Below are 230,686 nucleotides of genomic sequence, written 5' to 3'. Positions count from 1 at the left end.
TCTCGGCGATGTCGAGCAGGAAGCCGAGCTCGACGGCCTCGAGCAGGTCGGTGTTGAACGTGCGGCTCTTGTCCTGGACGCTCACCGACTGGAACCGCTTGCGGAGCGCCTTGAGGTCGGAGAGCGCCTGCTCGAGCGACTCCTCGGTGCGGAACACCTGCGCGTTGGCGTCCATCGTCTCCTGCAGCGCACGACGGATGTCCGCGACGCGCTCGCCGTCGGGCCGGGTGCGGATCTCCTCGAGCCCGGCGACGACGGTCGCGGCGGGGTCCTCGGGCAGCTCGACCCACGCGGCGGTGGCGGCGTAGGCGGCGGCGGAGATGCCGGCGCGCTTGCCGAACACGTTGATGTCGAGGAGCGAGTTGGTGCCGAGCCGGTTGGAGCCGTGCACCGACACGCACGCGACCTCGCCTGCGGCGTACAGGCCGCGGATGACGTCGGTCGCGTTGCGCAGGACCTCGCCCTCGATGTTCGTCGGCACGCCGCCCATCGCGTAGTGCGCCGTCGGGTAGACGGGGACCGGCTCGGTGTACGGCTCGACGCCGAGGTAGGTGCGCGCGAACTCCGTGATGTCGGGCAGCTTGGCGTCGATGTGCGCGGGCTCGAGGTGCGTGAGGTCGAGCAGCACGTAGTCCTTGTTCGGACCGGCGCCGCGGCCCTCCCGGACCTCGTTCGCCATGGACCGGGCGACGATGTCGCGCGGTGCCAGGTCCTTGATGGTGGGCGCGTAGCGCTCCATGAACCGCTCGCCCTGCGCGTTGCGCAGGATGCCGCCCTCGCCGCGCGCGGCCTCCGACAGCAGGATGCCCAGGCCCGCCAGGCCCGTCGGGTGGAACTGGAAGAACTCCATGTCCTCGAGCGGGATGCCGCGCCGGTACGCGAGCGCCATGCCGTCACCGGTGAGCGTGTGCGCGTTGGACGTCGTCTTGAAGATCTTGCCCGCACCGCCGGTCGCGAGGACCACGGACTTGGCCTGGAACACGTGGATCTCGCCGGTCGCGAGCTCGTAGGCCACGACGCCCGACACGTTGACCTGCTCGCCGTCCGGCACGTGGCCCGCGGCGAGGTCGTGGTCGACCAGCAGGTCGAGCACGTAGAACTCGTTGAAGAACTCGACGTCGTTCTTCACGCACTGCTGGTAGAGCGTCTGCAGGATCATGTGGCCCGTGCGGTCCGCGGCGTAGCAGGACCGGCGCACGGCCGCCTCGCCGTGGTTGCGGGTGTGCCCGCCGAACCGGCGCTGGTCGATGCGACCCTCGGGCGTCCGGTTGAACGGCAGGCCCATCTTCTCCAGGTCGAGCACCGCGTCGATGGCCTCCTTGGCCATGACCTCGGCGGCGTCCTGGTCGACGAGGTAGTCGCCGCCCTTGACGGTGTCGAACGTGTGCCACTCCCAGTTGTCCTCCTCGACGTTCGCGAGCGCGGCGCACATGCCGCCCTGCGCGGCGCCCGTGTGGGAGCGCGTCGGGTAGAGCTTGGAGATGACGGCGGTGCGGACGCGCGTCGAGGACTCGAGGGCGGCGCGCATGCCGGCGCCGCCGGCGCCGACGATGACGACGTCGTACTGGTGGGTCTGCATCGGGTCCGATGCCTTCCTGCTGGGCCTGCGGGCGAGTGGGGGCCGACGCCGGGCGTCAGGCCGTGCAGAACGAGGGGAGGAGGTCGGCCGGGCTGCCCGTGGGGCAGGGGTCGAACGTGAAGATCACGAGCGTGCCGAGCACGACCACCAGGACGAACGCGAGGTAGAGCAGGCCCTTGAGGACCAGCCGCGTGGTGTCCTTCTCGGCGTAGTCGTTGACGATCGTGCGCATGCCGTTGGTGCCGTGGATCATCGCGAGCCAGAGCATGAGCAGGTCCCAGACCTGCCAGAACGGCGACGCCCACTTGCCGGCGACGAACCCGAAGTCGATCGCCGTGACGCCCTCGCCGGCGACCAGGTTGACGAACAGGTGCCCGAAGATCAGCACGACGAGCAGGACGCCCGACGCGCGCATGAAGACCCAGCCGTAGAGCTCGGTGTTGCCGCGCGTCGTGCGGCGGCCCGGGCCCGCCTTGGGGGGACGCGGTGCCTTGGGGTCGGCGACCAGGGACATCACTCACCACCTCCGAACACGTGCATGAGGTGGCGGGGCAGGAACCCGGCCATGGTCACGACGAACAGGCCGAGGACGACCCACAGCATCACGCGCTGGTACTTCGTGCCCTTGGACCAGAAGTCGACGAGCACGATCCGGATGCCGTTGAACGCGTGGAACACGATCGCGGCCACCAGGCCGGCCTCGCCCAGACCCATGACCGGGTTCTTGTAGGTGGCGATGACCTCGTTGTAGGCCTCGGGGGAGACCCGCACGAGCGAGGTGTCGAGGACGTGCACGAGCAGGAAGAAGAAGATCGCGACACCGGTCACGCGGTGCGCGACCCACGACCACATGCCTTCGCGCCCTCGGTAGAGCGTTCCAGCCGGCGCTTTGGCAGGCGCTGCGGGCACTGGGGGGCCTCCTGGCGAGTCAGGGGTAGAGCCACGGCAGGGACGTCGGCGACTCTGCACGTGTCTGTCGGACTCACTGTATAGACCCCGTCCGCGCCGCTCGGGTCGGGCTGGGCCCTTGGTCCCGCCCGGGGCCGTGATTGTGAGCAACTCCACACCGCGGGACGACGAGTGGGGCCGCACCCGCCGGCGACCGGCCCGCCGCTACCCTCGGGCGCATGTCGAGCGACCCGTCGTCCAGCGCCGCGCCCGCCTCCCCGCAGACCCCGGCCGGACCCGTCCCCGGCTTCCACGCCGTCGTCCCCGCCGGCGGCGCCGGGACCCGGCTGTGGCCGCTGTCGCGCGCGGGCCACCCCAAGTTCCTGCACGACCTGACCGGCTCCGGGCGGACGCTGCTGCAGGCGACGGTCGACCGGCTCGTCCCGCTGGCCGGTCCGCACGGCGTCCTGGTCGTCACCGGCCACCGGCACGCGGACGCCGTCGCCGCGCAGGTGCCCGCGCTCGTCGACGGCCCTGCGGGAGGCCCCGCGCGGCTGCTCGCCGAGCCGTCGCCGCGCGACTCGATGGCCGCCATCGGGCTCGCGGCGGCGGTGCTGCTGGAGCGGCACGGCGAGGACGTCGTGCTCGGCTCGTTCGCCGCCGACCAGGTGATCGTCGGGACCGAGGCGTTCGAGCGGGCGGTCCGTGAGGGCGTCGTCGCGGCGCGCGCGGGGTACGTGGTGACGGTCGGGATCCGGGCGACGGGCCCGTCGACGGCGTTCGGCTACGTCCGCTCCGGCGCGCCGCTCGGGCTGGACGGTGCGCCGTCGGTGCTGCACGCGCAGGGGTTCACGGAGAAGCCCGACGAGGAGACGGCCGCGGCCTACCTGGCGACGGGGGAGTACCGGTGGAACGCGGGCATGTTCCTCGTGCGCGCCCGCGTGCTGCTCGACCACCTCGCGACGCAGCTCCCCGCGCTCGCCGAGGGACTGCGCACGATCGCGGCGGCGTGGGACGGGCCGGACCGCGACGCGGTGCTCGAGACGACGTGGCCGACGCTCACGAAGATCGCCATCGACCACGCGATCGCGGAGCCCGTGGCGGCGGCGGGCGGGGTCGCGGTCGTCCCGGGAGACTTCACGTGGGACGACGTGGGCGACTTCGCGTCGCTCGGCGGACTGCTCGGCAGCCCGACGCTCGGCGACGACGCCCTGGTGCTCCGGGTGGACGCACCCGACGCGCTCGTCGTGCCCGGCGCGGGGCGCACGGTGTCGGTCGTCGGGGTGCCGGACGCCGTGGTCGTCGACACGCCCGACGCGCTGCTGGTGACGACGCGCGCACACGCGCAGCAGGTCAAGGCGGCGGTCGACGGCTGGCGCGGTCGTGGGCGCGACGACCTGCTCTGACGCGGCGGGCTAAGGTCGAGGACGTGCCCGACGCGTCCACCTCCGCCCCCTCGCTCGTGCCCGCCCTCGACGTGCCGCGGCGCTCCACGGACGCCGACGTGGCGCACCTGGTGGCGCTCCTGGCGTCGATGCGCGACGAGCTCGTCGCGATCCGCCGCGACCTGCACGCCCACCCCGAGCTGGGCCGCACCGAGGAGCGCACGACGCGCGTCGTCGCCGAGCGCCTGCGCCTCGCCGGGCTGTCCCCCCGCCTGCTGCCGGGGTCCGGGCTGGTGTGCGACATCGGCCCGTCGCCCGCACAGTCGGGCCGCCGGCGCATCGCGCTGCGCGCCGACCTCGACGGGCTTCCCGTGGCCGACACGTGCGGCCTGCCGTGGGCGTCGACGCACCGCGGGGTCGCGCACGCGTGCGGGCACGACGTGCACACGACGGCGGTGCTGGGCGCGGGTCTCGCGCTCGCGGACGTCGCGGCCTCGGGCGGGCTCGGGACGGGCGTGCGGCTCGTGTTCCAGCCGGCCGAGGAGGTGCAGCCCGGTGGCGCGCTCGACGTCGTCAACGCGGGCGGGCTCGACGGGGTCGCGCAGATCTTCGCGATCCACTGCGACCCGAAGGTCGACGTCGGGCACGTCGGGACGCGCATCGGGCCGATCACGTCGGCGAGCGACGAGGTGCAGGTGGTGCTGACGGGGCCGGGCGGCCACACGTCGCGGCCGCACCTCACGGGCGACCTGGTGTTCGCCCTCGGGCAGGTCATCACGCAGGTGCCCGCGATCCTGGGACGTCGGCTCGACCCGCGCTCGGGGGTCAACCTCACCTGGGGCGCGGTGCAGGCCGGCTCGGCGCACAACGCGATCCCGTCGTCGGGGTCGGTGCGCGGGACGCTGCGCTGCCTCGACGTGCGGGCGTGGGAGAAGGCGTCGGACGTGTTCCACTCCGCGGTGGAGCAGGTCGTCGCGCCGCTCGGGCTGGAGGCGGAGGTCCGCCACCACCGCGGGGTGCCGCCGGTCGAGAACGAGGAGCGCTCGACGGGCGTCCTGGAGGCGGCCGCGCGCGACGTGCTCGGCCCCGACGCGGTGCTGCTCACGGAGCAGTCGCTCGGCGGCGAGGACTTCGCCTGGTACCTGACGAAGGTGCCCGGGGCGATGGCGCGGCTCGGCACGCGGACGCCGGGCGGCCGCACCTACGACATCCACCAGGGTGACCTGCGGGTGGACGAGCGCGCGGTCGAGGCCGGTGCGCTGCTGCTCGCGCGGGCGGCGGTGCTCGCCGGGCGCGCCTGACCGCGCTGACCGGGCACGACGCCGGACCCGTCCCGCTGTCCGACTCGTCCGTCTCGCATGACGGTACGGCCCGTCCGTCACCTGGGCGGACATTCCAACTAGGTAACGGATCCTCGGCGTATACCGCCTGGTAACAAGCGCGTCACCTGCGGCTCACTACTGTCCAGAGCATCGACGCCGGGCAGGAGACCGCCCGGCGGCGGCCCCTGCCGTCCCGGCGGTCGGCTGACGAGATCAGGAGAGACGCGTGAAGAAGATCATCCGTGTGGCCGCACTCGGTGGGGCGGTCGCCCTCACCCTCGCGGCATGTGGCAGCGCCCCCGAGGAGACCGAGGAGACGGCCGGCACCGGCGACGCCGCGGCCTCCGACTTCAAGGCCTGCATCGTCTCGGACGCCGGTGGCTTCGACGACAAGAGCTTCAACCAGCTCAGCTACGAGGGCACCAAGAAGGCTGCCGACGAGCTCGGCGCGGAGTTCGCCGAGGTCCAGTCCGACTCGTCGGCCGACTTCCCCGGCAACCTGCAGAGCCTCGTCTCCGAGAGCTGCAACACCATCGTCTCCGTCGGCTTCGCGCTCTCGGCCGACACGGTCGAGTCGGCCACGTCGAACCCCGACATCAGCTACGTCCTCGTCGACGACGCCGCGGACAACGACTTCGACGGCACCAAGGACGCGGAGAACATCAAGCCGCTCCTGTACGACACGGCGCAGGCCGCGTTCCTCGCGGGCTACCTCGCCGCGGGCTACTCCGAGGCCGGCAAGGTCGGCACCTTCGGCGGCCAGCCCTACCCGACCGTCACGATCTTCATGGACGGCTTCAAGCAGGGCGTCGAGCACTACAACGCCGAGAAGGGCACCAACGTCCAGGTCGTCGGCTACCAGGGTGGCGACCAGGGCTCCTTCACGGGCGGCTTCGAGGCCAACGACTCCGCCAAGGAGGTCGCGGCCGGCATCATCGACCAGGGCGTCGACGTCCTGCTGCCCGTCGGTGGCCCGATCTACCAGTCCGCGATGGACGCCATCGCCGACTCCGGCCGTGAGATCGCGCTGATCGGCGTGGACGCCGACTTCTTCGAGACGGACCCGTCGACGCAGGACCTCGTCCTGACCTCGATCCTCAAGAAGATGGACGTCTCCACGTACGAGGCCGTGCTCGCCTCCGCCGAGGAGGGCTTCGACTACGAGGCCTACGTCGGCACGCTCGAGAACGAGGGCGTGGGCCTGGCCCCGCTGCACAACTTCGAGGACAAGGTCGACCCGGCCCTCATGGAGGAGGTCGACGCGCTGCGTCAGGCGATCATCGACGGCGAGGTCACCGTCACCTCGTACCTGTCGGAGTGACGACGTCGCTGCGGGGAGGTCGGACCGGCCTCCCCGCAGCGTGTCGCCGTGCCGAGACCGACCGTCGCGCGAGGATCACGACATGAAGCTGGAGCTGCGTGGCATCACCAAGCGCTTCGGGGCGCTGGTGGCCAACGACCACATCGACCTCACGGTCGAGCCCGGGGAGATCCACTGCCTCCTCGGGGAGAACGGGGCTGGCAAGTCCACCCTGATGAACGTCCTGTACGGCCTGTACCAGGCCGACGAGGGCGAGATCCTGCTCGACGACGTCCCGCAGGCCTTCGCGGGCCCCGGCGACGCGATGGCCGCCGGCATCGGCATGGTGCACCAGCACTTCATGCTCATCCCGGTGTTCACGGTCGCCGAGAACGTCATGCTCGGGCACGAGCAGACCTCCTCCGGGGGAAGGCTGGACCTCGAGGCGGGCCGCGCGAAGGTGCGCGAGATCGCCGCCCGGTTCGGCTTCCACGTCGACCCCGACGCCCTCGTCGAGGACCTGCCCGTCGGCGTGCAGCAGCGCGTCGAGATCATCAAGGCGCTCTCCCGGGACGCCCGCGTGCTCGTCTTCGACGAGCCCACCGCGGTGCTCACGCCGCAGGAGACCGACGAGCTCATGACGATCATGCGCCAGCTCAAGGAGTCGGGCGCCGCGATCGTCTTCATCACCCACAAGCTCCGTGAGGTCCGCGAGGTGGCGGACCGCATCACGGTCGTGCGCCGCGGTGCCGTCGTGGGCGAGGCGAGCCCCACCGCGAGCGACGCCGAGCTCGCGTCGCTCATGGTCGGCCGCGCGGTCGAGCTGACGGTGCACAAGGACGCGCCGAAGCACAGCGAGTCGCTGCTCGAGGTCACGGACCTGCAGGTCACCGACAGCCGCGGCGCCGTGCTGGTCGACGACGTGAGCTTCCAGGTCCGTGGCGGCGAGGTGCTCGTCGTCGCGGGTGTGCAGGGCAACGGCCAGACCGAGCTCGCCGAGGCGCTCGGTGGCCTCCAGCCCAACGTGACGGGCTCGATCCGTCTCGACGGCGCCGAGCTCGTCGGCCGCTCGGTGCGGCAGGTGCTCGACGCGGGCCTCGGGTTCGTCCCCGAGGACCGCAACGAGGACGGCCTCGTCGGCTCGTTCTCCGTCGCCGAGAACCTCGTGCTCGACCGGACCGACGGCCCGCCGTTCGTCCGCCGCGGCGCGCTGCAGCTGCGCGCGCGCGACACGTTCGCGCGCGAGAAGGTCGACGAGTTCGACATCCGCACGCAGGGCATCGACACGCCCGTCGGGCGGCTCTCGGGCGGCAACCAGCAGAAGGTCGTGCTCGCGCGGGAGCTGTCGCGCGACCTGCGGCTCCTCGTCGCGGCGCAGCCCACGCGCGGCGTCGACGTGGGGTCCATCGAGTTCATCCACAAGCGGATCGTCGAGACGCGTGACGCGGGGATCCCCGTGATCGTCGTGTCCACCGAGCTCGACGAGGCCGTGGCGCTCGGAGATCGGATCATGGTCATGTACCGAGGACGCGTCGTGGGGATCGTCCCCGCGACCACCCCCCGGGACGTGCTCGGCCTCATGATGGCCGGCATCGCCCCGCAGGACGCGGCGGACGTCGCATGAGCGGCTCGACGCAGCCCACGACCCCGGTCGTGACCGACGCAGGCGGCGACGACGCCGCCAAGGTCCCGGACACGCGCGACAGCCGCTGGGGGGACGCGTTCCAGCGCGTCGTCTCGGGCGGCTGGGCGGTGTCGCTCGGCGCGGTCGTGCTGGCCGTGCTCGCGGGCTCGATCATGATCGCGTTCACCGACGAGGGCGTGCAGGAGGCCTCGCAGTACTTCTTCGCGCGGCCCGGCGACACCCTCGCGGCGATCGGCCAGGCGGTCGGCGGCGCGTACGCGGCGCTGTTCCGCGGCGCGGTGTACGACTTCCGCGCGGACGACTTCGCGACCGGCATCCGCCCGCTCACGCAGTCCCTGACGTACGCGACCCCGCTCATCGCGGCGGGTCTCGGCGTCGCGCTCGCGTTCCGCGCCGGCATGTTCAACATCGGCGGCCTCGGGCAGATGCTCGCGGCGGCGGCCGGTGCCGGCTGGGTCGGCTTCGCGTTCGACCTGCCCGCGGGCGTGCACCTCGTCGTGGCGCTCGTCGTCGGCATCCTCGCCGGTGCGCTCTGGGCAGGCATCGCGGGCGTGCTCAAGGCGACCACGGGCGCGCACGAGGTGATCGTCACGATCATGCTCAACTACGTCGCGTTCTACCTGCTGTCCTACCTGCTCGCGACGCCCGGCCTGCTGCAGGCGCCCGGCTCCGCGAACCCCAAGTCGCCGCCCATGAAGGACACCGCGGTCCTGCCCGACCTCCTCGGGGCGCGCTACGCGCTGCACCTCGGGTTCCTGCTCGCGCTCGTCGCGGTCGTCGTCGTGTGGTGGCTGCTCAACCGGTCGAGCGCCGGGTTCGCGTTCCGCGCGATCGGTGAGAACCCGCACGCGGCGCGCGTCGCGGGCATCCACGTCCCGCGCACGACCGTCCTCGCGATGGTCACGTCCGGCGCGCTCATCGGCCTCGCCGGAGCGACGCAGGTGCTCGGGCTCATCACCACCGGCTTCGGGTCGGACATCGACGCCGGGATCGGGTTCGACGCGATCACCGTCGCGCTGCTCGGCGGGTCCAACCCCGTCGGCGTGCTGTTCGCGAGCCTCCTGTTCGGCGCCTTCAAGGCCGGCGGCTCGGCGATGCAGGCCTCGCAGCGCATCCCGATCGAGATCGTGCTCGTCGTCCAGTCGCTCATCGTGCTGTTCATCGCCGCGCCCCCGCTGGTGCGCGCGGTGTTCCGGCTCCCGCAGCCGGACCGCAAGCGACCGGCCCCGCGACGCACCTCGAAGAAGACGCAGGACACGACGACGGCGGTGGAGCGATGACGACCCTGGCCCCGGTCCCCGACCAGGCGGTGGTCGAGCACCGCCGCGTCACCGTCGTGAGCTGGAAGGCGACGATCGGCTTCGGCGTCGTCACCGCGCTGTTCGCGCTCCTGCTCGTCCTCGCGCCCCGCACGGGCAACGCGGCGTTCCGCCTCGCGACCGACGGCGACCTGTTCACGCTGCCGAACCTGTCCGTGCCGGGCATGGCGACGGCCTGGATCTGCGTCGTCGTCATGGCCCTGCTCGTGCTGCTCGTCGGCCTGCTGTCCGCCCGCGGCCGCCGCGTGCCGCTGTGGGTGCCCGTGCTGTTCGCGGTCGTCTTCCTGTTCGGGTTCCTCGCCTGGGCGGCCGCGGGCAGCGACCGCGACATCCCGTTCGTGCGGCTCATCGGCGGCTCCGTGCTGCTGGCCGTGCCGATCGTGTTCGGTGCGCTGGGCGGCGTCATCGGCGAGCGCGCCGGTGTCGTCAACATCGCGATCGAGGGCCAGCTCCTCGCGGGCGCGTTCACGGCCGCGGTCGTGGGCTCGGTGACCGACTCGCCGTGGCTCGGCCTGCTCGCCGCGATCGTCTCGGGTGTGCTCGTCGCCGCGGTGCTCGCGGTGTTCGCGATCACGTACCGCGTCAACCAGGTCATCGTCGGCGTCGTGCTCAACGTGCTCGTGATCGGCCTGACGAGCTTCTTCTACTCGCAGGTCCTCGTGCCGAGCGCCGAGCAGCTCAACGACACGACGCGCTTCGAGCGCATCGCGATCCCGCTGCTGTCGAAGATCCCGATCATCGGACCGGCGCTGTTCAACCAGACCGTCGTCGTCTACCTCATGTACCTCGCGGTCCCGGCCGTGTGGTTCGCGCTGAGCCGGACCCGCTGGGGCCTGCGCGTGCGGGCCGTCGGCGAGCACCCCAAGGCGGCCGACACCGTCGGCATCAAGGTCGAGCGCACGCGCTGGCGCGCCGTCCTCATCGCCGGTGGCATCGCGGGCGTCGGCGGCGCGTTCTACACCGTGGTCTCGGTGTCGAGCTTCGGCAAGGAGATGACCGCGGGCGCCGGCTTCATCGCGCTGGCCGCCGTCATCTTCGGCAACTGGGACCCGATCCGGGCCGCGCTGGCCGCCCTGCTGTTCGGCTTCGCGTCGAACCTCGAGGGTGCGCTCAGCATCGTCGGCGCCCCCGTGCCCAGCCAGTTCATGCTCATGCTGCCGTACGTCGTGACGATCCTGGCCGTCGCCGGGCTCGTCGGCCGCTCGCGCGCGCCCGCGGCCTCCGGCGAGCCGTACGTCAAGGAGTGAGCGCCGTGGAGATCGACTGGGACGCGCTGCGCGCGGCGGCCACCGAGGCCATGCACCGTGCGTACGTGCCGTACTCGAAGTTCCCCGTCGGGGTGGCCGCGCTCGTCGACGACGGTCGTGTCGTCGTCGGGTGCAACGTCGAGAACGCGTCGTACGGCCTGACCCTGTGCGCCGAGTGCGCGCTCGTGTCCGGCCTGCACGTGTCCGGCGGCGGGCGGCTGGTGGCGTTCACCTGCGTGGACGGGCACGGCAACGTGCTCATGCCGTGCGGGCGGTGCCGCCAGCTGCTGTGGGAGCACGGCGGTCCGCGCCTGCTCGTGGAGACGGTCTCGGGGATCAAGCCGATGACCGAGGTGCTGCCGGACGCGTTCGGTCCGCAGGACCTGGAGGACCGTGCGTGAGCGCGCCGAAGCCGAGGAAGGCCGACCGATGAGCACCACCGAGCCGTTCGACGCCGTCGACGTCATCGTCGCCAAGCGCGACGGGCACCGCCTGACCGACGCGCAGATCGACTGGGTCGTCGACGCGTACACGCGCGGCGTCGTCGCGGACGAGCAGATGTCGTCGCTCGCGATGGCGATCCTGCTCAACGGCATGGACCGGGCCGAGATCGCGCGGTGGACCGCCGCGATGATCGCGAGCGGCGAGCGGCTGGACTTCTCGTCGCTGTCGCGGCCGACCTCCGACAAGCACTCGACCGGCGGCGTGGGGGACAAGATCACGCTGCCGCTCGCACCGCTCGTCGCGGTCTTCGACGTCGCGGTGCCGCAGCTCTCGGGCCGCGGCCTGGGCCACACGGGCGGCACGCTCGACAAGCTCGAGTCGATCCCCGGCTGGCGCGCGGCGCTGTCGAACGACGAGACGATGCGCCAGCTCGAGGAGGTCGGCGCGGTCATCTGCCAGGCCGGCTCGGGCCTCGCGCCCGCGGACCGCAAGCTGTACGCGCTGCGCGACGTCACGGGCACGGTCGAGGCCATCCCGCTCATCGCCAGCTCGATCATGAGCAAGAAGATCGCGGAGGGCACGGGCTCGCTCGTGCTCGACGTCAAGGTCGGCTCCGGTGCGTTCATGAAGGACGAGGCCCGGGCGCGCGAGCTCGCGCAGACGATGGTCGAGCTCGGCACCGACGCGGGCGTCACGACGGTCGCGCTGCTCACCGACATGTCGACGCCGCTGGGCCTGACCGCGGGCAACGCGCTCGAGGTCCGCGAGTCGGTCGAGGTGCTCGCCGGCGGCGGCCCTGCCGACGTCGTCGAGCTCACGGTCGCGCTCGCGCGCGAGATGCTCGTCGCGGCCGGACGCCCCGACGCGGACCCCGCGGCGGCGCTCGCCGACGGGCGGGCGATGGACGTCTGGAAGCGCATGATCGCGGCGCAGGGCGGCGACCCGGACGCGACCCTGCCGGTCGCGCGCGAGACCGAGCAGGTCGTCGCCGAGACCGACGGCGTGGTCGCGTCGGTCGACGCGTACGCGGTCGGCATCGCCGCCTGGCGGCTCGGCGCGGGACGCGCGCGCAAGGAGGACCCGGTGCAGGCCGGTGCGGGCGTCGAGCTGCACGTGCGGCCCGGCGACACCGTGCGCGCCGGGCAGCCGCTGCTCACGCTGCACACGGACACCCCCGAGCGGTTCGGGCGCGCGCGCGAGGCGCTCGACGGCGGCCTCGTCGTCGCGCCCGCGGGGACGGTCGTCCCGGAGCGTCGGCTGGTCCTGGACCGCGTCGAGGCCTGACGAACCGTGGCGGGAGCACCGCCCGCGGAGCACGATGGGCAGTGCAGGACGGGCGCGCCGCCGCTGCGGTGCGACCCACCCGGACGGCGAGGAGGAGACCCATGAGCACCGTCCCCGGTGACGACGCGTGGCGGGACGCGGGCCTGGCACCCGTGGCAGCGGAGACGCCGCTGCGCCTGACCGACGACCCCGTCGACGACACGGACGACCCCGAGGAGTACCGGCCGGGCTTCGCGCGAGCGGACCGTGAGGGCTCCGCGGACGAGGCCGACGTCGTCGAGCAGGACACCGAGGTGCCGGCCGAGGACGAGCCGGACGGCCTCGCGTGACGCGCACCACGGACGGCCGCCCGACCCGTGGGGCGGCCGGCCCGGCCGGGGCTCGCACGCCCGCGCCGACCTGCGAGGACACCGGTACGGTGACGCCATGACGACCCCCGCCGCGCCCGCGGCCGACGACTCCGCGGCGCAGCTCGTCGCCCTCGTCCCGGGCCTGCCGAAGATCCTGCTGCACGACCACCTGGACGGCGGGCTGCGGCCCGCGACGATCGTCGAGCTCGCGGCCGAGATCGGGCACGAGCTGCCCACGACGGACCCGGAGGCGCTCGGCCGCTGGTTCGTCGAGTCCGCCGACTCGGGAAGCCTCGAGCGCTACCTGGAGACGTTCGAGCACACCGTCGCGGTCATGCAGACGGCGGACGCGCTGCGCCGCGTTGCGCGCGAGGCCGTGCTGGACCTCGCGGCGGACGGCGTCGTGTACGTCGAGTCGCGGTACGCGCCCGAGCAGCACCTGCGCGCCGGGCTCACGCTCGACGAGGTCGTCGACGCCGTGCAGGCGGGCTTCGCCGAGGGGGTCGCCGAGGTCGCGGCGCAGGGCCGCACGATCCGCGTCGGCACCCTGCTGTCCGCGATGCGCCAGGCCGACCGTGCGCAGGAGGTCGCCGCCGTCGCGCTCGCGCACCGCGACGACGGCGTGGTCGGGTTCGACATCGCCGGGCCCGAGGAGGGCTTCCCGCCGTCGCGGCACGCCGCCGCGTTCCAGGCGCTCGCCGACGCGCACCTCCCGACGACCGTGCACGCGGGCGAGGGGTCCGGGCTGGCGTCGATCGGCGAGGCGCTGCACGTCGCGCAGGCCTGCCGCATCGGGCACGGGGCGCGCCTCGTCGACGACGTCACGACCGACGACCTCGGCGACCGCCTCGGGCCGCTCGCGCACTGGGTCCGCGACCGTCGCGTCCCGCTCGAGCTGTGCCCGTCGTCGAACCTGCAGACCGGGGCCGCCGCGTCGATCGCGGAGCACCCCGTCACGCGGCTCAAGCGGCTCGGCTTCAAGGTCACCGTCAACACCGACAACCGGCTGCAGTCGGGCACCACGCTGAGCCGTGAGCTCACGCTGCTCGTGCAGGAGGCCGGCTGGACGCTCGACGACCTCCAGGACGTGGCCGTGACCGCGGCCGCCTACGCGTTCGTCCACCACGACGACCGCGACCATCTCATCGACACCGTGATCCGGCCGGCCTACGCGGCTGCCCGGGGAGGAAGGCACCGCGCATGACCGCGACCCACGACGCCCCCCACGACGCCGCCGGCCTGGCCCGGCTCGTCGACCACACGCTCCTGAAGCCGGAGGCGACCGTCGCCGACGTGCAGGCGCTCGTCGAGGAGGCCGCCCGCCTGGGCGTGTACTCGGTGTGCGTGTCGCCGTCGTTCCTGCCGCTCGACACCTCGGCGGCGCCCGGGCTGCACGTCGCGACGGTGTGCGGGTTCCCGTCGGGCAAGCACCACAGCGACGTCAAGGCGGCCGAGGCCGCGCGGTCCGTGCGGGACGGCGCGGACGAGGTCGACATGGTCATCGACGTGGGCGCGGCCATCGAGGGCCGGTTCGACGCCGTCGAGGCGGACATCGCCGCGGTGCGCGCCGCGACGCCTGGCGACGTCGTGCTCAAGGTCATCATCGAGTCCGCCGCGCTGACGGACGAGCAGGTCGTCGCGGTGTGCGAGGCCGCGGAGCGCGCGGGCGCGGACTTCGTGAAGACGTCGACGGGCTTCCACCCCGCCGGGGGTGCCACCGTGCACGCGGTCGAGCTCATGGCCCGCACGGTCGGCGGGCGCCTGGGCGTGAAGGCGTCGGGCGGCATCCGCACGTCTGCCGACGCGGTCGCGATGGTCCAGGCGGGCGCGACGCGGCTCGGCCTGTCCGGCACCGCTGCCGTGCTCGCGGGCCTGGAGGCGGACGCGGGCTACTGAGCCGGCCGCGCCCGTACCCGTCGATCGCCGCACGCCGTCCGTCCGGGGGGCGTGCGGCGATCCGTGCTCTGGCACACCCTTGTCGGACGAGTGTCCGGATTCACCCGATTGCGGCGCCTGGTCGCATTGACGTGGAGTGTCCGACCGGACGACAGTGGGGCAGCCGCCCGCCCGGTGCGGTGACGTCCCGCTGCCCCGGCGCGACGGCCCGACGGACGGAGGGGACCGCGCGCGCATGGCCCGGATCGGACGGCTCGCGCTCGTGGCTGCCCTCGTGGTCCCCGTCGTCGCCGGCGGTGCCGTGGCCGTCGCGATCGCCGGGACCGGCGACGGCAAGCCGGTCGTGGTCCCGCCCGCCTGGGAGCAGGCGTGGCAGGACGCGCACGTCCGCGAGGGCGAGGACGTCGTGCTCGCGTGGGGCGAGCTGCCCGGCGCCGACCCGACGCGGGCGACGCTGGACCTGCGGTTCGACCCCGACCGGACGGTCGCCGCGCTCGACGCCCTGTACGACACGCACGTGCGCGACCTGGCGGTCGCCCCGCAGGACGGCGCGGTCGACGACGCGAAGCTCGTCGTCGTGGTGCAGGGCACCTGGTCGCAGGGCCCCGGCTCGCACCGGGAGACGGTCCTGACGCCGCGCCCCGGCGCGCTCGCGTCGGGCGACCTGCTCGTGACCGGCGGCGTCGACGACGGCGTGGGCGTCGTGCAGGCGGCGGTGTCCGCCCTCGCCGGCGGCGGCGGCAGCGACGCGCCCGCACCGTCGTGGGACCTCGCACGCGGGGTCGCGCAGGCCGTCCAGGAGTTCGCCCGGATCGACGCCCCCCACGGCGCGCTGGCCGCGGACTCGGCCGGTGCGTTCGCCGCGGCGAGCGCCGCGTACCTCGCGACGGCCGGCGCCGCCGACGGCGTCGGGGACGTGTCCGACGTGGTCCGGAGCCCGTCGGTGCCGTGGTCGAGCGCGCGGCTCGGAGACGGCGGCTGGCTGCTGCTGCAGTACCTCGCGGAACGCGACGACGACCGGACCGTGAGCCGGATCTGGCGGGGCGGCGACGGCACGCAGACGGCCCTCGAGGCGTACCGCCGCGGCGCAGGGCTGAGCCAGGTCGCGCTGAACCGGCGCGTCGCCGAGTACGCGATGCGGACCGTCACGTGGGACTTCGGCGGCACGCGCGAGGTCGCCGACGCGGTCGCGACGCTCGACCCCGTCCTGCTCGCGGGCCGCAGCACGCCCGTGGAGGCCGTCCCCGACGACCCCGGGCGCTATCGCGTGGCCGGGGCGTTCGCGCCGTCGGACTACGGCTACAACCTCGTCCACCTGCGGCCCGACCAGCCCGGCGGGACCGTGCACGTGCGGCTGCGCGGCACGGGGACGGCGCCCGACGCGGGGTGGTCCGTGGGCTTCGTCGCCGTCGCGGGCGGTGCCGCGCGGTACAGCCCCGTCACCGAGGGCACCGACGAGGAGCTGCAGTTCTCGCTGCGCGAGGGGGAGACGGACGTCTACCTGGTCGTCGTCGGCACCCCCGCGGCGGCGCACGCGGTGGACTCGGCGGACGGCTTCGGCGCGGTGCCGCGCTACCCCTACGAGTTCCGGGTCGCGGGCGCGGCGGTGGTCGACGAGACCGCGCTCGAGCCCGTCCCGGGCGGGCACCGGCACGCCAACGGCGGGGGCTGGGTCGACGACGACGCCTGGGTCGACCCGACCGCGTACGTCGGGCCGCACGCCGTCGTGCACGGGGACGCGCGCGTCGGCGGGAACGCCCGCGTGGACGGCCGTGCGTGGGTCGAGGGCGGTGCGGTCGTCGAGGGCTCGGCGGTCGTCACCGACATGGCCGTCGTCAGGAGCGGGGCCCGGCTCGGCGGCGACGTCGTGGTGGGCGGGGACGCGGTCGTCGACTTCGACTGCGCGGCGGGGGAGTACCGCGCGTTCGGCCCCGAGCGGGAGTGCGACGGCCGGCCCGCTCCGGCCGACGTCAACGCCGCCCCGGAGCCCCTGCCGGCGGATGCCCTCGCGTTCACCGACCCGGCGCTCGCCGACCCCGTCCCGCCCGTCACCGTGGAACCGACCCCGACGGCGACACCCGGTGCGGGGCAGCCCGGGTCGACGCCGACGCCCCGCACGCCGTCGGCAGGCGCCACGGCCCCGGCCGCGGGCGCGAGCAGCCCGCCCGTGACCGACGGCGGGGTGGCGCCGCCCGAGCCCGTCACGGCCGGCGGGTGCACGGCGACGTACCGCGTGACGACCTCCTGGGAGCACGACGGCCGGGCGTGGTACCAGGCCGAGGTCGTCGTCACGGCGGGCAGCGCGGGCGTCGGCGGCTGGGCCACGTCGTGGGCGCTGCCGGCGGGCAAGGACGTCACCGCGGTGTGGAACGCCCAGCTCGGCACGAGCGGCGCGAGCGTCACGGCCGAGAACATGTCCTACAACGGCGCGCTCAAGGCCGGGCAGACGACGACGTTCGGCGTGCAGGGCTCAGCGGCGACGCTCGACGTGGCCCGCGCGGTGCACGACCTGCGCTGCGCCCAGACGCGCTGACCCGAGCACGCGCCCACGTGGCCCGAGGCGGCGCGTGCTCGGCTCGGAGAACGACGGGCAGCAGCGAACGACCGCACCGTCGACTCCCCGCCGAGCGGGGCTCGTGCCGGTCACCTCGGGGTCCTTGTCCGGACGCGCGCGACACGCTACAGCTGGACGAGGAGGTCTCCTGTGAGCGACGAGCTGCACCCTACGACACGTGACGAGGCGTCGCGGCCCGCGGCGCCGACCGGCGACAGTCGGCACGGCCAGTGGTCCGAGTGGTCGCGGACGCTGAGTGTCGCGGTGCTCACCGCGGTCGTGACGCTGACGTCGTCGTGGCTCGCGAGCGAGAACGCGCTGCGTCAGGTGGAGCTCCAGACGCGCACCGAACGGGAGGCAGCGATCCGCGCTGAGCGCCGTGACGCGTACTCACGGCTCCTCGCCGACCTGAACGCCTTCCGTCCGACGGTCGAGGGCTGTTGGGACCTGCAGTTCCCGCCAACCGACTGGGACCCGGCGAACGACGCCTACCCGACTCTCCAGACGGCGTTCCAGGATCTCGGTGCGGTGCAGCTGATCGGGACGCCCCACGCGACCTCGGTCGCGACGGAGGCGTACTACGACGCGGAGTTCCTCGCCGACGAGTGTGATCGTGTCCGGCTCTCGGTCGCCGAGGACCCCACGCTCGGCGGCGTCGACGGACCGCTGGCGGAGAACTGGGACGCGATCATGATCGCGTTCGAGCTGCAGGCGACGTCTGCGGCCCTCACGTTGGAGACCTTCAGAGCGGACCTGCTCGGGACGAGCGACGACAGGACGGTCGCGCAGCTGACGGCCGACGTCGACGAGATGCGTGCCCAGCTCGACGACATCTACCCCGGCGGCGAGATCCCCGGCGACTGATCGACGTCGCGCGGCGCCTAGAGCCCGAGGACCGTGCGGACGTCGGCGGCGAGCGCGTCGAGCCGTGCGCGGGCCGAGCGGCGGGCGTGCGTGACCGCGTCGTCGTCGGCGTCGGCCGCGACGGGCTCGACGACCTCGAGGTAGCACTTCACCTTCGGCTCGGTGCCGCTGGGCCGGACGATGACGCGCGTGCCGTCGGACGTGAACATCCGCAGGCCGTCGGTGGGCGGCAGGCCGTCACGGTCGTCCTCCGTCCCGGCGGCGAGGTCGACGACCGACGTCACGGGGACGCCGGCGAGCGTGCGCGGCGGGGTCGCGCGCAGGCGCTGGACGGTCGCGCCGATGTCCGCGAGGTCGGCGAACCGCGCCGACACCTGACCGGTGAGGTGCAGGCCGTGCGCGCGCGCGAGGTCGTCGAGCGCGTCCACGGGCGAGCGCCCCTGGGCCTTGAGGGTCGCGGCGAGCCCGGCGACCGTGAGGGCCGCGGAGATGCCGTCCTTGTCGCGGACGTGGGCCGGGTCGACGCAGTAGCCGAGGGCCTCCTCGTAGCCGAACACGAGCCCGTCGACGCGGGAGATCCACTTGAACCCGGTGAGCGTCTGCCGGTGCTGCAGGCCTGCGTGCCGCGCGATCTCGGCGAGCAGTCGCGAGGAGACGATCGAGCTCGCGAGCACCGCGTGGTCGCGCGACGCGGCGGCGGCCCGGCGCGCAGCCAGGTCGCCGAGCAGCGCGCCGGTCTCGTCGCCGTGCAGCATGCGCCAGCCCTCGGCGGCGGCGGTGTCGGGGCCGCGGTACGAGCGCGAGCGCAGGTCCTGCACGGCGACCGCGCAGCGGTCCGCGTCCGGGTCGAGGGCGAGCACCAGGTCGGCGCGCTCGTCCCCGGCCAGGCCGATCGCGAGGTCGATCGCGCCGGGCTCCTCGGGGTTGGGGAAGGCGACCGACGGGAAGTCCGGGTCGGGGAACTCCTGCTCGGGCACGAGGAGGACGTCGGTGAACCCTGCCTCGGCGAGCACGCGCTGGGCGACGCGACCGCCGACGCCGTGCAGCGGCGTCAGCACGATCCGCAGGTCGCCCGCGGCGGCGCGGGCCTCGGGCGAGAGGTCGGCGAGGCCGACGACCGTGCGCACGTAGGCGTCGACGACGTCCTGGCCCAGCACGGTCCAGCCGTGGTCGGCGCGCGGGACGGACGCGACCGACGGCACGCGCGCGATCTCGGCGGCGATCGCCGTGTCGGTGGGAGGCACGATCTGTGCGCCCTGACCGGCGTCGGTGACGACCCGGCCGCCCAGGTAGACCTTGTAGCCGTTGTCCTGCGGCGGGTTGTGCGACGCCGTCACCATGATCCCGGCGTCGGCGTCGAGGTGGCGGACGCAGAACGCGAGCACGGGGGTCGGCAGCGGCTCGGGCAGCAGGAGCACCTCGATGCCGACGGCCGTGAGCACGCCCGCGGTGTCGAGCGCGAACTGCGCCGAGTTGTGCCGGGCGTCGTACCCGACGACGACGCGCGGCGGCGGGGTGACGCCGTCGAGCTCGCCGAGCAGGAAGTCCGCGATGCCCGCGGCGGCGCGGACCACGACCGCACGGTTCATGCGGTGCGGTCCGCCCGCGAGGCGCCCGCGCAGACCGGCGGTGCCGAACTGCAGGAGGCCCTGGAAGCGGTCGGCGAGCTCCGCGCGGGCGGCCGCCCGCGCGTCGATGGCCTGTCGCTGCGTCGGGTCCGGGTCGTGGCCGGGCAGCAGGCCCTCGGGGCCGGTCCGGGCCGTCGTCAGCAGGCCGCGCAGCTCGTCCGCCGTCTGCGGGTCAGGGTCGTCGTCGATCCAGGCCTGCACCCGTGCCTCGAGCGCGGCCCACCCCTCGTCGGTCATGGGGCCAACGTACTGGCCTGCGGCGGAGACCGCGTCGTCGAAGGTCCCGGCGCGGCGGCGGCCCGTGCCCGCGCGCGAGCGACGCGCCGGGACACGGGCCGTGGGGCCTGCGGGGGACCGCTCAGACGCGCCGGACGACCTCCGCGAGGAGGGCGCTGATGCGCGGGCCGGCCGCCGCACCCGCCTCGAGCACCTCGGTGTGGGACAGCGGCTGGTCGCTGATCCCAGCGCCGAAGTTGGTCACCAGGGAGACGCCGAGCACCTCGAGCCCGGCGTGCCGGGCGGCGATCGCCTCGAGCGTCGTCGACATGCCGACGAGGTCCCCGCCGAGCCGGCCCGCCATCGCGACCTCCGCCGGCGTCTCGTAGTGCGGGCCGCGGAACTGCACGTACACGCCCTCGTCGAGCGAGGGGTCGACCGACCGCGCGACCTCCCGCAGCCGCGCCGAGTACAGGTCCGTGAGGTCGACGAACGTCGCACCCTCGAGCGGCGAGGTGGCCGTGAGGTTGATGTGGTCCGAGATCAGGACGGGCGTGCCCGGGCCCCACGCGGGGTTGAGACCGCCGCACCCGTTGGTCAGCACGAGCGTCGACGCGCCCGTCGCCGCGGCCGTGCGCACCCCGTGCACGACGCGCCGCACCCCCCGGCCCTCGTACAGGTGCGTGCGCGAGCCGAGCACGAGCGCGTGCTTCGGGGCGGCCCCGTCGCCGCCGGCGATGCGGATCGAGCGGATCGTGCCGACGTGCCCCACCACGGCCGCCGCGCTGAACCCGGGCACCTCGGTGCTGGGCAGCTCGGCGACGGTCTCCCCGAGCAGGTCGGCCGCGCCTCCCCAGCCGGAGCCGAGCACGAGGGCCACGTCGTGCCGGGCAACGCCGGTGGCCTGCGCGATGTGCTCCGCGGCGGCGCGTGCGACGTCGAACGGGTCGGTCGCGGGGTCGTCGAGGTCCGGGACGGCGGTGAGGTCGCTCATGCCCGAAGGCTAACGCCGCCGGTCGACCGGCCCGTGCAGGGCGCGGCAGGCAGAATGGGCCCCCGTGAGCACCGCACCGCTGGCATCCGACCGTCCCGCCTCGCCCCGTGTCGTCGTCGTGGGCGGTGGCCCCGGCGGGTACGAGGCGGCTCTCGTCGCCCGGCGCCTGGGCGCCGACGTCACCGTCGTCGAGCGCGCGGGGCTCGGCGGTGCCGCCGTGCTCACCGACGTCGTGCCGTCCAAGACGCTCATCGCGACCGCCGAGTGGATGACGATCGCCGACCGTGCGCCCGAGCTGGGCATCCGGCTCGACGGCGTCGCCCCTCCCGGGGCCGTCGCGCCCGGGGGTGTCGGTTCGCTCGCGCGGCACAGCATCGACCTGGCCGCCGTGAACGCGCGCGTCAAGGCGCTCGCCGCCGCGCAGTCCGCCGACATCCGTGGCCGGCTGGACCGCGAGGGCGTGCGCACCGTGCTCGGCCACGCGCGGCTCGACGGTCCCTCGCGCGTCGAGGTCACGACCGCCGACGGCGGGCAGGAGACGCTCGACGCCGACGTCGTGCTCGTCGCGACGGGCGCGACCCCGCGCGTGCTGCCCGAGGCCGTTCCCGACGGCGAGCGGATCCTGACCTGGACCCAGCTCTACGACCTGCAGGAGCTCCCGGAGAAGCTCGTCGTCGTCGGGTCCGGCGTCACGGGCGCGGAGTTCGCGGGCGCGTACACGTCGCTGGGGGCCGACGTCACGCTCGTGTCGTCGCGCGAGCGCGTGCTGCCCGGCGAGGACGCCGACGCGGCGCAGCTCCTCGAGGACGTGTTCAAGGCGCGCGGCATGACCGTCCTGTCGCGCTCGCGGGCCGCGGGCGCGCGGCGCGTGGGCGACCGCGTCGAGGTCACGCTCGCCGACGGGCGCGTGCTCGACGCGTCGCACGTGCTGTTCGCGGTCGGGTCCGTGCCGACGACGGCAGGGCTCGGGCTCGAGGAGGCCGGCGTGCGGCTTACGGCCAGCGGGCACGTCGAGGTCGACAAGGTGTCGCGCACGAGCGTGCGCGGCGTCTACGCGGCGGGCGACGTGACGGGGGTGCTCCCGCTCGCGTCGGTCGCGGCGACGCAGGGGCGCATCGCGATGTCCCACGCGCTCGGCGACGCCGTGAAGCCGCTGTCGCTGCGCGGGGTGTCCGCCAACATCTTCACGGCGCCCGAGATCGCGACCGTCGGCGCCTCCGAGGCGCTCCTGCGGTCCGAGGGCGTCGACTACTCCGTCAGCACGCTGCCGCTCGCGCGCAACCCGCGCGCCAAGATGCTGGGCGTCCACGACGGGTTCGTGAAGGTGTTCGCGGGCGTCGGCACGGGCACCGTCCTCGGCGCCGTCGTGGTGGGCCCGCGGGCGAGCGAGTCGATCTTCCCGCTGACGCTCGCCGTGACGCACCGGCTCACGGTCGACCAGGTCGCCGACGCCTCGACGGTCTACCCGTCGATGTCCGGCACGATCGCCGAGGTCGCCCGGATGCTGCACCGCGCGGTCGACTGACGCGGGCGCCCGTCCGCGGACGTCGTGGGGGCCGGTGCGTGCACGGCCGGCCGACGCGCTCGCGTCAGCCGGCGTCCGGGCGCCAGCGTGCGGTCACCGGCAGGTGGTCGGACAGCGTCGACGTGCCGACCGTCGCCTCGGTGAACGTCCCGCGCTGCCCGAGGACCCAGTCGATGCGCTGCTCGGGGTCCGTGCTCGGGTGGGTCGTGGCGTCCGCGTCGCCGGCGGCGTCGACCGCGCTCACCCAGCCCGCGCCCGTCAGGAGGTCCAGCTCGGGGGAGCCCGGCGTCGCGTTGAGGTCGCCCGCGAGCAGCGCGGGGCCGTCGACGCGCTCGGCCGCGAGCAGCGCGTCCAGCTGCGCCAGGCGCGTCGGGGTCGCGGACTCGCGGTGCTGCAGGTGCACGGACGTGACACGGACGGTGCCGCCGTCGGCCGTCGTGAGGGTCGCGGACAGCGCGGACCGCTCCTGCGGACCCTGCCCGTAGGGCAGCGGGTGCACGGCCACGTCGGTCAGCCCCGAGCGGGCGAGGACCGCGTTGCCGAACTGCCGGTCGGCCGCCGGCGCGAAGCGCACCGTCATGCCGAGCCGGTGCGCGAGCCACGTCGCCATGTCGCTGCCACCGCCGAAGACCCAGCCGCGCTGCACCTCCTGCAGCGTCACGACGTCGGGGTCCTGCTCCTCGATGGTGCGGGCGACGGCCTCGAGGTCGACCGCCGTCAGCGGGCTCACGCCGTAGTGCAGGTTCCAGTCGACGACCGTGAGCGTGCCGTCGTCGGCCGCCGCCGCGGGAACCTGGGGGCCCGTGGTGCTCCAGCCGCGCCCGCCGACGAGCACGCCCACGACGGCCACGACGACCGCGGGCACGAGCAGCCACCGGACGGGGTTGACGCGCGCCGGGACGGGCTCGCGGTCGACCGGCGGCGCCTCGACGACCGCGGCGGCCGGCACGGGCGGGGTCCGGCGGCGCAGCCCCGCGAGCGCGAGCACCACCGCCGCGGCGACGACGACCCACGCGTTGTCCACCGGCAGCGGCACGTCGTAGTCGAGCATGTAGAGCAGCAGCGTCAGGACGAGCCCGAGCCCGGCGCCCGCCGTCGACAGGGCGGTGCGGGGGATCCCGGGCGGCGCGGGGCGGCGGGTGCTGAGGACGGTCGCGAGGACCACCCCGGCGCAGACCTGCGCGACGGCGAGCGCCGCGAGCGCGACCGGGCCCGTCGCGAGCAGCGCCGTCGCGACGCCGAGCACGAGCACCACCGCGGCGGCGACCCGCACGGCCGCGGGCCACACGTCGGGGCGCAGGAGCGGCCACGCGCCCAGCACCGCCGACCCCACGAGCACGAGCCCAGCGGCGTCGAGCGGCACGTCGGCCTGGCTCGCGGCGAACGCCGGGTTCGCGAGCAGCATCGCCGCGACGGCGAGGTACGGGCCGAGGGCCCACAGCCGACGCGGCCGCCCGGCCGGCTCGGGGGACGCGTGCACGTCGAGGAGCCCGCGCCGCGCGGCGAACGGAGCGGCGGCCACCACGAGAGCCACGACCCACCCGGCGGCCGACGACCGCCACACGGCGTCCCACGTGCCGAGCAGGAGCTGCAGGGCGACGGACAGCGCGCCGCCCACGACCAGACCGGTCGCGGCCTGCCGCGGACCGCCCGGGCGACCCGCGACGTGCCCCACGGCGAGCGTCAGCAGCGCGACCGCGACCGCGACCGTGACCAGGCCGACGACGTCGAGCGCGAGCCCGTCGAGCGCCTGCAGGGCCACGCGGAGCGCGGCGAGCACGCCCGCGCCGACGAGCAGCGTGCGGCCGTCCGGGAGCCCCGCGCGCCGTCGCAGGACGGTCAGCAGGCCCGCCGTGACAAGGCCCGCGCCCGCGTACGTCACGACGGCCGCCCCGCCCGCCGCGACGGTGCCGACCGCGAACCAGCGGTCGAGGAACGGTCCGCTCGCCCGGACCGCCTCGAGCCCGGCGAGCGTCAGCGCGGCCACGAGCCACACGCGCGTCGCGGTCCCGGCGTCCGGCGGGGTGGTGGGCGGGGGGCCGGGACGGGCGGTGGTGCTCACGCGCGGCACGCTACCGCGCCCGCAGCGGTGCCGGGCGCCGACCGTGCGAGCCGTCAGGCGAACAGGTCCTGGCCGACGAACGGGCTGTCGTCCGTGGTCGCCGGGGTGCCGTCGGCACCGAGCACGAGCGCGCCGTCCGGAACACCCCGCGGCACGGCGAACAGCCCCGAGCCGGTGTGCTCGAGGTACTCCATCAGCCCGTCCTGCGCGGACAGCCTCGACTGCATCGGGATGAAGTGCGTGCGCGGGTCCCGCACGAACGCGAGGAAGAACAGCCCCGCGTCGAGGCGGCCGAGCGCGTCGTTGCCGTCCGTGAAGTTGTAGCCACGCCGCAGCATCCGCACGCCGTCGTTCTGGTCGGGGTGCGCGAGCCGCACGTGGCTGTTCGCCGCGATGAGCGGTGCTCCGCCGCGTCCCGTCGCCGTGAAGTCCGGCTCGGAGTGCTCGGTGCCGCCCGACAGCGGGGCGCCCTCGCCCTTGGTCCGGCCGACGAGGGTCTCCTGCTCGCGCAGCGACGTGCGGTCCCACGTCTCGATGGTCATGCGGATGCGCCGCGCGACGAGGTACGTGCCGCCCGTGAGCCACGCGGAGTCGACCCCGTCGGCGGCGTCGGCGTCGGCCGCGTCGGCGGGGACCCACACGTGCGCCGCGAGCGCGTCCTCCTCCTCGGCCTTGACGTTCGCGGTCCCGTCCTTGAAGCCGAACAGGTTGCGCGGCGTGCGCTGCGCCGTCGTCGTGGACGACGTCCGGCCGTACCCGAGCTGCGTCCAGCGGATCGTCGCCGCGCCGAACGCCGCCCGGGACAGGTTCCGGATCGCGTGCACCGCCACCTGCGGGTCGTCCGCGCACGCCTGCACCACGAGGTCGCCGTCGCTGCGGGCGGGGTCGAGGTCGTCGGCCGAGAAGTGCGGCAGGACGACGAGGCCGCCGGGCAGGCGGTCCGCGAGACCGAACCGGTCCGTGCCGGGCGTGCCGTCCGGTCCGGGGGTGCCGACGAACAGCGAGCGGCCGAACCCGAAGGTCAGCGTGAGCCCGGCGGGCGGCAGGTCGGCCGCCTCGCCGGTGTCGTCGGGCGGCGCGTCGTACGGCCCGGACGCGGGGCCCAGCGGGCCGGCGGGCAGGCCCTGCGTGAGCCGGGCCGCGATCGTCGTCCAGCGGCGCAGCAGCGCGACGAGCTCCTCGCGGGAGTCCGTCGTGACGTCGAACGCCGCGAGGTAGAGGCGGTCCTGCGCGGGTGTGACGACGCCGGCCTGGTGCGCACCCGTGAACGCGAACGTGCCGGGCTGCGGTGCGGCCGACGGGGCCGCCGCGGCCGCGGTCCCGCGCGCGGCGCCGAAGCCCGCGGCGGCGGCGACCGCCGCGATCCCGCCGCCGAGGCCCAGCAGCGCGCGGCGCGACAGACCCGTCTCGGGGGCCTGGTGCGTCGCGTCGTCCGGCGTCGTCATCGCGGCCTCAGGCGCCCGTGACCGTGCTGGTCAGGCGCGACAGCGGCTCGGAGAGCGCGTCGACCGCGCCGGCGAGCTCGCGCACCTGCTCGTCGGTCAGGGTGTCGTACGACGGGAAGCCTGCCTCGACCGACCCCTGCGCGGAGAGCAGGTCCTGCAGCTCCTCGAACCGCTCGTCGAGGAGGTCGGCGAGCTCCGGGTCGCGGTCCTGCACGACGTCCGCGAGCACCTCGTAGGCCACGCGCGCGCCGTCGACGTTCGCCTGGAAGTCCCACAGGTCCGTGTGCGACCAGATCTCCTCCTCGCCCGTGACCTTGCCCGTCGCGACCTCGTCGAGCAGCTCCTTCGCGCCGTTGGCGATCTGGAACGCCTCGAACGTGAACGCCGGGTCGGTGACCTGCTCCTGCAGGCGGGCGGTGTTCGCGACGATGTCGTCGGCGGCCGCGCGGCGCTGCTCGGGCGTCAGCGGCGTGTAGACGACGCCGCCGTTCGCCTCGGGCGCGGGCTGCCACAGGTCCTTCTCGACGAGGTGCCAGCCGGTCCAGGTGGCCCCCTCCTCGACGTCGGCCTCGCGCAGGTCGAGCAGCGGGTCCAGGTCGCCGAAGGACTCCGCGACGGGCTCCACACGCTCCCAGTGCACGCGCGTCGCGGCGTACAGGTCACGCGCGGTCGCGTCGTCGCCCGCGGCGTAGGCGTCGGCGAACTGCTGCGTGCCGGCGACGAGCGCGCCGACCTGGTCCTTGACGTACGCGACGTACGACGCCTCGCCCTGTGCGAGCAGCTCGGCGTCGTCGCCCGTCGGGCCGACGTCGGTGCCGGAGTCCGTGACGACGAACTCGGCGCGGATGCCGTCGCCGACCATCCCCGGCTTGCACGCGGTCCAGTAGGTGCCGGGCCGCGCCTGCACGACGAGGTCGCGGCTCAGGCCCGGGCCGATGTTCTCCACCTCGGACACGACGCGCAGGCCGTCCTCGCCGAGCAGGTAGAACTCGGTGACGTCGTCGCCGCCGTTGGTCACGGTGAACGTGAGCGTGCCCGACGGTGCCTGCGCGGCGGAGACGTCGCACGCGTCGGCGGTCGAGGTGACCGTGATCGCGCCCGCGCCGGTGGTGGCGTCGTCGGCCGGCGGGTCGTTCGGGACGCACGCGGCGGCGAGGGGCAGGACGAGGGCGGCGGCGGCGGCGAGCGCGGCGGTCGGCCGGTGGGACATGGGTCTCCTCGTGGGGGCTCGCCGCGCGGTGCGGCGGTGGGTGCGGGGGCCGCGGCTGGGCAGCGGCGTGGTGGCGGGTGGGTCAGCCGGCCGCGGGGGCGGGCGCCGCGGCCGGTGCGGGTGCCGCGGCGGGCGGGGCGGGCGGGCGGGCGGGGCCGCCCCACGTCGTCCGCACGAACAGCACGAGCGTGGGCACGGCGAACGCGAGCCACGCCGCCGCCTCGAGCCAGGTGGTCGCGGGGGAGAAGTTGAGGACGCCCTTGAGCAGGGTCCCGTACCAGCTGCTCGGCGGGACGGCGGCGGAGACGTCGAACGCGAGGTCGTGCAGGCCGGGCAGGATGCGGGCCTCCTGCAGGTCGTGCACGCCGTACGACAGGACGCCCGCGGCGACGAGCACGAGGAACAGGCCGGTCCAGGCGAAGAACCGGCGCAGGTCGACGTGGACGGCGCCCCGGTAGAGGGCCCAGCCGAGCAGCACGGCGGTGAGCAGGCCGAGCACGGCGCCGAGCAGCGGGGTCGCGTCGCCCGCGCCGCCGCGCGTGGCCTGCGCACCGGCCCACAGGAACAGCGCGGTCTCGAGCCCCTCGCGCCCGACGGCGAGCAGCGCCATCACGACGACGGCCCGGCGGCCCGCGGCGACGGCGTCGTCGAGGCGGTGCTGCAGGTCGGACTTGAGGTGGCGCGCGGTGCGGGCCATCCAGAAGATCATCCAGGTGATGAGGCCGACGGCGACGATCGACAGCGTGCCTCCGATCGCCTCCTGCGCCTCGAACGACAGCCCCTGCGGGCCGAACGTCAGCAGCGCGCCGAACGCGAGCGACGCGGCGACCGCGGCGCCGACCCCGGCCCAGAGCGCGGGCAGCAGGTGGCGGCGCTCGGTGCGCACGAGGTAGGCGACGAGGATGCTCACGACGAGCGCGGCCTCGAGGCCCTCGCGCAGGCCGATGAGGTAGTTGGCGACCATGGGCTCTTCCGTCGGGATCGAGAAGGTGAGCCTTACCTCACCGGGGCGCGACGATACTCCCGCCCACGGTTCCCGCGCGACGGTGTCCCACCGCCCCGGGCTGTGAGCCCGCTCACCCGACGCTCACCCCCGGGGCGCAGCCCTGGGGGGAGTCGGCTCAGCGGCCGGACCGGCGCAGGCGGTCCAGCAGGTCCGGCCACGCGTCGGCGAACGCGGGCAGCAGGGGCAGAGCCACGACGTCCCCGACGGGCACCCAGCGTACCTCGACGCTCTCGGCGTCCGTCGCCGACGGCGTCACGGGCTCGTGCTCGTCGGCGAGCACCGTGGTGTACGACCAGTCGGGGTGGACCAGCTCGACGGTGCCGAGCACGCGCACGTGCCCGGGGTCGATCCCCGCCTCCTCGGCGGCCTCCCGGAGCGCGCCGTCCTCGGGCGCCTCCTCCGGGGCGAGCGCGCCGCCCGGGACCCCCCAGGTGCCGCCCTGGTCGCTCCACGGCGCGCGGTGCTGCAGCACGACGGCCACGGGCTCGCCCGCGGCGTCCCGGCGGGCCAGCAGCAGCCCGGCCGCGCCGAGGCGTCCCCAGTGCCGGCGGCCGCACGCGCACTGCACCCAGCCGTCGCCCGCGGTCCGGTGGTGCGCCGCGCCGGGCGGGATCCCGGCCGGACCGGACGCGGGCAGGACCGTGCCCGCGTCCTCGGCGGGCACGGCGTCCTGCACGGGCCGTCAGCCGACGATCTCGCAGATGGCCGTGCCCGCGCTCACGCTCGACCCGACGCCCGCCGCGAGGCCTGTGACGGTGCCGGCGCGGTGCGCGACGAGCGGCTGCTCCATCTTCATCGCCTCGAGCACGACGACGAGGTCGCCCTCGGCGACCTGGGCGCCCTCGGCGACCGCGACCTTGACGATCGTGCCCTGCATGGGCGACGCGAGCGTCGTGCCGTTGCTGCCGCCGCCCGCCTTCGCGGCGGAGCGCCGCACGGGGCGGCGCGGCCCGGCCGGTCCGGACGCGCCCGCGCGGCCCGTCGGGCGTCCGCCCCCGCCGGGTCCGCGGCCCAGCGCGAGCGCCGCGGGCAGCACGACCTCGAGCCGCTTGCCGCCGACCTCGACGACCACGCGCTCGAGCGCCGGCGCGTCCTCGTCCTCGTCGGCAGGTGCGGCGGGCGTCGCGCCGAGCGCGCCGAGCCGGTCCGCGAACTCGGTCTCGATCCAGCGGGTGTGCACCGAGAACGGCTGGGCCGGGTCCGCGGGCGCGAACTCCGGGGCGTCGAGCACCGCACGGTGGAACGGCACGACGGTCGGGATGCCGACGACCTCGATCTCGGCGAGCGCGCGCCGCGCCCGCTCGACGGCCTGCGTGCGGGTCGCGCCGGTGACGACGAGCTTGGCGATCATCGAGTCGTAGAGGCCGGAGACGCTGTCGCCCTCGACCACGCCCGAGTCGACCCGCACGCCCGGCCCCGACGGGAAGCGCAGCGTCGTGATCCGGCCCGGGGCGGGCAGGAAGCCGCGGGCCGGGTCCTCGCCGTTGATCCGGAACTCGAGCGAGTGGCCGCGTGTCTCGACGTGGTCGTACCCGAGCGGCTCGCCCGCCGCGACGCGCAGCTGCTCGCGCACCAGGTCGATGCCGCTGATCTCCTCCGTGACGGGGTGCTCGACCTGCAGACGCGTGTTGACCTCGAGGAACGACACCGTGCCGTCGGCGCCGACGAGGAACTCGCACGTCCCCGCGCCGACGTAGCCCGCCTCGCGCAGGATCGCGACGCTCGACTCCACGAGCTGCGTGCGCTGCGCGTCGGTGAGGAACGGCGCGGGCGCCTCCTCGACGAGCTTCTGGTGCCGGCGCTGCAGGGAGCAGTCGCGCGTCGACACGACGACGACCGTGCCGTGCTGGTCGGCCAGGCACTGCGTCTCGACGTGCCGCGGCTTGTCCAGGTACCGCTCGACGAAGCACTCGCCGCGGCCGAAGGCGGCCACGGCCTCGCGCACCGCCGACTCGTAGGCCTCGTCGATCTCGTCGGCGGACCGCACGACCTTCAGGCCGCGGCCGCCACCGCCGAAGGCCGCCTTGATCGCGACGGGCAGGCCGTGCTCGGCGACGAACGCGTGGATCTCGTCGACGCCCGCGACCGGGTCGGCCGTGCCGGGCACGAGGGGGGCGCCGGCGCGCTGCGCGATGTGCCGGGCGCTGACCTTGTCTCCGAGCGACTCGATCGCCGACGGCGGCGGTCCGATCCACACGAGGCCCGCCTCGATGACGGCGCGCGCGAAGTCGGCGTTCTCGGCGAGGAACCCGTACCCGGGGTGCACGGCGTCGGCGCCCGAGCGGCGGGCCACGTCGAGCAGCTTGTCGACCACGAGGTACGTCTCGGCCGCGCGGGCGCCGCCGAGCGCGAACGCCTCGTCGGCGACGCGCACGTGCAGGGCCTCGCGGTCGGGGTCGGAGTAGACGGCCACGGACCCGATCCGGGCGTCTCGGCAGGCGCGGGCGATGCGGACGGCGATCTCACCGCGGTTCGCGATGAGGACCTTGGAGATCACGGGCACGGTCCACCGTAACGTGCGGCACCCGGCCGCTCGGGGTCCGTCCGCGGCGCCCGCGCAAGATTGGGGAACCGCCCAACGGCCGCGCCCGGGTTCTTGTAGGGATCCGACGACGCGGGTCGCGTCAGGGGGGTCGTGCGCGCCGCCGGTTGTCCGGTCGGCACAACCGCGGGTGCCGTCAGGCGGTGCGCCACAGGCTCGGGATGCTCACGCCGATCTCGCCGAGAAGCTCGCGCAGCAGGGGCAGCGACACCCCCACGACGCCGTGGTGGTCGCCCTCGATGCGCTCGACGAAGGGTCCGCCGAGCCCGTCGACCGTGAACGAGCCCGCCACCGCGAGCGGCTCGCCGGTCGCCACGTACGCCGCGACCTCCTCGTCGGAGAGGTCCGCGAAGTGCACGACCGTCGAGGACGTGGCGCCCAGGGTCCCGCGGGTGCCCACGCCGCCCTCGTCGGGCGTCGCGCGCTCGTCGACGACCCAGTGCCCCGTGTGCAGCACGCCCGTACGGCCCCGCATCGCGTGCCAGCGCCGCACCGCGTCCCCGGCGTCGGCCGGGCGGCCCAGCACCTCGCCGTCGAGCTCCAGCATCGAGTCGCACCCCAGCAGCACCAGGTCGTCCGCGTCGGCGAGCTCCTCGGGCGTGCCGGCCGCGATCGCGCGCGCGACGTCCTCGACCTTGGCCTGCGCGAGCACGAGGACCGCGTCGGCGGGCTCGAGGGTGCCGAAGCGCTCGGCTGCGGCCGCGAGGACGGCCGGCTCGTCGACGGACGACACGACGACGAGCGGGTCGATGCCGGCGGACGCGAGGGTCGCGCGGCGGGCGGGGGACGCGGAGGCGAGGAGCAGGCGGGTCACGACGCGCGAGCCTAGCCGCGGCGGTCCGCGCGGGCCCGACCGGGACCGAGGTCGGGTCCGGACGTACAGCACGGCGGGGCACAATGGCAGGCACCTGTGGCACGAGCGGCGACGCGGCGGTCTCGTGCCGACACCCGAGGAGGCCCAGTGAACGAGGCGACCAGCCCCACGGCGCGCGGCGGGGACGGACCGCGCGACGCCGTCGGGACCGTCGACGGCGCGGCGCACGACGAGCTCGAGGGCGACGGCTGGGAGGACGACCTCCTGGACGACGCCGTCGACGAGGACCCCGACCTGCTGCGCCCCGCCCCCGCGGCGTGGCGGCGGCGCACCGCGATCGAGATGGCCGTCTCGGGCGCGATCGGGCTCTACACGTCGTTCGTCCTGTCGATCGAGGCGGTCATCCTGGCGGGCGACGCGGACGCGAAGCTTGGCTGCAGCCTCAACGCGGTGATCAACTGCGCGACCGTGGCGAAGACGTGGCAGGCGTCGCTGTTCGGCTTCCCCAACGCCTTCCTCGGCATCGCCGCGGAGGCCGTCGTCCTGACGATGGCGGTCGCGCTCATCGGCGGCGTGGTGTTCCCGCGCTGGTACATGCGCGCGGCGGAGGTCGTCTACACCGCGGGCCTGCTGTTCGCGTGGTGGCTGTTCTACGAGGCGTACACCGACATCAAGGCGCTGTGCCCGTGGTGCCTGCTCATCACCGTGACGACGACGTTGGTGTGGGCCGGCCTGACGCGCATCAACGTGCGCGACGGGCACCTCACGCTGCCCGGCAGGTGGGGGCCTGCGGCCCGCAGGTTCGTCGCGGCGGGCAACGACTGGTTCGTGACGGTCGCGGTGCTGGTCGCGCTCGCCGCCGTCGTGTTCTTCGGCTACGGCTGGTCGCTGCTCTGACGCCGAACGGACGGCGACGACGCGAGGGGCGGGCACCGACCGGGTGCCCGCCCCTCGCGCGTCACGGCGTCACGCCGTCGCGAACACCTGCTTGAGGACGTCGAGCGGCAGCGCACCCAGGTCGAGCGCGGACGCGTGGAACGCGCGCAGGTCGAAGCCCTCGCCGCGCGTGCGGGCGGTGCCCGCCGCCTCGTCGCGCGTCTGCTCCCACAGCCGCTGGCCGACCTTGTACGAGGGCGCCTGGCCCGGCCAGCCCAGGTAGCGCATCCACTCGAAGCGGACCGACGACTCGGGCATGTTGACGTTCGCGCGCAGGAGCTCCCAGCCCTTGTCGGCGTCCCACGTGCCGCCGCCCCACTCGGCGGGCGCGGGCAGCCCCAGGTGCACCCCGATGTCGAAGACGACGCGTGCAGCGCGCAGGCGCTGGCTGTCGAGCATCCCGAACCGGTCGCCCGGGTCGTCGAGGAAGCCCAGGTCGGCCATGAGCCGCTCGGCGTACAGCGCCCAGCCCTCGCCGAACCCGGAGGTCCAGCACGCGAGGCGGCGCCAGCGGTTGAGGGTGTCGCGCGCGGCGACGGCCTGGCCGATCTGCAGGTGGTGGCCCGGGACGCCCTCGTGGTAGACGGTCGTCTTCTCGCGCCACGTCCCGAACGTCGTCACGTCCGCGGGCACCGACCACCACATGCGGCCGGGGCGGGAGAAGTCGTCGCTCGGGCCGGTGTAGTAGATGCCGCCCGTCTGCGTGGGCGCGATGCGGCACTCCAGGGTGCGCAGCGCCTCGGGGATCGTGAAGTGGACCCCGTCGAGCGCGTCGATCGCGGCGTCCGACGTCTCCTGCATCCACGCGCGCAGCGCCTCGGTGCCGTGCAGCTGGCGCGCCGGGTCCGCGTCGAGGGCGGCGACCGCCTGCTCGACGCTCGCGCCCGGCCCGGCGATCTGCTCGGCGACGGCCTGCTGCTCGGCGACGACGCGGGCGAGCTCCTCGACGCCCCAGCGGTACGTCTCCTCGAGGTCGACGGCAGCACCGAGGAACGCGCGCGAGAACAGCGCGTACCGGTCGCGCCCGACCGCGTCCTCCTGGGGCGCGCGCGGGGCGAGCTCGTCGCGCAGGAACGTCGCGAGCGTCCCGTACGCCTCGCGGGCGGCGACCGCGCCGCGCTCCAGCTCGGCACGCACGAGCGCGCACGCGGACGACTCGTCGAGCGCGGCGTCCACGTCCGCACCCGCGACGAACGACGTGAAGAACGACGTCTGCGGGTCGGCGAGCTCGAGCGCCTGGCGCACGGCCTCCTCGACCTGCCGGACCGCCGCGACGTCGCCGCGGGACGCCGCGAGCCGCAGCGACTCGACGTACCCGTCGACCGCGCCCGGCAGGGCGTTGAGGCGCGCGGCGACGTTCTCCCAGTCCTCGACCGAGGACGTCGCCATGATGTCGAACACGTCGCGCAGGCCCTGCACGGGCGAGGCGATGTTGTTGAGGTCGCGCAGGTGCTCCCCGGCGTCGTGCAGCTCGAGCTCGAGGCCGAGACGCTCGCGCATCGCGGCCAGCGTCACCTCGTCGACCGCGTCGACCGGCGCGAGGCCGTCGAGCGCGACGAGCGTCGAACGCGCGAGGTCCGCGCGCGCGTCGTGGCCCGCGGGGGACAGGTCGGTCATCTCGTGCTCGTGGCCGGGCAGGCCCATGGCCGTCGCGTCGAGCGGGTTCAGCGTCGCGGCGGCGTCGACGTGGGCCTCCGCGACCGCGTCGATGGGGGTGGGCTGGCGGGGACCGCTGGGGTGGGGCGTCGTCGTCACCCGGACGACCCTACTCGCGGGTACGTCGGGTTCCGGCGGTTCGGGCGGCCGGTCGGGCGACGTCAGCCCCGCAGGCTCCAGCGCCACGCGTCCGGCCCCGGGTGCAGGCCGACGGGGCCGCGCACCGTGCGACGGCGGTCCGACCATGCGGACGCCGGGGCGGTGTGCTCGTCGACGCCGTGGGCGTCCTGCGACGCGGCGACGAGCCCGGCGACCAGCGCCGCGAGCTCGACCTCGTCCGGCGCGCCCCGGACGACGTGCACGTGGGCGCCGTCGGTGCTCACCCGTCCTCCTCGGTGTCGTCCTCCTCGAACAGCACCGGGGCGCCGCGCGACACGCCCCACTCGCTCACCTCGAAGCCCGCGTCGACGAGCCGCTGCGCGATGTCCGCACCGCCCGCGTCGACGAGGTCGAGGACCGACTCCAGCGACAGGTCCGACGGTCCGGTCGGCGGGCCGACGACGAACCCCATGTGGAACGTGTCGACGTCCGCGGGTGCCGGCGGCGCGTCGGCGTCCTGCTCCTCCTCGTCGCCCCACGACATGCCCGTGAGGTCCGCGTGCAGGCCGAGCCGCGTGTGCAGCAGGTCGTACAGCTGCGCGTTCAGGCCGCCGATCTCGGACTCCAGCGACAGCACCCGCGGGTCCTCGTCGGCCTCGTGCGCACCGAACTCCGCCCGCACGCCCACCGCCGTCTCGACGTAGGAGTGCAGCGCCGTCGTCAGCCGGTCGACGGCCGCGTGCAGGTCGGCCGCGTCGACCCCCTGCAGGGGCTCGCCGCCGTGGGTGTGCTCGTCGTGGTCGTGCTCGCTCACGCGTCCTCCGGGGTCACAGCGGGATGTTGCCGTGCTTCTTGGGCGGCAGGCTCGCGCGCTTGGTGCGCAGCAGTCGCAGCGCGCGCGTGATCTCCGACCGGGTCTGCGAGGGGGCGATGACGGCGTCCACGTAGCCGCGGTCCGCCGCGTCCCACGGGTTGACGATCGCCTCCTCGTACTCCGCCGTGAGGCGCCGCCGCTCGGCCTCGACGTCCCCGCCCGCGTCCGCGACCGTCTTGAGCGCCCCGCGCTGCAGGATGTTCACGGCACCGCCGGCGCCCATCACGGCGATCTGCGCCGTCGGCCAGGCGAGGTTGACGTCGGCGCCCAGCTGCTTGGACCCCATGACGATGTACGCGCCACCGTACGCCTTGCGCGTGATCACCGTGACCAGCGGGACCGTCGCCTCCGCGTACGCGTAGATGAGCTTCGCGCCGCGTCGGATGATGCCGTTCCACTCCTGGTCGGTGCCCGGCAGGAAGCCCGGCACGTCGACGAACGTCAGCACGGGGACGTTGAACGCGTCGCACGTCCGCACGAACCGGGCCGCCTTCTCCGCGGCGTTGATGTCGAGCGTGCCCGCCATCGCCATCGGCTGGTTCGCGACGACGCCGACGGGGTGCCCCTCGACGTGCCCGAACCCGATGAGCACGTTCTGCGCGTACAGCGGCTGGATCTCCAGCAGGACGCCGTCGTCGAGCACGTGCTCCACGACCGTCCGCATGTCGTACGGCTGGGTGTCGGAGTCGGGGACGATCGCGTCGAGCGCCTCGTCGTCCTCGGTGACCTCGAGCGGTGCCTCGTGCGGGAACGTCGGCGGGTCCGTGAGGTTGTTCTGCGGCAGGTACGACAGCAACGAGCGCACGTAGTCGATCGCGTCGTCCTCGTCGGACGCCATGTAGTGCGCGACGCCCGAGCGCGTGCTGTGCGTCGTCGCGCCGCCGAGCTCCTCGAAGCCGACGTCCTCGCCCGTGACCGCGCGGATGACGTCCGGGCCCGTGATGAACATGTTGGACGTGCCGTCCGCCATCACGATGAAGTCGGTGAGCGCGGGGGAGTACACCGCACCGCCCGCGGACGGGCCGAGGATGAGGCTGATCTGCGGGATCACGCCGGACGCGGCGACGTTGCGGCGGAAGATCTCCGCGAACTGCGTGAGGCCCGCGACGCCCTCCTGGATGCGCGCCCCGCCGCCGTCGCTGATGCCGACGAGCGGGACGCCCGTGCGCAGCGCGAGGTCCATGACCTTGGTGATCTTCTGGCCGTGCACCTCGCCGAGGCTGCCGCCGAAGACCGTGAAGTCCTGCGAGTACACGCACACCTGGCGGCCGTCGACGGTGCCGAACCCCGTGACGACGCCGTCGCCGGGGATCCGCTTCTTGTCCAGGCCGAAGTTCGTCGAGCGGTGCCGCACGAGCGCGTCGAGCTCGGTGAACGAGCCCGGGTCGAGCAGCGCCTCGATGCGCTCGCGGGCCGTCTTCTTGCCGCGGGCGTGCTGCTTGTCGGCCGCCGCCTGCTCGGCGGCCTCGGCGGCACGGGTGCGGTCCGCGAGGTCGGCGAGGCGGGCCGCGGTGCCGCGCGGGGCGGTGCCGGGCGGGGTGGCGCCTGTCTGGTCGGTCGTGGTCACCCGACGAGGCTAGTTGTGGAACCCCTCCAGGCACGTGCAGGTCGATGACCGTGTTCGGACCGTCGGGTCGTCGGGACCCCACAACGATCGGGCGGCCGCGTGGTGGGGGCGTCATCATGTCGGCATGACTCGCCCCGCCGTGCCGTCCCCTGCCACGCCGGCGGACGGCCCCGGCCGCACCGGCCCGGACGCGGGGGAGCGGCGGCCGCTCGACGCCGACGCGCTGCGCTCCCTGCTGCTGCTCCCGGCGGGTCCGCTCGCCCGCGTGGACGTCGTGGCCCGCACGGGCTCGACGAACGCGGACGCGGTCGCGGCCGTGCGGGCCGACCCCGACGCGTGGCCGCACGGCAGCGTGCTCGTCGCCGACCACCAGGACGCGGGCCGCGGCCGCGCGGGCCGGGGCTGGGAGACGCCTCCCCGGACGGCGCTGACCTGCAGCTTCGTCGCCCGGCCCCGGGTTCCGGCGCGCACGCTCGGCTGGCTGCCGCTGCTCGCGGGCCTCGGGGCGGTGACGGCCGTCCGCGCGACCGCCGGGGTCCCCGCGGTGCTCAAGTGGCCCAACGACGTGCTCGTCCCCGCCGACACCGAGGTGCCCGGCTGGGGGGCGGCGCGCAAGATCGGCGGGATCCTGACGGAGGTCGTCCCGACCCCGCCCGGCACGGACCCCGCGGTCGTCGTCGGGATCGGCCTCAACGTCGCGCAGACCGCCGACGAGCTCCCCGTGCCGCACGCGACGTCCCTCGCGCTCGCGGGCGCGCACCACGTCGCGCGCGAGACCTTGCTCGTCGCCCTCGTCACCGCCCTCGACGACGTCGCGGCCCGGTGGCGCGACGCGGACGGCGACGCGCACGCGTCCGGCCTCGCGGACGAGGTGGCCGCGGTGTGCGCGACGCTCGGGTCCGCGGTCCGGGTCGAGCTGCCCGGCGGCGAGGAGGTCGTCGGCGTCGCGGAAGGCCTCGACGCCGACGGCGGGCTTGTCGTCGCGACCGCCGACGGACGCCCGCACCACGTGCTGGCGGGTGACGTCCGTCACGTCCGCACCGGCCCGTGAACTACGCTCGTCGCGTGCCCGACGACGGACCCTCCCCGCAGCGCGGCGCCCCCGACGGCACCGGCGCCACCACCGTCGGCGACCCGGCGACCGAGTCCACCGTCGGCGAGCTCGAGGCCCAGCTCCTCGGCGGTCACCGCCGGTACAGCGCCCGCGACCTGGCCCGCCGCGCGCACATCGACGTCGACCTCGTGCGCGGCTTCTGGACGACCGTCGGCCTGCCGCACGCCGACCCGGACGACGCGGTCTACACCGAGCGCGACGCCGAGGCTGTCGACCGGGCCGTCGCGCTGGTCCGCGAGCACGGGCTCGACATCCGGACGGTCCTCACCGTGACGCGCGCGCTCGGGCACACGTCCGACCGCCTCGCGCTGTGGCAGGTCGAGGCGCTCGTCGAGGACATGGCGACGCGCTACGAGCTCGACGACACGACCGCCCGCCTGCTGACCCTCGACCGGCTCGCGGACCTCGCGCCCGTCCTCGAGGCGCAGCTCGTGCACTCCTACCGGCGCCAGCTCGCCGCGATCGCGGGCCGCTACGCCGCCGAGTTCGGCGCACTGCGCGGGCCCGACCCCGACCGGTCCGCCCTGCCCCTGGCCCGCGCGGTCGGCTTCGCCGACATGGTGTCGTTCACCCGCCGCACCGCCGGCCTCGGCTCGACCGACCTGTCGCAGTTCGTGCAGCGCTTCGAGGCCGCGGCCCGCGACGTCGTGACCGGCGCAGGCGGGCGCGTCGTCAAGACCATCGGCGACGCGGTCCTCTTCGTCGCCGACGACCCCGCGACCGGCGCCCGCGTGGCGCTCGGCCTCGCCGAGGCGCTGGGCGGCGCGCTCGACGTGGACCGCGCCCTGGAGGCGGGCGGGCTCGCCGAGGGTGCGCGCGGCGTCACCCCGGTGCGCGTCGGGTTCGTGTGGGGGCGCGTCCTGTCGCGGTTCGGCGACGTGTTCGGCCCGCACGTGAATCTCGCGGCCCGGCTCACCGACATCGCCGAGCCCAGCACGGTGTGGACCGACCCGGAGACGGCGGCGGTCCTCGGCGGCGACCCCCGCTTCGTGCTCACCCCGCAGGCCCCGCTCGACCTCCAGGGCATCGGCACGGTCACCCCGTACCGCCTGACCGCCGCCCTCGCCTGAGCGTCAGAGCAGGGTCTCCTCCTCCGGGTCGACCGGTTCGAGGAGCTGGGGGCCGTCGTTGCGGACCGAGCTGACCAGGGGTGAGACGGGCGTGGCGACGATCCGTGGGGCCGGGGCCTCGAGGAGGCGGCGGGCCTCGTCGGCGCCCGTCGACGGGTCGAGCCAGGCGTCCCACGCGTCGGGGCGCAGCATGAGCGGCTGGCGGTCGTGGATGTGCTCGAGCTCCTGCGACGCGGGGCGCGTGATGACGGTGACGGTCACGAGCCAGCGGTCCGGGTCGTCGTCGGCCTTCGTCGGGTCCTTCCAGAACTCGTAGAGGCCGCCGAGGGCGACGACGTCGTCGTCGGCGGGGTGCAGGTAGAACGGCTGCTTGCGGCGCGTGAGCGACCCCGGCTCGGGCTTCTTCCACTCGTAGTAGCCGTCGGCGGGCAGGAGCGCGCGGCGCGCGGCGAACGGGCGGGAGAACGCGGGCTTGTCGGCGACCGACTCCACGCGCGCGTTGATCATGCGGCTGCCGATCGACGGGTCCTTGGCCCAGGACGGGACGAGGCCCCAGCGCGCGAGCCGCAGCTGGCGGGTGACCTCGCCGGTCTCCTTGTCGGCACGCTCGACGACCATGCGGACGCCGTCGGTGGGGGCGACGTTCCACGACGGCGGGAGCAGCCGGACGTCGTCGGCGACGGTCGCGACGGCGAACTCGTCGGCCAGGGCCTGGTCCTCGCGGAAGGAGGCGTAGCGACCGCACATGCGCCCCAGCCTGCCAGCCGCCACCGACGCTCCGCGCGGCGGCGGGGTCGCGGTGCGGCGGAGGGCGTCGCCGCGTGGGAGGGCGCTCCGGTGTGATCTTGTCGAATCGATTCGCGCGGGTCGGGGGAGCGGTGCGACGATGGAGACGATGACCGCGCGCCCCGCCCCCGCACCCGACACCGCGGCGCTGCCCACCCCCCGCACCGCTGCCCCCGCCACCACTCCCACCGCCGCCCCGCCGGGCGGCGGCACCGCGTCGACCCCGCGCTCCGCCACCGCGAAGCCCGGCACGCCGACCGCACCCGCCGCACCGCCCGCCCCCGCGTTCCGGCCCGACTACCGGTACGTGCTCCTGCTCGGCATGATGTGCGCGCTGCCGGCGATCTCGACCGACATCTACCTGCCGTCGCTGCCCGACGTCGCCCGCGACCTGCAGACGTCAGCGACGGCCGCGCAGCTCACGATGACGGCGATGATGATCGGCGGCGCCGTCGGCCAGCTCGTCATCGGGCCGCTGTCCGACCGGTTCGGCCGCCGTCGGCCCGTGATGGTCGGCGTCGCGCTGCACGTCGTCACCTCGGTGCTGTGCGCCGTCGCCCCCGCGATCGTCCCCCTCATCGGGCTGCGCGCGATGCAGGGCTTCTTCAACGCGTCCGCCACGGTCGTCGCGATGGCCGTCATCCGGGACCGGTTCGTCGGCTCCGACGCGTCGCGGCTCATGTCGCGCCTCATGCTCGTCATCGGCGTCGCGCCGCTGTTCGCCCCGTCGATCGGCGGCGTCATCGCCGGCCAGGCGGGCTGGCGTGCGGTGTTCCTCGCGCTCGCGCTGTTCGGCGTCGTCCTGTGGGTCGTCGTCTGGCGGCGCCTGCCCGAGACGCTGCCGGCCGAGCGTCGCCGCACCGGCGGGCTGCGCACCGCGCTCGCGGGCTACCGCAGCCTGCTGCGGGACCGGCACTTCGTCGCGCTCGCGGTCATGCCGGGCCTCGGTGTCGCCGTGCTCATGAGCTACGTCGTCGCGTCGCCGTTCGTGCTGCGCGAGGGGTACGGCCTGTCCGAGCACGAGTTCTCGCTGCTCTTCGCGGTCAACGGCATCGGGCTCGTCGCGGGGGCGCAGGTCAACGCCGCGCTCGTGCGCCGCGTCGCGCCCATCCGGATCGTCCGCGTCGTGCTGCCCGTGTCGCTCGCGCTCACGGTCGTGCTGCTGGTCCTCGCGGTCACCGGCGCCGGTGGCCTGTGGGCGCTGCTCGTCGCGCAGTGGCTGATCCTCGCGCTCGTCAACTTCGTGCCGCCCAACGCCTCGGCGCTCGCGCTCAGCCGGCACGGCGAGATCGCGGGCACCGCCGCGGCGTTCATCGGTGCGTCGCAGGCCGGCGTCTCGGGGCTGGTCAGCCCGCTGTCCGGGCTGCTCGGCGGCGACGCGGTCGCGATGGCCGCCGTCATGGTCGGCTCGTCGCTGCTGGCCCTGCTGGTGCTGGCCCTCGCGACCCCCGCCTACCGTCGCGGCGGCGGCTGGACCGGCTGACGCGGCCCGGCGCGCGACCGTGCGTCAGGCGCGCAGCCGCGCGAGCCGACGGACCGCCTCGTCGAGCACCTCGTCGCGCTTGACGAAGGTGAAGCGCACCCACGACCGCAGCGCGCGGTCGGCCTCCGAGCCCGCGCGCGTGAACGCCGACACCGGCACACCCACGACGCCCGCGAGCGAGGGCAGCGCCCGGCACAGGGCAGCACCGTCGTCGAAGCCCAGGGAAGCGGCGTCGGCGAGCACGAAGTAGGTGCCCTGCGGCCGCACGACGTCGAACCCGGCGGCGGTCAGCCCGGCGCACAGCCGGTCGCGGCGGGTCGCGAGCGACGCCGCGAGGTCCTCGACCCACCGCGCCACGTCGGGGTCCCGCAGCGCGAACGCGACGGCCGGCTGGAACGGCGCTCCGGAGACGTAGGTGAGGAACTGCTTGACGGTCCGCACCGCCGTCACGAGGTGCTCGGGCCCCGTGACCCAGCCGATCTTCCAGCCCGTGAACGAGAACGTCTTGCCCGCCGACGAGATCGTCAGGGTGCGCCCGGCCATGCCGGGCAGCGTCGCGACGGGCACGTGCCGGACCCCCGCGTCGAGGACCAGGTGCTCGTACACCTCGTCCGTCACGACGAGCGCGTCGTGCGCGACGGCGAGCCGCGCGACCGCGGCCAGCTCGTCGGGCGTGAGCACCGTGCCCGTGGGGTTGTGCGGCGTGTTGAGCAGGACGATCCGCGTGCGGTCGGTGAACGCCGCCGAGAGCGCGTCGACGTCGAGCCGGAAGCCGTCGGGAGTCGCGCGCAGGGGAGCGGTCGTGTGGGTCGCGCCCGCGAGCGCGACGACCGCCGCGTACGCGTCGTAGAACGGCTCGAGCGTGAGGACCTCGTCGCCGGGGCCCGCGAGCGCGAGCACGGTCGCGGCGATCGCCTCCGTCGCGCCCGCGGTGACCAGCACCTCGCGATCGGGGTCCACGTCGAGGCCGTACCGGTCCCGCTGGTGCTCGGCGACGGCCGCGCGCAGCTCGGGGACACCCGGCCCGGGCGGGTACTGGTTGTGACCCGCGGCGATCGCGTCGGCGGCGGCCCGGGCGACGGACGCCGGCCCGTCGACGTCCGGGAACCCCTGCCCCAGGTTCACCGCACCCGTCGCGGTCGCGAGCGCGGACATCTCCGCGAAGATCGTGGGACGCGCGCGCCCGTCGTCGCCCAGCAGCCCCGACGCCCGCGCGACGTCGCGCCATCGACCGTGCCGCTGCTCTGCCCGGGGCTCGTCCACCCGGCGAGGATAGGGCGGCGGCGCGGGGGACGCCGCCCGCGGCACCCTGCCGGTCGTCACGCCGGGCCGGTCGTCACGCCGGGCCGGTCCTCCGACCGGTCAGATGCCGACCGCGCCGACCAGGCCGACGACGAGCAGGACCGCGAGCGACAGCCACGCGCTCACCACCCACCACTCCACGTGGTGGTGCTGGCGCCCCACTCGGGGCTGGCGGTCGCTCATACCTCCACCATCGGCAGGTGTGGCGCAGGTCTCAACCGGGCGCGCGGGCGAAGCCCGAAATCACCCGCACGGCCGTGCAGGGACGGCCGCCGACGGCACAGGCGGCGCCCGTCAGCTCCCGGTCGCGGCCCGGAGGTCGTCGCCGAGCGTGCCGAGCTCGGCGGCCAGGGAGTCGAGCGCGTCGGCGGCGTCGCCGCCCGCGGCGGCCTTGGCGGCGTCGAGCTGCGCGCGCGCGTCCGCGACCTGCTTCTCCGCGTCCGCGACCGCCTGCTGCGCCTCCGCGGACGCGTCCTGCTGCGCCGCGTCGAGCGCGGCCTGCGCCTCCTCGACGGCCGACTCGGCCTGGTCCACGGCCGACTGCGCCTGCGTGCGCGCCTCCGCGTCGAGGCCCTCGATCGCGGCGCGGGTCTCGTCGACCTGCGCCCGGGCCTCCTCGGCGTGCGCCCGGGCCTCGTCCACCGCGGCCCGCAGGTCGCCGACCGCGTCCTGCGCCGCGGTCGCGGCGTCCTTCGCCGACTGCGCGGCCTCGTCGATCTCGGCGTCCGTGCAGCCGGCGACGCCGAGCGCGAGCACCGCGGCGAGGGCCGGAGCGGCGGCACGGGCGAGCAGGCGGGGGGCGGGGTGGCGGGTCACGGTGGTCCTCCGGGGAGTCGGCGGCGGCCGGGGCGGGCCGGGACAGGGGCGGATGGGAGCCACAGTCTGCCCGCGCCGCCCGCACGCGGCACCCTGAGCCCGCGCGTCGCCCGCGCCACGCCGGGCGGGACCGGGCGAGCCTCCCGATCACGACGCGCGAGGGCGTGCCGGGACGCGACGACGCCCCGTCCCGGCTGGCGGAGCCGGGGACGGGGCGTCGGGGTCGAGCAGGGCGACGGGCCGCCCACCAGGGGAGGCAGGGGCGGCCCGTCGCGCCGGAGGTCAGCCCTCCTGCTGCTCGGTGCGGCGGGTACGGACGTCCTCCAGCGACGTGCCGTAGAAGGCCGCGGTCATGAGGTCCTTCATGTCGTCGATCATCGGCATCCGCGGGTTGGCGGGAGCGCACTGGTCCTCGTAGGCACCCATGGCGACCTCGTCGAGGCGACCCATGAAGTCCTGCTCGGACACGCCCTGCGCCTGGAACGACGCCGGGATCCCGACCTTGGCCCGCAGGGCCTCGACGGCCAGCGCGTAGGACTCGACGCCCTCGGCCGGGGTGGCGGCGGGCAGGCCGAGCATCTGCGCGATCTGCTGGAACCGCTCGGGGGCGACGTAGCTCTCGTACTTCGGCCAGCTCGTGAGCTTGGTCGGGACCGTGCCGTTGTAGCGGATCACGTGCGGCAGGAGCGTCGCGTTCGTCCGGCCGTGCACCAGGTGGTGCGTCGAGCCGATGACGTGCGCCATGGCGTGCACGATCCCGAGGAACGCGTTGCCGAAGCTCATGCCCGCGATCGTGCCGGCGTTGTGCATCTTCTCCCGCGCGTCCCGCGTGGCCGGGTCGGCCGGGTCGCCGTTCACCGACATCGCGAGGTTGTCGAAGATCAGGCGGATCGCCTGCAGCGCCATGCCGTCGGTGAAGTCGTTCGCGTAGACCGACACGAACGCCTCGGTGGCGTGCGTGAGGGCGTCGAAGCCCGAGTCCGCCGCGAGCGACGGGGGCATCTTCGCGGTGAGCACCGGGTCGATGATCGCGACCGTCGGGGTCAGCGCGTAGTCCGCCAGCGGGTACTTCTTGCCGGCGTCGGGGTCCGAGATGACCGCGAACGGCGTGACCTCGGCGCCCGTGCCCGACGTCGTCGGGATGCAGACGAGCTTCGCGAGCTCACCCAGCGTCGGGAACTTGAACGCACGCTTGCGGACGTCGAAGAACTTCTGCTTGAGGTCGGAGAAGACGATCTCCGGGTGCTCGTACAGCAGCCACATGACCTTCGCGGCGTCCATCGGCGAGCCACCGCCGAGGGCGATGATCGTGTCGGGACGGAAGTGACGCATCTGCGCCGCGCCGTTCTGCACGGTGCGGACGGACGGCTCCGGCTCGACCTGGTCGATGATCTGCAGCGCGACCTTGCCGGGGCGGCGGTTGAGGACGTCGATGATCTTGTCGACGAAGCCCAGGGTCGTCATCGTCGCGTCGGTGACGATCGTGACGCGCTCGACGTCGGCCATGTCCTGCAGGTAGCGGATCGCGTTCGGCTCGAAGTAGGTCTTCGCGGGGACCTTGAACCACTGCAGGTTGTTGTTGCGGCGGCCGACGCGCTTCACGTTGATGAGGTTCACCGCCGAGACGTTGTTGGAGACCGAGTTGCGGCCGTAGGAGCCGCAGCCCAGCGTGAGCGAGGGGATGAAGGAGTTGTAGATGTCGCCGATGCCGCCCAGCGAGGACGGGGCGTTGGCGATGACGCGGACGGCCTTGACCCGGCTGCCGAACTCCTCGGTGAGGGCGTCGTTGCGGGTGTGGATCGCGGCCGAGTGGCCCAGGCCGTCGAACTCCACCATCTGCTCGGCCAGGGAGATGCCCTGCTCCGTCGTCGTCGCGCGCAGCACCGCGAGGACCGGCGCGAGCTTCTCGCGGGTCAGCGGCTCGTGCGGGCCGACGCCGTCGACCTCGGCCAGGATGATCGAGGTGTCCGCGGGGACCGAGAAGCCGGACTGCTCGGCGATCCACTGCGGCGACTTGCCGACGACGGTCGGGTTGAGCTTCGCGTCGGCGCAGTTGGTGCCCTGCGCGTCGACACCGAAGATGAACTGCTCGAGCATCGCCTTCTCGGCCGGGCTCGCCAGGTAGGCGTGCAGGACCTTGAACTCCGCCATGGCGGCGTCGTAGATCTCGTCGTCGAGGATGACGGCCTGCTCCGAGGCGCAGATCATGCCGTTGTCGAACGCCTTCGAGAGCACCACGTCGTTCACGGCGCGCTTGAGCTTGGCGGTCTTCTCGATGTAGGCGGGGACGTTGCCCGCGCCGACGCCGAGGGCCGGCTTGCCGCACGAGTACGCGGCGCGGACCATCGCGTTGCCACCGGTCGCGAGGATGAGCGCGACGCCCGGGTGGTTCATCAGCATGTTCGTCGCCGCGATGGACGGCGTCTCGACCCACTGGATGCAGTGCTCCGGGGCACCGGCGGCGACGGCCGCGTCGCGGACGATCTTGGCCGCGGCGACCGAGGACGCCTGCGCGTTCGGGTGGAACGCGAAGATGATCGGGTTGCGGGTCTTCAGCGCGATGAGCGACTTGAAGATCGCCGTCGAGGTCGGGTTCGTCACCGGGGTGACGCCACAGATGACGCCGACGGGCTCGGCGATCTCCGTGATGCCGCGCAGGTCGTCGCGGGCGATCACGCCGACGGTCTTGAGGTCCGCCATCGAGTTCGTGACGTGCTCGCACGCGAAGATGTTCTTCACGGCCTTGTCCTCGAAGACGCCGCGGCCGGTCTCCTCGACGGCGAGCTTCGCGAGCTGGCCGTGCTGGTCGAGCGCCGCGACGGAGCCCTTCTTGACGAACCGGTCGACGTCCTCCTGGGTGAACCGCGCGTACTCGGCGAGCGCCTTGGTCGCGTTGGCGACGAGCGCGTCGATCGCGGTCGCGACCTGGTCCTCGGAGACGGGCGTGGCGGGGGCGGCCGGCGCCGTCGGCGCGGTCGCGACAGGCTTCTTGGCCTTGGTCGTGCGGGTCGTGCTGGACTCGGTGGCAGTCACCGTAGGGCTCCCCTGGTCAGTGCGCGGGAGCTGCCTCCCGGCGGTTGCTGGAGTCGTCGCCTTTGACGTTCACGACGCTATGGGGGGCAGTCGTCGGATGACTGAGCCGAAGGTCCTGACGGGTCTCGGGGCGGGGTGAGCAGGGCCCGCGGCGGGCGCCCGACCGGGACGAAAGGCCCCGGTCCGCGGCCCGACGCGGAACGTCCTCGCAGGTCAGCGGGGTTGTGCGTCGCGCGCGACGACGCCGGACGCCCGAGGGCGCGCTCGTGGCACGTCCCCGGGCGTCCGGCGGGCGGGCGGCGGTCAGCCGCGGGTGACGAGGTGCTGGGCGTACGCCGGCACCGTGAGGAAGGTGGGGAACTCGTCGCCGAGCGCGACCTCCGTGACGAGCGCCGCGGCGTCGTCGAACCGGTCCTGCGCCGACCGCGGCAGGTCGCCCAGGACGTCCGCGAGCACGGCCCTCACGTGGTCCGCGTCGACCGTCGCGCCCGAGTCCGTCGTGACGCCGTGGTGCACCCACTGCCACACCTGCGAGCGTGAGATCTCGGCCGTCGCGGCGTCCTCCATGAGCCCGTCGATCGCGACCGCTCCGGTCCCGCGCAGCCACGCCTCGAGGTAGCGGACGGCGACCGAGAGGTTGGTGCGCAGGCCCGCGTCCGTCACCGCGCCGGGCTCGGCGCCGCCCGCCGAGGCCACGTCGAGCAGGTCGGCCGCCGTGACGACGACGTCCTCGCGCAGCCGCTCGCGCTGGTCGACCCGGGTCCCGAGCGCCGCGTCGAAGACCTCCCGCGCGACGGGCACGAGGTCCGGGTGCGCGACCCACGTGCCGTCGAAGCCCTGCTCCGCCTCGCGCTGCTTGTCCGCCCGCACCTGGGCGAACGCGCGCTGGTTCGCCTCGGGATCGCGCCGGTTCGGCACGAACGCGCTCATGCCGCCGATCGCCTGCGCGCCGCGGCGGTGGCAGGTCGCGACGAGCAGGTCCGCGTAGGCCCGCATGAACGGGACGGTCATCGTCACGCGCGAGCGGTCCGGCAGCACCCAGCGGCGCCCGCGCGAGCGGAACGTCTTGATGACGCTGAAGATGTAGTCCCAGCGGCCCGCGTTGAGCCCTGCGCAGTGGTCGCGCAGCTCGTAGAGGATCTCCTCCATCTCGAACGCGGCCGTGATCGTCTCGATGAGGACCGTCGCGCGGATCGTGCCGTGCCGCAGGCCCAGGTACGCCTCGGTGAAGCGGAACACCTCGTCCCACAGCCGCGCCTCGAGGTGGCTCTCGATCTTCGGCAGGTACAGGTACGGGCCGCGGCCCGCGTCGACCAGCGCCTGGGCGTTGTGGAACAGGTAGAGGCCCGCGTCGACGAGGGACGCCGACGCGCCGCAGCGCTGGCCGCCCCGGTCGACGTACTCCAGGTGCTTCTCGGGCAGGTGCCAGCCGCGCGGGCGGAACACGATCGTCGGCGTCGTCGGGCCGACGCGGTACTCCTTGCCGTCCGCCGACGTGAAGTCCGCGCGGCCCCGGATCGCGTCGAGCAGGCTGTGATGCCCGCCGACGACGTTCGCCCAGGTCGGGCTCGTCGCGTCCTCCAGGTCCGCGAGCCACACGCGGGCACCCGAGTTGAGCGCGTTGACGGTCGTCTTGCGGTCGGTCGGGCCGGTGATCTCGACCCGACGGTCCTCCAGCCCGGGCCCCGGGCCGGCCACGCGCCAGGTCCGGTCGGCACGGATCCCGGCGGTCAGCGGCAGGAAGCCGGGGTCCGTGCCGTTCGCGATGCGGTCGCGGCGCAGCTGACGCTCGCGCAGCAGGGTCGTGCGGCGCGCGCCGAACAGCGTGTGCAGGTCGGTGACGAAGTCGAGCGCCTCGGGCGTGAGGACCTCGTCGGTGCCGGGGACCGCCGGTCCGACCATGTCGAGGAACGGCTGGGCGAACGGTCCGGTGCTGGGCGTGAGCCCGGGAGCGGGCGTCAGGACGGTCACGGTGCACCTCCGGGTGCGGGTCGCGGCGGGGCCGCGGGGTCGGTCGGGGTCAGTGGGTGAACTGGGCCGTCTCGGTGGAGCCGGCGAGCGCGAGGGTCGAGGCGTCGGGGGTGATCGCGGTGGCGACCCGGTCGAAGTACCCGGTCCCGACCTCGCGCTGGTGGCGGGTGGCGGTGTAGCCCGCGGCCTCGGCCGCGATCTCGGCCTGCTGGAGCTCGACGTACGCACTCATGCCGCGCTCGGCGTAGCCCCGGGCCAGGTCGAACATCGAGTGGTTGAGCGCGTGGAAGCCCGCGAGCGTGACGAACTGGAACGCGTACCCGTACCCGGCGAGCTCGCGCTGGAACCGCGCGATCTGCGTGTCGTCGAGGTGCTTGCGCCACAGGAACGACGGCGAGCAGTTGTACGCGAGCAGCTTGCCGGGGTGCTTGTCGTGGATCCGCTCCGCGAACTCGATCGCGAGCGCCAGGTCGGGCGTCGACGTCTCGACCCACAGCAGGTCCGCGAACGGCGCGTACGCGTCGGCGCGGGCGACCACCGCGTCGAGACCGGGCCGCACGCGGTGGTAGCCCTCGGGCGTGCGCTCGCCCGTGAGGAACGGGTGGTCGCGCTCGTCGGCGTCGCTCGTCAGGAGGTCCGCGCCCAGGGCGTCGGTGCGCGCGACGATCACCGTCGGGACGTCCGCCACGTCGGCCGCGAGCCGCGCCGCCGAGAGCGTGCGGACGTGCTGGCTGGTCGGGACGAGGACCTTGCCGCCCAGGTGGCCGCACTTCTTCTCCGCCGCGAGCTGGTCCTCCCAGTGCACGCCCGCGGCGCCGGCCGTGATCATCGCGAGCATGAGCTCGTAGGCGTTGAGCGGGCCGCCGAACCCGGCCTCCGCGTCCGCGACGACGGGGACCAGCCAGTCGCGCGACGCCGTGCCGTGCTCCGCGACCTCGACCTGGTCCGCGCGCAGCAGCGCGTTGTTGATGCGACGCACGACGGCCGGCACCGAGTTGACCGGGTACAGGCTCTGGTCCGGGTACGTCTGGCCGGACAGGTTCGCGTCGGCGGCCACCTGCCACCCGGACAGGTAGATCGCCTCCAGCCCCGCGCGGACCTGCTGCACGGCCTGGTTGCCCGTCAGCGCACCGAGCGCCGGCACGTGCGTGCGCTGGTGCAGCAGCTCCCACAGCCGCCGCGCTCCCCGCCGGGCGAGGGTGTGCTCCTCGCCGACCGAGCCCCGCAGCGCCACGACGTCCTGCGCGGTGTGGGTCCGGCGGAGGCCGGACCAGCGCGGGTCGGTCGCCCAGGCCGCCGCGAGGTCGGCCGCGCTCTGGGTGCGGTCGCCGGGCAGCGTCGGGGTCGTGCGGGTCGGGTCGGTGGCGGTGCTCATCGGATCCTCCTGGTCGACCGTGTGCGGTCGGTCGTGGTGCGGGCGGTGCCTGTGGTGCGGGCCGCCGACCGGTCCAGCCGACGACGGCCCCGCACCACCACCGTGGGCCCTGCGACAGCCGGCGCGCCGGTCGGACGCCTGTGAACTTCCGGACTTCTTCCGACGACCGGAAGCGGGGCCGTACCGGGCCGTCCCGTGCGGGCGGGGACGGTCGATGGGCGAAGAACCGAGGTAGAGCGGGACGCTCGCCCCGAGCGACCGATCGTGGGATCGCGCCCACAGCAGAAGGATCCGCTTCCTTCTCCTGGACGGAACGTCGCGCGGCTGGCACGGTGGGTGGTCATGACGACGACGTCGCCCCGTCCCGCCGCACCCGCGCCCAGCCCGGACACGCTGGTCCTCGGCCGGCGCATCCGGCACCTGCGCACCGGACGGGGCATGACCCTCGAGGACCTCGGCCGTGCGATCGGTCGCGCGCCCTCCCAGGTGTCCATGCTCGAGAACGGGCACCGCGAGCCGCGGGTCGGCGTGCTCGCCGCCGTCGCCGACGCCCTCGGGGTCCCGGTCGCGGAGCTGCTGCGCCCCGAGCCGCCGACGCGCCGGGCCGCCCTGGAGGTCGAGCTCGAGCGCGCGCAGCGCGGGCCGCTGTTCGCGTCGCTCCACATCCCCGAGGTCAAGGTCGGCCGCTCGCTGCCGACCGACGCGCTCGAGGCGCTCGTCCGGCTCCAGGCCGAGGTGCAGCGGCTGCTCACCGAGAACGCCGCGACCCCCGAGGAGGCACGCCGGGCCAACGCGGAGCTGCGCGCCCGGATGCGGGCGCAGGACAACTACTTCCCCGAGCTGGAGGAGCACGCCCGGACGCTGCTCGACGCGATCGGCCACGCCGGCGGGCCGCTGTCGCAGCGCGCGACGGCCGACATCGCCGCGCACCTCGGCTTCTCGCTGCACTACGTGCCCGACCTGCCGCACTCCACGCGCACGGTGACCGACCTCGCGCACGGCCGGATCTACCTGCCGCAGGGCAACGCCGGGGCGAGCGACGGCCGCTCCCCGCTGCTGCAGGCGCTCGCGAGCCACGTGCTCGGGCACGCCGAGCCGACGAGCTATGGCGACTTCCTGCGCCAGCGCGTCGAGGCGAACTACATGGCCGCGGCGCTCATGCTCCCCGAGGACGGGGCGGTCGCGTTCCTGCAGGCCGCGAAGGCCGAGCGGCGGCTGTCCGTCGAGGACCTGCGCGACGCGTTCGCCGTGCCCTACGAGACCGCCGCGCACCGCTTCACCAACCTCGCGACGCGGCACCTCGGCATCCCGGTGCACTTCATGAAGGTCCACGAGGGCGGCACGCTGCACAAGGCGTACGAGAACGACGGCGTCGTGTTCCCCTCCGACCCGCTGGGCGCGATCGAGGGGCAGCCGGTGTGCCGGCACTGGACGGCGCGCGTCGTGTTCACCCTCGCCGACCGGTTCACGCCGTACTACCAGTACACGGACACCTCGTCCGGCACGTACTGGTGCACCTCGCGCGTGCAGCCGTCGTCGCAGGGTGCGTTCTCCGTGAGCGTCGGCGTGCCGTTCGCGCACGTGCGCTGGTTCCGCGGCCGCGAGACGACCGAGCGCGCGCAGAGCCGCTGCCCCGACCCCGCGTGCTGCCGCCAGGCGCCCGGCGACCTCGCCGCGCGGTGGAGCGACCAGGCGCGGCCGTCGGCCCGGCCGCACGCGTCGCTCCTCGCGGCGCTGCCCGTGGGCGCCTACCCGGGCGTCGACACCACCGAGGTGTACCGGTTCCTCGACCGGCACGCGCCCGCCTGAGCCGCGGGCCACCGTCCGGGCACGGGGCGCCCTCAGTCGCGCACGCGCTCCAGCCACGACGCCGCGAGGCTCTCGTCCTCCAGGTCGAGCTCGCGCATCATCCGCCGCACGACCGCCTCGTCGAGCTCACCCGCGTCGCGCCGCTGCATGAGCACCTCCCGCTGCGCGGCGACGATGTCACGCCGGAACCGGGTGACGCCGGCATCAACAGCTCGATCGGTTCTCAGTGGAAGGACTGCGCGCGTGCGGTGCTCGGGCCAGAGATGGACGATGCTCCGGAGCTGGCGGGGATCGACCCCGAAGCACCTCGGCGACGTACGGATGAACGTCGTCCTGAACCTCGAGGACAAGGACGTGGCGACGACCCTGCCATGACCGGGACAGGGAGTTCATGTCCCACAAGTTCGGCCCGAACGGCGACCAGGTGGAGGCATTCCTCGACGAGGTCCGGACGCAGCCCGTCGACTGCGCGGGCGCACCTCGCCGACCAGCACCCCCTGCACGGACCGGACCAGGTCGCGGGCGGCAACCCGGCACAGTTCACCGGGACGGGGGCCGGCCGGTCAACAGCTCCATCGGCTCGCAGCGGGAGGATCGCGCGCCGATCCTCGGTGCGAGGATGAGGGCGGCGCTCCGCGCGGCGGGCATCGACACCGCGCACCTCGGCGACGTCAGGATGAACGTACGACTGACGCTGAACGACCAGGTGACGGGCGCCGCGGGAGCACCGCTGCGGCTCGGCCCGCCCCTCAGTGAGAGAAGGTCGAGGAAGGCATGGCCAGCAGGTTCGGTCCGAACGGCGACCGGGTGGAGGCGTGCCTGGACGACCTCCGGACGACGGGCGTCGACTGGCGCGAGTTCGTCGAGTCCACCGCGGACGACACCGTCGTGGACGCGGTGGAGGCCGTCGGCTACTCGAAGTGGCCGGTCGCGATCCAGAGCGCGACGTTCAAGGCCGCGACCGACGCCTTCGCGTCCCTCGGGCTGACGGCTGCCGACCTGCCGGGGCCGCTCGATCTCGCCGAGGTGCGCAACATGATCGTCACGGCGGCGAAGGTGCTCGCGCTCGGGGACGCGATCCCGGCCGACCACCGCACGGCGATCCTGCGCCCGTTCGCCGACGTGGGGCTCGACTCGGCGCGAGCGGCGATCGCCGACGCGTGAGCCGCGGTGCCTGCGCGAACTCCGTCGGGGCAGTGCCCGTCCGGCTCGACGGCCCTGCCCGACGTCGACGGTAGACGCGACGTGGCCCGTCGCAGTCCAGAGCGCGGTGTTCAAGGCGGCGACGGATGCCTTCGCGTCGCACGGGCGGGATCGTGCGGACGTCCCAGCTCCGCTCGGCCTGAGCCGCGTGCGCGACCTCGTCGCGGTAGCCGCCAAGGTGATCGCCGTCGGGGACAAGGTTCCCGCGCACGACGCGGCGACCATCCTTCGCCCCTTCGCCGAGGTCGGCATCAGCGCGGCGCGTGCGGTCATGGAGTCGCGAGCCCGACCCTCCGCCGACACGGTGCACTGAGGTCTGCGCGTCGTGCCGGGTGTGCGGGGCAAGGTCCCCGGACGTGTGCCCAGCCGGTAGGAGAGCGTGATGTTGCAGACGGACGTCATCGCGGCGGCGATGGTGATCGCTGCCGGCGAGTGAGTGCCGGACGACGTGCGGCGCGTCGTCCTCGGCCCGTTAGCGAACGCCGGCTTCGTCGCTCCGGCGCGGCCGCTCGCAAGGTGAACGACAACGCGTTCTCGACGTCATGCACGACCGCGGTCACCCGGCGCAATGCCGGTGGCGCGCTCGTCGGCTGGGGAGCAGTACGGCTGAACCGTCGGGAAAGCGTTCGCCCTGGTCACCGGCGCGGGACGATGCTGAGCCCATGACCGCCCTCAGGATCACGAGCATCGACGGCACCGCCCCGCACGGGCACGGCGTGGTCTGGATGAACGTCCCGTACGCCGAGGCGTCCGACCGCACGCTGCACGTGCAGGTCGTCTGGCCCCCGATCGCGGACTGGTCCAGCCCGCAGGTGTACCCGACGGTCGTGTTCGTGCAGGGCTCGGGCTGGGGTCGGCAGGAGCTGGGCCAGTGGCTGCTCCCGCTCGCGCAGCTCGCCCGGCGCGGGTATGTCGTGGCGGTCGTCGAGCACCGGCCGAGCGACGTCGCACCGTTCCCGGCACAGGTCGAGGACGTCCGGTCCGCGGTGCGGTTCCTGCGTGCCCACGCGGACCGGGTCCGCGTCGACCCGGGCCGCGTCGCGCTGTGGGGCGACTCCAGCGGCGGGCACCTGGTGCTGCTCACGGCGGTCACCGACGGCATGGCGGGGGCGCCCGGGGTCCACGACGACGAGCCGCTCGACGTCCGTGCGGTGGTCGACTTCTACGGCCCGAGCGACCTCGCGCGGATGCCCGAGGACCCGGCCTGCGTGCAGCTGCTCGGCGGCGTCGACCCGCGTCGGCACGCGGAGGCCGCGGCACCGGCCGCCGTCGCCACGCACGTCCGCCCCGTCGCCGAGCACCCGTTGCCGCCCATGCTCGTCGTGCACGGCAGCGACGACGAGGTCGTGCCCTTCGAGCAGAGCGTCCTGCTGGCCGAGTCGCTGCTCGCCGCGGGGCAGCCGGTCGAGCTCGTCCGCCTCGAGGGGGCGGGCCACGGCGCGGGTGCGTTCTTCGGGGACGCCGTGATGGACGTCGTCGACCGTTTCCTCCGTCGCCACCTCCTGGACCGCCGCGACCAACCATGACGTGCCGCTGAGGGGTAGCGGGACGTGGCGCGACGGCGAGTCCGTCGAGAAGCGCGGTGCCGGGCCCGCCCGCGAGGTGGGTCCTCGCGGACGGCCGTGTTCAGGCAGGCGTGGTCGAGTCGGCGAGCGGGTACCGACGACGCAGCAGCAGGCGCTGCGCGAACGTCCACCACACCGTGACGAGCAGGTACAGCCCGGCCGCCAGCGGGACGAAGCAGGCCACGACCGCGGACGCGAACTGCATCGCGCCGAGCACGCGCTGGACGCCCGCCCCCGCCAGCGGCGCCGCGCCACCCGGCCCCGCACCGGCACCGGCCGTGACGGGAGGCGCGGCGGGCGCGAGACGGCCGCCAGGAGCGACGGCTCGACGGGTGAGCTCCCCGACGACCGCGATCACGAGCACGACGAGCCCGAGCACGACGAGGACCGACGCCGAGGTGGTGCCGCCGGTGAGGGCCCCGGCGAGGGTCGAGCCGAGGGGCACGCCGGCCAGCGTCTGCCCGAGCAGCGCGTTGCCGTGGTCGGCGATCCGGGTGTGGACGAAGACGGCGTAGATCAGCCCGACGACCGGTGCCTGCGCGAGCATCGGCAGGCACCCGGCGAGCGGCGTCGTGCCCTCGTCGGCGTACAGCTGCATCGTCGCGCGCTGGAGCTCCTGCGGGTCGTGACGGTGCCGCCGCTGCAGCGCGGCGATCCGGGGTGCGAGGCGGGCCCGGGTGGCCTCGGCCTTCGCCTGCGACACCCCGACGGGGATCAGCGCGGCACGCACGAGGAGGGTCACGAGGACGACGGCGAGCGCGGCGGACGCCCCGCCGGCGAGCGGTTCGAGCAGGTCGGTCAGGCCCATGAGGGCGCGGTAGGCGGCGTCGAGCGCGGTGGCGACAAGGGGCAGGGCGAACAGGTCCATGGGTGGGTTCCTCGGTCGAACGGCAGGGGTACGCGTTCGCCGACCGACCCCGGGTACGCAGGGACGCCGAGAGCGTCGCGCGGTGGTGCGCGGTGCGTGCGGACTGCGGCGGGGTGGGTCAGCCGAGGAGGAGACCGGGTGCCCGAGGGCGGGGCCGACCCGGGGCGTCCGGGTCGCTCTGGGTGACGGGCGGGCGCACGGTGAGCGCGTGGCGCCGCCTGCCGGCCGGGGCGGAAGCCACGTCGACGACGACGGCCCGGGCGCTGCGCGCGACGAGGGCCAGGGCCACGGCGGCGAGCGTCGTGGCGCCCAGCAGCACGAGGGTCGTGGTGAACGTCTGCCCCGCGAGCATCAGCGCGAGGAACGTGGACGCGTCGCGCAGGGGCGCGAGCGTCAGCAGGACGTCACCCACGGCGCCCTCCCCTCGACGTCACCGACGTTCCGGGCACAGGCTACCCGCGCGGTCGCGGACGGCGCCTGACCGGCCTTCCGGGGGCGGCGACGCCCTTCTTCTAGACACGAACCCGCGGCACGCTTCGCCAGCTACGTCGACCGCGAGCTGGGACCACGGTTCAGACTGCCGGCTGGGGACGAGTGAGTGCCGTACGTCGAGCTGGAACCCGAGGAGGTCGGCGCCCTCGGTGCGTAGACCGGGATCGACCGGACGACGTGGCCTCACGACGAAGGCCGCGGTGCGGCTGTCAGCACCACGGCCCTGCGAGGTGCGCCCGATAGGATTCGAACCTACGACCTTCTGCTCCGGAGGCAGACGCTCTATCCACTGAGCTACGGGCGCATGACCGGCACGCGGGCGTGCCTGTCAGGAAGCGAGCGTCAGCGTATCAGCCGTCACGGCTCGCCCAGCAACGCGGACAGGTAGCCGGACGTCTCGGCGACGGCCCGCTGCTCGTCGCCCGCGACGATCGCGTCGACGAGGCCGTCGTGCGAGTCGTGGCCGTGCGCGTCGGTGACGAAGTTGAACCGGATGTTCTCGCCGATGGCGTCGATGAGGTTCTCGTACAGCGACGTGAGGACGGGGTTGGCGGCGGTGCGCACGATGACGCGGTGCAGCGCGAGGTCGGTCACCACCATGGCGTCGATGTCCCCGGCGCGGTAGGCGACGGCGCGCGCGTCGCGGGCGTCGAGCAGCGGGGCGACGTCGGTGGCGGTGCGGCGGCGGGCGGCCAGCCGGGCGGCCTCGACCTCGAGCGCACGGCGGACCTCGACGACGTCGCGCTGCCGGGCCTCGGCGATGTGCCGGCCCATGGTGACGGCCATCTCGGAGGACGACAGCACGTAGGTCCCGGAGCCCTGGCGTCTCTCCAGCAGCCCGGCGTGCACGAGGGACTGGACCGCTTCACGGACGGTGTTGCGGCCGACGCCGAGCAGGTCGACGAGCGCCGGCTCGGGTGGGATGCGGGAGCCGACGGGCCACTCGCCGGCGGTGATGCGGCTGCGGAGTGCCTCGACGGCGGTGTCGATGAGTCCGGGGCGTCGCGCCATCCCTCAGGTTCCCTGTCCAGGCATGCGCGCAGTCAACACCGCCCGGCGCGCCCCGCGCCACCGTCCGGCCTGGTCGGCGTGCCGCGTCGAGGCCGCGATCTGCCCGGGCGGCCGAGCCCGACGTCGCGTCGGCCCCCGACGGCCGTCCCCTACCCTGGACGCGTGACTCCTGCCCAGCTCTCCGAGGCCCTGCGGGCCGCTCTCGTGCACGCCGTCGACGACGGCACGTTCGCCCTCGACCCGGCCGCGATCCCGGCCACGGTGCACCTCGAGCGACCCCGGCAGCGCGAGCACGGCGACTGGGCGACGAACGTCGCGATGCAGCTCGCGAAGAAGGCGGGGACGAACCCGCGGGCGTTCGCGGAGGAGCTCGCGCGCCGCCTCAAGGAGACGTCGGGCGTCGCGTCGGTCGAGGTCGCCGGCCCGGGCTTCCTCAACATCCGGCTGGACGCGGCCGCGGCCGGCGAGCTCGCGCGCTCGATCGTCGAGCAGGGCGGCGAGTACGGCCGCAACGACACGCTCGCGGGCGTGCGGCTCAACCTCGAGTTCGTGTCGGCGAACCCGACCGGGCCGCTGCACATCGGTGGCGTGCGCTGGGCGGCCGTCGGGGACAGCCTCGCGCGCGTGCTGCAGGCGTCGGGCGCCGACGTCGCGCGCGAGTACTACTTCAACGACCACGGCGCTCAGATCGACCGGTTCGCGCGCTCGCTCGTCGCCCGCGCCCTCAGCGAGGACGCCCCCGAGGACGGGTACGGCGGCTCGTACATCACCGAGATCGCCGAGCAGGTCGTCGCCGACGCGCTCGCGGCGGGCGAGCCCGACCCGCGCACGCTGCCCCGTGACGAGGCGACCGAGGCGTTCCGCGCGCGCGGCGTCGAGCTGATGTTCGCCGAGATCAAGCAGTCGCTGCACGACTTCGGCGTCGACTTCGACGTGTACTTCCACGAGGACTCGCTGCACGAGTCGGGTGCCGTCGAGCACGCGGTCGAGCGGCTGCGCGCGGGCGGCCATGTCTTCGAGCAGGACGGCGCGGTGTGGCTGCGCACGACGGACTTCGGCGACGACAAGGACCGCGTCGTCATCAAGTCCGACGGCGAGGGCGCGTACATCTCGGGCGACATCGCGTACTACCTCGACAAGCGCGAGCGCGGGTTCGACCGCGTCATCCTCATGCTCGGGGCCGACCACCACGGGTACGTGGGCCGGATGATGGCGGTCTGCGCGGCGTTCGGGGACACCCCGCACGTCAACCTCGAGATCCTCATCGGGCAGATGGTCAACCTGGTGAAGGACGGCGAGCCGGTGCGCATGTCGAAGCGCGCGGGCACGGTCCTGACGATCGACGACCTGGTCGACGCGGTCGGCGTCGACGCGGCCCGCTACTCGCTCGCGCGCTCGTCGGCGGACTCGACGATCGACCTCGACCTCGACCTGCTCGCGTCCGCGAAGAACGAGAACCCCGTCTTCTACGTGCAGTACGCGCACGCCCGCACCGCGAGCATCGGCCGCAACGCCGTCGACGCCGGGGTCCGCAAGGAGGACGGCTTCGACGCGTCCCTGCTCGACCACGAGTCGGAGGCCGTGCTGCTCGGGCAGCTCGCGGAGTTCCCGCGGATCGTCGCGCAGGCGGCAGAGCTGCGGGAGCCGCACCGCGTCGCGCGGTACCTCGAGGACCTCGCCGGCACGTTCCACAAGTGGTACGACGCCAAGCGCCGGGTCGTGCCGTTCGGCGACGAGCCGGTCGACGACGGCCACCGCACGCGCCTGTGGCTCGTCGACGCGACGCGCCAGGTCCTCGCGAACGGCCTGGGCCTGCTCGGCGTGAGCGCGCCGGAGCGCATGTGACCACGGCACCCGGCTCGGCATCCGGCTCGGCGGTCGGCTCGGCGGTCGGCGTGACGACGATCCCCGGCGAGCCCTGGTCCACGGGCGTCGAGCGCGGGGCCGACGGCGCCGTACGCGTCGCGGGCGTCGACGTGCGCGCGCTCGCGGCCGAGCACGGCACCCCGGCGTACGTGCTCGACGAGCAGGACCTGCGGACCCGCGCGCGCACCTACCGGCGCGCGTTCACGGAGGCCTTCGCCGAGATCGGTGCGGGCGTCGACGTGTACTACGCGGGCAAGGCCTTCCTGTCGGTCGCGGTCGCCCGCTGGGTGCACGAGGAGGGCCTGCGCGTCGACACCGCGTCGGGCGGCGAGCTCGCGGTCGCGCTGCGCGCGGGCGTCCCGGGCGCGGAGATCGGCCTGCACGGGAACAACAAGTCGGACGGGGAGATCGCGGCGGCGCTCGACGCGGGCGTCGGGCGGATCATCGTCGACTCGCTCGTGGAGATCGAGCGCGTCGCCGACGCGGTCGCGGCACGCGGGGGAGCGCCCGCGCCCGTGATGGTGCGCGTGACGACGGGGGTGCACGCGGGCGGCCACGAGTACATCTCGACGGCCCACGAGGACCAGAAGTTCGGCCTCTCGCTGGCCCCGTCCCGCGGCACCGCGGACACCGTCGCGGCGGCCGACGACGACAGCCCGGCCATGACCGCGCTGCTCGCGGTGGTCGCGCGCCCGGAGCTGCGGCTGCTCGGCATCCACTCGCACATCGGCTCGCAGATCCTCGACCCGTCGGGCTTCGCGGTCGCGGCGCGCGCGGTGCTGGCGCTGCGGGCGCGGCTCGCGGCCCGCACGGGCGTCCTCGTCGAGGAGGTCGACCTCGGCGGCGGGTACGGCATCGCGTACCTGCCGGGTGAGGTCGCGCTCGACGCGGACCGCATCGCCAAGGAGGTCGCCGCGTCGGTCGAGCGCAGCGCGGCGGAGGTCGGCACGGACCTGCCGCGGTTCTCGATCGAGCCGGGCCGCGCGATCGTCGGGCCGGCGGGCCTGACGCTCTACTCGGTCGGCACCGTCAAGCCCGTGCGGCTCGACGAGGGGCGGACGCGTCTGTACGTGTCGGTCGACGGCGGCATGAGCGACAACATCCGTCCCGCGCTGTACGGCGCGCAGTACCACGCGGAGGTCGTCGGCCGGCTGTCGACGGCGGAGCCCGTGCTGGCGCGCGTCGTGGGCAAGCACTGCGAGAGCGGCGACATCGTCGTGCACGAGGTGCACCTGCCGGGCGACGTGCGTGCGGGTGACCTGCTCGCGGTCGCCGCGACGGGCGCGTACGGACGATCCATGGCGTCGAACTACAACCTGCTGACGCGTCCGCCGGTCGTGGCGGTCCGGGAGGGTGCGTCGCGCGTGCTCGTCCGCCGCGAGACGGTCGACGACCTGCTCGCGCTCGACACCGACGCCTGACCCGGCGCCTCGCGCCGGCCTCGGCGGGCTGCCCGCGCGTGGGGGCCGGGCTCGATGCGTCCGGGATGCCTCGGGTCAGCGCACGTGCACGGCGGCCAGGTCGGTGAACATCGCCTGGTTGAGCCGGAACGCGACGCGCGCCTCGTCGACGACCTCCGCCCGCTGCGCGGGGGACAGGTCGAGCGCGTCGAGCCGCTCGCGGTACACGTCCTTGAACGGCTTGAGCCGGTGGATCTGCGGGAAGTCGTAGAACGACAGCCCCGCCTGCAGCCCGTAGTGCCGCTGGATCATGCGCTGCAGCACCTGCCCGCCGGACAGGTCGCCGAGGTAGCGCGTGTAGGCGTGCGCGGCGTAGCCCGGCAGGTCGGCGGTGACCGTGCGCAGCCGCTCGACGTACGCGACCGTGGCGGGCAGCGTCCGGACCGCCTCGCGCCACGTGGGCCCGTAGAGGTGGGCGAGGTCGGCCTCGATCGCCGGGACGCGCCGCAGCTCGTCGAACACCAGCCCGTGGTCGTCCCCGGCGGCGCGCAGCGCGTGGCCCGCGGCCTCGAGCGCGGTGTAGACCGCGAGCTGCTGCGCGGCGAGGTCCGCGTAGGCGGCGACGTCGAGACGCCCGCCGACGAGGTGCTCGACGAAGGGCGAGCGCTCGGCGCTCTCGTGGGCCTCGCGCGTCCCGGCGCGCAGCGCTGCCGAGAGCGGGGCGAGCGCGTGCTCGTCGGTCGTCGTGCTCATGCGGGCTCCTCGCGAGGGTGCTGACGCGGTGTCAGCACCACGCACGGTACGGACGCTAACCCGGGTGAGGCACGCCTCACCAGACGCGCGTCCAGCACGTGGTCGGGCCGAGCCCTGGACGGGCTCCCCGCCGCGCCTGCGCCCCCCTCTATCCTGGGCCGCGTCACCGCCCTGCTGCCGGCCGCCGCCGTGCGCGGCAGGTGGCACCCGCCGAACCGGAAGGCCGTTCCCGTGGTCCTGTCGCCCGACCCCCGTCCGTCCCTGCGCGTCGCCGTCCTCGGCTGCGGCGTCGTCGGCACGGAGGTCGTGCGGCTCCTGACGACGCAGGCCGACGACCTGGCGGCCCGGGTGGGGGCCCGCCTCGAGCTCGTCGGCGTGGCCGTGCGCGACGTCGACGTCGAGCGCGACCCGGTCGTCGACCGCGCGCTGCTCACGGCCGACGGCACGACCCTCGTCGAGAAGGCGGACGTCGTCGTCGAGGTCATGGGCGGCATCGAGCCCGCCCGGTCGCTGCTGCTGCACGCGATCGAGCACGGCGCGTCCGTCGTCACCGCGAACAAGGCGCTGCTCGCGCAGGACGGCCCCACGCTCTACGCCGCGGCCGACGCCGCCGGCACCGACCTCTACTTCGAGGCGGCCGTCGCGGGCGCGATCCCGATCGTCCGTCCCGTGCGCGAGTCGCTCGCGGGCGACCACGTCCGGCGCGTGCTCGGCATCGTCAACGGGACCACGAACTACGTGCTCGACCGCATGACGACCGAGGGCCTCGACCTCGACCAGGCGGTCAAGGAGGCGCAGGCGCTCGGCTACGCGGAGGCCGACCCGACCGCCGACGTCGAGGGCTACGACGCCGCCGCGAAGGCCGCGATCCTCGCCTCCCTCGCCTTCCACACCCGGGTCGGGCTCGACGACGTGCACCGCGAGGGGATCACCGCGGTCACGGCGGACGACGTCGCGTGGGCGCAGCGCACCGGCCACGTCATCAAGCTGCTCGCGATCGCCGAGCGCGGCGAGGACGCCGACGGCACGTCCGGCGTGCAGGTCCGGGTGCACCCGGCGCTCATCCGAGCGGACCACCCGCTCGCGGGCGTGCGCGGCGCGTTCAACGCGGTGTTCGTCGAGGCGGAGGCCGCGGGCGAGCTCATGTTCTACGGCCGCGGCGCGGGCGGCGTGCCCACGGCGTCGGCGGTCCTCGGCGACGTCGTGTCGGTCGCCCGGCACCGGGTGCTCGGCGGCAGGGGACCGGTCGAGTCGTCCTACGCGGCGCTGCCGGTGCTGCCCGCGGCCGCCGCGCGCACGCGCTACCAGGTGCGGCTCGAGGTCGCGGACCGCCCCGGCGTGCTCGCGCAGGTCGCGTCCGCGCTCGCCGAGCACGACGTCTCGATCGAGGCCGTCCGGCAGAGCCCCGACGGCGACGCGACCGCGGACCCGGCCGTCGCGCACCTTGTCATCACCACGCACACCGCCCCCGACGCCTCCCTGCGCGCCACCGTCGAGGCCGTCGCCGGCCTCGACGTGGTCCGCAGCATCGTGTCCGTCCTGCGAGTCGAAGGAGCCTGATGGCCCACCAGTGGCGCGGCGTCATCGCCGAGTACGCCGACCGACTGCCCGCCCACGTCCAGGAGACGGTCGTCACGCTGGGGGAGGGCGGCACGCCCCTGATCCCGGCCCCGGCGCTGTCCGAGCGCTCGGGCGCGGACGTGTACGTGAAGTTCGAGGGCATGAACCCCACGGGCTCCTTCAAGGACCGCGGCATGACGACCGCGATCTCCGCGTCGGCCGCGCGCGGCGCGAAGGCGGTCGTGTGCGCGTCGACGGGCAACACGTCCGCGTCCGCCGCCGCGTACGCCACGCGCGCCGGCATGGTGTGCGCGGTGCTCGTGCCCGACGGCAAGATCGCCATGGGCAAGCTCTCCCAGGCGATCGCGCACGGGGCCAGGCTCCTGCAGGTGGACGGCAACTTCGACGACTGCCTCGTCGCCGCACGCAAGCTGGCCGAGGCCTACCCCGTGGACCTCGTGAACTCCGTCAACCCCGACCGGATCGAGGGCCAGAAGACGGGTGCGTTCGAGATCGTCGACGCGCTCGGCGACGCCCCCGACATCCACGTGCTGCCCGTCGGGAACGCCGGCAACATCACCGCGTACTGGAAGGGCTACCGCGAGTACGCGGGCCTCGACGCGGGCGAGGCGCACGGTGCCGTCGCGACCCGGACGCCGGTCATGTGGGGCTTCCAGGCGGCGGGTGCCGCGCCGATCGTCCGGGGCTTCCCGATCGACCAGCCGGAGACGATCGCGACCGCGATCCGGATCGGCAACCCCGCGTCGTGGCAGCAGGCCGAGGACGCGCGCGACGTGTCGGGCGGCCTGATCGAGGCCGTCACCGACGAGCAGATCCTCGCCGCGCACCGCGTGCTGTCCGCGGAGGTCGGCGTCTTCGTCGAGCCGGCGTCGGCCGCCGGTGTCGCGGGCCTGCTCATGCTCGCCGAGCAGGGCCGGGTGCCCGCGGGCGCCCGGATCGCGATCACGGTGACAGGGCACGGCCTCAAGGACCCGCAGTGGGCGCTCAGGACGCCCGAGGGCCACGACGTCGAGCCCGTACGGGTGTCCGCGGACGTCGTGTCCATCGCGTCCGCGCTCGGCCTGGACTGAGGCCGCGATGCGGCTGGGGGCGGACCACGTCCGCGTCCGCGTCCCCGCGACGAGCGCGAACCTCGGCCCGGGGTTCGACGCGCTGGGCGTCGCGCTGACGCTGCACGACGAGGTCGAGGTGCGGGCGCTCGGGACGTCGGGCGTGACCGTCGAGGTCACGGGCGAGGGCGCCGGCGAGGTGCCGGACGACGAGAGCCACCTGGTCGTGCAGGCGCTGCGCACCGCGCTCGACCACGTCGGCGCGCCGCAGACGGGCCTGCACCTGACGTGCCGCAACGCGATCCCGCACGGCCGTGGCCTCGGCTCGTCGGCCGCTGCGGTCGTCGCCGGGATCGTCGCGGCCCGCGCGCTCGTCGCGGACCCCGCGGCGCTCGACGACGCCACGGCCCTGGCGCTCGCGACCGCGATGGAAGGGCACCCGGACAACGCGGCGCCCGCGCTGCTGGGCGGCGCGACCGTCGCGTGGACCGACGCCCGCACAGGGGCGGTCGACGCCGTGCGCGTCGCGGTGCACGACGACGTCGTGCCCGTGGCGGTCGTCCCTGCGACGCACCTGTCGACGAAGGCCGCGCGCGGCGTCCTGCCCGCGACCGTCCCGCACGGTGACGCCGCGTTCCAGGCCGGTCGCGCCGCGCTGCTCGTCGAGGCCCTGGGGCGCCGCCCCGACCTGCTGCTCGCGGCGACGGAGGACCGGCTGCACCAGGAGTACCGCCGCTCCGTCATGCGCGACTCGCTCGCCCTCGTGGACGTCCTGCGCGCGGCCGGCGTCGCGGCGGTGGTGTCCGGCGCCGGCCCGACGGTCCTCGCCCTCGCCCGGCGGGTGCACGACGGCCACGGTGCGGGGGGCGCCACGGGCACCGGCGCGCCGGCCACGGACGCGGACGAGGTGCTGCGCGCCGCGTTCGGCGGGGTGATGGGCGGCTGGCGCGTCGTGCGCCTGGCGGTGGACCTCGACGGAGCCCGCAGCGAGCGGCTCCCGGCGACGGCGGCCCGCTCGATCGGGTGAACGCGCGCGCGTGCCTCGAGGCGGGCCTGTGCCCGGACCGTCGGTGGTAGCATCGACGTGTTCCCCGGACCTCGTCCTCCGGCTCGGCCGTGCCGTTCTGCGCCGGGTACCTCCCCGCGAGTCGACACCCGGGAACGTTCCAGCCCACGCGCGCAGACGTCGCAGACGTCGTCGTACGCGCCGTGCCGCTCCACCGCACGTCCCGGTCGTCGGACCGGGACCCGGCCGCAGCCCCTCCCCGTGGGGCCGGCCACCGACGAGGGGGAAGGGTCCTTCGTGACAGACACCATCGATCCCGCCGTGACGACGACCGGCGGGTCCGCCCGCGGCGGCTCGATCACCGCGCTGCGCCTGCCCGAGCTGCAGGCGCTTGCCTCCGAGCTGGGGGTCAAGGGCACCTCGAAGATGCGCAAGGGCGACCTGGTCGAGGCCATCACGGCCGCCCGGGGCGCCGCCCGCACGCGTGCGCTCGACGAGCCGCGCCGCGCCGAGGCCGTCGCCGTCGCGGACGCGGCGCCCGTGCGCGAGCGCCGCCGCCGTGCGCCGCAGCCCGCGCAGGAGGGCGCCGCGCCGGCCGCGGCCGAGCCTTCGCCGGCCCAGCCGCGCGTCGAGGCCGAGCCCCGTGCCGAGCGGGCGGCGCGCACCGACCGTGAGCCGCGCGCCGACCGTGAGCCGCGCGCCGAGCGTGAGCCGCGCGCCGACAGTGAGCCGCGCACCGACAGCGAGCCGCGCGCCGGGCGTGAGTCCCGCACCGACCGTGAGCCCCGCACGGAGCGTGAGCCGCGCGCCGAACGTGAGCCGCGTGCCGACCGTGAGCCGCGTGCCGACCGTGAGCCGCGCCGCGACGAGGAGCAGCGTCCCCGCCAGGACGCGCTCGCCGGCCTGGAGGCCGCTCTCGACGCGCGCCTCGCACCCGCCGAGGCGCGCGACGACCGCGCGGCTCGCGGCGACGCGCAGGCCGAACGGCGCTCGCGCCGCGCCGGCCGCGGGCAGGGCGCTCCCGAGGAGCCCCGTCGCGGCGACGAGCCCGTGCAGCGTCCGCAGCCCGAGCAGGCGGGCCGAGGCCAGGGCGCACCGGCGCCGCAGGCCGAGGGCGTCCTCGACGACGACGAGCGCGGCGGCCGCCGCCGTCGCTCCCGCGACCGTTACCGCGACCGGGACCGCAAGCGCGGCCGCGGTCGCAGCGGTCAGCCCGAGGTCGCGGGCCTCGACGAGATCGAGGTCACCGAGGACGACGTCCTGCTGCCCGTCGCGGGCATCCTCGACGTGCTCGACTCCTACGCGTTCGTCCGCACGTCGGGCTACCTGCCGGGTGCGAACGACGTGTACGTCTCGCTCAGCCAGGTGAAGAAGGCCGGGCTGCGCCGCGGCGACGCGATCACGGGCGCGGTCCGCCAGCCCCGTGAGGGCGAGCAGGCGCCGCAGCAGGGCAACCGGCCGAGCAAGTTCAACGCGCTCGTGCGGCTCGACACGGTCAACGGCCTGTCGCCCGAGGAGGCGCGGCAGCGTCCCGAGTTCACCAAGCTCACGCCCCTGTACCCGCAGGAGCGGCTGCGCCTGGAGACCGAGCCGACGCGCCTGACGCCGCGCGTCATCGACATCGTCGCGCCCATCGGCAAGGGTCAGCGCGGCCTCATCGTCGCGCCGCCCAAGGCGGGCAAGACGATCATCATGCAGCAGATCGCGAACGCGATCTCCGCGAACAACCCCGAGGTCCACCTCATGGTCGTGCTCGTCGACGAGCGCCCCGAGGAGGTCACGGACATGGAGCGGACGGTCCGCGGCGAGGTCATCGCCTCGACGTTCGACCGTCCCGCCTCGGACCACACGATCGTCGCGGAGCTCGCGATCGAGCGGGCCAAGCGCCTGGTCGAGCTGGGCCAGGACGTCGTCGTGCTGCTGGACTCGCTGACCCGCCTGTCGCGCGCCTACAACCTGGCCGCGCCCGCGTCGGGCCGCATCCTGTCCGGCGGTGTCGACGCCTCGGCGCTGTACCCGCCGAAGAAGTTCTTCGGTGCGGCCCGCAACATCGAGAACGGCGGGTCGCTCACCATCCTGGCGTCGGCGCTCGTCGAGACCGGCTCCAAGATGGACGAGGTCATCTTCGAGGAGTTCAAGGGCACCGGGAACATGGAGCTGCGGCTCTCGCGGTCCCTGGCGGACAAGCGCATCTTCCCGGCGGTCGACGTCAACGCGTCGGGCACGCGCCGCGAGGAGATCCTCATGGCGCAGGACGAGCTCAAGATCGTCTACAAGCTGCGCCGGGTCATGGGTGCGCTCGACCAGCAGCAGGCGATCGAGCTGCTCGTCGGCAAGCTCCGCGAGACGAAGTCCAACGTCGAGTTCCTGCTCCAGGTGCAGAAGACGACCCCGGGCGGCACGCTCGGCGACGCCGAGGTCGGCCGCACGGTCTGACACCGCACGCCCCGACGGCCCCGCGCTCCCTCCGAGGGAGGCGGGGCCGTCGCGCGCGCGGGCCCGGCGGACCGTCGACGCGGACGGCCGCCTCTGCCACGCTGGTCGCGGGCCGGTGACGCCGCCGGCAGGCCGACGGGAGGGGCGACGGTGGTCGACGAGGTGCTGGTCGGGCGCGTGCGGGAGCTCGTGGGGGCGCGGGTCCCCGTCGAGGAGCGCCGGATGTTCGGCGGGGTGGCGTTCCTCGTCGGCGGTCACATGGCCGTCGGCGTGAGCGGCAAGCAGGGCGGGCTCATGGTCCGGGTGCCGCCGGAGGAGACGCCGTCGCTGCTCGCGGAGCCGGGCACCCGGCCGTTCGAGATGCGCGGGCGCGGCCTGGCGGGCTGGCTGCTCGTCGAGCCGGGCGCGGTCGCGGACGACGACGAGCTGGACCGGTGGGTCGACGCGGGAGTCGCGCACGCGCGCTCGCTGCCGCCCAAGGAGTAGCTACGTCGCCGGACCGGTCCTGCGCAGGGCCGCCGGACGGGCGCGTCACCCGGGCGACGCCGGGCGGGCCGCCCTCAGGTCCGCGGCGTGAACGCGTCGGGCGCGGCGGACGGGGTCCGGTCGCGGCCGGGCCAGCGCTGCAGGTAGGTGCGTCGGCGTCCGCAGCGGACGCAGGTCGCCGTGCGCAGGGTGGAGGTACCGGGGTCGGGGGTCTTGCCGTCGGGGTCGCCGCGGAAGACGTGCAGGCACACCGTCATTGGTGCTCAGCTCCTCGTGAGAGTGCTCGTGAGGTGATCGTCCTCCCGGCGTCGTCGGTCCGCGTGGGACCTACGGCAGCCGACCCGTGCCGTTCCAGCATGTGAGATTCAGCGGCAATCACGGCGCTGACCTGGTCCGACACGCTTCGGGCAAAGCGGTCGGCGCGCGCTCCGCCTCGCCGGGCGGGGGGTGCGCGGCGCTGCTACGGTGCCCGGTATGAGGCGGTTCGTCGCGTGCGGCCCTGTCCTGGTTCTCGTCGCCGGCCTGCTCGGCGCGTGCGGGGACCCGGACCCCGGCGCGGTCGGCACCTGGGGCGAGCAGGGCGAGGGCGAGCCGCAGCTCGTGATCGCCGACGACGGCACCGTCTCCGGGACGGACGGGTGCAACCAGCTCAACGGCGAGTGGTCGCAGGACGACGAGGGCACGGTCCGCTTCGAGCCCTTCGCCTCGACGCAGATGGCCTGCGAGGGCGTCGACACGTGGCTGACCGACGCGGCGTGGGCCGAGGTCGACGGCGACGAGCTCGTGCTGCACGACACCGACGACGAGCAGATCGGCTCGCTCGCGCGCGCCTCCTGACGCCCCCGGCGGCCGCGGGAAGATTTCGGGGGCCGCCGTCGTTCTGGCACAATCGACTGTTGGTCTGCGGTTCACCCGTGCGCGCAGCGCGCCGGGACCCGGGGACACCCCAACAAGGAGAAGCCCTGTGAAGTCTGACATCCACCCGCAGTACGTGGTCACCGAGGTCACGTGCACGTGCGGCAACACCTTCGTCACGCGCTCGACGGTGACGAGCGGCAAGATCCACGCCGACGTGTGCAGCGCCTGCCACCCGTTCTACACGGGCAAGCAGAAGATCCTCGACACCGGTGGCCGCGTGGCCCGGTTCGAGGCGCGCTACGGCAAGAAGTCGGCCAACTAGCACCTCCGCAGCGCCGGTGCCCGGCGCGGACGACTGCCCTCCATGGCAGTGTCCGCGCGGGCACCGGCGCTGCTGCTTTGTGCACCCGACGTGCACCCCGGCCGCGCACCGCCGTCGGGCGTGCGCGCGCCGACGTCCCCCAGGAGGACCCGGATGAGCGAGGCCTACGCCGCGGCGCAGCCGCTGCTCGACGAGCACGCCGAGATCGAGGCGCGCCTCGCCGACCCCGCCGTGCACGCCGACGCCGCCCTCGCCCGGCGGCTCGGCCGGCGGTACGCCGAGCTCGGGCGCGTCGCGCAGGCCTACCGGGCGTGGCGCGCGGCGAGCGACGACGCCGAGGCGGCCGCGGAGCTCGCGGAGGTCGACGAGGCGTTCGCGGCGGAGCTGCCCGCGCTGCAGGACGTCGCGCGCACGGCGGAGGCGCGGCTGCGCGACGTGCTCGTGCCGCGCGACCCGGACGACGCGCGCGACGTCATCCTCGAGATCAAGGCAGGGGAGGGCGGCGAGGAGTCGGCGCTGTTCGCGGGCGACCTGCTGCGCATGTACACGCGGTACGCCGAGCGCATGGGCTGGCAGACGCAGGTGCTCGAGTCCACCGAGTCCGACCTCGGCGGGTTCAAGGACGTGCACCTGTCCGTCAAGGCGCGCGGCGCCGTCGCGCCCGAGGACGGGGTCTGGGCGCACCTGAAGTACGAGGGCGGGGTGCACCGCGTCCAGCGCGTGCCGGTCACCGAGTCGCAGGGCCGGATCCACACGTCGGCCGCGGGCGTGCTCGTGCTCCCGGAGGCGGAGGACGAGGGCGAGGTCGACATCGACCCCAACGACCTGCGCATCGACGTGTACCGCTCGTCGGGGCCTGGCGGCCAGTCCGTCAACACGACCGACTCGGCCGTCCGCATCACGCACCTGCCGACGGGCATCGTCGTCTCGATGCAGAACGAGAAGTCGCAGCTGCAGAACCGCGAGCAGGCCATGCGCGTCCTGCGTGCCCGGCTCCTCGCCGCGCGCCAGGAGGAGGCCGCGGCCGCCGCGTCGCAGGCCCGCCGCTCGCAGGTGCGCACCGTGGACCGCTCGGAGCGGATCCGCACGTACAACTTCCCGGAGAACCGGATCGCCGACCACCGGACCGGCTACAAGGCGTACAACCTCGACGCCGTGCTCGGCGGCGACCTCGGCCCGGTCGTGCAGTCCGCGATCGACGCCGACGAGGCGGCCCGGCTCGCGTCCGCGGGGGAGCGGTGAGCGCGCCGACGCTGCGTGCGCTCGTCGAGGGCGCGACGCGCGTGCTCGACGAGGCCGGGGTCGCGTCGCCACGGGTCGACGCGACGGCCCTCGCGGCGCACGCGCTCGGGCTCGACCGGCTGGACCTCGTCCTCGCGCCGCCCGTGCCGGAGGGCTTCGCCGCGACCTACGCCGACCTCGTGGACCGCCGACGTCGGCGCGAGCCGCTCCAGCACATCGTCGGACGCACGACGTTCCGCTGGCTGACGCTGCACGTCGAGCCCGGCGTGTTCGTGCCGCGCCCCGAGACGGAGGTCGTCGCGCAGGTCGCGGTCGACGAGGCGGCCCGGCTCGTCGCAGCCGGGACGTCGCCGGTCGTGGTCGACCTGTGCTGCGGGGCAGGCGGGCTCGGGCTCGCGGTCGCCACGGAGGTGCCCGGGTCCCGCGTCGCCGCGGTGGACGCGTCGCCCGCGGCGGTCGCGCTCACCCGCCGCAACGCGGCCGACGCCGGTGCGGACGTGCGCGTCCTGCCCGGCGACGTGCGCGACACGGGCCTGCTCGCGGACCTGGCGGGGCGCGTCGACGTCGTCGTCTCCAACCCGCCGTACATCCCGCCGGACGCCGAGCCGGTGGACCCCGAGGTGCGCGACCACGACCCGGACCTGGCCCTGTACGGAGGCGGTGCCGACGGGCTCGACGTGCCGCGTGCCGTGCTGGCCGCCGCGGTGCGGCTGCTGCGGCCGGGCGGGCTGCTCGTCATGGAGCACGCCGAGGTGCAGGACGGTGCCGCGCGCGACGCCGCCCACGCCACCGGGGGGCTCGTCGACGTCGAGACCCGGCCCGACCTGACCGGCCGGCCGCGGATGCTCGTGGCGCGCAGGAGCGTGCCCGAACTCGTCCGGTCCACCCGCCCGGACGTGGGAGACTCCACCCCGTGAGCGAGCGCATCCGGTCCGCGTCCGATCCGAGCACCTGGGGTCCCGCGATCGACGAGGCGGTCGCCGCGGTCTCACGCGGCGCACTCGTCGTCCTGCCGACGGACACCGTCTACGGGATCGGGGCCGACGCGTTCACGCCCCCGGCGGTGCAGGCCCTGCTCGACGCGAAGGGTCGCGGCCGCCAGATGCCGCCGCCCGTGCTCATCCCCGACGTGCGCACCCTCGACGGGCTCGCGACCGACGTGCCCGACGCCGCGCGCGCCCTCGCCGAGGCGTTCTGGCCCGGCGGGCTGACGCTGATCGTGCACGCGCAGCCCTCGCTCGCGTGGGACCTGGGGGAGACGAACGGCACGGTCGCGCTGCGCGTCCCCGACCACCCGACGGCTCTCGCGCTGCTGCGCCGGACGGGTCCGATGGCGGTGTCGAGCGCGAACCGGACGGGGTCGCCCGCCGCGGTCACCGCGCAGGACGCGCACGCGCAGCTCGGCGACTCCGTCGCCGTCTACCTCGACGCGGGCGACGCGCCGGGCCAGGTGGCGTCCACGATCGTCGACGCCACCGGGGACGTCCTGCGCCTCGTGCGCGCGGGCGCCCTGACGCTCGAGCAGCTCGCCGAGGTCGCACCCGTCGAGGCGCCCGAGGAGCCGCCGGAGCCCGGCCCGTGAGGGTCTACCTGCTCGTCCTGCTCGTCGCCGCCGCGGTCACCTACCTCATGACGCCGCTCGCCCGCTGGTGCGCGCTGCGCTGGGGGGCGATCACGGCGGTGCGCGACCGTGACGTGCACGCGATCCCGACGCCGCGGCTCGGCGGCCTCGCGATGTACCTGGGCATCCTCGTCGCGCTGCTCCTGGCGGGCACCGCGCCGTTCCTCGACCGCGTGTACGCCAACCCGCGCCCGATCATCGGCATCCTCGGCGGCGCCGCGCTCGTGTGCGCCCTGGGCGTCGCCGACGACATCTGGGACCTCGACTGGCTCACGAAGCTGCTCGGCCAGGTGCTCGCGGCCGGGTTCCTCGCGTGGCAGGGCGTGCAGCTCTACCAGCTCCCCGTCAGCGGCGTCGTGCTCGGCTCCACCCGGATGTGGATGTTCCTCACGATCCTCACCGTCGTCGTCGCGATGAACGCGGTGAACTTCGTCGACGGCCTGGACGGGCTCGCCGCCGGCGTGCTCGCGATCGGCGGCGCCGCCTTCTTCTTCTACTCCTACCGGCTCGTGGTGGCCTCGAGCAGCGACGACTACGCGAGCCTGGCGACCCTCGTGCTCGCCGCCCTGGTCGGCGCGTGCCTCGGGTTCCTGCCGCACAACGTCTACCCCGCGCGCATCTTCATGGGGGACTCCGGCTCGATGGTGCTCGGGTTCGTCATGTCCGCCGCGGCCGTGGTGGTCACCGGCCAGATCGACCCCGAGGCGCTGCCGCGCCAGCAGTTCCCGGCGTTCCTGCCGATGCTGCTGCCGTTCGCGGTCATGCTCGTGCCGCTGCTCGACATGGCGCTCGCCGTGGTCCGCCGTGTCGGGGCGGGCAAGTCGCCCTTCCACCCGGACCGGATGCACCTGCACCACCGGATGCTCGCGCTCGGGCACTCGCACCGCCGCTCGGTGGGGATCATGTACATCTGGACGGCGGTGTTCGCGTTCGGTGTCGCCTCGCTGGTGATCTGGTCGACGACCGCCGTCCTCGTCACGGTCGGCGTCGGCGTCCTCGTCGCGACCGTCCTGACCCTCGGCCCGCTGCGCGGGCGCGCCACCACCCCGCCCCTGGAGGCCCCGTGACCGACCCGACGCCCGCCCCCGACGCCGGCACGCCGCAGCCCTCGACGCCGAAGCCGGGCACGTCGACCGCCGCCGAGGCCGTGTTCCGGTCCGCGCTGCGCGACACGCTCCTGCTCCTCGGGGCGCTGACGGTGCTCGGGGTCGGCATCGGCGCCCTCGTCGCCGGCATGCCGGGCGTGTGGGGCGCGCTCATCGGCGTCGGCCTCGCGCTCGTCTTCTCGGGCACGACCGTCGTGACGATGCTGCTGACGGTGCACTCCTCGCCGCAGAAGATGGCGGCCGTCGTCATGGGCGCGTGGCTCGGCAAGGTGGTCGTCGTCATCGTCGTGCTCGCGCTGCTGCGCGACCTGACGTTCTACTCCAAGGGCGTGCTCGCGGCGGTGCTCGCGGTCGGCGTCCTCGGCTCGGCCTACCTGGACTACCGGGCCGTCTCGCGCGGGCGCGTGCCCTACGTCGAGCCGTCGTCCTGACCTGCCCGGGGCCGCCCGTGCGGCCCGTCCCGGAACCCGTCGGCAGGCCCTCCGACGGGTAGGTCCTAGGTCCCGTCCGGGACCGCGGACGGGCGTGCAGGGCGGGCGGATTCATAGGTTAGGCTTCCAGCCATCCATGACGGCCAGGTGCCGCCGCATGCCCACGACGCCGAGGGTGCGCCGCATCACGACCACCAGGAGCTCGCTCTGTCCAGCCTTGCGATGATCGCGCCGTTCGCCACGCACGAGGGCGAGAGCGGTGGATTCCATGCGCCGTCGATCACCGACTTCTTCCCGCCGCCGATCCTGTTCGAAGGCACGATCTTCGAGTTCAACCGGATCCAGATGGTCCGCGTCATCGCGGCCGTCGCGCTCGTGGTGATCATGGTCGTCGCGGCGCGCCGTGCCACGCTCGTCCCGGGCCGGTTCCAGAACGTCATCGAGATCCTGCTGGACTTCGTGCGGATCAACGTCGCCGAGGAGATCCTCGGCAAGGAGCGCGCCCACAAGTACGTGGCGCTGCTGACGACGATCTTCTTCGCGATCCTCGCGTTCAACATCACGGGCGTCATCCCGTTCCTCAACATCGCCGGCACGTCGCTCATCGGCCTGCCGGTCATGCTCGCGGCGTGGGTGTACGTCATGTACCTCGGCGCGGGCGTCAAGGCGCACGGGGTCGGCGGCTTCCTCAAGGCCAGCCTGTTCCCGCCGGGCGTGCCGTGGTTCATGTACGTGCTGCTGACGCCGATCGAGTTCCTCACGGTCTTCGTGATCCGGCCCGCCACGCTCGCGATCCGACTCATGGCCAACATGGTCGCCGGGCACCTCATGCTCGTCCTGTGCTTCTCGGCGACGCAGTACTTCATCTTCGAGGCCGTGCCCGCCATGAAGGCGTTCGGCGCGCTCACGTTCACCGCGGGCCTCGCGATGACGCTGTTCGAGATCTTCGTCGCCGCGCTGCAGGCCTACATCTTCGTGGTCCTCACGGCCGTCTACATCAGCCTGTCGGTCGAAGAGGAACACTGACCGTCGTCCCACCCCCGGAGGGCCCTCGCGGTCCTCACCCCACGATCGAGTAGCCGGCCGACCGGTCGGGTACCCAACGGAAGGAACGAGCAACCGTGGCTCTTGCGGACACCAGCACCATCCTCGCGGCGGCGGACGCCGTCTCGGGCAACATCGCGACCGTCGGCTACGGCCTCGCCGTCATCGGTCCCGGTATCGGCCTGGGCATCCTCATCGGCAAGACCATCGAGGGCATCGCACGCCAGCCCGAGGTGGCCGGCCAGCTGCGCACCACGATGTTCATCGGTATCGGCTTCGTCGAGGTCCTCGGCCTCCTCGGCCTCATCACGGGCTTCCTCTTCCCGTGATCCACGCCGCGAACCCCGCGGCCCTCGTGACGGCCGCGGAAGGCACCGAGGAGGTGCAGGGCATCGACCTGCTCATCCCCGCTGCGTACGACATCTTCTGGTCGTCGGTCGTCCTGCTGATCATCGCGATCGCGTTCTACAAGTACGCGCTCCCGAAGTTCCAGGCGATCCTCGACGAGCGCACGGCGAAGATCGAGGGCGGTCTGGCCAAGGCGGAGACGGCGCAGGCCGAGGCCGCCGCCGCGCTGGCGGAGTACCACCAGCAGCTCCAGGACGCCCGCACCGAGGCCGCCCGCATCCGCGAGGACGCGCGCGCCGAGGGCGGCCAGATCGTCGCCGACCTGCGTGCCAAGGCCTCCGAGGAGGCCGCGCGCATCACGGAGACGGCGCACCGCCAGATCGAGGCCGAGCGTCAGCAGGCCGCCGTCCAGCTCACGCAGGACGTCGGCACCCTGGCGACCGAGCTCGCGTCGAAGATCGTCGGCGAGGCCCTGGAGGACGAGGTGCGCCAGTCGCGCGTCGTCGACCGGTTCCTCGACGAGCTCGCGGCCAACACCGCCACCACGGCGGACGCAGGTAAGGGGAACTGATGCGCGGGACGAGTCGGGCGTCGCTGGCGGGCGCCGAGGAGCGGTGGGAGCCGGTCCTCGCTGCTGCCGGTGCGCAGTCGTCGGTGCTCGGCGAGCAGCTGTTCGCCCTGGTCGACGCGCTGGACTCCTCCGGCTCGCTGCGCCGGACGCTGGCGGACCCGTCGATCGACGGCGACGCGAAGGCCGGGCTCGTCGCGCGGCTCCTGCAGGCCGCCGACCCCCGGGTCGTCGAGGTCGCGCAGGGGCTCGTGCGCTCGCGCTGGTCGGCGGACGAGGACCTGACCGAGGCCACAGAGCACCTCGCGTTCCACGCGGTGCTCGCCACGGCCGAGGCGGACGACTCGCTCGCGCGCGTCGAGGAGGAGATCTTCCGCTTCTCCCGGGCGCTCACCGGCCAGCGTGAGGTGCGTCGGACGCTGTTCGACACCGCGGTCCCGCGGGAGGCCCGCGTGAAGCTCGTCGAGGACATCCTCGCCGGGCGGGCCACGCCCGTGACGACGGCGCTCGCCACGCGCCTCGCAGCCGCACCCCGCGGACGCCGGTACGTCCCGGCGCTCGGCCACCTGTCAGACCTCATCGCGGCCCGCCGGCAGCGGCAGGTCGCGACGGTGTCGACCGCGACGCCGCTCACCGACGCCCAGCGCGGCCGGCTGACCGAGATCCTCGAGCGTGCCTACGGCAGCGTCGTGCAGCTCAACGTGGTGCTCGACCCGCACGTGATCGGTGGCCTGCGCGTGCAGGTCGGCCCCCAGGTCGTGGACGCGACCGTGCTGGCGCGTCTCGCCGACGCCCGACGACGACTTGCCAGCTGACCGGTGCCCGCCCCCGCGAGTGCACCCATGACCTGTGAGACCGCACGCACCGCGTGCGTCCGATGAGGAGAAGGAACAATGGCTGAGCTGACGATCCGGCCGGAGGAGATCCGGGCCGCGCTGGACAGCTTCGTGAAGACCTACGAGCCGACCGGTGCGGTGTCCGAAGAGGTCGGCCGCGTCACGCTCGCCGGCGACGGCATCGCGCAGGTCGAGGGCCTGCCGGGCGCCATGGCGAACGAGTTGCTGCGCTTCGAGGACGGGACGCTCGGCCTCGCGCTGAACCTCGACGTCCGCGAGATCGGTGTCGTCGTCCTGGGCGAGTTCACCGGCATCGAGGAGGGCCAGGAGGTCCGCCGCACGGGCGAGGTGCTCTCCGTCCCGGTCGGTGACGGCTACCTCGGCCGCGTCGTCGACCCGCTGGGCCAGCCGATCGACGGCCTGGGCGAGATCGCGACCGAGGGGCGCCGCGCCCTGGAGCTGCAGGCCCCCGGCGTCATGGCCCGCAAGTCGGTCCACGAGCCGCTGCAGACCGGCATCAAGGCCATCGACTCGATGATCCCGATCGGCCGCGGGCAGCGTCAGCTCATCATCGGCGACCGCCAGACGGGCAAGACGGCGATCGCGATCGACACGATCATCAACCAGAAGGCGAACTGGGAGTCGGGCGACCCGACGAAGCAGGTCCGCTGCATCTACGTCGCCATCGGCCAGAAGGGTTCGACCATCGCCTCCGTGCGTGGCGCCCTCGAGGAGGCCGGCGCGCTCGAGTACACGACCATCGTCGCGGCCCCCGCGTCCGACCCGGCCGGCTTCAAGTACCTCGCCCCCTACACCGGCTCGGCCATCGGCCAGCACTGGATGTACGGCGGCAAGCACGTCCTCGTCGTGTTCGACGACCTGTCGAAGCAGGCCGAGGCCTACCGTGCCGTGTCGCTCCTCCTGCGCCGCCCGCCGGGCCGCGAGGCGTACCCCGGTGACGTCTTCTACCTGCACTCCCGGCTGCTGGAGCGTTGCGCGAAGCTCTCCGACGAGCTCGGCGCGGGCTCGATGACCGGCCTGCCGATCATCGAGACCAAGGCGAACGACGTCTCGGCGTACATCCCGACCAACGTCATCTCCATCACGGACGGCCAGATCTTCCTCCAGTCCGACCTGTTCAACGCCGACCAGCGTCCCGCGGTCGACGTCGGCATCTCGGTGTCCCGCGTCGGCGGTGCCGCGCAGGTCAAGGCCATGAAGTCGGTCTCCGGCACGCTCAAGCTGGACCTCGCGCAGTTCCGCTCGCTCGAGGCGTTCGCGATGTTCGCGTCCGACCTCGACGCGACGTCCCGCGCCCAGCTCGCGCGCGGCGCCCGCCTCACCGAGCTGCTCAAGCAGGGCCAGTACTCGCCGTTCGCGGTCGAGGACCAGGTCGCGTCCATCTGGGCCGGCACGAAGGGCAAGCTGGACGACGTCCCGGTCGAGGACGTGCGCCGCTTCGAGTCCGAGCTGCTCGACCACCTGCGCCGCAACACCGAGGTGCTCACCACGATCGCCGCGTCGGGCAAGCTCGACGACGCGACCGAGGAGGCCCTCGCGACGGCGGTCGACGAGTTCCGCACCGGCTTCCTCAAGGCCGACGGCACGCCGCTGGTCGGCGGCGACGACGCGGACGAGGGCGTCGAGGTCGAGCAGGAGCAGATCGTCCGGCAGAAGAAGGCCTGACATGGCCGGTTCGCAGCGCATCTACAAGCAGCGGATCAAGTCCACGCAGTCGCTCAAGAAGATGTTCCGGGCGCAGGAGCTGATCGCTGCGTCGCGGATCGGCAAGGCCCGTGACCGCGTGAGCATGGCGTCGCCGTACTCGCGCGCGATCACGCGTGCCGTGTCGGCCGTGGCGACGCACTCCAACGTGTCGCACCCGTTCCTCGTGGAGCGGTCGGACACGCGTCGCGTCGCGGTGCTGCTCGTGGCCTCGGACCGCGGCATGGCGGGCGCCTACTCGGCGAGCGTCATCCGGGAGACGGAGCGGCTCATCGGTCGTCTCGAGGCGGAGGGCAAGCAGGTCGCGCTCTACGTCTCGGGCCGCCGGGCGGTGACCTACTACACGTTCCGTGGGCGCGAGCTCGTGGGGCAGTGGGCCGGCCACTCGGACGCGCCGTCCCCGGAGGTCGCCGGCGAGATCGCGGACACGCTCCTCGACGCGTTCCGTGCTCCGGCGGACGCGGGCGGCATCGCCGAGGTGCACGTCGTCTACACGCAGTTCGTCAACATGGTCACGCAGCGGCCGCGCGTCGTGCGGATGCTCCCGCTCGAGGTCGTCGAGGGCGTCGCGCCCGCCGACGACAAGGGCGCGCTGCCGCTGTACGACTTCGAGCCGAGCCCCGAGGTCGTGCTCGACGCCCTGCTCCCGCGGTACGTGCGGTCGCGGATCTTCGCGAGCCTCCTGCAGGCCGCCGCGTCCGAGCTCGCCGCCCGCCAGCGCGCGATGCACACCGCGACGGACAACGCGGAGGACCTGATCCGCATGTACACCCGCCTGGCGAACCAGGCCCGCCAGGGCGAGATCACCCAGGAGATCAGCGAGATCGTGTCGGGTGCCGACGCGCTCGCGTCCGCCTCCTGACCCCGACCGCACGACCCCAGACCACGCCGGAGCGCCGCTCCGGACGAGCGAAGCGAGGCCAGACATGACCGCCACCACCGTCGACGAGACGGCCGCCACCGCCGGCACGCCCGGCGTGGGTCGGGTCGCCCGCGTCATCGGTCCGATCGTGGACATCGAGTTCCCCGCGGACCAGATCCCCGAGCTCTACAACGCGCTCCAGGTCGACATCGACCTGTCCGCCCAGGGCGAGGGCGAGGGCTCGTTCACGATGACGCTCGAGGTCGCGCAGCACCTCGGCGACTCGCTCGTGCGGGCCATCGCGCTCAAGCCGACCGACGGCCTCGTCCGCGGCGCGCAGGTGCGCGACACCGGCGCCCCGATCTCGGTGCCCGTCGGCGACGTGACCAAGGGCAAGGTCTTCAACGTCATCGGCGAGGTCCTCAACGCCGCGCCGGGCGAGAAGATCGAGATCACCGAGCGCTGGCCGATCCACCGCAAGGCGCCGGCGTTCGACCAGCTCGAGTCGAAGACGACGATGTTCGAGACCGGCATCAAGGTCATCGACCTGCTCACGCCGTACGTGCAGGGCGGCAAGATCGGCCTGTTCGGCGGTGCGGGCGTCGGCAAGACGGTCCTCATCCAGGAGATGATCCAGCGCGTCGCCCAGAACCACGGCGGTGTGTCGGTGTTCGCCGGCGTCGGCGAGCGCACGCGTGAGGGCAACGACCTCATCGTCGAGATGGAGGAGGCGGGCGTCTTCGACAAGACGGCCCTCGTCTTCGGCCAGATGGACGAGCCGCCGGGCACGCGTCTGCGCGTCGCCCTGTCCGCGCTGACGATGGCGGAGTACTTCCGCGACGTCGCCAAGCAGGACGTGCTGCTCTTCATCGACAACATCTTCCGGTTCACGCAGGCCGGGTCCGAGGTCTCGACGCTGCTCGGCCGCATGCCGTCCGCGGTGGGCTACCAGCCGAACCTCGCCGACGAGATGGGTCTGCTGCAGGAGCGCATCACCTCGACGCGTGGTCACTCGATCACGTCGCTCCAGGCGATCTACGTCCCCGCCGACGACTACACCGACCCGGCGCCGGCGACGACGTTCGCGCACCTCGACGCGACGACCGAGCTCTCGCGCGAGATCGCGTCGCGCGGTCTGTACCCGGCCGTGGACCCGCTCGCCTCGACGTCGCGCATCCTCGACCCGCGGTACGTGGGCCAGGAGCACTACGACGTCGCCACGCGCGTGAAGTCGATCCTCCAGCGCAACAAGGAGCTGCAGGACATCATCGCGATCCTCGGCGTCGACGAGCTGTCCGAGGAGGACAAGACCGTCGTCGCGCGGGCGCGCCGCATCCAGCAGTTCCTCTCGCAGAACACCTACATGGCCGAGAAGTTCACGAGCGTCCCGGGTTCGACGGTCGCCGTGAGCGAGACCGTCGAGGCGTTCAAGAAGATCGCGGACGGCGAGTTCGACCACATCGCCGAGCAGGCGTTCTTCAACATCGGCGGGCTCGAGGACCTCGAGCGCAACTGGGCCCGCATCCAGAAGGAGTACGGCGTCTGAGACCCCTGGGCCCGCGCGCCGGCCACGTGCCGGCGCGCGGGCCCGGGCGGTCCTCGCCGCGGACGCCGCAGGGCGGTCCGCACCCCCATCGAACGTGAAGGAGACGGTTCGTGGCTGACCTCGAGGTCGACCTCGTCGCCACCGACGGCAAGGTCTGGTCGGGCACCGCTCGGCAGGTGTCGGCGCCGGCCGCCGACGGGGAGATCGGCATCCTGGCCGGCCACACCCCGATCCTGTCCGTGCTGCGCGCCGGCGAGGTGCGCGTGCAGCCAGCGGGCGGCGGCGCGCCGCTGCGCTGGCACGTGGACGGCGGCTTCCTGTCCGTCGACTCCGACATGGTGACCGTCGTCGTCGACACGGTCGCGTCCGGCACGGGGCCGGCCTCCGCCGGCGACCGCCACTGAGGTCCCGACGACGGTGAGCCCTGTGGTCGTCGGCCTGCTGATCGGTGCTGCGGCACTGGTGCTGGCCGCCGTCCTGCTGTGGGTCTCCCGCGTGCACGCCCTCGAGCGGCGCGTCGGGTCCTTCCGCTGCGCCGTGGGCCGCTCGACCGAGGGCCCGTGGTCCCTGGGCGTCGCGCAGTACGGCTCGCAGCGGCTGTACTGGTGGCGGCGCTGGTCGCTGCGGCCCCGCCCGTCGGTCCGCTGGGACCGGGCGGGGCTGTCCGTCGTCGAGCGCACGCAGGGCACCCACCCGTCGGGTGCCGCGTTCGTCGTCGTGACCTGCCGCTGCGGCGGGGGCGACGAGGTGCACCTCATGATGGCGCCCGACGCGTACGCCGGGCTCACGTCCTGGATCGAGGCGACGCCGTCGCGCGTCGGTTCGGTCATCTGACGGCCTCGCGCCGTCTCCCGGTCCGGTCCTCGACCGGCCGCCGAGGTCGAAGGTTCTCCTGATGCGTCTCGTCGTCGCCTCCTGCGCCGCCCGGTACAGCGGCCGGCTCAACGCCCACCTGCCCCGCGCGACCCGTCTGGTGGTCGTCAAGGCCGACGGCAGCGTGCTGCTGCACTCCGACGGTGGCTCGTACAAGCCGCTGAACTGGATGAGCCCGCCGTGCTCGCTCGTGGTGGGCGAGCCGGACGACGAGTCGCGCGCGGCCGGGGTCACCCAGGTGTGGACCGTGCAGCACGCGAAGTCGGACGACCGGCTGGAGATCGAGCTGTTCGAGGTCCTGCACGACTCGGCGCACGACCTCGGCGTCGACCCGGGGCTCGTGAAGGACGGCGTCGAGGCGCACCTGCAGGAGCTGCTGGCCGCGCAGATCCTGCTGCTCGGCGACGGGCACACGCTCGTGCGCCGCGAGTTCCCGACGGCGATCGGGCCTGTCGACATCCTGGCGAAGGACCCGTCGGGCGGGACCGTCGCGGTCGAGATCAAGCGGCGGGGCGACATCGACGGCGTCGAGCAGCTGACCCGCTACCTCGAGCTGCTCAACCGCGACCCGCTGCTGGCGCCGGTCCGGGGCGTGTTCGCGGCGCAGGAGATCAAGCCGCAGGCGCGCGTGCTGGCGACGGACCGGGGCATCGCGTGCCTCGTGCTCGACTACGACGCGATGCGTGGGGTCGACGACGTGGACTCGCGCCTCTTCTGACGCCCGCCGCGCCCGGGCCGCTGCACGCCGCGCCTGGCCGCGCCCGTGTCACGCGCCTCGCCGCGCCCGCGTCACGCGCCTCGCGGCGCCCGCACCGCGCGCCCCGGCGTGCCCGTGTCTCGCGCCCGCCCCGCCCGCCCGCGCCGCGCGCCTCGCGACACCCGGCGGCTCGCGTCGCCCACGCGGGCGTAGCGACCTGTGGTGGCGTCGCGGCCCGCTGACGAGCTACGGTTGAACACGTTCAGTTGAACATGTTCAAGAGGAGCCGACATGGTCGACGTGCGCCGGGACGCCGAGCCCGACGGGCCGACGACGAGCGGGAGCGGCCAGGGCGCGACCGGTCCGGCCGACACGGGAGCCGTGCGGGACACCCGCGCGCACGTGCGGGCCACCGCGCTGCGGCTCTTCCGCGAGCGCGGCTACGCCGCCACGACCATGCGGCTCGTCGCCCAGGAGGCCGGCGTCGCGACGGGCAACGCGTACTACCACTTCGCCTCCAAGGACCACCTCGTCGAGGAGCTCTACCGCGACGTCAACGACGAGCACGCCCGGCGTGCGGCGGCGGTCCTCGCCGACGGCGGTGACCTGACGGCCCGGCTGCGGGGCGTGCTGCACGCCGGGCTCGACGCGTTCGCGCCGTACCACGCGTTCGGTGCCGAGTTCGTGACGGTCGCGATCCGCCCCGCGTCGGCAGCGAGCCCGTTCTCGCCCGCGTCACGCGCGGCCCGCGAGGTGAGCGAGCGGCTGTTCCGTGACGTCGTGGCCGGCGCGCGGCCCGCGGTCCCGGCCGGGCTCCGCGACGAGCTGCCCGAGCTGCTGTGGCTCGCGCAGCTCGGTCTCCTGCTCTTCTGGGTGCACGACGGATCGCCGGACCAGCGACGCACCCGCCGGCTCGTCGACGGTGCCGCGCCGCTCCTCGGGCGTCTGGTGCAGCTCGCTCGCCTCCCCGTCGCGCGCGGCGTGGTCGACGACCTGCTGAGGCTCGTGCGCGAGGCGCGCGCGTGAGCGCGGGTCTGGGGGACGGGGCCGCGGCGGTCGTGCACGTGGTCGTCGGGCTCGGCGCGGTCGTGGTGCTGCCGCTCGGGCTGCGGCTCGTCGGCGCGCGGGTCGTGCCGCGTCCGGGGTCCGGCCTGTGGCCGGCCGCCGGTGCCGGTGCGGCCGTCGCGGTGTGGCTCCCGGTCGGGCCCGTCGCCACGGTGCTGGCGGTGCCGTTCGCGGTGGCGACGCTCGTCCTGCTCGGTGCCGCGGCGCGGCTCCTCGTGCGCCCGCCGACGTCCCGCGCCGACGACGCGTGCCCGGGCCCCGCGGTCGGGTCGCTGCCGTCCGGCGTCCGCCGCCTGGCGCTCGCCGTCGCGCTCGGCACACCCGCCGTCGGCGCTGCGGCGCTCGTCGCGGAGCGCGCGGGCCGGGGCCTGCTCGGGTTCGACGGCGACTACCTGACGCTCACGGTGCCTCACATGCTGTTCGCGGGCTTCGGTGCGTGCCTCGTGGCCGCGCTCGTCGCCCCGCGGGCTGCGTCCGGCCCCGGCGGGGGAGCGGTCGGGCCGCAGCGCACGGCCGCCGTGCTCGGCGACGTCGCGGCCGTCGCGGTCCCCGTCGGCGTGCTGCTGGTCCTCGGCGGCTACTTCGTCTCGGACGCGGCCGAGCTGGTCGGGGCGGCCGCCCTGACCGCGGCGCTGTGGTGCGCGGCGGGTGCCGCGCTCGCGGACGCGGGGCACGTCGGCAGCCGGACGGCCCGGCTGCTCCTGCGGGTCGGTGCGGGGGTCGTGCTCGTCGCGATGGTGCCCGCGCTGTGGTGGGCCCTCGGCGAGGCGACCGGCGTGCCGCACCCCGGCCTGGACCTCATGGTGGTCACGCACGGCGTCGCGAACGCCGTCGGCTTCGTCGGCGCGACGCTCGTCGCCCTGTGGCGGGCGTCGCGGGACGCGGTCGAGCAGCGGCCGTCCACCCCGGCAGGCGACCCGACGTACGCCGAGGTGGGGGCGACCCTGCGCGGCGTCCACCCCGACGGCTACCGCCGCACGCACGTGCGCCGGCGCGTCGCGGACGCCGCGACGCCCGCGCGGCTGACCGCGCTGGGAGACGCGCTGCTCGGCTGGGGGGTGCACGCGGCGGCCGGCGTCCCCGTGGACGCGGACGGTCCGGCGGCGCCCGGCGTGCGGGCGACCAGCCGGCCGGGTGCGGGTCCGCTGCGGATCGTTGCGCCGTGCGTGGTCGTCGGCGTGGAGCGGACGGCCGACCGGCGCGGGTTCGCCTACGGGACGCTGCGCGGCCACCCGTTCCGCGGCGAGGAGCGGTTCGGGGTCGAGCGCGGCACCGACGGCGGGCTGTGGTTCACCGTCGACGCGTTCTCGGTGCCGGACCGTGCGTGGGTGCGTGCGGCGGGTCCGCTCGTCGGCGTGGGGCAGCGGCTGTACGCGGTGCGGCTGGCGGGTGCGGCGCGTCGGCTCGTGCGGGCCGCGGACGGGGCGGGCGAGGGAGCACGGTGAGCGGTGACGAGGAGCCGTGGGACGCCGGCGAGGTGCGCGGCGCCGGGGTGGTCGCGGCGCTGTGCGCGCGGTGCCTCGTGGTGCTGCTGGCGGTGAACGTGGTCCTCGCGCCGGCCGCGGTCGTCCTGCTCGGCGAGCCGGGGGAGGACGGCGTGCCGTTCGCCGTCCTGGTGGCGGCGCTCGCGGTGGCCGTCGCGGTGGTGCCCGTAGCGGTCGTCGGCTGGCCGGCGGGCCTGCTGCTGGCCCACCTGCTGCGCGGACGGAGCCGTGAGGGGGAGCACGTCGCGGCGTTCGCGCTGGTCGGCGCCGTGCTCGCACCCGCGGTGCTCGTGCTGGGGAGCTCGGTCCCGCCGGGGCCGTGGGGGACCGGCACGTGCGTGCTGGCGGCCGCCGAGGGTGCCGTCGGGGCCGGCGTCGCCCGGTGGTGGACCGGCCGCGCGCGACGACGGCGGTGGAACGCCGCGGCCCGCGCGGACGGCACGGTCGCCGCCCTGTCCGGCGCGACGCCCGTGCGGAGAACCGGCCCGGGGAACGCGCCGGTGGGGAAGGATGGGCGCCGTGACTGACGCGCTCCCCGTGCCCCAGGTCCTCCGCGGCCGGGTGGTGACCCCCACCCGGGTGCTCGACGACGGCGTGGTCGTCGTCGCCGGCGACCGTCTCGCGTGGGTCGGCCCCGCCGACCGCCTGCCGCAGCCGTGGGAGCTGCCCGCCGAGGCGGTCGGGACCGTGCTCCCGGGCCTGGTGGACGTGCACTGCCACGGCGGTGGCGGTGCGAGCTTCCCCGACGCGCCCGACACGGCGACGGCCCTGCGCGCGGCGCACGAGCACCTGCGGCACGGGACGACGAGCCTCGTCGCGTCGCTCGTCACCGCACCGCCCGACGTGCTGCTGGCCCGCACCGCCGTCCTGGCGGACCTCGCGGACGCCGGCGAGCTCGTCGGCATCCACCTCGAGGGCCCGTTCCTGTCGGCGGACCGGTGCGGCGCCCAGAACCCCGCCGACATGCGCGCGGGCGACGCGACGCTCGTGGCCGACGTCGCCGCCGCCGCGCGCGGGCACCTCGTGACCATGACCGTCGCGCCGGAGGTGCCGGGCGTCGCGGACGGGACGGGGACCGCGGATGCCCGTGAAGACGTGCTCGCCGCGCTCGTGGACGCGGGCGCGCTGCCGTCTGTCGGCCACACCGACGCATCGGCGGAGCAGGTCGACGACGCCGTCGACCGCGCGTTCGACCTGCTGGCCTCCGCCCCCGGCGCGCGGTCGGGCCGCCTCACCGCGACGCACCTGTTCAACGGCATGCGCCCGCTGCACCACCGCGACCCGGGCCCGGTGGCGGCGTGCCTCGCAGCCGCGGCCCGCGGCGAGCTGGTCGTCGAGCTCGTCGCGGACGGCACGCACCTCGCCGACGGGTCGGTGCGTGCGGTGCTGGACCTCGTCGGGCCGGGCTCCGTCGTCCTCGTCACCGACGCGATGGCGGCGGCGGGCATGCCGGACGGCGACTACCGGCTCGGCCCGATGTCGGTGCGCGTGGCCGACGGCGTCGCGCGGATCGTCGCCGAGGACGGCTCGACGCCCCCGGGCGGCGGCGCGATCGCCGGTGGCGTCGCGCACCTCCTCGACGTCGTGCGGCACGTCGTCGCGGCTGGCGTGCCGCTCGAGGACGCGGTGCTCGCGGCCGCGACGACACCGGCCGACGTGCTGGGCCGGCACGACATCGGCGCGCTCCTGCCGGGTCGCCGGGCGGACGTCGTCGTCACGGACGAGGCCCTGCAGCCGGTGCGCGTGATGCGCGCCGGTGCCTGGGTGGCCTGACCGCGCGGGCCGACCGGGGCGCCGCCCGGCTCAGCCGGCCCGCGTCCCGCGCACCTCGCCGACGCGCACCGGCCCCGCGAGGACGAGCCGCACGTCGGTCGCACCCCAGGTGGGCAGGGCCACGGCCGGTGCCACGGCGACGTCGTGCCACTCCCACCGGCCGCCGTCGGGCACGGCCGCCGTCGCGACGCGCTCCCACCGGCGGCCCTCGAGCACCTCGACGTGCACCGACGCGGGCCCGGGCTCGGTGCGCCCGACGGTCAGCTCGACCCCGTGCACCCCGTGCAGGTCCACGTCGCGCAGCAGCACCCAGCCGCTCCGGGCCCCGGGGGCGACGGCGACGGCGGTGCCGGCGTCGAGGTCCCGCGGGACGAGCCGCACGTCGTGCCGCTCGTCGTGGTCGACCGCGCGCACCCACCCGTCGAGCAGGGTGCGCGGCGGCACCGGGGCCCCGGCGACCTTGAGGTCCGCGACCAGCGGAAGGTCGCCCGACGACGACCCGGCGTGCAGCTCGTACCCGCCGGGCTCCACGACGAACGACGCGGACGTCACGTCCCACACCGCGAGGTCCTGCACGGCGACGTCGAGCGTGACCTCGGCGGTCTCGCCGGGCTCGAGCCGGACGCGCCGGTGCGCGACGAGCCGCCGGTGCGGCACGGGCAGGCGGTGTCCCGGCGCGGCGGCGTAGAGCTGGACGACCTCGTCGGCGGGGCGCGCGCCGGTGTTCTGCACGATGACGCGCGCGGTGACGGTCGAGCTGGCGACGGCGTCGCCGTCGGGTGCGTCGAGCGTGAGCCCGAGGTACTCGACGCTCGCGTAGGAGCGACCGTGCCCGAAGGGCCAGCGTGCCGCGTGCGGTGCGTACCAGTAGGTGAGTCCGCCCGAGACGACGTCGTAGCAGAGCAGGTCGCCGGCGTGGGACTCGTCCGCGGGCCACGACTGGGCCAGCCGCCCGGCCGGCTCGACGTCGCCCGACAGCACGTCGACGAGCCCGTGCCCGAGCTCCTGGCCGGCGTGCGCGGACCACACGACGGCCGCGGCGGCGTCGCCGAGGTCGCCGAGCACGTACGGGTAGGAGGAGACGACGGCGAGGACGGTCGGTGTGCCGGTGTCGAGGACGGTGCGGGTCAGCTCGGCCTGGGGGAGCGGCAGGGTCAGGCCGGGCCGGTCCTCCGTCTCGCGGCCGAGCAGGTGCGGGTCGTTGCCGACGGCGAGGACGACGACGTCGGCGTCGCGCGCGGCTGCGGCGGCTCGCTCGTGGCCCGCGTGCACGGTCCGCACCGTGAACCGCTCGGCCTGCTGCGGCGTGGGGGCGTCGGCGACGAGGACGCCGCCGTCGCGCTGCACGACGAGCCACCGCCCGGACCCGACGTGCTGCACGCTGACGGTGTCGTCGCCGTTGTCGTGCACCCGGAAGCTCTCCTGCACGACCCAGCCGCCGACGCGCGAGGCGTCGGCGTGCAGGATCCAGCGGCTGCCCGACCACAGCAGGCCGGTGCGGCACGCGCGCAGCGTCCGGATGCCCTCGCCCCACGACGTCAGGTCGACGTGGGTGTCCTCGGCGGCGGTCGTGGCGTCGGCGACGAGCACGCCGTCGTCGGCGGGGCGGACGTAGCGCCCGGTCGTGGTGGAGCGCAGCGCGACGCGGTCGGCACCGTCGACGACGGTCACGTGCCCGGCGCCGTACCGCTCGGCGAGCGCCTGCGCGATCGTCACGGTGTACGGCGGGGTGCCGGAGTACCAGTCGGTGCAGACCTGGTCGGCGTGCGGCCCGACGACGGCGACGCGGGTGCCCTCGCGCAGCGGCAGGACGCCGTCGTTCTCGAGGATGACGACGCCGGCGGCCGACGCGCGGCGGGCGAGCTCGCGGTGCCCGGGCGCGTCCAGGGCCTCGGCGCCGATGCCCGCCCAGGGGTCGAGGTCGGGGTCGAGCTCGCCCGTGGCGAGCCGCAGCTCGAGCTGCCGCAGGACGGCGCGGTCGACGTCGGCCTCGTCGAGCAGCCCGGCGTCGAGCGCGGCGGTGATCCGCGCGATGCTCACGGACGAGTCGGCGTCGTGGTCGGTGAACGAGTCGACGCCCGCGCGGATCGCCGCGGCGGCGGCCGTCGTGTGGTCGGCGTGGTAGCGCTCGGCCGTGACGAGGTTGGTGGGGGCGCCCGCGTCGGACACGAACAGCAGCGAGCCGGGTGCGGCGTCGCGCAGCGCGTCGATCAGCTCGCCGGAGACGTGCGTGGGGCGGCCGTTGACGAGGTTGTACGACGGCATGACGGCGCCGACGACGCCGGCGGCGACGGGTCCGAGGAACGCGGGCAGCTCGTACTCGTGCAGCGCGCGCGGGGGGAGCTGCGCGCTCGTGACGGCCCGGTCCGTCTCGTTGCCGTAGGCGAGCAGGTGCTTGAGCGTCGGAACGGTCCGCCAGTAGACGGGGTGGTCGCCGCGCAGCCCGCGCGCGTAGGCGGTCGCGAGCGTCGCGGTGAGGTGCGGATCCTCGGACCAGCCCTCCTCGTTGCGTCCCCACGCGGGGTGCCGGAGCGGGTTGACGACGGGCGCCCAGACGTTGAGCGACACGGTGGGGTCCTGCGCGTGCTTGGCGCGGACCTCGGTGCCGACGGCCTCGCCGACCTCTCGGACCAGCTCGGTGTCCCAGGTCGCGGCGAGTCCGACGGGCTGCGGGAACGTCGTCGCGGTGCCGAGCCAGGCGACGCCGTGCAGCGCCTCGGTGCCGGTGCGGAACTCGGCGAGGCCGAGCCGGGGCACGGCGGGCACGCGCTGGTGCAGGAACGCGACCTTCTCCGCGAGCTCGAGCCGGCCGAGCAGGTCGCGTGCGCGCTCGGCGAGGGGGAGGGCGGTGTCGCGGTACGGGGGGAGGGGCTGGACGTCGTCGGCCACGGGGTCCTCGTCGGCTTGGTGGGGCGGTCGCGCCGGGTGCGGTCGGCGGCTCGTCGAGGGGCGTGGGTCACACACCGGCGCCGCCCGGTTGATCGAACCGTTTCGACGATTCGAGCCCGCCGGACGGGGCCGTGCGCGACGTCGGCGCTGTCCGACTCGCGCCAGTCATGGTGGTCCACGGGGGCCTCCAAGGCAAGGCGCGAGGGTCGTGCGGTGTGTCTTGCCTCACGCTCGACGGGTGCCGTACAGTCGCGCGGTCGAACCGCTTCGATGCGCGACCACCCGTCTCACACGAGGAAGTGAAGGACGAAGATGACCCCTCCCCCGCAGCTCGGCCGTCTCGGAGACGTGGCCCTCGACCGGCGTTCCTTCCTGGGGATGCTCGCCGCCGGTGCCGCGGTCGTCGGCGTCCCGTCCCTGCTCAGCGCGTGCAGCCCGGGCACCCCCACCGCGACCGCCACGGGCGCGGCCGCGGCAGGCGACGTCATCCCGACGTACATCCCCGTGACCTACGCGGAGCCCGACTACCCGAGCGTCGACGGCTCCGTCCCGGGCTACGAGACGATCCCGGCGGAGCTCGTGCGGTCCGTGCAGACCGCGCCGGGCACCGGGCTCGTCTTCACCGCGATGACGCCGCTGTGGGGCACCATCCCGCCGACCAAGGGCAACAAGTACTACGAGGCGGTCAACGGCCTGCTCGGCTCGGACATCACCTTCCAGATCACTGACGGCAACGTCTACGGCGACAAGCTCGCGACCGTCCTCGCCTCGCCCAAGGACGTGCCGGACTGGGTGTGCGTCCCGACGTGGAACCTGCCGCCGCGGTTCGGTGCCGAGATCGTCGGCAACGTCTTCCAGGACCTCACGCCGTTCCTCGCGGGCGACCTCGTCGAGGACTACCCCAACCTTGCGAACATCCCGTCCGACGCGTGGAAGTTCTGCGTCTTCAACGGCAGGCTCTACGGGCTGCCGTTCCCCGGCGAGACGATCACCGACGCGATCTTCTACCGCAAGGACGTGCTCGACGGCCTCGGCATCACGCCCGACGTCAAGAACGCCCAGGACCTGCTCGACCTCGCCAAGGAGCTCACCGGCGGGAACGTCTGGGGCGCCGAGGACCTGTGGAACACCGCCGCGATCATCCACGGCGTCGTCCCCAAGTGGAAGCTCGAGGGCGACACGCTCGTCCACCGGGTCGAGACCGACGAGTACCGCGCCGCGCTCGAGTGGAACGCCGCACTGTTCGCGTCCGGCTCCGTGCACCCCGACGCCGTCGCCGGCCAGACGGGCGACGCCAAGATGCGCTTCCAGGGCGGCCAGTCGCTCATCGCCAACGACGGCGTCGGCGGCTGGCACGAGGCGATGCGCGACAACCTCGCGAGCAACCCGTCGTACTGGCAGCAGCCGTTCGACCCGTTCGCGGCCGACGGCGGCACCCCCGTGCTCTGGAAGGGCAACCCGGCGAACATCTTCTCGTTCCTCAAGAAGACGGACGACGAGGCCCGCATCAAGGAGCTGCTCGCGCTCGCCAACGTCCTCGCCGCGCCGTTCGGCACCGTCGAGTTCGACACCATCACCAACGGCGTCGAGGGCGTGCACTACACGCGGGGCGACGACGGCCTGCCGGTCCCCACGGACCTCGCCGCGACCGAGCTGCAGCCGACGTACATCTTCCTCGTCGACCCGCCGCTCGCGGAGTCGCACGTGCAGTACCCCGGCTACGTCAAGGCCGTCTCCGAGTGGAAGGCCAAGGCGTCGGGCTTCGCGCAGGACCCGCTGTTCTACGCGCAGCAGATCGTCGAGCCGGCGCAGTACGCGTCCATCGGCCAGCCGTTCGTCGACCTGGAGAAGGACATCTCGCGCGGCCGCAAGTCCATGAAGGACCTCGACGCGGCGATCGAGACCTGGCGCTCGTCGGGCGGCGAGGAGCTGCGGGCGTTCTACCAGGACATCCTGGACTCGCAGGCCTGATGGCTCTCGAGGCACTGACGCGTCGCCGCACCGGCGCGTCGACGCCGGACCCGGTGACCGGCGCGGAGAGCCCTTCCGCGCCGGCCCGGCCGCCGGTCCGCACGATCCCGCTGCGGACGCGCCTGCGGCGCGACCGGTCGCTGCTGCTCATGGTGCTGCCGGCCGTCACGCTGCTCGTGGTGTTCGCGTACGTCCCCATGCTGGGCAACGTCATCGCGTGGCAGCAGTACTCGCCGTACACCGGCTTCCTGCACTCCACGTACGTCGGCTGGGTCAACTTCGAGCGTGTCTTCACCAACCCGCTGTTCCTCAACGCGGTGGAGAACACGCTCGTCATCACGGCGTTCCAGCTCGTGTTCTTCTTCCCCGTGCCGATCGTGCTCGCGCTGCTGCTCAACAGCGTCCTGTCGCCGCGGGTCCGCACCACGATCCAGTCGATCGTCTACCTGCCGCACTTCTTCTCGTGGGTCCTGGTCGTGACGATCTTCCAGCAGATCTTCGGCGGCGCCGGCCTCGTCAACCAGACGCTGCGCGACCACGGGCTCGCGGGCTTCGACATGATGACGAACCCGGACACGTTCCTCGTGCTCCTCACGATGCAGTCGATCTGGAAGGACGCGGGCTGGGGGATCATCATCTTCCTCGCCGCCCTGTCGACGGTGTCGCCCGAGCACTACGAGGCCGCGGCCGTCGACGGTGCGAACCGCTGGCGACGCATGTGGCACGTGACGCTGCCCGCGATGCGGCCCGTCATCGTCCTGCTGCTCATCCTGCGCCTCGGTGACTCGCTCACCGTCGGCTTCGAGCAGCTCATCCTCCAGCGCGACGCCGTCGGCACGGGGGTCGCGGAGGTCATCGACACGTACGTCTACTACCAGGGCGTCGTCTACACCGACTGGAGCTTCGCGGCGGCCGCCGGCCTCGTGAAGGGCGTCGTCAGCCTGCTCCTGGTCCTGGGAGCCAACAAGCTCGCCCACGTGTTCGGCGAGGCGGGGGTGTACAAGCGCGCATGAGCGGAACCAGCCAGGAGATCACGGCGGAGGCGTCGTTCCTCCCCGCCGACGTCGCCCGCCACGAGACCGACGGCACCCGACCGGCGCCGCGACGGCGCCGGGGCTCGAAGCACCGCCCCGTGTGGGAGGAGCGGCCCACGCCGTTCGGCCTCGCCCTCAAGGGCCTCGTGCTCGCGGTCGTCGTCCTCGCGATCCTGTTCCCGCTGTGGACGGTCGTCCTCACCAGCTTCTCGACGCAGGCGGAGACGATCCGCGCGGGCGGGCTCGTCACCGTGCCGGGCGAGCTGACGATCAGCGCGTACACGCAGATCCTGTCGGGCGGTGTCGTCACGCGCGCCACGCTCGTCAGCATCGGCATCACCGCGGTCGGCACGGTCATCGCGACGACCGTGTCGGTGCTCGCGGCGTACGGCCTGTCGCGTCCGGGCTCCGTGCTGCACCGGCCGATCCTGTTCGTCTTCCTCATCACGATGTTCTTCGGCGCGGGCCTCATCCCCACGTACCTGCTGGTCAGCAGCCTGGGGCTCATCAACAGCTACTGGGCGCTGATCCTGCCGGGGGCGGTGTCCGCGTTCAACGTCCTGATCCTGCGCAGCTTCTTCATGGGCATCGACCAGTCGATCCTCGACGCCGCGCGGATCGACGGCGCGGGGGACTGGCGCATCCTGGGCCGGATCGTGCTGCCGATGTCGAAGGCCGCCGTCGCGGTCGTCGCGCTCTTCTACGGCGTCGGGTACTGGAACGCGTTCTTCAACGCGATCCTCTACATCAACGACAACGCGAAGTGGCCGCTGCAGCTGGTCCTGCGCTCGTACGTGCTCCAGGGCGTGAGCCTGCCGGGCAGCGGCACGGGCCAGGTCGACGTGGCGACGGGTGCGGTCACCGGTCTGCCGATCCAGATGGCGGTCATGGTGCTCGCGATCGTGCCGATCCTGCTCGTCTACCCGTTCGTGCAGCGCCACTTCACCAAGGGCGTGATCTTCGGCGCGATCAAGGGCTGACGCGTGGTCCCGCGCGGCGGTCCCGCCGCTCCCGGCTCGGGCCGGGCCGGTCCTGGCGCGGCCGCGTCCGGACCCGGCCGCCGCACGATCCTGTCCTTCGACGGGCCCGCGCGGCGCTGGGTCGAGGCGTTCCCCGTCGGCAACGGGCGGCTGGGCGCGATGCTGCACGGCGGCACCGAGCGCGCTCTGGTGCAGGTCAACGACGCGACGGCGTGGTCGGGCCGCGTCGACGGTCCCGCGCGTGCGCTCGCGGCCGTCCGCGCGGCCGGTGCGGGACCGGACCGGCTCGCCCGCGCGCGGGACGCGTTGGCGGCCGGCCGGCACGACGAGGCGGCGGACCTGCTCGCCGTGTTCCAGGGCCCGTGGACGCAGGCCTTCCAGCCGTTCGTCGACCTGCACGTCACGGTCGCGTCGGCCCCCCGTCCCGCGCAGGTCCGGCACCGCGACGACTCCCCGCGGACGCTGGACCTGCGCGACGGCGTCGTGCGCGAGCGGCTGCCCGCCGGCGTCGAGGTCGAGTGGTTCGCGAGCGCGGTCGACGGCGCCCTGCACGGCCGCTGGTCGGCGGCGGAGCCGTTCGACGTGCACGTCGAGCTCTCCACGCCGCACCACGTCCGCACGGACCACCACGCCCCCGGGGGCCGGGTGCTGGTGCTCGAGCTGCCGGACGACGTCGCGCCCGGCCACGAGCCGGACGCCCCCGCGGTCACCCGCACCGACGACGGCGCGTCGCTGACGGGAGTCGCGGTGCTGCTGGCCTGCGGCGACGGCGAGGTCGGCGGGACGCCGGGCGGTGCGCTGCGGGTCGAGCGGGCGACGTGGGTCGAGGTCGTCCTGGCGACGGGGACGACGTCGCCGTGGCCGCAGGACGGCCCGCTGCGCGACCGCGAGGAGGTGGTCGCGGACGTGCTCGCGTGCGCCCGCCGCGCGCTGCCGGGCGACCGCGGCACGGGGGACGCGACCCGTGCACGGCACGTCGCCGACCACCGCCGGATCGCGGACGCGACGGTCCTCGCGCTCGTCCCGCACGACCTCGACCTGCGTCTGCCGGACGCGATCGGAACGACGCCGCACGCCGCGCTGGCGCAGGCGGTGTTCGACCACGGCCGCTACCTGCTGATCGCGTCGTCGCGGCCGGGGTCGCCGCCCGCGAACCTGCAGGGCGTGTGGAACGCCGACCCGCGACCGCCGTGGTCGAGCAACTACACGCTCAACGTCAACCTCGAGATGGCGTACTGGGGCGCGGAGGCGGTCGGGCTGGGGGAGTGCCACGAGCCGCTGCTGGCGCACGTCGGGCTCCTCGCGCGGCACGGCGCGCACGTCGCGCGCGAGCTGTACGGCTGCCAGGGGTGGGTCGCGCACCACAACAGCGACGTGTGGGGCTGGGCGCTGCCGGTCGGCGCCGGTCACGGCGACCCGTCGTGGGCGCAGTGGTGGATGGGTGGCGTCTGGCTGTGCCGGCACCTGTGGGACCACGCGGACGTCGGCGGCGACGACGCGTTCCTGCGGGACGAGGCGTGGCCGCTGCTGCGTGGTGCCGCGCTGTTCTGCCTGGACTGGCTCGTCGAGGCGCCCGACGGGTCGCTCACGACGTCGCCGTCGACCTCGCCGGAGAACCAGTTCCGCCTGCCGTCGTCCGCCGACGGCACCGGGGGTGGGGTCGGCGCACTCGCGACCGGCTCCACGATGGACCTCGCCCTCGTGCGCGACCTGCTCGAACGCTGCCTCGACACGATCGACCGCCTCGACCTGGACGACCCCCTGGAGGGCCGGCTGCGCTCGGCGCTCGCGCGTCTCGCGCGTCCGGTCGTGGGGCCCGACGGGCTGCTGCGCGAGTGGGCGCACGACGCGCCGGCCGTCGACCCGCACCACCGCCACCTGTCGCACCTCGTCGGCCTGTACCCGCTGCACCAGGTGGATGTCGACGCGACGCCGGACCTCGCCGCCGCGGCGGCGCGCTCGCTCGACGCGCGCGGCCCGGGCTCGACGGGCTGGTCGCTGGCGTGGAAGACCGCGCTGCGTGCACGCCTGGGCGACGGGGTCGCGGTGGGCGACCTGCTCGCCGAGGCGATGCGTCCGGCGGACGCGTCGTCGACGGTCTCCTCGCCGTGGCAGGGCGGGCTGCTGCCGAACCTGTTCTCGACGCACCCGCCGTTCCAGGTGGACGGCAACCTGGGTGTCGTCGCGGCGGTCGCGGAGGCGCTCGTGCAGTCGGCACCGGGACGCCTGCGCGTGCTGCCGGCGCTGCCGCCGCAGTGGCCCGACGGCTCCGTCCGGGGAGTGCGGGCGCGCGGCGGGCTGCGTGTCGATGTGACGTGGTCGGGCGGGCGGCTCACGCAGGTGGTGCTGCACGCGGCGCGCGGGGGCACGCTGGAGGTGGTGCACGGGCCGTCGTCGCGGACGCTCGACCTGGAGGCGGGCGACGTGCGGCGGCTGGACGGGCACCTGACGGAGGTGCCCGCATGACGCGGCGGGGTGCAGGCGGGGGCTCAGGCGGGGCCGGCACAGCTCCCGCGCTCGATGAACCGCGGGGTGAGCAGGCGCGTCTCGGCGGCACGGGACTGGTCGAGGCGCTCGATCGCCATCTCGACGGCGGCGCGGCCGATCTCCTCGGCGGGGACGTCGATCGCCGAGAGCGGCACGACGAGGTGCTCGGCGAGGCTCGACGGCGCGACGGCGAGGACGGACACGTCCTGCGGCACGCGGCGGTCGGCGCGGGCGAGCGCGGCGAGCACGCCGGGCAGCGCCGCCTCGTTGTGCACGACGAGGGCGGTGAGGTCGTCGATCTCGGTGAATGCGCGCGTCACGGCGGCGTCGGCCCCGGGGTAGGTGGCCTCGGTGGGGACGACGGTGTGCCGGACGCCCGCCTGGCCGGCCTGCGACCGGAAGCCCTCGACGATCCGGACGGCGTAGTTGGCGCTGCGCGCGAGCGCGGCCGACGGGGCACCGAGCAGCGCGATGCTGCGGTGGCCGTGCTCGACGAGGTGCCGGACGGCGAGGCGCCCTGCGGCGGTGAAGTCGAGGTCGACGCACGACAGCCCGTGCGGGTCGCTGGGCACGCCGACGAGGATCGCGGGCTGGCGCAGGCCCGCGAGCACGGGGAGCCGCGGGTCCTGCGTCTCGATGTCCATGAGGATGAGCGCGTCGACCATGGAGCCGGCCGCGAGGCGCTGGACGCCGTTGACGTCGTCCTGCGTGAGCACCAGGACGTCGTGGTCGAAGTCGCGGGCACGCGTCAGGACGCCGGTGACGACCTCCATGACGATCGCGCTGTTCGCCTCGAGCGCGCGCAGCGGGACGACGAGCCCGAGCACGTTGGTGCGGCTGGAGGCGAGCGCACGGGCGCCCGCGTGCGGGCTGAAGCCGAGGTCCCGGATGGCCTTCTCCACGCGGTGCCGGGTGGCCTGCGAGATGGGGCGCTTGCCCGACAGGACGTAGCTGACGGTGGAGGAGGAGACGCCCGCCGCCTTCGCGACGTCGGCGATCGTGGCCATGCGGGGAGTGTACCGACGCGCCGGCGCGCGAACGGCCGTTCGACGGCCCGTCCTCGACTAATCGCTTCGACGGCCCCGCCGGGCGCGCGGCTGCGTCCCTCCTGGTCATCTGGCGGCCGTGGACAAGAGAGGTGCCAGGCGACTACTGTCCCCTGCGGCGCGACAGTTGAAGCGCTTCGACGAACGATCACCGGCACGCGGGGCGCGACGGGGCGGACCTGCACGAGGGAGCGGCGATGAGCGGGCTCGACACGCTGACCGCCCCGCGCGGCGTGCTCTACGGCGGCGACTGGAACCCCGAGCAGTGGACGCCCGACGTGTGGCGCGAGGACGTCGCGCTCATGCAGGCGGCGGGGGTCAACCTCGTCTCGGTCGGCATCTTCTCCTGGGCCACGCTCGAGCCCGAGCCCGGCCGGTTCGAGCTCGCGTGGCTCGACGAGGTGCTCGACCTCCTGCACGGCGCGGGCGTCGCCGTCGACCTCGCCACCCCGTGCGCGTCCCCGCCGCCGTGGCTCGCGCACCGCTTCCCCGAGACGTGCGCCGTCGACGCGCAGGGCGTCCGGATGTCCGTCGGCTCGCGCAACCACTTCTGCCCCGGGTCGCAGGTGTACCGCGACCACGTCGCGCGTGTCGTGCAGGTCCTGGTCGACCGCTACGCCGAGCACCCCGCGGTCGCGATGTGGCACGTCGGCAACGAGTTCGGCCAGACGTGCTGGTGCGACCTGTGCGCGCAGCGCCTGCGGACCTGGCTGCGCGACCGCTACGGCGACGTCGACGCGCTCAACGCCGCGTGGGCCACTGCGTTCTGGAGCCAGCGGTACTCGTCCTTCGACGAGGTCGTGCCGCCGCGGACCGCCCCGTACCTGCACAACCCCGCGGCGGAGCTCGACTTCCGCCGGTTCACCTCCGACCAGCTGCGCGAGGTGCACCGCGAGCAGGTCGCGATCATCCGGGAGCGCTCGGCGGCACCCGTCACGACGAACTTCATGAACTTCTTCCCGGGCGTCGACCAGCACGCGTGGGCCGACGACGTCGACGTCGTCGCCGACGACTGCTACACCGACCCCGCGGACCCCGCCTCGCCCGCACGCGCGGCCCTCGCGCACGACCTGGTGCGCGGCGTCCGGCGCGGCGAGCCGTGGCTGCTCATGGAGCAGGCCGCGGGCGCGGTCAACTGGCGCGCGCACAACGTCCCGAAGAGCACCCGCACCATGGTGCTCGACTCCCTGCGGGCGGTCGCGCACGGCGCCGACGGGGTCTGCTACTTCCAGTGGCGTGCGTCGACCGGGGGCGCCGAGCGCTTCCACTCGGCGATGGTCCCGCACGCCGGCCCGGACACCGACCTGCACCGTGCGGTCCGCGCGCAGGGCGCGCTGCTGCAGCGGCTGCGCCCGGTAGCCGGCACGCGCGTCGACGCGCGCGTCGCGCTCGTCTTCGACTGGCCCGCATGGTGGGCGGGCGAGCTGCTGCCGGCCCGGCCCAGCGCGCGGCTCGACGTCCTCGGGCAGCTCGCGGCGTACCACGAGCCGCTGTGGCGCGCCGGGGTCGCGACGGACGTCGTGCCGCCGTCGGCGGACCTGGACCGCTACGACGTCGTGGTCGTGCCGTCGCTGCACGCGGTCGACGACGCGTCCGCCGCGAACGTGGCGACCGTGCCCGCGCGCGGCGGTGTCCTGCTCGTCGGTCCGTTCAGCGGTGTCGCCGACGAGCACGCGCGCGTGCGGCGCGGCCGCTTCCCGGTGCCGTGGACCGGCGTGCTGGGGGCGTCCGGCGAGGACTGGCGCCCGCTCGACGACGCGGGCGTCACCGTCGCGTCCGACCGGTACGGGACCTTCACCGCGACGACGTGGTCGGAGCACGTCCGCACCGACGGCGCCGAGGTGCTCGCGACCTACGCGGACGGCGACCTCGCGGGCCACCCCGCCCTGCTGCGCCGCCGCGACCCCGGTGGCGGCGAGGCCTGGTACGTCACGACCGTCCCGCCGCGCGACGTGCTCGCCGCCGTGCTGGCCGACGCGCTCGCCGCCGCCGGCGTCGCGGCGCCGCTGGTCGACCTGCCCGAGGACGTCGAGGCCGCGCGCCGCGGCGACGTCCTCTTCCTGCTCAACCGCTCCCGCTCGCCCCGCGCCGTCCCGCTGCCCGCCTGGGCCGCGGGGTCGACCGACCTGCTCACGGGCGACGCGGTCGCCGACGAGCTGCACCTGCCCGCCGAGGGTGCCGCGGCCCTGCTGGCACCGACCGAGGAGACACCATGAAGTTCACCGACGGGTACTGGCTCCCGCAGCCCGGGACGACGATCCTGCGCCCGCGCGACGTGGCGGACGTCCACGTCGGCGACGACACCCTGACCGTGTGGTCCTCGACGGCACCGCTCACCTCGCGCGGCGACACGCTGAACCGCCCGCTCGTCACGGTGACGTTCAGCTCCCCGATGGACGACGTCGTCGGGGTGCGCATCGAGCACTTCCAGGGCGGCGTCGACCGCGGCCCGCACTTCGCGCTCGCGACCGCACCGGCCGGCGTCAAGGTCGCGCCCGGCGGTGAGGAGGGCGTCGCGACGTTCACCGCGGGCAGCCTGACGGCGAAGGTCCGCACGCAGGGGGAGTGGAACGTCGTCTTCGAGGGCGACGGGCGCCCCCTGACGGCGTCGACCCCGCGCAGCATCGGCGTCGTCACGGACGCGCGCGGCGACCGGTACGTGCACGAGCAGCTCACGCTCGGCGTCGGCGAGCACGTCTACGGCCTGGGGGAGCGGTTCGGCGCGTTCGTGAAGAACGGCCAGAGCGTCGACATCTGGAACGCCGACGGCGGCACCGCGTCGGAGCAGGCGTACAAGAACGTGCCGTTCTACGTCTCGGACGCGGGGTACGGCGTCTTCGTCGACCACCCGGGGCTCGTGTCGTACGAGATCGGCACCGAGGTCGTCTCGCGCTCGCAGTTCTCGGTCCAGGGCGAGTCGCTGCAGTACTACGTCATCTACGGCCCGACGCCCAAGGACGTGCTGCGCAAGTACACCGCGCTGACGGGCCGCCCCGCGCGCGTCCCCGACTGGTCGTACGGCCTGTGGCTGTCGACGTCGTTCACGACGAGCTACGACGAGGCGACCGTGACGAGCTTCGTCGACGGCATGGCCGAGCGCGGCATCCCGCTGTCGGTGTTCCACTTCGACTGCTTCTGGATGCGCGAGTTCCACTGGAGCGACTTCGTCTGGGACCCGGCGACGTTCCCGGACCCCGACGGCATGCTCGCCCGGCTCAAGGCCAAGGGCCTGCGCATCTGCGTGTGGATCAACCCGTACATCGCGCAGCGCTCGCGGCTGTTCGCGCAGGGCAAGGAGCGCGGCTACCTCGTCAGGCGGGCCGACGGCTCCGTCTGGCAGACGGACCTGTGGCAGGCGGGCATGGGCCTGGTGGACTTCACCAACCCGGACGCGGTGCGCTGGTACACCGACGAGCTGCGGGTGCTGCTGGGCCAGGGCGTCGACTGCTTCAAGACGGACTTCGGGGAGCGGATCCCGACGGACGTCGTCTGGCACGACGGCACCGACCCGGAGCGGATGCACAACTACTACACGTACCTCTACAACGAGGCGGTGTTCGACCTGCTGCGCGAGGAGCGCGGCGAGGGCGAGGCGGTGCTGTTCGCGCGGTCCGCGACCGTGGGCGGCCAGAAGTTCCCGGTGCACTGGGGCGGCGACTCGGAGTCGACGTTCGCGTCGATGGCGGAGTCGCTGCGCGGTGGCCTGTCGCTCGCGCTGTCGGGCTTCGGGTACTGGAGCCACGACATCGGCGGGTTCGAGGGAACGCCTGACCCGGCCGTGTTCAAGCGGTGGCTCGCGTTCGGGCTGCTCTCGTCGCACTCGCGCCTGCACGGCTCGTCGTCGTACCGCGTGCCGTGGGCGTTCGACGAGGAGGCCGTCGACGTCGCGCGCGCGTTCACCCGGCTCAAGCTGCGCCTGATGCCGTACCTGGCGGAGGCGGGGCTGCAGGCGCACGAGCAGGGCGTGCCCGTGATGCGGCCGATGGTGCTGCAGTTCCCCGACGACCGGGGCGCCCGGACGGTCGACACCCAGTACATGCTGGGCGACGACGTGCTGGTCGCGCCGGTGTTCTCGGCCGACGGCGAGGTCGACGTGTACGTGCCGGAGGGCACGTGGACGTCGCTGCTGACGGGCGAGCGGGTCACGGGCCCGCGGTGGGTGCGCGAGCGGCACGGCTTCGACTCGCTGCCGCTCTACGTGCGGCCCGGCGCGGTGCTGCCCGTCGCGGCGCGCGGCGAGCGGCCGGACGCGGACTGGCGCGACGGCCTGACGCTGCGCCTGTTCGACGTCGCCGACGGCCACCGGTCGGTCACGCGGGTCCCGGCGAGGGCCGGGACGGCGGAGTTCGAGGTCAGCCGGCAGGGCCGCACGGTGCGCGTGGTCGCACGCGGGACGTCCGCGCCCTGGTCGGTCGAGGTCGCGCCGTCGGACGACGGCCCGGGCGGCGAGGCGCACGCCGACGCCGGCCAGGAGGTCGTCGAGCTGGCGGTGTGAGGCGCGTGGGCGACCGGTTCCAGCAGGCCGGTCGCCCACGCCGCCGCGGCCCGGCGAGGGCCGCTACCGTACCGGTCAAGAAGACGCGTCGACGGGGTCGCGGGAGCGGTCCCACGCGTGTATCGTATCGTTTCGACACCGCCACCCGGCCACCGGGCACGCACCGGGGACGCAGCAGTCCCCGCCCCGGCCACCCCCTGTCACCGAAACCCGAAGGACCCTCATGACCACCACGCGCCCCTCGGGCCGCCAGTTCTCCGACGACTTCCTGTGGGGCTCGGCCACGGCCTCCTACCAGATCGAGGGCGCGCACGACGAGGGCGGTCGCGGCCCGTCGATCTGGGACACGTTCTCCCGCACCCCGGGCAAGGTCCTCAACGGCGACACCGGCGACGTCGCGGTCGACCACTACCACCGCGTCCCCGAGGACGTCGAGATCATGAAGAGCCTCGGCCTGCAGGCCTACCGGTTCTCGATCGCCTGGCCCCGCATCCAGCCGACCGGCTCGGGCGAGTTCAACCAGGCCGGGCTCGACTTCTACTCCGACCTCGTCGACCGGCTCATCGCCGCCGGCATCAAGCCCGTCGCGACGCTGTACCACTGGGACCTCCCGCAGCCCCTGGAGGACGAGGGCGGCTGGGCGAACCGCGCGACGGCGTACCGGTTCGCCGAGTACGCGCGCAAGCTCGCCGAGGTCCTCGGCAAGCGCGTCGACCTGTGGACCACGCTCAACGAGCCGTGGTGCTCCGCGTTCCTCGGCTACGCCTCAGGCGTGCACGCCCCCGGCGTCACCGACCCGGTCAAGGCCCTGCGCGCCGTCCACCACCTCAACCTCGCGCACGGCCTCGCGGGCCGCGCGATCCGCGAGGTCCTCGGCGAGAACGCGCCCGTCTCGATCACGCTCAACCTGCACGTGACGCGCGCCGCCGACGACTCCGCCGACTCCGTCGAGGCCAAGCGCCGCATCGACACCATCGCGAACGAGGTCTTCCTCGGCCCGCTGCTCGACGGCGAGTACCCCAAGGAGGTCTTCGCGGACACCGCGCACCTCACCGACTGGTCCTTCGTCGAGCCGGGCGACCTCGAGCTCATCCGCATCCCGCTCACCGTGCTCGGCGTCAACTACTACTCGACCGGCCGCGTGAAGAAGGGCAGCGCCGCGGGCGCCGACCCGGGCAAGCCGGGCCCCGACGGCCACCGCGCCTCCGAGCACTCCTCGTGGGTCGGCGCCGACGAGGTCGAGTGGCTCCCGCAGCCCGGCCCGCACACCGCGATGGGCTGGAACATCGAGCCCGACGGCCTCGTCGACCTGCTGCTCGAGCTGCGCGACCGTTACCCCAGCCAGCCCCTGGCGATCACGGAGAACGGTGCCGCGTTCTACGACACGGTCAGCGAGGACGGCCGCGTGCACGACCCCGAGCGCGTCGGCTACCTGCACGACCACGTCGACGCCGTCGGCGAGGCCATCGACAAGGGCGCCGACGTGCGCGCCTACTTCGTGTGGTCGCTGCTCGACAACTTCGAGTGGGCCTACGGCTACGACCGCCGGTTCGGCATCGTGCGCGTCGACTACGACACGCACGAGCGCATCGTGAAGGACTCGGGCCTCTGGTACCGCGAGCTCGTGCGCACCCGCACCATCGCTCCGGCCGAGGACGCCGCGACCTACCAGCCCTGACCCGCCCGGCACGACGGCCCGTCCCCGCACCGCGAGGGACGGGCCGTCCGTCGTCCCGCACCGACCCGGGGGAGGATGGTCCCGTGCCCCGCAGCCGACGCTCGACCAGGCGCCCCTACGGCGCCGAGCACGTCGAGCTCGACCTCGGACGCGCCACGGGCGGGCGTCGCTCCGAGAGCGCACCCGACGGCGAGTGGGTCGTGCAGCACGTCCGCGGCTCCGACCGCGAGTACCGCTGCCCCGGGTGCGACCAGCTCGTGGCACCGGGCACCGCCCACGTCGTCGCCTGGCGGTCCGACACGCTGCTCGGCGAGGCCGTCGAGGGGCGCCGCCACTGGCACGCCTCGTGCTGGCAGGCCCGGGCGCGACGCCGCCCGACGCGGCGCTAGGGTGCGCCACGTGACCAGACCCGCCGACGACGGTGCGCCGCAGGTCGCACCCACCGTCCCCCCGGGTGCCGGGCACGCGGACGACCTCCCGCGCACGCCGCCGCGCCTCGTCGCGACCGACCTCGACGGGACGCTCCTGCGCCCCGACGGCACCGTGTCGGCGCGCACCGCCGCAGCCCTCGCGGCGGCCGAGGACGCCGGGCTCGCCGTCGTGTTCGTCACCGCCCGCCCGCACCGGTGGCTCGCCGACCTGCAGCCGCACGTCGCCGGCCACGGCGTCGCGCTGTGCGCCAACGGGGCGTCGGTGGTCGACGTCGGCACGCTGCAGGTGCTCGAGCAGCACGGCATGCCCGCCGACGTCGTCGCCGACCTCGCGGCCCGCATCCGCGCGCGCTGGGGGGCCGACCACGTCCACCTCGCCGCCGAGGGTGCCGACGGCTTCGCTCACGAGCACCGGTTCCTCAGCGAGCACGCCGTCCCCGCAGGCTCCCGCGCGGCCGCCCGCATCGAGGACGTCCTGTCCGGTCCCACCCTCAAGCTGCTCGTGCGGACGAGCGGCGACCCGCGCGACGGCGCGGCCTTCGTCGACGCGCTCGTGGACGTCGTGGGCGACCTCGCCGTCGTCGCGGACTCGGGCGCGCACGGCCTCGGCGAGATCAGCGGGCCGGGCGTGACCAAGGCCGCCGGCCTCGCGCGGTGGGCGGCCACGCAGGGCGTCGACGCGGCCGACGTCTGGGCCGTCGGCGACGCCCCGAACGACCTGCCGATGCTCGCGTGGGCGGGCACCGCGTTCGCGGTCGCGAACGCGTACCCCGTGGTCCGCGACGCCGCCGACCACGTCCTGCCCGCCAACGCCGACGACGGCGTCGCCGTGCTGCTCGAGCACGCCGCGACGACGGTCCGCGCCTCGCGCGCCTGACCCGGACGGGAGTCCGTCGACCGGTGCCGGCCCCGGGCCGACCGCGCGCCGACCCCGCGCCGCAGGCCGCCGCCCACCGGCCTAGGCTCGACCTCGATGAGCACGCACACGCAGCCCGCGACCCCCATCCGCTCGCTCACCGTCCTGCCCGCCCACCGCGAGGACGTCGAGCTGCACACCGCCGACGGGCTCACCCTCGTCGGCGAGCTCGCCCGCCCGCTCGACCCCGACGGCGGCCCGGCCGTGCCCGCGGCCACGCTCGTCACGCTGCACCCGCTGCCGACCCACGGCGGCTACATGGACTCGCACGTCTACCGCAAGGCCGCGTGGCGGCTGCCCGCGCTCGCCGGCCTCGCCGTCCTGCGCTTCAACACGCGCGGCACGTCCAGCCCGCGCGGCACGAGCGAGGGCGCGTTCGACGGTGGCGTCGCCGAGCAGTTCGACGTGCACGCCGCGATCGAGTACGCCGAGTTCCACGACCTGCCGCGCCGCTGGCTCGTCGGCTGGTCCTTCGGCACCGAGCTCGCGCTCATGCACGGCCGGGACCCGTCGATCGAGGGCGCCGTCCTGCTGTCGCCGCCGCTGCACCGCGCGACCGACGCCGACCTCGACGCGTGGGCCGCGTTCGGCAAGCCGCTCGTGGTGCTCGTGCCGGAGCACGACGACTACCTGCGCCCCGACGAGGCCCGCCGGCGCTTCGCACGCGTCCCGCAGGCGGAGGTCATCGGTGTCGACGGTGCCAAGCACCTGTGGGTGGGGGAGTCCGCCGTCCGGCGCGTGCTCGACGAGGTCGTCGCGCACGTCCTTCCCGGGCACGACCCGCTGCCGACCACGTGGGACGGACCCAGCACCACCGCCGAGAGCCCGGCCGCGGCCGGCGAGGAGGACGCATGACGCTGCACACGTACCGCTCCGGCGACGACGGCCTGCCGCTCGTCCTGCTGCACGGCTTCCCGCTCGACCACCGCATGTGGGACGCGACCGCCGCCGCGGTCCCCGGGACGCGAGCGGTCCTCGCCGTCGACCTGCCCGGGACGCCGGGTGCTACCGACGCGCTCCCGGAGCCGTCCCTCGAGGCGTCCGCCGACCTCGTCGCCGCCGAGCTGCGCGCAGCCGGCGTCGAGCGCGCGGTCGTGGCGGGCCTGTCCATGGGCGGCTACGTCGCGCTCGCGCTCGCCGAGCGGCACCCGCACCTCGTCGCGGGCCTCGCTCTCGTCGACACGAAGTCGGCCGCGGACACCGACGAGGCGCGCGCGAACCGGCTGCGCATCGCCGACGCGGCGCAGGACGGCGCCACCGTCGAACCGGTGCGTCCCATGGCCTCGGCCGTCCTGGGGGAGACCACCCGCGCCGCCCGTCCCGAGCTCGTCGACGTCGTGTCCGGCTGGATCGACGACCAGCCCCCCGTCGGGGTCGCCTGGTCGCAGCGCGCGATGGCGGCGCGTCCGGACCGGACCGACGTGCTGCAGGCGTTCCCCGGCCCGGTGCAGGTTGTCGTCGGCGACGAGGACACGATCACCCCGGTGGAGGCCGCCGAGCACCTCGTCGAGACGGCACGTGACGCGCAGCTCGTCGTCGTCGCCCGCGCGGGCCACCTGTCGGCGCTGGAGGCCCCGGACGCCGTTGCGGCCGCCCTCGCCGACCTCGCGCAGCGCACCGACACCGCGGGCTGACCGGCTGCGCCGACGCCGCCCGCTGCCAGGCCGGGCCGGGACGTCCGCCTGCCCGCGTGCTCAGCCCTCGAGCACCCGAGCGAGGGCCTGGGTGAGGTCCAGCGACTCGCCGTCCTTGCCCCCGGCGCCCAGCACGAGCGGCGGGTCGCTGGGCGCCGGGGTGACTCCCCGCAGCCGGGCGCCCAGGCTGGACGGCGCGCTGAGCACGTAGAACTCGCCCGCGGTGTCGACCGCGACGGACTCGTCCCGCCGCAGGTACCAGCCGTGCAGCGGGGTCCGGTACCGCGCCCGCCCGTCGTAGCTGCGCGCGCGCAGCTCGACGGGTGCGGGCCCCGTGCGCAGCGCGCGCTCGACGAACTCGGCGATGAGCCGGCGCGCCTGCTGCGACTCCGCCTGCTGCTTGCGGGTGAGGGCGTCGGCGTGCGCGGCCGCGGCGGCGCGGCGCTCGTCCCGCCACCGCGCGGCGTCGTCGATCGTGCTCATCTCGTCCCTCACCTCGTGGGTGCGCGTCCTGGGGGCAGCGGTGCACGCACCGCCGCCCCCCGGAGCCGTCAGCGCGACGCCGCCCGCGCGTCCTCGTCGGAGTCGGAGCTGCGAGCGTCCTCACCGGAGCCCTCCGTCTCGTCGTCCGTCGCGGCGTCGGAGCCCTTCGACGCCCGGCCTCCCGCGTCGGTGGCCTGGTCCTCGGACGCCGTGACCGACCCGGTCTCGTCCGTGTCGCGGGCACCGGCGTCGCCGGCCTCCTGGGACGCCGTGGCCTGGCCGCCGGTCGTCGGCGTGTCGCCGCCGGCCGTCGCGTCACCGGCAGCGGTGACCTCGGCCGGCCCGGAGCCCTGCGCGGCGCTGACGTCGGGCGTCGACCGCTCGCCCCCGCCCGGTGCGTCGGTCCCGCCCGTGGGCTGCCGACCCGACGTCGGCTCCGTGGGCGCGTCCCCGCCGTCGTCGTGCGACGCGTCCTTCGTCACGACGGGGACAGCCGCCGACACGGGTGCGGGACGCGCCTTGGTGGGCCGCCCGGCCGGACGCGACGCCTTCGCGGGCCGCGCGGGCACGCTCGGCCGCTCGGCGGGACGCTCCGCACGCTCGGCGGGCCGCTCGGCGACGCGCTCGGCGGACCGCTCGGTCTGCTCCTCGGAGCGGGCACCGGCCGCCGGGCCGGCGGCGCGGGCAGGTGCGCTCGCGGTAGCCGTGCTGACGCCGTGCGCGCCCTGCTCCTTCTCGAACGCCGCCTCGGCCTTCGCCGCGCGGTCGAGCGCGGCCCGGTCGGGGTTGTGCCCGAGCAGGTTGCGCAGCTCGTCGAGGTAGGTCGTGATCGACTCCCGCTGGCGGTGGAGGTCCTCGACCTGGCGCAGCGCGGTCGTGCGCTCGCGCTCCGACTCCGTCATCGCGTCGGTGATCTGCTTCTCGGCGTGCTCGCGGGCCTCGGCGACCACCCGGTCGGCGTTGCGTCGCGCGTTGGCGACGAGCTCGCGGGCGTGGTTCTCGGCGTCGGTCCGGACGCGCTCGGCCTGGGCGAGCGCCTTCGCGACGCGCTCCTCGGCCTCGGCGGCGTGCGCCTCGGCGTCGGCGACGAGCCGCTCGGTCTCGACGCGCGCCTGGTCGTGCCGGGCGGCGTCCTCCCGCTCGCTGGCCTCGCGCTTGGACGCGATCTCCAGCTCGGCGTCGGCGAGGCGCTGCTCGGCCGAGCGGACCATCTCGTCCGCCTGCGTCCGCGCCGCGGTGACGATCTCGGTCGCGGTACGGCGCGCCTCGGTCAGCGCGCGGTCGACCTCGAGACGCGCCCGCTCGCGGAGCTCGGTCGTCTCCCGCTCGGCCGCGTTCCGCTGCTCGCTGGTCTCGCGGTCCGTCAGCTCCCGCAGCTCGTCCGTCTCGCGCTGCACCGTCAGCCGCAGGTGGGTGGCCTCGTGCTCGGTGCGCTCGCGCAGCTCGCTCGTCTCCCGCTCCGCCTGCGCCCGCGTCTCGGCCGCGTACTGCTCGGCGTCGGTGCGCAGGGCCGTGACGGCCTGCTCGGCGTCGGTGCGCGCCGCCGCGAGCTCGTCCGCGGTGGCGGCACGGAGCTCGCCGACCTCCCGGTCGGCGCTCGCCCGGACGAACGCGGCGTACTGCTCGGCCTCGGTGCGCAGCGCGGCGACCTCGCTGGCGACCCGCTGCTGCAGGGCCGTGGCCTCGCGCTCGGCGCTGGCGCGCACGCCGTCCGCGTACTCCTGGGTCTGCACCCGCAGCGACGTGACCTCGGCGGCCGCGGCCTGCCGTGCGGCACCGATCTCCTGCGACGCCTCGGACCGCAGCCGGGCGACGTACCGGTCGACCTCGGCGCGCGCCGCCGCGAGCTCGGCCTCGGTGCGCGAGCGCAGCTCGGAGGTGTCCGCGTCCGCGGCCTGCCGCAGGTCCTGCGCGTACCGCTCGGCGTCCTCGCGCTGGGCCGTGGTCTCGGCCTCGGTCGCGGCGCGCAGCTCGCTGGCCGTGCGCTCGGTCGCGACGCGCAGCTGCGTGGCCTCGTGCTCGACGGTCGCGCGCAGCGTGCCGAGCTCGCGCTCGAGCGACGTGCGGCGCTCGTTCTCCTCGGTCGTGATCGCGCTCTGGATCCGCGCGGCCTCGCGCTCCGCGGACCCGACGAGCTCCTCGGCGCGGCGCTGCGCCGCGAGCAGGGTGCTCTCCGCCTCCGACGACGCGGTCGTGCGGACCTCCTCGGCCTCGCGCCGCGCGGTCGCGAGCAGCTCGGCGACCTCGTTCTCGGCACGCGCACGCAGCTGTCCCGCGGCGAGCTTCGCGCGGGCGAGGGCGTCGGCCGCCTGCGCGTTCGCCTGCGTGACGACGTCGGACGACTGCTCCTCGGCGGAGCGCAGGAGCTGCTCGATGCGCGAGCCGAGGCCCGAGTACGTCGGGCGCTCGGCCTCGCGGAGCTGGCGGTGCGCCTCGGACAGCTCGCCCGCGGCCTGCATCGCCCGCGCGTCCGCGGCCTCCACCTGCGCCCGCGCGTCCGCGACGGCCTGCTCGAGCGCCGCGAGCCTCGCGTCGACGGCCTCTCGTTCGTAGCCACGGAAGTTCACGACGGGGAAGGGCGTGCGAGGGTCGGGCACGAGCGTTCCTCCTGGGCTCGCGGACACCGGCGCGGGCTCCTCGGACGAGGTGCTCGACGGCAGCCGGTGCCCCGCCCGCCAGGATACGCGCGTCACCCGACCGTGGGGTCGCGGACCGAGGTCCGGGCGACCGCGGCCCGCCGTGCGACGGTGCCGGTCAGGCCCGTTTCGTCCGGTGTCGTTCGGTCCTGCCGGGGGCCTCCGCCTATCCTGGACTCTCTCGTCCCGAGAGGATCCTGCGTGCTCAAGCGACTGATCATCGCCGTGCTCGGCGTCGTCGGACTCGTCGTCGTCGGTCTCGGCGTCGCGTCGGCGACGGTCTGGAGGGCCGACGACGTCCTCGTCGCCGAGGTCTCGTCCGACGCCCACGTGCTCGTCACGGACCCGGGCGTCCTCGAGCTCGGCGGCGACCCCGTCACCGTCACCGTGGAGGCCGCCGGCGGCGCCCCCGTGGTGCTGGCGATCGGTCGCGACACCGACGTGCAGGGCTGGGTCGGCGAGGACGCGCACGCGCGCGTCACGGGTCTGGACGGCTGGCACGAGCTCGCCGTCGAGGACGTCGCCGCTCCGGCCCCCACGGCGTCCGCCGCCCCCGACGCGGAGGCACCGGCGGATCCTGCTGCGACGCCCGCGGAGACGGCGCCGGCGCAGGAGGCGGCCCCGACCGTGGCCGACCCGACCGGCTCGGACCTGTGGGTCGTCGAGGCGACGGGGGAGGGGTCCGCGGAGCTGGTGTGGCCCGCGCAGCCCGGCCGCTGGAGCCTGCTGGCCGTGAGCACGGGCGAGGCCGCACCGACGCTGTCCCTGGCCTGGCCGCGCGTCGTGACGACGCCGTGGCTGTGGCCGTGCGTGGTGGTCGGCGGCCTCCTGGTGCTCGCGGCGCTCTTCCTCCTCGTGAACGACGTGCTCCGCCGCCGTCGCGGCGGCGACGAGCCGCACTGGAAGGACGTGCACACCGGTCCGGTCCCCGTCGCGGCCGACCAGGACGTGACCGCCACGGCGCTGACGCGTCGCCAGCTGCGCGAGGCCGCAGCCGCGCGTGCGGCGGGTGTCGGACGCGCCCCGGTGCCTGCCGGCTCGTCGACGGGCTCGCCCGCCTCGGAGCCCGCGGCCGGGTCGTCCTCGTCTCCCTTCGCCGCCGCCGCGGCTGCAGCCGCCGCCTCGTCGACCGAGGGCCGTCCCGCCTCCGCCGCTGCGACGGGCCCGTCCGCCGCACGGGATGCCGCGCCGCGTGCCCGGACCCGCCGCGCCCTGCGGACCGGGCAGGTCCCGGTCGTGGCCCCCGGGTCTTCGCCGTCGAGCGGCGACCGTCCCGCGGCCGACGACCGCGCGCCGGCTGCTGCGGTCGGCCCAGGCCCCGAAGCACCCTCGCCGTCTCGGCCCGGCGCGGGGTGGCTCACGGGCGGACCGTCGGCGCGGCTCGGGGACGCCCCCGGCCCCGCCGCGTCGCAGGCCACGCCGGACCGGGTCGGCGCCGGCGCCGCGGGCGCTCCTGGCCCGTACGGCGACGGGACCGGTGCGGCCACGGCTCGCCCGCCCCACGCCCACGTCGCTCCCCGCCCCGGCGGCCCCTCCGCTCCGGGCAGCCACGGCCCGACCGCGGTGCCGGGCACGGGTCCGGGCCGGTCGCCGTTCGGTTCCGGGCCCGACCGCCCCGGGCCCGTCCCCGCGCGTCCCGACGGTCCGACCCCGGCGCACCCCGGTGTGCCCGGACGCCCGGGCAACCCTGCGGTCGGCGGTCCGGACGGGCCGGCCGGCACGAGGTCCCCGCGCCCGTTCGACGGCCCGACGCCGGCACGCCCCGGCGCGACGACCGCGTCACCGGCGCCGACCGCGGCGCGTCCCGTCCCGTCCGACGGCCCCGCACCGGCCCGGCCGGGCACCGGCGGCCCGTCGCCCGTCCCGTCGGGACCGGCGACCCACGGCGCCGGACGTCCGTCGTGGGCGACCCCGGCCGGTGCGCCCCGCCCGGGCGGCTGGACGCCCGTCCCGCCGGCTCCGGGTCAGCCGTCCCGCGCGGGCTCTCCGTCGTCGCCGGACGCACCGTCGCACGTGCGCCCCGCCTGGCTGCCGCCGACCCCCGACCCGTCGGGCCCCGGCGGCCCGCGCCCGGACGACGCCGCGCCGAGCCCCGCGGGCTCGCGCGGCGACGCGTGGCGGCGGGCCTGGGGCCTGCCACCGATCGAGACCGAGGACACCCGCACCGAGGAGGACGGCCGATGACCGCGCGCCGCGTCCTGCCCGCCGCGCTCGGCCTGGCGCTCCTGGCCGGGTGCGCGACGCCGCTCCCGCAGCCCGCACCCGAGCCGGCGCCCGCCGTGGCGCCCGCCGTCACGACGGTCGACCAGTCGACGGACGTGCTGACGCAGCTGGGGGAGGTCCTGGCGCAGGCCGACGTGGCTCTCGACCCGGCGGCGCTCGCGCCGCGCGTCACGGGTCCCGCGCTCGCGACGAGGACCGCGGAGTACGTGCGCATGTCGGCGACGGCGGGTGCGAAGCCGCCCACGGTCCTGCCGACGGACGAGCAGGTCCTCATCGTCCCGCAGACGACGGCGTGGCCCCGCACGCAGCTCGTCGTGACCGAGCAGCCGGACGACCTGCAGGCGCCGCGGATCCTCGTGCTCCAGCAGGCGGCACCGCGCGAGCAGTACAAGCTCTGGGGCTGGGCCCGCATGGGCCAGGGCGTGCAGATGCCCGCCACCGCCGCCCCGGAGACGGGCAGCGCGGTCGTGGCGCCGGACGCGACCGGTCTGGTGACGACACCTACGGACGCCTTCGCCCGCTACGCCGACGTCCTGACGAACGGTGACGCGTCGCAGTTCGCGGCGGGCTTCGCCCCCGACGCCTTCCGGGCGGGCATCGAGGCGGCACGGGCGGCCACCGCCGCCGGTGTCCAGGCAGCGGGGACCGCGACGGAGACGTACACCGTCGACCCGGCGTCGGTCGTCGGTCTCGCGACCGTCGACGGCGGGGCGATCGTCGTCGGGCAGGTGACGACCGTGTCGACCGTGACGTTGACCGTGGCGGGCGGCACCATCCCGATCTCGGACCCGTTCTACGCTGCGCTGGCGGGCACGCAGAGCGCGGGTGGTTCGTTCACCCGGACGTTCACCGACGTGCTCGTGATGTACGTGCCGCCGGAGGGCAGCGGCGCGCCCGTGCAGGTGCTCGCGGCGGAGCACGCCGTGACCGCGGCGAGCGCCTCGTAGCAGCATCGCGGGCCGCCCGCGGCCCGACCGTCCCGTCCGACCCCTGACCGACCCCACTGCCCGCACCCCCTGCCGGGGCGGGCGACGAAGGATGATGACGCGCATGTCCCAGCCCACCGGGCCCCGTCCCCGCCTCGACGTCCGCGGTGCCGTCGACCTGTCCGGCCTGGCCCGGACGACGCCGCCCCCTGGTTCGCCGGGTGGGCTCGACAAGCCGTCGGCGTACGTGGTCGACGTCGACCAGGCGACGTTCGGCGACGTCGTCCAGGCCTCGACGCAGCACCCGGTCGTGGTGGTGCTGTGGGCGCCGTGGAGCGAGGTCAGCACGACGGTGGCCGCCGACCTCGCGGCGCTCGCGGACCAGGACGCGGGCCGCTGGCTGCTCGCACGCATCGACGCGGACGCCAACCCCCAGGTCGCGGCCGCGTTCCAGGCGCAGTCGGTGCCGACCGTCGTCGCGGTGCTCGCGGGTCAGCCACTGCCGCTGTTCCAGGGCGCGTACCCCCGCGACCAGGTCCGCGCGGTCCTCGACCAGGTGCTCGCGGCCGCCGAGGCCAACGGCATCACGGGCCGTGTCGCCCCGGTCGGTCCCGCCGACGAGCCCGAGCCCGAGCCGGAGCTGCCGCCCCTCCACCAGGCGGCGTACGACGCGATCGAGGCGGACGACCTTCCGGCGGCGCGTGCCGCGTACGAGCAGGCGCTGCGGGAGAACCCGCGTGACGCCCTGGCCCGTGCGGGCCTCGCGCAGGTCGGTCTGCTGGACCGGACCCGTGACCTCGACCTGCGCACCGCCCGCACCGCGGCCGCCGACCGGCCGGACGACGTGGACGCGCAGCTCGCCGTCGCCGACCTCGACGTCCTCGGCGGTCAGGTCGAGGACGCGTTCGGCCGGCTGGTCGACCTCCTGCGCCGCACCGCCGGTGACGACCGCGAGCGTGTCCGGCAGCGCCTGGTGGACCTGTTCGAGGTCGTCGGGGGAGAGGACCCCCGCGTGGTGGCGGCCCGCCGCGCCATGGCGAGCGCCCTGTACTGACCCCGTCGACGCAGCGACTGGCCGACCTCGAGCGGCACCTCCCACGAACGCCCCCGTTCTGGCTCATCCCGAGCCGGACCGGGGGCGTTCGTGCTGGTGGAGGCCGCTCGAGGACCGGTCGGACGTGCCTGCGGACGCCGAGTGACGGGGGTCACCGGGAGCGGATTTGCTCTTCGCTCCCGGCGCTGCGTAATGTTCTCGATGTCGCCCGGCAGGGAGGAACGGACACCGAGGATCAACCCGGTGGCTGGTCCCCCGGGAAGACACCCCCTGGAATCTCCGAGCCGGTGAGACTCTCACCGGTGACGACGAGTGTCCGGACCCGGAACCAGCTTCCACCCCCGCAGACCAGCCCGAGAGGGCAGGTTGACGAGGACGAGCCGGTCCGCTAAGTTAGAACGGTTGCCTCCGGGCGGGTCGAGAGACCACGAAGGATGCGCGTCTGTTCCTTGAGAACTCAACAGTGTGCCAAGTAGTCGATGCCAAGATGGTCTGCCGCGATGTTGTCGTGGTGGGTCTTGGTTGAGATCGAGGAGGCGTGGTCCACCCCCGTGGGCTGGGTCTTCTCTTGACAGCCGAATCTGATTGGCCCTTCGGGGCTGTTTCGTGTGTCGGTTGCTCATCTGCTTCGGTGGGTGGGTGCCATGTAGACATTTACGGAGAGTTTGATTCTGGCTCAGGACGAACGCTGGCGGCGTGCTTAACACATGCAAGTCGAACGGTGATGACAGGGCTTGCTCTGTCTGATCAGTGGCGAACGGGTGAGTAACACGTGAGCAACCTGCCCCTGACTCTGGGATAACGACCGGAAACGGTCGCTAATACCGGATATGAGACGTACAGGCATCTGTTGCGTCTGGAAAGTTTTTCGGTCAGGGATGGGCTCGCGGCCTATCAGCTTGTTGGTGGGGTAACGGCCTACCAAGGCGACGACGGGTAGCCGGCCTGAGAGGGCGACCGGCCACACTGGGACTGAGACACGGCCCAGACTCCTACGGGAGGCAGCAGTGGGGAATATTGCACAATGGGCGAAAGCCTGATGCAGCGACGCCGCGTGAGGGATGACGGCCTTCGGGTTGTAAACCTCTTTCAGCAGGGAAGAAGCGCAAGTGACGGTACCTGCAGAAGAAGCGCCGGCTAACTACGTGCCAGCAGCCGCGGTAATACGTAGGGCGCAAGCGTTGTCCGGAATTATTGGGCGTAAAGAGCTCGTAGGCGGTTTGTCGCGTCTGCTGTGAAAACCTCAGGCTCAACCTGGGGCTTGCAGTGGGTACGGGCAGACTAGAGTGCGGTAGGGGTGACTGGAATTCCTGGTGTAGCGGTGGAATGCGCAGATATCAGGAGGAACACCGATGGCGAAGGCAGGTCACTGGGCCGCAACTGACGCTGAGGAGCGAAAGCATGGGGAGCGAACAGGATTAGATACCCTGGTAGTCCATGCCGTAAACGTTGGGCACTAGGTGTGGGGCTCATTCCACGAGCTCTGTGCCGCAGCAAACGCATTAAGTGCCCCGCCTGGGGAGTACGGCCGCAAGGCTAAAACTCAAAGAAATTGACGGGGGCCCGCACAAGCGGCGGAGCATGCGGATTAATTCGATGCAACGCGAAGAACCTTACCAAGGCTTGACATACACCGGAAAAGTGCAGAGATGTGCTCCCCGTAAGGTCGGTGTACAGGTGGTGCATGGTTGTCGTCAGCTCGTGTCGTGAGATGTTGGGTTAAGTCCCGCAACGAGCGCAACCCTCGTCCCATGTTGCCAGCGGGTTATGCCGGGGACTCATGGGAGACTGCCGGGGTCAACTCGGAGGAAGGTGGGGATGACGTCAAATCATCATGCCCCTTATGTCTTGGGCTTCACGCATGCTACAATGGCCGGTACAAAGGGCTGCGATACCGCGAGGTGGAGCGAATCCCAAAAAGCCGGTCTCAGTTCGGATTGGGGTCTGCAACTCGACCCCATGAAGTCGGAGTCGCTAGTAATCGCAGATCAGCAACGCTGCGGTGAATACGTTCCCGGGCCTTGTACACACCGCCCGTCAAGTCACGAAAGTCGGTAACACCCGAAGCCGGTGGCCCAACCCTTGTGGGGGGAGCCGTCGAAGGTGGGACTGGCGATTGGGACTAAGTCGTAACAAGGTAGCCGTACCGGAAGGTGCGGCTGGATCACCTCCTTTCTAAGGAGCATCTGGCACCGGGTTCGCCTGTCATGGGTGGGCTTGTGGTGTCCAGGCCCACGCCCCGGCCGCATGAGCTGGGGGTGGTGCTCGAGGGTGGAACATCGACTACGGCCGGCCTGGTGCCGGTGCCTTCTAGTACGCCCGCTTCGGTGGGGAGGGAACGAAGATGCATCGGGGTCACGGGGTCGGCCTGGCACGCTGTTGGGTCCTGAGGGAACAGCCGGAAGGTTGTTGACCTCGGGGTCGAGTCGCGCACTTGCGTCGCCTGCGGGCGGTGGGGTGCGCGTCGGCCTGCGGGCCGCCTGGTCCGACGAACCGTCCACCTTGGGGTGGGTAGGCGTCCGGACGTGAACAGGTGAGTCACCCGGTCGTAGCTTGAGAACTGCACAGTGGACGCGAGCATCTTTGAATGATCTTTGTGGTCAAGTTTATAAGGGCACAGGGTGGATGCCTTGGCACTAGGAGCCGAAGAAGGACGTGGTAGCCTGCGATAAGCCTCGGGGAGTTGGCAAACGAACCGTGATCCGAGGATGTCCGAATGGGGAAACCCCGCACGAGTCATGTCGTGTGACCCGCACCTGAATATATAGGGTGTGTGGAGGGAACGCCGGGAAGTGAAACATCTCAGTACCGGCAGGAAGAGATATTCCGTGAGTAGTGGCGAGCGAAAGCGGATCAGGCCAAACCGTATGCGTGTTCAAGCCGGCAGGCGTTGCGCATGCGGGGTTGTGGGACCTTTCCGTTGGTTCTGCCGAACCAGCAGGGAGTCAGAAAGTCGCGTCATAGTCGAAGGGCATTGAAAGGCCCGGCACAGAGGGTGGTACCCCCGTAGACGAAATGGCGTGGCCTCCCGAGAGGGATCCCAAGTAGCTCCGGGCCCGAGAAACCTGGAGTGAATCTGCACAGACCACTGTGTAAGCCTAAATACTACCTAGTGACCGATAGCGGACAAGTACCGTGAGGGAAAGGTGAAAAGTACCCCGGGAGGGGAGTGAAATAGTACCTGAAACCGTGTGCCTACAAACCGTCGGAGCCTCCCTAGCAGGGGTGACGGCGTGCCTTTTGAAGAATGAGCCTGCGAGTTAGTGGTACGTGGCGAGGTTAACCCGTGTGGGGAAGCCGTAGCGAAAGCGAGTCCGAATAGGGCGACACAGTCGCGTGCTCTAGACCCGAAGCGGAGTGATCTAGCCATGGGCAGGGTGAAGCGCGGGTAAGACCGCGTGGAGGCCCGAACCCACCAGGGTTGAAAACCTGGGGGATGACCTGTGGTTAGGGGTGAAAGGCCAATCAAACTCCGTGATAGCTGGTTCTCCCCGAAATGCATTTAGGTGCAGCGTCACGCGTTTCTTGCCGGAGGTAGAGCTACTGGATAGCCGATGGGCCCCACCAGGTTACTGACGTTAGCCAAACTCCGAATGCCGGTAAGCCAGAGCGTGGCAGTGAGACTGCGGGGGATAAGCTCCGTAGTCGAGAGGGAAACAGCCCAGACCACCAGCTAAGGCCCCTAAGCGTATGCTAAGTGGGAAAGGATGTGGAGTTGCACAGACAACCAGGAGGTTGGCTTAGAAGCAGCCACCCTTGAAAGAGTGCGTAATAGCTCACTGGTCAAGTGATTCCGCGCCGACAATGTAGCGGGGCTCAAGCATACCGCCGAAGCTGTGGCATTCACACGTTCGACAAGCCTTCGTGGTTCAGTCGTGTGGATGGGTAGGGGAGCGTCGTGTGGCGGGCGAAGTCGCGGGGTAACCCAGCGGTGGACGCCACACGAGTGAGAATGCAGGCATGAGTAGCGAATGACGGGTGAGAAACCCGTCCGCCGAATGACCAAGGGTTCCAGGGCCAGGCTAATCCGCCCTGGGTAAGTCGGGACCTAAGGCGAGGCCGACAGGCGTAGTCGATGGACAACGGGTTGATATTCCCGTACCGGCGAAGAACCGCCCATACCGAGCCCGGTGATGCTAACCGTCCGAGCCGGCCCACCGCACCTTCGGGTGCACCGGGCCGGGGAGCACGGGACCCGAACCGGTAGTAGGTAAGCGTATTAACAGGGGTGACGCAGGAAGGTAGCCAAGCGTGGCGATGGTAGTCCACGTCCAAGGTCGTAGGGCGAGGTGTAGGCAAATCCGCACCTCACGAGCCTGAGAGCTGACGGTGACCGCGATAGCGGGAATCTGGTGATCCTATGCTGCCAAGAAAAGCCTCGACGCGAGGTTCTAGCCGCCCGTACCCCAAACCGACTCAGGTGGTCAGGTAGAGAATACCAAGGCGATCGAGCAAATCGTGGTTAAGGAACTCGGCAAAATGCCCCCGTAACTTCGGGAGAAGGGGGGCCTGACGTGTGAACCGGCACGCCCGGGGCAGCACGAAGGGCCGCAGAGACCAGGGAGAAGCGACTGTTTACTAAAAACACAGGTCCGTGCGAAGTCGCAAGACGATGTATACGGACTGACGCCTGCCCGGTGCTGGAAGGTTAAGAGGACGGGTCAGCCGCAAGGCGAAGCTCAGAATTTAAGCCCCAGTAAACGGCGGTGGTAACTATAACCATCCTAAGGTAGCGAAATTCCTTGTCGGGTAAGTTCCGACCTGCACGAATGGCGTAACGACTTCTCCGCTGTCTCAACCGCGAACTCGGCGAAATTGCACTACGAGTAAAGATGCTCGTTACGCGCAGCAGGACGGAAAGACCCCGGGACCTTTACTATAGCTTGGTATTGGTGTTCGGTGCGGCTTGTGTAGGATAGGTGGGAGACTGTGAAGCCGGCACGCCAGTGTCGGTGGAGTCAACGTTGAAATACCACTCTGGTCGCTCTGGATATCTAACCTCGGTCCGTGATCCGGACCAGGGACAGTGCCTGGTGGGTAGTTTAACTGGGGCGGTTGCCTCCTAAAATGTAACGGAGGCGCTCAAAGGTTCCCTCAGCCTGGTTGGCAATCAGGTGGCGAGTGCAAGTGCACAAGGGAGCTTGACTGTGAGACTGACAGGTCGAGCAGGGACGAAAGTCGGAACTAGTGATCCGGCGGTGGCTTGTGGAAGCGCCGTCGCTCAACGGATAAAAGGTACCCCGGGGATAACAGGCTGATCTTGCCCAAGAGTCCATATCGACGGCATGGTTTGGCACCTCGATGTCGGCTCGTCGCATCCTGGGGCTGGAGTAGGTCCCAAGGGTTGGGCTGTTCGCCCATTAAAGCGGTACGCGAGCTGGGTTTAGAACGTCGTGAGACAGTTCGGTCCCTATCCGCTGCGCGCGCAGGAAACTTGAGAAGGGCTGTCCCTAGTACGAGAGGACCGGGACGGACGAACCTCTGGTGTGCCAGTTGTTCCGCCAGGAGCACGGCTGGTTGGCTACGTTCGGAAGGGATAACCGCTGAAAGCATCTAAGCGGGAAGCCTGCTTCAAGATGAGGTTTCCACGGGACTCGTCCCGAGAGGCACCCCGCTAGACCACGGGGTTGATAGGCCGGATGTGGAAGGCAGGACCAAAGACTGCCGCAGCTGACCGGTACTAATAAGCCGACAACTTCACCACTCATTCATTGCTACGCGTCCACTGTGCGGTTCCCGAGAGACGAACGGGAACCCGTTTGACAACTCGACAACGTTACGGCGGTCATAGCGAAGGGGAAACGCCCGGTCCCATTCCGAACCCGGAAGCTAAGCCCTTCAGCGCCGATGGTACTGCACTCGCCAGGGTGTGGGAGAGTAGGACGCCGCCGGACACCATTCAGAAAGAGCCACCCCAGCAATGGGGTGGCTCTTTCTGTTTCTGGGGTGCGCGTCCTGCGGCTGTTTCTGGGGTGCGCCTCCTACGGCCGAACCGTGCGGTTCAGCGCCCTCGGTCGTGTGCGCGCCGTGCGCTGGTGTGGAGGGGCGGGCGTGCCTGAGCCCGGGATCAGCGGTGGTGGGCCGGAAGTGCTGCGCGGACGAGCGCGGCGGAGTCGTCGAGCTCGGCTCGGGGACGGACCCGCCAGTCAGCGTCGATGCGGAAGCCGTCACCCGGGGTGCGGGGGAAGACGTGCAGGTGGACGTGGAACACCTCCTGGAATGCTGCCTCACCGTCCGCGAGGAACATGTTCACGCCATCGCAGGGGAGGCCCGACGCGCGCAGGGCTGCCGCGAGTCGGTGGCCCGCCCGGAACATCGTCGCGCCCAGCTCCTCGTCGAGATCTTCCAGGGACGCAGCGTGGGCCTTGGGGATGACGAGCAGGTGGCCGTTCGTCACCGGCTGGATGTCCATGAAGGCGAGGACGGCGTCGTCCTCGTAGACACGGCTCGACTCGACCGTGCCGGCCACCACTCCGCAGAAGATGCAGTCGTCGCTCACCCGCTCAGCGTGGCGCACACGCGGCGCGCGGGCCAGGTGTTCTCCTCGGCGTGCCTCCTCGTGCCGCATGGGCGCGGGCGGCGTGGGGCCCGGTCGGGAAGACGGGTCACGGGATTGCGGTACCCCGCGCCGGCCGTCACGGGCGCCTGCCTGGTCGGCCTGCCTGGTCGGCCTGCCTGGTCACGGCGGGTGCCTGGTCACGGCGGGTGCCTGGTCACGGCGGGTGCCTGGTCACGGCGGGTGCCTGGTCACGGCGGGTGCCTGGTCACGGCGGCTGCCTGGTCAGAGCGCCCGCCTGGACACGGCGGCTGCGTGTGTTGACCCGCCAGTCTCCGCACGGCGGCTGGCGGGGCACAGCGGGTGGCGGGTCGCGGCCACCGACTGGGCGCAGCGGTTGGCTGCTCCGCGGCTGACGGGCTTTGACGGCTGACGGGTTGCTTGGGACGTCGGGTGCGCGTGAGGGGGGGGCGCCGCTGCGACGTCGGTGATGGCTGGTCGGGACCGGTCGGGGGCGTCGGTCGTCGTGGGAGACGGGTGCTCGTGTGCCTGTCAGGCGGGCGGGGGCGGGTCGGAGACGAAGACGACCGCGCCGAGCGGCGGGATGCGGACCGAGGCGGAGTACGGGCGGCTGTGGTGCGGGACCGGCTCGGCATCGACGGCGCCGAGGTTGCCGACACCGGAGCCGCCGTACGGCTCGGCGTCGGAGTTGTAGGCCTCCCGCCAGCGACCTCCGCGGGGGAGGGCCAGGCGGTAGCCCTCGTGCGGGACACCGGCGAAGTTGACCACGACCGCGGCGAGCTGGCCGTCCGAGGACTTGCGCAGGTAGGCGAGGGTGTTGCGGTCGGCGTCGTCGGAGTCGATCCACTCGAAGCCGTCGGGCGTGTGGTCGAGCTCCCAGAGAGCGGGAGTGTCGCGGTAGACGCGGTTGAGGTCGCGCAGGGCGGTGCTCACACCGGCGTGGCCCGGGTCGTCGAGCGCATGCCAGTCGAGGGAGCGCGACTCGGCCCACTCGGTCTGCTGCGCGTACTCGCCGCCCATGAACAGCAGCTGCTTACCGGGATGGGTCCACTGGTAGGCGAGGAGCAGGCGGACGCCGGCGAGCTTCTGCCAGTGGTCGCCGGGCATGCGGCCGTACAGCGAGCCCTTGCCGTGCACGACCTCGTCGTGGCTCAGCGGGAGCACGAACGCCTCGGAGTAGGCGTACACCATCGAGAACGTGACCTCGTGGTGGTGGTAGCGCTTGTGGATGGGCTCCTCCGCGACGTAGCGGAGGGTGTCGTTCATCCACCCCATGTTCCACTTCAGGCCGTAGCCGAGACCGTTGGCGTCCGTGGGTGCGGTGACGCCGGGCCAGGCGGTGGACTCCTCGGCGATCATGAGGATGCCCGGCGCGCGCTTGTAGGCGGTGGCGTTGGCCTCCTGCATGAACGAGATGGCGTCGAGGTTCTCGCGGCCGCCGTACTTGTTGGGGCGCCACTGACCGGGACGCCGGGAGTAGTCGAGGTAGAGCATCGAGGCGACGGCGTCGACCCGCAGGCCGTCCACGTGGAACTCCTCGAGCCAGTACACGGCGTTCGCGACGAGGAAGTTGCGGACCTCGGACCGGCCGAAGTTGAAGACGTACGTGCCCCAGTCGGGGTGCTCGCCGAGGAGCGGGTCCGGGTGCTCGTACAGCGCGGTGCCGTCGAACTGGGCGAGCGCCCACTCGTCCTTGGGGAAGTGCGCGGGCACCCAGTCGACGATGACGCCGATGCCCGCCCGGTGCAGGGCGTCGACGAGGTAGCGGAAGTCGTCGGGGTGGCCGAAGCGGGACGTGGGGGCGAAGTAGGAGGACACCTGGTAGCCCCAGGAGCCGCCGAAGGGGTGCTCCGCCACGGGCAGGAACTCGACGTGCGTGAAACCCAGCTCCAGGACGTACTCGGTGAGCTGGTGCGCGAGGTCACGGTAGGACAGGCCCTGCCGCCACGAGCCGAGGTGCACCTCGTAGACGCTCATGGGGCCGGTGTGCGGGTCGCGCTGCGCCCGCGCGGTCATCCACTCGTCGTCGGACCAGGTGTAGCGGGACTCCACGACGACGGACGCCGTCGCCGGCGGGACCTCGGTGCCGCGGGCCATGGGGTCGGCCTTCTGGCGCCACGAGCCGTCGCGGCCCAGGATCTCGAACTTGTAGCGGGCGCCCGCCGTGACGCCCGGGGCGAAGATCTCCCACACGCCGCTGTCGCCGAGCGAGCGCATCGCGTGCGTCGCGCCCTGCCAGTAGTTGAAGTCGCCGACGACGCGCACCGCCTGGGCGTTGGGTGCCCACACGGCGAACGACGTGCCCTCGACGTCGCCCAGCACGCCGGGGTACGTGCGGACGCGGGCACCGAGGACCGTCCACAGCTGCTCGTGGCGGCCCTCGCGGATGAGGTGCCGGTCGAGCTCCTGGACCGTCGGGAGGAAGCGGTACGGGTCGTCGGCGAGGCTCACGTCGTCGCCGTACGTGACCTCGATCCGGTAGTCCGGCACGTCGACGCCCGGGAGGACCGCGACCCAGATCCCGTCCTGCTCGTGCTGCGCGGGCACGCGGGTGTCGGCCGTGATGACGACGACCTTGTCGGCCAGCGGGCGCAGCGTGCGGATCGTGACGCCGCCGTCGCCCACGTGCGGACCGAGGACGCCGTGGGGGTCGTAGTGCGCGCCGTGGGCGACCGCACTCAGGGTGCCGGAGTCGGCAGGGACCGGGGCAGGGGCCGCACTCATGGTCCTACCCAACCACCCGGCGGGCGTCTGCGCAGGTGGACGGCCTGGCGACCTGTCGAGAGGGCCGGCGGGCCGTCGGGTGGCGCCCACGACGTCCCGCTGCTGGTCAGGCGGTGGCGCGGTCCGCGGGCGGGGCGGTGGTGCCGCGCGTGACGAGCCGGGGCTGCGGCGCGGTGTACGAGGTCACAGGGCCGTCGGCGAGCAGGTTGAGCACGCAGTCGGCGACCTGCACGCCCATCGCGTGCACGTCGAGGCTCATCGCGGACAGCGCGGGCGAGGCCAGGCGGCACAGGGCCGAGTCGTCCCAGGCCAGCAGCGACAGGCGCTCGGGAACGGGCACGCCCATCTCGGCGGCGACGCGCAGGCCGGCGATGGCCATGACGTCGTTGTCGTAGATGATCGCGGACGGCGGCGAGCCGCGGCCCAGGAGGGCCCGCGTCGCGCGCGTCGCGGACTCCTCGCCGTAGTCACCCTCCACGACGCTGCCCTGGGCCCCCAGGCGCGCGCACTCGGCGACGAACGCCTCGGTGCGGGCCTGCGTGTGCGCGAGCGTGCGCGGACCGGACACGCGGGCGAGCCGCAGGTGGCCCAGGCCGACCAGGTGCCCGACCGCGTCACGCATCGCCTGGCCGTTGTCGATCCACACGTTGGCGAACGGGAGGTCCGGGGTCGGACCACCGACGACGACCGTCGGGATCCCGAGCCGGCCGAGCACCTCGAGCCGGTTGTCCTCGAGCGCGACGTTGACCACCACGACGGCGTCGACGAGCCGGCCCTCGCCCCAGCGCTGGTAGGCCCGGATCTCCGCGTCGTGGTCGGGGACGACGTGCAGGAGCAGCGAGCGGCCCTCGACGGCGAGGGACTCCTCGATGCCGGCGATGAGCTCCATGAAGAAGGGCTCGAGGCCGAGCATCCGGGCCGGCCGGGCGAGGACCAGGCCGACGGCATCCATCCCGTGGGTCACGCCCGCCAGCGTAGTGGCGGGCGCGAACCGTTCAGCGGGACTGCTGGAGATCACGCTCGGCGCCCGCCGGTGCCGTCGCGCCGCGCGGCACGACCACGTCGTTCGCCGTGCGCAGCACGGGGCTGCGCGTGAGGGCGGCGGCGTCGAACCGTGCGGAGGTGCGGACGTGGAACGAGAACGTCTCGCCCGCCGGCACGTCGACGAGGGCGTCGTCGACCGTCGCGTCGGGGTCGAGGCGGTCCACGTGCAGCGTGACCGAGCGGGCGAACGTCCGGGCGGTCACGTCGACGCGGTAGCCGTCCTGCAGCGGCGACACGGTCGCGGACACCGGGTCGGGGTCGAGGCGCAGGTCGACGTCCTGCGCCCACGTGTGGACCGTGCGGACGTCCCCGAGGTCGACGACCAGGACCTCGCCGGCCGCGTCGTCGGGCGCGGCGACCTCGTCGGGCAGCGCGAACAGGCCGACCGACCACGCGCCGACGGCCAGCCCGAGCTCGACCTCGGCGAGCGTCGCACCGTCGAGCGTGCGCCGCGAGAGCCGGACCGTGCCCTGCCAGAGGCCACCCGTGTCGTTGACGACCGCGAGCTCGTCGCGGCCGTCGCGCGGCTGCACGGTGAGCAGGCGCGGGGCGTAGGCGCGGCGCAGGGCGTGCCACAGCGGCTTGACCCGCTCGTCGCCGTCGATCGCGGCCCACGACGTCACCGGCCAGCAGTCGTTGAGCTGCCACACGATCGCGCCCGCGGTCCGGGGCCACCACGACCGGTAGTGCTCGATCGCGAACGCGACGGCGCGGGCCTGGTTGAGCTGCGTCGCCCAGTGCCAGTCGACGAAGCCGGCGGGCACGCCCAGGTGCGGCGCGAGGCCGCGGTCGAGCTTGCCGTTGCCGTCCTCGGCCTTCTGGTGCAGCAGGAACGTCGGGTCGTCCTTGGTCAGCGGGCCGCCGTCGTCGGCGCGGACGGCACGCGTGAGGGTCGACCACGTCGGCGGGCCCTGGAAGCCGAACTCGGAGCAGAACCGCGGCACGTCGTCGCGGTACGCGGAGTAGTCGACGCGGTTCCAGACCTCCCACTCGTGGTGCGTGCCGTGGTCCGGGTCGTTCGGGTGGACGTCGTCGAGCGCGAAGCCGGGGGAGTACGGGCTGCCGTCGGCGTACGGGCGCGTCGGGTCGAGCTCCGCGACGACGCCCTTGAGCAGCTCGGTCGCCAGCCGGTAGCCCCACGTGCGGCCCTCGAGCTCCTGCGGCCAGCCCCAGTCCATGAAGCCCCAGAGGTTCTCGTTGCCGCCGTTCCACAGCACGAGCGAGGCGTGCGGCGTGAGCCGGGCGACGTTCTCGCGCGCCTCGGCCTCGAGCTCGTCCCAGATGGGCTGCTCCTCGGGGTAGGCCGCGCACGCGAGGAGGAAGTCCTGCCAGACGAGCAGGCCGCGCTCGTCGCACAGGTCGTAGAAGTCCTCGGACTCGTAGATGCCGCCGCCCCAGACGCGCAGCAGGTTGAGGTTCGCCTCGACGGCCTGGTCGAGCCGGTGCGCGAGGCGCTCGCGCGTGATGCGGGTGAGCAGGTGGTCGTCGGGGATCCAGTTGGCGCCCTTGACGAAGACCGGCCGCCCGTTGACGCGGAACGTGAACGGCGTCCCGTCCTCGTCGGGCGTCGTGTCGACCTCGACCGTGCGGAACCCGATGCGCCGGGACCAGGAGTCGAGCGGCTCGTCGTCGCGCGTCGCGAGCGTGACGGTGAGGTCGGACAGCGGCTGCGGGCCGTGGCCGACCGGCCACCACAGGGGTGCCCGGGGGACCTCGAGCTCGACGACGGCCGACGTGGCCGTGCCGGGCACGGTGACGGCGACGTCGGCCGACAGGACGCGGGCGCGCAGCGTGACGGGCGCGTCGCCACCGGGCAGGCCCGAGCGCTCGAGGTCCACGAGCACGCGCACCCGGCCGGTGCCGTCGGGGTCGACCGTGACGTGCGTGCGCACCGACGCGAGCCGCGCGGTGCGCCACCGCTCGACGCGGACCGGCTTCCACAGGCCCGCGGTCTGCAGGTCGGGGCCCCAGTCCCAGCCGAACGAGCACGCCATCTTGCGGACCATGTTGAACGGCTGCGGGTAGGCCAGCGGGCGGTGGCCGAGGCGCTCGCGCTCCGCCTCGGCGTGCACGATCGCGGCCCGCAGGTCCACGCGCAGGCGCTGGGTGTCGGGGCGCAGCAGGGCGCGCACGTCGAACCGGTAGGACCGGTGCTGGTTGGCGGTGCGGCCGAGCTCGTGGCCGTCGAACGTGACGGTCCCGACGGTGTCGATGCCGCCGAAGACGAGGTCGACGCGCTCGTCGGCGGCGGCCGGGTCGAGGACGAGCTCGCGCTCGTAGGCCCAGTCGGTGCGCCGCATCCACGCGAGGACGTCCTCGTTGCGGTCGAGGTACGGGTCGGGGATCAGGCCCTCGTCGAGCAGCGCGGTGTGGCTCGTCCCGGGGACGCGGGCCCGCACGCGCACGCCGGCCAGCTCGGCCGGGACGGGTCCGGAGACGGCCGTGAGGGTCCAGCCGTCGTAGAGGTCCTGGGTGATCATCGACGCGCGCTCCTGGGTCCGCGGGTCCGGCGCGTCCGTCCCGCGTCGTCGCGGGCGGCTCGGAGCCTCCGGGGAGGTGCCGAGTCGGCTGCCAGGTACCCGGGATCATTCTTAGACAACTGAATAAAGTAAGTCAATCGAGTGGCACACTGACCCGGTGAGCACCGAGACGCGGGACGACGTCGTCCCCACCACCCCCGCACCCGACCTGCTGCACCTGCGCGCCGACGGCGTGAGCCTCGTCGTCGACCTGGACGGCGGCACCCTGCCGCGCGTCCTGCACTGGGGAGCCGACCTGGGCGACGTCGACGAGGCCGTCCTGCGCGACCTGCGGCTCGCGTCCCGCCCGATGCCGATCGGCTTCCCCGTCGACGGGGAGGTGCCCGTCGCGGTCGTCCCCGAGCAGTCCGCCGGCTTCCTCGGCACGCCGGGCCTGACCGGGACGCGCGACGGGCGCGACTTCTCGACGGCCTTCGTCGTGCGCACGCACACCCTCGCGCGGCTCGACGACGGGACGCAGCGCCTCGACGTGCACGCCGACGACACCGCCGCCGGGCTCACGCTGGACCTGGTCCTCGAGCTCACCCCGCACGGGCTCGTGCGGCAGCGCGGCACCGTGACGAGCACCGCCGACGGCACGTACGCGCTCGACGGGCTGCTGCTCACGCTCCCCGTGCCGGCCGTCGCGACCGAGCTCCTCGACTTCTCCGGCCGCTGGGCACGCGAGCGCAGCCCGCAGCGGACCGCCTTCACCCACGGGACCCGGCTGCGGGAGAACCGCCGGGGCCGTACCGGCTACGACACCGCGTTCGTCCTCGTCGCCGGCACCGCCGGGTTCGGCCACCGCAGCGGGCGCGTCTGGGGCGTGCACACCGCCTGGTCGGGCAACCACCGCAACCTCGCGGAGCGCAGCCACTACCAGCCGGGGCTGCTCGGGGGCGGGGAGCTGCTCGCCGCGGGCGAGGTGCGGCTCGCCACGGGGGAGTCGTACACGAGCCCCTGGGTGTACGGGTCCACGGGCGAGGGCCTCGACGCGCTCGCGGGCCGGTTCCACCGCTGGATGCGGGCGCGGCCGCAGCACCCGCGCACGCCGCGGCCCGTCACGCTCAACACCTGGGAGGCCGTGTACTTCCAGCACGACCTCGGGCGGCTCACCGAGCTCGCCGACGCCGCGGCGGCGATCGGGGCCGAGCGGTTCGTGCTCGACGACGGCTGGTTCGGCTCCCGTCGCGACGACACGCGCGGGCTGGGGGACTGGTACGTCTCGGCCGACGTGTGGCCGCAGGGGCTGCACCCGCTCGTCGACCACGTCACCGGCCTCGGGCTGCAGTTCGGCCTGTGGGTCGAGCCGGAGATGGTCAACCCCGACTCCGACCTCGCGCGCGCGCACCCCGACTGGATGCTCCAGGTGCCGTCGCGGCTGCCGCGGCCGGCCCGGCACCAGCAGGTGCTCGACCTCGCGCAGCCGGGGGCGTACGCCTACATCCTCGACCGGCTCGACGCGCTGCTCACCGAGTACGCGATCGGGTACCTCAAGTGGGACCACAACCGCGACCTCGTCGACGCCGGGCACGGGCCCGCGGGCGTCGCGGGGGTGCACGGGCAGACGCTCGCCGTCTACCGCCTGCTCGACGAGCTCCGGTCGCGGCACCCCGGGGTCGAGATCGAGTCGTGCTCGTCGGGCGGCGGACGCGTCGACCTGGAGATCCTGCAGCGGACGGACCGGATCTGGGGGAGCGACTGCATCGACGCGCTCGAGCGGCAGCAGATCCAGCGGTGGACCAACCTGCTCGTGCCGCTGGAGATCGTCGGCTCGCACATCGGCTCGGGCACCGCGCACAGCACCGGGCGGCGGCACGCCCTGTCGTTCCGCGCGGGCACTGCGCTGTTCGGGCACCTCGGCATCGAGTGGGACCTGCGCGAGGCCGACCAGGACCAGCGTGCCGAGCTCGCGGCCTGGGTCGCCGCGTACAAGGACCTGCGCGGGCTGCTGCACACCGGCGCGACGGTGCACGCCGACGGGGTCGACCCGTCGCACCACGTGCACGGCGTCGTCGCGCAGGACGGGTCGGACGCACTGTTCGCGGTCGTCGCCACCGCCACGTCCGACGCCCTTCCGACGGGCCGGCTGACGTTCCCCGGGCTCGACCCCGACGCGACCTACCACGTGCGTCCCCAGCCGCCCGGCGACGTCGTCGACGGGCTCGGGAGCCACTGGCTGTCGTTGCCGTGGTGGACACCCGAGGGTGTGCGGCTCACCGGGCGGGTGCTCGCCGAGGTCGGTCTGCAGGTGCCCGTGCTCTTCCCCGAGCACCTCGTCCTGGTGCGCGCGACGCGCGTGTGAGGCCGACCGGGGCGCCCGCGCAGCAGGGGCGCCCGGTCGCCCCGGGCCGGGCGCGAGCGCTGCCGCGCGCGGTCAGACGATCCCGCCGCAGTCCTGGACGTAGCCCTCGCGCTGGTGGGGGTACACCTCCGTCCGGTAGCGGTCGGCCAGCGCGGCGGCCTGCGCGGGCGTCGCACCCATCGCCTCGGCCACCGCGGCGTCGTCCCGCAGCGCGCGGCACTCCGCGACGCCCTCGTCGCGCTCGCCGGCCACGTGCTGGGCCTCGTGGCTGACGACGTGCACCGCCACGACCTGGTCGAGCGACGGTGCGTGCTTGGCGCTCGCCAGCCACGCCGCGAGGTCGCGGCACGTCTGCGACCTCAGGTGGGACGTCGACGGGTCGTCGTACCGGACGAAGCCGAGGTACCCGGACAGGTCGAGCAGGTCGGCGGACGTGCGCAGGCACGCCACGCGCGCGTCGGGCACGCCGGAGGCCAGCCGGGTGGCCGTCGTCGCGACCGCCTGCGTCCGGTGGTGACGCAGCTCGTGGAACCCGGCGACCCCGGCGAGCGCGGTCCACCACACGAGCGCGACGACCCCCAGCGCCCGCCACCCGACGGTGCCGCGGACGAGCCGTACCGCCGCGCGCACCGCGAGGACGGCCGTCGCCACGGCCACGACCGACAGCACTCCGACGTCCACGGCACCTCCTCCCTCCCAGGAGTCGGCACCGCGTGGCCGCGGCTGGAGCCGCAGCGCGGGACGGGAGCACGCCCCGGACGAGAGGGCGGGGCCGGCGGGCACGTCGACGGGCCCGGCCGCACGTGGCGACCGGGCCCGTCGAGGCGGGTCCGCTACTTCGTCGCGCCCGCGGTGAAGCCGTTGTAGATGTACCGCTGCAGGAACAGGAACAGCACGAGGATCGGGATGATCGTGAGGATCACGCCTGCGGAGATGACCTCCCACTGCGAGCCGTACGGACCCTTGAACGCGAACAGCGCGGTCGAGATCGGCCTCGTCGACGGGTCGTTGAGGTAGAGGAACGGCAGGAAGAACTCGTTGTAGATGCCGATGCCCTTGATGATGACGACGGTCGCGATCGCGGGCTTGAGGTTGGGCAGGATGATCTGGAAGAAGATCCGCAGGTGGCCCGCGCCCTCGATCATCGCGGCCTCGTCCAGCGACCGCGGGATGCTGCGCATGAACTGCACGAAGATGTAGATGGACACGATGTCCGTGCCCATGAACAGCAGGATCAGCGCCCAGCGGGAGCCGTACAGGCCCAGGCCGTTGATGATCTGGAAGGTCGCGACCTGCGTCGTGACACCCGGGACGAGCGTCGCGAGCAGGAACAGCGCCAGGACGACGGAGCGGCCGCGGAACCGGAAGCGGTCCAGGGCGTACGCGGTGGCCGCGCCGATGAGGATGGTGCCCGCGATGGCGGCGACGAAGATCAGCACCGTGTTCGCGAACGCCAGTCCCATGCCGCCGCGCGTGAACGCCGTCGCGTAGTTCTCGAGGTTGAGCCAGTCCTGCGGGAGCGTGAACGGGCCGGTCGACAGGAACTCCTGGTTGGTCTTGAACGAGCCGAACAGGATGAGACCCAGCGGCAGGAGCGTGACGACCGCGGCGATCGTCAGCGACACGTACTTCGCGGTCGAGGTCACGAGCTTCACGTGAGGTCCACCTCCTCGTCGGGGACGATCCGGCGCTGCAGCCACGTCACGACCAGCACGAAGACGAGCAGGACGACGGCCATCGCCGACGCGAGCCCGACGGTGTTGCGCTGGAAGGCCATCCAGACCGTGCGGATGACGAACGTCTCGGTGCCGTTGGCGCCGCCCGTCATGACGTAGGGGATCTCGAAGACCGACAGCGACCCCGAGATGCCGAGGATGAACGCGAGCCCGACGATCGGGCGGATCGACGGCAGGATGATGTGCCAGAACTCGTGCCAGCGGTTCGCGCCGTCCAGCGACGCCGCCTCGTAGATGTCCGAGTTGATCGACTGGATCGCGCCCAGGAACATCACGAACGTCAGGCCCGTGTACCGCCAGACGGACACCGCGGCGAGCGCGTAGTTGGCGACCTCGGGGTCACCCGTCCACTGGTGGACGAGGCTCTCCAGCCCGGTGTTGAGCAGGACCGTGTCCAGGCCGCCGCCGGGCTTGAGGAAGTTGAGGAAGATCAGGCCGATCGCGACGCCGTTGATGAGGTACGGGAAGAACAGGATGCCCTTCCACATGTTCTTGAACCGCACCTTGAACGACAGGATCGTCGCGAAGTACAGCGCGAGCGCCATCTGCACGAACGATCCGACGACGTAGTAGAGCGACACCAGGAACACGCGCACGTTGTCCGGGTCGGTGAACACGTCGACGTAGTTCTCGAGGCCGACGAAGTTCTTCGTCTTGTCCAGCCCGTCCCAGTCCGTCACCGAGTACCAGAACATGTTGACGACGGGCGCGTACGTGAGGAGCAGCAGCAGCCCGACGGGGACGAGCAGGAACAGGTAGGGCGTGAGCCGGCGGTACCACGCCGAGCCACGGCCCACCCCTCCCGGGACCTTCCGGGAGGGGCGCGCCGCGTCTGGCTCGTGCGCGGCCGCGACGGCCGGGCCGGTCAGGCCCGAGGGTGCGGTCGTCATGTCAGGGAACCTCAGGCGCCGGCGTCGGCGCGCCCCTCGGCCCACCTGGAGTTCAGGTCGTCGAAGATCTGCTCCTTGGTGCGCGCGCCGGAGCGGGCGTCGTCGATGATCTGCTGGCGGTACTTCGGGTCGGTCGTGACGATGCCCGACGCGGTGTCGATGTCCGCGAACAGCGACTCCTTGCCCTCGGGGGCAGGGTTCATCGTGATGAGCTCGACCTCGGCCATGAAACCCTCGAGGGCGGCCGGGACGGGCCCGTCGATGAGCGGGGAGAGGCCGACCTGCGCCTCGGAGAAGCCGGACTCGTGGTTGAACCAGTCGATCCACGCGCGCGCGGTCGCCTTGTTCTTCGAGTGGACGTTGATGCCGAGGTTGTAGTCACCGCCGGCGACGGTGTGGAACTTGCCGTCGACCTGCGAGGGGGTCGGCATGTAGGCGATGTCGGCCGGGTCGGCGCCCGCGGCCTCCGCGGCCGCCTGCATCTGCGGGATCGACCACGAGCCGAGCACCATCGCGGAGATGTCGCCGACGCCCAGGAGGCGCTTGCTGCCCTCCCAGTCGGTGGTCGTGGGGTCGGCCTCGGTCAGGCCCTGCGCGACGACGTCGTAGATCGTGCCGTCGATGACGCCCGAGTCGGACTCCTCGGTCCACGGGGTGTCCGTCTGCGTCATCTCGTTGACGTAGTCGGGGTTGGCGGTGACGGCACCGCGCCAGCCCTCCCACTGCGAGAGCGCCCAGGCGTCCTTGTAGTTCGTGTAGAGCGGGGCGACTGCGATGCCCTTGTCCTTGACGGCCTGCAGGTCGTCGAGGAACTCCTGCGGTGTGGTCGGGAACTCGGTGATCCCGGCCTCCTCCCACACGCGCTTGTTGTAGACGACGCCCTGCACGTTGCCGACGACCGGGATGCCGTAGGACTTGCCCTCGAACGACTTGTCGTTGAGCCAGCGGTACTCCTTCTCCATCTCGGCCTGGTCGCCGAGCGGCTCGAAGAAGTCGGGGAGCTGGTCGGGCGTGACCGAGCCCGGGATGGCGAGCACGTCGCCGTAGTCCTCGGTGTTCATGCGGGTCTTGACCGTGCCCTCGTAGTCGGTCACGCCCTCGACGGTGACGTCGGTGACCTCGGGGTACTTGGCCTTGAACTGCTCCACGTACTCGTCGAACGTGCCGTCCTCGACGAGGTCGGTGCGCCAGGTGAGGACGGTGAGCTCACCCGAGGGGGTGCCGTCGTCGTTGGCCTCCTGGTCGCCACCGCCGCTCGAGCACGCCGCCGTCAGGGCGAGGAGGGTGCTGGCGGTCACGACCGCCAGGACGCGCGTGCGTCGCTTCTGAGGGAACATCCTTGATCCTCTCGTCGGGCCGGCACCTCCGCGTGCCGGCCGGTATGGAGGGCTTCGTCACCATCGGGGTCATGCGAACCCTGCTCCGCGTGGCATTCTTAGGCAAGTGAACAAAGTTAGTCAACGTGCGTGTCGCGGAGCAGGCTCTCCGTACCCGGATCGTTATGGTGAGCGCGCGGGGGGAACGCGAGGGAGGACGGTGCCGTGAGCAGCCTGCAGCCAGGCCTGGGCGCTGCGCACGCCAGCAGCCGTGCCGCGATCCTCGACCTCATCCGTGCGGCCGGGACGATCAGCCGCGTCGAGCTCACGCGCGCGACCGGGTTCACCGCCGCGACGATCTCGACCGTCGTGCGCCGGCTCATCGACGACGGCCTCGTCGTCGAGGCGGGCCGCGCGGAGTCGACCGGCGGCAAGCCCCGCATGCTCCTCGAGCTCGAGCCGTACGCCCGGTTCGCCGTCGGCGTGCACCTCGACCACGCCGGGATCACCTACGTCATCGCCAACCTCGGCGGCGCGATCGTCGCGCGCTGGCGTCGCCCCGGGGCCGGTTCCGACGACCCGCGCGAGGTCGTCGCGCGCATCGCCGCCGAGATCCGCGCGACCGTCGCGCGCGTCGGCGTCGACCCGCAGCGCGTGCTCGGGCTCGGCGTCGTCTCGCCCGGGCCGATCTCGCCGCGCACCGGCATGACGCTGACACCGCCCGTCATGCAGGCGTGGACGGAGTTCCCCCTCGCCGCCGCGCTCGAGGACGCCACCGGGCTGCCCGTGCTGCTCGACAACGACGCGACCGCCGCCGCGATCGGCGAGTACTGGTCGGGCGGCATCACCGCGTCCGCGTTCGCCGCGCTCTACATGGGCACAGGCATCGGGTCCGGGATCATCGTCGACGGGACCGTCTTCCGCGGCGCGAGCTCCAACGCGGGGGAGATCGGGCACATCTGCGTCGACCTCGACGGACCCGAGTGCTGGTGCGGCAGCGCCGGGTGCATCGAGGCGCTCGCCGGCCCCGTCGCGGTGGTCGCCGCCGCGCGGGAGGCCGGGATCGAGCTGCCGGGCCGTGGGGCCTCGGAGGACTTCGCGACGATCGCCCGCGCCGCGGCCCGCGGCGAGGAGGCGCCGCTGCGGGTCCTGCGGCGGTCGGCGCGGTACGTCGGCGTCGCCGCGCAGACCCTGGCCAACGTGCTCGACCTCGAACTCGTCGTCCTCACCGGGCCGTCGTTCGCCATCGCCGGGTCGCTCTACGTGCCGGAGGTCGAGGCCCGGCTCGCGCAGTCGTTCTTCGCGCGCGGCAACCACACCGTGCGGGTCGCGATCTCGTCGAACGCCCCCGAGGCCGCGGCCGTCGGCGGCGCGGCGCTGGTCCTGCAGAGCGAGCTCACGCCCCGGCAGGCGGGCATGCGGATGTCCGTCGACCGCGCGCTGGAGATGCCGAGCGGCGTCTGACCCGGGCCGGCCGGCGGGGGCGTCAGCCGGCCAGGCGCTCCAGGCCCGCGAGGGGGATCGGGAGCCACGTCGGGCGGTTGCGCGACTCGTAGACCGCCTCGTACAGCGTCTTGTCGAGCTCGAGCGCGCGCAGCAGCACCGCACGGGCGGCCGCGTCGACGTCCGCCTGCGGCGCCGCGGCCGCGGCGTAGCCGTCCAGCAGCGACCGCCGGGCCGAGTCCGTCCACGCCTGCGCCTGCGGACCCGTGAGCCCGCCGACCGCCGCCGCGTAGTCGAGCGAGCGCAGCATGCCCGCGACGTCGCGCAGCGCGAGGTCGGGGCGCGTGCGAGCGGCCAGGGGCGCGAGCGGCTCGCCCTCGAAGTCGGTGACGAACCAGCGCGACCCCGAGCGCAGCACCTGCCCGAGGTGCAGGTCGCCGTGCACGCGCTGGCGCGGGGGAGCGGCCGGCAGCGCACGGACCTCGGCCACCACCGCGTCGACGCCGGGCGCGAACCGCGCGAGCTGCGGCACTGCCGACGTCGCCCACGAGAAGCGGTTCGCGACCGCAGCCGCGACCTGCTCCGGGCCGTCCCCGGGCGCGGTCGCGTCGTCCGTGCCGAAGGCCCGGACGAGGGCCGCGTGGACCCCCGCCACGACCGCGCCGAGCTCACGGGCGGCCGCGTCGAACGGCTCGCCGCGCCGGGCCACGTCGCACGCGAGCTCGAACCCGTCCTGGGCCTGCTCCACGAACGCGCTCATCGCGCCGAGGTACCCCTGCACGGTCCCGCCGGACCCGTCCGGCCAGCGTGCCTCGAGCCACGCCAGCGGCGCCGGGACGTCCGTCGAGCCCGCCTCGACCAGCCGGCGAGGGACCTCGACGTCCGGGTTCTCACCCGCCGCGACGGCACGCAGCACCTTGAGGATCGCAGCCGGGGCGGGCGCGTCCGGCGTCGCCCGCAGGATCACGGACGTGTTCGACTGCTCGCCCGACACGGCACGGGCCGTCCCGGGGTCCACGTCGGCACCCGGCCCGTCCGCGACCGCGAGCCACGCCGCGACGAAGGCCGGGTGCGCCGCGCCGTCCCGCACGACGCGGTCGCCGACGCGGCCGACGACCGTCGGGTCGGGCGTGTCCGGCGTCTCGGCGGCATCCGCGGCGTCCGGCGACGCCGCGGTGAGCACGAGCGGCACCTGCAGCACCGCGTCGATCGAGCCCGCGCGTGCGCGCACCAGCAGCACGCGCACGTCGTCGGCGAGCGGCAGCGACCCCACGAGCTCGAGGTCTGCGCGCGTCCCCTTGGCCGGGAACCAGCGCCGTTCCGGCAGCCACTCCCGGGCGACGTCGAGCAGCGCGGCGTCCAGGCCGTCGGGTGTCCCGACCGTGAGCGTCATCGCGCCCCCCGTGCACCGTCCGGCTCGCCGGCCGGGGGTTCCAGCTCGAGCCAGTAGAAGTCCCGCGAGCCGAGCGTGAACAGCGCCGAGCCCTCGGCGCGCACCGCCGGGAACGGCGCGCCGCCGAACACGTCGTGCATCGACCAGCCCGCGTACGACGGCAGCGAGACCGTCGCCGACCGCGCCGTCGCCGCCATGTTCGCGACGACGAGCAGGGTCTGCTCGGGCGTCACGCGCAGGAACGTCAGGACCGACTCGTTGTCCGACGGGACGACGACGAACTCCCCCTTGCCGAGCGCGGGGTAGCGGCGGCGGACCGTCAGCATCCCGCGGACCCAGTGCAGCAGCGACGTCGGCTGCGCGAGCTGCGCCTCGACGTTCGTGTGGCTGTAGTGGTGCACGAGCGACTGCACGAGCGGCAGGTAGAGCTTGCCGGGGTCGGCTGTCGAGAATCCCGCGTTGCGGTCCGGGGTCCACTGCATCGGCGTGCGCACCGCGTCACGGTCGGGCAGCCAGATGTTGTCGCCCATCCCGATCTCGTCGCCGTAGTACAGGCACGGGCTGCCCGGCAGGGACAGCAGCAGGGCGTGCGCGAGCTCGATCTCCTTGCGGGAGTTGTCGAGCAGCGGTGCGAGCCGGCGGCGGATGCCGACGTTGGCGCGCATGCGCGAGTCCGGCGCGTACCAGCCGTACATCGACGCGCGCTCCTCGGTGGACACCATCTCGAGCGTGAGCTCGTCGTGGTTGCGCAGGAACGTCGACCACTGCGCACCCTTCGGGATGGGCGGCGTGTCCGCGAGGATGTCGATGATCGGCGTCGCCCGCTGGTCGCGCAGCGAGTAGTAGATGCGCGGCATGACGGGGAAGTGGAAGCACATGTGGCACTCGGGCTCCTGCTCGGTGCCGAAGTAGTGCACGACGTCCTCGGGCCACTGGTTCGCCTCGGCCAGCATGATCCGGCCGGGGAACTCCTCGTCGATCATGCGCCGCACGTCACGCAGGAAGGCGTGCGTCTCCGGGAGGTTCTCGCAGTTCGTGCCCTCGGCCTCGAACAGGTAGGGCACCGCGTCCAGGCGGAAGCCGTCGACGCCGATCCGCAGCCAGAACCGGGCGACGTCCATCATCGCCTCGACCACGCGCGGGTTCTCGAAGTTGAGGTCCGGCTGGTGGCTGAAGAACCGGTGCCAGAAGTACTGCCGGCGGACGGGGTCGAAGGTCCAGTTCGACGTCTCGGTGTCGACGAAGATGATCCGCGCGTCCTGGTAGCGCGTGTTGTCGTCGCTCCACACGTAGAAGTCGCCGTACGGGCCCTCCGGGTCGGAGCGCGACGCCTGGAACCACGGGTGCTGGTCGCTCGTGTGGTTCATCACGAGGTCGATGACGAGCCGCATGCCGCGCGCGTGGGCCTCGGAGATGAGCTCCTGGAAGTCCGCGACCGTGCCGTACTGCGCCGCGATCGCCGTGTAGTCCGCCACGTCGTAGCCGCCGTCGCGCAGCGGCGAGGGGTAGAACGGCGGCAGCCACAGGCAGTCGATGCCGAGCCACTGCAGGTAGTCGAGGCGGTCGATGAGGCCGCGCAGGTCGCCGCTGCCCTGCCCCGACGCGTCGGAGAAGCAGCGCAGCATGACCTCGTAGAACACCGCGGTGCGGTACCAGTCCGGATCGTCGCTCAGCCCCGGGCGGGCCTCGCCCGGCGCGGGCACGGTGGGCTGCCGCTTCTGCGGCAGCGCGGTCAGCATGATCTGGCCGGTGGTCGGTGCGGGCTCCCGCGGTCGGACGTCCGGCATCGGGGGCAGGGTCACGCCACCTCCAGGTGGATCACGTGCGCGGGACGCTCGGCGGGGTCGAGACGCACCCACGGCGTCGCTCCCCACTCCCACGTCTCGCCGGTCAGCAGGTCGTGCGCGCGCAGCGGGCGGTCCGCCGGCAGGCCCAGCGCGGCCAGGTCGAGGTGGACGACGCCCTCGCGCGCGTTCCACGTGTCGAGGTTGACGATCGTCACGACCGTGTCCGCCCGCCCCGTCGGGGAGTGCTGGGCGTCGAGGTGCCGCGAGTACGCGACGAGCGCGTCGTCGGTCGTCGAGTGCACCGCGAGGTTGCGCAGCTGCTGCAGCGCCGGGTGCGCCCTGCGGACGGCGTTGAGGTTGCCGAGCAGCAGCGCGATGCCGAGCTCCTCCGCGCGCGACCAGTCACGCGGCTTGAGCTCGTACTTCTCGTTGTCGATCTGCTCGTCCACACCCGGACGCGGCACGTCCTCGACCAGCTCGTAGCCCGAGTAGATGCCCCACGTCGGCGAGCCCGTCGCCGCGAGCACCGCGCGCACCGCGAACCCGCGGCCACCCGTCGCCTGCAGGTACGGCGGCAGGATGTCGTGCGTCGTCGGCCAGAACGACGGGCGCATCCACGCGCCCTGCTCGCCCGAGACCTCCGCGAGGTACTCCTCGATCTCGTCCTTCGTGTTCCGCCACGTGAAGTACGTGTACGACTGGTGGAAGCCGATCTTCGCGAGCGTCTGCATCATCGCCGGCCGCGTGAACGCCTCCGACAGGAAGATGACGTCCGGGTGGTCCTTGCGGACGTCGGCGAGGATCCACGCCCAGAAGTCCAGCGGCTTCGTGTGCGGGTTGTCGACGCGGAACAGCGTGACGCCGTGGTCGATCCACACCTGCAGCACCCGGCGGACCTCCGCGTAGATGCCCGCGGGGTCGTTGTCGAAGTTCAGCGGGTAGATGTCCTGGTACTTCTTCGGCGGGTTCTCCGCGTACGCGATCGAGCCGTCCGCGCGCGTCGTGAACCACTCGGGGTGGTCCGTGACCCACGGATGGTCCGGCGAGCACTGGAGCGCCACGTCGAGCGCGACCTCCAGGCCCAGGTCCCGGGCGCGCGCGACGAACGCGTCGAAGTCGTCGAACGTGCCGAGGCTCGGCTCGATCGCGTCGTGCCCGCCCGCCGCCGAGCCGATCGCGTACGGCGAGCCCGGGTCGCCCGGCTGCGCGTCCAGCGAGTTGTTGCGGCCCTTGCGATACGTCGTGCCGATCGGGTGGATCGGCGTCAGGTAGACGACGTCGAAGCCCATGCCCGCGATGCGCGGCAGGTCCTCGGCGGCCGTGCGCAGGGTGCCCGAGCGCCACTCGCCCGTCGCCTCGTCCCGCACCGCGCCGTGCGAGCGCGGGAAGATCTCGTACCACGAGCCCGCCAGGGCGAGCGGGCGCTCCACGCGCAGCGGGTACGTGCGCGACGACGTCACGAGCTCGCGGAGCGGGTGCGCGGCCAGGGTGTCGTGGACGGCGTGCGACAGGCCCGCCGCGAGTCGGTCCGCAGGCGTGCGCGTCGTGTCCCGCAGCCCCGCGACCGCGGCGCGCAGCACCTGGGCACCGTCCTCGGGCAGCTCCGGCCGTGCGGCGGCGCGCTCCAGCAGCAGCCCACCCTCCGTGAGCATGAGCTCGACGTCGATGCCCGCGGCGACCTTGATCGTCGCGTCGTGCGCCCACGTCGCGAACGGGTCCGACCAGCCCTCGACGCGGAACGACCACTCGCCCGTGCGGTCCGGGACCACGCGCGCCTCGTAGCGGTCCAGGCCCGGGGCGACGTCGACCATCGGCACACGCGCGTGCTCCGCACCGTCCGGGTCGACGAGCACCGCCGTCGCCGCGACCGCGTCGTGCCCCTCGCGGAACACCGTGGCGCGCACAGGCACCGCCTCGCCGACCACGGCCTTCGCCGGGAAACGGCCCTCCTCCGCGACCGGCGACACGTCGACCACGGGGATGCGGCCGACCGGGCCGGACACCGGGCCCGGCGCGGCGGCCGGCGCGGACGCGGTGCGCGGAGCGGCTGCGGGGGCCGGTGCCGGCGTCGGGTCGGGGACGTGCGCCGTCGCCGAGGGACCGGTCGGCGTGGCGGCCGCGGCGGTCCGGCGACGACGCGTCGGGGGCGGTGTCACCGCGGCGGGCGCGGGGGTCGGGACGGGGGTCGCGTCGGCGGGCGACGAGGTCGGGGCGGCAGGGGCGTCGGCGACCGTCGGGCGGGTCGCGGCGCGGCGCGAACGGCCGCCGGACTTCGGGGGAGTCGTCACGGTCCCGAACCTATCCGCCCGCCCCCGGGGTGGGCATCCGGTGCGGTGCCCGTGTCGTGCGCAGACGCGTCGCACGTGCCCGACCTGGGCGGATGTGCGAGGTGTGCCCGGTGGTGCAGGGCCCGGGCGCGGTCGGCCGGCGTCCGCCCTCAGCCGAGCGCGGAGGCCAGCGCGCGCCCGGTCGTGCGGCCCGTGAACAGGCAGCCGCCGAGGAACGTCCCCTCGAGCGCGCGGTGCCCGTGGGCCCCTCCGCCGCCGAACCCCGACGCCTCGCCGACCGCCCAGAGCCCCGGCAGCACCTCGCCGTCGGGCCGCAGGACGCGCCCCTCGAGGTCGGTGTGCAGGCCGCCCAGCGTCTTGCGGGTCAGCACCGACAGGCGGACGGCGAGCAGCGGGCCGTGCGCGGGGTCGAGCAGGCGGTGCGGCTTGGCGACCCGGATCACCTTGTCGACGACGTACCGGCGCGCCATCGCGGTCGCCACGACCTGGAGGTCCTTGCCGAGGCCGCTCGTCACCTGGCGGTCACGCTCGACGATGGTCCGCTCGAGCCGGTCGCCGTCGATCCGGTCCGAGCCCGTGAGCGCGTTCATGCGGCGCGCGAGCTCCGCCGGGGTGTCCGCCCAGAGGAACTCCTCGGACTCCTGCGCGAACGTCTCGACCGGGCCGACCGCACCCGGCAGGACCCGCTGCAGCAGCTGCGGGACGCTCCGGCCGGTGAGGTCCGGGTTCTGCTCCGAGCCGGACAGCGCGAACTCCGCGCCGAGGATGGTCTTGTCCAGCACGAACCACGAGTGGTCGTCGCCGCGCCCGGTGATGTGACGCAGGGCGCCGAGGGAGTCGAAGCCGGGGAACAGCGGCACCGGCAGCCGGTGCCCGTCGGCGTCCAGCCACAGCGAGGACGGGCCCGGCAGGATCCGGATGCCGTGCCGCGACCACACCGGGGAGTGGTTCGCGATGCCCTCGGGGTAGTGCCACATGCGCCCCGCGTGCACCACCGCACCGCCCGCGTCCCTCGCGGCCGCGATGCCGGAGCCGTCCACGTGGTCCGGGACGCCCGAGAGCATCCGGTCGGGCAGGTGCCCCGCGTCCGCGGGCCAGGTCGCGCGCACGAGGTCGTGGTTCGCCCCGATGCCGCCCGTCGCGACGACGACCGCCGCGGCGTCGAGCGCGAAGGGCCGTACGACCTTCCGCGAGCTCGGCACGGCGCGGTCGACGCGGTCGTCCGCCAGGACGTCGCCGCGCACGCCCGTCACGCGCCCGTCGGTCGTGGTCAGCGCGGTCACGCGGTGCCGGAAGCGCACGTCGACGCGGCCGTCCCGGTACGCGTCGAGCAGCGTGCGGACGAACGGCTCGAGGATCCCCGGACCCGTGCCCCACGTGACGTGGAAGCGCGGCACGGTGTTGCCGTGCCCGCCCGCGGTGTACCCGCCGCGCTCGGCCCACTGCACGAGCGGGAACCACCGCACGCCCTGCGCGTGCAGCCACGGCCGCAGGTCACCCGCCGCGAAGTCGACGAACCCCTCCGCCCACGCGCGACCCCAGCGGTCGGAGCCGTCGTCGGCGAAGTCCGCCGACCCCAGCCAGTCCGCCAGCGCGAGCTCGGCCGAGTCCTTGATGCCGAGCCGGCGCTGCTCGGGGGAGTCCACGAGGAACAGCCCGCCGAACGACCAGAACGCCTGCCCGCCGAGGCTCGCGGCGTTCTCGGCGTCGAGCAGCACGACCCGGCGACCGGCGGCGAGCAGCTCCGCGGTGGCGACCAGGCCCGCGAGGCCCGCGCCGACGACCACGACGTCGTGGGAGTGCGTCATGTCGCGACGGTACACAACAGGTCGCACGTCCAGAAGGGGGACGTCAGACGGGCGGGTCCTGCACGTAGACGCGCATGCTCAGCGGCTCCAGCACCGTCGTGTCACCCGGCGCCGCGTGCAGGCCGCTCGCGATCGCCTCCGCACGCTCGTCGCGCGGGTGCTCCCACACCGAGTCCCAGGCCAGCCTCCAGCGGCCCCCGTGCTCGTCCGCCAGCACCACGTCGACCGAGTCCAGCGCGCCGTTGACCACGAGCATCACGGTGTCGTCGCCCGGCGGCGGGGCCGTGCGGACCATCTGGAACGTGCGCAGCGCCGGGTCGTGCCAGCGCGCGTGGTCGAACGGGGTGCCGAGCGCGTCGTACCAGGCCAGGTCCGGCCGGCGGCCCGGCAGCAGCGGGCGTCCCGAGTAGAACCGCTCCGCGCGCAGCGCCGCGTGCTGGCGACGCAGCAGCAGCAGCCACCGGGCCGTCGCCAGCAGGTCCTTGCGCCACGGGGAGGCGTCCCAGCGCACCCACGACAGCTCGGAGTCCTGGCAGTAGGCGTTGTTGTTGCCCTGCTGCGTGCGCCCCATCTCGTCGCCCGCCGTGATCATGGGGGTGCCCGCCGCGAGGACGAGCGTCGCGAGCAGGTTGCGGATCGACCGGCGGCGCAGCGGCAGCAGGTCCGCGCCCGGCGAGTCCAGCCGCACCGGGCCCTCGATGCCGTGGTTCCAGGACCGGTTGTCGTCCGTCCCGTCGCGGTTCTGCTCGCCGTTCGCCGCGTTGTGCTTGTGGTCGTAGGCGACGAGGTCCGCGAGCGTGAAGCCGTCGTGCGCCGTCACGTAGTTGACCGACGCGACCGGGCCGCGCACGAGCGGCGGGTCCGTGTGCCCGAACAGGTCGACCGACCCCGACAGGCGCGTCGCGAGGTCGCGCACCCGGTGCCCGGGCAGGCCGTGCGCGGCGCGCGCCGGGTCCGCGAGCCAGAACGACCGCGTCGCGTTGCGGAACCGGTCGTTCCACTCCGCGAACGGCACCGGGAACTGGCCCGTGCGCCAGCCGCCCGGGCCGACGTCCCACGGCTCCGCGACGAGCTTGAGCCCGTGCAGGCTCGGGTCGACCTGCGCGGCGACGAGCAGCGGGTGGTACGGCGTGAAGCCGTCGACGTCGCGCCCCAGCGTGACCGCGAGGTCGAAGCGGAAGCCGTCCACACCGACGACGTCCGCCCAGTACCGCAGCGAGTCGAGCGTCATGCGCGTGACCTCGGGGCGGCGGAAGTCCAGCGTGTTGCCGGTGCCCGTGACGTCCGCGAGCCGCGCCGGGACGCCGCCGTCGTGCGCGTAGTACAGCGCCGAGTCGAGCCCGCGCCACGACAGGTGCTGCCCGGGCAGCCCGCCCTCGCACGTGTGGTTGTAGACCACGTCGAGCAGCACCTCGAGGCCCGCCTCGTGCAGCGCGTGCACGGTCGTGCGCACCTCGTCCAGCACCGCGGCCGGGCCCAGGGCGCGCGCCTCCCTCGTCGCGTACGCCGCGTGCGGCGCGAAGAAGCCGAGCGTCGAGTAGCCCCAGTAGTTCGTCAGGCCCTTCTCGACGAGGTGCGGCTCGGAGGAGAACGCGTGCACCGGAAGCAGCTCGACCGCCGTCACACCCAGGCCCAGCAGGTGGTCGAGGACCGCGGGGTGCGCGAGCCCGGCGTAGGTGCCCCGCAGCTCGGTCGGCAGCGCGTCGTGCAGCGCCGTCAGGCCCTTGACGTGCGCCTCGTACACGACCGTGCGCGACCAGGGCGTCCACGGCCGGTTGGTCGTCGGGTCGGGGCTGCGCAGGTCGCGCGTGTCGACGACCACCGAGAACGGCACGTGCCCCGCCGAGTCGCGGTGGTCGGGCGGGCCGTAGGGGTCGCCCCGCAGGTCCGGGCCGACCACGTGGCCGTACGTCTGCGGGACGTGCTCGACCTCGCCCAGCAGGCCGCGCGCGTACGGGTCGACGAGCAGCTTCGTCGGGTTGTAGCGCAGGCCCGCCGCCGGGTTCCACGGCCCGTGCGCACGGAAGCCGTAGCGCTGGCCCGCGCGGATCCCCGGCACGGACGCGGAGAACACGCCGTGCACCGGGCCGGACAGCGTGATGCGGCGCTCCGTCAGGGTGCCCTCGACGCCGTCGAACAGGCAGAGCTCGACCGCGGTGGCGTGCGCGGCCAGGACCGCGACGTCGACGCCCTGGTCCGTGACGTGGACGCCGAGCCGGGGCGGCCGTCGGGACGGGAAGGGCGTGGTCACCCCGACATTGTGCGGGACGTGCGTGTCGGGCGTGGGTCGGGCGTGCGTCCGGGTCGGGACCGCGGCGGCCTTCCGCCTGTCGACACGGCGGTCCGGGGCGGGCGCGGCGGAAGGTAACGTTCCGGGCGTGAGGATCGTCGTCTGCGTGAAGCACGTCCCGGACATCCAGTCGGAGCGGGCCCTGGGCCCCGACGGTCGCGCGGTGCGCGACGGCGGGGACGGCACGCTCAACGAGCTGGACGAGAACGCCGTCGAGGCCGCGCTCGCACTCGTCGAGGGAGCAGGCGACGGGTCCGTCACGGTCCTCACCGTCGGGCCCGACGACGCCGTCGACGCGGTCCGCAAGGGCCTGCAGATGGGCGCCGACGAGGCCGTGCACGTCGTCGACGACGCGATCGCGGGGTCCGACGCGCTCGGCACCGCCCGCGTGCTCGCCGCGGCCGTCCGGCACCTCGACGCGCAGACGCCCGTCGACCTCGTCGTGACGGGCATGGCGGGCCTCGACGGCCTCACGTCGCTGCTGCCGACGGCCCTCGCGCAGCTCCTCGACCTGCCCGCGCTGCCGCTCGGCGCCGAGCTCACCGTCGACGTCGCCGCGCGCACCGTCCGCGTGCGCCGCAACCTCGACCACGCCACCGAGGTGCTCGAGGCGCCGCTGCCCGCCGTCGTCTCGGTCACCGACCAGGCGAACGAGCCGCGGTACCCGAACTTCAAGGGGATCATGGCGGCCCGCAAGAAGCCGGTGACGACGCTCGCGCTCGCCGACCTCGGCGTCGACCCCACGGAGGTGGGTGCCGCAGGTGCCCGCACCCAGGTCGTCGCCGCGGCCGCCCGGCCCGCGCGCGAGGACCGCGTGCTCGTGAACGACGACGGCACCGCGGGCGTCCGGCTCGCGCAGTACCTCGTCGAGCACAAGCTCGTCTGAGCTCGCGCTCCCCGCTCCCTCGCACCCGCACGACCCGAGAATCGAGAACGCCGTGACCGACCTGACCGCCGCGCCCGTGCTCGTCCTGCTCGACCACACGCCCGACGGCACGCTGCGCAGCCCCGTCCGCGAGATCGTCACGCTCGCCGCCGGGCTGTCCGGCGGGGCCGGCGTGCACGGCGCGTGGGCCGGCGCGGGCGAGCCGCCGGCCGAGGTGCTCGTCGAGCTCGGGACGCTCGGCGTCACGCACGTCCACCGTCTCGTCGCGGACGCCGACCTGCACCTGTCCGCCGTCCTCGCCGAGGCGCTCGGCTCGCTCGTCGACGCGACCGGTGCGCGCCTCGTGCTCCTCGTCTCCTCGTTCGAGAACAAGGAGGCCGCCGCGCGCCTCGCCGTGGCGACCGGTGCCGGGGTCGTCACCGACGCCGACGGGCTCGTCGTGGAGGACGGCCGGTACGTCGCGAGCAAGACCGTCTTCGCCGGCACGTGGAGCACCCGCTGCGCCGTGACCGCGCCGCTCGCCGTCGTCGCCGTGAAGGCCAACTCCGTCACCGTCGAGGCTGCTGCCGCACCCGTCGCGCCGGCCGTCGTCGAGCACCCGGTGGCGGTGTCCGCCGGCGCCCGCCGCGTGACCCTCGTGGAGCGCACCGAGCGGCCCTCCAGCGGCCGCCCCGACCTGGGCAGCGCGCACGTCGTCGTCGTCGGCGGCCGCGGCACCGAGGGGGACTTCTCCGCGGTCGAGGAGCTCGCCGACGTGCTCGGCGGCGCCGTCGGTGCGACCCGCGTCGCGACCGACGAGGGCTGGATCGGGCACGACGCGCAGATCGGCCAGACCGGCGTCACCGTCTCGCCGCGGCTCTACATCGGGGCGGGCGTCTCCGGCGCGGTGCACCACCGGGGCGGCATGCAGGCGTCCGGCACGATCGTCGCGGTCAACTCCGACGCCGACGCCCCCATCTTCGAGATCGCCGACTTCGGTGTCGTCGGCGACCTGTTCACGGTGCTGCCGCAGGCGGCGGCGGAGCTCCGCCGTCTGAAGTCCGAGGGCTGAGCCGGAGCGCAGCGGAGGGTGGGGCCGCGTAGCGGCACCCACCCGCAGCGGAGCGCAGGAGCAGCCCGACCGTGAACCCGAGGGCTGAGCCGCAGCGCAGCGGAGGGTGGGGCCGCGTAGTGGCACCCGCCCGCAGCGGAGCGCAGGAGCAGCCCGACCGTGAACCCGAGGGCTGAGCCGGAGCGCAGCGGAGGGTGGGGGTCGCGTAGCGGCGCCCGCCCGCAGCGAAGCGCAGGCCCAGCTCGACCGTGGACCCGAGGGCTGAGCCGGAGCGCAGCGGAGGGTGGGGCCGCGTAGCGGCACCCACCCGTCGACCGTCCGGGCGGCGGCGGCGCTCGCCTCGTCGTTCGCGACGATCCCGGGCGCCCCACGTGCCCGTGGCGGGATCGTGGCACCCCGGGCGCGAGGTCAGGTGAGGTCGCGGAGCCAGCGGAGGGTCGCGACGCCCTGGGCGGCCTGGAACCGGCGCAGGTTGGGGATGCCGGGCGGCGGCGGCTGAAGCGAGCTGTTGACGAAGTAGCCGGCCAGCCCGGCGAGGACGGCGCGCAGGTCGTCGTCGCTCACCCCCTCGGACACGGCGTGCTTGCGGAAGTTCGTGACCGGGTCGCCGCCGCCCTGCAGCGCGACGCTCGGGAGCATGAACGCCCAGTCCAGCCAGGGTGCGCCGATCGACGCGTGCGGCCAGTCGATGAGCCAGACGCGGTGCTGGTCGTCGATCATGACGTTGTCGGCGCGCAGGTCGCCGTGCACGAGCGCGTCGCCCGCGCACACCCGCAGGGCCTCCTGCTCCCACAGCACGAGCTGCTCGTGGTGCGCGCGCGCCCACAGGCCGAGGTCGCCGGCGCGGGCGACGACGCCCTCGCGGGTCGGCTCGTCGAGCTCGGCCATGTGCCGCCAGCCGGTGAAGTCGTCCGCGAGCTGGTCGTCGGTGCGGGGCAGGTCGTGGCCGGGCAGCGGCTCGACGTCGGCAAGCGCTCCCACGGCGTCCGCGACGGCGTCGAGGTCGGTGGGACGCCAGGGCAGCTCGGGGGAGCGGCCGTGCACGACCTCGAAGCCGAGCAGGACCCAGTCGCCGTCGTCGTCGGACCACAGCAGCCGGGGCGCGGGGACCTGCGGCGGGAGCGCGGCGGCGACGCGGACCTCGGCACGCGCGAGGTGCGGCGAGACGGGGTTCTGCTCGGCCGAGACGGCCTTGACGAACACGCCGCGACCGTCCGCGATCTCGAGCACGGCGGCGAAGCCGGGGCTGAAGCCGCTGGTCGCGCTCGTCTCGGCGCTCACCTGGGCGCCCGCGAGCTCGCTGATCCGGGACCGGACGTGCCGGGGCAGGTCACGCCAGTCCAGCCGCTGGCCGCTGAACGCGGGCGGCAGGGCGATGACCTCGTCGGCACTCACGGCGCACATCCTGCCAGGCCGCGCGGGACGTCCGGTGGGTGAGACCACACCTCGGGCGGCGTGGGACTGCGCACACCGCCCGCGGGGCCGCACGGGTGACGGCGCGGGTCGGCGCCCGCCGGTTCGTAGACTGGTGCGGATGACGTCCTACCTCGACCATGCGGCGACCACGCCCATGCTCCCCGAGGCGGTCCGGGTCCTGACGGAGCACCTGGCGCGCCCGGGCAACCCGTCGTCCCTGCACACGTCCGGTCGGGCGGCGCGGCGCGTCGTCGAGGAGGCACGGGAGCGTGCCGCCGCGGCGCTCGGCGCCCGGCCCAGCGAGGTCGTCTGGACGTCGGGCGGGACCGAGGCGGACAACCTCGCGATCAAGGGGCTGTTCTGGGCGCGGCGGACGCACGACCCGGACCGGCGCCGGATCCTCGTGCCCGCGGTCGAGCACCACGCCGTCCTCGACCCGGCGTTCTGGATGGCGGAGCACGCGGGGGCCGAGCTGGTGCTGCTGCCCGTCGACGCCGACGGCGTGCTCGACGTCGACGCGCTGCGCGCCGAGCTCGAGGCGCACGGACCGCAGGCCGCGCTCATCTCGGTCATGTGGGCGAACAACGAGGTCGGTGCGCTGCAGCCGCTGGACGACGTCGTGACGCTGGCCCGGCGGTACGGGGTGCCCGTGCACGCCGACGCGGTGCAGGCGGTCGGGCAGGTGCCCGTGGACTTCGCGGCGTCGGGGCTCGACGCGCTGACCGTGTCCGGCCACAAGGTCGGCGGTCCGGGCGGTGCGGGTGCGCTGCTCGCGCGGCGCGGGCTCGAGCTGACGCCCGTGCAGCACGGCGGCGGGCAGGAGCGCGGCGTGCGGTCCGGCACGCTCGACGCACCGCTGCTCGCGTCGTTCGCGGTCGCGCTCGACGAGGCCGTGCGGCGGCGGCCCGAGCACGCGGCGCGCGTCGGTGCGCTCCGGGACACGCTCGTCGCGGGCGTGCGCGAGGCGGTGCCCGACGCGGTGCTGCGAGGCCCGGCGGACCCCGGTCGCCGGCTCCCGGCCAACGCGCACTTCACGTTCCCCGGCTGCGAGGGCGACTCCCTGCTGTACCTGCTGGACTCCGCGGGCGTCGAGGCGTCCACCGGCTCGGCGTGCCAGGCCGGCGTGCCGCGGCCGAGCCACGTGCTGCTCGCGATGGGGGTCGACGAGGACGACGCGCGGGGGGCGCTGCGGTTCTCGCTCGGGCACACGTCGACCGAGGCGGACGTCGCGGCGGCGCTCGCGGCGCTGCCCGCGGTCGTCGACCGGGCGCGTGCGGCCGGGCTCGCGGGCCGGTCGTCGGGCACCCCGGCGGTGGCCTGATGCGCGTGCTCGCGGCCCTCTCCGGGGGCGTCGACTCGGCGGTCGCGGCCGCGCGTGCGGTCGACGCCGGGCACGACGTCGTGGGCGTGCACATGGCGCTGTCCCGCACGCGCGACCAGTTCCGCACGGGCTCGCGGGGCTGCTGCTCGATCGAGGACGCGGGTGACGCGCGCCGCGCCGCCGACGTGCTCGGCATCCCGTACTACGTGTGGGACCTCTCCGAGCGGTTCGAGGAGACCGTCGTGGCCGACTTCCTCGCGGAGTACGAGGCGGGCCGCACGCCCAACCCGTGCGTGCGCTGCAACGAGCACATCAAGTTCGCGGCACTGCTCGACAAGGCCGTCGCGCTCGGCTTCGACGCGGTGTGCACGGGGCACTACGCGCGCATCGAGCGGGCCGCGGACGGCACGCCCGAGCTGCACCGCGCGCGGGACGCCGCCAAGGACCAGTCGTACGTGCTCGCGGTGATGGGCCCGCAGCGGCTCGCCCGGTCGCTGTTCCCCCTGGGCGACGTCGCGTCGAAGGACGAGACGCGGGCGGAGGCCGCCGCGCGCGGGCTGTCGGTGTCGGCCAAGCCGGACTCGTACGACATCTGCTTCGTGGCCGACGGGGACACGCAGGGCTTCCTGCGTGCGCGACTCGGCAGCAGGGAGGGCGAGGTCGTCGACACCACGGGCGCCGTCGTCGGCACGCACGACGGCGCGTACGCGTACACGGTCGGGCAGCGCAAGGGGCTCGCGCTCGGGCGGCCCGCGCCCGACGGCAGGCCGCGGTACGTGCTCGCGGTCGAGCCGGTGCGCAACCGGGTCGTCGTCGGGCCGGTCGAGGAGCTCGCCGTCGGGAGTGTCGAGGCGGACCGGGCGGTGTGGTTCGGGGCGGCGCCGTCGACGCCGACCGCCTGCACCGTGCAGGTCCGTGCGCACGGCGCACCCGTCGACGGCACCGCGGTCGCCGGGCCGGGCGGCACCCTGCACGTCGACCTGGGCGCCGACGCGGGGCTGCGGGGCGTCGCGCCCGGGCAGTCGCTCGTGCTGTACGACGGCACGCGCGTCCTCGGGCAGGCGACGGTGACGGGCACGCGCAAGGCGACGACGCCGTCGCCGGAGCGCGCGGGGACCGCTGCCGGCACACCCGCGGGGGCCGGCGCGGGCGGCCGCGCGTGAACGCGGGGCGGCCGGGCGTCAGCGGGACGGGACCGTGGCCGGGCACCGACGTGCTCGAGGCGCAGTCGACCGTCGTCGGCGACCTCGTCGACGTTTCGTCGGACGTCCAGGGGCTGCCGTTCACGGTGCTGCTCCCGGACCGCGGGCCGTGGGCCGACCGGACGGGGCGGGCGGCGGCGCTGCTCACCGAGGTCCCGGCCGAGCTCGGCCCGCACGGCTGGAAGCTCGCCGACCGGCCGGGGCGCGACCTCACCCGTGCCCAGGCGCTGGTCCGCGAGGACCTCGACGCGCTCGCGGTGGCCGCGCACGGGTACGTGGGACCGCTCGTCGTGCCGGTGGCCGGCCCGATGACCCTGGCCGCGCAGCTCTACCTGGCGCGCGGCGACCGTGTGCTGTCCGACCCCGGCGCGGTGCGCGAGGTCGCGCAGTCGCTCGCGGTGGGCGTGGGGGAGCACGTCGCGGCGCTGCGGCGGGCGGTGCCGGGTGCGGAGGTGACCGTCCTGCTGCACGAGCCGCTGCTCGCGCAGGTCGTCGCCGGCGTGCTCCCGACGTTCTCCGGGTACGCGGCGCTGCGGGCCGTCCCGGGGCCGCTCGCGGCCGAGCGCGTCGCGACCGTGGCCCAGGGCGTCCGGGCGGCGGGGGCTGCCGGTGTCGCGGTGCACGGCGGGTCCGCGTGGGCGGCGGTGCCCGCGGTCCGGGCGGCTGGCGTCGACGGGCTCGCGCTCGCGGTGGAAGGGCTCGACGAGCGCGGCTGGGAACGCGTCGCGGAGGCCGTCGAGGGCGGGCTGCGGCTGTGGGCCGAGCTGCCCCCGCAGGGCTCGTCGCAGTGCGCCGGGCCCGACGTGGTGGGCCAGGCGGACGTCCTGACCCGTCCCTGGCGCTCCGTCGGCCTGCCCGTGACGGGGCTGCGGGACGTGGTGCTGCTGGCCGGCGAGGCGCCCGGGCGGGTCACGCCCGACGACGCCCGCGCGGCCCTGGCCGGGCTCGTGCGGGCCGGGCGGATCGTCGCGGAACGAGCGGAGGCATGAGCGTGACCCAGGACAGGCCCCGGCGGGGCGTCGTCACGAGCCGGAGGCAGGCCGTGGCGCTGCTCGTCGCCACGGGGGCGGCCATCGTCGGCATCGTGCTGCTCGTCGTCGTGTGGGTGGGCGTCGGGACGCGCACGCTGCAGGCGTCGGCGGCCGGCGAGGACGAGCCGTGCCTCACGGCGTACGCCGCGGACGAGGCGGGTGCCGAGGTGCGCTACCTCGTCGCGCCGCCGCAGTCGGTGTGCTCCTGGGAGGTCGACGGCGAGCGCCGCGAGGTCGTCGTGGCCTCGGCACCCGCCGGGCTCGCCGCCGCGGGCGCCGTCCTCGCGGGCGGCGGCATCCTCGCGACCGCGGCGCTCGTGCTCGTGCCGCGGCTGCGCCCCGCCGCGCGCTGACCTCGGCGTCCGGCGTGTCGCACACGGCGGCACGTGTGGGTGGTCGGCGCGATGATGGGCGGGTGACTGACGCCGTCGACGACGCCCCCGCCGCCCCCGGACCGCACGACGCACCCGCGGGGGACGCCGCCCAGGAGGTCCCTGCGCAGGCGCGGCACCGCTGGTCGGAGCTGGTCGAGCGCATCGACGCCGACCAGTTCGCGTACTACGTGCTCGACGCCCCGCCGTCCTCGGACGCCGACTACGACGCGCGGCTGCGCGAGCTCGCCGAGCTCGAGGAGCGCTACCCGGGTCTCGTGACGCCGCAGTCCCCTACGCAGCGGGTCGGCGGGACGTTCTCCACCGACTTCGCGACGGCCGCGCACGTGCAGCGCATGCTGTCGCTGGACAACGCGTTCTCCGACGAGGACGTCGCGGCGTGGGCCGACCGCGCGCTGCGCGACCTCGGCGCCGCGGCTCCGCACTACCTGTGCGAGCTGAAGATCGACGGGCTCGCGATCGCGCTGCTCTACCAGCGTCCCCGGCCGGGTGAGCCGGCGCGGCTCGTGCGTGCCGCGACCCGCGGCGACGGGCGCACGGGCGAGGACGTGACGCTCAACGTCCGCACGATCGCGTCGGTGCCGGACGTGCTCGGGGGCGACCCTGCCACGCACCCGGACGTCATCGAGATCCGCGGCGAGGTGTTCCTGCCGGTCGAGGCGTTCGCGCGCCTCAACGAGGCGCAGGTCGCCGCGGGCAAGGCTCCGTTCGCGAACCCGCGCAACGCGGCGGCGGGCTCGCTGCGGCAGAAGGACCCGCGCGTCACCGCGTCACGGCCGCTCGGGATGTACGCGCACGGCATCGGCGCGTTCGAGCGCGGGTCGGCGGGCGGGCCGGGCATCGAGCGGCAGTCGCAGGTGTACGACCTGCTCGCGTCGTGGGGCGTGCCGACGTCGTCCCACACGCGTGTGGTCGACGGGCTCGACGGGGTGCGGGAGATGATCGCGTACTACGGCGAGCACCGGCACGACGTCGAGCACGAGATCGACGGGGTCGTCGTCAAGGTCGACGAGATCGACCTGCAGCGCCGCCTCGGCGCGACGAGCCGCGCGCCCCGCTGGGCCATCGCGTACAAGTACCCGCCCGAGGAGGTCGTGACGCGACTGCTCGCGATCGAGCTCGGGATCGGGCGCACGGGCCGCGCGACGCCCTTCGCGGTGATGGAGCCGGTGTTCGTCTCGGGCAGCACGGTGCGGCAGGCGACGCTGCACAACCAGGACGTGGTCCGCGCCAAGGGGGTGCGCGTCGGGGACATGGTCGTGCTCCGCAAGGCGGGCGACGTCATCCCCGAGATCGTGGGCCCGGCACCGCAGGCGCCGGACGACACGGTCGAGCGTGTCGAGTGGCACATGCCGGCGGACTGCCCCGAGTGCGGCACCCCGCTGCGGCCCATGCGCGAGGGCGACGTCGACCTGCGCTGCCCCAACGCCGAGTCGTGCCCCGCGCAGGTCCGCGGTCGCGTCGAGCACATCGGCTCGCGCGGCGCGTTCGACATCGAGGCGCTCGGCGAGGTCACGGCCGCGGCGCTCACGCAGCCCGACGTGCCGAGCACGCCGCCGCTGCGCACCGAGGCCGACCTGTTCGCGCTCGTCGGGTACGGGCCGGACGCCCCGCAGGACGAGCGGGCGCGCGTGCGGGACGCGAGCCTGCGCACGCTCGGCGCGATCGAGGTCGTCGTGCGTGACCCCGAGACGGGGCTGCCGCGCGAGGACGAGGACGGCAACGTGCGCCGGCGGGCGCCGTTCCGCCGGCAGCTCACGTGGTCGAAGGCCGAGCGCGCCCGCGCCGAGGCCGACGGGCGGGAGCTGCCCGACTGGGAGCCCTCGACCGCGGCGCGCACGCTGCTGGACCAGCTCGACCTGGCCAAGGAGAAGGAGCTCTGGCGTGTGCTCGTCGCGCTGAGCATCCGCAACGTCGGCCCGACCGCGGCCCGCGCGCTCGCCCAGGAGTTCCGGTCCATGGCGGCGCTGCGCGAGGTCGTCGAGGGCGACCCGGTCGCGGCGGCCGAACGGCTGTCGGGAGTGGACGGGGTCGGCCCGACGATCGCGCAGTCGCTCGTCGACTGGTTCGCGACGCCGTGGCACGCCGCGGTCGTCGACGCGTGGGCCGCGGCCGGGGTGCGCATGGCGGACACCGCGGGCGAGCAGGTGGCCCGCACCCTCGAGGTCGCGGACGAGGGCGGGACCGTGCGCGGCCTGACGGTCGTCGTCACGGGCGGCCTCGAGCGGTTCAGCCGCGACGAGGCGAAGGAGGCGATCCTGTCGCGCGGCGGCAAGGCGGCCGGCAGCGTCTCGAAGAAGACCGACTTCGTGGTCGTGGGGGAGAACGCGGGGTCGAAGGAGACGAAGGCACGCGAGCTGGGGCTGCGCATCCTCGACGAGGCGGGGTTCGAGGCGCTTCTCGCGGGCGGTCCGGCTGCCGTGGCGGACGGGGCAGCCGGCGACGGAGCCGCCGACCGGCCAGCCCCGGGCGCGGACGACGCGGCGGCGCCCCGTGCGGGTGCGGGCGCGGAGGGCGGCGACGCGTGAAGGTCGCGACCGACACCGGTCCGGTGGTGCGGCGGGCGACGGGTGCGGACGTCGACGACGCCGGCGCGCTGACCGCCGAGGCGTACGTCGCCGACGGCCTGCTGCGTGACGAGGACGACTACACGGCGGAGCTGCGCGACGCCCGGCGGCGGGTGCGCGAGGCGGTGCTCCTGGTCGCGGTCGTCCCGCGCGGCGGGGTCGAGCGGGGTGGCGCGCCCGACGGGGACGTCGTCGTCGGCACCGTGACGCTCGCGCCCTACGGCACGTCGTACGCGGAGGTCGCCGAGCCGGGCGAGCTCGAGGTCCGGATGCTCGCGGTCGCGGCCGAGGCCCGCGGGCGCGGCGTCGCGGAGGCGCTCATGGCGGCAGCGCTGCGGCACGCGGTCGCCGAGGGCGCGCGGCGCGTGGTGCTGTCGACGATCGAGGCGATGCGGGCGGCGCGGCGGCTGTACGAGCGCCTGGGGTTCGTGCCGGCACCGGCACGGGACTGGGCGCACGAGCACGTGCACGTGCAGGTGCTCACGTGGACGCCGCCGGACGCGCCGGGTGCCCTCGTCGAGGCCGCGACGTGGCCCCCGCTGCGGACGGTCGTGACGTCGGACGGGTGGCGCGTCGGGCTGTCGGGCGGGCTGACGCGGCGCGCGAACAGCGCGCTGCCGCTGACCCGGCCGGCGGACGTCGGCGCCGCGGTCGACGAGGTCGAGCGCCTGTACGCCGAGGCGGGGCAGGCGTCGGTCGTCCGGGTGGGGCCGACGACGGGCGGCGCCGCCGTCGAGCAGGCGCTGCTGGCGCGCGGTTACGTCGTGGCGTCGGGCGCCGACGTCCTCGTCCGGGACCTCGACGCGCCCTGGCCGGTCGACCCACGGGCTGCGGCGGACATCCGCGTCGCGGCGCACCCGGACGACGCGTGGCTCGGGGCGTGGCTCGGGGTGAAGAGCGCGGGGGCGGACGTGCCGACGGCCCGCGCGATCCTCGAGGGCTCGTCGGCCGTCTACCTCACCGCGCTCGACCACGGCAGGCCCGTCGGTGCGGTGCGGGCGGCGTTCGCCGAGGACTGGGTGGGGCTGTCGTGCCTCGTCGTGGCGCCGGAGGCCCGCCGCCGCGGCCTGGCGCGGACGCTCACGCTGCGGGCCGTCGACGTGGCACGCGCGCACGGCGCACGGCGCGCGTTCCTGCAGGTGGAGCCGCACAACACGGCTGCCGCCCGGCTGTACGGCCGCCTGGGGTTCGCCCCGGCCGACCGGTACGCGTACCTGGAGCGCGCGCTCGACGCCTGACCGGGTCGCGGCCGGTGGCGACCGCCCGACGCCCGACCGGGGCGCCGCCGGGGCGACGACCGCCTGACGCCTGGCCGGGCACGCCGACCGGCGCGACCACCCGACGCCGCGGGGTCAGGAGACGAGGGCGTCGACCGCGGCGGCGGAGAGCACGTGCTCGGCGGCCATGGTCGCCGCGCCGAGCACGCCGGCGCGGGCGCCGGTGCGCGACGTGACGATCCGCAGGTGCTGGGTCGCGAGCGGCAGCGAGCGGCGGTAGACGACCTCGCGGATGCCTGCGAGGAGCTGTTCGCCGGCCTCGGCGACGATGCCGCCGACGACGATCGTCGACGGGTTGAGCATGCTCACGCACGCGGCGAGCACCTCGCCGATGTGGCGTCCGGCGTCGCGCACCTCGCGGCCGGCGGCCGGGTCGCCCGAGCGGACGAGCGCGACGACGTCGGCGCTGTCGTGCGCGGCGAGGCCACGCGCGCTGAGGGCGGCCGCGATGGCGGGACCGGCGGCGACGGCTTCGAGGCAGCCGGTGTTGCCGCAGCGGCACGGCAGGTCCGAGCCGCCCGGGACCGCGACGTGCCCGAGGTCGCCCGCGGCGCCCTGCGCGCCGCGCCGGATCGCGCCGTCGGAGATGATCCCCGCGCCGATGCCCGTGGCGACCTTGACGAAGAGCAGGTGGTCGACGGAGCGCCACGCGGCGGCGTGCTCGCCGACGGCCATGATGTTGACGTCGTTGTCGACCAGGACGGGGACGCCGAGCCGGTAGGTCAGCAGGCCGGGCACGTCGGCGTCGTCCCAGCCCGGCATGATCGGCGGGTTGATGGGTCGCCCGGTGGAGTGCTCGACGGGGCCGGGCAGCCCGACGCCGACGCTGACGAGGTCGCGGGGGTCGCGTCGTGCCTGCGCGAGCAGCTCGAGGCCGAGGTCGGCGACGCGGTCGAGCACGGGTCGCGGGCCGTCGGCGATGGCGATCTGCTCGCCCTGCTCGGCGAGCACGGTCCCGGCGAGGTCGGTCACGGCGAGCCGGGAGTGCGTGGCGCCGAGGTCGACGGCGAGCACGACGCGCGCCGCGGGGTTGAACGCGAACGTCGCGGGCGGCCGCCCGCCGGTGGACGTGGCCTCGCCCGCGGGGGAGACGAGGCCCGACCCGAGGAGCGCGTCGACACGGGCGGCGATGGTCGAGCGGGCCTGCCCGGTGAGAGAGGCCAGGTCGGAGCGGGTGCGGGGCTGTCCGTCGCGCAGGAGCTGGAACATCTCGCCGACGCCGGTCGGGCGGGGCGCGACCTTCAGCTCGTCCATGCGCACAGTGAACCATCCCCTCTTTGGCGGGTCACGTTCGCATAACCATGACACATCCCGGGCAACTTTTGCTTGACGGTCGGCAGAAGTGGCCCTACGTTCGGCCGCATGGTCACCGACGACCGACACCACGCCCCGTCCGCACCGACGCCCGGCACCCCGGGGGCCCGCCACGCCGACGCCCCAGACGAGACCCCCGTCCTCCAGATGCGCGGCATCGTCAAGCAGTTCCCCGGTGCCCGGGCGCTCGACGGCGTCGACCTCGACGTCCGGGCCGGCGAGGTGCACTGCCTGCTCGGCCAGAACGGCGCCGGCAAGTCGACGCTCATCAAGGTCCTCGCCGGTGCCCACCAGCCGGACGAGGGGCAGGTCCTGCTCGACGGCACGCCCGTCACGATCGCGCACCCCGTCGCGGGCCTGCGGCTCGGCGTCGCGACCATGTACCAGGAGCTCGACGTCGTCGACGGGCTGTCCGTCGCCGAGAACGTCTACCTCGGCCACGAGCTCGCGAGCGGCGGCTTCACGCAGCGGCGCGCCGCCACCCAGCGCACGCGCGAGCTGCTGCGGCGCCTCGGCCACCCCGACATCTCGCCGCACCGCGAGGTCGGCAGCCTCTCCGCCGCGGGCAAGCAGATCGTCAGCATGGCGCGCGCGCTGTCCCACGACGCGCGCGTCATCGTCATGGACGAGCCGTCGGCCGTGCTCGACAGCGAAGAGGTCGCCAACCTGTTCCGCGTCGTGCGCGAGCTCACCGCGCAGGGCGTCGCCGTCGTCTACATCTCGCACCGCCTGGAGGAGATCCGGCAGATCGGCGACCGCATCACGGTGCTCAAGGACGGGCGCACGGTCGCGACCGGGCTGCCCGCGGCCGGGACGCCGACCGCCGAGCTCATCCGCCTCATGACCGGACGCACCGTCGAGTACGCGATCCCGCGCCGCCCGCCCGTCGCCCCCGACGCCCCCGTCGTGCTGTCCGTCGAGGGGCTGACCGTGCGCGGCGAGCTGCACGACGTCTCGTTCGACGTGCGCGCCGGCGAGGTCGTCGGTCTCGCCGGGCTCGTCGGGTCCGGACGCTCGGAGGTGCTCGAGACCGTCTTCGGCGCCCGCCGCCCGGTCGCGGGGACCGTCCGTGTCGACGGCACGCCCGTGCGCCCGGGGTCGGTCGGCGCCGCCGTGCGCGCCGGCATCGGCCTGTGCCCCGAGGAGCGCAAGAGCCAGGGGCTGCTGCTCGACGAGCCCGTCTACCGGAACATCACGCTGTCCACGTTCGCCCGCACGGCCCGCGGCTCGCTGCTCGACGAGGCCGCCGAGCGGCGCGCGGCCCGCGAGCAGATCGCAGCGCTCGACCTGCGCCCCGCCGACCCCGAGCGCACGGCGCGCACGCTGTCGGGCGGCAACCAGCAGAAGGTGCTCCTGGCCCGCTGGCTCGTGCACGGCTGCCGGGTGCTGCTGCTCGACGAGCCCACCCGCGGCGTCGACGTCGGGGCGCGGGCCGAGATCTACGGCATCGTCGCGGAGCTCGCCGCCCAGGGCGCCGCCGTCGTCGTCGTGTCCAGCGAGATCGACGAGGTGCTCGGCCTGTCCGACCGCGTCGTCGTCCTGTCCGAGGGGCGCGTCGTGCACGCCGGCCCCGCGTCCCAGATCGACGAGCACCGGGTGCTCGACCTCGTCATGGAAGGGAGTGCCGCGTGAGCGAGCACGGAACCTCGGCCTCCGCGCGCGTCCCCGCCGCGGACGAGTCCTCGCGCGTCGAGAAGGCCGGCAGCGTCACCGCGGTCGACCGGCGCGCGCGCAACCCGCTGCGCGGGGCGGCAGGCCGCAACCTCGGCCTCGTCATCGCGCTCGTGCTGGTGTGCGTCGTCGGGGTCGTGACCGCGGGCGACCGGTTCGCGAGCATCGACAACCTCATGACGATCCTGCGGCTCGCGGCGGTCCTCGGGGTGCTCTCGATCGGCATGACGTTCGTCATCACCGGGGGTGGCATCGACCTGTCCGTCGGGTCGGTCGTCGGGCTCTCGTCGGTGTGGGCGTCGACGCTCGCGACGCAGGCCATGGCGGACGACTTCCACTGGTCGGTCATCGTGGTCACGGCGCTCGCCGTGGGGCTCGGCGCGGGCCTCGTCAACGGCGTGCTCATCGCGTACGGCAAGGTCGTCGCGTTCATCGCGACGCTCGCGATGATGGTCGCCGCGCGTGGCCTGGCGGAGATGATCGCCAACCGGCAGACGCAGGTCGTGCGCGTGCAGAGCTTCCTCGACGTCATGCGGCAGGACGTGCTCGGCGTGCCCGTGCTCGTGTGGATCTTCGCGGTCGTCGCCGTCGTCGGGTGGGTCCTGCTCAACCGCACGACGTTCGGACGCCGCACGGTCGCCGTCGGCGGCAACCCCGAGGCCGCACGCCTCGCGGGCATCGACGTGCGCCGCCACACGATGTACCTCTACGCGCTCGCCGGGCTGGCCGCGGGCATCGGCGGCGTCATGATGCTCGGCCGCACCACCGCGGGCTCCTCGACCAACGGCCTGTACTACGAGCTCGACGCGATCGCCGCGGTCGTCGTCGGCGGCACGCTGCTCGCGGGCGGCCGCGGCACGATCGTCGGCACCGTGCTGGGCGTCCTCATCTTCACGACGCTGACCAACGTGTTCACGCAGAACAACCTGTCCATCTCGGCGCAGGCGGTCGCGAAGGGCGTGATCATCGTCGTCGCGGTCATCCTCCAGCAGCGCATCGCCGAGCGGTCCCGCTCCGTCACCTAGTCCGCTGTCCCGTCCCTCGCACCCCTGGCAGCCCCGCAGCATCCGATCAAGGAGGATCGTCATGTCCGCACCCCTGCGCCGCCGCTGGCTCGCGCTCGCCGGCACCGCCGCCGCTCTCGCGCTCGTCGTCGGCTGCACCTCGAACACCCCGCAGGACACGTCCGACGACGGCACCGGCGCCGCTGCGGCCGTGCCGGGCACCGAGAACGACGAGCCCGGCGACACCGTCACCATCGGCTTCTCGGCCCCCGCCGCCGACCACGGCTGGATGGGTGCCATCACGAAGTCCGCGGTCGCGGAGGCCGAGAAGTACGAGGACGTCGAGCTCGTCCAGGCCGAGGCCACGAACGACGTCAACCTGCAGATCAGCCAGGTGGAGCAGTTCATCAACGACGGCGTCGACGCGATCGTGCTGCTGCCGTTCGACGGCGCCGCGCTGACCGAGGTCGCGATCGAGGCCATGCAGGCCGGCATCGTCGTCGTCAACGTCGACCGTGAGTTCGACGACCCGAACGCGGCCCGCACGACCGTGCTGGGCGACAACTACGGCATGGGCGTGAGCGCCGGCCACTACATCTGCGAACAGCTCGGCGGCACGGCCGGTGCGAAGGTCGCCGAGATCGCGGGCATCGACTCGCTGCCGCTCACGCAGGACCGCAGCCGCGGCTTCGCGGACGCGCTCGGCGAGTGCGGGCTCGAGGTGAGCAACCGCGTCGCGGCCGACTTCACCGTCCAGGGCGGCGAGGCCGCCGCGGCGAACCTGCTGCAGGCCGCGCCCGAGCTCGACGCGATCTGGAACCACGACGACGACCAGGGCGTGGGCGTCATGGCGGCGATCGAGAACGCGGGCCGCGACGAGTTCATCATGGTCGGCGGCGCCGGCTCGAAGAACGTCATGGAGCGCATCGAGGCGGACGACTCCGTGCTCAAGGCGACGGTCGTCTACCCGTCCACGCAGGCCGCCGACGGCATCAAGCTCGCCCGCCTGCTCGTGCAGCAGAAGGCGATGAGCGACCTCGTCGAGGTCGAGGTGCCGCGCACCGTGCAGCTCTACGCGCCCGTCGTCACCAAGGACAACGTCGACGAGTACCTGCCGACCGCGTTCGAGTCCTGACCGTCCCACCCGAACCGCGCCGGGCGGGCCCCCGCAGCCCGCCCGGCGCACCCTCGACCCAGGAGGACCCCGTGGCAGCACCCGACGCGCCCCCGCGGCTCGGCATCGGCATGGTGGGGTACGCCTTCATGGGCGTCGCCCACTCGCAGGCGTGGCGCACCGCCCCCCGCTTCTTCGACCTGCCGCTGCACCCCGACATGGCGGTCGTCGCGGGCCGGCACGCCGACGCGGTGCGCGCGGCCGCGGACCGGCTCGGCTGGCGCGACACCGAGACCGACTGGAAGGCGCTCGTCGCGCGCGACGACGTCGACCTCGTCGACGTGTGCACCCCGGGTGACACGCACGCGGAGATCGCGGTCGCCTCGCTCGAGGCCGGCAAGCACGTGCTGTGCGAGAAGCCGCTCGCCAACTCGGTCGCCGAGGCCGAGGCGATGGTGCGCGCAGCCGAGGCGGCGCGGTCGTCGGGTGCGCTCGCGATGGTCGGCTTCACGTACCGCCGCGTCCCGGCGATCCAGCTCGCGCGACGCCTCGTGCAGGAGGGGCGCATCGGCACCGTCCGGCACGTGCGCGCGCAGTACCTGCAGGACTGGATCGCCGACCCGCAGGCGCCGCTGTCGTGGCGGCTCGACAAGCAGAAGGCCGGGTCCGGGGCCCTGGGGGACATCGGCGCCCACGTCGTCGACCTCGCGCAGTTCGTCACGGGCGAGCACCTCACGGGCGTGTCGGCGCTCCTGGAGACGTTCGTCCGCGAGCGCCCGCTGGCGGACGCGTTCAGCGGGCTCTCGGGCACGGGCGCGGCTGGCGGCGCCACCGGGCCCGTGACGGTCGACGACGCCGCCGTCTTCCTCGCGCGCCTGTCGGGCGGCGGGCTGGCGACGTTCGAGGCGACCCGGTTCGCGTACGGCCGCAAGAACGCGATCCGCCTCGAGGTGAACGGCTCCGCGGGCTCGCTCGCGTTCGACTTCGAGGACATGAACGTCCTGCACTACTTCGACGCCCGCCAGGACGCGTGGGAGGCCGGGTTCCGGCGGATCGTCGTCACCGAGCCCGAGCACGCCTACGTCGGCGCCTGGTGGCCCGCCGGCCACGGGCTCGGGTACGAGCACGCCTTCACGCACCAGGCCGTCGACCTCGTGCGCGACGTCGCCGCCCACCACCAGCCCGAGCCGTCGTTCGCCGACGGCCTGCAGGTGCAGCGCGTGCTCGACGCCGTCGAGCGGTCGGCCGCCGACCGCAGCACGTGGACCGACATCCCCGCCCCCGCGACCTCGGAGGACCTGCGATGACCCGCCCGATCACGTTGTTCACCGGCCAGTGGGCCGACCTGCCGTTCGAGGAGGTCGCGCGCCTCGCCGCCGGCTGGGGCTACGACGGCCTCGAGATCGCCTGCTGGGGCGACCACCTGGACCCGTGGCGGTGGGACGACGACGCGTACGTCGACTCGCGCCGCGAGGTCCTCGACCGGCACGGCCTGAAGGTCTGGGCGATCTCGAACCACCTCAAGGGCCAGGCGGTCTGCGACGACCCCATCGACCAGCGGCACCGCGACATGCTGTCCGACCGGGTGTGGGGCGACGGCGACCCGGAGGGCGTGCGGCAGCGCGCGGCCGAGGAGATCCAGCACACCGCGCGCCTCGCCGCGAAGCTCGGGGTCGACACCGTCGTCGGGTTCACCGGCTCGTCCATCTGGAAGTACGTCGCGATGTTCCCGCCCGTCTCGCAGGAGGCCGTCGACGCGGGCTACCAGGACTTCGCCGACCGCTGGAACCCGATCCTCGACGTGTTCGACGAGGTCGGCGTGCGGTTCGCGCACGAGGTGCACCCCAGCGAGATCGCCTACGACTGGTGGACCACGGTGCGGACGCTGGAGGCCATCGGCCACCGCGAGGCGTTCGGCCTCAACTGGGACCCCAGCCACTTCGTCTGGCAGCAGCTCGACCCGGTCGACTTCCTCCTGGAGTTCCGGGACCGGATCTACCACGTGGACTGCAAGGACGTGAAGCTCCGCCTCGGCAACGGCCGCAACGGCCGCCTCTCGTCGCACCTGGCGTGGGCCGACCCGCGGCGCGGCTGGGACTTCGTGTCCACCGGCCGTGGCGACGTGCCGTGGGAGGCGTCGTTCCGCGCGCTCAACCACATCGGGTACGACGGCCCGATCTCGGTCGAGTGGGAGGACGCCGGCATGGACCGTCTGCTCGGCGCGCCCGAGGCGCTCGAGTTCGTGCGCCGCAACGCGTTCGACGCGCCCGCGGCGGCCTTCGACGCGGCGTTCAGCACGCGCTGACCCGCGGCCTGGCCCGGGCGCTGCGGAGGGACGGCGCCCGGGCCGTGGCCGCGCCGTGAAACCCGCTTCCACCAGGCCTGTCGCGCCCTAGGGTGCCCGCATGGCGACGCGAATGCGGCGGGTCGAGCTGGACGACGAGGGCACGGCCCCCGGGGACCCCACGCCGTCCCGCGGGCGGCGCGAGCGGGTGCGGCACCGGCGGCGCGCTGCGCTGGTCGCCATGACCGGCGTCGCCGTGGTGGCCGCGACTCTCCTCGGCGGGCAGGCGGTGCTCGACCGGCGCCGCGAGGCGGCGGACGCGGAGCTCGCGGCGCGGTACGCCGGCGTGCCGGGGGTGGTCGCGCCGTTCGGCGAGGACCTGCGCGTGCTGTGGACGGCCGCGCCCGACACGTCGGCCACGCTGCGCACCGGAGTGCTGCTCGGCGACGTGCTGGTCGGCGCCACGGAGACCGACGAGGGCGTGGAGCTCGTCGGCCTGGGCGCCGACGACGGTCGCCGCCGGTGGGCCGTCCCGATGCCGGTCGACGCGACCGAGGTGCCCCCGCTGCAGCCGGGCGTGGCCGGCGCGGACGGGTTCGTCGTCGGGGCGCAGCCGTGGTGCGCCGAGGGCGCACCGGGCGGCGACGTGGTGTGCGGCGTCGGGCTCGGGCAGCACGTCGGCCTGCCGCCGCGCGGTTCGGTGGTGTGGGTCGTCGACCCGGCGGACGGCACGGTGCGCTCGACCGCTCCCGCCGTCGACGGCGAGCACGTCCTGGTGCTCGGTGACCTGCTCGTGCGCGCGCGAGGCACGACGGCCGACGGCGGTCCGGCGACGACGGATCGCCCGGAGGCGTGGCAGGTCGTCGCGACCGACGCCGAGACCGGTGCTCCGCGCTGGACGTGGACGAGCCCGTCCTCGCCGTCGACCGAGTCGTTCGTGGAGTGGCCGTTCGAGGCGGTGACCGCGGCGGGCGACGAGCTCGTCCTGCGGGGGAGCGGCGCCGACTGGCTCCTGTCGGCGTCCGGTGCGCTCGCGGGCTCGGTGGCGCCGGACGACGCGCACCAGTACGAGCGCGCACGCGACGGGCGGCTGGTCCCCGTGACGGCGACGGTCCAGGGCGACGACGGGCTCCTCACCACGGAGGAGCTGGCCGACCCGGAGGTCGACGACGGCACGCTGGAGGGGGTGGCGTTGGTGCTGCGCAGCACGTTCGACGGCGGGATGCTGTCCGCCCGTGCGGGCGACGAGGACCGCTGGAGCGTCCCCGAGGTGCGGATGCCGCTCGCCGTGCTCGACGGCCGCGTCCTCGTGCGGACCTTCGACGGGCTCGCGCTGCTCGACGGGCAGGACGGCTCGCGGCTGTGGTCCGTCGCGACCGGGGTCGACGGCGACGCGTTCGCGACGGACGGCCGGACGGTGCTCGTCGTGGGCGGCGACGTCCTGCGGGCGTTCGACCTCGCGACGGGCCGTCCGGCGTGGGAGCGGACGTTCGGCGACGTCGGGATCACCGGGGACGTCGCCGGGGTCAGGGTCGAGTCGGGGGTGCGACGGCTGGTGGTCTCGAGGACGTCGGGCGAGGAGCTGGTGGTCGGCTGACCGTCACGGGCGCGCGGCGGACGGGTGCCGTCGTCACCCCACCGGCGGATACTGGACCGATGATCACCGTGGATCTCGCGCTCCGCCTCCGCGACGCCGGCCTGCGCTGGCGCCCGTCGTCCGGCGACCGCTTCGCCGTGCTGTCCCCGGAGATGTACGGCGAGGTCTTCACGATCAGCGAGATGACGATCGAGGCGCACACCTACCCGACGGGCACGGTGCTGGGCTTCAACGGGACGACGGAATGGGCGCTCGACTCGGTCGCGCAGGAGGACGCGCTGTGGCTGCCGCGCGAGGACCAGCTGCGCGAGCTGCTGGGCGGCACGTTCCGCAGCCTCGCCCGTTCGACGGACGGGTCGTTCCAGGTGCTCGTCGAGCGTCCGGGCCACCCCGAGCAGGTGTTCGGCGCCGAGACGGCCGCCGACGCGTACGGCGAGGCGCTCCTGTCCCTCGTCCACGAGGCGGTCGAGCGCGCCTCCTGACCACTCACAGCAGTGTCGGTCGGAGCACGCTGACGAGGTGGCTGAAGGGCGCGAAGTCGTCGACGTTCGCCGTCATCACGGGCGCCGCGTGCCGGTGCGCCTGTGCGGCGATCAGAGCGTCCTTGCCGCGGACCCGCGCACCGGTGGCGCGTGCTCGGTGCGCGACGATCCCGTACGAGCGCGTCGACGGCTTGTCGAACTCGAGCCAGTCGAAGACCGCGTCGAGGTCGTGGAGCCGGGCGAGCCGCTCGGCCGCGGCCTCGTCGGTCGGCGCTGCGTTGACGCCGAACTCGAGCTCCGCGCGGGAGAGGATGCTCGCGCCGTAGGTCTCGTCGGGCTCGAACCGGTAGAGATGCAGGTCGATGAGGACGTTCGTGTCGAGCAGAATCACCGCCTCGGCTCCCACGGGTCCTCGACGAGGTCCTCGTCCCGGGCGGCATCGATCTGCGCCTTCAGCACCAGCCCGTCGTCGGTCGTCGCCGTGCGGAGGCGCGCGAGCGCGGTGCCGGGGACCCAGGGTGCTGGTCCGGGCCGGTCGGCGAGCAGTCGGACGCCCGTCGGCCGCCCGTGGGACGTGATCGCGATCGGCTGGTCGGAAGCCAGGACCGCCTCGATGACCGCGTGGGGGTTCTGCTTGAGCTCGCGTGTCCCGATCGTGCGCACGCCACCACGGTAGGTCCGTGTGTAGACGTGCGTCTACACACGGGTGGACGACAGCCAGCCGGTGACAGGTCGGTCGTCGCGCGACACCGAGCTCTCGTGGAGGCGGGGCCCTCGGGCAGGGGAGGGCGCCGTCTAGACTCTCCGCCATGTCCTCCCTCTCTCGCGACGAGGTCGCGCGCGTGGCGGGGCTGGCCCGGATCGACCTGACGCCCGCGGAGATCGACCGCCTGGCGGGCGAGCTCGACGTCATCGTCGAGTCGGTCGCGCGCGTGAGCGAGATCGCCACGCCCGACGTGCCGGCCACCAGCCACCCCCTGCCGCTGACCAACGTGTTCCGCCCCGACGTGCCGGTGGCCCCGGTGGACCGTGACGCGGTGCTCGCCGCCGCGCCGGCCGCGCAGGACGGGAAGTTCCTCGTGCCGCAGATCCTGGGGGAGGACGCGTGAGCGACTGGACCCGGCTGAGCGCCGCCGCGCTCGCCGAGAAGCTGGCCGCGGGCGAGGTGACGAGCGTCAAGGTGACGCAGGCGCACCTCGACCGGATCGCCGCCGTCGACGGTGCCGTGCACGCGTTCCTGCACGTGAGCGCAGCCGAGGCGCTGGCCACGGCGGCCGACGTCGACGCACGCCGTGCCGCGGGCGAGCAGCTGCACCCGCTCGCGGGCGTGCCGATCGCGGTCAAGGACGTCGTCGTGACGAAGGGTCTGCCGACGACCGCGGGCTCGAAGATCCTCGAGGGCTGGGTGCCGCCGTACGACGCGACGCTCGTCGAGCGGATCAAGGCGGCGGGGCTGCCGATCCTCGGCAAGACCAACATGGACGAGTTCGCCATGGGGTCGAGCACCGAGCACTCGGCGTACGGGAACACGCACAACCCGTGGGACCTCGACCGCATCCCCGGTGGGTCCGGCGGCGGCTCGGCCGCAGCGGTCGCGGCCTACGAGGCGCCGCTCGCGATCGGCACGGACACGGGCGGCTCGATCCGCCAGCCGGGCGCCGTCACGGGCACCGTCGGCGTCAAGCCGACGTACGGCTCGGTGTCGCGCTACGGCCTGATCGCGATGGCGTCGTCGCTCGACCAGGCCGGGCCGGTGACCCGCACGGTGCTCGACTCGGCGCTGCTGCACGAGCTCATCGGCGGGCACGACCCGCTCGACTCGACGTCGATCCCCGAGCCGCTGCCCGCGCTCGTCGAGGCGGCGCGCCAGGGCGCGTCCGGCGACCTCTCCGGCGTGCGCGTCGGCGTCATCCGCGAGCTGCAGGGCGAGGGCTACCAGGCCGGCGTCCTCGCGCGGTTCGAGGAGTCGCTCGCGCTGCTGCGGCAGGCGGGCGCGGAGATCGTCGAGGTGTCCTGCCCGCACTTCGAGTACGCGCTCGGCGCGTACTACCTGATCATGCCGAGCGAGGCGTCGAGCAACCTGGCGAAGTTCGACGGCATGCGGTTTGGCCTGCGGGTCGAGCCGTCCGAGGGGCCGGCCACGGCGGAGCGGGTCATGTCCGCCACGCGCGGCCAGGGCTTCGGCGACGAGGTCAAGCGCCGCGTCATCCTCGGCACCTACGCGCTGTCGGCCGGGTACTACGACGCCTACTACGGCTCGGCGCAGAAGGTCCGCACGCTCATCCAGCGCGACTTCGACGCCGCGTTCGCGCAGGCCGACGTGCTCGTCTCGCCGACGGCGCCGACCACGGCGTTCAAGCTGGGCGAGAAGCTCGACGACCCGCTCGCGATGTACCTCAACGACGTCGCGACGATCCCGGCGAACCTCGCGGGCGTGCCGGGGCTCTCGGTGCCGAACGGCGTGTCCGACGACGGCCTGCCGGTCGGGTTCCAGGTGCTCGCGCCCGCGAAGGCCGACGACCGCCTGTACCGGGTGGGCGCGGCCCTCGAGGCGCTGCTGGAGAAGGAGTGGGGTGGCCCGCTGCTGGACCGGGCCCCGGAGCTGGAGGAGACCCGATGACGGCGCTCGTGGACTACGACGACGCGGTCGCCCGCTTCGACCCGGTCATCGGGATCGAGGTGCACGTCGAGCTCGGCACCCGCACGAAGATGTTCGACGGTGCACCCGCGGGCTTCGGCGAGGAGCCGAACACGTCCGTCACGCCGGTCTCGCTGGGTCTGCCGGGCTCGTTGCCGGTCGTCAACGGCACGGCCGTGGAGTACGCGATCCGCATCGGCCTCGCGCTCAACTGCTCGATCGCGGAGTCCTGCCGGTTCGCACGGAAGAACTACTTCTACCCGGACGTCCCGAAGAACTTCCAGACGTCGCAGTACGACGAGCCGATCGCGTTCGACGGCTGGGTCGACGTCGAGCTGGAGGACGGGTCGACGTTCCGCGTGGAGATCGAGCGCGCGCACATGGAGGAGGACGCCGGCAAGAACACGCACGTCGGCGGCGCGACGGGCCGCATCCACGGCGCGGAGTACTCGCTCGTCGACTACAACCGCGCGGGCATCCCGCTCGTCGAGATCGTGACGCGTCCCATCACGGGTGCGGGCGAGCGGGCGCCCGAGGTCGCGCGGGCCTACGTGCAGACGCTGCGCGACCTCTTCCGTGCCCTGGGCGTCTCCGAGGCGCGCATGGAGCGCGGCAACGTGCGCGCGGACGTCAACGTGTCGCTGCGGCCCACGCCCGAGTCCGCGCTGGGCACGCGCACCGAGACGAAGAACGTCAACTCGTTCCGCTCGGTCGAGCGGGCGGTCCGCTTCGAGATCAGCCGGCAGGCGGGCGTGCTGGACGCGGGTGGCACGATCGTCCAGGAGACGCGCCACTGGCACGAGGACACCGGCGAGACCACGTCGGGCCGCGTGAAGTCGGACGCCGAGGACTACCGCTACTTCCCGGAGCCGGACCTCGTGCCGATCGCGCCGGACCGCGCGTGGGTCGAGGAGATCCGTGCGTCGCTCCCGGAGCTCCCGGCGGCCCGCCGCCGGCGGCTGCAGGGGGAGTGGGGCTACGCGGACGCCGAGATGCGCGACGTCGTGAACGCGGGTGCCGTCGAGCTCATCGAGTCGACCGTCGCGGCCGGCGCCTCGCCCGCCGCGGCGCGCAAGTGGTGGATGGGCGAGCTGGCCCGGACCGCGAAGCAGCGGGAGGTCGAGCTCGACGCGCTGCCCATCACGCCCGCGCAGATCGGCGCGCTGCAGCAGCTCGTCGACGCGGGGCGCATCAACGACAAGCTCGCGCGCCAGGTGCTCGAGGGCGTGCTCGCGGGCGAGGGTGAGCCCGAGCAGGTCGTCGTCGCGCGCGGGCTCGAGGTCGTGTCGGACGACGGCCCGCTGCTCGCGGCGATCGACGAGGCGCTCGCCGCCCAGCCGGACATCGCCGAGAAGATCCGCTCGGGGAACCTCGGCCCGGTCGGGGCGATCATCGGCGCGGTCATGAAGGCCACGCGCGGGCAGGCCGACGCGGGCCGCGTCCGCGAGCTGGTCCTGGAGCGCGTCCAGGCCTGACGTACCACGCGACGCGGGGCCGGCCGGGGTGCGACCCGGGCCGGCCCCGCGTCACGTGGGCCCACGGGACGGCGTGTCGGCCGGCGGCGGCGCGGTGCAACACGGAGGTCACACGGCCTCCTTACGATGCGAGGACGGGCCGCGCAGCGGCACAGACAGGAGTGCGTCATGGAGAAGCCGACGTTGCAGGGCGAGATGATCGTGCTGCGGCCGTTCCGGCCCGACGACGCCGACGCGGTGTGGGACATGCTGGCCGACCCGGTCGGCGCGCGGCTGACGGGCACGACGGCGACGTTCAGCCGCGAGCAGGTCGAGGCCTGGTGCGCGAGCCGCGCGACGGCCGAGGGTCGTTTCGACTTTGCCGTGACGACGACCGGCAGCGACGAGTTCCTCGGCGAGATCGTCCTCAACGACATCGACGAGGCGGTGCGCAAGGCGAACCTGCGCCTGGCGATGCGGCCGGCGTACCGGGGACGTGGCTACGGCACGGAGGCGATCGAGCTCGTGCTCGGGTTCGCGTTCGACGGGCTGGGCCTGCACCGGGTCGAGCTCGACGTGCTGGCGATCAACGCCCGCGCGAAGTCGCTGTACGAGAACATCGGCTTCCGGGTCGAGGGCCGTCGGCGCGACGCGTACCGGGACGGCGACGGCTGGTGCGACGCGATCGACATGTCGATGCTCGAGGACGAGTACCGGGCGACGCAGCTCTCGCGCTGACGGTGGTCGGCCGGGCGCGGGCGGGCCGTCGCTCCCGGGCGACCGCCTGTCGTGCCCGTCAGCGCGGCAGGTACCGCTCGACCGCGGCGAGGTAGGCGTCCTCGTCGAAGTCGGGGCCGAGCGAGGACTGCACGACGAGGCCCTGCACGACGGCGAGCAGCAGCGGCACCTGCGCGGCGGCGAGCGCGTCGGCCTCGTCGGGCGGTGTCCCGTGCGCACGCTGGTGCCACAGCGAGACGTACCCGCGCAGGATGTCGGCCAGGCGCGCGATGGTCCGCCCGGCGAGCTCCCGGATCTCGGGGTCGGTGACGGACTCGCCCCACAGCTGCAGGAGGACGGCCGGGTCGCCGATCTCGCGCCGCACCGCGGTGACGAGCAGGCGCGGCACGTGCGGCGGCGGCGGCATGGGGTCGGTGTCCGCGAGACGGGCGATCTCCTCGACCCGGGCGCCGACGATGCGGGACGCCACCTCGACGACGAGTGCGTTCTTGCTCGCGAAGTGCCCGTAGATCGCACCGGCCGAGAGACCGGCCTCGCTGATGATGTCGGCCATCGACGTCCCCTGGAACCCGCCTCGCCGGAAGGCGCGCAGCGCGGCGTCGGCGATCTCGTCGCGGCGGGCGGCGCGGTACTCGTCGGTGACCTTTGGCACGGCCCGAGCCTAAAAACGAACGAACGTTCTTGACAAGTCGGCGCGACAGGGAGGAGCGTTGCAGGAGAAGGAACGTTCGTTTTGGAGGATCCGATGCTCGCACACGCTCCGCACCCCCACACCCCCTGGCCCCGGGTGGCCGCGCTCGCGGCAGCGCTCGCCACGGTCGTGACCGTGGTCGCGCTCGCCTTCCTGTGGCCCTCGGTCACCGCCGAGCCACGCGACCTCCCGGTGGCCGTCGCCGGGCCCGCGCCCGCGGTCGCACCGTTCACGCAGGCGCTCGACGCGCAGGCCCCGGGCGTCTTCGACGTCACGGCCGCCACCGACCGTGCCGCCGCCGTCGACCTCGTCGAGACGCGCCAGGTCTACGGCGCCGTCGTCCTCGCGCCGGTGCCCGAGGTCCTCACGTCCTCCGCGGCGAGCCCGCTCGTCGCGCAGCAGCTCGCCGCGCTGGCCCCCGAGCTCGGGGCGCAGGTCGGCCGGCAGACAGGCACCCCCGTGACCGTCGAGGTGACGGACGTCGTCCCGCTCGGCGCGGGCGACCCGCGCGGCGTCGTGCTCGGTGCCGTCACGTTCCCGCTCGTCGTGGGCGGCATGGCAGGCGGCATCGGGATCGCGCTCGTCGTCGTCGGGGCGTGGCGCCGCCTGGGCGCGCTGCTCGGCTACGCGGCCGTCGCGGGGCTCGCCGTCACCGCGGTCCTGCAGACGTGGTGGGGCGTGCTGGGCGGCTCGTTCCTCGTCAGCACGGCGATCGTCGGGCTCACGACGCTCGGCATCGCCGGCGTGGTCGTCGGCTGCGTCGCGGTGCTCGGGCGCCGGGGCCTGCCGCTCGGACCTGTGCTGTTCCTGCTCGTCGCGAACCCGATCGCGGCCGCGGCCATGCCGTGGCAGATGCTGCCCGAGCCGTGGGGCGCGATCGGCCAGTGGCTGCCGCCCGGCGCCGCCGCGTCCCTGCTGCGCGCCGAGTCCTACTTCCCCCGCGCCGACACCGCGGACCAGTGGCTCGCGCTCGGCGCGTGGGCGGCCCTCGGGCTCCTGCTCCTGCTCGTCGGGCACCTGCGCGACGCGGGCGGGGCGACGCGGGGCGCTCTCGCTGCGGCGGGGGAGGACCGCGCCGACGAGCTCGTGCCCGCCTGACCGGCCCGGGCCTCAGCGGCGGCCGTACGCCTCGAGTGCGGCCGCCCGCGCCTGCGCGTGGTCGACGATGCGCGGCGGGTAGTCGGGCGCCGCGGCCGCGGGCAGCTTCCACGGCTCGTGCACCGCGCCGCCCGGGATGCCGCGCAGCTCGGGCACCCACTGCCGCACGTACGTCCCGTCGGGGTCGAACCTGCGGCCCTGCAGCACCGGGTTGAAGACGCGGAAGTACGGCGCGGCGTCGCGGCCGGTGCCGGCGACCCACTGCCAGTTGAGCTGGTTCTGCGGGACGTCGCCGTCGACGAGCCATGCGAGGAAGTGCTCGGCTCCCCGCTGCCAGCGCTGGTGCAGGTCCTTGACCAGGAACGACGCGGTCACCATGCGGACCCGGTTGTGCATCCAGCCGATCGCCCGGAGCTGGCGCATCCCGGCGTCGACGAGCGGGTACCCGGTCCGGCCCTCGGCCCACGCGGCGAACGCGTCGTCCGCCGCGGGTCCCGTCGCCCACGCGTCCTCGGGGACCACCGTGCGCAGCGAGCGCCGCGCCGCGTCCGGGTGGTGCCACAGGACGTCGGCGTGGAACTCCCGCCAGGCCAGCTCCGAGCGGTACGTGGCCACGGAGGCCGACGACCCCGCACCGGCGAGGTCCGCGAGCAACGTGCGCGGGTGCAGCTCGCCGTACTTGAGCGGGACCGACATGCTGGACGTGCCGTCCAGGTCGGGCCGGTCGCGGTCCTCGTCGTAGTCCGCGAGGGCGTCCGCCACGAACGTCGCCCACCGACGGCGCGCCGCAGCCTCCCCCGCCGCGGGCAGGTCGACCGTCGTCGCCGGCTCGTCGGGCACGCCGTCGCCGCGCACGTCCGCCCACGGCACCGAGCGCGGCCGCGGGGCGGGCGCCGACCAGCCGTGGTCCAGCCACGCCCGGCGGAACGGGGTGAACACCTCGTACGGGGACCCCTGCTGCGTGCGCAGCCGTCCCGGTGCGACCGCGTACGGCGACCCCGTCGCGACGAGCGGCACGTCGCCCAGCGCCTGCGCGACCGCGTCGTCCCGCCGCCGGCCGTACGGCTCGGTCGCCGCCGTGACGTGCACCGTCGGCGCCTCGACCTCGCGCGCGACGGCGGGCACCACGTCCTGCGGGCGCCCGTGGCGGACCACGAGCCGGCCGTCGAGCGCCGCGTCGAGCGCGCGCAGCGACCGCGCGAGGTACGCGACGCGCGGACCGGCCGCCGCCGTCCACAGCCCCGGGTCCACGACGAACAGCGGCACCACCGCGTCGTCGGCGCGCCGGGCCGCCTCGACCGCGGCCACGAGCGCCGGGTTGTCCGCGAGGCGCAGGTCGCGCCGGAACCAGTGCACCGTGGGCATCCCGCGACGCTATCCGCAGCGACTGCGCGCAGCGACCGCAGTGCGGGTCGACGTGCGCGAGCGCGGCGGGCCGCCCGGTGAGGGCGCGGTGCGACCCGCTCGGGTCGCCGGTGGCGCCGCGGGCTACCACACGCCCGCGCGCGCGTCCGGGACCGTCGACCGGTGGTGGGGCCCCTGGGGCAGCGGTTCGATGGGGCGGTGACCGAGCAGACGGAACCGTCGGGAGCCAGCGCGTTGCGCACACCGGGCGAGGGGGACGGCCCGCCGGGCGGGGGTGGCCGCGCCCCGCGGGACCGGGCGTTCTTCGGGCACCCCCTCGGGCTGTTCACGCTGTTCGGCACCGAGCTGTGGGAGCGGTTCAGCTACTACGGGATGCGCGCCATCCTGCTGTTCTACCTGACGGACACGGTCGCCGACGGCGGGCTGGGTCTCGACAGCACGCTCGGCACCGCGATGGTCGCCGCGTACGGCACGGGCGTCTACCTGCTGTCCGTGGTGGGCGGCTGGCTCGCGGACCGCGTCATCGGCGCGCGCCGGTCGGTGCTCTACGGCGGCGTCGTCATCGCGGCCGGGCACGTGGCGCTCACGGTCCCCACCGCCGCGGCGTCGTACCTGGGCATCGTCCTCGTCGCGCTCGGCACGGGCCTGCTCAAGCCCAACGTGTCGAGCATGGTCGGCGAGCTGTACACGCGCGAGGACACGCGCCGCGACTCGGCGTTCTCGATCTTCTACATGGGCATCAACATCGGCTCGCTCGCGGCGCCCCTGCTGGTCGGGCTCGCACGCTCGATCGGCGGATACCACGCGGGGTTCGCGGTCGCGGCCGTCGGCATGGGCATCGCGCTGGTGTCCTTCGTCCTCGGACGTCGCCTGCTCGCGGGGGCGGGCGAGGTGGCCCCGAACCCGCTGACCGCCGCCGACCGGCCCGCCGTCACCCGCACGGTCCTCGCGATCGTCGTCGGCGTGCTCGTCGCGCTGGCGGTCGCGTGGGCCGTGAGCGGCGGGTTCGGCGCGACGACGATCGTCGACGCGCTGTCGTACCTCGCGCTCGCGGCGCCCGTCGCGACGCTGTGGGTCATGTTCCGCTCGCCGAAGGTCACGGACCACGAGCGCTCGCGGCTGCGCGCCTACGTGCCGCTGTTCGTCGCGGCGACGCTGTTCTGGATGATCTTCGAGCAGGCGGCGAGCACCCTCGCCGCGTACGCGGAGGACCGGACCGACCTCGAGGTGCTCGGACGGACCCTCTCGCCCGAGGTGTTCCAGTCCATCAACCCCGCGCTCATCATCCTGCTCGCGCCCCTGTTCGCCTGGCTCTGGGTCAAGCTCGACGACCGCCCGCCGACGGCCGTGAAGTTCGCGATCGGCCTGACGTTCGCCGCCCTGAGCTTCGTCTTCCTCGCGGTCGCGTCGGCCGCGTTCGCCGACACGAAGTCGCCGCCGTGGGTGCTGGGCCTGGTGTACCTGATCCAGACGGTGGGGGAGCTGTGCCTGTCGCCCGTCGGACTGGCCGCCACGACGCTGCTCGCCCCGAAGGCGTTCCGTGGGCAGGCGATGGCGCTGTGGTTCCTCGCGCCCGCGGCGGGCAACGCGATCACGGCCCAGCTCGTGCAGGTCACGGAGGGCGTCAGCGACACCGCGTACTTCGGCGGCATCGGTCTCGTCGCGCTCGTCTGCGCGGGCGCGATGTTCGCGGTCGCGCCGTGGGTCACACGGCACATCCGCGCAGGGGCCGAGTCGGACGCTGAGGCCGCGCTGCAGCACTGACGCGCACGGGCCGCGTGCCCCGCGCGGCGTGCGGTGGGAGGGTGTCGGGATGAGCGACTCCTCCGCCCGGCTGCCGCATTCCGCCGTCACCGAGGCCGTCGACGCCCGGCACTGGCGCGTGCTGCTCGGGACCCTGCGCGCGACGTTCCGGTGCGCCGACTTCGCGACCGCGGCGGCGTTCGTGGCCCGCGTCGCGCAGGCCGCGGACGCCGCGAACCACCACCCCGACGTGCTGCTGCGCTGGGGGCAGGTGACCGTGACGACGTCGAGCCACGACGTCGCGGGGCTCACGCAGCGCGACGTCGACCTCGCGGGGACCGTGTCGGCGCTCGCGGACGAGCTCGGCCTGACGGGGGACGTGCCGCGCAGCTCGGCGCTCGAGGTCGCGGTCGACGCGCTCGACATCCCCGCCGTGCGCCCGTTCTGGAAGGCGGTGCTCGGCTACCAGGACCAGCCGGGGGACGACGAGAACGGGATCGTCGACCCGGCCGGTGTCGGGCCCGCGTTCTGGTTCCAGCAGATGGACGTGCCGCGTCCGCAGCGCAACCGCCTCCACCTTGACGTCACGGTCCCGCACGACGAGGCGCGGGCACGCGTCGACGCGGCGGTCGCGGCCGGCGGGCGCCTGGTGTCCGACGAGCGGGCGCCCGCGTTCTGGGTCCTCGCGGACCCCGAGGGCAACGAGGCGTGCGTGTGCACGTGGCAGGCGCGCCCGTCGTCCTGACGCGGTCCGGTGTGCGGGACCGTGGTGCGCGGACGGTCCGCGGCTCGCGTCCTGGCAGCACGTCGTGCCGTCCGGCAAGCACTGTCCCCCTCGTGAGGGACGGAGCCCTCTCGCAGGTCAGCGGCTGCGAGGCGGCGCGGTCGACGCGCGCTCGACGAGCTCGGTGGGGAGCCGCACGTGCACGCCGCGCTCCTTGCCGTCGATGAGGTCCACGAGCAGCCGGAGCGCCTCGGCGCCCATCTGCTGCAGCGGCTGGCTGATGGTCGTGAGCGGGGGGGTCGCGAGCGCCGACTCGGGGACGTTGTCGAACCCGATGACGGACAGGTCCTCGGGCACGCGCAGGCCGAGCGAGCGGGCGACCTCGACGACGTGGATCGCGGAGAGGTCGTTCGCGGCGAACACCGCGGTGGGCGGCTCGGGGCGCGCGAGCAGCTCGTGCGCGGGCTGGTCCGCGGTCTCGGGGCGGTAGCCGCCGACGCGCACGAGGTCCTCGTCGACGGGGATCCCGGCGGCGGCGAGCGCGTGCCGGTACCCGTCCTCGCGCAGGCGCGCGGACTCGAGGTCGGGGCGGCCGCCGAGGAACGCGATGCGCCGGTGGCCGAGACGCAGGAGGTGCTCGGTGGCGAGCACCGCGCCGGCGAACGAGTCGGCGTCGACGGTCGGCAGGCCGGACGGGCCGGTGTGCGGGTCGACGGCGACCACGGGCACGCCGGGGTGGGCCTCGACGACCGTGGGCGTGACGATGACGGCGCCGTCGATGAGGGTGCCGGACAGCCGCGACAGGTAGCGCCGCTCCCAGCCGACGGCACCGCCGGCGCCGCCGCCCGAGTAGGCGAGCAGCTCGTAGCCGGTCGCGCCGACGGCCGCCGACGCGCCCTTGAGCAGCTCGGTGGAGTAGGGCTCGAACTCGGCGACGAGGATGCCCAGGACGTTGGTGCGGTGGCTGCGCAGGCTGCGCGCGCCGAGCGACGCCTCGTACCCGAGCTGGTCGATGACCTCCTGCACCCGGGTGAGCGTGCTCTGCGCGACGCCGTACCGGCCGTTGACGACCTTCGAGACGGTCGCGACGGACACTCCGGCGGTCCGGGCGACGTCGGCCATCTTGACGCGGGGTGCTGGCTCCACGTCGGTGATCCTAGAGCATCGATTCGATAACGTTATCGACATCGATTGACACGGCGCGTCGCGGCCTGCTTACCTTGCGGCCGTCCCTCCCCTTCAGTGACGACGAGGAGCTTCAACGATGAACCGGACACCCGTCCTTCGTGGCGTGGCGGTCGCTGCAGGTCTTGCCCTCCTGGGCGCCTGCGGCACGGGCAGTGGTGGCAACGACGACGCGACGAGCGGCGACGCCACGACCATCACCTGGTGGCACAACTCCAACACCGGTGACGGCAAGGAGTACTACGACAAGGTCGCGGCCGACTTCGAGGCCGCAAACCCTGGCGTGACCGTCGAGGTCAGCGCCATGCAGCACGAGGACATGCTCACCAAGCTCGACGCGGCGTTCCAGGCGAACGACGCGCCGGACGTCTACATGGAGCGTGGCGGCGGCGAGCTCGCCGACCACGTCGAGGCGGGCCTGACCAAGGACATCTCCGAGGCCGCGTCCGAGGAGATCAGCAAGATCGGCGGCTCGGTCAAGGGCTGGCAGGTCGACGGCAAGACGTACGCCCTGCCGTTCTCGGTCGGCGTCGTGGGCTTCTGGTACAACACCGAGATCTTCGAGCAGGCCGGCATCACCGAGGAGCCGGAGAGCTGGGGCGAGTTCTACGACGTCGTCGACAAGCTCAAGGCCGCGGGCGTCGAGCCTGTGTCCGTCGGTGCGGGCGACAAGTGGCCGGCCGCGCACTACTGGTACTACTTCTCGCTGCGCGAGTGCTCCGAGGAGACCCTGACCGACGCGGTCACCAGCCTCGACTTCTCCGACGAGTGCTTCGTCAAGGCCGGCGAGGACCTCGAGGAGCTCGTCGCCGCGGAGCCGTTCAACGCGGGCTTCCTGTCCACCGGCGCCCAGGCGGGCGCGACCTCTGCCTCCGGCCTGCTGGCGACGGGCAAGGTCGCCATGGAGCTGCAGGGCCACTGGGAGCCCGGCGTCATGCAGGGGCTCACGGAGGACGGCACGGGCCTCGGTGACAAGACCGGCTGGTTCGCGTTCCCGGCGGTCGACGGCGGCCAGGGCGCGCAGGCAGCGGCCCTCGGCGGCGGCGACGCGTGGGCGGTGTCCCAGGACGCCCCCGACGCGGCGGTCGACTTCGTCAAGTACCTGCTGTCCGACGAGGTCCAGAAGGGCTTCGCCGAGCTCGACATGGGTCTGCCGACCAACCCGACGGCCACGCAGTACGTGTCCGACCCGGCGCTGGCCGGTCTGCTCGAGGTCCGCGACGCGGCCCCGTACGTCCAGCTCTACTTCGACACCGCGTTCGGTGCGTCCGTCGGTGGCGCCATGAACGACGAGATCGCACTTCTGTTCGCCGGCCAGGCGACCCCGCAGGACATCGTCGACGCCACCCAGGCGGCGGCTGACGCGGAGAAGTGATCGACGTGGCAGACGAAGCGACCGCCCCGCAGGGCGGAACCGCCTCGCCTGCGACGTCCACCCTGGTGGCCCCGGCCGCCGGTCGTGCCTCGGCACGGCCGGTGGCCGGCACCCCGGGCGGACGCCGTGGGAAGGGCTCGAACCTCCGCCGCAACCTGGAGATCGCGTTCTTCGTGACGCCCGCCCTGGTGCTCTTCCTCGGCTTCGTCGTGTGGCCGATCATCAAGGCGGTCCAGTTCTCGGTCTACCGCTGGAAGGGCTTCGGCCCGCTGGTCGACTTCGTCGGCCTGAAGAACTACGTGTCGGTGCTGCAGAACGAGGTCTTCACCGACGCCCTCGTGCACAACCTCATCATCGTGGTGGCCTCGATCGCGATCCAGCTGCCGCTCGGCCTGGGCATCGCGCTCCTGCTCAACCGCAAGATGCGCGGCCAGGGGATGCTGCGGACGATCATCTTCGTCCCGTACGTGCTGGCCGAGGTCATCGCCGGCGTCGTCTGGTACCAGCTGCTGCAGCCGAAGTACGGCGTCATCGACACCATGCTCGCGTCGGTCGGACTGTCCGGCCCCGAGCAGGGCTGGCTCGGCGACCCGGCCTACGCGCTGCCGACGGTGATCGTCGTGCTCACGTGGAAGTACCTGGGCCTCGCGGTCATCCTCTTCCTGGCCGGCCTGCAGGGCGTGCCTGAGGAGCTGTACGAGGCCGCGCAGATCGACGGTGCCGGCTGGTGGCAGATCCAGCGGCGCATCACGATCCCGCTGCTCGGCCCCACGCTGCGCACCTGGGCGTTCCTGTCGATGATCGGCTCGCTCCAGCTCTTCGACATGGTGTGGATCCTCACCGGCGGCGGCCCGGCCAACGCCACGACCACCATGGCGACCTTCCTCATCACCGAGGGCACCAAGCGGCAGAACTACGGGATCGCCGCGGCCGCGTCCGTGATCCTGTTCGTCGTCGCGCTCGTGATGGCCCTCCTCTACCAGCACTTCGTCCTGCGTCGTGACACGCAGGTCGACACCCCGCGGAAGAAGGCGAAGCGATGAGCGTCGTCCCCGTGGTCGCGCCCCAGGCCGCCACCACCGACCGACCCGAGCGCAAGGGTCGCGGCACGAACGTCATGCAGGGCGGCAACCCCCTCGTCTACGCGATCGCGCTCGTCGTCGTCGCGCTGACCCTGGGCCCCGTGATCTACGGCGTGCTCGGCGGCTTCCGCACCAACGCGCAGCTCGCCGACAAGCCGGCCGCGCTGCCCGACCCGTGGGTGCTGACCAACTACGCGGGCGTGCTGTCGAACCCCGCGTTCTGGCGGTACGCGCTCAACAGCACCGCGATCGCCGTGCTCACGACGCTCATCGTCGTCGTGTTCGGGATCATGGCCGCCTACCCGCTGGCGCGGTACCAGTTCCGCTGGCGCGAGCCGCTGTTCATGGTGTTCGTCCTCGGCCTGCTGTTCCCCGCGACCGTCGCGATCATCCCGCTGTTCATCCTCGTCACCCGCGACCTGCAGCTCGGCAACACGTGGTGGGGCGTCGCCCTGCCGCAGGCCGCGTTCGCGCTCCCGGTGACCGTGGTCATCCTGCGGCCGTTCCTCATGGCGCTGCCCAAGGAGCTCGAGGAGGCGGCCCTGCTCGACGGCGCCTCGCGGATCGGGTTCTTCTGGCGGATCCTGCTGCCGCTGTCCGCCCCGGGCATGGTCACGGTGGGCGTGCTCGCGTTCGTCGGCTCGTGGAACGCGTACCTGCTGCCGCTCCTGCTGCTGCAGGGCGACATGCGCACGCTGCCCCTGGGCGTCGCGGACTTCTCCTCCGAGCACTCCTCGGACACCGCGGGCGTGTTCGCGTTCACCGCGCTCGCGATGATCCCGGCCCTCGTGTTCTTCCTCGCGATGCAGCGGCGGATCGTCAACGGCCTGCAGGGGGCCGTGAAGGGCTGACGCCCTCGCGCGCCGGCGGGGTCGCGTCCCGCCACCACGAACCACCACGTTCCGAAGGAGTGGATCCGTGACGGATCTGAAGCTGTCCGGCGCCGTCGAGGCCGACCAGCGCGTGCAGGACCTGGTCGAGCGCATGACGCTCGAGGAGAAGCTCGCGCAGATCGTCGGCTTCTGGGAGAAGTCCGACGGGGAGGCCGTGGCGCCCCTGCAGGGGGAGTTCACGGTCGAGCGGACCCTCGACGAGGCCTCGCGCCACGGGCTCGGGCACCTCACCCGGGTGTACGGCACGCGTCCCGTCGACCCCGCGTCCCGTGCGCGCTGGCTGTGGGCGTTCCAGCGCCGGCTCGTGCGCGAGACCCGCATGGGGATCCCGGCGCTCGTGCACGAGGAGTGCCTCACGGGGCTCTCCGCGTGGCGCGCGGCGACGTTCCCCACGCCCCTCGCGTGGGGCGCGTCGTTCGACCCCGAGCTCGTCACGCAGATGGGCGCGGCGATCGGCGGGTCCATGCGGGCGCTCGGCGTGCACCAGGGCCTCGCGCCCGTGCTCGACGTCATCCGGGACCCGCGGTGGGGTCGCGTCGACGAGTGCATCGGCGAGGACCCGTACCTCGTCGGCACGGTCGGCACGTCGTACGTGCGGGGCCTGCAGTCCACGGGCGTGCACGCCACGCTCAAGCACTTCGTCGGGTACTCGGCGTCGCAGTCGGGCCGCAACTTCGGCCCCGTGCACGCCGGCCCGCGCGAGGTCGCCGACGTGCTGCTGCCGCCGTTCGAGATGGCGGTCCGGGACGGCGGGGTGCGCTCGGTCATGTCGTCGTACACCGAGCTCGACGGCATCCCCACGGCCTCGGACCCGTCGATCCTCACGGGGATCCTGCGGGACCGCTGGGGCTTCGACGGCACGGTCGTCGCGGACTACTTCGGCGTCGCGTTCCTGCAGCTGCTGCACCACGTCGCGGGCGACCTCGGCGAGGCCGCCGGGCTCGCGCTCGCCGCAGGTGTCGACATCGAGCTGCCCGCGGGTGACGCGTACCTCGAGCCCCTGGCCGAGGCCGTGCGGGACGGGAAGGTCGACGAGGCGCTCGTCGACCGGGCCGTGACGCGCGCGCTGCTGCAGAAGGCCGAGCTCGGCCTGCTCGACGCGACGTTCGACGACGAGCCGCCCACGGACGTCGAGCTCGACACCCCGGAGCACCGGCGGATCGCGCTCAGGCTCGCCGAGGAGTCGGTCGTGCTGCTGAGCAACGACGGCACGCTGCCCCTGCGGCAGGGCGTCCGCGTCGCGGTGATCGGCCCCAACGCGGACCGTCCCGAGGCCATGTTCGGCTGCTACTCGTTCGTCAACCACGTGCTGCCGCACCACCCCGAGGTGGGCGTCGGCATCGAGGTGCCCACGCTGCGCCAGGCGCTGGCCGCCGAGCTCGGGTCGGCGAGCGTCCTGTCCGCGCGCGGCTGCGCGGTCGACGACGACGACCGCAGCGGGTTCGACGACGCGGTGCGCGTCGCGACCGAGGCGGACGTCGCCGTGCTCGTGCTCGGCGACCACGCGGGCCTGTTCGGCCGTGGGACCGTCGGCGAGGGCTGCGACCGGGACGACCTCGAGCTGCCGGGCGTGCAGCGCGAGCTCGCCGAGGCGGTCCTCGCGACCGGCAAGCCCGTCGTGCTGGTGCTGCTCACGGGCCGGCCGTACGCGGTCGGCTGGGCGGTCGAGCGGTGCGCGGCGGTCGTGCAGTCGTTCTTCCCCGGCGAGGAGGGCGGTCCCGCCCTAGCGGGCGTCCTGTCCGGGCGGGTCAACCCGTCGGGCCGCCTGCCCGTCAGCCTGCCGCGGTCGGCCGGTGCGCAGCCGTACACGTACCTGCACCCGGCGCTCGGCGGAGACGGCGACGTGACGAACCTGTCGACGCGTCCCGTCCTGCCGTTCGGGCACGGCCTGTCGTACACGACGTTCACGCACACCGACCTCGCGGTCGAGCCGATCACCACGACCGACGGGCCGCTGGTCGTCACCGTGCGCGTGACGAACACGGGCGAGCGCGGCGGCGACGACGTCGTGCAGCTCTACGGCCGGGACGTCGTGGCGAGCGTGACCCGCCCGGTCGCGCAGCTCCTCGGCTACCAGCGCGTGCACCTCGAGCGTGGCCAGACGGCCGTCGTCGAGCTCGTCGTCCCCGCGGCGCGGCTCGCGTTCACCGACCGCACGGGGGAGCGGGTCGTCGAGCCCGGCGACCTCGAGCTGTGGGTCGGCCCCTCGTGCGCCGAGCGGGAGACGCAGACCCGCGTCACGCTCACGGGCGGGGTGCACCGCATCACGGCGGACGACGCGCGCTGGACGTCGTCCGTGGTGCGCTGACCGGCGCGACGACGTCGATCGAAGCGCGGACGCCGCGCCCGACCTCCGCCGGGTGCGACGTAGGGTGACGGGGCGCTGCCGCAGGGCAGCGCCCCGTCCCACCCTCCCGCCGGCCCCGCGGGGGATCTGCGAAGGAGACCCGCGATGAGCCGTCCGCTGCGCTCTCGTACCTCGACCCACGGCCGCAACATGGCCGGCGCCCGCGCGCTGTGGCGCGCCACGGGCATGACGACCGAGGACTTCGGCAAGCCGATCGTCGCGATCGCCAACTCCTACACGCAGTTCGTCCCCGGGCACGTGCACCTCAAGGACATGGGCGACCTCGTCGCGTCGGCGGTCCGTGAGGCGGGCGGCGTCGCGAAGGAGTTCAACACCATCGCGGTCGACGACGGGATCGCGATGGGGCACGGCGGGATGCTCTACTCGCTGCCGAGCCGCGACCTCATCGCCGACTCCGTCGAGTACATGGTCAACGCGCACTGCGCCGACGCGCTCGTGTGCATCTCCAACTGCGACAAGATCACGCCCGGGATGCTCAACGCTGCGCTGCGGCTGAACATCCCGGTGATCTTCGTGTCCGGCGGGCCCATGGAGGCCGGCAAGGCCGTCGTCGCGGACGGCGTCGCGAAGACGCACCTCAACCTCATCAACGCGATCAACTACTCCGCCGACGACAACGTCTCGGACGACGCGCTCGGCCGCGTCGAGGAGAACGCGTGCCCCACGTGCGGCTCGTGCTCGGGCATGTTCACCGCGAACTCGATGAACTGCCTGACCGAGGCGCTCGGCCTGTCGCTGCCCGGCAACGGCTCGACGCTCGCCACCCACAGCGCCCGCCGCGAGCTGTTCCTCGAGGCCGGCCGCACGATCGTCGACCTGGCCCGCCGCTACTACGACGACGAGGACGACACCGTCGCGCCCCGCTCGATCGCGAACCGCGCCGCGTTCTCGAACGCGATGGCGCTCGACGTCGCGATGGGCGGCTCGACCAACACGGTCCTGCACATCCTCGCGGCCGCGCAGGAGGCCGAGCTCGACTTCACGCTCGCCGACATCGACGCGATCAGCCGCCGCGTGCCGTGCCTGTCGAAGGTCGCGCCGAACCACCCCGACTTCCACATGGAGGACGTGCACCGCGCGGGCGGCATCCCGGCCCTGCTCGGCGAGCTCGACCGCGGCGGCCTGCTCGACCACGACGTCACGTCGGTGCACACCCCGACGCTGCGCGCGTGGCTCGACGACTGGGACATCCGCGGCGGCCGCGCGACCGAGCGCGCCCGGGCGCTGTTCCACGCGGCCCCCGGCGGCGTGCGGACCACGCAGGCGTTCTCCACGTCGAACGTGTGGGAGTCGCTCGACACCGACGCCGCGAACGGCTGCATCCGCGACGTCGCGCACGCCTACACCGTCGAGGGCGGCCTGGCCGTGCTGCGCGGCAACCTCGCCGAGGACGGCGCGATCATCAAGACCGCGGGCATCGACCCCGAGCTCTTCCACTTCGTCGGCACCGCGCTGGTCTGCGAGTCGCAGGACGAGGCCGTCGACAAGATCCTCCGCAAGGAGGTCCAGCCCGGCCACGTCGTCGTCGTCCGGTACGAGGGCCCGTCGGGCGGCCCCGGCATGCAGGAGATGCTCTACCCGACGTCGTTCATCAAGGGCCGCGGCCTGGGCAAGGTGTGCGCGCTCGTCACCGACGGCCGGTTCTCGGGCGGCTCGTCCGGCATCTCCGTGGGCCACGTGAGCCCCGAGGCGGCGGCCGGCGGCGCGATCGGGCTGATCGAGGACGGCGACGAGATCGAGATCGACGTCGAGACCCGCCTCATCCGCATCAACGTGCCCGACGCGGTCCTCGCGGAGCGGCGCGCCAAGATGGAGGCCTCGGAGAACCCGTGGCAGCCGGTGAACCGTGACCGCTACGTCTCGCCGGCGCTGCAGGCCTACGCCGCGATGGCGACGTCCGCCGACCGCGGCGCGGTCCGCGACGTGAGCCGCCTCCGCCGCGGCTGACGTCCGGTGGTCGGGCTCTCTCGCCGTGCGTCGGTACGTACCTCCGTCCGGAGGGGTGCACGACGACGACCATGACGTCGCGGCAGGTCGACCACGACGTGTCGGCGGCCAGGACGTCGCCGGCGTCGAGGGCCGCACGGTCGTCGACCCGTGACGTCCCGTCCCCTGACCCGCGTCGACCGCTGACGATCGCCGGGCGTGCGGTCGTCGCACGCGACCGTGCGCGGGACGTCAGCGGGAGCGGTGCGCCGTGACGTCGGGGCTGCCGAGCAGGGGCGCGATCTGGTCGCGGGGGACCGGGCGGCCGAACAGGTAGCCCTGGCCGAGCGGGCAGCCGAGCGCGCGCACGGCCTCGGCCTCCTCGGCGGTCTCGATCTGCTCGGCGACGGCCTGCAGGTCGAGCGTCGCGCACAGGTCGACGATCGCGGTGGCCAGGGCGCGGCGGCGGCGCGCCTCGTCGCCGGGGTCGGCGGCGAACCGCGTGAAGGCCCCGTCGATCTTCACGATGTCGACGGGCAGGCGCTGCAGGTAGGCGAGCGAGGAGTAGCCCGTGCCGAAGTCGTCGATCGCGACGCGCACGCCGTGCTCGCGCAGCTCGGACAGGTGCGCGGCGACGAGCGCGGTCTCGGGCTTGCCGGTCGCGAGCAGCGCGGTCTCGGTGATCTCCAGCACGAGCGCGCGCCCGGGCAGGCCCGCGGCATCGAGTGCGCCCAGGACGGTCGGCACGACGTCGGGGCGGCGCAGCTGACGACCGGAGACGTTGACGTGCACGCCGACGCCGTGCGCGTCGAACCACACGCGGGCGTCCGCGGTGGCGCGGCGCAGCACGTGATCGCCGATCGGCACGATCAGGCCGGTGTCCTCGGCCACGGGGATGAACCGGTCCGGCATGACGAGCCCGCGCGCGGACTGCCAGCGCAGCAGCGCCTCGACCGACAGCACCTCGCGCGTGACGAGATCGACGACCGGCTGGTAGTGGACCACGAGCTCGTCCCGGCTCAGGGCGTGCCGCAGCCCGGAGACGAGCCGGGACCGGCCGACCTGCTCGGCGCGCAGCCGCGGGTCGAACACGCACACCTGGTTCTTGCCTGCCGCCTTCGCGGCGTAGAGGGCGAGGTCCGCGTCCCGCAGCGCCTCCTCGGTCCCCACCGACCCGTCCAGCAGCCGCACGCCGATGCTCGCGGTGACGCGCACCGCCTGCGCGTCGACGACGAACGCCTCCCCGATCGCGCGGACCACGCGCCACGCGGCGTCGTGCGCGGCGCTCTCGTCGGTGTGCTCCAGCAGCACGGCGAACTCGTCGCCGCCGATCCGCGCGACGGTGTCCCGGTCCCCGACGACGCCGCGCATGCGGGCCGCCACCTGCGACAGCAGCTCGTCGCCCGCCGGGTGCCCGTTGTCGTCGTTCACGCTCTTGAAGCCGTCGAGGTCGATCATGAGGACCGCGCGCCCGCCGGCCCCGTCGGAGGCAGCCAGCCGGTCGTTGAAGTGCGCGCGGTTGCCGAGCCCCGTGAGCGGGTCGTGCCGGGCCTGGTGGCTGAGCAGCTCCTGCAGGGCCCGCTGCTCGTGCAGCGCACGGGACAGCTCGGTGGCCTGCCGGTCGAGCTGGATCGCGCGCCGCTGCGCGGTGCTCGTACCGACGACGAGCCGGGCGACGAGGAACGCCGACAGGAGCCCGACCGTCAGGAGCGGCACCGCGAGGTCCTCCCACGCGAGCGTGACCGACGCGCCCGTGCGCAGCGTGAGCAGGAACGTCACGGGTCCGACGGTCACCACGAGGAAGAAGACGATCCCGCGCGCCAGCGTCAGTGCGGTGCTGGGCGCCGCGTCCTCCGAGCCGCGGGTCGCGGGGTGCAGCGCGGCCGTCCCGAACAGCACGAACCACACGAGCCAGCTCGCGCTGCCGACGCCCTCCGTGAGCGAGGTGTCGAGCACAGAGATGCCCGGCAGGCCGTCGCCGGTGAGGGTCACCGTGTAGAGCATGTCGGCGAACGTCGAGGCGGTCACGCCCCAGCCGAGCAGCGCGTACGCGCGGTTGCGGTTGCCGTAGCGGAACCACAGCCGGGCGGTCATGAGGACGACACCGAGGCCCATCGCGAGCGAGAGGACCGACAGCGACCGCGCCGGGTCGTGCACGACGTCCGGGCCGAGGACGCTGCGGAACACGATCGCCCAGTACAGCAGCGCGAACCCGACCACGACGACGACGGCGTCCATCGTGGCGGTCTCGTGCCGCACCCGCAGCGAGTTGCGCGGCAGGCGCGCGAGCCCGACGACGAGCAGCACGTAGGTCGGCACGTAGAGGACGTCGTACCACCACGGCACCAGGTCGCTGTCGCCCACGACCACGTACCAGGTGGTCCACCCGACGTCGACGGCGGTCCACCACGCGACGCCGGCGGTCAGCCACCACCAGGCGCGCGCGGCCGCGGGCCGGTTCCGGCGCACGCCGAGCACCATCGCGCCGACGGCGAGCAGCGGGACGGCGTCCCACAGGATCTCTCCGGCCCAGCCCGGCGTGAGCATGACGACGGACACCAGGAGCAGCCCGCCGACGAGGAACGCCTGCCACGTCACGCGGTCGAGCGTGCGAGGGCGCGGCGCGGCAGGGGAGCGCATCGGCACCTCCCCCCGGGTGTCGTCGTGCGGGACCGTCGTCGGCACGGACGGGTGTCGTGCAGGGTCACCACAAGGATCGGCACGCGCGCGCCCGGTGATGAGGGACCTCGGGTGTGACCCCGTGCGGCATCCGGGTGGTCCGGCAGGTGCGGTGCGGGGTGCCCGGTGCGCCCGGCCTGCCTAGTCTCGGCTCATGACGACGACGCAGGACGGCACGCCCGGGGTCGACATCAAGCCGCGCTCGCGGCAGGTGACCGACGGGCTCGAGGCGACGGCCGCGCGCGGGATGCTGCGCGCGGTCGGGCTCGGGGACGAGGACTTCGCGAAGCCGCAGGTCGGCGTCGCGTCGTCGTGGAACGAGATCACGCCGTGCAACCTGTCGCTCGACCGCCTGGCCAAGGCGGTCAAGGACGGCGTGCACGCGGGCGGCGGCTACCCGCTGGAGTTCGGCACGATCTCGGTGTCGGACGGCATCTCGATGGGCCACGAGGGCATGCACTACTCGCTCGTGAGCCGGGACGTCATCGCGGACTCCGTCGAGACCGTGATGATGGCCGAGCGCCTCGACGGGTCGGTGCTGCTCGCGGGGTGCGACAAGTCGCTGCCGGGGATGCTCATGGCGGCCGCGCGCCTCGACCTGGCGAGCGTGTTCCTCTACGCGGGCTCGATCATGCCGGGCTGGGTCAAGCTGTCCGACGGCACCGAGAAGGACGTGACGATCATCGACGCGTTCGAGGCCGTCGGGGCGTGCGCTCGGGGGCTCATGAGCCCGGAGGACGTCGACCGGATCGAGCGTGCGATCTGCCCGGGCGAGGGTGCGTGCGGCGGCATGTACACCGCGAACACCATGGCGTCGGTCGCGGAGGCGATGGGCATGTCGCTGCCGGGCTCGGCCGCACCGCCGTCGGCCGACCGCCGCCGCGACCAGTTCGCCCGACGCTCGGGGGAGGCGGTCGTCGAGCTGCTGCGGCGCGGGATCACGGCGCGCCAGATCATGACCAAGGAGGCCTTCGAGAACGCGATCGCGGTGGTCATGGCGTTCGGCGGCTCGACCAACGCGGTGCTGCACCTGCTCGCGATCGCGCACGAGGCGGAGGTCGACCTCACGCTCGACGACTTCAGCCGCGTCGCGGCGCGCGTGCCGCACCTCGGAGACCTCAAGCCGTTCGGCCGGTACGTCATGAACGACGTCGACCGCATCGGCGGCGTCCCCGTCGTCATGAAGGCGCTGCTCGACGCGGGCCTCCTGCACGGCGACTGCCTCACCGTGACCGGCCGGACCGTCGCGGAGAACCTCGCGCAGATCGCCCCGCCCGACCCCGACGGCAAGATCCTGCGGGCGCTCGACGACCCGATCCACCGCACGGGCGGCATCACGATCCTGCACGGTTCGCTCGCGCCCGAGGGCGCGGTCGTGAAGTCGGCGGGTTTCGACTCCGACGTGTTCGAGGGGACCGCGCGCGTGTTCGAGCGGGAGCGGGCCGCGCTCGACGCGCTCGAGGACGGCACGATCCAGGCGGGCGACGTCGTCGTGATCCGCTACGAGGGCCCCAAGGGCGGGCCGGGCATGCGCGAGATGCTCGCGATCACCGGCGCGATCAAGGGCGCCGGTCTCGGCAAGGACGTCCTGCTCGTGACGGACGGCCGCTTCTCCGGCGGGACGACGGGACTGTGCGTCGGGCACATCGCCCCCGAGGCCGTCGACGCGGGGCCGATCGCGTTCGTGCGTGACGGTGACCGGATCCGCCTCGACGTCGCGCACGCGGCCCTGGACCTGCTCGTCGACGACGCGACCCTCGCGGAGCGTGCCGTCGGGTGGGAGCCGATCGCGCCCCGGTACACCCGCGGCGTCCTCGGCAAGTACCAGAAGCTCGTGCAGTCCGCGTCGCGCGGTGCCGTCCTGTCGTGAGCGGTCGGGCGCCCGCCGAGCTGAGCGGGTGACGGCGCCCGAGACCTCCGCCGACCGCCCCGGACCCGTCGGCCTGACCCGGGGAGGCGCGGGGGCGGCGACGCCCGGCGCGCGGCCTCAGTCGAGGCAGAACTCGTTGCCCTCGACGTCCTGCATGACGAGGCACGACTCGTCCTCGTCGTCCGCGGGCAGCAGCCGGACCCGGGTCCCTCCGACGGCGACGAGCCGGGCGCACTCGGCCTCGAGGGCGGCGACGCGCTCCTCGCCGACGAGCCCGACCCCGACCCGCACGTCGAGGTGCACGCGGTTCTTGACGACCTTGCCCTCGGGCACGCGCTGGAAGTACAGCCGCGGTCCCACGCCCTCGGGGTCGGCGGCGGCGGCCCACGCCCCGCGCCGCTCGGGCGGCAGGGACGCCTCGGCGTCCTCCCACGTCGCGTGCCCGTCGGGCGGTGCGGGCGGGACGTACCCCAGCACGGCGCACCAGAAGGCGGCGACGCGGCGCGGCTCCGCGCAGTCGAACGTGACCTGGACCTTCCTGACCGACGTCATCGCCCCACCGTAGGCGGCGCGCGCGGCAGCGGTCAGTCGCCCGCGATCGCGCGCAGCGCCGCGAGGTGGTCGCGCAGGGCCCCGCGCCCCGTCGGGGTCAGCGCGAGCCAGGTGCGCGGACGCTTGCCGACGTAGCCCTTGCGCACGGTGACGTAGCCCGCCTGCTCGAGCACGGCCACCGCCTTGGAGAGGGCGGAGTCGCTGATCTCGACCGCGTCGCGCACCGCGCCGAACTCGGCCTCGTCGGTCGCGGCAAGCGCGGCGACGACGGACAGGCGGACGGGGGAGTGCACGACCTCGTCGAGCCGGGCGCGGGCGGGCTCGCCCACCGCGTCGGGGCCGGGCAGCGGCGGTGTCATGCCTGCGCCTCCCGCCACGCGCCCCACGCGAGCGGCACGGTCGCGAGGACGGCGGCGACGAGCCACCACAGCACGGACTCGCGCAGCCACGTGAGCCCGACGACGAGCGCGAGCGCGTAGACGACGCCCCACGTGGTGACGGCGGCGACCCACCGGCGGCCCATGCCGTGCTTGGTCATGGGGGCGCCGCGCAGCCAGGCGAGCGACAGGGCGAGCAGGACGGCGCCGTAGGAGCCGGCGAGCACGAGGGCCCCGGTGTCCTCGGGAGTCGTCGCGAGCCCGACGAAGAACATGAAGGTCGCCGCGGCGTGGCCGGTGAGCCACAGCGCGTGGCGGTTCTGGCCGCTCGCGCGCAGCGTCCCGGCTGCGGCGGCGGACCGGGCGAGCAGGGTGCGGGCCTCGTCGGCGGTGGGGGCGGGAAGGCTCTCGTGTTCCGTCATGCGAGTAGTTTCCATCACGGAAAGTAGTTGTGCAACAGGCAGTTGTTCCGGTTCGGCGGTGGGGGTCAGCGCGAGCGCAGCACGTAGTCCTGGATCGCGACGACCGCAGCGCCGCGCGCCCACTGCGAGAAGTCGCCGGGCTCCACGACGAGGTCGACCGGTGTGGCCTTCGGGTTCCGGTCCGCGGCGAGCGCGGCTCGCAGCGCGCCGTCGGCGACGACCGCGAGGTCCACCCCCTCACCGGTGAGCACCACGAGGTCGGGCATCGTGAGGTTCGCGACGGCGGCGACGAGCCGGCCGAGCGCCCGGCCGGCGTCGTCGACGATGCGACGCGCCGCGGGGTCGCCGTCGCGAGCCAGGTCGAGCAGCTCGGTGGAGGTGACCGGGCGCCGCAGCGCGACGGCGGCCTCTGCCTCGAGGGCCTCCGTCGTGAGCATCGCGCCGGCACAGCCGCGGTGACCCTCCGGGCACAGCGGGCCGTTCGGGTCGAGCGGGAAGTGGCCGACGAGCCCGAGCCCCATGTCGGCGTGCCGCACCAGGCGGTCGTGCACGACGAGCCCGTAGCCCACGCCTGCACCGACCGTCACCACGGCGAACGTGCGCGCGTCGCGCCCCGCGCCGAACCAGTGCTCCGCGGACGCGAGGGCGGCGACGTCGTTCTCGACGACCGTCGGGAGGCCGGTCCGCTCGCGCACGAGCGCGCCGAGAGGCACGTCGTGCCAGCCGAGGAAGGGTGCGAGGTGCACCGTCGTCCCGTCGGGGGAGTGGCCGCCGAGGCTCACGCCGAGCCCGGTCGGGACGCCGGCCAGGACCGTGCCGGCGGGCGCGGCGGCGACCACGGCGTCCGCGAGGTCGCCGACCACCGCGACGACCGCCTCCGGGGCGTCCTGCGGGAGGTCCGCGGAGCTCGTCGCGACCACCGTGCCGCGCAGGTCGACGAGCACGGCGTGCGCGGTGCCGACGGCGAGGTTGACGCCGACGAAGTGGTGGGAGGTGGCGTCGACGTCGAGCGGCTGGCTGGGGCGCCCGACGGCGGGGCCGGGGCGGGCGTCGGACTCGACCAGCAGGCCGCGGCGGACGAGGTCCTTGGTGAGCCGCGTCAGGGTCGGCTGCGACAGGTCGAGCCGGCGGGCGAGCTCGGCGCGCGACAGGGGGCCGCGCAGCAGCACCTCGAGGGCGACCTGGAGCTCGCTGCCTCCCTCGGCCCACTCTGGTGCTTCCGCGACCACGGGTCCTCCGCTCCTCGGCGTCTCGGTCGTGGCGATCGGGGCACGACGTGTCCTGTGACCGTACCTTCCGTCACGGAACCAAGGGAAGCGGCGACATCGCCAGAAATGGGATCGTGACCACAGTTGACACAATAGTTAATTCCACCGTGGAATGAATCCGTGCTCACGCCCACCCGACTCACCGCACCGCTCCACCTCCGCTCCGGCGGCACGAGCCTCGTCCTTGACACCACCGACGGCGGTCTGCCGCGGATCGTCCACTGGGGCCCCGATCTCGGCCCGCTCGACGACGACTCCCTGCGCGGCCTGCTCGACGCGGCGCAGTCCGTCCCGGTCTCCGGCGGCCTCGACGTCGCCGTCCCCGTGACCCTCCTGCCCGAGGCGTCGACCGGCTGGACCGGCACCCCGGGCCTCGCGGGCCACCGCGCGGGCGTGGGTTTCAGCCCGCGCCTGCGGACCACGGCGCTCGACGGCCCGCGGCAGGGCGACGACGGCGTCCAGCGCGTCACCGTCCGGGCGGCCGACGCGCAGGCCGGGATCGCCGTCGACGTCGACCTCGAGCTCCACCCCAGCGGCGTCGTCCGCGTCCGCGCCGCGGTCCGCAACACCGCCGACACCCCGTTCGACCTGCACGGGGTCCTCCCTGCGCTGCCGGTCCCCGACGTCGCGACCGAGCTGCTCGGCACGACCGGGCGGCACCTGCGCGAGCGCAGCCCGCAGCGTCTGCCGTTCGTCACCGGCAGCCACGTGCGCGAGGCCCGCGGCGGGCGGCCCGGTGCCGACTCGACGCTCGTCCTCGTCGCGGGGCAGCAGGGCTTCGACGCCCGCCGCGGCGCCGTCTGGGGCGTGCACGTCGGTTGGAGCGGCAACCACCGGTTCGCGGCCGAGCGCACGCCGCGCGGGGACACGGTCCTCAGCGGCGGTGAGCTCCTGCTGCCCGGGGAGGTCCTCCTGCAGCGGGGCGAGGAGTACGTGTCCCCGTGGCTCTACGGCAGCCACGGGACGGGCCTCGACGAGCTCGCGAACCGCTTCCACACATACGTGCGCTCGCGGCCGCAGCACCCGCGCACGCCGCGACCCGTCACGCTCAACACGTGGGAGGCCGTGTACTTCGACCACGACCTCGAGCGGCTGCGCGCCCTCGCGCACACCGCCGCCGACCTCGGCATCGAGCGGTTCGTGCTCGACGACGGCTGGTTCGGCTCGCGCCGCGACGACACCCGCGGGCTCGGGGACTGGGAGGTCTCGGACGAGGCGTGGCCCGACGGTCTGCACCCGCTCGTCGAGACCGTCACAGGGCTCGGCATGCAGTTCGGCCTGTGGGTCGAGCCCGAGATGGTCAACCCGGACTCCGACCTGGCACGCGCGCACCCCGACTGGCTGCTCGCCGTCCCCGGGCGCCTGCCCGTCCCGGCGCGCACGCAGCAGGTGCTCGACCTCGGGCGGCCCGAGGCGTTCGCGCACGTCCTCGAGCGGGTCGACGCGATCCTCACCGAGCACGACATCGCCTACCTCAAGTGGGACCACAACCGCGAGCTGGTCGACGCAGGTCACGGGCACCTCGGCGTCCCCGGCGTGCACCGGCAGACGCAGGCGGTCTACCGCCTGCTCGACGAGCTCCGCGCGCGCCACCCGCACGTCGAGATCGAGTCGTGCGCGTCGGGCGGCGCGCGCGTCGACCTCGGCATCCTCGAACGCACCGACCGCGTCTGGGTGTCCGACACGATCGACCCCGTCGAGCGCGAGCAGATCCAGCGCTGGACGGGTCTGCTGCTGCCGCCCGAGCTCATGGGTCAGCACGTCGGCGGGCCCGAGTCCCACACGACGGGCCGCCGGCACGCGCTCGCGTTCCGCGCGGCCACCGCGTTCTTCGGCCACTTCGGGGTCGAGTGGGACGTCACGCAGGCCACCGACGAGGAGCGCGCCGAGCTCGCCACCTGGATCGCGGCCCACAAGGAGCACCGCGACCTGCTGCACACCGGCACGCGCGTGCACGACGAGCCCGCCGACCGCGCGCTGCGCGTCGACGGCGTCGTCACCCTCGACCGCTCCGCCGCCGTCTTCGCCGTCACCCAGCTGACGACGAGCGTCACGAGCCCGCCCGGAGCCGTCCGGCTCCCCGGTCTCGACCCGGACGCGCGCTACGACGTGCGCCCGCTCCCGCCCGGGAACACCATCGAGGGACATGGTCGCGGCCCCCTGGCCTGGTGGGACGAGGGGGTCCGGACCACCGGACGCGTCCTGCAGCAGGTCGGGCTCCGCGCCCCCACCCTCTTCCCCGAGCGGACCGTCCTCGTGCAGGTCCGGCGCGCCGACGCGCCGGCCGCACCCGGAACCGGGGGCACCGACGCCGCCCGGCCGACGTCAGGAGACGACGCATGACCAGGAGACGGGCGAGGAGACGCACGGTCGCGGCGCTCGCGGCCGCGGCGCTCCTGCTGCCGCTCGCCGCGTGCGCACGCGGCGACGACCGCACCGAGATCACGTTCTTCCAGTTCAAGCCCGAGGCGGTCGAGTACTTCGAGGACCTCGCGGCGCAGTTCGAGGAGCAGAACCCCGACGTCCGCGTCGTCGTGCAGAACGTGCCCGACCCCGAAACCGCGCTGCGCACGCGCCTGGTCAAGGACGACGTGCCCGACGTGCTGACCCTCAACGGCAACGGCAGCTTCGGCGAGTTCGCGTCGGCAGGCATCTTCACCGACTTCGCGGACGACCCGCTGCTCGACGACATCAACCCGGGCTTCGTCGAGGTCGTGCAGGCCCTCGGCCAGAGCGAGCCCGGCGCCGTCAACGGCATCCCGTTCGCCGCCAACGCGAGCGGCGTCCTCTACAACGAGGAGCTGTTCGCACAGCACGGGGTCGCGGTCCCGACCACCTGGGACGAGCTCATCGCGGCCGCCGAGACGTTCCAGGCCGCGGGCGTGACCCCGTTCTACGGGATGCTCGCCGACGCGTGGACCGCGCAGTCGCCGCTCGCGCCGCTCACCGCGCAGACCGCCCCCGAGGGCTTCTTCGAGGAGCGCTTCGCGGGCGAGACGACGTTCGCCGAGGGCTGGCGCGAGGCCATCGAGAAGGAGGGGCAGCTCTACGCGTACACGCAGCCGGACCCGGCGGCCGTCGGCTACCAGGAGGGCACGCGCGCGTTCGCGGCGGGCGAGTCGGCGATGCTGCTGCTCGGCTCGTACGCCGTGCCGCAGATCCGCACGTTCGAGCCGCAGTTCACCGTCGGCTCGTTCGCGCTGCCGGCGACCGACGACCCGGCCCGCACGACGCTCGTCTCGGGCGTCGACGTGCTGGTCACGACGGGCGCGGACAGCGCCCACCCGCAGGAGGCGCAGCGCTTCGTCGAGTTCCTCCTGCAGCCCGACGTCGTGCAGGAGTACGCCGAGGCACAGGTCGCGATCCCCGCGATCGAGGGAGCCGCGAACACCGACCCGGCGCTCGCGGGCGTCCAGGAGTACATCGACGAGCAGCGGCTGGTCGGGTTCACGGACCACCAGTTCATCCCCGCGATCCCGCTCGCGCCGCTGCTCCAGGAGTACCTGCTCGGCGGCGACGCCCAGACCATGCTCACGCAGCTCGACGAGGACTGGGACAAGGTCGCGGCACGCCGCACCTGGGGCCTGGGGAAGGTGCAGGAAGGATGACCGCCACGACGGCCCCCGCACGCACGCAGGAGCGCACGCCCCTGCGCCGCGGCATCGCCTCGCGCACGCCGCGCGCCTTCTACTGGATGGTGCTGCCCGCGTTCGTGCTCTTCTTCCTGCTGCACACGCTGCCGGTCCTGCAGGGCGTGTACTACAGCTTCACGGACTCGCCGGGCTACGGGCCGTACGAGTTCGTCGGGTTCGCCAACTACGTCGCGCTGTTCACCGACGACCGCGTGCTGCACGCCTACGTGTTCACGTTCCAGTTCGCACTCGTCGCGACCGTGCTCGTCAACGTCATCGCGCTCGCCGTCGCGATCGCGCTCAACAGCCGGATCAAGTTCCGCACGACGCTGCGGGCCGTCTACTTCATCCCCTACGTGCTGGCGATCCTCGTCGTCGGGTACGTCTTCCAGTACCTGTTCGCGATCTCGATCCCGGCGATGGCCCAGTCCCTCGGCAACGAGCGGTTCAGCACGTCGATCCTCGGCGACGAAGGGCTGGCCTGGATCGCGATCGTGGTGCTGGCCGTGTGGCAGGCGGCGGCGTTCAACATCGTGCTCTACCTCGCGGGCCTCCAGACGGTCCCGCACGAGCTCTACGAGGCCGCGTCCCTCGACGGGGCGGGCTCGTGGCGCACGTTCACGAGCATCACGTTCCCGATGATCTGGGGCTTCTTCGTCATCAACATGGTGCTCGCGCTCAAGGGCTTCCTGCAGGTGTTCGACCACGTCATCGCGATGACGGGCGGCGGTCCGGGCACCGCGACCGAGTCGGTCGGCGTCCTGATCTACAAGGGCGGCTTCCAGGGCGGCGAGTTCGGCTACCAGCTCGCGAACGCCGTCGTCTTCATGGTCGTCATCATCGTGTTCGCCCTCGTCCAGTTCCGAGTCCTGCAGCGTGGAGAGGGTGACGTCGCATGACCGCCACCGCAGCACCGCCCGTCGGTCGTCTCACCGGCGACGCCCCCGACGCCGTCGACCCGACCGGTCCGCGCCGCCCCTGGTGGCGCCGCCGACGCGCGCAGAGCGAGCCGGGGGAGCCCGGGGGCCGCACGAACTGGTGGCTGACCGGGCTGATGATCTTCCTGTCCCTGAGCATCCTCGTACCGATGTACCTCGTGGTCGTCACGGCGCTCAAGACGCCCGACCAGCTCACGGGCGCCGGTTTCGACCTGCCGAGCCCGGTCACGTTCGGCAACTTCGGGGAGGCGTGGCGGCTCACCGACTTCCCGCGCTCCGCGCTCAACAGCGCGGTCATCACGGTCGGCGCCGTCGTCCTGACGCTGCTGACGAACTCGATGGTGGCCTACGCGATCGCCCGGAACATGCACCGCCGGCTGTTCAAGGGGTTGTTCTTCTACTTCATCGCGGCGCTGTTCGTGCCGTTCCCCATCCTCATGCTCACGGTCGCGAAGCTCACCGCACAGCTGCAGCTCGACAACCAGGCCGGGCTGATCCTGCTCTACACGGTGTTCGGGCTGTCGTTCAACGTGTTCGTCTACGTCGCCTACATCCACTCCATCCCGCGCGAGCTGGAGGAGGCGGCGCGTATGGACGGGGCGAGCCCGTGGACCGTGTTCTGGAAGGTGATCTTCCCGCTGCTGCGGCCCATGAACGCGACCGTCGGGATCATCACGTGCGTGTGGGCGTGGAACGACTTCATGCTGCCGCTCGTCATCCTGTCGGACCCCGAGGCCGCGACGCTGCCCCTGCAGCAGTACGTGTTCCAGGCGCAGTTCTCGACCAACTACACCGTCGCCTTCGCCTCGTACCTGCTGGCGATGATCCCCCTGCTCGTCGTCTACGTGCTCGCCCAGCGCTGGGTCATCTCCGGCGTCACGCGCGGCGCGATCAAGTGAGCAGGGCGGACCCGCACCACCCCGCCCGACCCGACCCGGAAGGGAGCCCGACCGCATGACGTGGACCGTCGAGGACGCCCCGTGGTGGACCCGCGCCGTGGTGTACCAGGTGTACCCCCGCTCCTTCGCCGACTCCGACGGCGACGGCATCGGCGACCTGCGGGGCGTGCTCGACCACGTCGACCACCTCGAGGCGCTCGGCGTCGACGTCGTGTGGCTGTCGCCGATCTACCCCTCGCCGCAGGACGACAACGGGTACGACATCAGCGACTACCAGGACGTCGACCCCGTGTTCGGCACCCTCGCGGACCTCGACGCGCTCGTCGAGGCGCTGCACGCGCGCGGGATGCGGCTCGTCCTCGACCTCGTCGTGAACCACACCTCCGACGAGCACCCGTGGTTCGTCGAGTCACGGTCGTCGGCCGACAGCCCGAAGCGCGACTGGTACTGGTGGCGCCCGCCCCGGCACGGCATGGCAGCGGGCCAGCCGGGCGCCGAGCCGACCAACTGGCGGTCCTTCTTCTCCGGCCCCGCGTGGGAGCTCGACGAGGCGACCGGCGAGTACTACCTGCACCTGTTCAGCCGCAAGCAGCCGGACCTCAACTGGGAGAACCCCGAGGTGCGGCAGGCCGTCTACGCCATGATGCGCTGGTGGCTCGACCGCGGTGTCGACGGCTTCCGGATGGACGTCATCAACCTCGTCTCGAAGGACCCGGCCCTGCCCGACGGCCCCGTGCACGACGGGGTGCTGGGCGACGGCAGCGCGGCCTACACCAACGGCCCTCGCATCCACGAGTTCCTGGCCGAGATGCACCGCGAGGTGTTCGCCGGGCGGTCCGACCGGCTCCTGACCGTGGGGGAGATGCCGGGCGTCACGGTGGAGCACGCGCGCCTGTTCACCGACCCCGCGCGCGCCGAGGTCGACATGGTCTTCCAGTTCGAGCACGTCGGTCTCGACCACGGCCCGGGCGGCAAGTTCGACGTGCGTCCCCTGCGGCTGCGCGACCTCAAGGCGTCGTTCGGGCGCTGGCAGGCCGAGCTCGCGGACGTCGGCTGGAACTCGCTGTACTGGAACAACCACGACCAGCCGCGCATCGTGTCGCGGTTCGGGGACGACGGCCGCTACCGGCGGGAGTCCGCCACCATGCTCGCGACCGTCCTGCACCTGCACCGCGGCACGCCCTACGTGTACCAGGGCGAGGAGCTCGGCATGACGAACGCCGGGTTCACGTCGTTCGACGACTACCGGGACATCGAGTCGCTGCGGCACGTCGCCGAGGCGCGTGCGTACGGGTACGCGTCCGACGCGGAGCTGCTCGCGGGGCTCGCCGCGATGAGCCGCGACAACGCCCGCACGCCCGTGCAGTGGGACGCCTCCCGGCACGCCGGCTTCACCACCGGGACGCCGTGGCTGCCCGTGACCCCGAACCACGTGGACGTCAACGCCGCGCGCGAGCGCGCCGACGAGCGGTCGGTCTTCCACCACTACCGCCGGCTCATCGAGCTGCGGCACACCGACCCCGTCGTCGCGCTCGGGGACTTCACGATGCTGCTGCCCGAGCACGAGCACGTGTACGCGTTCACGCGCTCGCTCGACGGGGACACGCTGCTCGTGCTCGGCAGCTTCTCGGGCGAGCCGCAGGAGGTCCAGGTCGACGGTGCGGCGGGATCCGCGCCCGTGCTCGGCAACTACGCCGACGACGCCCCGCCCGACGCGGACGGCCGGGTGCGGCTGCGGCCGTGGGAGGCGCAGGTCCGGCGCCTGCGGCGCTGAGCGGACCTCAGGAGGTCTGCACGTCCACGACGACGCGCACCGGGTCCTGCAGCGCGAACACCCGGAACGGGCGCGGCATCCCGTCGAGCCCGACCACCGACTGCGTCATGCCCTCGAACGTCAGCGGGCGGGTCACCTCGACGACGGTCCCCTCGCGCGGCCCCACGTCCTCGCCGAACTCCGTCTGCCCGGTGTCGGTGGGGTAGCCGGTCCCGGTCAACCAGACCTCCAGGACTGCCTCACCCGCGACGTCGACCGGCGCGCCGCTGCCGTCCTGGAACGCCTGCTCGACGTACTGCACGCGCCACCCGGGCACGCCGCCGCCGCCCAGCTCGTACACGACACGGTCGTACCCGTCGTGCGACCCGACGCGCACGTCGACGACGGTCACGCGCTCGCCCGACGGCTCGGCGGTCGCGACCGTCGCGGCGGGCGAGAAGTCGCCGTCCGCCGTCGCGTCGTCCGCCGTCGCCGACGGGCTCGTCGTCGGCGCGGAGGACGAGGGCGAGCTCGCGGACCGGCTGGGCGTCGGCCCCGGGCTCGCGCCCGCGTCCGGCGCCGCCCGCCCGCACCCGGCGACCCCCGCGACCAGCGCCAAGCCGACCACGACCCCGACCACCGACGAGCCCTTCGCCATCGCCACCCTCCCTCGCGTGCCCCCAGGCTAGGCCCCACCCCCGCTGAGAGGGCGACATCGCCACGAGAGCGCGACATCCACGTCGCCGTCTCGCCGGGACGTCGCCGTCTCACAGGTCTCCGGGGTGGGCCGAGCGGGTGAACCGGCCGGATCGGGGCGAGGGGGACGCAGGGCGGGCCGATGGTGAGGGGGAGGACGGGAGGTCGGACATCGGCGCACGGGACGAACCAGCGGTGCGCGTGCGCGGGCTGCGCAAGACGTACCGGACCTTCACGCTCCGGCAGGTCGTCGCGGTCGACCACCTGGACCTCACCGTCCCCGCGGGCGGCGTGCACGCGTTCCTCGGCCCCAACGGCTCGGGCAAGACGACGACGATCCGGATGCTCCTCGGCCTCGCGCGCCCCGACGCGGGGTCGGTGCACGTGTTCGGCACCCCGGTGCCGGAGCGGCTGCCCGACGTCGTCGGTCGCGTCGGGGCCATCGTCGAGAACCCCAAGTTCGTCCCCGGCTTCTCCGGCCGCCGCAACCTGCGCCTGCTCGCGACGGCCGTCGGCGTGCCGCACACGCGCGTCGAGGAGGTGCTCGAGCGCGTCGGCCTGCGCGAGCGCGGCGTCGACCAGTTCCGCCGCTACTCGCTCGGCATGAAGCAGCGGCTCGCGATCGCCGCGACCCTGCTCAAGGACCCGGACCTGCTGGTCTTCGACGAGCCGACCAACGGGCTCGACCCCGCGGGCATCCGCGACGTCCGCGCGACCATGCGCGGGCTGGCGGACGAGGGCCGCACGGTGCTCGTCTCGAGCCACGTGCTCGCCGAGGTGGAGCAGGTCGCCGACACGGTGTCCGTCGTCGCGCGCGGTCGTCTGGTCGCCGAGGGGACGGTCGCGCAGCTGCTGACGGGCGGCGGCCCCGCGCCCGTGCGCGTCGGCGTCCCGGACGCGGGTCCGGCGCGCGACCTGCTCGCCGCGCAGGGATGGACCGTGCGGCCGGACGGCCGGTCGCTGCTCGTGCAGGGCGCGCCCGGCGCGGCACGGGTCAACGAGGTGCTCGCGCGCGGGGGCGTGTTCGCCGACGAGCTCCTCGAGGTCCGGCGGGACCTCGAGTCGGTGTTCCTCGAGCTCACGGGCACGCCGACCAGCGGGGAGGGCGCGGCATGAGGTCGCTCCTGCGGGCCGAGCTCGCACGCGCCGGCGCGCGCCCCTTCGTGTGGTTCGTGGCCGCGGCCGTGCTGCTGGGCGTGGTCGGCCTCGTCGCGACCGGCTGGTGGGCCTCGCGTCCCCCGACGGCCGCGCAGACCGCCGCCGCCGACGCCGCGTTCGCCGACGCGATGCGCGTGTGGGAGGCCGACGCCGACGCCGTCCTGGAGACGTGCCGGCAGGTGACCGCCCAGGAGGACCCCGCGCTGTCCGCCGCCGAGGTCGCGGACCGGTGCGCCACGATGGTGCCGGTCCGGGAGGCGTTCGACGCCTGGCGCCCCGACGCGGCCATCCTCGTCGCCGAGCGTCTGCCGTCGGCCGGCGTCATGGTCCTGCTGGGCGCGCTGCTGCTCGGCGCCGGCCTCGTGACGGCCGAGTTCCAGTCGGGGGCCATCGGGACCTGGCTGACGTTCGCCCCGCGACGCGGTCGCGTCTTCGTCACCAAGGGCGCAGCCGCGCTCGCGGTCGCGGTGCCGACGGCCGCCGTGGCGCTCGCGCTCCTCGTGCTCGGCCTGGTGGTCGTCGCGGCCGTGAACGGCGTGCCGTCGCAGGTGCCCGCCGAGCACTGGGGGCGCGTCGCGGGCGAGGGGGCGCGGTGGGTCGTCGCCGCCGCGGGGACGGCCGCGCTCGGTGTGGGGCTCGGGTTCGCGCTGCGGCACGCGGCCGCGGTCACGGGCGTCGCCGTGTGGTGGGTCGCGGCCGTCGAGAGCGCGCTGCCGCTCGTGCTGCCCGCGGTCCGGTGGCTGCCGTTGTCGACCAACCTCACGGCGTGGGCGACCGGGGAGGCGACGTACACGGTCCCGGACTGCGTGCCCGACCCGACCGCACCCGCCGGCGAGCTCTGCCGCGACGTCCTGCACACCGTCGGCGCAGGTCAGGGCGCGCTGGTGGCCGGTCTGCTCGTCGCGGGCGCGCTCGCCGCGGGCTGGTGCGCGTTCCGTCTGCGGGACGTCTGAGGACCCGGGAGGCGCCTCGCGGTCCTCCCACGGACGTCCGTGTCCACCGATCGGTGGACGGGCGTGCCGGTGCGTCGGTCGTCGCGCGACGACGGGCCCGGCGACGACGCTGGAGCCATGACCACACGACCCAGCAGCTCCCCGGCCATCGAGGTCGCGGGCCTGCGCAAGCGGTACGGGCGCAAGCAGGCCGTCGACGGCCTCGACCTGAGTGTCGAGCGCGGGGAGATCGTCGCGATCCTCGGCCCCAACGGCGCCGGCAAGACGACGACGGTCGAGATCCTCGAGGGGTTCCGGCACCGCGACGACGGCGTGGTCCGCGTGCTGGGGGAGGACCCGCAGACCGCGGACCGCGACTGGCGCGCACGGATCGGCGTCGTGCTCCAGGGCACGAACGACCTCGCGGAGGCGACGGTCGCCGAGCTCGTGCGGCACTTCGCCCGCTACTACCCGGACCCGCGCGACCCGGACGAGGTGATCGACGCCGTCGGGCTGCGCGAGAAGGCGCGCGTGCGCGCGCGTCAGCTCTCGGGCGGGCAGCGCCGCCGTCTCGACGTCGCTCTCGGCATCGTCGGCCGGCCCGAGCTGGTGTTCCTGGACGAGCCGACCACGGGGTTCGACCCGCAGGCGCGGCGCTCGTTCTGGGACCTCGTCGAGGGCCTGCGCAGCGACGGCACGACGATCCTGCTCACGACGCACTACCTCGAGGAGGCCGAGCGGCTCGCCGACCGGGTCGTGGTCGTCGCCGACGGGCGGGTCGTCGCGGAGGGCACGCCCGACGACCTGGGCGGGCGCGGCGCACGGCAGGCGGTCGTCCGCTGGGTCGACGCCGGCGGGACGCACGAGGTCCGCACCGACACCCCGACCCGCACGGTGACCGAGCTGGCCGCCCGCTACGACGAGATCCCGGAGCTGCAGGTGCTGCGCCCGACGCTCGAGGACGTCTACCTCGGGCTGCTGCAGGGCGCCGGCGCGCAGGTCCACGAGCTGCAGGAGGCCGTGCGATGACCGCCACGACGAGCACCACGACGACGTCGCCCGCACCGCGGCGCTCGCACCCGGCCCGGCTGCCCGGGACGCTGGCGCTGGGCGTCGAGCGGGCCCGCTACGAGCTGCGGGTGTTCTTCCGCGAGCGCGACGCGGTCGTGTTCATCTTCGCCTACCCCGTCATCATGATGGCGATCTTCGCCGCGGTGTTCGGGCAGGACGGCGCGACCGTGCAGGCCGGGGGCGTCGACATCCCGTTCGCGCAGTACTTCCTGCCGGGGATGATCGCCACGGGCGTCGTGCTGTCGAGCTTCCAGTCCCTCGCGATCTCGATCTCGGTGGAGCGTGACGAGGGCGGGCTCAAGCGGCTGCGCGGCACCCCGCTGCCCGCGGCGGCGTACTTCCTCGGCAAGATCGGCCAGGTGCTCGGCACGCAGCTCGTGCAGACCACGATCCTGCTGGCCGTCGCGGTCGCGCTGTTCGACGTGACGCTGCCCGACACGGCGGGCGACTGGCTGACGTTCGCGTGGGTGTACCTGCTGGGGACCGCCGCGGGCGCGGTGTGCGGCGTCGCGTTCTCCTCCGTCCCGCGCTCGGGCCGGTCGGCGAGCGCGGTCGTCACGCCGATCGTGCTCGTGCTGCAGTTCATCTCCGGCGTGTTCTTCCAGTGGGACAGCCTGCCCGGCTGGATGCAGCAGGTCGCGTCGGTGTTCCCGCTGCGGTGGCTGGTCGAGGGCATGCAGGCGGTGTTCCTGCCGGAGGCCGTCGCGGGCGACGCGGAGCTCGTGACGACGGCCGCCGTGCTGACGGCGTGGCTCGTGGTCGGCCTCGTCGTCGGCGTGCGGTTCTTCCGCTGGCGGCGGCGTGACGACGGCTAGGTCGGTCGTCGCGCACGGCGCGCACCGGGGTGCCTGGGAGGGAGGCGCCCCGGTGCGTGCGCGTCGTCAGACGGGCCGCAGCCGGAACACCGGGTGGGTCGCGACGAGCGGGACGAACGCCTCGACGGGATCGGTCGGCGCGACGTCGAACACGCGCCGCACGACCGCGACCTCCTGCAGGTACTGGCGCAGCACCGGCGCGCCGACGGCCGCGTCGACCTCCTCGACGGCGAGCCGCTGCACGGCCCGGCCGCGCCGCACGTCGACGACGCCCGCGGCTCGCACGTTCGCGACCCAGCCGACGGGCCCGTACGGCGCGACCAGCCAGCGCGTCCCGTCGCGCTCGACGAGCGTGACGGGCGTGGTGCGCGGCTGCCCCGAGGTGCGCCCGGCGACGGTGAGCAGCACGGTGCCGCGCGGTCCGCTCCCACGGCGCACGAGGGCGGTGACGACACCGTCCACCGCGCGTCGCAGCACGCCCCGTCGACGCGTCCCCGAGGTCCGTCCGGCCGCCCGTCCCGTCGTCATGCGCGCATCCTGCCCGGTGGTGGTCGCCGTGTCGACGCCGCCGCGCGTGGCAGGCTCGGCGCCATGACGCGCACCCGGCCGCCGGCGCCCGTCGACCGGCACGAGTTCTGGGTCCGCTCGCTGCGCGGGTGGGACATCGGCTTCTACGCGATCACCGCGGTCGCGGCCGTGCCGATCCTGGTGGAGGCGGACAGCCCCGGCGGTGCGCTCGTCGCGGGGCTCGGGCTCGCGGTCCTCGTGGTCGCGTACCTGCTGCTCGGGAGGCCCGGGGCGATCCGCGGCGACGTGCGCCTGACGCGCCCCTACCTGCTGGTGCTCGTCGCGGTGCTGCTCGTCGAGGTGTCCGTCGCGAACCTCGGCGCCGTGATGCTGTTCGTCGCCTACTCGCAGATCTGGTTCTTCTCGACGACGCGGCTCGAGGGCGTCGCGTGGTGCGTGGTGCTCACGGTCGCCTTCGCGACCGCGCTCGTCGTGGCGGACCCGTCGGCGGTGGCCGAGCCGCGGGCCCTGCTCGGACTCGTCGGGCAGGCCGGCACGGGCCTGGTGTTCGCGATCGCCCTCGGGCTGTGGATCACGTGGGTGTCGGAGCAGAGCGAGGAACGCGCGGCGCTCGTCGAGCGGCTCGGTGCGGCACAGGCCGAGCTCGCCTCGACGCACCACGCCGCGGGCGTCCTCGCGGAGCGCGCGCGGCTCGCCCAGGAGATCCACGACACCCTCGCGCAGGGGTTCACGAGCGTCGTCATGCTCGCCCAGGCGGCGTCGGCCGAGATCGCCCGGGACCGGCTCGCGCCCGCCGCGGAGCGGGTCGACCAGATCGAGGCCGTCGCGCGTGACAACCTCGCGCAGGCACGTGCGCTCGTCGCCGCGTTTGGGCCGCCCGAGCTGGAGAGCGGCACCCTGGCCGACGCGCTCGACCGCCTGGCGACCCGGTTCGAGGCCGAGACCCGGGTGCGGGTGGAGGTCGACGGCCTGGACGGCCTGGGTGCCGTGGGACCGGAGCAGGCAGTCGTGCTGCTGCGCGCCGCGCAGGAAGCCCTCGCGAACGTGCGCAAGCACGCGGGCGCGCAGGCGGTGCGGCTGTCGGTGCGTCGCGACGGCGACGATGTCCTGCTCGAGGTCGCCGACGACGGACGCGGGCTGCCCGTCGACGTCGTCGAGGGCGTCGGGCTGCGGGGCATGCGCGAGCGCGTGGACGCGGGCGGCGGGACGCTCGAGGTGGGCAGCGGACCGGGCGGCGGCACGCGCGTGAGCGTCACGCTTCCGACCGCCGGCGCTGCGCCGACGGGCACGACGGCGACGGCAGGCACGACGGGGACGGCAGGCACGACGGGGACGGCGAGCCCGACGGGCGCGACGGGACCCGCGGCGAGGGTGCCGACGGGTGGGACGCCTGCGGGCGGGACGAAGGAGGACGCATGATCCGGGTGCTGCTGGCGGACGACCACCCCGTCGTCCGGTCCGGCCTCGCGGGGATGCTCGGGCTCGAGCCGGACCTCGAGGTCGTGGGCGAGGCGGCCGACGGCGAGCAGGCCGTCGCCCTCGCGGCCGAGCTGCGGCCGCACCTGGTGCTCATGGACCTGCGCATGCCGGTCCTCGACGGCGCCGCCGCGACCGCGCGCATCACGGGCACGCTGCCCGGCGTGCGCGTCCTGGTGCTCACGACGTACGAGACCGACACGGACATCCTGCGCGCCGTGGAGGCGGGCGCCACCGGGTACCTGCTCAAGGACACGCCGCGCGACCAGCTCGTCGCGGGGGTCCGGGCGGCCGCGCGCGGCGAGTCGGCGCTGTCGCCGTCCGTCGCACGCCGGCTCGTGCAGCAGGTGCGCGGGGAGCAGGAGCGGCTGACCGCGCGCGAGCAGGAGGTCCTCGCGGGCGTCGCCCGGGGCCTGTCGAACGCGGGCATCGGGCGCGAGCTGTTCATCACGGAGGCGACGGTCAAGACGCACCTGCTGCGCGCGTTCGCGAAGCTCGGCGTCGACGACCGGACGCGCGCGGTGACGGTGGCCATCGAGCGGGGGATCCTGCCGGGCGCCTGAGCGCACGCCCGGCCCGCGGACGCCCGGGGGTGCGCGACGGCGCCCGCGGATAGCCTGCCGCCGACGGGAGCGGCGGAGGAGGGCGCATGGGCAAGGTGCACGAGCGGATCGACGACCGGATGCGCACGTTCCTCCTCGCGCAGCACGTGTTCTTCGTCGCGACGGCCCCCAGCGGCGACGGCGGGCACGTCAACGTGTCCCCGAAGGGGATCGACGGCTCGTTCGTCGTGCTCGACGACCGCACCGTCGCGTACCTCGACCTCACGGCCAGCGGTGCCGAGACGATCGCGCACCTGCGCGAGAACGGCCGCATCACCGTGATGTTCTGCGCGTTCCAGGGGCCGCCGAACATCGTCCGCCTGCACGGCCGCGGCCGGTTCGTCACGCTCTACGACGAGGGGTTCGCGGAGCTCGCGGCGCTGTTCCCGGAGACGCGTGGTGCGCGGGCGGTGGTCGTGGTGGACGTCGAGCGCGTCTCCGACTCGTGCGGCTACGGCGTGCCGCTCATGGAGCACGTGGGGGAGCGCGACCTGCTGCCGCCGTACATGGAGCGCAAGGGCGAGCAGGGCCAGGCGGCCTACCGACGGCAGAAGAACCGGACGAGCATCGACGGCCTCCCGGCGTTCGACTTCGACCCCGAGCCGGACCCGGAGCCGCAGCCGGGATCGGTCTGATCACGGTTCACCCACGCCCGTCGTATCTGCACCCGGCCTCTGGTACACCTTCCCGTGTGGGCGCAGCACGACCGCCGGCCCGCCCCGCACCGCCCACCCGACGGGCCCGTCCCGGCGCCCGACCGCGACGACGACGTCGCGGCCCGGGTGCCGCACCTCCCGCAGGTCCTGCTCCTGTCCAGGTGGTGCACGATGCGCAAGTTCCTCGTCGGCGGGCTGCTGCTGCTCCTCGCAGCCGGCCTGCACCTGCTCGCCGCCCCGGCGGCGTCCGCCGCGCCGTACTGCGGCCAGGTCTGGGGCTCTCAGCCCCGCGCAGCCGGAGACATGTCGGCCGGCACCCTCACGAACGTCCGCGCCGGTCGGCACACGTGCTACGACCGGCTCGTGCTCGACGTCGACGCACCCCTGACGGGGTGGTCGGTGCGGTACGTGGACGTCGTCACGCAGGACGGGTCCGGCTTCCCGGTGGCCGTCCGCGGCGGTGCCCGTCTGGAGGTCGTCGCCCGCGTCGGCGTCGTCCCGACGGACTCGTGGTTCGTCGGCGACGGCGGGCGGCTCATCGACACCTCGGCGTACCGGACGTTCCGTGACGTCGTGTGGGCGGGCAGCTTCGAGGGCGTGACGACGATCGGGCTGGGCGTGCGTGCCCGGCTGCCGTTCCGTGTGTTCGTGCTGGCCGGGCCCGGTGACGGGTCGAGGCTCGTGGTCGACGTCGGGCACCAGTGGTGCGAGACGGGGACCACCTGCTGATGTCGGTCGTCGGGAGGTCGTCCGTGCGCACGACGTCCGTCGCGGGCCTGGCGCTGCTGCTGGCGGTGGGGCTGCACCTGCTCGCCGCCCCGGCGGCGTCGGCCACGCCGTACTGCGGTCAGGTCTGGGGCTCGCAGCCCGAGGTCGTGGGGACCGCTCCGGGCGGCCAGCTCCGGGCGGTCCGCACGGGTCGGCACGAGTGCTTCGACCGGATCGTCCTGGACGCCGTGCACTTCGTCTCGAGCTACTCCGTGCAGTACGTCGACGTCGTGACGGAGCAGGGCACGGGTGCTGCGGTGCCCGTGCGCGGGGGCGCCCGGCTGGCTGTCGTGCCGAACGTCGGGCACGCCCTGTGGCCGACGCCGGCGACGGGGGCGTCGATGGCCGACGTGAGCGGGTACCGCACGTTCCGGGACGTCGTGTGGGCGGGCAGCGCCGACCGTGTGACGACGATCGGCCTGGGCGTGCGCGCCCGGCTGCCGTTCCGCACGTTCCTGCTGCCCGGGCCGGGCAACGGCTCCCGGCTCGTGGTCGACGTGGCGCACCAGTGGTGCGACCCGGGCACGACCTGCTGACGCCTCCCTCAGGCCCGTGCCGCCCGGTCGTCCCGCTCCGCCAGGGGCCGACCGGGCGACACCCGCACCTTCCGTCAGGTGGACACGTGAACCACGATGTGAGACGGGGTGACACCGAACCGACGGAGGCGTAGGGTCGCTCGCGTGCAGACGATCCTCGTAGTACTTCCTGAGCGCGCCGGCTGAGGCCACCGCACCCAGGCCCCGTCCGCGCGCGCACCCCTCGTCCCGCCCGTCCTCGGGCCCGAGGGGTTTTTCTGTGTTCCGGCCTCTTCTCATCGACCGCACCACCAGGGAGACAACGATGGTCCAGGGTCCTCACCCGGCACCGCCGCGTACGCCCGCGCCGCCCGCACCGCAGGCCAGCCCTGCGGTCGTCGCGCACGCCCGAGCGGACCGCGACCGGGTCGTCGTCGGTGCGGGCTCGACCGTCGAGAAGGTCACCGGTGCGCAGTCGATCGTCCGCTCCCTGGAGGAGCAGGGCGTCGAGGTCGTGTTCGGCATCCCGGGCGGCGCGATCCTGCCCACCTACGACCCGCTCATGGACTCCGCCAAGGTGCGGCACATCCTCGTGCGGCACGAGCAGGGCGGCGGCCACGCCGCGGCCGGGTACGCCTCCGCGACGGGCCGGGTCGGCGTCTGCATGGCGACGTCCGGCCCCGGTGCGACCAACCTCGTGACCCCGATCGCGGACGCCCACATGGACTCCGTCCCGCTCGTGGCGATCACGGGGCAGGTCGGCGCGTCGCTCATCGGCACCGACGCGTTCCAGGAGGCCGACATCGTCGGCATCACGCTGCCGGTGACGAAGCACAACTACCTCGTGACGGACCCCGACGACATCCCGCGCGTCATCGCCGAGGCGTTCCACATCGCCGCGAGCGGGCGCCCGGGCCCGGTGCTCGTCGACATCGCGAAGTCGGCCATGCAGGCGCAGACGACGTTCAGCTGGCCGCAGGACATCACGCTGCCCGGCTACCACCCGGTCACCAAGCCGCACGCCAAGCAGATCCGGGAGGCCGCCCGCCTGCTCGCGACCGCCCGGCGGCCCGTGCTGTACGTCGGGGGCGGCGTGATCCGCGCCGGCGCCGCAGCCGAGCTGCGCGCCCTGGTCGACACCTCGGGCGCGCCGGCCGTCACGACGCTCATGGCGCGCGGCGCGCTGCCCGACACCCACCCGCAGCACCTCGGCATGCCGGGCATGCACGGCACGGTGGCGGCCGTCGCCGCGCTGCAGCGCGCCGACCTCATCGTCGCGCTCGGCGCACGGTTCGACGACCGCGTCACGGGCCAGCTGTCGAGCTTCGCCCCGAACGCGACGATCGTGCACGCCGACATCGACCCCGCCGAGATCGGCAAGAACAAGGCCGTCGACGTGCCGATCGTGGGCGACCTGCGCGAGGTGCTCGCCGACCTGCTGCCCGAGCTCGCCCGCGAGCACGGCCAGCACGGCAAGCCGGACCTCGAGGCCTGGTGGAAGCAGCTCGACGCGTGGCGCGAGACCTTCCCGCTCGGCTACGACGAGCCGTCGGACGGCCACCTGGCCCCGCAGCACGTCATCCAGCGCATCGGCGAGCTGTCGGGCCCCGAGGCCGTGTACGCAGCGGGCGTCGGGCAGCACCAGATGTGGGCGGCGCAGTTCATCAAGTACGAGCGGCCCAACTCGTGGCTCAACTCCGGCGGCCTCGGCACCATGGGCTACTCCGTGCCCGCGGCGATGGGCGCGAAGGTCGGCCAGCCCGACCGGACCGTGTGGGCGATCGACGGCGACGGCTGCTTCCAGATGACCAACCAGGAGCTCGCCACCTGCACGATCAACGACATCCCGATCAAGGTGGCGGTCGTCAACAACTCGTCGCTCGGCATGGTCCGGCAGTGGCAGACGCTGTTCTACGAGTCGCGCTACTCCAACACGGACCTGCACACCGGCCACGGCACGGTGCGCGTGCCGGACTTCGTCAAGCTCGCCGACGCCTACGGCTGCGTGGGCCTGCGCTGCGAGACGAAGGCCGACGTGGACGCGACCATCAAGCGCGCGCTCGAGATCGACGACCGTCCCGTCGTCGTGGACTTCACCGTGTCGCGCGACGCGATGGTGTGGCCCATGGTCGCTGCCGGCGTGAGCAACGACGACATCCAGTACGCCCGGGGCATCAGCCCGGCGTGGGACCGGGAGGACTGAGCGAAATGGAGCGGAAGTTGAGGGCTGAAGCGAAGCAAGGCACTCGGCTGGAGCGGAATGCAGCCTCAGCCCGACCCATCGAGACCGAGGACTGAGAATGAGCCGCCACACGCTGTCCGTGCTCGTGGAGAACAAGCCCGGTGTGCTCACGCGCGTCGCGGGCCTGTTCGCCCGCCGGTCCTTCAACATCCATTCGCTCGCCGTGGGCCCGACGGAGCACGAGGAGATCTCGCGCATCACCGTCGTCGTCGACGTCGACGAGCTGCCGCTCGAGCAGGTGACCAAGCAGCTCAACAAGCTCATCAACGTCATCAAGATCGTCGAGCTCGAGGACGCGGCGTCCGTGCAGCGCGAGCTGCTGCTCGTCAAGGTCAAGGCGGACACCGCGCAGCGCACCTCGGTCCTCGAGGTCGTCCAGCTGTTCCGGGCGCACGTCGTCGACGTCGTCCCCGACACGGTCGTGATCGAGGCGACCGGCAGCCCGGGCAAGCTCGGCGCCCTCCTGACCGCCCTGGAGCCGTTCGGCATCCGTGAGATCGTGCAGTCCGGCACGGTCGCCATCGGGCGCGGGTCGCGCTCGATCACGGACCGGGCGCTCGAGCGCGTCTCGCGCACCGCCTGACCCCGACCATCCCCCCGCACGTCGCACCACCCCACACCACCTGAGGAGATCCACCGTGGCTGAGCTGTTCTACGACGACGACGCCGACCTGTCGGTCATCCAGTCCAAGAAGGTCGCCGTCATCGGCTACGGCAGCCAGGGGCACGCGCACTCGCTCAACCTGCGCGACTCCGGCGTCGACGTCACCGTGGGCCTGCGTGAGGGCTCGGCGTCGCGCGCCAAGGCCGAGAACGAGGGCCTCAAGGTCGCGACGGTCGCCGACGCGGTCGCGGGCGCCGACGTCGTCGTCATCCTCGCCCCCGACCAGGTGCAGCGGATCGTCTACCGCGACGAGATCGAGCCGAACCTCAAGGACGGCGCCGCGCTCGTCTTCGGCCACGGCTTCAACATCCGCTTCGGCTACATCAAGCCGGCCGCGAACCACGACGTCCTCATGGTCGCCCCCAAGGGCCCGGGCCACCTGGTCCGCCGCGAGTACGTCGACGGCCGCGGCGTGCCGGTCATCGTCGCCGTCGAGCAGGACGCGTCGGGCGACGCGTGGAAGCTCGCGCTGTCCTACGCCAAGGCGATCGGCGGCCTGCGCGCCGCGGGCATCAAGACGACCTTCACCGAGGAGACCGAGACCGACCTGTTCGGTGAGCAGGCCGTGCTGTGCGGCGGCGTCTCGCAGCTCATCCAGTACGGCTTCGAGACCCTGACCGAGGCCGGCTACCAGCCCGAGGTCGCGTACTTCGAGGTGCTGCACGAGCTCAAGCTCATCGTCGACCTCATCTTCGAGGGCGGCATCACCAAGCAGCGCTGGTCCGTCTCCGACACGGCGGAGTACGGCGACTACGTCTCGGGCCCGCGCGTCATCACGCCCGACGTCAAGGCGAACATGCAGGCCGTCCTCGCGGACATCCAGAACGGCGCGTTCGCGAAGCGCTTCATCGACGACCAGGACGCCGGTGCGCCGGAGTTCAAGGAGCTCCGCGAGAAGGGCCAGAACCACCCGATCGAGCCGGTCGGCCGCGAGCTGCGCAAGCTCTTCGCGTGGGTGAAGCCCTCGGACTCCGACTACGTCGAGGGAAGCGCGGCGCGCTGACCCTGCGGCTCTCCGAGGGGCGTGCGTCCGGGCTGTCCGCCCAGGTCGCACGCCCCTCGTGCTGCACGACAAGATGGGGCCACCACCGACGGAGGGACGACGATGACCGACGAGGCGACGACCGACCTGACGGGCGAGGAGCCGGACCAGCGGGTCAGCGCGTTCTGGCAGGCAGCTCGCGGCCACCTGGGGCTCGGCAAGCTCGACTCCGTGCTGGGGGAGCAGCCGAAGGACGTCGTGCCGCCGCCCTCGTGGTCGTTCGGCGACTCCCCGGTGCTCGCGGACCAGCTCCTGGGCCTGGTGCTCGACGGCCGCAAGACGGGCACGTCGACGGCGCTCGCGGAGTTCGAGACGGAGGGCCTCGACCTGCCCGTGGTGGGCGACCTGTCGATCGTCGTCGACGGTACGGGGGAGCCGCGTGCGCTGCTGCGCACGACCGAGGTCGCGGTCGTCCCGTTCGACCAGGTCGGCGAGGACCACGCACGTGCGGAGGGCGAGGACGACCTGTCGCTGACGTCGTGGCGCACCGAGCACGAGCGGTACTGGCGTCGGGTGCTCGGCGACGACGCGTTCCGCGCGGACCTGCCGGTGGTGACGGAGCGCTTCGAGCTCGTGTACCCCACCACCGGCCCGACTCCGGCCGTCGACTGACCGTCCGTCACCTGAGACACACCGGTCCGAGTCGTGGGACGGCGGTAGGCTGCCGCGCATGAGCGCCAGCACCACCGCCCCCGCGGACCTCCGTCTCGCCGTCGTCGCCGGCGACGGCATCGGCACCGAGGTCGTCGAGCAGGGCCTGCTCGTCCTCGAGGCCGCGCTGCACGGCACGGGCACGCGCGTCGCCACCACGGACTTCGACCTCGGCGCGCGCCGCTGGCACGCGACGGGCGAGACGCTGACGGACGGCGACCTCGACGCGATCCGCGCGCACGACGCGATCCTGCTGGGCGCGATCGGCGACCCGACGGTGCCGTCGGGCGTGCTCGAGCGCGGCCTGCTGCTCAAGCTCCGCTTCGCGCTGGACCACTACGTCAACCTCCGCCCGGGCCGTCTCTACCCCGGCGTCACGAGCCCGCTGGCCGACCCCGGCGACGTCGACTTCGTCGTCGTCCGCGAGGGCACCGAGGGCCCCTACGTCGGCAACGGCGGCGCGATCCGTGTGGGCACGCCGCACGAGGTCGCGAACGAGGTGAGCGTCAACACGGCGTTCGGCGTGGAGCGCGTGGTGCGCGACGCGTTCGCTCGTGCCGCGGCCCGGCCCCGCAAGAAGCTCACGCTCGTGCACAAGCACAACGTCCTCGTGCACGCGGGGCACCTGTGGCGTCGCACGGTCGAGGCCGTGAACGCGGAGTTCCCCGACGTCACGGTGGACTACCTGCACGTGGACGCGGCGACGATCTTCCTCGTGACGAACCCGTCGCGCTTCGACGTGATCGTCACCGACAACCTCTTCGGGGACATCCTCACCGACCTCGCCGCCGCGATCACGGGCGGGATCGGCCTGGCCGCGTCGGCGAACATCAACCCGGACCGCACCGCGCCGAGCATGTTCGAGCCCGTGCACGGCTCGGCGCCGGACATCGCGGGCCAGGGCAAGGCCGACCCGACCGCCACGGTCCTGTCGGTCGCGATGCTCCTGGAGCACCTCGGCCTGTCCGACGCGGCGCGCCGCGTGGAGTCCGCGGTGGCGTCCGACCTGGCCGAGCGCGGGTCGGCGGAGCGAGTACGGTCGACGGCCGAGGTGGGCAAGGACCTCGCCGCGCGCGTCGCCGGCTGAGACCCGTCACCCGCGGCCGCCGCACCCCGAGCAGGGGGCGGCGGTCGCCTGTCCACCCGGCCGTCCTCACCGGTACCGTCATCAACGACCCTGGTGAAAGGCCCCCCGACATGAGCACCCTCGCAGCACCCTCGTCCGCCGACCTGTTCACGCTCCACCGGACGGACACCCCGGTCCCCGACGCGACGCGCGAGGCCGCGCTGGCGTCGCCCAAGTTCGGCACCGTGTTCACCGAGCACATGGCCCGCATCTCGTACATCGACGGCGAGGGCTGGCACGACCGCCGCGTCGAGAAGTACGGCCCGCTGCAGCTCGACCCCGCGACCGCGGTCCTGCACTACGCGCAGGAGATCTTCGAGGGGCTCAAGGCGTACAAGCACGCCGACGGCTCGGTGTGGACGTTCCGCCCGCAGGCCAACGCGGCACGCTTCGCGCGGTCCGCGCAGCGCCTCGCCCTGCCGCAGCTGTCCGAGGCGGACTTCCTCGGCTCGATCACGGCGCTCGTCCGGACCGACCGGGCGTGGGTGCCGTCGGGCGAGGAGACGAGCCTGTACCTGCGGCCCTTCATGTACGCCTCGGAGAGCTTCCTCGGAGTGCGGCCGTCGCTGGAGGCCGAGTACCTCGTCATCGCGTCGCCGGTGGGCCCGTACTTCGCGGGCGGCCTCACGCCGGTGTCGATCTGGGTCGACACCGAGTTCCACCGCGCGGGTGCGGGCGGCACCGGGGCGGCCAAGTGCGGCGGCAACTACGCGGCGAGCCTGCTGCCGCAGCAGCGCGCGTACGAGAAGGGCTGCGAGCAGGTCTGCTTCCTCGACGCGACGACGAACACGCTGCTCGAGGAGCTCGGCGGCATGAACATCGTCGTGGTCGGCGCGGACGGGTCGGTGTCGACGCCGCCCGTGTCCGGCTCGATCCTCGAGGGCGTCACGCGCGGCTCGATCCTGCAGCTGCTGACCGACGCGGGACACGAGGTCTCGGAGCGCCCGATCCCGCTCGCCGAGCTGCGCGCCGGGATCGAGGACGGCTCGGTGGCCGAGGTGTTCGCGTGCGGCACCGCCGCCGTCGTGACCCCGATCGGCCGCCTCGCGAGCGACGACTTCGACCTCACCGTCGGCGACGGCGGCACCGGCCCGGTCACGGGCCGCATCCGCGCGGAGCTCACCGACATCCAGTACGGCCGCGCGACCGACCGCCACGGCTGGCTCCACCGCCTGGTCTGACCCGGGCACCGCGGACGACGAGCGCCGGCACGGCCCCCGCACGGGGCGGTGCCGGCGTTCGCGCGTCAGCCGAGGACTGCGGGGCGACGCGTCCAGGTCAGCACGCCGGACAGCAGCGACCACACCGCGATCCCGACCACCAGGTGCACGATCCCCGTGGCGACGGCGGCGGTCACGTCCTGGGTCCACGTCAGGGGCAGCAGCGCGACGACGAGCGTCCCCAGGCCGACGATCCAGCCGAAGAACGCCCGCGGGCGCGGCGTCGTCAGGACCAGCAGGTGGAGCACCGCACCCGCCGCCACGGCGGCGAGGACCGCTCCGACGACGAGCGCCGTCGTGGTGCTGCCGGTCGCGAACAGGTCCCCGACGACGAGGTCGATCCCGAGGATCTCCTGGAACACCACGACGCCGACGACCGCGACGAGCGCGGCGACCACGGCGGTCGCCGCGACGCCCGCCCAGAACCGGCCGGCGTCGAGCGTGGGCCGGGCGGCCACCACGGGTGCGACGGGCACCGCGGCACCGGCGGGGTACAGGGGCTGGGCGGTGGCCGGCGCGACGACCGGGGGAGGCGTCGCCGCGACGGGTGCGGGCGCCGGAACGGGCGCCATCGCAGCCGTCGGGGGTGCGGGCGGCGGCGTCCCGGCGGGAGGGGCGGGGGCGGGTGGCACCGCGGACGCGGGGCGGCGGACCGGCGGGGTGGGCTCGCCCGGGTGGGCCGGGTCGGGGACGGACATGTGTCTCCTCGCAGCTCGTGCTCGGGCGTCGCCCGCGAGGTGCGAGGTCGCGGCGACGCCTGTCCATTGGGTGGAACGAGTGACCGCACCGCGTGCGCTGTGCCACGATGAAGCCGTGACCATCATCACCCTCATTATCGAGTAGCGCGTCAGCAGACACCGCTGACGCGCAGACCTCCCGTCCCTCGGGGGGTCTTTTTGTTGGTCGGGCACCACCCCCGCCCGGCCGCACGCCGACCACGTCACCGCCCACCACCGCGGGGCCGAGGCCGACGAGCTCCGCCATGTGCGGGTCCGCGCCCGGACGCCGAGCAGCAGCCCGGACCGGCCGGACCCGCACGGGCCGGCACCACGAACGCCGGTAGCGTCGAGGCGCACCCCGGCACCCCGCACGACCCCCGAGGAGAGCCGCCCGTGACCGCACCCGCAGCCAGCCCTGCCGGCCTCCCCACGGCCCTGTCCTTCCAGGTGTACGACACCACGCTGCGCGACGGCGCCCAGCAGGAGGGCATGAACCTCTCGGTCGCGGACAAGCTCGCGATCGCCCCGCTGCTCGACGAGCTCGGCGTCGGCTTCATCGAGGGCGGCTGGCCCGGCGCCGTCCCGAAGGACACCGAGTTCTTCAAGCGCGCCGCGAAGGAGCTCGACCTGCGGCACGCGGAGCTCGCGGCGTTCGGCTCGACCCGCAAGGCGGGCACCCGCGCGGTCGACGACCCGCAGGTGCGGGCGCTCGTCGACTCCGAGGCGCCCGTCGTCGCGCTCGTCGCGAAGAGCGACCTGCGGCACGCCGAGCGCGCGCTGCGGACCACGGGCGAGGAGAACCTCGCGATGATCGCGGACACCGTGCGGTTCCTCGTGCGCGAGGGGCGGCGCGTCGTGGTCGACGCCGAGCACTTCTTCGACGGGTACCGGTTCGACGCCGCGTACTCGCGGGCGGCCGTGCTGGCCGCGTTCGAGGCGGGGGCCGAGGTCGTGGCGCTGTGCGACACGAACGGCGGCATGATCCCGGCGTGGGTCGCGGACGTCGTGCACGAGATCCGCGGGGTCGTCGGCCCCGACGCCGTGCTCGGCATGCACGCGCACAACGACTCCGGCTGTGCGGTCGCCAACACGCTCGCGGCGGTCGAGGCCGGCTGCTCGCACGTGCAGGGCACCGTCAACGGGTACGGCGAGCGCACGGGCAACGCCGACCTGCTGTCCGTCGTGGCGAACCTCGAGCTCAAGTACGGCCTTCCCGTGCTGCGCAAGGCCGACGACCAGCAGTCCGGCCTGTCGGAGCTCACGCGCATCGCGCACGCGATCGCCGAGATCACGAACATCTCCCCGTTCGCGCGGCAGCCGTACGTGGGCGCCAGCGCCTTCGCGCACAAGGCCGGCCTGCACGCGTCCGCGATCCGGGTCGACCCCGACCTGTACCAGCACATCGACCCCATGCAGGTCGGCAACGACATGCGCATGCTCGTGTCCGACATGGCGGGGCGGGCGTCGATCGAGCTCAAGGGTCGTGAGCTGGGCTTCGACCTGTCCGGCCAGCCCGAGGTGCTGGGACGCGTCACGGACCGGGTCAAGGACGCCGAGGCGCGTGGCTACACGTACGAGGCCGCCGACGCGTCGTTCGAGCTGCTGCTCGTCGAGGAGGTGCACGGCGCACGCCCGCAGTACTTCCGGGTCGAGTCGTGGCGGACGATCGTCGAGCGCGCGGGCGGCCGGGGCACCCCGGCGACGGCCGAGGCGACCGTGAAGCTGCACGCCGGGGGCGAGCGCATCGTCAGCACGGGCGAGGGCAACGGCCCCGTGAACGCGCTCGACCACGCGCTGCGGCAGGCGCTCGTGCGCGTCTACCCCGAGCTCGAGACGTTCGAGCTCATCGACTTCAAGGTGCGCATCCTCGACTCCATGCACGGCACCGACGCGGTCACGCGCGTGCTCATCGAGACGAGCGACGGGCAGACGTCGTGGAGCACCGTCGGCGTCGGGCCGAACCTGCTCGAGGCGTCGTGGGAGGCGCTCACCGACGCGACCATCTGGGGGCTGCACGCGCGCGGGATCGCGCCGCGCTGACTTTTCGCCCTCCGCGACCCCCGGCGCCGTCCTAGGGTCGGAGGAGACGGGCGCGACCTCGGCCTCCGCCCGTCGGGAGGAGCGGTCAGTGGCGGGCACGGAGCCGCACGGCGGTCCGACACCGGACGGCTCGCCGGCGCCCCGGCGTCGCTGGTGGTGGTTCGTGGCCGCGGTCGTCGTCATCGCGGTTGTCCTGCTCGTCGCCCGGCCCTGGGCCGCCGAGCCCGCACCGACCGTGACGGCGCTCCCGCCCGCCACCGACGTGACCGCCGTCCCGTCGCCGACCGTGAGCGTCGTCCCGCCCGCGCAGGACGCGGTGTTCGACGCCTCGACGGTCGAGCTGCTGCTCGTGACGGCGGACGACGTGCGCGCGTCGGTGCCCGCCGCACGTGACGGGATCGACCGGACGGACGGCGGTGAGGTCGTCTGGGGCCTGCCGCCGGGGTCGAGCGTCGACCCTGCGGCGTGCACCACCGCCGTGACGGCCGTCGCGCAGCCGCCGGCGGCCTTCGCGGCGCGTGTCTACGCGAACGACGCGGTCGTGCTCTCCCAGCAGGCCGCTGCTCTTCCGGACCCCGCCTCCGCACGGCAGGCGTTCGCCGACCTCGTCACGACGGTCGACGCGTGCCCGTCCTACGCGCAGGTGAACCCCGGCACCGACGGCGGGTCGTGGACGGGCGCCCCCGCGATCGAGGGCCAGGGCGTCTACCCGTCGATCGTGCAGGACGTCGTGCACACGGCGGAGGGTGACGACGTGCCCGCGTACCGCGGCCACATGCTCGTCGGGAACGTGATCGTCAGCTGGACCGCGTCGGCCCTCGCGGATGCGTCCCCGGCGGACGCGCTCGCGACGCTCGGCGACGCCGAGTCGCTCACCGCGATGGTGCAGCACCGGGCGCAGGACGCCGTCCGGTCCCTCGGGCCCGCCGTAGGGTGAGGGCGTGCACGGCGAGTACAAGGTTTCCGGCGGCAAGCTGGTCGCGGTCGACGTCGACGTGGTCGACGGGCTCCTGAGCGGGACGAGCGTCAGCGGCGACTTCTTCCTGGAGCCCGACGAGGCGCTCGACGTGGTCCGCACCGCGCTCGACGGCCTGCCCGCCGACGCGCCGACGACGCGTCTGGCCGACGCCGTCGACGACGCGCTGGCCGCCGCGCACGCCGCCGGGGTGCTCCCGGAGCCGGCGGTGCTCGTCGGGTTCGACGCCCGGGCCGTCGCGGTGGCCGTGCGGCGCGCGCTCGGCCTCTCGACGGCCTGGACGGACCACACCGTCGAGCTGCTGCACCCGGGCCCGATGCCGCCCGCGATGCACGCGGCCCTCGACCAGGTGCTCACCGAGGAGCTCGCCGCGGGGCGGCGTGGGCCGACCCTGCGGTTCTGGGAGTGGGTCGAGCCAGCGGTGATCATCGGCTCGTTCCAGTCGCTGCGCAACGAGGTCGACCTCGAGGCGGTGGACCGGCACGGCATCACCGTGGTGCGGCGCATCTCCGGCGGCGGTGCGATGTTCATGGAGGCGGGCAACTGCATCACGTTCTCGCTCGTGGTGCCCGTCTCGCTCGTCGACGGCATGACGTTCGAGGAGTCCTACGCGTTCCTCAACCAGTGGGTGCTGGGCGCGCTGGCCGACGTGGGCGTGCGCGCCGAGCTCAGCGGGCTCAACGACATCTCGTCGCCCGCGGGCAAGATCGCCGGGTCGGCGCAGAAGCGGGTTGTCGGCGGCGCGGTGCTGCACCACGTGACGATGTCCTACGACATCGACGCGACCAAGATGCTCGAGGTCCTGCGGATCGGCCGCGAGAAGCTGTCCGACAAGGGCACGACGAGCGCGAACAAGAGGGTCGACCCCGTGCGGTCGCAGACGCACCTGGCGCGCGAGGCGGTGATCGACGCGTTCGTCGCCCACTTCCGCGGCCGGTACGCGACGGTCGACGGCGACCTGCGGTCCGACGAGCTGGAGCGCGCGCACGAGCTGGTCCGCACGAAGTTCTCCGACCCGGCCTGGACCGCGCGCGTGCCCTGACCCGGTCGGCACGTGTGGCCGGCACGGCGAGCCTGCGTCACCCCGGACCGGCGAGCACGACGACGAGCGCGGCGAGACCCAGCAGCGCTACCCCGACGGCGCACAGCGCGACGAGCCGGCCGCCGGGCAGCTCGCCGCGCTGGGCCGCGAGCAGCCACCCGCGGCGGCGCCCCGCGGCGAGCAGGACGCCGCCCGCGGTGACGAGCCCGAGCAGGGCGACGGCCCAGGACACGGGCCCGACGACGTCCTGCAGGAGCCGTCCGGCGGCCAGGCTGCCCGCCGCCAGGCCGAGCGAGGTCCGCCGCCACGCGAGCCGCGTGCGCTCGGCCGCGAGGCCGACGTCGCCACCCGCCACCGCGTCGCGGGGCGTGCCGACGTCGCCGCCCACCGGCGCGTCGCGGGGCGTGCCGTCGTCGGCGGGGCGACCGCTCATGCGAGCAGCAGCCCCAGCAGCACGAGCGCGCCTGCCGCTACCACGCCGCCGACGAGCAGCGCGAACCCGACGGGCGCGGGCAGCGGCTCGCCGCGGCGCATCGCCCGCTCGGCCCGCGCCCAGCCCCACCATGCGAGCAGGGGAGCGGCCGTCCCGAGCGTCACGAGCACGACGGCCGCGGCCAGGCGCAGCTGCGGCTGGATCGGCAGGTCGAGCGCCTCGAGGGCGACGCCGCCCGCGAGCAGCGCCAGCGCGGTGCGCAGCCACGCCAGGAAGGTCCGCTCGTTGGCGAGCGAGAACCGCGCGTCGGGCTCGACGCCCTGCCCGTAGACCCAGCGGGGCAGGCGACGCGCGGCGGACGGCATGACCCCATCCTCCGGCACGCCGGGGCCGCGATGTATCTGGCGGACGGTCGTCCAGCACCTTCCGAGGTGACCCGGGGGAGGGGACGACCATGACGCTGACCGAGCGGGACCTGCGCCGCATGCACCTGCTGCACGAGCGCGAGCTGCGCGCACGGCTGCACCGGGCCCACCGCACCGAGGTGCTGGCCGCCCGCGAGGTCCTGCTGCGCGGCGGGCGCGTCAGCCGCGTGCCGAACGGGCAGGCGGGTCGCGCGGCCCGCTGAGGTCAGCGCGCGGGCCGGTCGCCGAAGACGGCCGACCCCACCCGCACGAGCGTCGCGCCGTGGGCGACCGCGACCTCGAGGTCGCCGCTCATGCCCATCGACAGCTCGCGCGCGCCCTGCGTCCCCGGCGCGCCCGACGTGAGCACCTCGTCGCGCAGCGCCGCGAGCGACGCGTACCCCGCGCCCACGGCGGCCACGTCGGGCGAGCGCAGCCCGACCGTCATGAACCCGGCCAGCCGCACGCCCGGCAGCGCCGCGACCGCGAGCGCGAGGTCCGCCGCCGCGGTGAGCGGCACGCCGTGCTTGGTCACCTCGCCGGAGACGTTCACCTGGACGAGCACGTCGAGTGCGACGGGCCGGTCCGCGCACCGGTCGGAGAGCCGGCGGGCGAGGTCGAGCGAGGTGACGGACTCCACGCACGACACCCAGCGCAGCGCGGCGTTGACCTTGTTCGACTGCAGGGGGCCGATGAGGTGCGTCGTGGGGCGCAGGTCGGCCAGGTCCGGGCCCTTCGCGACCAGCTCCTGCACGCGGTTCTCGCCCACCAGCACGGGCGTGAGCGCGGGGTCCGCGGCGACGGCGGCCGCGTCGGCCGCCAGGGCGAGCCGGATGCGCGCGGCGTCGACCGTCTTGGTCGCGAGCAGCACCCGCACGTCCGCCGCGGGACGACCCGCGTCGGAGCAGGCCGCGGCGACACGGGACCGCACGGACGCGAGCCGGGCGGCGAGCACCGCGGCGTCGTCGTCCGCTGCCGGGGGCTGGGCGTCGGACATGGCCTCAGACCGTACCGGCGGTCAGCCGCGCGCGATGTCGGCGACCGTCGCCGCGGTGAGCCGCACGAGGTCGTCGGGGGCGAGCTCGACGTCCAGCCCGCGCCGTCCGCCCGAGACGAACACGGTGTCGAACAGCCACACCGTCTCGTCGACGACCGTCGGGTGGGCGGTCTTCTGCCCGAGCGGCGAGATGCCGCCGACGACGTAGCCCGTCGCCCGCTCCGCGTCGGGCTTGTGCGCCATCGCGGCCTTCTTGCCGCCGGCCGCCTGGGCCAGGGCCTTGAGGTCGAGCTTGCCGGTCACCGGGACCACCGCGACGGTGAGGCGCCCGTCGACGACCGTCATGAGCGTCTTGAAGACCTGCTCGGGCGGGACGCCGAGCACCTCCGCCGCCTCGAGGCCGTAGCCGACGTCGCTCGACGGGTCGTGCTCGTACGGGTGGGCGGTGTGCGGCACCCCGGCCGCGGCGAGGGCGACGAGCGCGGGCGTGCCCGACGGTGCGTGCTTCGAGTCCTTCTTCGCCACCCCGCCACCCTAGGCCGTCCCGGGTGGCAGGCTGGGACGGTGAACACGCTGCTCAACGTCATCTGGCTGGTGCTCGCGGGCCTGTGGCTCGCGCTCGGGTACGTCGCGGCGGGAGTCGTGTGCTGCGTGCTGATCGTGACGATCCCGTTCGGCATCGCGTCGTTCCGGATCGCCGGCTACGCGCTGTGGCCGTTCGGCCGGACCGTCGTCGACAAGCCGCGCGCGGGCGCGTGGTCGACGCTGGGCAACGTCATCTGGGTCGTGGTGGCGGGGATCTGGCTCGCGATCGGCCACGTCGTCACCGCGATCCCGCTGTTCGTCTCGATCATCGGGATCCCGCTGGGGATCGCGAACCTCAAGATGATCCCCGTCTCGCTCCTGCCGCTCGGCAAGGACATCGTGCCGACCGACCGCCCGTTCGCCGCGTACGGCGCCTGACGTCCGCGAGGGCCGCCGCGCGACGTCAGAGCGCGAGGCCCACGACGCTGCCGACGCCGTACGTCACGGCCATCGCGAGCCCGCCGCCGACGACGTTGCGCAGCACCGAGCGGGACACGGACGCCCCGCCGACGCGCGCGCTCACGGCTCCCGTCACGACGAGCGCACCGACGACGGCGACCGCGACGGCGGGCACCCGGGCGGCCGCCGTGACCGGCAGCAGCACCGCGAGCAGCGGCACGAGCCCGCCGACGAGGAACGCGCCGAGGGACGAGAAGGCCGCGTGCCAGGGGTTGGTGAGCGGGGCGTCGTCGTCGAGCGCTCCCGTCGCGATGCCTGCGCGCTCGGCGTCGCGCTGCGAGCTCACGGACACGTACTCGCCCGCCGCCATGGACAGCGCCCCGGCGACGAGGCCGGCGATCCCGGCGGTGACGACGGCCGAGCGCGCGGGGGCCGCACCGGCGACGCCCACGACCATCGCCGCGATGGACACGATGCCGTCGTTGGCCCCGAGCACGGCCGCCCGCAGTCGGTTGAGCCGGCCCGCGTCGAGCGGCTCCGGGCGCGCGGCGGCCGTCGCGGCGGGCTCCGCAGGGGCCGCGACGACGTCGCGACGGGGGCCGACGAGGTGGCTCGACAGGGCGCTCATGCCGCCACGGTAGGCCGGTCCGTCACGGGCTGTCACCGCAGGAAAGGCTGGCCTGACCTGCGGTGATGCAGGGCAGCCTCACCTTGGCGAGGGTCGCCTCACAGGGGTCCGACGGCCGTCACGCGCAGCTGCACCTCGCCCGTCTCGTCCGACCCCGCGAGGTCCACGACGGCGTCGATGCGCCAGTCGTGGTCGCTCTCGGGGTCGTCGAGGAGCTGGCGCACCTGCCACGTCGCCGTGCCCGTCGTGACGAGGAACAGCCCCGGTCCGCGCGCGGGCGGCCCGGTGAGGATCTCGTCGTGGTCGTCGTAGAACGGGTCGAGCGCGTCGGCCCACCGGTCGGCGGTCCACGGGGCGTCGTCGGCGTCCCGGTCGCCCAGCGCGGCGAGCGCGTCGTAGGCCTCGCGCGCCGCGAGCTCGACGCGGCGGAACAGCGCGCCGCGCACGAGCGCGCGCAGCACGCGCGGGTTCGCGCTGATCGGCTCCGGGGTGTCCTCGTCGACGCCGCCCGCGGCGTCCGCGCCCGGCTCGTCCTCGGGGTGCGACAGGCGCTCCCACTCGTCGAGCAGCGAGGAGTCGGTGCGGCGGACGAGGTCGCCGAGCCACTCGACGACCTCCCACAGCTCCTCGGTCCTGGCGTCCTCGGGGACGGTCTGGCGCAGCGCGCGGTAGGCGTCCGCGAGGTACCGCAGCAGCACGCCCTCGGTGCGGTCGAGCTGGTAGTGCGAGACGTACTCGGCGAACGTCATCGCCTTCTCGTGCATCTCGCGGACCACCGACTTGGGGGACAGCGCGAGGTCGGCGACCCACGGGTTGGTCTGGCGGTACGTGACGAACGCGGCCTCGAGCAGCTCCGCGAGCGGCTTGGGGTAGCTCACGTCCTCGAGCAGGGCCATGCGCTCGTCGTAGTCGAGCCCCTCGGCCTTCATCGCCGCGACGGCCTCGCCGCGCGCACGGTTCTCCTGCGCCGCGAGCACCTGGCGCGGGTCGTCGAGCGTGGCCTCCAGGACCGAGACGACGTCGTGCGCGTACGCCGGGTCGTCGCGGTCCAGCAGGTCGAGCGCCGCGTACGCGAAGGGGGACAGGGCCTGGTTGAGCGCGAAGTTCGCCGGCAGGTCGTGCGTGAGCCGCACGGTGCGTCGCCGGCCGTGGGGTGCCTCGGGGTCGTCCGTCCACGGGCGCTCGATCACGCCGGAGGCACGCAGCGAGCGGTACACGGCGACGGCGCGGCGCACGTGCCGCCCGCGCGCCGCCTCGGGCTCGTGGTTGTCCGTGAGCAGGCGGGTCATGTGCGCGACCGGGTCGCCCGGGCGGGCCAGGACGTGCAGCACCATCGCGTGCGAGACCGCGAAGGACGACGTCAGCGGCTCGGGCGGCGCGTCGCGCAGGCGCTCGAACGTCTTGTCGGTCCAGTTCACGTGCCCCGCGGGCGCCTGCTTGCGCACGATCTTCCGGAGCTTGCGCGGGTCGTCGCCCGCCTTCTCCAGGGCGCGCCGATTCTCGATCACGTGCTCGGGCGCCAGCACGATGACCTCGCCGACGGTGTCGAAGCCCGCACGTCCCGCACGGCCCGCGATCTGGTGGAACTCGCGCGCCGACAGGTGCCGCATCCGGACGCCGTCGTACTTGACGAGGCTCGTCAGGAGCACCGTGCGGATCGGCACGTTGATCCCGACCCCGAGGGTGTCGGTCCCGCACACGACGGGCAGCAGACCCTTCTGCGTGAGCCGCTCCACGACGCGCCGGTACTTGGGCAGCATCCCGGCGTGGTGCACCCCGACGCCGTGCCGCAGCAGGCGGGACAGCGTGCGGCCGAACCCGGGGCCGAAGCGGAACGCCCCCAGCTCGGCGGCGATCGCGTCGCGCCGCTCGCGGCTCGCGAGCGTCGTCGACAGCAGCGACTGCGCGCGCTCGACGGCCTCCTTCTGCGTGAAGTGCACGACGTACACGGGAGCGCGGCGGGTCGAGACGAGCTCGTCGAGCAGCTCGTGCAGCGGCTCCACGGCGTACGTGAACGTGAGCGGCACGGGGCGCTGCGCGTTCGCCACCACGGCGACGTCGCGGCCCGTGCGACGGTGCAGGTCGTCGCGGAAGAACGTGACGTCGCCGAGCGTCGCGGACATGAGCAGGAACTGCGTGCGCGGCAGCTCCAGGAGCGGCACCTGCCACGCCCAGCCGCGCTGCGGGTCGGCGTAGAAGTGGAACTCGTCCATCACGACCTGGCCGACGTCCGCGTCCGCGCCGTCGCGCAGCGCCAGGTTGGCGAGGATCTCCGCGGTGCAGCAGATGATCGGCGCGCCGGGGTTGACCGACGAGTCGCCCGTCATCATGCCGACGTTGTGCGAGCCGAACGCCTCGACGAGCGCGAAGAACTTCTCGCTCACGAGCGCCTTGAGCGGTGCGGTGTAGAACGTGCGGCGGCCCTGCGCGAGCGCGACGAAGTGCGCCGCGGTCGCGGCGAGCGACTTGCCCGAGCCCGTCGGCGTCGACAGGACGACGTGCGCGCCCGTGACGAGCTCGAGCAGCGCCTCCTCCTGGTGCGGGTACAGCGTCAGCCCGCGCTCGGCGGCCCAGCCGGTGAACGCCTCGTACAGCGCGTCGGCGTCGGTCGGGTCCGCCGGGATCCGGTCGGCGAGCGTGGGGGAGAAGGTGGCGGGCACGCCCGATCCTCGCACGCGGGGGACGGCCGGCGAGGTCGCCGCCGGCCGTCCCCCGGTCGTGGTCAGGAGACGGGGCCGCCGCCCGGGCAGACGACGCCCACGCACTGCGGCTCGTAGCCGTTGCCCTGCGCGCGGTTCCCACCCAGGTCGTGCGCGTTCGGCGCGTAGATGCCCCAGCGCTCGTTGTGGTTCGCCACGTTGTCCTGCAGCGACGTGCCCGGGGCCTCGAAGACGATCGCGTCGACGTTGCGCACGAACCGGTTGCCGACGAGCGTCGCGGCGAAGTCCGGCATGCCGCCGTCCGTCGTGAAGCCGAGCTCGTTGCCGCGGAACACGTTGTCGCGCAGCGTCGCGTTGCTCGTGAAGAGCGTCACCGCGGTGCCGTTGTCCACGAACGTCGAGCCCTCCACCGTGCTGTGGCCCCACACGCCGAACGACCAGAACGCCGTGCCGTTGCGCTCGAAGGTCGAGCCGGCGACGTCCATGCCGAACGTCCGGACGTTCACCGCGGTGTCGTTGCCGACGAACCTCGTGCGCTCCGCGAGGCAGCCCGACTCGTCGCACGACACGCCCGTGCCGTTGTCCTGCAGCCGCGAGTCCTCCAGGTGCACGCCCCCGGTGATCACGTCGACCGCCGTGCCGTTGCCCGTGAACGTCGAGCGCACCACGTGCGCGCCGCCGTACACCGCGCCCACGCCGCTGCCGTTGTCGGTGAACGTCGAACGGCTGATCTCGTGCACCTTGCCGGTGCCGCCGAGCCGGCCGGTGGCGTCGACGCCGCGACCGTTGCCGGTGAACGTCATGCGCGTGATCGTCGCGGTGCCGCCGACGACGTCGTCGAGCCCCCGGGTCTCGATCGCGGCGGACCACCCGGCGAGCGTCCCGTTGCGGACGGTCACGTCCCCCTCCGGAGGCAGCACCACGCCGGTGCCGCTCCCGGGGCCGCGCAGGGTGTGCCCCCGCAGGTCGAGCGTGACGCCGGGCGACAGGACGACGCCGTCGCCGGCCGCGCACGTGAGGTCGGCGGTGAGCCGCGAGTCGGTGGTGAGCACCGCGCCGCACCCGGGGACGGGCGCGGGTGCCGCGTGCGCGGGTGCGGCGACGAGGACGCTCCCGGCGGCGACGGCGAGACAGCACAGCACGGACGACAGACGCATGTGGATTCCCCCGGTGGACGCCGCCCCGTCGGCGGGGCGGTCGTCGGCCAGTCTGGCGATGCCTGCGGCGACCGCGCGTCCCGTTCGTCCGCATTTCCCCCGGGTGAAAGCGGCCCGCGCGACCGGCCGGCGTCGCGGTGGCACGCTCGATGGCATGAAGCCGTTCGTGCTGCTCGCGTCACGGGCGCAGGACGCCGCGGCAGACGCGGAGTACGCCGCGATGCTGTCCTACGGCGGGCTGCGCCCGCACGAGCTGCGCCGCGTCCGGCTCGAGGCCGAGCCCATGCCCGACCTCGACCTCGACGCGCTGTCGGGCGTGCTGGTCGGCGGCAGCCCGTTCGACGCGAGCACGCCGGCCGACGAGAAGTCGGCGGTGCAGGTGCGCGTCGAGAAGGAGATGGCGGCCCTCCTCGACGAGCTCGTCGAGCGGGACGCGCCCTTCCTCGGCGCGTGCTACGGCGTCGGCACGCTCGGGGTGCACCAGGGCGGCGTCATCGACCGCGTGCACGCCGAGCCGATCTCCGCGGTCCGCGTCACGCTCACGCCGCAGGGGCGCGCCGACCCTCTGCTGGCCGACGTCCCCGACGCGTTCGACGCGTTCGTCGGGCACAAGGAGGCGTGCCGCGTCCTGCCCCCGACCGCGACGCTCCTCGCGTCGTCGCCCACGTGCCCGGTCCAGATGTTCCGGGTCCGGCGCCACCTCTACGCGACGCAGTTCCACCCCGAGCTCGACGTCGACGGGATCTCGACCCGGATCCGCGTGTACCGCGAGTACGGCTACTTCCCGCCCGCGGAGGCGGACGCGGTGCTCGCGCGTGTCCGGCACGCCGACGTGTGGGCGCCGCCGCGGATCCTCGCCGCGTTCGTGCGCCGCTACGCGCGCGACTGAACGGCGCGCGCCGTGTCGCGGGACGCGCGTCGCCGGGGCACCATCGCGGGATGACGACGACGGCCGGACGGGACACCGTCCACCCCGCACCCCGCGGCCTGCGCGCGCTGCGGGCCCAGGTCGGCACCCGGCTGTTCCTGCGCGTCGCCGGCCCGGACGGCGCCGAGAGCCGCGAGCGCATCCACGGCACGCCCGGACCCCGCTGGTTCCCGCCGGACGCGGCGATCCGCACGGTCCACGGCGACGCGTCGATGTTCGTCGGCGGCCTGCGGGCGCTGCTGCTGCAGTCCCTGCACCCCGCGGCGATGGCTGCCGTCGGCGCGCACTCCGGGTACCGCGGCGACCCCTGGGGCCGGCTCGCGCGGACGAGCACGTTCCTCGCCGAGACCGTCTTCGGGACGGCCGACGACGCGGAGGCGGCCGTGCAGCGCGTGCGGGCTGTGCACGCGCGGATCCGCGGGACGACCCCCGACGGGATCGCGTACGCGGCGGACGACCCGGAGCTGCTGCGCTGGGTCCACGTCGCCGAGATCGACAGCTTCCTGCGCGCGCACCGGCGGTACGGCGTCCACCCGCTCGACGCGACCCGCGCCGACGAGTACGTCGCGCAGGCCGCGGTCGTCGGACGCGCGCTCGGGGCGTCGGACGTGCCGACCTCGGTCGCGGGGCTCGCCGCCGCGATCGACGCGTTCCGCCCGGTCCTCGGGCCGTCGGCGGCCGCGCGCGACGCGGCACGCTTCCTCCTGCACGAGCCGCCCGTGCCGGTCTCGCTGCGCGCCGGCTACCTCGGGCTCGCGCGGGCGGCCGTGGCGTCGCTGCCCGCGTGGGCCGTCGAGGACCTCGGGCTGCGTGCGCCCGGTCCGGCGCGACGGCGGCTCGACGAGGCGGCGGGCGCCGCGGCCACCCGCACGATCCGCTGGCTGCTCGCCGCGGGCGAGCCCGCGGGAGGCGCCCCCGCGCGCTGACCCTCCGCGGCCCGTCACGACGTCGTGCAGACGACCCCCACGCACTGCGGCTCGGTGCCGTTGCCGCGCGCGGTGTTCCCGCCCAGGTCGGTCACGCCGGGCGCGTGGATGCCCCAGCCGCTGTTGTGCCGCGCGTCGTTCCCGCCGAGCTGCAGCAACGGGTCGCCCTGGAGCACCTGGATGCCGTCGCCGCCACGCACGAACGTGTTGTCCTGCACGAGCGTGACGTCCCACGGCGCCTGCACGACGAGCAGACCCGTGCCGTTGCGGCGGAACTCGTTGCCGGTCACCGACCCGTCGCTGAGGTCGAACGAGACCGCGGTGCCGTTGTCGGTGAACCGGTTGTCACGCACGTGCAGGACGGTCGGGTTGCCCTGGCCGGACACGGCGACGTCGCTGCCACGGAACGTGCTGTCGGCGATGGTGGCGCCCGACGAGGGCTGCAGCGCGACGCCGACGGGGTTGTCGACGAACGTCGACCGCTCGATCGTCGTGCCGCTCTGGCCGAGCTGGACCGCGACGCCGTTGCGGACCAGGCGCGAGTCCGCGACGTCGACCTGCGAGTCCCCGACGTCGAGCGCGACGTCGTTGTCCGCGAACGTGCTGCGGTGCACCCCGACCTCCACGAACCACAGCGCCAGCAGCGCCCGGCCGTTGTCGCGGAACGTCGACCGCGTGACGGTCGTGGGCTTGCGGAACAGGCCCGTGCCGTCCTGCCCGGACGCGAGGAGCCCGGTCGTGCTGCCGGTCACCGTCACCCGGTCGAGGAGCAGCGGGCCCGTGTCGGCGTCGGGCACCTCGTAGGTGGCGACGGCCGTGCCCCAGCCGGCGAGCGTGCCGCCGCGGACGGTGGCCGAACCTGCCGACGCGACCGCGACGCCCACGCCGGTGCCGTCGCCCCGCAGCGTCCGGCCGCCCAGGTCGAGCACCACGCCCGGGCCCAGGCGCAGCCCGTCGCCCGTGCAGGAGAGGTCGGCGCGCAGGCGCGTGTCGACCGTGAGGGTCTGCCCGCAGACGGGCGGGGGTGCGGCCGCGGCGGGGGCGGCGAACGCCGCGGTCGCGACGACGGTCAGGACGGTCAGGACGGTGCGTCGGTACATGGTGGCCCCCGCTCGTGGCCGGGCGACGCTGCCCGGCGCTCCGACGAGCGTGGAACGTCTGACCGCCCGGAATCAACCGGTACGTCCGGATCCGGGCGGGTGAAATCGCCGTCGACCGACCCTCGCGCCCGCGTGGCGGACGCCGGTTCTGCGGCCTTCGTCCGCCGGGCGCACCATCATGTGGAGCGCGTCGGGAGGCGGCGAGAAGGACGGTGGTCCATGGCGCAGGTGGGTGACCGCAGAGCCCGGCTCCGCGACGCGTGCGGCGCCTGCGCGCACCCGTGGTCCGAGCACCCCGGCGGGCTGCACGAGGCCAGCCTCATCGGCGTGTGCGGGCACTGCGTCTACGAGGCGGAGCACCACGGCCGTGCCGAGACGTGCGGCCGGCACGTGCCGGACGACGTGCTCGGCGAGGTGCCCCGGGTCGTGTTCGCGGTCGCGCTGCGCCGCGCCTCGCGCGCCGCCGGCCTGACGGTGCTGCTCGACGCCGTGCGGCCCGACGCCACCGCGGTCGCGTTCGACCTGCCCGAGCTCGACCACTGGCCCGCGGAGGCGCACGCCGCGGCCGCCGTGCTGCGCTCCGCGGCGGGCCTGCCCGCCGCACCGGCGTACGCGACCGTCGACTGGCTCCCGGTGGACGACGCCGTGTGGGCGGCGTTCCGCACCGTGGCGCCCCTCGTGCACAGCGCGGACGTCTGGGACGCCCGCGGGCTCGGGTACGCGCTGCTCGACGCCGAGGACGACGGGGCCGCGCTCACCGTGGCGCTCACCCCGGACCAGTACGCGGCCGTCCTGCGCCGCCTGCCCGCCGACGCCCTCACGCGCGTCCCGCAGCGCGCGACGCTCGCGCGTCGGCTGCGGGTGTGGCGGCCGGGGCGCCGGGAGCCCGGTCAGGCGTGGGGCATCGCCCCCTGACCGGTCGTCGCACGTGCCGGGCGGGCGCCGCCGCGTGGTGTCGCGCGGCGCGCCGGCGCCCCGCTGGTTAGCGTGGGGCGACGGGTCGCGCGCCGTGGCGGCCCACGAGCAGCGGCCGGGGGCGGGTGGCACCGCGCCCGACCCGGAGGTGTCGATGACCGAGTTCCTGCGCGACGCGCTGATCGCCCTGCTCGTCGCGTGCGTCGGCACCGCGCTCATCCCCGTGGTCGGCGGCATCGCGCTCTACGGGATCGTCCCGTTCCACGCGCGGCGCACGCACCTGCGGCACGCCGCGCCGTACCTGCCGCGGGTCGTGGTGCTCATCCCCGCCTGGAACGAGGCGGCCGTCCTGACGCCCTCGCTCGAGCGGCTCATGGCGCTCGAGTACCCTCCGGACCGGCTGCGGGTGCTCGTGATCGACGACGCGAGCACCGACGACACCCCCGCGGTCGTCGCCGCGGTCGCCGACCGGTTCCCCGGACGGATCGTGCACCTGCGTCGCGAGAAGGGCGGGCAGGGCAAGGCGCACACGCTCAACCACGGCATCCGGCACGCGCTCGCGGACGACTGGATGCAGGCGCTGCTCATCATGGACGCCGACGTCGTCTACCGGCCCGACTCGCTGCGGCGCATGACCCGGCACCTCGCGGACCCGCGCGTCGGTGCCGTGTCGGGGTACATCCGCGAGGGCTCCGTCCGGCCGAGCGCGGTCACGCGGTTCATCGGCTACGAGTACGTCACCGGGCAGGCGGCGGCGCGTCGGGCCGAGAACGTCGTCGGTGCGATGGACTGCCTGGCGGGCGGTGCGCAGCTGCACTCGCGCACGAACATCGAGGCGATCGGCGGGCAGGTCGACACCTCGACGCTCGCGGAGGACACGATGACGACGTTCCTCACGCAGCTCGACGGCCGCCTCGTCGTCTTCGACCCGTCGGCGGTGGTGCTGGCCGAAGAGCCCGACTCGGTCACCGGCCTGTGGAAGCAGCGGCTGCGCTGGGGCCGCGGGAACGTGCAGATCTCCAGCCGGTTCCGCGACATGTGGTTCCGGCCGGCGCGCAAGCACAACCTCGGCTCGTTCGTGTTCGGGTTCATGTGGTTCGCGATCTACCTGCTGCCGTTCTTCATGACGGCGGCCAGCGTCGGGCTCATCGGGCTGTTCCTGCTGGACGAGCTGCTGGCGGCACAGATGTTCCAGCTGCTGTGGTGGGTCGCGATCACCGCGTACGTCTTCATCACCGCGACGTCGCTCATGCTCGACCCGCTGACGGCCCGCCGGTCGTGGTTCGAGGCCCTGCTGTTCCCGGGCGCCGGGTTCCTCGTCATCATGGCCGCCGTCTTCGTCCCCGGGCTGTGGGACGAGAAGCTGCCCGCCGCGCTCGGCATCGAACCGACGCCCGCCGCCGTCACGGCCTGGGTGCTGCTGCTGTACGCCTGGCCCGTGCTGTCGATGGTGTGCGCGTGGGGCCTCAAGCAGCTCGAGCGCGTGCCCGCCGGCACCCGGCTCACCCGGTTCCTCGTCTACCTCGTGGGGTACGGGCCCGTGCTGTGCGCGGTGTCCGCCGACGCGTACATCAAGGAGTGGCAGGGCGCCGCGCAGACGTGGGACAAGACCGAGAAGAAGGGCACGGTGGCGGCATGACGACACCCGCGACCCCGGCCCGGCGCACGCCCGGGAGCGACGAGGAGCGCGCGGCGTGGTGGGCGACGCTCGACCACGACGCCCTCGTCGACGAGATCGAGGTCAACCGCCGCGCCGAGCGCCGCCTCGTGCCGGTCGCGCTCACGGCCGGCGCGCTCACCGTCGTCGTGCTGCTGCTGCGTGTCCTCGTCTCGGTCGCCTGAGCGCCCGCCCGCCGCCACGTCCGC

The 230,686-nt window shown here is 74.1% G+C and carries 192 protein-coding genes, 2 tRNA genes and 3 rRNA genes (1 of these 197 running past the window's edge); 127 read left to right on the top strand and 70 right to left on the bottom strand.

Going from position 1 to position 230,686, the window contains the following annotated elements:
* The 3 genes in view from sdhA to sdhC are tightly spaced (at most 55 nt apart) and all read right to left on the bottom strand, a layout consistent with a single transcriptional unit that may run on beyond the window.
* Nucleotides 1-1,579: the 5' portion of a succinate dehydrogenase flavoprotein subunit gene (gene sdhA / locus CELF_RS14480; protein ID WP_013772018.1), read on the bottom strand. It extends 272 nt beyond the left edge of the window; 1,579 of the gene's 1,851 nt are visible here — the first part of the coding sequence; its start codon is at nt 1,577-1,579; its stop codon lies beyond the left edge, outside the window.
* A 55-nt stretch (nt 1,580-1,634) separates the two neighbouring features.
* Nucleotides 1,635-2,093, bottom strand: a complete 459-nt coding sequence (gene sdhD, locus CELF_RS14475; RefSeq protein ID WP_013772017.1) for a succinate dehydrogenase, hydrophobic membrane anchor protein — start codon at nt 2,091-2,093, stop codon at nt 1,635-1,637.
* Nucleotides 2,093-2,488, bottom strand: a complete 396-nt coding sequence (gene sdhC, locus CELF_RS14470; RefSeq protein ID WP_013772016.1) for a succinate dehydrogenase, cytochrome b556 subunit — start codon at nt 2,486-2,488, stop codon at nt 2,093-2,095. The genes sdhD and sdhC overlap by 1 nt, the downstream gene beginning before the upstream one ends.
* A 218-nt stretch (nt 2,489-2,706) precedes the next feature.
* Between sdhC and CELF_RS14465 the strand changes: the two genes are divergently transcribed.
* From CELF_RS14465 to CELF_RS14405, 13 genes are all read left to right on the top strand, one after another.
* Nucleotides 2,707-3,873 (top strand): mannose-1-phosphate guanylyltransferase, encoded by a 1,167-nt coding sequence (locus tag CELF_RS14465; protein ID WP_013772015.1) that lies wholly within the window; start codon nt 2,707-2,709, stop codon nt 3,871-3,873.
* Nucleotides 3,874-3,896: 23 nt separating this feature from the next.
* Entirely contained in the window at nt 3,897-5,153 is a 1,257-nt protein-coding gene (locus tag CELF_RS14460) for an amidohydrolase (protein ID WP_013772014.1), read from the top strand.
* 247 nt (nt 5,154-5,400) lie between these two features.
* Nucleotides 5,401-6,495 (top strand): BMP family lipoprotein, encoded by a 1,095-nt coding sequence (locus CELF_RS14455; protein ID WP_013772013.1) that lies wholly within the window; start codon nt 5,401-5,403, stop codon nt 6,493-6,495.
* A gap of 82 nt (nt 6,496-6,577) precedes the next feature.
* On the top strand, nt 6,578-8,098 hold the full coding sequence (locus tag CELF_RS14450) for an ABC transporter ATP-binding protein (protein ID WP_013772012.1): 1,521 nt from the start codon (nt 6,578-6,580) through the stop codon (nt 8,096-8,098).
* Nucleotides 8,095-9,399 carry an ABC transporter permease gene (locus tag CELF_RS14445; RefSeq protein ID WP_013772011.1) on the top strand — a complete coding sequence of 435 codons (1,305 nt, stop codon included), beginning with the start codon at nt 8,095-8,097 and terminating at the stop codon, nt 9,397-9,399. The genes CELF_RS14450 and CELF_RS14445 overlap by 4 nt, the downstream gene beginning before the upstream one ends.
* Nucleotides 9,396-10,685, top strand: coding sequence for an ABC transporter permease (locus CELF_RS14440; RefSeq protein ID WP_013772010.1), 1,290 nt, complete (start codon nt 9,396-9,398; stop codon nt 10,683-10,685). Before CELF_RS14445 ends, CELF_RS14440 begins: the two co-directional genes overlap by 4 nt.
* Before the next feature lie 5 nt (nt 10,686-10,690).
* Nucleotides 10,691-11,086 carry a cytidine deaminase gene (locus tag CELF_RS14435; protein WP_013772009.1) on the top strand — a complete coding sequence of 132 codons (396 nt, stop codon included), beginning with the start codon at nt 10,691-10,693 and terminating at the stop codon, nt 11,084-11,086.
* A 28-nt stretch (nt 11,087-11,114) separates the two neighbouring features.
* On the top strand, nt 11,115-12,413 hold the full coding sequence (locus CELF_RS14430) for a thymidine phosphorylase (protein WP_013772008.1): 1,299 nt from the start codon (nt 11,115-11,117) through the stop codon (nt 12,411-12,413).
* Nucleotides 12,414-12,514: 101 nt separating this feature from the next.
* On the top strand, nt 12,515-12,742 hold the full coding sequence (locus tag CELF_RS14425; protein ID WP_013772007.1) for a hypothetical protein: 228 nt from the start codon (nt 12,515-12,517) through the stop codon (nt 12,740-12,742).
* Nucleotides 12,743-12,839: 97 nt separating this feature from the next.
* A complete protein-coding gene (locus CELF_RS14420; RefSeq protein ID WP_013772006.1) occupies nt 12,840-13,967 on the top strand; it encodes an adenosine deaminase in 1,128 nt (375 codons plus the stop codon).
* Nucleotides 13,964-14,659, top strand: a complete 696-nt coding sequence (gene deoC / locus CELF_RS14415; RefSeq protein ID WP_013772005.1) for a deoxyribose-phosphate aldolase — start codon at nt 13,964-13,966, stop codon at nt 14,657-14,659. Before CELF_RS14420 ends, deoC begins: the two co-directional genes overlap by 4 nt.
* Nucleotides 14,660-14,894: 235 nt before the next feature.
* Complete coding sequence (locus tag CELF_RS19615) at nt 14,895-17,192, top strand: DUF6055 domain-containing protein (protein WP_013772004.1); 2,298 nt, start codon at nt 14,895-14,897, stop codon at nt 17,190-17,192.
* 171 nt (nt 17,193-17,363) lie between these two features.
* Nucleotides 17,364-18,077 carry a PIN domain-containing protein gene (locus CELF_RS14405; protein WP_013772003.1) on the top strand — a complete coding sequence of 238 codons (714 nt, stop codon included), beginning with the start codon at nt 17,364-17,366 and terminating at the stop codon, nt 18,075-18,077.
* A 17-nt stretch (nt 18,078-18,094) separates the two neighbouring features.
* On the opposite strand, the gene CELF_RS14400 is transcribed toward CELF_RS14405, so the two are convergent.
* Both CELF_RS14400 and CELF_RS14395 read right to left on the bottom strand, forming a co-directional pair.
* Nucleotides 18,095-19,942, bottom strand: a complete 1,848-nt coding sequence (locus tag CELF_RS14400) for a phospho-sugar mutase (RefSeq protein WP_013772002.1) — start codon at nt 19,940-19,942, stop codon at nt 18,095-18,097.
* A 121-nt stretch (nt 19,943-20,063) separates the two neighbouring features.
* Nucleotides 20,064-20,915: a purine-nucleoside phosphorylase gene (locus tag CELF_RS14395; protein ID WP_013772001.1), complete on the bottom strand. Its 852-nt coding sequence runs from the start codon at nt 20,913-20,915 to the stop codon at nt 20,064-20,066.
* 64 nt (nt 20,916-20,979) lie between these two features.
* On the opposite strand from CELF_RS14395, the gene CELF_RS14390 reads away from it, so the two are divergent.
* Complete coding sequence (locus CELF_RS14390) at nt 20,980-22,440, top strand: NAD(P)H-quinone dehydrogenase (protein WP_041553551.1); 1,461 nt, start codon at nt 20,980-20,982, stop codon at nt 22,438-22,440.
* A gap of 64 nt (nt 22,441-22,504) precedes the next feature.
* Here the strand turns inward: CELF_RS14390 and CELF_RS14385 are convergent, their stop codons facing one another.
* The 7 genes from CELF_RS14385 to CELF_RS14355 all read right to left on the bottom strand — a co-directional run bounded on the left by CELF_RS14385 (nt 22,505) and on the right by CELF_RS14355 (nt 31,519).
* A complete protein-coding gene (locus CELF_RS14385) occupies nt 22,505-24,502 on the bottom strand; it encodes an endonuclease/exonuclease/phosphatase family protein (protein WP_157457165.1) in 1,998 nt (665 codons plus the stop codon).
* 53 nt (nt 24,503-24,555) lie between these two features.
* Nucleotides 24,556-25,947, bottom strand: coding sequence for an iron uptake transporter deferrochelatase/peroxidase subunit (gene efeB / locus CELF_RS14380; RefSeq protein ID WP_013771998.1), 1,392 nt, complete (start codon nt 25,945-25,947; stop codon nt 24,556-24,558).
* 7 nt (nt 25,948-25,954) lie between these two features.
* Nucleotides 25,955-27,157: an iron uptake system protein EfeO gene (efeO, locus tag CELF_RS14375; RefSeq protein ID WP_013771997.1), complete on the bottom strand. Its 1,203-nt coding sequence runs from the start codon at nt 27,155-27,157 to the stop codon at nt 25,955-25,957.
* A gap of 82 nt (nt 27,158-27,239) precedes the next feature.
* Nucleotides 27,240-28,121 (bottom strand): iron uptake transporter permease EfeU, encoded by an 882-nt coding sequence (gene efeU / locus CELF_RS14370; RefSeq protein ID WP_013771996.1) that lies wholly within the window; start codon nt 28,119-28,121, stop codon nt 27,240-27,242.
* 157 nt (nt 28,122-28,278) lie between these two features.
* Nucleotides 28,279-28,827, bottom strand: coding sequence for an NUDIX domain-containing protein (locus CELF_RS14365; RefSeq protein ID WP_013771995.1), 549 nt, complete (start codon nt 28,825-28,827; stop codon nt 28,279-28,281).
* A gap of 18 nt (nt 28,828-28,845) precedes the next feature.
* Nucleotides 28,846-30,666 carry an acetyl/propionyl/methylcrotonyl-CoA carboxylase subunit alpha gene (locus tag CELF_RS14360; protein WP_041553550.1) on the bottom strand — a complete coding sequence of 607 codons (1,821 nt, stop codon included), beginning with the start codon at nt 30,664-30,666 and terminating at the stop codon, nt 28,846-28,848.
* Nucleotides 30,667-30,841: 175 nt separating this feature from the next.
* A complete protein-coding gene (locus tag CELF_RS14355) occupies nt 30,842-31,519 on the bottom strand; it encodes a Maf family protein (protein WP_013771993.1) in 678 nt (225 codons plus the stop codon).
* Between the two features lie 147 nt (nt 31,520-31,666).
* Between CELF_RS14355 and CELF_RS14350 the strand changes: the two genes are divergently transcribed.
* A complete protein-coding gene (locus CELF_RS14350) occupies nt 31,667-32,416 on the top strand; it encodes a vitamin K epoxide reductase family protein (RefSeq protein ID WP_013771992.1) in 750 nt (249 codons plus the stop codon).
* 69 nt (nt 32,417-32,485) lie between these two features.
* Here the strand turns inward: CELF_RS14350 and CELF_RS14345 are convergent, their stop codons facing one another.
* The 4 genes from CELF_RS14345 to CELF_RS14330 all read right to left on the bottom strand — a co-directional run bounded on the left by CELF_RS14345 (nt 32,486) and on the right by CELF_RS14330 (nt 36,651).
* Complete coding sequence (locus CELF_RS14345; protein WP_013771991.1) at nt 32,486-34,210, bottom strand: DUF885 domain-containing protein; 1,725 nt, start codon at nt 34,208-34,210, stop codon at nt 32,486-32,488.
* Between the two features lie 62 nt (nt 34,211-34,272).
* Nucleotides 34,273-34,494 (bottom strand): acyl-CoA carboxylase subunit epsilon, encoded by a 222-nt coding sequence (locus tag CELF_RS14340; RefSeq protein WP_013771990.1) that lies wholly within the window; start codon nt 34,492-34,494, stop codon nt 34,273-34,275.
* Nucleotides 34,491-35,024 (bottom strand): hypothetical protein, encoded by a 534-nt coding sequence (locus CELF_RS14335; protein ID WP_013771989.1) that lies wholly within the window; start codon nt 35,022-35,024, stop codon nt 34,491-34,493. Before CELF_RS14335 ends, CELF_RS14340 begins: the two co-directional genes overlap by 4 nt.
* A gap of 13 nt (nt 35,025-35,037) precedes the next feature.
* A complete protein-coding gene (locus tag CELF_RS14330; protein WP_013771988.1) occupies nt 35,038-36,651 on the bottom strand; it encodes an acyl-CoA carboxylase subunit beta in 1,614 nt (537 codons plus the stop codon).
* 124 nt (nt 36,652-36,775) lie between these two features.
* Between CELF_RS14330 and CELF_RS14325 the strand changes: the two genes are divergently transcribed.
* Nucleotides 36,776-37,702 (top strand): biotin--[acetyl-CoA-carboxylase] ligase, encoded by a 927-nt coding sequence (locus tag CELF_RS14325; protein ID WP_013771987.1) that lies wholly within the window; start codon nt 36,776-36,778, stop codon nt 37,700-37,702.
* Between the two features lie 14 nt (nt 37,703-37,716).
* Complete coding sequence (locus tag CELF_RS14320; protein WP_126297798.1) at nt 37,717-38,835, top strand: adenylate/guanylate cyclase domain-containing protein; 1,119 nt, start codon at nt 37,717-37,719, stop codon at nt 38,833-38,835.
* A 3-nt stretch (nt 38,836-38,838) separates the two neighbouring features.
* Here CELF_RS14320 and CELF_RS14315 read toward each other — a convergent pair whose 3' ends face one another.
* Nucleotides 38,839-39,582, bottom strand: coding sequence for an SOS response-associated peptidase (locus CELF_RS14315; RefSeq protein WP_013771985.1), 744 nt, complete (start codon nt 39,580-39,582; stop codon nt 38,839-38,841).
* 139 nt (nt 39,583-39,721) lie between these two features.
* On the opposite strand from CELF_RS14315, the gene CELF_RS14310 reads away from it, so the two are divergent.
* Nucleotides 39,722-41,104, top strand: a complete 1,383-nt coding sequence (locus tag CELF_RS14310) for a multidrug effflux MFS transporter (protein ID WP_013771984.1) — start codon at nt 39,722-39,724, stop codon at nt 41,102-41,104.
* A 24-nt stretch (nt 41,105-41,128) separates the two neighbouring features.
* On the opposite strand, the gene CELF_RS14305 is transcribed toward CELF_RS14310, so the two are convergent.
* The 6 genes from CELF_RS14305 to aceA all read right to left on the bottom strand — a co-directional run bounded on the left by CELF_RS14305 (nt 41,129) and on the right by aceA (nt 49,601).
* Entirely contained in the window at nt 41,129-42,367 is a 1,239-nt protein-coding gene (locus tag CELF_RS14305; protein ID WP_041553549.1) for a pyridoxal phosphate-dependent aminotransferase, read from the bottom strand.
* 99 nt (nt 42,368-42,466) lie between these two features.
* Nucleotides 42,467-42,589 carry a hypothetical protein gene (locus tag CELF_RS14300; protein WP_013771982.1) on the bottom strand — a complete coding sequence of 41 codons (123 nt, stop codon included), beginning with the start codon at nt 42,587-42,589 and terminating at the stop codon, nt 42,467-42,469.
* A 111-nt stretch (nt 42,590-42,700) separates the two neighbouring features.
* Nucleotides 42,701-43,222 carry a hypothetical protein gene (locus CELF_RS14295; protein ID WP_013771981.1) on the bottom strand — a complete coding sequence of 174 codons (522 nt, stop codon included), beginning with the start codon at nt 43,220-43,222 and terminating at the stop codon, nt 42,701-42,703.
* 282 nt (nt 43,223-43,504) lie between these two features.
* A complete protein-coding gene (gene adhE / locus CELF_RS14290) occupies nt 43,505-46,255 on the bottom strand; it encodes a bifunctional acetaldehyde-CoA/alcohol dehydrogenase (protein WP_013771980.1) in 2,751 nt (916 codons plus the stop codon).
* Nucleotides 46,256-46,558: 303 nt separating this feature from the next.
* The gene (aceB, locus tag CELF_RS14285) at nt 46,559-48,226 is read right to left on the bottom strand and encodes a malate synthase A (protein ID WP_013771979.1); all 1,668 of its coding nucleotides are present in this window, start codon (nt 48,224-48,226) and stop codon (nt 46,559-46,561) included.
* A 49-nt stretch (nt 48,227-48,275) separates the two neighbouring features.
* Nucleotides 48,276-49,601, bottom strand: coding sequence for an isocitrate lyase (gene aceA, locus CELF_RS14280; protein ID WP_013771978.1), 1,326 nt, complete (start codon nt 49,599-49,601; stop codon nt 48,276-48,278).
* A gap of 342 nt (nt 49,602-49,943) precedes the next feature.
* Between aceA and CELF_RS14275 the strand changes: the two genes are divergently transcribed.
* The 4 genes from CELF_RS14275 to CELF_RS14260 all read left to right on the top strand — a co-directional run bounded on the left by CELF_RS14275 (nt 49,944) and on the right by CELF_RS14260 (nt 54,139).
* Entirely contained in the window at nt 49,944-51,410 is a 1,467-nt protein-coding gene (locus tag CELF_RS14275) for an XRE family transcriptional regulator (protein ID WP_013771977.1), read from the top strand.
* 774 nt (nt 51,411-52,184) lie between these two features.
* Nucleotides 52,185-52,574 (top strand): hypothetical protein, encoded by a 390-nt coding sequence (locus CELF_RS14270; RefSeq protein ID WP_041553548.1) that lies wholly within the window; start codon nt 52,185-52,187, stop codon nt 52,572-52,574.
* 106 nt (nt 52,575-52,680) lie between these two features.
* Nucleotides 52,681-52,926, top strand: coding sequence for a hypothetical protein (locus CELF_RS14265; RefSeq protein WP_013771976.1), 246 nt, complete (start codon nt 52,681-52,683; stop codon nt 52,924-52,926).
* A 349-nt stretch (nt 52,927-53,275) separates the two neighbouring features.
* Complete coding sequence (locus CELF_RS14260; protein WP_013771975.1) at nt 53,276-54,139, top strand: alpha/beta hydrolase; 864 nt, start codon at nt 53,276-53,278, stop codon at nt 54,137-54,139.
* A gap of 100 nt (nt 54,140-54,239) precedes the next feature.
* Here the strand turns inward: CELF_RS14260 and yidC are convergent, their stop codons facing one another.
* The 4 genes from yidC to CELF_RS14240 form a co-directional block, all read right to left on the bottom strand.
* Nucleotides 54,240-55,046, bottom strand: a complete 807-nt coding sequence (yidC, locus tag CELF_RS14255) for a membrane protein insertase YidC (RefSeq protein WP_013771974.1) — start codon at nt 55,044-55,046, stop codon at nt 54,240-54,242.
* A 118-nt stretch (nt 55,047-55,164) separates the two neighbouring features.
* Nucleotides 55,165-55,458 (bottom strand): DUF6412 domain-containing protein, encoded by a 294-nt coding sequence (locus tag CELF_RS14250; RefSeq protein ID WP_013771973.1) that lies wholly within the window; start codon nt 55,456-55,458, stop codon nt 55,165-55,167.
* Nucleotides 55,459-55,769: 311 nt separating this feature from the next.
* A tRNA-Arg gene (locus CELF_RS14245) sits at nt 55,770-55,842 on the bottom strand.
* Nucleotides 55,843-55,895: 53 nt separating this feature from the next.
* Complete coding sequence (locus CELF_RS14240) at nt 55,896-56,549, bottom strand: FadR/GntR family transcriptional regulator (RefSeq protein WP_013771972.1); 654 nt, start codon at nt 56,547-56,549, stop codon at nt 55,896-55,898.
* A gap of 162 nt (nt 56,550-56,711) precedes the next feature.
* On the opposite strand from CELF_RS14240, the gene argS reads away from it, so the two are divergent.
* Together argS and lysA are read left to right on the top strand one after the other, a co-directional pair.
* Nucleotides 56,712-58,394, top strand: a complete 1,683-nt coding sequence (gene argS, locus CELF_RS14235) for an arginine--tRNA ligase (RefSeq protein WP_013771971.1) — start codon at nt 56,712-56,714, stop codon at nt 58,392-58,394.
* Nucleotides 58,391-59,836, top strand: coding sequence for a diaminopimelate decarboxylase (gene lysA / locus CELF_RS14230; protein ID WP_013771970.1), 1,446 nt, complete (start codon nt 58,391-58,393; stop codon nt 59,834-59,836). The genes argS and lysA overlap by 4 nt, the downstream gene beginning before the upstream one ends.
* 75 nt (nt 59,837-59,911) lie before the next feature.
* Here lysA and CELF_RS14225 read toward each other — a convergent pair whose 3' ends face one another.
* Complete coding sequence (locus CELF_RS14225) at nt 59,912-60,568, bottom strand: biliverdin-producing heme oxygenase (RefSeq protein ID WP_013771969.1); 657 nt, start codon at nt 60,566-60,568, stop codon at nt 59,912-59,914.
* 231 nt (nt 60,569-60,799) lie between these two features.
* Here CELF_RS14225 and CELF_RS14220 point away from each other — a divergent pair, with 231 nt between their 5' ends.
* The 5 genes from CELF_RS14220 (at nt 60,800) to CELF_RS14200 (ending at nt 67,126) form a co-directional block, all read left to right on the top strand.
* Nucleotides 60,800-62,128, top strand: a complete 1,329-nt coding sequence (locus tag CELF_RS14220; RefSeq protein WP_013771968.1) for a homoserine dehydrogenase — start codon at nt 60,800-60,802, stop codon at nt 62,126-62,128.
* Nucleotides 62,128-63,219, top strand: a complete 1,092-nt coding sequence (gene thrC / locus CELF_RS14215) for a threonine synthase (RefSeq protein WP_013771967.1) — start codon at nt 62,128-62,130, stop codon at nt 63,217-63,219. The genes CELF_RS14220 and thrC overlap by 1 nt, the downstream gene beginning before the upstream one ends.
* A gap of 7 nt (nt 63,220-63,226) precedes the next feature.
* Nucleotides 63,227-64,225 (top strand): homoserine kinase, encoded by a 999-nt coding sequence (gene thrB / locus CELF_RS14210; RefSeq protein WP_013771966.1) that lies wholly within the window; start codon nt 63,227-63,229, stop codon nt 64,223-64,225.
* A gap of 276 nt (nt 64,226-64,501) precedes the next feature.
* On the top strand, nt 64,502-66,640 hold the full coding sequence (rho, locus tag CELF_RS14205; RefSeq protein ID WP_041553546.1) for a transcription termination factor Rho: 2,139 nt from the start codon (nt 64,502-64,504) through the stop codon (nt 66,638-66,640).
* A gap of 150 nt (nt 66,641-66,790) precedes the next feature.
* A complete protein-coding gene (locus CELF_RS14200) occupies nt 66,791-67,126 on the top strand; it encodes a TfoX/Sxy family protein (protein WP_013771964.1) in 336 nt (111 codons plus the stop codon).
* A gap of 74 nt (nt 67,127-67,200) precedes the next feature.
* On the opposite strand, the gene CELF_RS14195 is transcribed toward CELF_RS14200, so the two are convergent.
* Nucleotides 67,201-67,383: a hypothetical protein gene (locus CELF_RS14195; protein WP_013771963.1), complete on the bottom strand. Its 183-nt coding sequence runs from the start codon at nt 67,381-67,383 to the stop codon at nt 67,201-67,203.
* A 217-nt stretch (nt 67,384-67,600) separates the two neighbouring features.
* On the opposite strand from CELF_RS14195, the gene CELF_RS14190 reads away from it, so the two are divergent.
* The 21 genes from CELF_RS14190 (at nt 67,601) to CELF_RS14090 (ending at nt 85,527) form a co-directional block, all read left to right on the top strand.
* On the top strand, nt 67,601-67,963 hold the full coding sequence (locus CELF_RS14190; RefSeq protein ID WP_013771962.1) for an META domain-containing protein: 363 nt from the start codon (nt 67,601-67,603) through the stop codon (nt 67,961-67,963).
* 127 nt (nt 67,964-68,090) lie between these two features.
* Nucleotides 68,091-68,306 carry a 50S ribosomal protein L31 gene (gene rpmE, locus CELF_RS14185; RefSeq protein WP_013771961.1) on the top strand — a complete coding sequence of 72 codons (216 nt, stop codon included), beginning with the start codon at nt 68,091-68,093 and terminating at the stop codon, nt 68,304-68,306.
* Between the two features lie 153 nt (nt 68,307-68,459).
* Nucleotides 68,460-69,548: a peptide chain release factor 1 gene (prfA, locus tag CELF_RS14180; RefSeq protein ID WP_013771960.1), complete on the top strand. Its 1,089-nt coding sequence runs from the start codon at nt 68,460-68,462 to the stop codon at nt 69,546-69,548.
* Nucleotides 69,545-70,465, top strand: coding sequence for a peptide chain release factor N(5)-glutamine methyltransferase (gene prmC, locus CELF_RS14175; RefSeq protein WP_013771959.1), 921 nt, complete (start codon nt 69,545-69,547; stop codon nt 70,463-70,465). Before prfA ends, prmC begins: the two co-directional genes overlap by 4 nt.
* Complete coding sequence (locus tag CELF_RS14170) at nt 70,462-71,130, top strand: L-threonylcarbamoyladenylate synthase (RefSeq protein ID WP_013771958.1); 669 nt, start codon at nt 70,462-70,464, stop codon at nt 71,128-71,130. Before prmC ends, CELF_RS14170 begins: the two co-directional genes overlap by 4 nt.
* On the top strand, nt 71,127-72,236 hold the full coding sequence (locus CELF_RS14165; protein WP_013771957.1) for an MraY family glycosyltransferase: 1,110 nt from the start codon (nt 71,127-71,129) through the stop codon (nt 72,234-72,236). The genes CELF_RS14170 and CELF_RS14165 overlap by 4 nt, the downstream gene beginning before the upstream one ends.
* The gene (locus CELF_RS14160) at nt 72,233-72,706 is read left to right on the top strand and encodes a Cg1360 family ATP-synthase-associated protein (RefSeq protein ID WP_013771956.1); all 474 of its coding nucleotides are present in this window, start codon (nt 72,233-72,235) and stop codon (nt 72,704-72,706) included. The genes CELF_RS14165 and CELF_RS14160 overlap by 4 nt, the downstream gene beginning before the upstream one ends.
* A 222-nt stretch (nt 72,707-72,928) precedes the next feature.
* Nucleotides 72,929-73,732, top strand: coding sequence for a F0F1 ATP synthase subunit A (atpB, locus tag CELF_RS14155; RefSeq protein WP_013771955.1), 804 nt, complete (start codon nt 72,929-72,931; stop codon nt 73,730-73,732).
* A gap of 95 nt (nt 73,733-73,827) precedes the next feature.
* Entirely contained in the window at nt 73,828-74,079 is a 252-nt protein-coding gene (atpE, locus tag CELF_RS14150) for an ATP synthase F0 subunit C (RefSeq protein WP_013771954.1), read from the top strand.
* Nucleotides 74,076-74,669 carry a F0F1 ATP synthase subunit B gene (locus CELF_RS14145; protein WP_013771953.1) on the top strand — a complete coding sequence of 198 codons (594 nt, stop codon included), beginning with the start codon at nt 74,076-74,078 and terminating at the stop codon, nt 74,667-74,669. The genes atpE and CELF_RS14145 overlap by 4 nt, the downstream gene beginning before the upstream one ends.
* On the top strand, nt 74,669-75,481 hold the full coding sequence (locus tag CELF_RS14140; protein WP_013771952.1) for a F0F1 ATP synthase subunit delta: 813 nt from the start codon (nt 74,669-74,671) through the stop codon (nt 75,479-75,481). Before CELF_RS14145 ends, CELF_RS14140 begins: the two co-directional genes overlap by 1 nt.
* Nucleotides 75,482-75,559: 78 nt before the next feature.
* Nucleotides 75,560-77,188, top strand: a complete 1,629-nt coding sequence (atpA, locus tag CELF_RS14135) for a F0F1 ATP synthase subunit alpha (RefSeq protein ID WP_013771951.1) — start codon at nt 75,560-75,562, stop codon at nt 77,186-77,188.
* Between the two features lies 1 nt (nt 77,189).
* On the top strand, nt 77,190-78,089 hold the full coding sequence (locus CELF_RS14130; protein WP_013771950.1) for a F0F1 ATP synthase subunit gamma: 900 nt from the start codon (nt 77,190-77,192) through the stop codon (nt 78,087-78,089).
* A gap of 64 nt (nt 78,090-78,153) precedes the next feature.
* Nucleotides 78,154-79,635 carry a F0F1 ATP synthase subunit beta gene (gene atpD / locus CELF_RS14125; RefSeq protein ID WP_013771949.1) on the top strand — a complete coding sequence of 494 codons (1,482 nt, stop codon included), beginning with the start codon at nt 78,154-78,156 and terminating at the stop codon, nt 79,633-79,635.
* A 110-nt stretch (nt 79,636-79,745) separates the two neighbouring features.
* Nucleotides 79,746-80,039 carry a F0F1 ATP synthase subunit epsilon gene (locus CELF_RS14120; RefSeq protein WP_013771948.1) on the top strand — a complete coding sequence of 98 codons (294 nt, stop codon included), beginning with the start codon at nt 79,746-79,748 and terminating at the stop codon, nt 80,037-80,039.
* 13 nt (nt 80,040-80,052) lie between these two features.
* A complete protein-coding gene (locus CELF_RS14115; protein ID WP_013771947.1) occupies nt 80,053-80,469 on the top strand; it encodes a DUF2550 domain-containing protein in 417 nt (138 codons plus the stop codon).
* Between the two features lie 61 nt (nt 80,470-80,530).
* Nucleotides 80,531-81,226 carry an endonuclease NucS gene (gene nucS, locus CELF_RS14110; RefSeq protein ID WP_013771946.1) on the top strand — a complete coding sequence of 232 codons (696 nt, stop codon included), beginning with the start codon at nt 80,531-80,533 and terminating at the stop codon, nt 81,224-81,226.
* Between the two features lie 270 nt (nt 81,227-81,496).
* Entirely contained in the window at nt 81,497-82,231 is a 735-nt protein-coding gene (locus CELF_RS14105) for a TetR/AcrR family transcriptional regulator (RefSeq protein WP_013771945.1), read from the top strand.
* Nucleotides 82,228-83,715: a YndJ family transporter gene (locus CELF_RS20205; protein WP_013771944.1), complete on the top strand. Its 1,488-nt coding sequence runs from the start codon at nt 82,228-82,230 to the stop codon at nt 83,713-83,715. Before CELF_RS14105 ends, CELF_RS20205 begins: the two co-directional genes overlap by 4 nt.
* Nucleotides 83,712-84,281 carry a hypothetical protein gene (locus CELF_RS14095; RefSeq protein WP_013771943.1) on the top strand — a complete coding sequence of 190 codons (570 nt, stop codon included), beginning with the start codon at nt 83,712-83,714 and terminating at the stop codon, nt 84,279-84,281. The genes CELF_RS20205 and CELF_RS14095 overlap by 4 nt, the downstream gene beginning before the upstream one ends.
* Nucleotides 84,265-85,527, top strand: a complete 1,263-nt coding sequence (locus CELF_RS14090; protein ID WP_013771942.1) for an N-acetylglucosamine-6-phosphate deacetylase — start codon at nt 84,265-84,267, stop codon at nt 85,525-85,527. The genes CELF_RS14095 and CELF_RS14090 overlap by 17 nt, the downstream gene beginning before the upstream one ends.
* Nucleotides 85,528-85,557: 30 nt before the next feature.
* Here the strand turns inward: CELF_RS14090 and CELF_RS14085 are convergent, their stop codons facing one another.
* On the bottom strand, nt 85,558-88,416 hold the full coding sequence (locus CELF_RS14085; RefSeq protein WP_013771941.1) for a glycoside hydrolase family 3 C-terminal domain-containing protein: 2,859 nt from the start codon (nt 88,414-88,416) through the stop codon (nt 85,558-85,560).
* Between the two features lie 312 nt (nt 88,417-88,728).
* Here CELF_RS14085 and CELF_RS14080 point away from each other — a divergent pair, with 312 nt between their 5' ends.
* From CELF_RS14080 to CELF_RS14065, 4 genes are read left to right on the top strand one after another with little or no spacing between them, the layout of a single operon-like run.
* On the top strand, nt 88,729-90,387 hold the full coding sequence (locus tag CELF_RS14080) for a twin-arginine translocation signal domain-containing protein (protein WP_013771940.1): 1,659 nt from the start codon (nt 88,729-88,731) through the stop codon (nt 90,385-90,387).
* The gene (locus CELF_RS14075; protein ID WP_013771939.1) at nt 90,387-91,400 is read left to right on the top strand and encodes an ABC transporter permease; all 1,014 of its coding nucleotides are present in this window, start codon (nt 90,387-90,389) and stop codon (nt 91,398-91,400) included. Before CELF_RS14080 ends, CELF_RS14075 begins: the two co-directional genes overlap by 1 nt.
* On the top strand, nt 91,397-92,401 hold the full coding sequence (locus CELF_RS14070) for a carbohydrate ABC transporter permease (protein ID WP_013771938.1): 1,005 nt from the start codon (nt 91,397-91,399) through the stop codon (nt 92,399-92,401). Before CELF_RS14075 ends, CELF_RS14070 begins: the two co-directional genes overlap by 4 nt.
* 3 nt (nt 92,402-92,404) lie before the next feature.
* A complete protein-coding gene (locus CELF_RS14065) occupies nt 92,405-94,867 on the top strand; it encodes a glycosyl hydrolase family 95 catalytic domain-containing protein (protein WP_013771937.1) in 2,463 nt (820 codons plus the stop codon).
* Between the two features lie 23 nt (nt 94,868-94,890).
* On the opposite strand, the gene CELF_RS14060 is transcribed toward CELF_RS14065, so the two are convergent.
* Nucleotides 94,891-95,895, bottom strand: coding sequence for a LacI family DNA-binding transcriptional regulator (locus tag CELF_RS14060; RefSeq protein WP_013771936.1), 1,005 nt, complete (start codon nt 95,893-95,895; stop codon nt 94,891-94,893).
* A 236-nt stretch (nt 95,896-96,131) separates the two neighbouring features.
* On the opposite strand from CELF_RS14060, the gene CELF_RS14055 reads away from it, so the two are divergent.
* From CELF_RS14055 to CELF_RS14025, 7 genes are all read left to right on the top strand, one after another.
* Nucleotides 96,132-98,150: a beta-galactosidase gene (locus tag CELF_RS14055; protein WP_013771935.1), complete on the top strand. Its 2,019-nt coding sequence runs from the start codon at nt 96,132-96,134 to the stop codon at nt 98,148-98,150.
* A complete protein-coding gene (yicI, locus tag CELF_RS14050; RefSeq protein ID WP_013771934.1) occupies nt 98,147-100,429 on the top strand; it encodes an alpha-xylosidase in 2,283 nt (760 codons plus the stop codon). Before CELF_RS14055 ends, yicI begins: the two co-directional genes overlap by 4 nt.
* 223 nt (nt 100,430-100,652) lie before the next feature.
* Nucleotides 100,653-102,107 carry a glycoside hydrolase family 1 protein gene (locus tag CELF_RS14045; RefSeq protein ID WP_013771933.1) on the top strand — a complete coding sequence of 485 codons (1,455 nt, stop codon included), beginning with the start codon at nt 100,653-100,655 and terminating at the stop codon, nt 102,105-102,107.
* A gap of 83 nt (nt 102,108-102,190) precedes the next feature.
* Entirely contained in the window at nt 102,191-102,496 is a 306-nt protein-coding gene (locus CELF_RS14040; RefSeq protein ID WP_013771932.1) for a hypothetical protein, read from the top strand.
* Between the two features lie 10 nt (nt 102,497-102,506).
* Nucleotides 102,507-103,415, top strand: a complete 909-nt coding sequence (locus CELF_RS14035) for an HAD family hydrolase (protein ID WP_013771931.1) — start codon at nt 102,507-102,509, stop codon at nt 103,413-103,415.
* Between the two features lie 96 nt (nt 103,416-103,511).
* The gene (locus CELF_RS14030; protein ID WP_013771930.1) at nt 103,512-104,309 is read left to right on the top strand and encodes an alpha/beta hydrolase; all 798 of its coding nucleotides are present in this window, start codon (nt 103,512-103,514) and stop codon (nt 104,307-104,309) included.
* Nucleotides 104,306-105,088 (top strand): alpha/beta fold hydrolase, encoded by a 783-nt coding sequence (locus tag CELF_RS14025; RefSeq protein WP_013771929.1) that lies wholly within the window; start codon nt 104,306-104,308, stop codon nt 105,086-105,088. The genes CELF_RS14030 and CELF_RS14025 overlap by 4 nt, the downstream gene beginning before the upstream one ends.
* A gap of 60 nt (nt 105,089-105,148) precedes the next feature.
* Here the strand turns inward: CELF_RS14025 and CELF_RS14020 are convergent, their stop codons facing one another.
* Together CELF_RS14020 and CELF_RS19605 are read right to left on the bottom strand one after the other, a co-directional pair.
* Nucleotides 105,149-105,571, bottom strand: a complete 423-nt coding sequence (locus CELF_RS14020) for a hypothetical protein (RefSeq protein WP_013771928.1) — start codon at nt 105,569-105,571, stop codon at nt 105,149-105,151.
* A 68-nt stretch (nt 105,572-105,639) separates the two neighbouring features.
* A complete protein-coding gene (locus CELF_RS19605) occupies nt 105,640-108,168 on the bottom strand; it encodes an Apolipoprotein A1/A4/E (protein WP_013771927.1) in 2,529 nt (842 codons plus the stop codon).
* Nucleotides 108,169-108,408: 240 nt separating this feature from the next.
* Here CELF_RS19605 and CELF_RS14010 point away from each other — a divergent pair, with 240 nt between their 5' ends.
* The 6 genes from CELF_RS14010 (at nt 108,409) to rrf (ending at nt 118,304) form a co-directional block, all read left to right on the top strand.
* Nucleotides 108,409-110,391: a hypothetical protein gene (locus CELF_RS14010; protein WP_013771926.1), complete on the top strand. Its 1,983-nt coding sequence runs from the start codon at nt 108,409-108,411 to the stop codon at nt 110,389-110,391.
* Nucleotides 110,388-111,377, top strand: coding sequence for a DUF8094 domain-containing protein (locus tag CELF_RS14005; protein WP_013771925.1), 990 nt, complete (start codon nt 110,388-110,390; stop codon nt 111,375-111,377). Before CELF_RS14010 ends, CELF_RS14005 begins: the two co-directional genes overlap by 4 nt.
* A gap of 103 nt (nt 111,378-111,480) precedes the next feature.
* Nucleotides 111,481-112,410 (top strand): tetratricopeptide repeat protein, encoded by a 930-nt coding sequence (locus tag CELF_RS14000; RefSeq protein WP_041554398.1) that lies wholly within the window; start codon nt 111,481-111,483, stop codon nt 112,408-112,410.
* A gap of 653 nt (nt 112,411-113,063) precedes the next feature.
* Nucleotides 113,064-114,585: ribosomal RNA gene (locus CELF_RS13995) — 16S ribosomal RNA — on the top strand.
* Nucleotides 114,586-115,008: 423 nt separating this feature from the next.
* Nucleotides 115,009-118,114: ribosomal RNA gene (locus CELF_RS13990) — 23S ribosomal RNA — on the top strand.
* A 73-nt stretch (nt 118,115-118,187) separates the two neighbouring features.
* Nucleotides 118,188-118,304: ribosomal RNA gene (gene rrf / locus CELF_RS13985) — 5S ribosomal RNA — on the top strand.
* Together the 16S, 23S and 5S rRNA genes form the textbook arrangement of a ribosomal RNA operon.
* A gap of 173 nt (nt 118,305-118,477) precedes the next feature.
* Here the strand turns inward: rrf and CELF_RS13980 are convergent.
* The 4 genes from CELF_RS13980 to CELF_RS13965 all read right to left on the bottom strand — a co-directional run bounded on the left by CELF_RS13980 (nt 118,478) and on the right by CELF_RS13965 (nt 125,175).
* Nucleotides 118,478-118,909 carry an HIT family protein gene (locus CELF_RS13980; protein WP_041554396.1) on the bottom strand — a complete coding sequence of 144 codons (432 nt, stop codon included), beginning with the start codon at nt 118,907-118,909 and terminating at the stop codon, nt 118,478-118,480.
* A gap of 549 nt (nt 118,910-119,458) precedes the next feature.
* The gene (gene glgB / locus CELF_RS13975) at nt 119,459-121,651 is read right to left on the bottom strand and encodes a 1,4-alpha-glucan branching protein GlgB (RefSeq protein ID WP_013771922.1); all 2,193 of its coding nucleotides are present in this window, start codon (nt 121,649-121,651) and stop codon (nt 119,459-119,461) included.
* Between the two features lie 106 nt (nt 121,652-121,757).
* Nucleotides 121,758-122,615, bottom strand: a complete 858-nt coding sequence (locus CELF_RS13970; protein WP_232014249.1) for a LacI family DNA-binding transcriptional regulator — start codon at nt 122,613-122,615, stop codon at nt 121,758-121,760.
* 31 nt (nt 122,616-122,646) lie between these two features.
* Nucleotides 122,647-125,175, bottom strand: a complete 2,529-nt coding sequence (locus tag CELF_RS13965; RefSeq protein ID WP_013771920.1) for a glycoside hydrolase family 2 protein — start codon at nt 125,173-125,175, stop codon at nt 122,647-122,649.
* 157 nt (nt 125,176-125,332) lie between these two features.
* On the opposite strand from CELF_RS13965, the gene CELF_RS13960 reads away from it, so the two are divergent.
* Nucleotides 125,333-127,519 carry an alpha-galactosidase gene (locus tag CELF_RS13960; protein WP_013771919.1) on the top strand — a complete coding sequence of 729 codons (2,187 nt, stop codon included), beginning with the start codon at nt 125,333-125,335 and terminating at the stop codon, nt 127,517-127,519.
* Nucleotides 127,520-127,591: 72 nt separating this feature from the next.
* On the opposite strand, the gene CELF_RS13955 is transcribed toward CELF_RS13960, so the two are convergent.
* The 4 genes from CELF_RS13955 to CELF_RS13940 form a co-directional block, all read right to left on the bottom strand.
* A complete protein-coding gene (locus CELF_RS13955; protein WP_013771918.1) occupies nt 127,592-128,200 on the bottom strand; it encodes a hypothetical protein in 609 nt (202 codons plus the stop codon).
* Nucleotides 128,201-128,352: 152 nt separating this feature from the next.
* On the bottom strand, nt 128,353-129,174 hold the full coding sequence (locus tag CELF_RS13950; RefSeq protein WP_013771917.1) for a carbohydrate ABC transporter permease: 822 nt from the start codon (nt 129,172-129,174) through the stop codon (nt 128,353-128,355).
* A complete protein-coding gene (locus CELF_RS13945; protein ID WP_013771916.1) occupies nt 129,171-130,145 on the bottom strand; it encodes a carbohydrate ABC transporter permease in 975 nt (324 codons plus the stop codon). The genes CELF_RS13950 and CELF_RS13945 overlap by 4 nt, the downstream gene beginning before the upstream one ends.
* Nucleotides 130,146-130,156: 11 nt before the next feature.
* A complete protein-coding gene (locus tag CELF_RS13940) occupies nt 130,157-131,482 on the bottom strand; it encodes an ABC transporter substrate-binding protein (RefSeq protein WP_013771915.1) in 1,326 nt (441 codons plus the stop codon).
* A 204-nt stretch (nt 131,483-131,686) separates the two neighbouring features.
* Between CELF_RS13940 and CELF_RS13935 the strand changes: the two genes are divergently transcribed.
* Nucleotides 131,687-132,925 carry an ROK family transcriptional regulator gene (locus CELF_RS13935; protein WP_013771914.1) on the top strand — a complete coding sequence of 413 codons (1,239 nt, stop codon included), beginning with the start codon at nt 131,687-131,689 and terminating at the stop codon, nt 132,923-132,925.
* A 22-nt stretch (nt 132,926-132,947) separates the two neighbouring features.
* Here CELF_RS13935 and CELF_RS13930 read toward each other — a convergent pair whose 3' ends face one another.
* From CELF_RS13930 to glgX, 5 genes are all read right to left on the bottom strand, one after another.
* Complete coding sequence (locus CELF_RS13930) at nt 132,948-134,297, bottom strand: maltokinase N-terminal cap-like domain-containing protein (RefSeq protein WP_013771913.1); 1,350 nt, start codon at nt 134,295-134,297, stop codon at nt 132,948-132,950.
* On the bottom strand, nt 134,294-136,084 hold the full coding sequence (gene treS, locus CELF_RS13925) for a maltose alpha-D-glucosyltransferase (protein ID WP_041554386.1): 1,791 nt from the start codon (nt 136,082-136,084) through the stop codon (nt 134,294-134,296). The genes CELF_RS13930 and treS overlap by 4 nt, the downstream gene beginning before the upstream one ends.
* An 11-nt stretch (nt 136,085-136,095) precedes the next feature.
* Nucleotides 136,096-138,087, bottom strand: a complete 1,992-nt coding sequence (locus tag CELF_RS13920) for an alpha-1,4-glucan--maltose-1-phosphate maltosyltransferase (protein ID WP_041554383.1) — start codon at nt 138,085-138,087, stop codon at nt 136,096-136,098.
* 434 nt (nt 138,088-138,521) lie between these two features.
* A complete protein-coding gene (locus CELF_RS13915; protein ID WP_013771910.1) occupies nt 138,522-140,180 on the bottom strand; it encodes an FAD-binding dehydrogenase in 1,659 nt (552 codons plus the stop codon).
* A 43-nt stretch (nt 140,181-140,223) separates the two neighbouring features.
* Entirely contained in the window at nt 140,224-142,431 is a 2,208-nt protein-coding gene (glgX, locus tag CELF_RS13910) for a glycogen debranching protein GlgX (RefSeq protein ID WP_013771909.1), read from the bottom strand.
* Nucleotides 142,432-142,558: 127 nt separating this feature from the next.
* On the opposite strand from glgX, the gene CELF_RS13905 reads away from it, so the two are divergent.
* Complete coding sequence (locus CELF_RS13905; RefSeq protein ID WP_013771908.1) at nt 142,559-143,356, top strand: electron transfer flavoprotein subunit beta/FixA family protein; 798 nt, start codon at nt 142,559-142,561, stop codon at nt 143,354-143,356.
* A 52-nt stretch (nt 143,357-143,408) separates the two neighbouring features.
* Nucleotides 143,409-144,407 carry an electron transfer flavoprotein subunit alpha/FixB family protein gene (locus CELF_RS13900; protein ID WP_013771907.1) on the top strand — a complete coding sequence of 333 codons (999 nt, stop codon included), beginning with the start codon at nt 143,409-143,411 and terminating at the stop codon, nt 144,405-144,407.
* 408 nt (nt 144,408-144,815) lie between these two features.
* Here the strand turns inward: CELF_RS13900 and CELF_RS13895 are convergent, their stop codons facing one another.
* Nucleotides 144,816-145,811: a phosphotransferase gene (locus tag CELF_RS13895; RefSeq protein WP_212758567.1), complete on the bottom strand. Its 996-nt coding sequence runs from the start codon at nt 145,809-145,811 to the stop codon at nt 144,816-144,818.
* Nucleotides 145,812-145,941: 130 nt separating this feature from the next.
* On the opposite strand from CELF_RS13895, the gene CELF_RS13890 reads away from it, so the two are divergent.
* The 6 genes from CELF_RS13890 to CELF_RS13865 all read left to right on the top strand — a co-directional run bounded on the left by CELF_RS13890 (nt 145,942) and on the right by CELF_RS13865 (nt 153,574).
* On the top strand, nt 145,942-147,144 hold the full coding sequence (locus CELF_RS13890) for a cysteine desulfurase family protein (RefSeq protein ID WP_013771905.1): 1,203 nt from the start codon (nt 145,942-145,944) through the stop codon (nt 147,142-147,144).
* Complete coding sequence (gene mnmA / locus CELF_RS13885) at nt 147,144-148,307, top strand: tRNA 2-thiouridine(34) synthase MnmA (RefSeq protein WP_013771904.1); 1,164 nt, start codon at nt 147,144-147,146, stop codon at nt 148,305-148,307. Before CELF_RS13890 ends, mnmA begins: the two co-directional genes overlap by 1 nt.
* 50 nt (nt 148,308-148,357) lie before the next feature.
* Nucleotides 148,358-149,335 (top strand): uroporphyrinogen decarboxylase/cobalamine-independent methonine synthase family protein, encoded by a 978-nt coding sequence (locus CELF_RS13880; protein WP_232014247.1) that lies wholly within the window; start codon nt 148,358-148,360, stop codon nt 149,333-149,335.
* Nucleotides 149,332-149,730, top strand: a complete 399-nt coding sequence (locus CELF_RS13875; protein WP_126297790.1) for a hypothetical protein — start codon at nt 149,332-149,334, stop codon at nt 149,728-149,730. The genes CELF_RS13880 and CELF_RS13875 overlap by 4 nt, the downstream gene beginning before the upstream one ends.
* 62 nt (nt 149,731-149,792) lie before the next feature.
* Nucleotides 149,793-152,297, top strand: a complete 2,505-nt coding sequence (gene ligA / locus CELF_RS13870) for an NAD-dependent DNA ligase LigA (protein ID WP_013771901.1) — start codon at nt 149,793-149,795, stop codon at nt 152,295-152,297.
* A complete protein-coding gene (locus CELF_RS13865) occupies nt 152,294-153,574 on the top strand; it encodes a GNAT family N-acetyltransferase (protein ID WP_013771900.1) in 1,281 nt (426 codons plus the stop codon). The genes ligA and CELF_RS13865 overlap by 4 nt, the downstream gene beginning before the upstream one ends.
* Nucleotides 153,575-153,688: 114 nt before the next feature.
* On the opposite strand, the gene CELF_RS13860 is transcribed toward CELF_RS13865, so the two are convergent.
* The gene (locus CELF_RS13860; RefSeq protein WP_013771899.1) at nt 153,689-154,867 is read right to left on the bottom strand and encodes an ROK family protein; all 1,179 of its coding nucleotides are present in this window, start codon (nt 154,865-154,867) and stop codon (nt 153,689-153,691) included.
* 108 nt (nt 154,868-154,975) lie between these two features.
* Here CELF_RS13860 and CELF_RS13855 point away from each other — a divergent pair, with 108 nt between their 5' ends.
* The 7 genes from CELF_RS13855 (at nt 154,976) to CELF_RS13825 (ending at nt 163,079) form a co-directional block, all read left to right on the top strand.
* A complete protein-coding gene (locus tag CELF_RS13855) occupies nt 154,976-156,559 on the top strand; it encodes a sugar ABC transporter ATP-binding protein (protein ID WP_013771898.1) in 1,584 nt (527 codons plus the stop codon).
* Nucleotides 156,556-157,623, top strand: a complete 1,068-nt coding sequence (locus tag CELF_RS13850; RefSeq protein ID WP_013771897.1) for an ABC transporter permease — start codon at nt 156,556-156,558, stop codon at nt 157,621-157,623. The genes CELF_RS13855 and CELF_RS13850 overlap by 4 nt, the downstream gene beginning before the upstream one ends.
* 61 nt (nt 157,624-157,684) lie before the next feature.
* Entirely contained in the window at nt 157,685-158,737 is a 1,053-nt protein-coding gene (locus tag CELF_RS13845) for a substrate-binding domain-containing protein (protein WP_013771896.1), read from the top strand.
* A gap of 110 nt (nt 158,738-158,847) precedes the next feature.
* Nucleotides 158,848-160,023 (top strand): Gfo/Idh/MocA family protein, encoded by a 1,176-nt coding sequence (locus CELF_RS13840; protein WP_049791575.1) that lies wholly within the window; start codon nt 158,848-158,850, stop codon nt 160,021-160,023.
* Nucleotides 160,020-161,021 carry a sugar phosphate isomerase/epimerase family protein gene (locus CELF_RS13835; RefSeq protein ID WP_013771894.1) on the top strand — a complete coding sequence of 334 codons (1,002 nt, stop codon included), beginning with the start codon at nt 160,020-160,022 and terminating at the stop codon, nt 161,019-161,021. The genes CELF_RS13840 and CELF_RS13835 overlap by 4 nt, the downstream gene beginning before the upstream one ends.
* A 100-nt stretch (nt 161,022-161,121) precedes the next feature.
* Complete coding sequence (locus CELF_RS13830; protein ID WP_013771893.1) at nt 161,122-162,597, top strand: outer membrane protein assembly factor BamB family protein; 1,476 nt, start codon at nt 161,122-161,124, stop codon at nt 162,595-162,597.
* A 59-nt stretch (nt 162,598-162,656) separates the two neighbouring features.
* A complete protein-coding gene (locus CELF_RS13825) occupies nt 162,657-163,079 on the top strand; it encodes a hypothetical protein (RefSeq protein ID WP_013771892.1) in 423 nt (140 codons plus the stop codon).
* Nucleotides 163,080-163,083: 4 nt separating this feature from the next.
* Here the strand turns inward: CELF_RS13825 and CELF_RS13820 are convergent, their stop codons facing one another.
* Both CELF_RS13820 and CELF_RS13815 read right to left on the bottom strand, forming a co-directional pair.
* Nucleotides 163,084-163,470, bottom strand: coding sequence for a PIN domain-containing protein (locus CELF_RS13820; RefSeq protein WP_013771891.1), 387 nt, complete (start codon nt 163,468-163,470; stop codon nt 163,084-163,086).
* A complete protein-coding gene (locus tag CELF_RS13815) occupies nt 163,467-163,742 on the bottom strand; it encodes a type II toxin-antitoxin system Phd/YefM family antitoxin (RefSeq protein WP_013771890.1) in 276 nt (91 codons plus the stop codon). The genes CELF_RS13820 and CELF_RS13815 overlap by 4 nt, the downstream gene beginning before the upstream one ends.
* 146 nt (nt 163,743-163,888) lie before the next feature.
* On the opposite strand from CELF_RS13815, the gene gatC reads away from it, so the two are divergent.
* The 4 genes from gatC (at nt 163,889) to CELF_RS13795 (ending at nt 167,909) form a co-directional block, all read left to right on the top strand.
* On the top strand, nt 163,889-164,188 hold the full coding sequence (gene gatC, locus CELF_RS13810) for an Asp-tRNA(Asn)/Glu-tRNA(Gln) amidotransferase subunit GatC (RefSeq protein WP_013771889.1): 300 nt from the start codon (nt 163,889-163,891) through the stop codon (nt 164,186-164,188).
* A complete protein-coding gene (gatA, locus tag CELF_RS13805) occupies nt 164,185-165,699 on the top strand; it encodes an Asp-tRNA(Asn)/Glu-tRNA(Gln) amidotransferase subunit GatA (RefSeq protein WP_013771888.1) in 1,515 nt (504 codons plus the stop codon). The genes gatC and gatA overlap by 4 nt, the downstream gene beginning before the upstream one ends.
* Nucleotides 165,696-167,192, top strand: a complete 1,497-nt coding sequence (gene gatB, locus CELF_RS13800) for an Asp-tRNA(Asn)/Glu-tRNA(Gln) amidotransferase subunit GatB (protein WP_013771887.1) — start codon at nt 165,696-165,698, stop codon at nt 167,190-167,192. The genes gatA and gatB overlap by 4 nt, the downstream gene beginning before the upstream one ends.
* 168 nt (nt 167,193-167,360) lie before the next feature.
* Nucleotides 167,361-167,909, top strand: a complete 549-nt coding sequence (locus CELF_RS13795; RefSeq protein ID WP_013771886.1) for a GNAT family N-acetyltransferase — start codon at nt 167,361-167,363, stop codon at nt 167,907-167,909.
* Nucleotides 167,910-167,967: 58 nt separating this feature from the next.
* Here the strand turns inward: CELF_RS13795 and CELF_RS13790 are convergent, their stop codons facing one another.
* Nucleotides 167,968-168,561, bottom strand: coding sequence for a TetR/AcrR family transcriptional regulator (locus CELF_RS13790; RefSeq protein ID WP_013771885.1), 594 nt, complete (start codon nt 168,559-168,561; stop codon nt 167,968-167,970).
* Nucleotides 168,562-168,654: 93 nt separating this feature from the next.
* Between CELF_RS13790 and CELF_RS13785 the strand changes: the two genes are divergently transcribed.
* Nucleotides 168,655-169,698 carry a hypothetical protein gene (locus CELF_RS13785; RefSeq protein WP_013771884.1) on the top strand — a complete coding sequence of 348 codons (1,044 nt, stop codon included), beginning with the start codon at nt 168,655-168,657 and terminating at the stop codon, nt 169,696-169,698.
* A gap of 12 nt (nt 169,699-169,710) precedes the next feature.
* Here CELF_RS13785 and CELF_RS13780 read toward each other — a convergent pair whose 3' ends face one another.
* Nucleotides 169,711-171,063 carry a cryptochrome/photolyase family protein gene (locus CELF_RS13780; RefSeq protein WP_013771883.1) on the bottom strand — a complete coding sequence of 451 codons (1,353 nt, stop codon included), beginning with the start codon at nt 171,061-171,063 and terminating at the stop codon, nt 169,711-169,713.
* Nucleotides 171,064-171,261: 198 nt separating this feature from the next.
* Here CELF_RS13780 and CELF_RS13775 point away from each other — a divergent pair, with 198 nt between their 5' ends.
* Together CELF_RS13775 and CELF_RS13770 are read left to right on the top strand one after the other, a co-directional pair.
* Nucleotides 171,262-172,827, top strand: coding sequence for a peptide MFS transporter (locus CELF_RS13775; RefSeq protein WP_232014245.1), 1,566 nt, complete (start codon nt 171,262-171,264; stop codon nt 172,825-172,827).
* A 49-nt stretch (nt 172,828-172,876) separates the two neighbouring features.
* Nucleotides 172,877-173,551: a VOC family protein gene (locus CELF_RS13770; RefSeq protein ID WP_013771881.1), complete on the top strand. Its 675-nt coding sequence runs from the start codon at nt 172,877-172,879 to the stop codon at nt 173,549-173,551.
* Nucleotides 173,552-173,668: 117 nt separating this feature from the next.
* Here the strand turns inward: CELF_RS13770 and CELF_RS13765 are convergent, their stop codons facing one another.
* Nucleotides 173,669-174,652 carry a LacI family DNA-binding transcriptional regulator gene (locus tag CELF_RS13765; protein ID WP_041553535.1) on the bottom strand — a complete coding sequence of 328 codons (984 nt, stop codon included), beginning with the start codon at nt 174,650-174,652 and terminating at the stop codon, nt 173,669-173,671.
* A gap of 142 nt (nt 174,653-174,794) precedes the next feature.
* Between CELF_RS13765 and CELF_RS13760 the strand changes: the two genes are divergently transcribed.
* Nucleotides 174,795-176,090, top strand: a complete 1,296-nt coding sequence (locus CELF_RS13760; RefSeq protein ID WP_013771879.1) for an ABC transporter substrate-binding protein — start codon at nt 174,795-174,797, stop codon at nt 176,088-176,090.
* Nucleotides 176,091-176,212: 122 nt separating this feature from the next.
* Here the strand turns inward: CELF_RS13760 and CELF_RS20485 are convergent.
* Nucleotides 176,213-176,293 (bottom strand) — tRNA-OTHER (locus CELF_RS20485).
* Between CELF_RS20485 and CELF_RS13755 the strand changes: the two genes are divergently transcribed.
* From CELF_RS13755 to ilvD (CELF_RS13740), 4 genes are all read left to right on the top strand, one after another.
* On the top strand, nt 176,264-177,133 hold the full coding sequence (locus CELF_RS13755) for a carbohydrate ABC transporter permease (protein ID WP_232014244.1): 870 nt from the start codon (nt 176,264-176,266) through the stop codon (nt 177,131-177,133). The genes CELF_RS20485 and CELF_RS13755 overlap by 30 nt on opposite strands.
* Entirely contained in the window at nt 177,130-178,023 is an 894-nt protein-coding gene (locus tag CELF_RS13750) for a carbohydrate ABC transporter permease (protein WP_013771877.1), read from the top strand. The genes CELF_RS13755 and CELF_RS13750 overlap by 4 nt, the downstream gene beginning before the upstream one ends.
* Nucleotides 178,024-178,090: 67 nt before the next feature.
* Complete coding sequence (locus CELF_RS13745; protein WP_013771876.1) at nt 178,091-180,373, top strand: beta-xylosidase/alpha-l-arabinosidase; 2,283 nt, start codon at nt 178,091-178,093, stop codon at nt 180,371-180,373.
* A 144-nt stretch (nt 180,374-180,517) separates the two neighbouring features.
* Nucleotides 180,518-182,380: a dihydroxy-acid dehydratase gene (gene ilvD, locus CELF_RS13740; protein ID WP_013771875.1), complete on the top strand. Its 1,863-nt coding sequence runs from the start codon at nt 180,518-180,520 to the stop codon at nt 182,378-182,380.
* 231 nt (nt 182,381-182,611) lie between these two features.
* Here ilvD (CELF_RS13740) and CELF_RS13730 read toward each other — a convergent pair whose 3' ends face one another.
* Nucleotides 182,612-184,999 carry a putative bifunctional diguanylate cyclase/phosphodiesterase gene (locus CELF_RS13730; RefSeq protein ID WP_013771874.1) on the bottom strand — a complete coding sequence of 796 codons (2,388 nt, stop codon included), beginning with the start codon at nt 184,997-184,999 and terminating at the stop codon, nt 182,612-182,614.
* 193 nt (nt 185,000-185,192) lie between these two features.
* Between CELF_RS13730 and ilvD (CELF_RS13725) the strand changes: the two genes are divergently transcribed.
* The gene (ilvD, locus tag CELF_RS13725) at nt 185,193-186,908 is read left to right on the top strand and encodes a dihydroxy-acid dehydratase (RefSeq protein WP_013771873.1); all 1,716 of its coding nucleotides are present in this window, start codon (nt 185,193-185,195) and stop codon (nt 186,906-186,908) included.
* 117 nt (nt 186,909-187,025) lie between these two features.
* On the opposite strand, the gene CELF_RS13720 is transcribed toward ilvD (CELF_RS13725), so the two are convergent.
* From CELF_RS13720 to CELF_RS13705, 4 genes are all read right to left on the bottom strand, one after another.
* Nucleotides 187,026-187,460 (bottom strand): VOC family protein, encoded by a 435-nt coding sequence (locus CELF_RS13720; RefSeq protein WP_013771872.1) that lies wholly within the window; start codon nt 187,458-187,460, stop codon nt 187,026-187,028.
* A gap of 32 nt (nt 187,461-187,492) precedes the next feature.
* Nucleotides 187,493-187,819, bottom strand: coding sequence for a winged helix-turn-helix domain-containing protein (locus CELF_RS13715; RefSeq protein WP_013771871.1), 327 nt, complete (start codon nt 187,817-187,819; stop codon nt 187,493-187,495).
* Nucleotides 187,816-188,259 carry a hypothetical protein gene (locus CELF_RS13710; protein WP_013771870.1) on the bottom strand — a complete coding sequence of 148 codons (444 nt, stop codon included), beginning with the start codon at nt 188,257-188,259 and terminating at the stop codon, nt 187,816-187,818. The genes CELF_RS13715 and CELF_RS13710 overlap by 4 nt, the downstream gene beginning before the upstream one ends.
* A 65-nt stretch (nt 188,260-188,324) precedes the next feature.
* Nucleotides 188,325-189,488: an ROK family transcriptional regulator gene (locus CELF_RS13705; RefSeq protein ID WP_013771869.1), complete on the bottom strand. Its 1,164-nt coding sequence runs from the start codon at nt 189,486-189,488 to the stop codon at nt 188,325-188,327.
* Between the two features lie 159 nt (nt 189,489-189,647).
* On the opposite strand from CELF_RS13705, the gene CELF_RS13700 reads away from it, so the two are divergent.
* The 5 genes from CELF_RS13700 to CELF_RS13680 are packed head-to-tail and all read left to right on the top strand — an operon-like array spanning nt 189,648 to nt 196,770.
* Nucleotides 189,648-191,870, top strand: a complete 2,223-nt coding sequence (locus tag CELF_RS13700) for an alpha-galactosidase (RefSeq protein WP_013771868.1) — start codon at nt 189,648-189,650, stop codon at nt 191,868-191,870.
* Nucleotides 191,867-193,135 carry an ABC transporter substrate-binding protein gene (locus tag CELF_RS13695; protein ID WP_013771867.1) on the top strand — a complete coding sequence of 423 codons (1,269 nt, stop codon included), beginning with the start codon at nt 191,867-191,869 and terminating at the stop codon, nt 193,133-193,135. Before CELF_RS13700 ends, CELF_RS13695 begins: the two co-directional genes overlap by 4 nt.
* Nucleotides 193,132-194,058 carry a carbohydrate ABC transporter permease gene (locus CELF_RS13690; protein ID WP_013771866.1) on the top strand — a complete coding sequence of 309 codons (927 nt, stop codon included), beginning with the start codon at nt 193,132-193,134 and terminating at the stop codon, nt 194,056-194,058. The genes CELF_RS13695 and CELF_RS13690 overlap by 4 nt, the downstream gene beginning before the upstream one ends.
* Nucleotides 194,055-194,996 carry a carbohydrate ABC transporter permease gene (locus CELF_RS13685; protein ID WP_013771865.1) on the top strand — a complete coding sequence of 314 codons (942 nt, stop codon included), beginning with the start codon at nt 194,055-194,057 and terminating at the stop codon, nt 194,994-194,996. Before CELF_RS13690 ends, CELF_RS13685 begins: the two co-directional genes overlap by 4 nt.
* A gap of 55 nt (nt 194,997-195,051) precedes the next feature.
* The gene (locus CELF_RS13680; protein ID WP_013771864.1) at nt 195,052-196,770 is read left to right on the top strand and encodes a glycoside hydrolase family 13 protein; all 1,719 of its coding nucleotides are present in this window, start codon (nt 195,052-195,054) and stop codon (nt 196,768-196,770) included.
* A 7-nt stretch (nt 196,771-196,777) separates the two neighbouring features.
* Here CELF_RS13680 and CELF_RS13675 read toward each other — a convergent pair whose 3' ends face one another.
* Nucleotides 196,778-197,407 carry an AMIN-like domain-containing (lipo)protein gene (locus CELF_RS13675; RefSeq protein ID WP_013771863.1) on the bottom strand — a complete coding sequence of 210 codons (630 nt, stop codon included), beginning with the start codon at nt 197,405-197,407 and terminating at the stop codon, nt 196,778-196,780.
* Between the two features lie 233 nt (nt 197,408-197,640).
* Between CELF_RS13675 and CELF_RS13670 the strand changes: the two genes are divergently transcribed.
* From CELF_RS13670 to CELF_RS13655, 4 genes are all read left to right on the top strand, one after another.
* Entirely contained in the window at nt 197,641-198,561 is a 921-nt protein-coding gene (locus CELF_RS13670; RefSeq protein WP_013771862.1) for an ABC transporter ATP-binding protein, read from the top strand.
* Nucleotides 198,558-199,556: a hypothetical protein gene (locus CELF_RS13665; RefSeq protein ID WP_013771861.1), complete on the top strand. Its 999-nt coding sequence runs from the start codon at nt 198,558-198,560 to the stop codon at nt 199,554-199,556. Before CELF_RS13670 ends, CELF_RS13665 begins: the two co-directional genes overlap by 4 nt.
* A 117-nt stretch (nt 199,557-199,673) precedes the next feature.
* Nucleotides 199,674-200,564: an ABC transporter ATP-binding protein gene (locus CELF_RS13660; protein ID WP_013771860.1), complete on the top strand. Its 891-nt coding sequence runs from the start codon at nt 199,674-199,676 to the stop codon at nt 200,562-200,564.
* The gene (locus tag CELF_RS13655) at nt 200,561-201,421 is read left to right on the top strand and encodes an ABC transporter permease (RefSeq protein ID WP_013771859.1); all 861 of its coding nucleotides are present in this window, start codon (nt 200,561-200,563) and stop codon (nt 201,419-201,421) included. Before CELF_RS13660 ends, CELF_RS13655 begins: the two co-directional genes overlap by 4 nt.
* Nucleotides 201,422-201,487: 66 nt before the next feature.
* On the opposite strand, the gene CELF_RS13650 is transcribed toward CELF_RS13655, so the two are convergent.
* Entirely contained in the window at nt 201,488-201,949 is a 462-nt protein-coding gene (locus CELF_RS13650; RefSeq protein WP_013771858.1) for a nitroreductase family deazaflavin-dependent oxidoreductase, read from the bottom strand.
* 63 nt (nt 201,950-202,012) lie between these two features.
* On the opposite strand from CELF_RS13650, the gene CELF_RS13645 reads away from it, so the two are divergent.
* From CELF_RS13645 to CELF_RS13595, 11 genes are all read left to right on the top strand, one after another.
* Nucleotides 202,013-203,368 (top strand): sensor histidine kinase, encoded by a 1,356-nt coding sequence (locus CELF_RS13645; RefSeq protein WP_013771857.1) that lies wholly within the window; start codon nt 202,013-202,015, stop codon nt 203,366-203,368.
* Complete coding sequence (locus CELF_RS13640) at nt 203,365-203,988, top strand: response regulator (RefSeq protein ID WP_013771856.1); 624 nt, start codon at nt 203,365-203,367, stop codon at nt 203,986-203,988. Before CELF_RS13645 ends, CELF_RS13640 begins: the two co-directional genes overlap by 4 nt.
* Before the next feature lie 86 nt (nt 203,989-204,074).
* Nucleotides 204,075-204,662, top strand: a complete 588-nt coding sequence (locus CELF_RS13635) for a pyridoxamine 5'-phosphate oxidase family protein (protein WP_013771855.1) — start codon at nt 204,075-204,077, stop codon at nt 204,660-204,662.
* Between the two features lie 192 nt (nt 204,663-204,854).
* Nucleotides 204,855-205,412 carry an AMIN-like domain-containing (lipo)protein gene (locus CELF_RS13630; RefSeq protein ID WP_041554357.1) on the top strand — a complete coding sequence of 186 codons (558 nt, stop codon included), beginning with the start codon at nt 204,855-204,857 and terminating at the stop codon, nt 205,410-205,412.
* Nucleotides 205,413-205,435: 23 nt separating this feature from the next.
* Nucleotides 205,436-205,987, top strand: a complete 552-nt coding sequence (locus tag CELF_RS13625) for an AMIN-like domain-containing (lipo)protein (protein WP_013771853.1) — start codon at nt 205,436-205,438, stop codon at nt 205,985-205,987.
* Nucleotides 205,988-206,291: 304 nt separating this feature from the next.
* Nucleotides 206,292-208,169 (top strand): acetolactate synthase large subunit, encoded by a 1,878-nt coding sequence (locus tag CELF_RS13620; RefSeq protein ID WP_013771852.1) that lies wholly within the window; start codon nt 206,292-206,294, stop codon nt 208,167-208,169.
* 97 nt (nt 208,170-208,266) lie between these two features.
* Nucleotides 208,267-208,791, top strand: coding sequence for an acetolactate synthase small subunit (ilvN, locus tag CELF_RS13615; RefSeq protein ID WP_013771851.1), 525 nt, complete (start codon nt 208,267-208,269; stop codon nt 208,789-208,791).
* A 55-nt stretch (nt 208,792-208,846) separates the two neighbouring features.
* Complete coding sequence (gene ilvC, locus CELF_RS13610; RefSeq protein WP_013771850.1) at nt 208,847-209,875, top strand: ketol-acid reductoisomerase; 1,029 nt, start codon at nt 208,847-208,849, stop codon at nt 209,873-209,875.
* 102 nt (nt 209,876-209,977) lie between these two features.
* A complete protein-coding gene (locus tag CELF_RS13605) occupies nt 209,978-210,526 on the top strand; it encodes an ASCH domain-containing protein (protein WP_013771849.1) in 549 nt (182 codons plus the stop codon).
* A 58-nt stretch (nt 210,527-210,584) separates the two neighbouring features.
* On the top strand, nt 210,585-211,652 hold the full coding sequence (locus CELF_RS13600; RefSeq protein WP_013771848.1) for a 3-isopropylmalate dehydrogenase: 1,068 nt from the start codon (nt 210,585-210,587) through the stop codon (nt 211,650-211,652).
* Between the two features lie 110 nt (nt 211,653-211,762).
* Nucleotides 211,763-212,872: a branched-chain amino acid aminotransferase gene (locus CELF_RS13595; RefSeq protein ID WP_013771847.1), complete on the top strand. Its 1,110-nt coding sequence runs from the start codon at nt 211,763-211,765 to the stop codon at nt 212,870-212,872.
* 65 nt (nt 212,873-212,937) lie between these two features.
* Here CELF_RS13595 and CELF_RS19600 read toward each other — a convergent pair whose 3' ends face one another.
* Nucleotides 212,938-213,609 carry a DUF6069 family protein gene (locus tag CELF_RS19600; RefSeq protein ID WP_013771846.1) on the bottom strand — a complete coding sequence of 224 codons (672 nt, stop codon included), beginning with the start codon at nt 213,607-213,609 and terminating at the stop codon, nt 212,938-212,940.
* Between the two features lie 414 nt (nt 213,610-214,023).
* Between CELF_RS19600 and cimA the strand changes: the two genes are divergently transcribed.
* The 3 genes from cimA to lplB all read left to right on the top strand — a co-directional run bounded on the left by cimA (nt 214,024) and on the right by lplB (nt 217,688).
* On the top strand, nt 214,024-215,670 hold the full coding sequence (gene cimA / locus CELF_RS13580; RefSeq protein ID WP_013771845.1) for a citramalate synthase: 1,647 nt from the start codon (nt 214,024-214,026) through the stop codon (nt 215,668-215,670).
* Between the two features lie 88 nt (nt 215,671-215,758).
* On the top strand, nt 215,759-216,607 hold the full coding sequence (locus CELF_RS13575; protein ID WP_013771844.1) for a sensor domain-containing protein: 849 nt from the start codon (nt 215,759-215,761) through the stop codon (nt 216,605-216,607).
* 4 nt (nt 216,608-216,611) lie between these two features.
* Nucleotides 216,612-217,688, top strand: a complete 1,077-nt coding sequence (lplB, locus tag CELF_RS13570; RefSeq protein ID WP_013771843.1) for a lipoate-protein ligase small subunit — start codon at nt 216,612-216,614, stop codon at nt 217,686-217,688.
* Nucleotides 217,689-217,725: 37 nt separating this feature from the next.
* Here the strand turns inward: lplB and CELF_RS13565 are convergent, their stop codons facing one another.
* Together CELF_RS13565 and CELF_RS13560 are read right to left on the bottom strand one after the other, a co-directional pair.
* A complete protein-coding gene (locus CELF_RS13565; RefSeq protein WP_013771842.1) occupies nt 217,726-218,121 on the bottom strand; it encodes a YidH family protein in 396 nt (131 codons plus the stop codon).
* Complete coding sequence (locus tag CELF_RS13560; RefSeq protein ID WP_013771841.1) at nt 218,118-218,486, bottom strand: YidH family protein; 369 nt, start codon at nt 218,484-218,486, stop codon at nt 218,118-218,120. The genes CELF_RS13565 and CELF_RS13560 overlap by 4 nt, the downstream gene beginning before the upstream one ends.
* Before the next feature lie 89 nt (nt 218,487-218,575).
* Here CELF_RS13560 and CELF_RS20480 point away from each other — a divergent pair, with 89 nt between their 5' ends.
* A complete protein-coding gene (locus CELF_RS20480; protein WP_013771840.1) occupies nt 218,576-218,749 on the top strand; it encodes a hypothetical protein in 174 nt (57 codons plus the stop codon).
* 2 nt (nt 218,750-218,751) lie between these two features.
* Here the strand turns inward: CELF_RS20480 and CELF_RS13555 are convergent, their stop codons facing one another.
* Complete coding sequence (locus CELF_RS13555; RefSeq protein ID WP_013771839.1) at nt 218,752-219,522, bottom strand: YggS family pyridoxal phosphate-dependent enzyme; 771 nt, start codon at nt 219,520-219,522, stop codon at nt 218,752-218,754.
* 21 nt (nt 219,523-219,543) lie between these two features.
* Nucleotides 219,544-220,047, bottom strand: coding sequence for a Cys-tRNA(Pro) deacylase (ybaK, locus tag CELF_RS13550; protein ID WP_013771838.1), 504 nt, complete (start codon nt 220,045-220,047; stop codon nt 219,544-219,546).
* A gap of 39 nt (nt 220,048-220,086) precedes the next feature.
* On the opposite strand from ybaK, the gene CELF_RS13545 reads away from it, so the two are divergent.
* Nucleotides 220,087-220,485, top strand: coding sequence for a YccF domain-containing protein (locus CELF_RS13545; RefSeq protein ID WP_013771837.1), 399 nt, complete (start codon nt 220,087-220,089; stop codon nt 220,483-220,485).
* Nucleotides 220,486-220,510: 25 nt separating this feature from the next.
* Here CELF_RS13545 and CELF_RS13540 read toward each other — a convergent pair whose 3' ends face one another.
* The 3 genes from CELF_RS13540 to CELF_RS13530 all read right to left on the bottom strand — a co-directional run bounded on the left by CELF_RS13540 (nt 220,511) and on the right by CELF_RS13530 (nt 224,951).
* Nucleotides 220,511-221,134: a VIT1/CCC1 transporter family protein gene (locus CELF_RS13540; protein WP_013771836.1), complete on the bottom strand. Its 624-nt coding sequence runs from the start codon at nt 221,132-221,134 to the stop codon at nt 220,511-220,513.
* A 98-nt stretch (nt 221,135-221,232) separates the two neighbouring features.
* Nucleotides 221,233-223,794: a DEAD/DEAH box helicase gene (locus tag CELF_RS13535; protein ID WP_013771835.1), complete on the bottom strand. Its 2,562-nt coding sequence runs from the start codon at nt 223,792-223,794 to the stop codon at nt 221,233-221,235.
* Between the two features lie 62 nt (nt 223,795-223,856).
* A complete protein-coding gene (locus CELF_RS13530) occupies nt 223,857-224,951 on the bottom strand; it encodes a NosD domain-containing protein (RefSeq protein ID WP_013771834.1) in 1,095 nt (364 codons plus the stop codon).
* Nucleotides 224,952-225,105: 154 nt separating this feature from the next.
* Here CELF_RS13530 and CELF_RS13525 point away from each other — a divergent pair, with 154 nt between their 5' ends.
* Both CELF_RS13525 and CELF_RS13520 read left to right on the top strand, forming a co-directional pair.
* Complete coding sequence (locus CELF_RS13525; protein ID WP_013771833.1) at nt 225,106-225,840, top strand: glutamine amidotransferase; 735 nt, start codon at nt 225,106-225,108, stop codon at nt 225,838-225,840.
* Between the two features lie 50 nt (nt 225,841-225,890).
* A complete protein-coding gene (locus tag CELF_RS13520) occupies nt 225,891-226,805 on the top strand; it encodes an oxygenase MpaB family protein (RefSeq protein ID WP_013771832.1) in 915 nt (304 codons plus the stop codon).
* Nucleotides 226,806-226,819: 14 nt separating this feature from the next.
* Here CELF_RS13520 and CELF_RS13515 read toward each other — a convergent pair whose 3' ends face one another.
* On the bottom strand, nt 226,820-227,905 hold the full coding sequence (locus CELF_RS13515) for a right-handed parallel beta-helix repeat-containing protein (RefSeq protein WP_013771831.1): 1,086 nt from the start codon (nt 227,903-227,905) through the stop codon (nt 226,820-226,822).
* 219 nt (nt 227,906-228,124) lie between these two features.
* Here CELF_RS13515 and CELF_RS13510 point away from each other — a divergent pair, with 219 nt between their 5' ends.
* From CELF_RS13510 to CELF_RS13500, 3 genes are all read left to right on the top strand, one after another.
* Nucleotides 228,125-228,820, top strand: a complete 696-nt coding sequence (locus CELF_RS13510) for a hypothetical protein (protein ID WP_013771830.1) — start codon at nt 228,125-228,127, stop codon at nt 228,818-228,820.
* 154 nt (nt 228,821-228,974) lie between these two features.
* Complete coding sequence (locus CELF_RS13505; protein ID WP_041554344.1) at nt 228,975-230,459, top strand: glycosyltransferase family 2 protein; 1,485 nt, start codon at nt 228,975-228,977, stop codon at nt 230,457-230,459.
* On the top strand, nt 230,456-230,662 hold the full coding sequence (locus tag CELF_RS13500) for a hypothetical protein (protein WP_013771828.1): 207 nt from the start codon (nt 230,456-230,458) through the stop codon (nt 230,660-230,662). The genes CELF_RS13505 and CELF_RS13500 overlap by 4 nt, the downstream gene beginning before the upstream one ends.
* The last annotated feature ends 24 nt before the right edge of the window (nt 230,663-230,686 follow it).

This window comes from Cellulomonas fimi ATCC 484, assembly GCF_000212695.1.
GTDB classification, from domain to species: domain Bacteria; phylum Actinomycetota; class Actinomycetes; order Actinomycetales; family Cellulomonadaceae; genus Cellulomonas; species Cellulomonas fimi.
This window is presented reverse-complemented; position numbering and strand designations above follow the sequence as displayed.

Coding starts and splice junctions, on each gene's coding strand:
- CELF_RS14440 (WP_013772010.1), top strand. CDS start 9,396: ATGACGACCCTGGCCCCGGTCCCCGACCAGGCGGTGGTCGAGCACCGC.
- CELF_RS14425 (WP_013772007.1), top strand. CDS start 12,515: ATGAGCACCGTCCCCGGTGACGACGCGTGGCGGGACGCGGGCCTGGCA.
- CELF_RS14225 (WP_013771969.1), bottom strand. CDS start 60,568: ATGAGCACGACGACCGACGAGCACGCGCTCGCCCCGCTCTCGGCAGCG.
- CELF_RS13530 (WP_013771834.1), bottom strand. CDS start 224,951: ATGCGTCTGTCGTCCGTGCTGTGCTGTCTCGCCGTCGCCGCCGGGAGC.
- CELF_RS13540 (WP_013771836.1), bottom strand. CDS start 221,134: ATGAGCGCCCTGTCGAGCCACCTCGTCGGCCCCCGTCGCGACGTCGTC.
- CELF_RS14260 (WP_013771975.1), top strand. CDS start 53,276: ATGACCGCCCTCAGGATCACGAGCATCGACGGCACCGCCCCGCACGGG.
- ilvN (WP_013771851.1), top strand. CDS start 208,267: ATGAGCCGCCACACGCTGTCCGTGCTCGTGGAGAACAAGCCCGGTGTG.
- atpB (WP_013771955.1), top strand. CDS start 72,929: ATGATCGCGCCGTTCGCCACGCACGAGGGCGAGAGCGGTGGATTCCAT.
- atpD (WP_013771949.1), top strand. CDS start 78,154: ATGACCGCCACCACCGTCGACGAGACGGCCGCCACCGCCGGCACGCCC.
- CELF_RS13695 (WP_013771867.1), top strand. CDS start 191,867: ATGACCAGGAGACGGGCGAGGAGACGCACGGTCGCGGCGCTCGCGGCC.
- CELF_RS13875 (WP_126297790.1), top strand. CDS start 149,332: ATGAGCGTGACCCAGGACAGGCCCCGGCGGGGCGTCGTCACGAGCCGG.
- CELF_RS14055 (WP_013771935.1), top strand. CDS start 96,132: ATGAGCGGGCTCGACACGCTGACCGCCCCGCGCGGCGTGCTCTACGGC.
- CELF_RS14075 (WP_013771939.1), top strand. CDS start 90,387: ATGGCTCTCGAGGCACTGACGCGTCGCCGCACCGGCGCGTCGACGCCG.
- CELF_RS14105 (WP_013771945.1), top strand. CDS start 81,497: ATGGTCGACGTGCGCCGGGACGCCGAGCCCGACGGGCCGACGACGAGC.
- CELF_RS13660 (WP_013771860.1), top strand. CDS start 199,674: ATGACCACACGACCCAGCAGCTCCCCGGCCATCGAGGTCGCGGGCCTG.
- CELF_RS14025 (WP_013771929.1), top strand. CDS start 104,306: ATGACGCTGCACACGTACCGCTCCGGCGACGACGGCCTGCCGCTCGTC.
- CELF_RS13505 (WP_041554344.1), top strand. CDS start 228,975: ATGACCGAGTTCCTGCGCGACGCGCTGATCGCCCTGCTCGTCGCGTGC.
- CELF_RS14300 (WP_013771982.1), bottom strand. CDS start 42,589: ATGAGCGACCGCCAGCCCCGAGTGGGGCGCCAGCACCACCACGTGGAG.
- CELF_RS13780 (WP_013771883.1), bottom strand. CDS start 171,063: ATGCCCACGGTGCACTGGTTCCGGCGCGACCTGCGCCTCGCGGACAAC.
- CELF_RS19615 (WP_013772004.1), top strand. CDS start 14,895: ATGGCCCGGATCGGACGGCTCGCGCTCGTGGCTGCCCTCGTGGTCCCC.
- yicI (WP_013771934.1), top strand. CDS start 98,147: ATGAAGTTCACCGACGGGTACTGGCTCCCGCAGCCCGGGACGACGATC.
- CELF_RS13560 (WP_013771841.1), bottom strand. CDS start 218,486: ATGCCGTCCGCCGCGCGTCGCCTGCCCCGCTGGGTCTACGGGCAGGGC.
- CELF_RS13890 (WP_013771905.1), top strand. CDS start 145,942: ATGACGTCCTACCTCGACCATGCGGCGACCACGCCCATGCTCCCCGAG.
- CELF_RS13765 (WP_041553535.1), bottom strand. CDS start 174,652: ATGGCCGACGTCGCCCGGACCGCCGGAGTGTCCGTCGCGACCGTCTCG.
- CELF_RS14195 (WP_013771963.1), bottom strand. CDS start 67,383: ATGACGGTGTGCCTGCACGTCTTCCGCGGCGACCCCGACGGCAAGACC.
- CELF_RS13620 (WP_013771852.1), top strand. CDS start 206,292: ATGGTCCAGGGTCCTCACCCGGCACCGCCGCGTACGCCCGCGCCGCCC.
- CELF_RS14400 (WP_013772002.1), bottom strand. CDS start 19,942: ATGACCGACGAGGGGTGGGCCGCGCTCGAGGCACGGGTGCAGGCCTGG.
- aceA (WP_013771978.1), bottom strand. CDS start 49,601: ATGAGCACCGCCACCGACCCGACCCGCACGACCCCGACGCTGCCCGGC.
- CELF_RS13665 (WP_013771861.1), top strand. CDS start 198,558: ATGAGGTCGCTCCTGCGGGCCGAGCTCGCACGCGCCGGCGCGCGCCCC.
- ilvD (WP_013771875.1), top strand. CDS start 180,518: ATGAGCCGTCCGCTGCGCTCTCGTACCTCGACCCACGGCCGCAACATG.
- CELF_RS13690 (WP_013771866.1), top strand. CDS start 193,132: ATGACCGCCACGACGGCCCCCGCACGCACGCAGGAGCGCACGCCCCTG.
- CELF_RS14430 (WP_013772008.1), top strand. CDS start 11,115: ATGAGCACCACCGAGCCGTTCGACGCCGTCGACGTCATCGTCGCCAAG.
- yidC (WP_013771974.1), bottom strand. CDS start 55,046: ATGGACCTGTTCGCCCTGCCCCTTGTCGCCACCGCGCTCGACGCCGCC.
- CELF_RS13675 (WP_013771863.1), bottom strand. CDS start 197,407: ATGGCGAAGGGCTCGTCGGTGGTCGGGGTCGTGGTCGGCTTGGCGCTG.
- CELF_RS13965 (WP_013771920.1), bottom strand. CDS start 125,175: ATGATCACCCAGGACCTCTACGACGGCTGGACCCTCACGGCCGTCTCC.
- CELF_RS13835 (WP_013771894.1), top strand. CDS start 160,020: ATGACCCGCCCGATCACGTTGTTCACCGGCCAGTGGGCCGACCTGCCG.
- CELF_RS13915 (WP_013771910.1), bottom strand. CDS start 140,180: ATGACGCACTCCCACGACGTCGTGGTCGTCGGCGCGGGCCTCGCGGGC.
- CELF_RS14005 (WP_013771925.1), top strand. CDS start 110,388: ATGACCGCGCGCCGCGTCCTGCCCGCCGCGCTCGGCCTGGCGCTCCTG.
- CELF_RS13645 (WP_013771857.1), top strand. CDS start 202,013: ATGACGCGCACCCGGCCGCCGGCGCCCGTCGACCGGCACGAGTTCTGG.
- gatB (WP_013771887.1), top strand. CDS start 165,696: ATGACGGCGCTCGTGGACTACGACGACGCGGTCGCCCGCTTCGACCCG.
- CELF_RS13510 (WP_013771830.1), top strand. CDS start 228,125: ATGGCGCAGGTGGGTGACCGCAGAGCCCGGCTCCGCGACGCGTGCGGC.
- CELF_RS14090 (WP_013771942.1), top strand. CDS start 84,265: ATGGGCGCCGTGACTGACGCGCTCCCCGTGCCCCAGGTCCTCCGCGGC.
- CELF_RS13520 (WP_013771832.1), top strand. CDS start 225,891: ATGACGACGACGGCCGGACGGGACACCGTCCACCCCGCACCCCGCGGC.
- CELF_RS19600 (WP_013771846.1), bottom strand. CDS start 213,609: ATGTCCGTCCCCGACCCGGCCCACCCGGGCGAGCCCACCCCGCCGGTC.
- CELF_RS14000 (WP_041554398.1), top strand. CDS start 111,481: ATGTCCCAGCCCACCGGGCCCCGTCCCCGCCTCGACGTCCGCGGTGCC.
- prfA (WP_013771960.1), top strand. CDS start 68,460: ATGAGCGAGGCCTACGCCGCGGCGCAGCCGCTGCTCGACGAGCACGCC.
- efeU (WP_013771996.1), bottom strand. CDS start 28,121: ATGGTCGCCAACTACCTCATCGGCCTGCGCGAGGGCCTCGAGGCCGCG.
- CELF_RS13650 (WP_013771858.1), bottom strand. CDS start 201,949: ATGACGACGGGACGGGCGGCCGGACGGACCTCGGGGACGCGTCGACGG.
- CELF_RS13895 (WP_212758567.1), bottom strand. CDS start 145,811: ATGTGCGCCGTGAGTGCCGACGAGGTCATCGCCCTGCCGCCCGCGTTC.
- CELF_RS13605 (WP_013771849.1), top strand. CDS start 209,978: ATGACCGACGAGGCGACGACCGACCTGACGGGCGAGGAGCCGGACCAG.
- CELF_RS13525 (WP_013771833.1), top strand. CDS start 225,106: ATGAAGCCGTTCGTGCTGCTCGCGTCACGGGCGCAGGACGCCGCGGCA.
- CELF_RS13655 (WP_013771859.1), top strand. CDS start 200,561: ATGACCGCCACGACGAGCACCACGACGACGTCGCCCGCACCGCGGCGC.
- deoC (WP_013772005.1), top strand. CDS start 13,964: ATGACCGCGACCCACGACGCCCCCCACGACGCCGCCGGCCTGGCCCGG.
- CELF_RS14310 (WP_013771984.1), top strand. CDS start 39,722: ATGGAGACGATGACCGCGCGCCCCGCCCCCGCACCCGACACCGCGGCG.
- CELF_RS14270 (WP_041553548.1), top strand. CDS start 52,185: ATGGCCAGCAGGTTCGGTCCGAACGGCGACCGGGTGGAGGCGTGCCTG.
- CELF_RS14325 (WP_013771987.1), top strand. CDS start 36,776: ATGACTCGCCCCGCCGTGCCGTCCCCTGCCACGCCGGCGGACGGCCCC.
- CELF_RS14315 (WP_013771985.1), bottom strand. CDS start 39,582: ATGTGCGGTCGCTACGCCTCCTTCCGCGAGGACCAGGCCCTGGCCGAC.
- CELF_RS13945 (WP_013771916.1), bottom strand. CDS start 130,145: ATGACGACCGCACCCTCGGGCCTGACCGGCCCGGCCGTCGCGGCCGCG.
- nucS (WP_013771946.1), top strand. CDS start 80,531: ATGCGTCTCGTCGTCGCCTCCTGCGCCGCCCGGTACAGCGGCCGGCTC.
- CELF_RS13710 (WP_013771870.1), bottom strand. CDS start 188,259: ATGACGGAACACGAGAGCCTTCCCGCCCCCACCGCCGACGAGGCCCGC.
- CELF_RS14190 (WP_013771962.1), top strand. CDS start 67,601: ATGAGGCGGTTCGTCGCGTGCGGCCCTGTCCTGGTTCTCGTCGCCGGC.
- CELF_RS13750 (WP_013771877.1), top strand. CDS start 177,130: ATGAGCGTCGTCCCCGTGGTCGCGCCCCAGGCCGCCACCACCGACCGA.
- sdhD (WP_013772017.1), bottom strand. CDS start 2,093: ATGTCCCTGGTCGCCGACCCCAAGGCACCGCGTCCCCCCAAGGCGGGC.
- CELF_RS14080 (WP_013771940.1), top strand. CDS start 88,729: ATGACCCCTCCCCCGCAGCTCGGCCGTCTCGGAGACGTGGCCCTCGAC.
- CELF_RS13840 (WP_049791575.1), top strand. CDS start 158,848: ATGGTGGGGTACGCCTTCATGGGCGTCGCCCACTCGCAGGCGTGGCGC.
- efeO (WP_013771997.1), bottom strand. CDS start 27,157: ATGTCCCACCGGCCGACCGCCGCGCTCGCCGCCGCCGCCGCCCTCGTC.
- glgB (WP_013771922.1), bottom strand. CDS start 121,651: ATGAGTGCGGCCCCTGCCCCGGTCCCTGCCGACTCCGGCACCCTGAGT.
- CELF_RS14240 (WP_013771972.1), bottom strand. CDS start 56,549: ATGGCGCGACGCCCCGGACTCATCGACACCGCCGTCGAGGCACTCCGC.
- CELF_RS13720 (WP_013771872.1), bottom strand. CDS start 187,460: ATGACGTCGGTCAGGAAGGTCCAGGTCACGTTCGACTGCGCGGAGCCG.
- gatC (WP_013771889.1), top strand. CDS start 163,889: ATGTCCTCCCTCTCTCGCGACGAGGTCGCGCGCGTGGCGGGGCTGGCC.
- CELF_RS13685 (WP_013771865.1), top strand. CDS start 194,055: ATGACCGCCACCGCAGCACCGCCCGTCGGTCGTCTCACCGGCGACGCC.
- CELF_RS13630 (WP_041554357.1), top strand. CDS start 204,855: ATGCGCAAGTTCCTCGTCGGCGGGCTGCTGCTGCTCCTCGCAGCCGGC.
- CELF_RS14420 (WP_013772006.1), top strand. CDS start 12,840: ATGACGACCCCCGCCGCGCCCGCGGCCGACGACTCCGCGGCGCAGCTC.
- CELF_RS13730 (WP_013771874.1), bottom strand. CDS start 184,999: ATGCGCTCCCCTGCCGCGCCGCGCCCTCGCACGCTCGACCGCGTGACG.
- CELF_RS13940 (WP_013771915.1), bottom strand. CDS start 131,482: ATGTTCCCTCAGAAGCGACGCACGCGCGTCCTGGCGGTCGTGACCGCC.
- CELF_RS13680 (WP_013771864.1), top strand. CDS start 195,052: ATGACGTGGACCGTCGAGGACGCCCCGTGGTGGACCCGCGCCGTGGTG.
- CELF_RS13715 (WP_013771871.1), bottom strand. CDS start 187,819: ATGACACCGCCGCTGCCCGGCCCCGACGCGGTGGGCGAGCCCGCCCGC.
- mnmA (WP_013771904.1), top strand. CDS start 147,144: ATGCGCGTGCTCGCGGCCCTCTCCGGGGGCGTCGACTCGGCGGTCGCG.
- CELF_RS20480 (WP_013771840.1), top strand. CDS start 218,576: ATGACGCTGACCGAGCGGGACCTGCGCCGCATGCACCTGCTGCACGAG.
- CELF_RS13555 (WP_013771839.1), bottom strand. CDS start 219,522: ATGTCCGACGCCCAGCCCCCGGCAGCGGACGACGACGCCGCGGTGCTC.
- CELF_RS14030 (WP_013771930.1), top strand. CDS start 103,512: ATGAGCACGCACACGCAGCCCGCGACCCCCATCCGCTCGCTCACCGTC.
- CELF_RS13860 (WP_013771899.1), bottom strand. CDS start 154,867: ATGGACGAGCTGAAGGTCGCGCCCCGCCCGACCGGCGTCGGCGAGATG.
- CELF_RS13600 (WP_013771848.1), top strand. CDS start 210,585: ATGAGCGCCAGCACCACCGCCCCCGCGGACCTCCGTCTCGCCGTCGTC.
- CELF_RS14060 (WP_013771936.1), bottom strand. CDS start 95,895: ATGGCCACGATCGCCGACGTCGCGAAGGCGGCGGGCGTCTCCTCCTCC.
- thrC (WP_013771967.1), top strand. CDS start 62,128: ATGGCCCACCAGTGGCGCGGCGTCATCGCCGAGTACGCCGACCGACTG.
- CELF_RS14395 (WP_013772001.1), bottom strand. CDS start 20,915: ATGAGCGACCTCACCGCCGTCCCGGACCTCGACGACCCCGCGACCGAC.
- thrB (WP_013771966.1), top strand. CDS start 63,227: ATGCGGCTGGGGGCGGACCACGTCCGCGTCCGCGTCCCCGCGACGAGC.
- CELF_RS13830 (WP_013771893.1), top strand. CDS start 161,122: ATGGCGACGCGAATGCGGCGGGTCGAGCTGGACGACGAGGGCACGGCC.
- atpA (WP_013771951.1), top strand. CDS start 75,560: ATGGCTGAGCTGACGATCCGGCCGGAGGAGATCCGGGCCGCGCTGGAC.
- CELF_RS13500 (WP_013771828.1), top strand. CDS start 230,456: ATGACGACACCCGCGACCCCGGCCCGGCGCACGCCCGGGAGCGACGAG.
- CELF_RS13785 (WP_013771884.1), top strand. CDS start 168,655: ATGCTCGCACACGCTCCGCACCCCCACACCCCCTGGCCCCGGGTGGCC.
- CELF_RS13930 (WP_013771913.1), bottom strand. CDS start 134,297: ATGACGCTCACGGTCGGGACACCCGACGGCCTGGACGCCGCGCTGCTC.
- CELF_RS13760 (WP_013771879.1), top strand. CDS start 174,795: ATGAACCGGACACCCGTCCTTCGTGGCGTGGCGGTCGCTGCAGGTCTT.
- CELF_RS13770 (WP_013771881.1), top strand. CDS start 172,877: ATGAGCGACTCCTCCGCCCGGCTGCCGCATTCCGCCGTCACCGAGGCC.
- CELF_RS13595 (WP_013771847.1), top strand. CDS start 211,763: ATGAGCACCCTCGCAGCACCCTCGTCCGCCGACCTGTTCACGCTCCAC.
- CELF_RS13855 (WP_013771898.1), top strand. CDS start 154,976: ATGGTCACCGACGACCGACACCACGCCCCGTCCGCACCGACGCCCGGC.
- CELF_RS14445 (WP_013772011.1), top strand. CDS start 8,095: ATGAGCGGCTCGACGCAGCCCACGACCCCGGTCGTGACCGACGCAGGC.
- CELF_RS13795 (WP_013771886.1), top strand. CDS start 167,361: ATGGAGAAGCCGACGTTGCAGGGCGAGATGATCGTGCTGCGGCCGTTC.
- CELF_RS13640 (WP_013771856.1), top strand. CDS start 203,365: ATGATCCGGGTGCTGCTGGCGGACGACCACCCCGTCGTCCGGTCCGGC.
- CELF_RS14070 (WP_013771938.1), top strand. CDS start 91,397: ATGAGCGGAACCAGCCAGGAGATCACGGCGGAGGCGTCGTTCCTCCCC.
- CELF_RS13845 (WP_013771896.1), top strand. CDS start 157,685: ATGTCCGCACCCCTGCGCCGCCGCTGGCTCGCGCTCGCCGGCACCGCC.
- CELF_RS13565 (WP_013771842.1), bottom strand. CDS start 218,121: ATGAGCGGTCGCCCCGCCGACGACGGCACGCCCCGCGACGCGCCGGTG.
- CELF_RS14450 (WP_013772012.1), top strand. CDS start 6,578: ATGAAGCTGGAGCTGCGTGGCATCACCAAGCGCTTCGGGGCGCTGGTG.
- CELF_RS13825 (WP_013771892.1), top strand. CDS start 162,657: ATGATCACCGTGGATCTCGCGCTCCGCCTCCGCGACGCCGGCCTGCGC.
- treS (WP_041554386.1), bottom strand. CDS start 136,084: ATGCCGGACGTCCGACCGCGGGAGCCCGCACCGACCACCGGCCAGATC.
- CELF_RS14020 (WP_013771928.1), bottom strand. CDS start 105,571: ATGAGCACGATCGACGACGCCGCGCGGTGGCGGGACGAGCGCCGCGCC.
- CELF_RS14140 (WP_013771952.1), top strand. CDS start 74,669: ATGCGCGGGACGAGTCGGGCGTCGCTGGCGGGCGCCGAGGAGCGGTGG.
- efeB (WP_013771998.1), bottom strand. CDS start 25,947: ATGACGACGCCGGACGACGCGACGCACCAGGCCCCCGAGACGGGTCTG.
- CELF_RS14275 (WP_013771977.1), top strand. CDS start 49,944: ATGACGACGACGTCGCCCCGTCCCGCCGCACCCGCGCCCAGCCCGGAC.
- CELF_RS13515 (WP_013771831.1), bottom strand. CDS start 227,905: ATGTACCGACGCACCGTCCTGACCGTCCTGACCGTCGTCGCGACCGCG.
- CELF_RS13635 (WP_013771855.1), top strand. CDS start 204,075: ATGGGCAAGGTGCACGAGCGGATCGACGACCGGATGCGCACGTTCCTC.
- CELF_RS14465 (WP_013772015.1), top strand. CDS start 2,707: ATGTCGAGCGACCCGTCGTCCAGCGCCGCGCCCGCCTCCCCGCAGACC.
- CELF_RS14045 (WP_013771933.1), top strand. CDS start 100,653: ATGACCACCACGCGCCCCTCGGGCCGCCAGTTCTCCGACGACTTCCTG.
- ilvD (WP_013771873.1), top strand. CDS start 185,193: ATGACGACGACGCAGGACGGCACGCCCGGGGTCGACATCAAGCCGCGC.
- CELF_RS14130 (WP_013771950.1), top strand. CDS start 77,190: ATGGCCGGTTCGCAGCGCATCTACAAGCAGCGGATCAAGTCCACGCAG.